The following is a 230,686-nucleotide window of genomic DNA, read 5'->3' on the forward strand; positions in this document are numbered from 1 at the left end:
CTGCAAAGAGGTAGCCCCATCGTAACGTTTTCTTACGTTTATTGTCGTATTCATTTTGCTTTTGCATCTGTACTATCCAGTTTTATTAGCAATTTGTGAGGGTGGTTTTCCAGGGTCATCAATGAATCCCGTGCAACCTCTTTCCCCAGTTCTGATTCCATTTTTACTTTGATCAGCTTACTTTGAGCGTAAGCGTTCCGTGATTTGTATTCTTCTGTTTCTTCCTTTAAGGCGTTTACAATTTTTATTTTTTTATTGACGAGATGGTTAGTATAAATCATGGCCATCATCAGAACGAACAAGAGAAGAAAATACTTGTAATGTATTTTGATCTCATCACGATTCAGAAAATTTCCTTTTATAATGTCTATAAAAGTGAGTCTTTTCTGAGGGCGATTTGTTGTTCTTTTTGCCAATTTATTATGTCAATTTGATTCGCAGTGAATTTACTTCGCGTCAATAGTCAGTTTTATTTTGCTAAATGATTCACGATTCACTCATTCACATTTATACTTTAATTCCCGTTCTCATCTTGGCACTTCTTGCTCTTGAGTTTTCTTCAATCTCCTTTTCATCAGGAATGATCGCTTTACTCTTGATCAGTTCAAATGCCTTTTTATAATTTCCGTAGATATCTCTTTCCGGTTCTCCTTCAAACATTCCGTTTTTCAGGAATCTTTTTACCAAACGGTCTTCCAGAGAGTGGTAAGAAATAACGACTAATCTTCCTTCCGGTTTCAACACATTAAAAGCCTGAACCAACATTTCTTTCAATACTTCAAGCTCCTGGTTGACTTCAATTCTTACTGCCTGGAAGAGCTGGGCATAGAACTTATTCACTTTGTGAGGCGGAATGTAGCTGAACAATTTTTTCAGATCTTCCGTGGTTTCTATACTTTTTGTTTTTCTGTGATGAACAATTTCTCTCGCCAGCTTTCTTGCTTCTCTCAATTCTCCATAGTGGTAAAAAATGTCTGCAAGTTCTTCTTCCTCATATTCATTAATCACTCTTTTGGCATCAAGATTCTGCATCACATTCATTCTCATATCCAAAGGAGCATTGCTTCTTGTTGAGAATCCTCTGTCTGCTTCATCAAACTGATGGGAAGACACACCTAAGTCTGCCAAAACACCATCTACCTGTGAAATGCCATACATCAGCAAGGAGTTTTCCAGGAATCTGAAATTCTGATTCACTAATGTAAACCTTGGGTCATCAATTGTATTTTTAAGTGCATCCAGATCCTGATCAAAACTGAACAATCTTCCTTTGTCGGAAAGTCTGCTCAGGATTTCTCTTGAGTGGCCTCCGCCTCCAAAGGTGCAGTCCACATATATTCCGTCAGGATTCGTCACCAAATCATCAACACTCTGCTTCAACAAAACGGGGTTATGATACATGCTTAATTGTGTTTTTTATTTACTACTAATCAATTAATAACCTACTGCTATTATTCTTCATCGAAAGAGCCCATCACATCTTCGGCAAGGCTTGCAAAATCAGCTTCGTTGGTGGCAATTACCTTTTCATAGGCTTCTTTATCCCAAATCTCAAAGAGTTCTCCTGCGCTGGTGATCACAATATCCTTCTGAAGATTTGCGAAAACCGTAAGGTCTTTCGAGATCTGTAATCGTCCTGCATTATCCAACTCTACTGTTTTTACTCCTGCCGTAAACATTCGTATGAAATCAGCATTCTTTTTTATGAATCTGTTCAGTTTATTAATTTTACCCATCAGTTTGTCCCATGCATTCATAGGATAAACTTCCAGACAAGGTTGGAACACAGATCTTTTGACTACAAACGCCTTATCGTCGAAGTTTTCCATCTGTTTGATTAAAGATGAAGGAACTTTTAAGCGGCCTTTGTCGTCAATTTTACACTCATATGTCCCAATGAAATTTTTCATTTGGGACAAATTTATATAATAATTTCCAAAATTTCCCACTTTTTCCCACTTTTTGACTCAATGTTAATAAGTTTTATTAAAGATTGAATTTCAATAATGTAAAATACTGATATGAAGAGACTTGTTGAAAGTGTTATTTAAGCCATAATAAAGAGGTTCTGAAAAAAAAAGTTAAAAAGGAGAATATTATATTATTTTTATCTTAAATTAGGATAATCAAAATTTTTTTGAGGTTTAATTTGTATTTTTGCAGGGCTTTATTAAGGCGTTTTATGATATTTAGTACAAAAAAAGAAAAGAAATATTCCTATGTAGAAGCGGGAGAAGGACATCCATTAGTGCTGTTGCACGGGTTAATGGGTGGTTTGAGTAATTTCGATAAAATGGTAGATTTTTTTTCGGATAGAGGCTTTAAAGTATATGTTCCTCAGTTGCCGATCTATGATCTGCCGGTACTCAATACGAATCTTACCACGATTGCAAAATATATTATCAAGTTTATAGAAAGTCATATTTCCGGTCCCGTAACTATTGTAGGAAACTCAATGGGAGGACATGTAGGACTTATATTAACTTTGGCGAGACCTGATCTGGTTAAGAATCTTGTTCTTACTGGAAGCTCCGGTCTTTATGAAAGAACTTTCGGAGACAGCTTTCCAAGAAAAAATGACCGTTCATATATCAGAAAGAAAACGGAAGAAGTTTTCTATGATCCAAAGGTGGCCACAGAAGATCTTGTAGATGAAGTTTTTGCAGTCGTTAATGACAGAATGAAGGGAATAAAGACGGTAATGCTGGCAAGAAGTGCCATCAAACACAACATGCTGAATGATCTTCCGAAGATTGTGACACCTACCTGCCTGATCTGGGGTAAACAGGATAATGTTACTCCACCGGAAGTGGCAGAAGATATGCACAAGTTTATTCCGAATTCCGATTTATTCTGGATTGACAAATGCGGCCATGCTGCCATGATGGAAAAACCGGATGAATTCAATGAAATCCTGTACAACTGGATAAAAGATAAAGTTTAAAACATATAATGACCATTAAGAGCTTTTCTTAATGGTTTATTTTTCTAAAATACATTCAAAAATGATTATCAAAACAGCAGAGTTTGTAAAGAGCAGTGGAAAATGGCAGGAATGCCCTGAACCCAATATTCCCGAATATGCTTTTATCGGAAGGTCGAACGTAGGAAAGTCATCACTGATCAATGCCATGATGAATCATAAAGATCTGGCCAAGACATCGCAGACTCCCGGGAAGACCCAGCTGATCAATCATTTTTTAGTGAACGAGAACTGGTATCTTACCGATTTACCTGGATATGGTTATGCAAAGGTTTCAAAAGTCCAGCGAAAGGATTTTGAAAAGCTGATCACCAATTATATTCTGAACAGAAGAAATCTGGTCAACCTTTTTGTATTGGTAGATGTAAGGCATACTCCGCAGAAAATCGATCTGGAATTTATCCAGTGGTGTGGTGAAAGTGGAATACCGTTTTCCATTGTCTTCACAAAGGCAGATAAACTGAAACCGAATGCCGTTATCAAAAATGTTGAAGACTATAAAGCTGAACTTCATAAAACATGGGAAGATCTTCCCGAATTGTATATCACCTCAGCAGAAAAGAAAGAAGGAGGAGATAAAATTCTTGACTTTATCCAAAAGACCAATGAGTTTTTAACTAATAATAATATAAGTTTCGATGAGTAATATGATCTGGAAAATCAAAACATTTGATGAGTTTACTGTTCCGGAACTATATGCAGTACTGAAAGCCCGTATTGATGTTTTCGTTATCGAGCAAAATTGTCCTTATCCTGATCTGGATAATTATGACCAGAAAGCCGTTCATATCTGGGCTGAAGAAGAGGGACAGGTACTGGCCTACTGCCGGATTTTTGATAAAGGAATAAAGTATGATGAAACTTCTATAGGAAGGGTTCTGACCACAGAGCTGGCGAGAGGAAAAAGCCTGGGTAAACAGTTGATACAATATGCCGTAGAAACTATAGAAAACCGTTTTCACACTTCTGAAATCAAAATATCCGCACAGGATTATCTTTTAAGATTTTACAGTGGGTTCGGATTTGTAGATACAGGGAAAAAATATCTGGAAGATGATATTCCGCATACGGAAATGATAAGAAAGTAAAAAGGTATCTCAGACGAGATACCTTTTTCGAACTGTATAAAATTATATTGGGTGTTATTAGTTTTTTTCATCATTTCTTACATCAAAAGTAAGTATATTGTGAAAAAGAACCTTACGGAAAACCGTAATTGACTTAAATTATTCCCAGATCTTTACAAAAAGCAACAAGCTGTTCATTACTTGTTATCTGAAGATCTTCTTTCATACTGTTGAGTTTTTTCTCTACGCTGCTTAAGCTGTTGGGCTTAATATCGTTATTCTGAAGATAAACTGGTATATTTTTCTGTAAAACTCCCTGCGATAAGAGAGACACCAAAGTGATGTCATAGTTGGAAAACTCATAATTGTTGAGCTTCTTTACTTCCTGTTTAAGATCCAGGGAAAGATAATTTTCATTCACATAGGTAGAAGCGATGGCTTTTTTCAGTTCTTTTGAATCATTTCTGGCCTTACGCACAAAACCATTGATTTTGTATTCATTAAAGAGGCTATCTATAATCCCGGATCTGTGCTCGGCTGAAAATACAATAACTTTCAGTGAAGGATGAAGCTCTCTAACGGTTTTTATCAGTTCTTTTCCATCTTTAAGATTCTGTATATTATGGTCTTCTTCAAAAGAAAGGTCTGTAATTAACAAATCATAAAGATCATCTTCACGAATAGATTTTTGAATTTTAGCTAATGCATCATCACAATAATAAACATAATCTGTGTTGGAAATATGAAGGTCTTCTAATGTTTTCTGTACAGAAATACTGCTGCTTTCGTGATCTTCAGCTATTAAAATTTTTTTGAACATTCTTTTTCTTTTTTAAGAAGCAGGAAATGAAATATAAATTTTCAATCCCTTTTCGGTTTCAGTGTCAAAAATAATTTCTCCATGAATAGTTTCAATACGGGAATCCGTATTTGTTAAACCATTTTTGTAGATAATTCCTCCCGGAATACCGATGCCATTGTCTGTATACTGAATTTGTATGATGTTATTTTTTCTTTCAAATTTAAAGGCAACAAGGGTGGCATGACTGTGTTTTTTCATGTTGATAAGAAGTTCCCGCATCACCTGATAGATTTCTTCCCGGGTAAAATCATTCAAGGTCTTCCATATAGTTTCGTCGTTTCCGGCAAGATAAGTTTTTACATTTTCATTATTAAACGATGCAATAAGGGTAGATATTCTTTTACTGAATTCCGGCTTATTTTCAGAAGCGGTCTTCTCATAAGAAATATCCCTGGACTTTTCGTAGACAAATTCCAGCTCATCAAGTACTCTTTCTTTGTCAAAATCTTCCTGATTTTCGATCTTCGTCATCACCTGGTAAATCCCATTGGCCACCACATCATGTACTTTTTTGGAAAGATGAAGTTGATTTTCTTTTATTCTTAATTCATTTTCCCGCTGCAGCCCTTTTTTTCTTCTCTTGTAAACAATCCAGCCGCCAATCAGAGTTAAAGACAGAATTCCTAAAACTACATTCTGCTTCAGAATCCTGTTTTGTTTTTGAACAGTAATAATTTTTAACTTTTGGTTTTCTGCGTTCTTCTTTTCTACATCAAATTCTATTAATGCAAATCTGTTTTTTGCTTTATCTTTAGATAGCTGGATGCTGTCATTCAGATACTGATATTCTGCAAAATAGTCTTGTAAGTTGCTTTTTGTATCACTTTTTACCAGAAATTCGATGGCTTCTATCCTGTCACCTGGGTTTTTGATTACTTTTGCTAAAAGATATTTTTGATGGTTATGATACAAGGCTTTTGATTTATCCGAGTGTAAGTAATACTCAGCAAGATGAGAATGACTGGATATCATACCCGCTTTATCGTTGATTTTTTGTCTGAGAGCAAAAGCTTTTAACAGATTGGGTTCTGCATTGTAGTTTTTGTTTTCAAGCCAGCTTATATAACTGTAATTATCTAAAATCCGGGCATAATCAATCTCATTTTTTTGCAGGTTTTTTTCCTTAAGAAGAGATTGATAGATATGAATTGCCTTCGGATAATTTTTCAGTTTTCCGTAGGTGTCTGCAATGTTATTTTTAATAGTGATTTTCTGAGAATTATCCGAACTCAGCTGTAAAGCTTTATGATACCAGTTGAGAGCCTCAGAATAATGCTTGAGATTTTTTTCAGATATTGCAAGGTTATTATAAATGGAAGGAAGATAGGCAGAGTCTCTGGGCAGTTTTAAAAAGGACAATGCATCGATAGCTCTTTCATTACTGCTAAGGTAATCTCCGATATCATTGAGGATAATAGCCTTGATAATTAAACACGATGCAATATCAGCTGAATCATTTTTTAGCTTATAAATGCTCTCTGCTTTAGATAGAAGGGTAAATGCCTTTTCATTATCATTATTATATAAAGCTGCCGCTTCATTATACATTTTGTCCGCTTCAGTGGAAGGGGCTTTTACCGGAGGATTTCTGTTTTCAGAAAAATTGCAGCTAATGAATAAAAGAAAAATTCCTACAAATTTAAAACCGGGATACATGATAGTAATTGATAACAACTAAAGATATTAAAAAAAGGACAATTTTCATTGCCCTTTTGTTTAATTATTTTTTTGGAGGCAAAATCTGCCCTGTTTCTCCACTGGTGTCTTCTGGAGCCATTCCTGTTTCGGTTGTAAAACTCATTGTAGAGGATTCGTAGTTATTGTTATCAGTTGCTGTTGTATTGGCATTATTATCTGAAAATGCTAAGCCTAATAGCATCATTATAATTTGGATCATTTCCTTTAAAATTTTCGAAATTGAAATCGTATTTCTTCCTCTCACGATGCATTGATCATGAGCTGTACACTGTTAAAATTTCGAAGCGCTTCTTAATTTTTTAGGGAAGTGAACCTTTAAAAACGGAGGCGAAACATCTGCTTCCCGATCCGGAGTTTAATCTCTGTTTTCTCTGGTTTTTTTGAAATCAGTTTTTGGTCATGTTTTGTTGATTTCTAAGGCAAATTTGCGGCAAAAAAGAATAGAGATGTTAGACAAAACATAGACATCAATAGACAGTAGTGAAGTGTGGAGTTATTACGGAAATCCGTAATGAGGTATGACTGAAAATCATCTACTTTGTAATGCCCGAAAACACTGTTTATGTCCAAGAAAAAACTACTGATTAATGAAGTATTTGAGCAGGCAAGAAAAGAGTCGGAGAAAACCACAAAAAGTGGATTGGCTTCTTATCTGCATCTTTGTTTTATTGATAATCTGAAATTCTATGATATTTCAGAGAAAACATTCATCCGATATTATGAAGACTTTGTAGAAGGGAACAGCTGCAGGAATATTGAGGCAGAGAGGCTCAACAAGATGAGCCAGTATATAGGCTATAAAGACTTCACTGATTTTTCAAGGACTTTTATCAGAAATGATGAAAAAAAGAATCTGACCACGGTAAAAATAAGTGTGGATCAGGATGAGGAGGTTATATCAGAGAGGCTGTCTAAAATCAATATTAATATCATTAATGAGCAACACTTTAAAATGCCGGAATTTGCCAGACAAAATAGTTTTGGTCTCTTAGGGATATTAATGCTTGGAGGATTTTTGATCGGAAATTATTACTGCTCATCAGGAAACAGAAATGTATATGAACCATTCGGTTTTTTGACTCTTCCCGCAATTGAAAAGAATTGTATGTACTGGGATCAAAATGAATATAAGCTTGCCGATTGCAATGAAGAAAATCTTGTATTGAATATTGTTCCTAAGGATGATATTCAGATTAAGTACTTTAAACGGGTTACAAGAAAAGATACACTTACAGTAGAAAATGCTTTGGGAAAAATGTGGTATTCAAAAGTCAGAGGAAAAGTTGAGTTTTTTACTATGGATGGAGTTGATCCGGAAAACAAAAAAGAATTAAAACCGGCCACAGAATACATCATCAGAAAATATTCGGGTAAAAATGAAATGATACAGGCAGAATAGAATTCCTTCACCAATATTTAAAATTCAACAGGAATGTTTCCCGGTATACGCATGTTTGCATCAAACAAGAAGCGAAGAGGTTCCTCTTCGCTTCTGTTATTTTTATATTGATTGTAAATGTCCGAATTACATTTTGTTTTATTCTGCGTTCAGCATTCCCAGTTCTCCGAAATGCTTTTTGAACTTCTGGATTTTTGGTCCCACTACAGCGCTGCAATACGGCTGTGTAGGATTTTCATTATAATATCCCTGATGATATTGTTCTGCCGGCCAGAATTTGTCGAATTTCGTTAATTCCGTTACATAGGTACCAGCCCATCTTCCCGATTCCTGAGATACCTTGATGGCTTCTTCAGCTTTTGCTTTTTCTGCATCATCTTTATAGTAAATAACAGAACGGTACTGGGTTCCGATATCATTTCCCTGTCTGTTCAATTGAGTAGGATCATGAAGGAAGAAAAACACATCCATCAGCTGTTCATAAGAAATAATGGCAGGATCATAAGTGATCTGTACCACTTCCGCATGTCCGGTTTCTCCTGTACAGACTTCCTGATAAGTCGGATTGTCTTTATGTCCACCTGAATATCCTGAAATAGCAGATTGTACCCCTTTCAGCATATTGAAACAGCTCTCCACGCACCAGAAACATCCGCCTCCGAAAGTAATCTGTTCTAAATTATTATTGTCCATTGTAGGTAATTATATTGTTTTATGATCTCTTCCTTTATCCGGAAAAGCAGATCAAAAATAGGAAAAACTTTTTCATTTAAATACGATTTTACGTCTGAAACGTAAATTACGATGATAGATGTGACAAATGGTTTCAAAACACAAATAAGACCAATGTTTTCACAAATAGCCACAAGAAAATACAGGATAATCATCTGTAAAAATCCGAGCGATCTGTGGGAAATACTTTCACTACAAGATGTGAATGGCAGATATCCGGAACATTTTAAAGCAGCTGGTATTAGCGATGTCATGCTGAGCTTTGTCGAAGCATATTAATTGCGCTAATTTAATCTTAAACACAAATAAGACCAATGTTTTCACAAATCACCACAAGAAAATACAGAATAGTCATCTGTGAAAATCTGTGCGATCTTTGGGAAAAACAAAAAAAGCACCCTAAAAGGATGCTCTGAATTATTTACAATAGCGTTCAGTTATTTTTCCCAAACCAAAGCACTTGCCCCAAGAATGGCAGCATCTGCTTCGTCAAGCTCACTGAATACCAGTTTTACCTTATTTCTGAAAATAGGAAGAAGGTTTCTTTCCATATGCAGTTTAGCAGGCTTTAAGATAAAATCTCCCGCTTTGATTACTCCTCCAAACAGAAGAATAGCTTCCGGTGAAGAGAACATAACAAAATTAGCCAGGGCTTCACCCAGTTTCTGACCTGTATATCTGAAAACCTCAATCGCAATAGGATCTTCCTTGATAGCACATTCGTATACTGTTTTAGAATTGATCGCATCTTCAGGATATTGGTTCAACATGGATTCCGGGAATTCTGCCCTCATTTTTTTGGCTGTAATGGTAATTCCCGTAGCAGAAGCATAGGCTTCCAGACTTCCTTCTGATCCCGTGCTCCAGTGCTTTCTACCACCAGGTTTTACAATCGTATGACCCAATTCTCCGGCAAACCCGTCATGTCCATAGATTAAACTTCCATTGGCAATGATTCCGCTGCCTACCCCTGTTCCCAGTGTAATCATGATGAAATCCTTCATTCCTCTTGCTGCTCCGAAAAGCATTTCTCCAAGAGCTGCCGCATTGGCATCATTGGTTACTGTACAAGGCAGACTGAATTTTGCCGTCATCAGTTCAGCGAAAGGAATAACGCCTTTCCAGGGAAGGTTAGGAGCCAGTTCTATCGTTCCTTTGTAGTAGTTTGCATTAGGTGCGCCTACTCCAATTCCGTCAAAGTGTGCTTCAGTTCCATACTTTTCCATCATTGGATAAACATGTTCATATAAAGCATCAATGAAATCCTCAACTTTGTCATAAGCATCGGTTCTCAGGTTTCCTTTATCCAGAACTTCACCACGGTGGTTTACGATTCCGAATTTAGTATTGGTTCCGCCGATGTCAACTCCAAGGGCAACTTGTTTTGATAAATCTATTAATGACATTTCTATTATTAAATTCTAGGCGCTAAAATTATAAAAAAGATTGTATTAATGGATTATTAATAGGGTTTTATTTAATATGTTAAACCGTTTTTACTGTTTTTTTCTTTTTTCTGCCCCACCAGATCATAAATCCGGTAACCGGAAGCGAGGCACAAATGATACTTACAATAAATGCAATGATCTTGGTAGGAAGTCCCAGAATAGCACCTACGTGAATATCATAATTGGCGTTCACAACCTTTTCTCCGAAGTTTTTGTCTTTCGGGTCATGAGTGTGCAGCAATTCCCCTGAGTTTTCATCAAAGATTAAGCTGCTGCTTTTATGGTACGAATAAGAAAGATGCTTTACGTATACTTCAAAGTTGGGGTGCTCGTGGTCATCCATATGCGGATGTCCTAAATCAATGGCGAAACCATAAGATTCAGGATATTTTGTCTGTACTGTATTGATGATTTTATCCAGTGTTCCTTCTGTTCTCAATTCGATAGGTGCCTTTGTTTTAATATGTGAGAAGTCGGGATATTTTGTTTCTCCACCGGAAAATATCACATAGATCATCGCCTGCACCACAAAGAATGCATAGAAAAGTCCAGTGATGGAAAAGACCAGAGCAAAGATCGATGCGTAAAATCCCAGTACATTATGAAGGTCGTAGTTTTTTCGCTTCCAGCTTTTAATATTTTTCCATTTGAAGGCAAAACGCTGTTTTCTGGCTGCTTTGTTCTTGGGCCACCATAGAATGATCCCGGAGATCAGCATGATAATAAAAATAATAACAGGAATTCCCACTACATAAGTTCCCCAGTCCTGTTTCAGGAGGTAGCTCCAGTGGATCATTTTTACAATATTGAAGAATCCGTATTTCTCATCATAGACTCTCAGTACTTTTCCGGTGTATGGGTTTACATAAGCCTGTTTATAAATGGGAAATTCATCAAAATAGTTCCAGGCATCCGTATTATGTTCATACCAGAAGAACATATAGGACATTTTTTTATCAATAGGAACATTTACCCAGTGGATAGGGTATTTCTCTTTTATCTGTTCCGCAACAGCCTTTTCCATTACTCTGATGGGAAGGACCTGTTTCTGCTCTATATTTTGCTCGTGATGGTAGATGACATCTTTTCGGGTGATATTTTCCACTTCATCCTTAAAAACGTACAATGCTCCGGTAATAGAGATAATAAAGATCAGAAATCCTATTCCCAATCCGAACCACAGATGCAGTTTGGCAGACCATTTCTTAATGAACCCCGGCTTCTTTTTATGATGATGTTTTTTCTTCATATAACAATAAAAGTAAAGCAAATATATGCTTTACTTTTTATTTAGTTTAATTAAAATCTGTATTCAACCATGAATGTTCCTCTCACTCCAAGAGCATTGGTAAAATCACTGTCTCTTGCTGTCCACCATGAAATGGCAGGCTGGTACAGTTTGTTGAAAATGTTTTCAATACCTAATGATACTCTCCAGTTGTTGTTAACCTCATAACTGGATTTGAAATTGAAAACAGTATACTCAGGTACATATCCTTCACCATAAGCATACAATCCTGTCTTGGCATTAGGTTCAAATCTGTTTTGCTGGAAAGAGTGAAGCATATCAAGACCAACGGATAAAGCTGGAACAGGTCTGGCCTGAACATATGCCAATACTTTAGGGGCAGAAATTCTGCTGTTGTTGATCTTTGTTGAATAATCACCGTCATCTTTTACAGAAGTAATTCCTTCCATCCAGCTGTAGCTTCCGCCAAACTGAATCCATTTTGTAGGGCTAAAGTGTAAAAATCCTTCTACCCCGTATACAACTTCGGGAGATCTCTGAATCATTAATGCTCGGTCGGGACTTTGTACGAATGATGCTCCCAGTTTGGATGTGCTTACATAAGAAGTTAATTCATAATTCAGCCAGCTGGAAAGCTGTCCTGTTGCCCCCAATTCGTAATTATTAACGATGATGGGTTTTGTTTCCAAGTTTTTGATCGTTTCAGAAGTGGAGGTTCTTAAAATTCTTCCTAACTCATTGATAGAGTAGGCCTGAGAGAAGCTACCAAAGAGATTGATATAAGGCTCAATATTATAACGGATACCAATATTTCCTACCAGTGCATTGTAGCTCAGTTTTCCGCCTGCAACAGGAATACTTTTCGTAAAAGTTCCGTCACTTTTAAGGGTAGAAAGGGTATTGAAGTCATCAACATTTACTTTGATGTTCTCGTAGCGAAGTCCTCCTTTGATGGTAAATTTTTTAAACAGATCAATTTTTGCCAGTACGAAAGGCGCAATATTGGTCATGTTCATATTGGGAGTCCAGAAACGTCCGTCTTCCAGTTTTTGTACCGTTTCATCATTCAGAATATCGGCTCCGTAGATAATTTCTCCCTGAGAATTGGCTGAGTTCCAAAGCTGGGTATCAAAATTGAATCTTGCTCCTGCCTTTTTTGAAATGACATTAGACTGTCCGCCATTGAAAAAGGTGTCACTGTAGCCGTAAACGGTTTTAAAATCCTGATAATAAAGGTTGATATTCAAAGACGTTCCTGCAAACAGGTTCTTGTTGTCGTAGCTTAATCTTATGTTGTGGTTTTTAGGAGTTCCCTGGGGAGTTGTTTCCAAACCTTTCCCAATTCCTTCACCAATCGTTGGCTTGATGCCGTATTTTCCTGTTTTTAATCCTACATTCAGATCTGATCTTGATGAATAGCCAATGTAAGAAGCCTCAATTCTCTGATTTTCGTTGATGTCATAACCTATTTTCAACAGTCCGTTGTAGTTGTCCATCTTCGCAATGCTATAGGTAGGACTTATCAAAACACCATCACCGTCTTTTGTATATCCTGTTCTTTCGTAGGCTAATGAAAGGGTATAATCAAACTTGTTGATCTTTCCGGATAAAAGCTGACTGGCTCTTACTCCTAAAGTACCTCCATAAGGCTGCCCTGTAAGCCCGATCTGTGAAATCCCGGAGATTTTTTTATCTGTTTTGCTTCTTTTTGTAATATAATTGATGATCCCTCCGTCTGCTCCGTTACCATAAATGGAAGAAGCTCCTTTGATTACCTCTATTCTTTCGATCGCTGAAGGGTCAATGGTTCTTAAATCTCTTGCTCCGTTACGAAGTGGGGTAGACTGTGGAATTCCATCAATCAAAACCAGAACCTGACGTCCTCTTAAGGTCTGTCCTGTATTGGATGTCTGTCCCGAATTGGTTCCTAAACTGGGAACGGTATACTGCAGGATGCTTGTGATATCTGAGTTAACGGTCAGCTGAGACTGAATCTGTTTCTCTCCTACCACCGTTACGGAGCTTGGAACTTCTTTTATGCTTTCCTTTTTTCTGGAAGCAGTCATGACAACCTCGTCTACATTTTTAGTTTGTAAACTATCTTTTACCTGAGCAAAAACAGTAGCAGTTCCTAAGCAGGCAGCTGATAAAAGCACTTTTTTCATTATATTTTCTTTCCTTTTTTCTTTCTTTTTCCCCACCAGACCAGAAATCCGGTTACAGGGAGCGATGTACATGTGAGGCCGGCTATAAACCAGATGACTTTTCCAATGATTCCGAAGTAGGAACCGGTATGGATGTCATAATTGGCGTTGGAATATTTCTCGGCAGTATTGAGATTGTGATGAGGTTTATTGGCGAGCAGTTTTCCGGAGTATTTGTCGAATGTCAGGATGTTTCTTTCACTGTATCTTCCATCCATCCCATAAACCGTTACCGGAAGATTCTTCAGTTCTTTTCCTTTTTTATTCTTTCCGTTCAAAGTAATTCTGAAGCTGGATGATTTTGCGTACAGCTTTTGAGTTTGTGTCGCAGCGAGATCAAAAACAGCTTCATTCTTTGCTATCAGAGAGTCCGGAGATTTTCTTTCTTTTTCCTTTGGAAGTTCCCATGAACCTGATAATGCAAAAGTAAAAGTGTTTTTTACATAGGGATAAGCAAAATAAAGCCCTGTAATACTTAATAGCAATGCAATAAATGATGCATAGAATCCAAGAACATTATGAAGATCATAATTTTTACGCTTCCAGTTTTTTACATTTTCCCAATTGAACCAAAAACGTCCTTTTCTTGCATTTTTGTTTTTAGGCCACCATAAAATGATCCCTGTAATCAGCATAATGACGAAAATAACAGTTGGGATTCCTACAGTATACGGTCCCAATTCTGAATTAAGCAGAAGTCCCCAGTGGATATATTTCAGAATATTGAACACATCATACTTTTCATCATAAACTGCCAGGATTTGCCCGGTGTACTGATTCACATAGACTAGTTTGTTGATGTGTACCTGCTGAAAATAATTCCATCCCTTTTTGCTTTTGTCATAGTATTCAAACTGATAGGCTTTTGTTTTGTCTAAAGGAATTTCTACAGCACTTACGGGATATTTTTCATTAAGTTCCAGCGTAACTTTTTCACGAAGCAGATGAATAGACAATGGCTTTTTTCCGATATCCTCCTTTTTCAGGTAAATGGCTTCTTTGCGTAAGCTATTCTGTATTTCATCCTTAAAAACATATAAAGTCCCTGAAAGAGAGACTATAAATACAATGATTCCAACAGATAAACCCAGCCACAAATGCAGCTTTGCAGACCATTTTTTTGGGGGAGACACTTTCTTTTTATGATGATGCTTTTTTCTCATAGCAAAAAGTTAACCCCATGAGGGGCTAACCTTTGATTTTTTAAAATTTGTATGTAACAGATCCCAGTACATTGATTAACTTCTGTGGATTCGCTGTTGTATATCCAATCCAGTAATGCTGACTTGTAAAGTTGTCAACTTTTACTCCAACTCTGAATTTTCTGGCGTCGTAAAATGCATTGGCATTCATTACAAAATACTTAGGAAGAGTGAAAGTAGATACTCTGCTGGTTGCAGGATCTAATTGATTAAATATCTTGTTGGCATTAGCAAAATTTCCTCCTACTCCGAAACCAAGCCCTTTTAAATTTCCGTCCAGAAACTGGTAACTTGCGTTAAAATTAGCCAGCCATGGAGAACCTGCTGTAGCAGGTCTTAAGCCTGTAGCCATATCCGTAGTATCATTATAGGAAACACCACCTATTAAAGAGAATCCCTTGATTAAATATGCATTTACTTCCAATTCAACACCCTTACTTTGAATTTCACCTGCCTGAGTTTGTACTGATTTACCTGCCCCGGTATATTGTCCGGTAGCTACCAGCATATTTTTAACTCTGATATCATAATAACTTACGGAAGCATTAATTTTTCCATTGATCAGATTGGCTTTGAAACCTCCTTCAAACTGATTCGCTCTTTCCGGATCCGAAAGGGCTATACTTCCTGCAAGATCGGTGGTAAAATATCCGTTGCTTTTAAAACTGTTCTGATAATTTCCAAAAATTGAAAATTTGTCTTTAATAATCTGGTAAACTACACCAGCCTTAGGAGACCATGCAGATTGATTATAAGGGTCTACCGTGGACATAAAATATTTACCTTCCTTTGCATTATTGTTTTCATATCGGAGCCCCAATACAATGTTTAATCCTGAAAGTGGAGTAAAAACGTTGGAAATATATCCACTGTAAGTATTAAGATCTCCATCACTATCAAAATGCCCAACCTTGTTTGGGTCATTATATAAATCACCTAATGTAGTTCCGTTAAAACCAGAATAATCACCACCATTAGCCGGTACACTATCAAAATTTCCGCTCGCTAAATAAATATATCTTGATCTGTCTTTTGTTTTCAGATAATCAAAACCAGCTACGGTTCTGTTTCTCATTCCATTCCCGAAAGTGAAGTCAAAGTTAAAATTCTGCTGTATCTGGAAATATGATTTTCTACTATCTCTGGTCGCCTGGTCATTTCTGTCCACAAGAAGATTATTGCTGGCATCTACTCTTGCAGCGAAATAAGGTCCGAAACCATCTGAGTAACTGCTCGAAGAGTTGATGTTGGTAGATGATTTAATATGCTCGTTGATCTTATAATTTACCTGACCGAAGATATTATTTACTCTTGCCGTAGTATAGAGGTCATTTCCAAGATAAGATTCTCTGTAATTAAGTCCCTTTTTTTCAAGGTCTTTCATATTATCAATTCCTCCAAGGTTTTCAGGTGTCAGATAAAAGAAGAAAGGTTCACCAACCGCTCTGGTGTTGAACATTTCATATTCAACATTGAACTGAAGTTTATCATTTACATTATAAGTTAAAGATGGAGCAAAGGCAAAATAGGTGTTTTTAGCATCCGTTTTCTGAAATGTTCCTTCGTTTGTATAAGCTGTATTGATTCTGAAAAGCAGTTTATTATCTTTTGTAAGTGGAGCGTTGATGTCGGCTTGTGCTCTGTAAGTATTGTAACTCCCTCCAAAAAGGCTTACCTGTCCTTCGAATCTTTCATATGGTTTTTTAGTAATTCGGTTAATTAAACCACCATAAGAAGCAACATTACTTCCGTATAAAGTTCCGGAAGGTCCTTTTAAAACCTCCAGTCTTTCAATATTAATGGCATCAATTGTAGTTGTAACCGGTGATACCAAACCGTTTCTCATTGAATTGTTGGAAGGGAAACCCCTTAAAACAATAAAAGAACCTCCGTCTCCGGCTCTGCTTGTTGCCGTCCACATTTTCTGAATCCCCGTAACATTTCTGTAGGCATCATCAACTGTAAAAATAGTCTGATTTTCTAAGACTGATCTGTTAATTGAGGAAAAAACCTGCGGATCTTCAATCGCTTTTAAAGGCATTTTGTTAGAATACTCACTATCTTTTTTGACATAGGTATTAATAATTACTTCATCAATATTTTTAGTGTTGGCAGAATCCTTTTTCTGAGCAAAAGTTAGTATAGAACCTAACATTGAAGCACAGATCAGTACATTTTTCATGAAACTCAAATTTTCTGCAAATATATTATTTTTAACTGTTCTAAATAAATAATAATATTGATATTTATCATAAAATTATTATATACTGAATAACAAAAAACCGCTATGGCCAATGCCAGAGCGGTTTTTAGATGATATTATTAAATTTTTCTTACGCTGGAATTTCTCCTTTATATAAGAAAGAAATAATTTCTTTGTTTAATTTATCGATCATTTCACTGAATAAGTGGAAAGATTCCTGCTTATAGATTACCAATGGATCTTTCTGCTCATACACAGCTCCCTGTGATGATCTTCTTAAGTCGTCCATTTCACGAAGGTGAAGCTTCCAGTTTTCATCGATAATCGATAAAGTGATATTCTTTTCAAAATCATTCACTAAACTTTCACACTGAGTATCATACGCTTCTTTAAGATCAGCTACAATAGTCATTGTTTTGTGTCCGTCTGTGAAAGGAACCTGGATCATTTTGAACATTGAACCCTGATTTTGGTACACATTCTCAATGATAGGGAATGATTTTTCTTTCAACAGATTCAGCTTCATTCTATAATCTTCCTGAGCTGCTTTGAATAAAATATTGGTCAGATCCTGAACATTCTTATTATTAAAATCATTTTGTGAAACCGGAGATTCCATCGTAAATGTTTTAATGATTTCATATTCAAAATCTTTATAATTTCCTGAAGCTTTCCCTTTCGCAACGATAGAATTAGCTACATCAAAAATCATATTGGTGATGTCATACTTCAAGTGGTCTCCGAAAAGAGCATTCTTTCTTCTCTTGTAGATTACGTCACGCTGTTTGTTCATAACGTCATCGTACTCAAGAAGTCTTTTTCTTGTTCCGAAGTTATTTTCTTCCACTTTCTTCTGAGCTCTTTCAATAGACTTACTGATCATAGAGTGCTGAATTACTTCTCCCTCTTTGTGACCCATTCTGTCCATCATTTTAGCAATTCTTTCAGAACCGAACAAACGCATTAAGTTATCTTCAAGAGACACATAGAACTGAGAACTTCCCGGATCTCCCTGACGTCCCGCTCTACCTCTCAACTGTCTGTCAACACGTCTTGAATCGTGTCTTTCCGTACCGATGATCGCTAAACCTCCTGCATCTTTTACTTCCTTGGAAAGCTTGATATCCGTACCACGACCTGCCATGTTGGTTGCAATGGTTACAACTCCCGGCTGTCCTGCTCCAGCTACAATTTCCGCTTCTTTTTTGTGAAGCTTCGCGTTCAATACCTGGTGTGGGATCTTTCTTAATTGAAGTGCTTTTGATAGTAACTGAGAAATCTCAACAGAAGTAGTACCTACCAATACAGGTCTTTTCTGTGCTGTTAATTTTTCAATTTCTTCTATTACAGCATTATATTTTTCTCTGTTAGTTTTGAAAACTAAGTCTTGCTTGTCATGTCTTAAAATAGGACGGTTGGTAGGAATTACCACAACGTCTAATTTATAGATTTCCCAAAGCTCTCCAGCTTCAGTTTCAGCAGTACCCGTCATCCCCGCAAGCTTGTTATACATACGGAAGTAGTTCTGAAGCGTGATGGTTGCAAAAGTTTGAGTAGCTGCCTCAATTTTTACATTCTCTTTCGCTTCGATCGCCTGGTGAAGACCGTCTGAATAACGACGTCCCTCCATGATACGACCTGTCTGCTCATCAACGATTTTTACTTCACCATCAATGACTACATACTCATCGTCTTTTTCAAATAATGTGTACGCTTTCAATAGCTGGCTCATCGTGTGAACACGCTCGGATTTTTCAGCAAAATCAGAGAAAAGTCTTTCTTTTGCTTCAAACTCTTCTTCTTTAGAAAGGTTCTTAGCTTCTACTTCAGCAATCTCAGTTCCGATATCAGGAAGTACGAAGAAGTTAGGATCAGAGTTACCCTGAGACATGTATTCAACACCTTTGTCTGTAAGGTCTACCTGATTGTTTTTCTCCTCGATTACGAAGTAAAGATCTTTATCTACGATCGGCATATCACGGTTGTTGTCCTGCATGTATTGCGCCTCAACTTTCTGAAGCAATGCTCTGTTTCCGCTTTCCGATAAGAATTTGATTAATTGTCTGTTTTTTGGAAGACCTCTGTATGCCTGAAGTAATTTGAATCCACCTTCTTTTGTATTTCCTGCAGCGATTAATTTCTTCGCTTCATTGAAAATAGCAGAAACGGTTTTCTTTTGTACTTCAACAATTCTGTCGATAGAAGGCTTAAGAACATCAAACTCCTGTCTGTCTCCTTGAGGAACCGGACCTGAAATGATCAATGGCGTTCTTGCATCATCTACCAATACAGAGTCCACCTCATCCACGATAGCAAAGTTAAGTTCTCTTTGTACCAGTTCTGAAGGTGATGTCACCATGTTATCTCTCAGATAATCGAAACCGAATTCGTTATTCGTTCCATAGGTAATATCCGAGTTGTATGCTTTTCTTCTTCCGTCCGAGTTCGGCTGGTGGTTATCAATACAATCGATAGACATACCGTGGAACTGATAAAGAGGTCCCATCCATGCCGAGTCTCTTTTTGCAAGATAATCGTTCACCGTTACAACGTGTACCCCTCTTTCAGGAAGTGAATTTAAATAAATAGGTAATGTTCCTACCAAAGTTTTACCTTCACCGGTTGCCATTTCGGCAATTTTACCACTGTGAAGAATAATCCCTCCGATAAACTGAACATCATAGTGGACCATATCCCAAACTACAGGAGTTCCGGCAGCGTCCCATGAGTTTTTCCAAACAGCTGTGTCTCCCTCAATGCTGACGAAATCTTTCCCCGCAGCAGCCAGTTCTCTGTCCCAGTCACTAGCCGTTACACGGATTTCTCCATTCTGAGCCCATCTTCTTGCCGTTTCTTTGATCAATGCAAAAGCTTCGGGAAGAATCTGAACCAGAACTTTTTCTTCAATTTCGTAAGATTCTTTCTTTAAAGACTCAATTTTTGAGAAAAGAGCTTCTTTCTCATCAACGTTGGTTGAATTTTTTATCTGCTCTTTTATCTGTTCTATTTGAGCGGTGATCTTGCTGGTTGCAGATTTTATATTCTCTTTAAACTCAGCCGTCTTTTGTCTCAACCCATCATCTGACAATTGTTGGATGTTAGGTTCTACTGCTCTGATTTTTGTTACAACTTTTTTTACTTCTTTTAGGTCCTGCGCTTTTTTGTCTCCCAAAAACCCTTTAAGAACTTTGTTTAAAAAACTCATAAATTTTTTGCTTTATGCTTAATGCAAAATGCTTTAAGCGTTTTAAATAACACTTATCGTGTAAATTATATATAAAAAGGGCAAAAAAGCTCTAAGCACGCAGCCTAAAGCTTATCGCTTTATTAATATTCGTCCTCGTTCCAAAGGAAATCCTCGTCAGTAGGATAGTCACTCCATACTTCTTCGATAGATTCATAAATTTCTCCTTCGTCCTCAATGGCCTGAAGGTTTTCTACTACTTCCATTGGTGCACCAGTTCTGATTGCGTAGTCAATAAGCTCTGCTTTTGTCATTGGCCAAGGTGCGTCACTTAGATATGAAGCTAATTCTAATGTCCAGTACATAATTTTCTAATTTTTTGCAAAAGTATAAAAATAGGTTGTATAATAAACTTTTTTATACTTGATTTTCAATTCTTTTTATAATTTTTTCTTATAAATGACTGTCACAAACTAACTGGCAGCTATGTCAGCCATTTACTTATTGTCGTTTTCTCAAAAACCATTCCACAAATTTTTTTATGCCATTTTGGAAGTCTGTGGCCGGATTATACCCTATTAAATCCTTTGCTTTTGTAATATCGGCATTCGTTTTTGTGACATCTCCCGGCTGCATTGGCAGAATTTTTTTGATGGCAGATTTTCCCAATACCTTTTCAATAGTAGCCACCATTGCAGACAAAGTGATTACCTGGTTTTCACCCAGATTCACAATTTCATAAATTCCTGAATTGTTTTCCAGATAAAGAATAGATTTGGTAATTCCATCAATGATATCATCTACATAAGTATAGTCTCTGGCCGTATTTCCGTCACCATAGAAAGGGATTTCCTGATTTTCCGAAATAAGCTTTGTAAACTTGTGTATGGCTAGGTCAGGTCTCTGTCTTGGTCCATATACTGTAAAAAACCTGAGCTGGATCATATCTATATGGTATAGATTATGGTAAACATGTCCTATAATTTCTCCGCTTTTCTTGGTAGCAGCATAAGGAGAGATAGGATTGTCTACATTATCTGTTTCCGCAAAGGGAATTTTTTCATTATTTCCGTAAACACTTGACGAAGATGCACAGATGAATTTTTTAATATGGAAATCCTTACACAGTTCCCAAAGATTCATAGTACCCCGTACATTCACTTCTTCATACTCCAGAGGACGTTCAATAGAAGGGCGAACACCGGCAAGTGCAGCAAGATGGATCACCATGTCAATATGATGATTCTTAAAGATGTTTTCAAGACCTTTTAGGTCCCTGATATCTTGCCAATAGAGGGAATACTGGTCAGAATGGGTGAGGGAAACCAAACGCGGAATATCCGTCTCTTTATCCGAGAATTCAAAATCCGAATTTTTACCGATTGACTCTAAAGTATTTTTAATTTTTACCTGATAGTCATAGAAATTATCAAAATTGTCAATGTTTATGACAGAATGTCCATTTTTTAATAATTTCTCTATTAGATGGGAACCAATAAAACCGCTTCCTCCGGTTACAAGATAATTCATTTGTTGATTTTAATAGACAAATTTATTAATAAAACTTGAATGACGTTTTTATACTTTTGTCTGAAAATATAAATCAATGATAAATCTTCAAAAGTTATTTGTACTTCCCAAGGAAGAAGATGAAGAATTTACATTTGGCGAGATAGAGGAAGGTATTTATTTCCGCGGTCATAATCTCTGGCTTCTGGTAATTTCCATGGGTATTGCCTGTATTGGGTTAAATGTTAATAGCCCGGCTGCGGTAATTGGTGCAATGCTTATTTCTCCATTGATGGGACCTGTTGTTGGAATTGCATTTGGGCTTTCTATAGGAAACAGGAGACTTATAAAGCTTGGTGTTTATAACTGGCTTTTGATGATTGTAGTGGCCATTTGTTCTTCCACATTATATTTTCTGGTTTCTCCTTTTCATTCAGAAACTTCACAGCTTGAAAGCTTTAAAACGGCAACGATTTTTGACTGTTTTTTAGCCCTGCTTGGAGGACTTGCATGGTTTCTGGGGATCGTAAGGAAAGAAGCAATCAAAGTTATCGCGGGGGTGGCAGTTTCTACAGCATGTATACCTCCTTTGTGCACAGCAGGATTTGGTATTGCTAATGGAAACTGGGAATATTTTTGGGGAGGCTTTTATTTTTATCTTATCAATTGTTTTTTTATAGCGGTGGGAACCTGGGTATTAAGTCTCGTGTTAGGATATCAGAAGTATTACAGAGAAAAAAACAGCAATAATCGTAAAGTTTCTGTATGGATCAGCTTACTTTCCGTTATTATTTTGATTCCGAGTATATTGCTTACCAAAAAGAAATGGGAGAATGAAACATTGAAAGAGAGGTCGGAAAAATATATCAGAATTATTAAGGAAAGTCATCCTGAGCTGGCTATTATTAATCATGAGTCATTTAAAGAAAAAACACAGGATTTTTTAAAGATCACCCTTTTGAATGACAGTGTTACCATCAGTAAAAAAAGACTGGATGAACATAATGAATTAGTGAAGGATATTCATCTGATATGGCAGTATTCGCCTCAGTCAAAAAATATAAATAATCCGGAATTGCAAAAACTTCAAAGCCAGATAAATGCTCTAAAAAAGGAGCTGGATGAGATTAAATTGCAAAAAAAGATCAAATAAAATTTCTATATTTACTTATACTTAAAAACATCATTATGCAGTTTCAAGGGCAAATTTTAAAGATGACAAGCTACGATGCTAAGCCAATCCAATACTATCTCAATCTTTCCGGGGATCTGATCCACATGAATGAGCTGTTTGGAAAGGACTTAAGCATAAAACATACAGGATTCCAGTGTGTAAATTGTGGTGAAAATAAACCAATTTACAGAATGGGATTCTGCAAAAACTGTTTTTTTGAAAGCCCTTATGCAAGCGATACCATTATCCGCCCGGAACTTTCTACAGCACATTTAGATATTGCAGAACGCGATCTTGAGATCGAAAAACAAATTCAGCTGCAGCCACACACTGTTTATCTGGCCTATACAGGAGATGTAAAAGTAGGAGTAACCAGAAATACACAGATTCCCACAAGATGGATTGATCAGGGTGCAACTTTTGCATTGCCTATCGCAAGAACAGAGAACCGCTACGAAGCAGGAATGATAGAAGTAGCTTTAAAAGAACATCTGGCAGATAAAACCAATTGGAGAAAGATGCTGCAGGATGATTTTGAAGGAGAAGTAGACCTTGCCGATTTCCGACAAAAGATAAAAGAATATTTTCCTGACGATTTCCAGAAATTTTACAGTGATGGTGAAGAGCTGTGGATGTTTGATTATCCTTTTGAAAAACCTGAAAAAGTTTCTTCATTTACTTTGGATAAAAAGCCTGAATTTACAGGAAGGCTTACCGGAATTAAAGGACAGTATCTGGGATTTGAAGGTGGGAACTTTATCAATGTAAGAGGACATGAGGGATATGTGATCGAACTCGAAATAAAGAACTAATATTAAATGATAGCCTTAACTTAGATGCAGATATCTTAAGCTAAGGCTATTTAAAAATGAATTTTCTCAGTGGGCATAATAATTTACCCCGCATTCAAGGAATTTTTTGAAATCCTCTTTAGGCATATATCCTGAGACAGGTGTGTTGATTACTTTACCATCAGGAGTAATTAAAACATAGTGAGGTTGAGAGTTATTATTGAAGTTCACCTGCTGGAATAAACTCCATCGGTCCCCAATTGTTTTTACCTTATTGATCTGTCCGTCTCCAAGGTCGATTTTGGTTTTCTGATCCTCAGGAAGCTCTTCCTTGTCGTCTACATAGAGAGAAGCCAGTACTACATCGTTCTGAAGAATCGGTAAGATATCTGGTTCGCTCCAAACAAATTCCTCCATTTTTCTACAGTTTTCACAACCGTATCCTGTAAAGTCGATCAGGATTGGTTTATCTTCTTTTTTGGCCAGTTCTACAGCTTTGAAGAAATCGTGCTCCGGATGCATTCCTAAAATTCCGTCTTTTTCATCATGGAAATAGCTTACATTGAGTGGAGGTAAAATTCCACTTAATAACTGAAGTTTCGGACGGTCAGATGGGATTAACCCTTGAACCAGATAGATCACGAAACCAATTCCCAATACCCCTAATATTTTTCTGGTGATAGAGATTTTAGGCTTTTTATCATCATGAGGGAATCTGATCAATCCTAATAAATAGATTGCTAATCCTAAGGCGATAATAATCCAGATCGCAATGAAAAGCTCTCTTTTTAAGAAGAATGTTTTGGATACAAGATCAGCTTTAGACAAGAATTTCAATGCCAATGCCAGTTCTACGAATCCTAAAACAACTTTTACCGTATTCATCCATCCTCCGGATTTCGGAAGGCTTTGTAATGCCTGCGGGAATAATGCCAGCAGTCCAAAAATAATCGCCCATGCCAGCCCGAATCCAGCCAAAGCAAAGGTCAGCAGCATAGGAACATTGGATGAACCTGTTACTGCACTTCCCAGTAAACTTCCTAAAATAGGTCCTGTACAGGAGAAAGAAACAATCACCAACGTTAATGCCATGAAGAAAATACCGATAATTCCTCCCGCTTCTTCCGCTTTGGAAGATTTGTTGGCGATAGAACTTGGCAGCGTGATATCATAATACCCGAAGAAACTTCCGGCAAAGAAGATGAATATGATGAAGAACGCAATGTTCAGCCATACACTTGTGGAAATTTCATTGAAGATATTTCCGGCAATTCCATCAATAATATGGAAAGGAATACTTAATAAAACAAAGATCAGAAGGATAAAAAAGCCATAAATAAGAGCGTCTCTTTTTCCTTTGGCTTTGTTTTTACTTCCTTTGGTAAAGAAAGAAACCGTTAATGGGATCATCGGGAACACACATGGCGTAAGCAAAGCGATTAATCCTCCGATAAATCCAAGGAATAGATACGTCCAGTAATTTTCATCCACTTTGGCAGACGCAGTACCGCAATCTGTCAATGGCTTTTTGAAATCGATGGTTGCAATTTTCAACTGCTTTGGATCCAGTTTTGAAGCTTCTGTGATCGTAGTTTCAGTTTTTGCAGGATTTTCAGTAACGGTCCCGGTAACTTTCACTGAATCCTTTACAGGCGCTGCGTTTTCCTCGGCTGCAGCCTCTTCCGCTGCCCCTTTTGGAGTAACTTTTTGATTGAATTCTAATGTATTGGGAGCCAGGCAAACTCTGTCATCACAAGTCTGATACGTAATCTCGGAAGTGACATCTGCAGGTTTTGTCGGATCTTTTAATTTAAATTTCTGCTTAAATCCGGCAGCATTGGAATAAAAAACAATAGTACCTCCGAATGCTTCAGAAAATTCTTCATGTTTTTTACCTACTTCGGTAAATTTTCCAATCAACTCAATATTCTTTCCTGTCACTTTATACTCCGTTGGAATTCCGGTATCTTCCGGTAAATCTTTGGAGTAAATATGCCATCCGCTTTCCATGGTAGCATTCAATACCGCTTCGTACTGATTGTTTCCCAGATCGTTGATGGTGAATTTAAACTTTACAGGATTTTTTATCTGCGCATTAATTCCTGTCGCTAAAAATAGTAGAATTAATAAAAACCAGTTTCTAAATTTCATTTTATTAAAATAATTTGAATATATGTGATTAATAACTGGTGCTAATACCCAAAGAAAGACCGGCACTCTCAGGAACAAATCTGCAAACACCGCCTACACAAAGCAATCCTCCTCTTTGTCTGCCATAAGAAGCCTGAATTCTTGTACTGTTTTTTCTAAAAACCAGCCCTCCTGTGTAATAGTGCATTTGCTTTTCTTTATCAGAATTTCCGTAATTATAAAGGTCATTGGCGAAGATCGACCAGTTTTTGTTAAAATTATATTCGAAAAGACCGGCAGCCCAATTTCCATGGTAACCGTTTGCCCATTGGTGCTGCAGTTCCAGTTTCATAGAACTTTTGGAAAATCTGTAAATATTATCCAGAATAAGAGTTTGTGCTTTTACTTCTCCACTTGTTTCTTCGACTCTGTAAGTGTTGTAGTACTGGTTAATAAGTATCAGGGCAACCTTCCATTTATCCTTCAGTCTGGTCCTGATATCAAGGCTTTGGTCTGAGTAATATCTTTCTCCTAAAGCAAGAAAATCCGTTTTATAGTCATGGATATCATTAATGTACGATCTGTAGGTTCCCTTTAATCCATACCAGTTTGAAATATTCAGAGAAAGATCAGTTCCGTATTTTCCACCCAATAGTGTTCCCTTTTTTATCTTATAAAAGATGTCTATCTGGGAGCCTATTTCCCCGGATTTCTTTTGAGGGAGAAATGACAGCCTTGGTTGTGCCTGATAAACATAAATATTGGCCAGGCTATAATCATATTGTTTGGTGAGTGAAGGGATATAATTCAACACGGAATTATGGTAAATATTTCCGATTTGGTCTCGTTGTGAGTAAAAATTAAAGTTTTCCAGTCTTCTCAGTCCAGCAATGATTCCAAACCGGTCTGTAGCATAGGAAAGGTTAAGCAGAAAAGCATTGCCTGAAAATATATTATTTGGATCCAGTGTGTTTACCTGCTTGATATTGTCCTTGGTTTTGTAAAGGTATTCCAATTCCATTGCAAAATTTGAATATTCCATTTTCATTCTGGATGAATAGATGCTGACGTTTTTAGGGAATTTACTGTTTTCCTTATTGTCCTCGTATTTATTGACATAGCTGAATCCGATACTGGTGTGAAGGTCTTTTGCTTTTATCATATTGTCCAGATTCAGTTCGGTATCAAGTCCTGTTATTAATCCGTCTGAAAGATTAAATCCTAACCTCTGTTTACCTATTAATGCTTTCATGATGACGGTTTGGCTGGGATCTGTATATTTTATTTTTCCTCCCAGCAGGGAATTTGCAATCCCAAGCTGTTTATCTTCCCATACACGTAAAGCTAAACCACTGCCGAACTGTTCATAAAAATGACCTAATGTGACATCTACTCCCGCTTTTTCGTTATTATAGTTAACAAAATAAGTTCCCAGGCTGGTTTTACTCAAAACCGGGGAATAATTGAGTAAGGCTTTTGGCTCATAAGCTTCAAGCTGTGCCCCGGCTGTGAAGTTTTTTAATTTATAGTTGATATTCAGGTAGTTATTTGATCTTAGCCTTTGGTCTTTTTCTGCTTCGGAGAGTTTTACTTTGCTGTCATCAATATAATATTGTGAATTGGATTCAAGATTTACAGATAACTGGCTAAAAAGACGAATGCTGGTTAATAGAGCCGCTCCATAAATTATTTTTTTTCGCATAATTATTTGCTGGTATTGTATTCTTTAATCTTTTTGATCAGTTCATCTTCATCCCCGGGAGAGTAGCCCACATGAGAATATACAACTTTACCTTTATGAATGAGTATGGTGTGGGGGATACTGTTGATATTCAATGCTCTCTTAAGAGTCTGGTTAGAGTCTAATAATACTGTGTAGGGCCACCCTTTGCTTTTGACAAGAGTTTTAACTTTTGAAACTGTACGGGCATCATCTGTGGCAGCTGCCAGTAAGGTAAACTTATTTTCCTTCTGCCAATCTCCGTATTTGTCATTAATAGCGGTAAGTTCTTCCATACAAGGTAGGCACCATGTAGCCCAAAAGCTGACAATAACAGGATTAGAGGAGTCTATTTTGGAAAAATTGATCCTTTCGCCTGACAAGGTGTTTAAAGAGACATTAGGCATTTCCTGAGCGTAAAAAAAGCTTAAACAAGAAACGAAGAGTCCTGAGAAAATCATTTTCATTGTTAATGTTGTTTTTAATAATTAAACAAATATTATTTTGCTAATATATAATTAATTATGTAATTTTAATGCGAAATAATTATTAAAACAATCAAAATATTGATTTTATCAAAATTTTAATGTTTAAATTTTAAACTCATTTATTAACAACTCCATATAAAATTTTAGTTTTTATTTAAACCTATTAAAAAATTCAACAAACAATGAAAAAAAAGTTATTATTTCTAAATTGTGTGATTTTATTTTTTTTGTTATTGTCCTCCTGTAGCGGATCGGCAAGCGACGAAGGAGATACTGTTGCGACTTATCTTACCATTTCTTCAGAAGGAGGTAACGAAAAACTATTGGGAAAAAGCTTTACATTCAGAATAAAGGATAATCTCAATAATGACATTACTTCAGAAAGTGAAATTTTTGTCAATAATCAGCTGATAAACGGAAATATCTATACGCCTGTAGAGAAAGGAGCTTATACTATCAGTGCCCGATACAGAAACCTCCCTGCAAATCCTATATCTGTAAATGCTGTCATCAATGACGGAGTCAATTTTAAACATAGAATTTTATACGAAGATTTTACCGGTACATGGTGTGGAAACTGTACCCGTGCAGGGGCCAGAGCCAAAAATCTGAGACTGCAGACCGATGATGGTTTTGTCTTTATCGGGATTCATGGGCCTAGTGGGCAGGATCCGTGGTCGAATGCCGTAAGTGCTGAGGTAGAGCAGTTTAAAAATGTAACCGGGGTGGATCTTGGCTGGCCTACTATGTTTATTAACAGAAATACAATGTGGGATGACAGTGAAAATTATACCGATATGTCGTTACCGTTGTCTCAGTTAAAAGCCTTCAGTAAAATAGGGATAAGAATAGGCTCTGATATATCTGGCAATACTCTGAATGTTGATGCCCGGATTTCTTTTGCCCAAGCCTTTTCAGGACTTAAAATAGCTGCGTTTATAGTAGAAGACGAGCTGGTGGGTAAACAAAAGAATTATGTCCCGGCTTTGGGGCCACCTACTATTTATGATTATGTACACCATAATGTTTTACGGGCTAAACTGACTTCATCTGTTGCAGGAGAAAATATTCCGGATTCCCAGACAGGAATTTCCAATGAATACTCCCGATCATTTCAATACTCTATTCCTTCAGATTACCATCGTGATCATCTTAAAATTATCGTGATGGTAATGGATAGTAATGGAATTGCACTGAACGTGAGAGAAGAAAAGATAGGCATATCCAATACTTATGAATTTTTATAAAACTATTATTTACTAAACTTAAATTTTTAAAACAAATGAAAAAGATTTTATTTTCGGTGCTTATCCTGATATTCGGGATACACTACTCACAGACTTATTACAGTCAGGATTTTAATACTGCAGGACTCAACGGATGGGTGAGTACTGATATTGACGGAGATGGGAAACAATGGACTAATATGAATGTTTCTAGTGTAAATGCAGGCTTTGGAAGCGGATCATTGACTTCCTTTTCTTATGTTAATGGAACCGGAGCACTTACGCCAAACAATCTGATCACTTCCCCGCTTATTAACTTAAGTACTGTTACTGCTTCTAATGCATATCTGGTCTATAATTTGGCAACATATTCTAATGATCCAAACGAAAAGTATTCAGTATATGTTACAACAACCAACGCTTCAGGAGCTATTACTGCTTCCACACCTGTGTATACAGAAACTGTGGCTGCAGGTGGCTTTCAAAACAGAGTGATCAATGTGAGTTCCTTTATTGGGCAGCAAGTTTATATTTCTTTCAGACATTATGATTGTACAGATCAGTATTACCTCATTTTGGATAATATCCAAGTCAAAAGTCTTGCAGATTATGATGTAGCTCTTACAAATTTATCTTTAAGTCGATATGGAGTGACCAATACGGATTATTTTATCAAAGCAACTGTAAAAAATAATGGGGCACAAAGTGTTAATAATGTCACCCTTAACTGGAATGATGGCACAGACCATTCTGCTGTAATACCCTTAGCGGCGCCTTTAGCTATTGGGCAGGAAAAAGAAATTACGCATTCAAATGCCGTAAACTATTCTACAGTCGTAAATAAAAATATTATTGTATCTGTTACCGGAGTCAACGGAGCAGCGGATGCTACTCCTGCAGACAATACATTGTCCACCCAATTTATAAGTGTAAGCCAGAATTCGCCTAAAAAAGTAGTGATTGAAGAAGGTACGGGAACATGGTGTGGTTATTGCCCTAGAGGGGCGGTTGCAATGCATAATGCTGAAAATAGTTTTCCTAATGATTTTATAGGAATTGCAGTACATAATAATGATCCTATGACTTTGGCTGAATATAATACAGGAGCAAACTTTAATAGCTTTCCAGGAATGAATGTGGACAGAAGTCTTCTGAGACAGAGTGTTAGTTCTGATTTCTCTGAGTTTATTAATGCAAGGAAATCATTGATTGTTCCTGTTGCACTAAATGCAACATCTTCCCTGGCAGGAAGAATTTTAACATTCAATGCATCTGCTGTTTTCAGAACCAACTTTACAAATGCTAACTTCAGATTCGTTGCTGTGGTTATAGAAGATGAAGTAAAAGGTACTACTTCGGGCTATAACCAGGCAAATTACTATGCTGGGAGCACTACATCTATGGGTGGATATGAAAGTAAACCCAACCCGGTGCCTGCTGCGGATATGGTTTATGATCATGTGGGCAGAATGCTGTTGGGAGGATATGCCGGGCAGGCAGGATCTATACCTTCCACCCTAACTGACGGTCAGGTTGTAAACTATACATTTACAGCAGATATTCCAACTGCATATAACCTGGATAAAATAAAAGTTGCTTTGCTTTTATTGGATGGTACAACCGGCGAAATTGTTAATGCAGCAGGGCCATTTGCCATAAACACAACATTAGGGGTTCATGCTGCTGAAAAGACAAACAATGAACATATGTTATATCCTAACCCCGCAAAAGACTATTTCAAAATTGACGGAAAAGGAAAGGCAGACATTAAAATTTTTGATGTCAGTGGAAGAACAATTCTTGAAAAAGAAAATGCAGAGCCTAATACTCCGATTTCTGTACACAACTTTGTAAAAGGAACTTATCTGGTTTCTATTAAAGAAAAAGATGCGGAACCGGTTATTAAAAAGTTAATTATTAAGTAATTTCTCACAATCCGGGAAGCTGTAGCGCGGCTTCCTGGTTTTATAAATTTAAAAATTATGAAAAATATTAATTACTACATGATATTTCTGTCTTTTCTTATCTCTTTTTATGGGAAAGCGCAGCTTAGTCTAGCAAGAGAAGATGAGACACCAATAAATGACGGAAGTGTTATTACTTATAACACTGTAGATGAAAATCTGGCAACCTTACACTATAAAATTAAAAATAACTCTGCTGTTCCGATTAATGTTCGTGCAAAAGTTATGAATATTATCAATGCTGACGGAAGTAGTTTTCAATTCTGTTACCAGAATACATGTCTGCCATTTATAATTTTAGGAGCAGTTTATCCCGGAAATTCCAAACCGGCAATCAATATTCCTGCAAATTCTGAAGTTTCAAGTGGGTATACTATGTGGAATGCAGATACAGGTTCCGGAACATTCCCAATTGACTATATAATAAAATATTATCTGGTGGATGATTTTAATAATGAATACGGAATGCCAGTAACATTTACTTACAGATATAATCCTAATGCAACATTAGCAGTACATGATATGGCAAAAGGTAAGTTGTCTTTTGCTGAAATTGATGCAACCCGCGTTAAGAATGTGATTAGTGTAATTTCCAAAGAAGATATATCCTATGTCTTATATACCGCTGACGGGCGAACTGCGTTGGCTGGAAACTTTAAGAATGGAAAAAATGTTATAGATGTTTCTCATCTGCAGCAGGGAAATTATATTGTTTTTTTTAAGAACAGACGAGGAGAAGCTGCGTCAAAAAAAATAGTAAAAGAATAATTAATTACTACAATAAACGAATGTTGTTTTTATTGACAAAAGACTATCTCAATTGAGATGGTCTTTTGCTGTTTTTAGAATGAAATATTTTCCTTTTTAAAGTGATAAATCATATTAATTTTATTATTACAAAGTGTAAACAAGTAAAAATTGCACTTAATAATCTTATATTTAAACTTACATTTAACAAGATCAGGATATGAATAGGTGGATTAAAAATTTACTCATAGGTTTCGGAGTTCTGGCAGGAATTATTCTTGCCGCGAATTTCGGTTTAAATATTTGGCTTAAAACCCAGCTTCCGGAATATATAAAAAAGAATACTGACTATCAGGTTTCCTACAAAACCCTAGATGTGGATTTAGGAACCGGAAATATTTTTGCTACTGGAATTTCAGTTAATAGTAAAGATCCGCAAAATACAGACGTTATTGGTTTGCAGGGAACTATTGATACCTTGAAAATAAGCCGTTTCGGAATTTATGATGCTGTTTTTAATAAAAGAATCAGCTCGTCAGACCTTTTGCTGGCTAAACCTAATTTGAATGTCATTCTTGCTAAACCTGTCGACCGCAAAACCGGAAAGAAAAGAAATCCGGTTTCATTTGAAAATATAAGAATTAACGATGGTAAAATTGCTGTTTTCAGGCATACAAAGCAGAAATTTCTATCTGTACAACAACTGGATCTGTTTGTAGAAAATTTACAGATGACAGAAGAATCTGTAGAAAATAAACTACCCGTCGTTTTTGACAAATACAGCATCAAAGGAGAAAAATTCTTTCTTCGTCCTGATGATACGTATGCGGTTACCATCAGTAGTATCAATACAAGTAACGGGCAGATGGCTGTTGAGAATTTCAGATTGACTCCGCTGCTCTCCTTTGCTCAGTTTAAAAATTTTTATCCTAAAAAGGCTCGATTATTTGAATTTGCAGTTCCCAAAATGGATTTTACGGATGTTATTTTAAACAAAAATAAAGTTTCACTTACGAATGCAGAATTCCGGAATCCTGTTCTGACAGTCTATAATACAGGAGTAAAGACTAAGAAAGCTGAAAAAAAATCAAATTTTGAAGTTGATTTAAAAAATATAAAGCTGGATAATGCCATAGTAAAGATCACAAAACCGGATGGAAATAATCTTCTGTCAGTAGGGAATCTTAGTGTAAATATCAATCAGCTGATGTTTAATAAAGAAACTTCTGAACAGGTTATTCCGATAGGTTACAAAGATTTTACCATTGCCGGAAAGGATATTGAATACTCCAATGCTCAGAATATTACAATGCGAAGTCTTGCGCTGAAGCCTGCAAACGGTGAAATCAGGGATGTCGTACTGACACCAGGGCATCCTGCAGAGAGAAAAGCAACAGTAGTGTTAAAAACAGATCATATTGCTTTTAATATCAATAAACTGGAATTCATTGACAAAAAGCTGAATGTTGATATCAAGGATCTTCTTGTAGAAAATGTAAACGGAACCTTTAAAGCAGGTGAAAAACCAGCCAGTAAATCTCCTGAGCCTGGTATTATTAAATCACTTATTATAAGAAAAACATCTTTAAAAAATTCAAACATTACTTATGATAAAGGAAAACAGCCCTTGACTTTCCACGATCTTAATGCAACGGTAAATAATATTGAATTATCACCTAAACCCAATCAGCCGGGAATGTCCTTCAAAGTGAAAGATTATTATATTACCACCAGAAACCTCGCTTATAAAACTCAGTTTTACAACATGAGCCTTGGGCTTCTTAAGCTGAATAAAAATAAGGTGCAGATTAACAATTTTGCCATGAAACCTCTCGTTTCAAGAGCGCAGTTTATCAAAATGATACCTGTTGAGAGAGATCTCTATGATATAAAAGCCGGACAAATTACCGCAGAAGGAGAATGGGATCTGTTTTCTCATAATAAAATGATACATGCTTCACAGGTAGGCATTGAGTCTGCAAATGCCAATATTTTCAGAAGTAAAATTCCTAAGAACGATCCAAAAATAAAAGCATTATATTCTAAAATGCTGCGTTCCATTAAGATTCCGATGACCATTCATAACCTGGATCTGAAAAACTCTGTCCTAGTCTACGAAGAAGATACTCCCGAAAGTATGGGACCGGGAAAATTGGCCTTTAGCAACTTTAATATGAACGTTAAAAACCTGAATTCAGCTAAAATTAAAGGAAAATCAACAAAAGTAGATATTAACATCAATTGTTCTTTCATGAACCTGTCACCACTTTCTGTCAACTGGAACTTTGATGTTGCAGATCATAATGATAGATTTGCAATTTCCGGAAAAACAACCGATCTTCCGGCAAATGGAATCAATCCTTTCATCAGGCCTTACCTTCATGTGACAGCTACTGCAGGAACTATTCAGGAAATGCTTTTTAATTTCAAAGGAAATCCTGCGGGATTGCACGGAACCTTTAATCTTAAACATAAAGACTTAAAAATTGCCGTATTAAATAAGAATAATCATGAGAAGAAAGGTTTTCTGACTGCTGTTGCCAATGTTTTTCTGAGATCGGATTCAGGGCGCTTTCCGGAAGCCGTTACTGTAGAAAATGTGGAACGTGACCCCACAAAGTCTTTCTTTAATCTCTTCTGGAGAGGAATAGAGCAGGGATTGAAGAAAACCCTGATTGGTAAAAATGTTGAAAAAACAGAAAAGAAAGTCAAAGAAGCAGTTTCTTCTGTAAAGGATATGAAACAATCGGTAAAAGAAATAAAACAGGAAATAAAAAATAAAAAAGAAACTCCCAGTGCGGAAGGAGAGAAAAAAGAAAAGAAAGGCTTCCTGAATAATGTGTTCAGAAAAAAGGGAAAAACTGAAGAATAATTCTTTAAACCATTAAGACAGATCCTTTGGCTGCCAGTCATAACCACTGTACAGTTTTTAATTGAAAACAACCTTAATGGTTTAAAAAATTAATATGTGATTGAGTTGTTAAAAATTGAATTCATCACTTTCCTGAATAGGGATATCTCTTAAAAACTTATCAAATTCTTCACCTGGATAATTGCTGTCTGCACCATAGGAATCTATAATCATCCCACGATTTCCTGCATTGTCCTTCACTACATACAGTACGGCGTTATCATCAGGATTGCTGTCTCCCTCGAAGCGATAAGTTTTTAAAATGACCAGTTCAGAGGGTTGATACACTTTCTCAGAATTTTCAAACTTCATTTCACATTTTTCGTTCATTCTGAACTCTCTGTGTATTCCTCGTTCAGAAAGCGTTTTCATCACTTGGCTCAAGGTTGTCATTCTGTCAATGTTTTCTGGATTTTCCATAATAATATTTTTATTTTTAAGTACAATAATTAAACCATTGCTATCTTAAATATAAGAAAAATAGCAGATTGTAATTTTCCTAAAAATAAAGTTGAATGTTAACAAAATTTATAATTAAAAAAAATAAAATAGGTATGCTTTTTGCAATGGTATCAATAATAAATCAGAGAAAATATGAAAAAAGAAGTTGGAGTTTTACTGGCAGGAGGAGTTGGTCTTTTGGCAGTATTGAGTTTAATAAGCATTAAAAAAATTTTGACTAAAAAAGATAAAAAATATAGTGATTCCTATTCGGACTATCACAGACACTTTGATGAAAAAAATAATGATGATGAAACTCATGGAGTAGAATTATTCGCGCTGAAGTAGTAAAAAAATATATTTAATTATGTTTAAATCCAACGCTTTTGAAAGTGTTGGATTTTTTTGTGGAAAACTTTAATGTTAAAACTCATTATTTTATAAAAATTCCATTCTAATTTTACACCGGAATGCAAAACGAAAATTTCATAAAAGGTCAGGGAGCTCAGCGAAACGTTGTCAATCGTTTCGACAGGTATACCTATGAACCAGAAGATGAAGATTTCGAAACCGTAAAGACTTCTTTTACGGAAGTATTTCCCAAAAGCATTGTCAATCAGGTTAAAAGTGAAGACCTTCCAATGGAATATTCGATGAATCCTTATCAGGGATGCGAACATGGCTGTTCTTACTGCTTTGCAAGGCCAACCCACGAATACTGGGGTTATAGTGCCGGGGTTGATTTTGAAAGAAAAATCATGGTAAAGAAAAATGCCCCTGAGTTGCTGGAGAAATTTTTTCAGAAAAGAGGATACAAAGCTGCCCCGATTCTATTGTCCGGAAACACCGACTGCTATCAGCCGGCGGAAAGACAATTTGAAATTACCAGAAAATTACTGCAGGTATGTCTTGATTACAGACATCCTGTCAATATTCTGACAAAAAATGCGCTTGTGTTAAGAGATCTTGATATTTTAAAACCTATGGCAGAACAAAAACTGGTGTCAGTTTCTCTAAGCATTCCAACCATCAACGAAGAATTGAGACGAAAGATGGAGCCGAGAACGAGTTCTGCAAAAAATAAATTAAAAGCAGTGGAAATCCTTTCCCAAAACAATATTCCCGTACATGTTATGGTAGCGCCCATTATCCCGGGACTCAATAGTGATGAACCTTTAAATATATTGAAAGCCATTTCGGATGCCGGTGCTTTAGGTTTCGGATATACTTTGGTACGCTTAAATGATACCGTAGAACCTGTTTTTGTTAACTGGATTGAAGCTCATTTTCCGGACAGGGCACAAAAAGTTCTAAATCTCATCAGATCCATGCGGGGTGGAAAACTTGGAGATAAAAGATATTTTGAAAGACAAAAAGGAGAGGGAAATATTGCAGAAATGATTCATACCACCTTTAAGATCGGCAGAAAGAAGTTTTTTGAAGGCAAAGAATTTCCAAAGCTTTCAACATCCAACTTCACGGGAACCCGCGACCAGCAGCTTAGATTGTTTGATTAAGCTTATCTTATATATAGTATAATCTTGTTGTCATTTCTTCAAACACTCCAACTCTCCAATTTTCTCAGGAGCTATTTCCTGCTATCCATTCATACTCCTCGCGCCCACGCACTCCAACGCTGTCACCCTGAGCGAAGCCGAAGAGCCCCCACACCTAAAACCCGCCACCCTCCAACCCAAGCTGCGGGGTAACCATTACTATCAGGGCTAGGGTAGGAGTCGTTAATGATAATAAATGATAAATGATAAATGATGAATGATGAGGTTCGGGTTATTGTGTTTCGAGTTTCGGGTTTTTAGGTAGAAAAGGAATATTGGTTTTAATTTTCATATTGCTGATTTCTATGGAAACTGGTTATTGAGTATCAATCTCTATTCCCCTTGTGTTATTCCTCAGGAATCCCAACTTCTTTACGAGAGTCTTAAAAGAAGCAAAATGCCAATATAATGTCTAAGGCCTTTTAGCCGTTAGTATTAGCCATGTCATACTGAGCTGAGTCGAAGCATTTTAATTAATTACGGGTATAGGAGCTAAACCTTATTACTCTATATAATATATAAATATACTCTTTAGCATTTCCATCCTTCCCATTCTATATATAATATATACCTTATTTTTTTGATCTTCCTCACCCCAAACCCCGCATCCCGCACCCCGAATCTCAAATTCCCTCTTCTCACACACAGATCTCCCCTCAAACACTCAAACTCTCCCACACTCTCACCCCGATTCTCCAAACAAATGTTTAAAATTTTTCTCCCTGCCTTCCAGTCCTTTAGGAACAAATATCACCGTAATGTAAAATTTATGTTAAATAAACTTGTTTTGCGTTGCAGGAAGTTACTATCTTTGCCCCACTGAAAACGAGAGTAGAACAGTAGCGCAGGAGCGCCTTTAGATAGGCAGAAACGATATTACTTCAAAAAAGAAACAGACGAAAAAAAAACTTTAAAACTTTTTGTAAAAAAAGTTGTCAGTTTAAAAAGAGTTTGTATCTTTGCAGTCCCAATTAGAGGGAGCGCAGGAGTATAGAGATTGAGGTTTTGAGAAGGGTTAAGGTTACTTAAAAAACTTTAAAATTTTCTTCAAAAACATTTGGTCATTAAAAAATAAAGTTTTACTTTTGCACTCGCAAATACGGAGCGACACTGACAGAGAGATTGCTTCGTTGAAAAGCGGAAGATATAAAGATCATTGACATACAATATAACAACCAAGTAAGGAAAAACTAAAGCGTTAAAAACTTTGAGTGAGTCAGACAAACATACAATGGAGAGTTTGATCCTGGCTCAGGATGAACGCTAGCGGGAGGCCTAACACATGCAAGCCGAGCGGTAGAGATCTTTCGGGATCTTGAGAGCGGCGTACGGGTGCGGAACACGTGTGCAACCTGCCTTTATCTGGGGGATAGCCTTTCGAAAGGAAGATTAATACCCCATAATATACTGAATGGCATCATTCGGTATTGAAAACTCCGGTGGATAGAGATGGGCACGCGCAAGATTAGATAGTTGGTGAGGTAACGGCTCACCAAGTCTGCGATCTTTAGGGGGCCTGAGAGGGTGATCCCCCACACTGGTACTGAGACACGGACCAGACTCCTACGGGAGGCAGCAGTGAGGAATATTGGACAATGGGTGAGAGCCTGATCCAGCCATCCCGCGTGAAGGACGACGGCCCTATGGGTTGTAAACTTCTTTTGTATAGGGATAAACCTACCCTCGTGAGGGTAGCTGAAGGTACTATACGAATAAGCACCGGCTAACTCCGTGCCAGCAGCCGCGGTAATACGGAGGGTGCAAGCGTTATCCGGATTTATTGGGTTTAAAGGGTCCGTAGGCGGATCTGTAAGTCAGTGGTGAAATCTCACAGCTTAACTGTGAAACTGCCATTGATACTGCAGGTCTTGAGTGTTGTTGAAGTAGCTGGAATAAGTAGTGTAGCGGTGAAATGCATAGATATTACTTAGAACACCAATTGCGAAGGCAGGTTACTAAGCAACAACTGACGCTGATGGACGAAAGCGTGGGGAGCGAACAGGATTAGATACCCTGGTAGTCCACGCCGTAAACGATGCTAACTCGTTTTTGGAATGTAAGTTTCAGAGACTAAGCGAAAGTGATAAGTTAGCCACCTGGGGAGTACGAACGCAAGTTTGAAACTCAAAGGAATTGACGGGGGCCCGCACAAGCGGTGGATTATGTGGTTTAATTCGATGATACGCGAGGAACCTTACCAAGGCTTAAATGGGAAATGACAGGTTTAGAAATAGACTTTTCTTCGGACATTTTTCAAGGTGCTGCATGGTTGTCGTCAGCTCGTGCCGTGAGGTGTTAGGTTAAGTCCTGCAACGAGCGCAACCCCTGTCACTAGTTGCCATCATTAAGTTGGGGACTCTAGTGAGACTGCCTACGCAAGTAGAGAGGAAGGTGGGGATGACGTCAAATCATCACGGCCCTTACGCCTTGGGCCACACACGTAATACAATGGCCGGTACAGAGGGCAGCTACACTGCGAAGTGATGCAAATCTCGAAAGCCGGTCTCAGTTCGGATTGGAGTCTGCAACTCGACTCTATGAAGCTGGAATCGCTAGTAATCGCGCATCAGCCATGGCGCGGTGAATACGTTCCCGGGCCTTGTACACACCGCCCGTCAAGCCATGGAAGTCTGGGGTACCTGAAGTCGGTGACCGTAACAGGAGCTGCCTAGGGTAAAACAGGTAACTAGGGCTAAGTCGTAACAAGGTAGCCGTACCGGAAGGTGCGGCTGGAACATCTCATTTTAGAGCGTCTTAGGACGTTAAACAAAATTAGTATCGTAAGATACATCATACTTACTTAAAGCATAGCTTTAGTTTTTTGTTTGGTTGATTTATATTAAAAATACAAAACCCACTAGAAATTAGTAAAGGGATAGAGAGACAAGAGATTAAAAAAATTGAAATTTGATGTTCGAGATTTGAAGTTAAGAATATCAAATATCAAATAATGCATCTCAAATCTAACAGAGTCTCGTAGCTCAGCTGGTTAGAGCGCTACACTGATAATGTAGAGGTCGGCAGTTCGAGCCTGCCCGAGACTACTAATTGAAAGACAGGAAGAGATCAGCTATTAGACATCAGACATTTAGGTCTGAGATCTGGAATCTGATATCTAAAGTCTACTAGAGGGGAATTAGCTCAGCTGGCTAGAGCGCCTGCCTTGCACGCAGGAGGTCAAGGGTTCGACTCCCTTATTCTCCACCATCATAGATGGTTTAGTTTTAAAAAAGCAAATAGAGCCAAAAACAATATTTGCGAATTAAATCAGAAATAGATTTAAGATCATTGACATTAACGGTAAAGACATCACAAAGAGAAAACCGAGCGCATAAAGCGCTTGAGTAACCAATAGGAAAGAAATCGTTAAGGGCGTATGGCGGATGCCTAGGCTTTCAGAGGCGACGAAGGACGTGGTAAGCTGCGAAAAGCTGCGGGGATTGGCACACACGAATTGATCCGCAGATATCCGAATGGGGCAACCCGGCATATTGAAGATATGTCACCTCGCAAGAGGAGCAAACCCGGAGAACTGAAACATCTAAGTACCCGGAGGAAAAGAAATCGAAGAGATTCCGTAAGTAGTGGCGAGCGAAAGCGGATTAGCCCAAAAGTCTTTATATATTTAGAAGAATGTTCTGGAAAGAACAGCCATAGACGGTGATAGCCCGGTATTCGAAAGGTATATAGAGATGATAAATGAGTAGGGCGGGACACGTGAAATCCTGTCTGAATATGGGGGGACCATCCTCCAAGGCTAAATACTCCTGAAAGACCGATAGTGAACAAGTACTGTGAAGGAAAGGTGAAAAGCACTTCGAATAGAAGGGTGAAATAGAACCTGAAACCGTACGCCTACAAGCGGTCGGAGCAGCGTAATGCTGTGACGGCGTGCCTTTTGCATAATGAGCCTACGAGTTAATTTTACTAGCGAGGTTAAGGTATTAAGTACCGGAGCCGGAGCGAAAGCGAGTCTGAATAGGGCGCATAGTTAGTAGGATTAGACGCGAAACCTTGTGATCTACCCATGGGCAGGTTGAAGCTCTGGTAACACAGAGTGGAGGACCGAACCGGTTGACGTTGAAAAGTCTTCGGATGACCTGTGGGTAGGGGTGAAAGGCCAATCAAACTGGGAGATAGCTCGTACTCTCCGAAATGCATTTAGGTGCAGCGTCGTATATAAGTTTATTAGAGGTAGAGCTACTGATTGGATGCGGGGGTTTCATCGCCTACCAATTCCTGACAAACTCCGAATGCTAATAAATGTTCTACGGCAGTGAGGGCATGGGTGCTAAGGTCCATGTCCGAGAGGGAAAGAACCCAGACCAACAGCTAAGGTCCCCAAATATATGTTAAGTTGAAACAACGCGGTTGGACTGCATTGACAGCTAGGATGTTGGCTTGGAAGCAGCCATTCATTTAAAGAGTGCGTAACAGCTCACTAGTCGAGCGGTCCGGCATGGATAATAATCGGGCATAAACATATTACCGAAGCTATGGATTTATATTTTAGATATATCTGGTAGGAGAGCATTCTATTTGCGCCGAAGCAGTACTGTGAGGTATTGTGGAGCGGATAGAAAAGAAAATGTAGGCATAAGTAACGATAAAGCAGGCGAGAAACCTGCTCACCGAAAGACCAAGGCTTCCTCAGCCATGCTAATCAGCTGAGGGTTAGTCGGGACCTAACGCGAACCCGAAAGGGGTAGTGGATGGACAATGGGTTAATATTCCCATACTTGCTCACAATAAAAGGGGACGGTTGGATGTAGCTGCTGGAGACTGACGGAATAGTCAAGGCCTAGCCTTCGGGCGAAGCTGCTGTAGTGTAATCTGATCCAAGAAAAGCCGAAGTGAAGCAACCCGTACCAAAACCGACACAGGTGGTCGAGGAGAGAATCCTAAGGTGCTCGAGTGAGTCGTGGCTAAGGAACTAGGCAAAATAGTCTCGTAACTTCGGAAGAAGAGACGCCATCAGCAATGGTGGCCGCAGTGAAGAGGCCCAGGCGACTGTTTATCAAAAACACAGGACTCTGCTAAATCGAAAGATGCTGTATAGGGTCTGACACCTGCCCGGTGCTGGAAGGTTAAGGAAGGTGCTTAGCGTAAGCGAAGGCATTAACTGAAGCCCCAGTAAACGGCGGCCGTAACTATAACGGTCCTAAGGTAGCGAAATTCCTTGTCGGGTAAGTTCCGACCTGCACGAATGGTGTAACGATCTGGGCACTGTCTCAGCCACGAGCTCGGTGAAATTGTAGTATCGGTGAAGATGCCGATTACCCGCAATGGGACGAAAAGACCCTGTGAACCTTTACTATAACTTCGTATTGACTTTGAGTAAGTAATGTGTAGGATAGGTGGGAGGCTTTGAAGCAGGCACGCTAGTGTTTGTGGAGCCGACGTTGAAATACCACCCTTTACTTACTTGGAGCCTAACTTCTTTCAGAAGGACATTGCGTGGTGGGTAGTTTGACTGGGGTGGTCGCCTCCAAAAGAGTAACGGAGGCTTTCAAAGGTACCCTCAGCACGCTTGGTAACCGTGCGTAGAGTGTAATGGCATAAGGGTGCTTGACTGTGAGACCAACAAGTCGATCAGGTGCGAAAGCAGGACATAGTGATCCGGTGGTTCCGTATGGAAGGGCCATCGCTCATAGGATAAAAGGTACTCCGGGGATAACAGGCTAGTCTCCCCCAAGAGCTCACATCGACGGGGAGGTTCGGCACCTCGATGTCGGCTCGTCACATCCTGGGGCTGGAGAAGGTCCCAAGGGTTGGGCTGTTCGCCCATTAAAGTGGCACGCGAGCTGGGTTCAGAACGTCGTGAGACAGTTCGGTCTCTATCTATTGCGGGCGTTAGATGTTTGAGAGGGCTTGATTCTAGTACGAGAGGACCGAATTGAACAAACCTCTGGTGTATCAGTTGTACCGCCAGGTGCACCGCTGAGTAGCTACGTTTGGAAGAGATAAGCACTGAAAGCATATAAGTGCGAAACTCGCCTCAAGATGAGACATCTTTTAAGGGTCGTTGTAGATGACGACGTTGATAGGCTATAGGTGTAAAGACAGTAATGTCATAGCCAAGTAGTACTAATTACCCGTAGATTTATAGCCTATGGTTGCTATATGAAATTATAATATAATAAATGACAAGTTCTTTATGCGCAGCGAAGGTTTTGTCTTTGTGAAAGTTTTTATCGCTTAAAACGCAATAAGCTTAAGGCTTCAGGCCTAATGCTTAAAGCTATATACCTTCTTTAGGGTGGTTTTAGCGGTGGGGCTCACCTGTTCCCATTCCGAACACAGAAGTTAAGCCCACCAGCGCCGATGGTACTGCTAACGCGGGAGAGTAGGCCGCCGCCAGTTTTTATTTTATTTTTAAAAAATCCTTTATCATTGTGATAAAGGATTTTTTTGTTTTATACCCAAGCTAAGCTTATAAGCAATAAGCAATGAATAATAATTGATAAACGATACATCAATCAACTATCATTGATCAACTATCACTTATCACCTATCATTGATCACTTATGCTGGACAGCATACACTCCAATTGTCACTCCGTAGGAGTCTCAACAAAGTATCATCAAACAATTTTACAGTATCAAACCGTCTGAGTTAAAAAAATCATAAAGACTCTAATAAAGGAGGCTGGATTCCTGCGGAATGACACAGTAGGAAAGAAGCAGACCAAATAAAAAGAAAGACGCCAGTTGAACCATAGCACAATTGGAAAGGGATGTATGACACTATTGAAAGATCATTACCCCGGTTCAGCCTAAAATTATTCATTGTTACGGCTGTTCATTCTTTGCTTTCACTTACTATCGTTTATTCTAACTATTTGTCACTCCGTAGGAGTCTCATCAAAGCATTAGCTCATAACTTAAGTATTACTTCCTTCTTTCCTTTTTAATGTTTTAAACTCTAATAAAAGAGCTTGGATTCCTGCGGAATGACACAGTAGGAAAGAAGCGACACAAATGAAGGAGAAAGACGCCGTTGGAACTCTCTACCTTTTGAAGCTTTAAACTCTATAAAAAGAGTCTGGATTCCTACGAAATGGCACAGTGGAAAGAAGCAGCACAAATGAAATAGAAAGACGCTATTTACAAGAAAAGTTTTATCTGTTTAGTCTGCTATTTGTAGGATAGAAATCATTTTCCTCTTTTTAAGCTCATAAATTGCTTATCGCAAACAAAATCTGGGCTTATCATTATAAATAGGTCTGCGTGGCTGAAATCTGCTTTATTTTAATCCAAAAGAAATAAAAAACCGCTTCTCTGCAGAAACGGTTCTTATTGATGACATTTTGATTTTTTATCTTACATATCACTGTTCGTGTCCGGGCATTTGAAGTCATCGCTGCAGGTTGCACAAACAATGGTTCCGTTGCAGTAATACATACAGAAATCTGTTTCCGGAAGATTAGCTCCACCTGAAATGTTCTTTAATTGGTTCTTTTGTAGTTTTTTTAGGTTTTTCATATAGTTTTAATTAAAAATTTGTTGTTAAAGTAAAAATAATTAAAATATTTTTAATTATACAATGTGTGGTATATTTAAAAATTAAATTTAATATAGCTTTCTATATTCTTTTACGGTTTAAGACTTTTTTAGTTTTTAATTGACTAATTATTAATATAATAAATAGTAATTTTAAGCTAGCGTTACCCGAAAAGCTTATAGAGTAGGAATACCAAAAACCAATAACTATGAAAAATTTTAAAAAACTTTCAAGAGAAGACAGAAAATGTATTGTTGCGGGAGAAAATTTCCCGGCGTATTGTTTTGAAGGAGGCGGACCGGGAGAAGGAGGATGTTCTGCCGGAGAAATCTGTTCAAATGGAAAATGTGTCCCTTATGTTGGGGGTCCCGGAGGAGGACAAAATCCTGGAGGTGGCGGCGATACTTATACCTGTATCTGTCCATGGGGAACTTTTACACAACCCACTCCTTGCCCCGAATTTTATTGTATAACGGGATAAAAATAAGTAAAATGAATATGTAAATAATAACGGCTGCCTCTATAGAGACAGCCGTTTCTTTTATTTTTTAATCAATCCCAGTTCGATCAATCTTTCATGCAGGAATTCTCCGGCGGTAGTATCTTCGTATAATTTAGGATTGTTTTCATCTACACAGTTCTCAAGTGCATTTAAAGACATGGCACTGATTGGATGCATAAAGAAAGGAATTGAATATCTTGAAGTGCTCCACATTTCTCTTGGTGGGTTTACCACTCTGTGGATGGTAGATTTCAATTTGTTGTTGGTATGTCTTGAAAGCATGTCACCAACATTGATCATCAATTCATCCGGTTCTGCAATGGCATCAATCCATTCTCCGTTGTGATTTTGAACCTGAAGACCTTTTCCTTGTGCTCCCATTAAAAGAGTGATAAGGTTGATGTCTCCGTGAGCAGCTGCTCTTACCGCATCATCCGGTTCTTCAGTGATTGGCGGATAGTGAATCGGTCTTAAAATAGAATTTCCTTCTGCGATCTTGTCATCAAAATAAAATTCATCTAAACCAAGGTGTAATGCTAAAGCTCTTAACACATACTGTCCTGTTTTCTCAAGCATCTGGAATGCTTCTTTACCAACTTCGTTGAATCTTGGAAGTTCTTCAACGATTACGTTGTCCGGATACTCAGTTCTGTATTTTGAATCATCAGACAGATACTGTCCAAAGTGCCAAAATTCTTTTAAGTCTCCTTTTTTGAAACCTTTTGCAGTTTCTTTACCGAATCCTACATAACCTCTCTGGCCACCAATTCCTGGAATCTCATACTTTTGTTTCGTTTCCACTGGCTGTTCAAAAAAGTTTTTTACCTCTCCATACAAATCATCCACTAGGTTGTCATCAAGAAAGTGGCCTTTTAAGGCTACAAAACCAATTTCTTCATAAGCTTTTCCGATTTCATTTACAAATTTCTGTTTGCGTTCCGGGTTGCCCGAAAGGAAATCACGCAGGTCTACACTAGGTATTTTATCCATTTTTAGAAATTTACGAACAGCAAAATTACATTTTTTTTAAATTAAATGATTTTAAAATCATTATTTATAAGTTAAATTTGCTGTATGAAAAAATATTCTTCTAAGAGAAGTATCCAAATACTTGCACATCTTCTTCAGCAGTACGGAATTGCAGATATCGTAATTTCTCCGGGGTCGAGAAATGCTCCTTTGGCCATCCATTTTTCAGAGGTAGATAGTTTCAACTGTTACAGCATTGTAGACGAAAGAAGTGCTGCTTTTGTTGCAATGGGAATGGCGAAAAGTGAGAAAAAACCAGTAGCTGTTACGTGTACCAGCGGATCTGCGGTAGTTAATTATTATCCTGCGGTTACGGAAGCATTTTATCAGAATGTGCCCCTTTTGGTACTTACTGCAGACAGGCCGACAGATTTTGTTGATATATTCGATGGGCAAACGATCAGGCAGAAGGATGTTTTTCATCAGCATTCCTATGGTGATTTCCAGCTTTTGGAAGACAGTAAGGAGAATGTAGAAGATATTAATTTCGATATCATTAAAAAAGCTATCGAACTTTGCTTTGAGAAGCAAGGTCCGGTACATATTAATATTCCTCTGGAAGAACCTTTGTATGAGCTGGTTTCAGAGCTTCCTACTTTTCCTACGGTAGAAAAGACAATTAAGCATAAAGAGTATGAAATTCCGTCCAATCTGATTGCAGAATGGCATACTTCACAAAGAATTATGCTGTTGGTGGGAACAAGAGACTACAGTCCGGAACTGGAAAACCAGCTGACTCAGTTGGTGAAAAACCATTCTGTTGTGGTACTGAGTGAAGCCAATTCAAACCTGCATCATGAAAAATTCTTCAAACATATAGACCGTTATATTTTCAATTTTACAGAAGAGGATTACAAAACATATGCTCCTGACCTGTTGATTACAGTTGGGCAGAATGTGGTTTCCAAAAAAGTAAAACAATTCCTCAGAAGTGCCCGTCCTAAACAACATTGGCATCTGGATGAAGTGTGGCAGCCTGATACTTATTTCTCACTCACAGAAAAGATCGAGGTAAAACCTGAGGTTTTCTTCTCAAAACTGCTGAAATTTATCAATCTGGAACCAAGGCCTTATTATAACCTTTGGGACGTCTTAAGGGATAAAAAAGATGCTAAACACGAACAGTTTTTAAATACAATTGATTTCTCAGATTTTTATTTCTTCAATAAAGCGTCACAAACAATTCCTGAGAATTATAATATTCATTTCAGTAACTCCTCGGGGATCAGATATGCGCAGCTGTTTGATTTTGGGAAGAGAAAAATGTACTGTAACAGAGGAACAAGTGGTATTGACGGATCCACTTCTACGGCAATGGGATTTGCCATTAAAAATGAAAACCCAACTTTATTGATTACAGGAGACCTGAGTTTTTTCTATGATATCAATGGTCTTTGGAACCAATATATTCCACCGTTTGTAAGAATTATGATCTTCAATAATGGTGAAGGCAATATCTTTAAAATCATTCCGGGACCTGGAAATGCCAACCCGAATACATTAGACGAATTTATTGCCACAAAACACCGCAAGAATGCCGAGTCTTTGGCGAAACATTTTGGCTTCTCCTACATTCGGGTAGAGGATGAGCTTACCCTGGACAGAGTTCTTGAGAATTTTTTCAAACCTGATGCGCAGCCAAAAATCCTGGAAGTAAATACTCACGGGAAGAACAGCGCAGATGTACTGAAATCGTATTTTGAATTTATGAAATAAATTTAAAGGTCAAGATATTCTTCACTCCCCGGCAGATTGATAATTCTATCGATAGGATAGATAAACATATCATCAAAATCATTCAATGCATTAATGATCTGGAAATGGGTGAATTGCTTTATATTCTGTAAAGTGATCTCCGTTTCTTTGATCTTTTTATGCTTTAAAAGATGTTGTCTCTGCACCCCGTTCAACAGGTAAGTAGAAGGGGTAAACCAGTCTTTTCCTTTTAAAAATAAAATGTTGGAGAAAGAGGTCTCAGTGATATGATTATTTTTAACAATGATAATTTCTTCTGCTTTTGCTTTCATCTTCATTTTATCAAGCTCTTTGCGGTCTTCAAACTTGAATGAATAATCAAAGCTGTTGTTTTCCACCAGCTGAAAGTCCTGTATTTCGGGAATCGCATAAGGAATCATCTGTGTTCTGATCTTTTTATCAAGGTCATAAGCAATTCTCAGCTTGAAAAGACCATCTTCATCATGCTGCAGATTTTTATAGATCTTGGCCAGATCAATAGAGTCTTCTTTCCCGAAATGGGAAAATGTTTGGTTGACACGTTTCTGATGTAGATCCAATAGAAAAACCTCCTGATCTTCTACTTTAATGCTTTCAATGAATTGGGACATAGATTTTATTTTTCATTTCCTGATATTCGTCTTCTAATTTGCTCATGTGCGTTATACCGCCTCCGCTTTTGAAATACAATTGATCTTCTTCTTTTTCAATAAAGCGTATCATTACACAGCTGTCTACATTTTGGCCGTCAAACCAACCACAGATTCCCGTGTAATATCCTCTGTCGTACCCTTCCGCATCCAGAATAATTTCCAGTGTTTTAGGTTTGGGAGCTCCTAAAATAGAGCCTGCGGGAAGCAGTTTCTTCATAATACTTCCTACTTTTCCCTCATATTCAGGTTTTATCATCCCTGAAATTTCGGAACTCATTGCATACAGATCCTTCTGCCGGGTTTTGATAAAATCAATCTGTTGGAACTGATCCACCTTTACATCGTCAGCTACCATGCTTAGATCATTCCGGAGGAGATCTACAACCGTGTAATGTTCTGCCTTCTCCTTTTTATCATTTTTAAGAATTTCTGCTGCATTTTCAATAGATGCATCAATGGTTCCTTTCATGGGATAGGTGAAAATTTTTCCGTCAATGATCTTTACAAAAGTTTCCGGAGAAAAAAATACAAAAAAATCTTTATAAAAAACTTTGTATTTCGCATTTGAATGATAAAAAATTTCTTCCAGGGTTAAATTAGTCTCAATACGTGTTTTTCTAGTGTAGTTTACTAAGTAAGAGTTTCCCAAAAGAATATTTTTCTGAACTTTATCAAAGCCGGCCTGAAAGCTCTCCAATGTTTCAGGAAAGGATTTCCAAACTACTTTTTTATTCAGCGCATGAGTTTCTTTTGAGGTTGAAAATTCTTGAAAATCAACAATTAAACCCTGTTTTTCAATTTCATTTTCCTGATAGATTTCAACATTCTCCGAGAGAAAGTCGATGATGAAAAAATAGGGAACTTTCCGAAGGGAAAGTTCGTCCATTTCCATAAATTTTTGATGATTCACTGAAAACATTCTGCAAAAGTACTTATTGATGTTTACTTTTGCATAAATTTTTTATGATGCAGAACAAATATCCTCAGAAACCGGGAATAGATTTTATATTGAAGCAGGCTTTTTTTTATTGGAATAAAACACTCGTTTTTCAGTTGATGTTTTCCATTTTTTACTTTGGAATTTTCCTCACAGTATTTTTCGCCGCAGATCTCAAATATAATATTTTGAGCCAGTACATGGAAACTAGCAAGTATCTTAAGGATGGTATGCAGGCCTATGCTGCACAATATACTAAAATGGTTTCTACTCCGGAATTTCAGAATTTTTCTCTGATGATTGTGGGAACTATGATTTTTCTTTATCCTCTCAATATTGGGTTTTATCAGATTTACAGAAAAATTGATCTTAAAGAAAAGCTGGAACTGGGAGATTTACTGGTGGGATATAATGGACTTAACTTTTTTAAGTACATAGGATATTATATTTTCTGGTTTTTCATTTATATCAATGCTGCCCAGACTATTATTCTTGGAATTGTTTGGGTGATAGCAACTGTATTTGTTGCTCCGTTGATGTTTTTTACCAATAAAAGAATCTTTGAATCCATTTCCCTAAATTTTAAAGCACTCAGAATGTATTTTCTGGAAATAACGGTATGTGTAATCGTTGCCTTTCTATTTAAGTACTTGGGCTTTGCCTTATTTTTTATTGGAGGATTATTTACTTTTCCTTTTTGGAATGCAATGATTTACTCATTGTATAAAACAGTTTTTTCAGAGAAAAGTTAAAATTCATTCGTGTTTAATGGGATTTTTTACTAAAAAAAAGTAAATTTGGTAAAATCATTAAATATTTAAACTATGTCTGAATTTAACGAATTTGATCAGCAGGGCTCTGTACCCAACAGAGAAACGGGATCAATTATTTCTCATGCTTTTGAAATGTACAAAGGCGTTTTCGGTTACGGAATTGTAGCTATGATCATCTACCTGATCGGAGGCTCTGTTATTCAAATGCTTACCGGGTTTGACTCTGCTTCTATGGTGGAAGAAATGAAATCAGGAGGAGATTTTAATTACTGGAGTGCTCCGGGACTACCTTTATATATGGGAGCATCCAGCCTTTTCGGCCTTTTATTATCTCCCTTGTATGTAGGATTGATCTATATGGTCAATAAATACAATACCAAAAGTCCGATTGAATTTTCTGATCTTTTTATCGGATACCGCCAGAATTTTGTAAACATTTTGATTTATAGTCTTCTTGCGTGGATAATTTCTTCCATTGCTTTGGCATTATGCGTTCTGCCTATCATTTTTGTATATCCTTTCCTTTTAATAGGATATCCGATTCTGTTATTTGAAAATGCTTCGGCTACAGAGGCTTTATCAAAGTCGTTCAATATTGCTAAAGAAAATTATGGAACTTTCTTATTAACTGGATTTTTAGGATTTTTGATTTCTATTGCAGGAATTATTCTTTGTGGAATAGGGATTATCCTGACTGCTCCGTTTATTATGATTGTAATGTACTCTACGTATTGCGCTTTCTTAGGAAAACCAAGACAGATTATGTACAGCAAATAAAATATAAAATACATGATGAATAAGGACAAACAAATAAGCAGTGTTGCGATAAAGCAGATGTCGTTACTGGCCATCATTCTGGTATTGACCGGATTGATCTGCTTTAATCTGGCATTGTTTATTCCCTCGGTTCTGGGAGCGATTACCATTTATGTGGTCTGCAGAAAGTATAATTTTTATCTGCAGGAAGAAAAGAAATGGAAACCGTCACTGGCTGCTTTTGCATTGATGTTTGCAAGTCTTATTGTTCTTATTCTTCCGATCTATTTTATTGCCGATCTGATTATTGATAAACTGGGAAATGCACAGGCTTATATGGCCAAGTTCAATGTTTTCCTGGATAAAATACATGCTTATATTTTCTCAAAAACAGGGTTTGATATTCTGAGCAAAGAAAATATGGCAAAACTGAAAGATAATGTAGGAAAATTTTCTACTTCTGCAGTCAGCGGGACATTCAATACGCTTACAGTTGTGATGTCCATGTATTTTATTCTCTATTTTATGTTGGAAAGACCGAGGCTCTTTGAAAAGATTCTGACTTCTTCCGCTCCGCTGAAGAGAGCAAATATCTCTTTGATCGGCGATAAAATGAGAAAATTAATCATGGCAAATGCTATCGGAATTCCGGTTGTAGCGGTAGGGCAGGGGGTTGTAGCTCTCATCGGTTATCTGATTTTTGGTGCACCGGGAGCAGCATTGCTTTTTGCATTAACGGCTGCCGCTTCTGTAATTCCTGTGGTAGGAACGGCTATTATCTACGTTCCGGTGTGTATTTTTATGATTGCTGAAGGTAATACCGGACAAGGAATTGGTTTAGCGATCTACTGCCTTGTGGTGGTAGGACTTACTGATAATCTTCTACGTTTTACCCTTTTAAAGAAACTGGAAAATATTCACCCATTGAATACCGTATTCGGAATCATCATGGGAATGAATCTGTTTGGGTTTATGGGGTTGATTTTCGGACCTATTCTGATCTCATTGACACTTCTTCTGGTACAGGTATACAGAAACGAATTTTCGGATGAAGATACTCCTCCGGATCTTGAACTGCCTGCTCAGGATGATATTAAAGAACAATTAATTTAATTATATAAAAGTGGAAGGACTTAATCCCGAAATATTAAAAGAAATCTGTGTCATGAAAATGCCTTTCGGTAAATATGAAGGAACGGTTCTGGTGGATCTTCCCATCAGCTATCTGGAATGGTTTAATAAAAACGGAATGCCAAAAGGAAAATTGGGAATGCAGCTTTCAACGGTTTACGAAATCAAGTTAAACGGATTGATGGATCTTTTGACTCCTATCAGGGCAGCAGTAAGGAATGGATTATAAAAAAATTAAAAAATACCCATTTTAGTATATAGTTTCGGCGGCATCGAAGATGCCGCCGAAATTATTTTATCATTAATCCTTTTACGCTTTCAATGCTGAAATTTCATCTCTCAGCTTGGCAGCTTTAATAAAGTCGAGATTTTTTGCTGCCGCTTCCATTTCTTTTTGTTTCTGGGCAATCATTTTCTCGATATCTTCGGTAGCGTAGGTTGCCTTTGTTTCGGCAACTTTCTGAAGGATTTCTTTTTGTGTATATTTTTCATCAGGGAAGTCTTTGCTTCTTCCTACGAGATTTTCGGATATCTTTTTATTTAATGCTTTTGGCTTCAGACCGTGCTCTTCATTGTACTGCATTTGCTTGGCACGGCGGTATTCGGTTTCATCCAGGGTAGCCTGCATAGATTTTGTGATTTTGTCTGCATACATGATTGCTTTTCCGTTCACGTTTCTTGCGGCACGCCCTACGGTCTGGATCATTGATCTTCTGCTTCTCAGCATTCCTTCTTTATCAGCATCCAGAATGGCAACCAGAGAAACTTCAGGTAAATCCAGACCTTCTCTTAATAAGTTAACCCCAATCAATACATCAAAAAGCCCTAAACGAAGATCCTGCATAATCTGAATACGCTCCAGGGTCTCTACATCTGAGTGAATATATCTCGTTCTGATTCCGAATTTGGTGAAGTACTTGGTAAGTTCTTCCGCCATTTTCTTGGTTAAAGTAGTCACCAGTACTCTTTCATCCGCATCGGCTCTTTTCTGGATTTCTTCCATCAGATCATCAATCTGGTTCAGTGAAGGTCTTACTTCGATAATCGGATCTAAAAGCCCTGTAGGACGGATAATCTGTTCTATATAAGTGCCTCCCGTTTTTTCCAGTTCATAATCTGCAGGTGTAGCAGAAACATAAATAACCTGATTCTGAATAGCTTCAAATTCTTCAAACTTTAAAGGTCTGTTGTCCATTGCTGCCGGAAGTCTGAAACCGTATTCCACCAATGCTTCTTTTCTGCTTCGGTCTCCTCCGTACATGGCATGAACCTGTGGAACGGTAACGTGGCTTTCGTCGATAACCATTAAAAAGTCTTTAGGGAAATAATCAATCAGGCAGAAGGGTCTCGTTCCCGGAAGACGGCCGTCAAGATACCTTGAATAGTTCTCAATTCCTGAGCAATAGCCCAGTTCTTTAATCATTTCAAGATCCAGTTCTGTTCTTTCCTGAAGGCGTTTTGCTTCTAAAGGCTTCCCGACAGAGCTAAAGAAATCAACCTGTTTTACCATGTCATCCTGAATCTCTTTAATGGCGCCATTTAAGGTCTCCTTCGATGTTACAAAAAGATTGGCAGGATAAATCTGGATCTGATCAAAATTATCCTCTACATTTCCAGTAACAGGATCGAAACTTTGAATCTTTTCAATTTCATCTCCAAAAAACTGAATTCTGATTGCATTATCAGTATATGCAGGGAAAACATCAATGACGTCCCCTTTTACACGAAATGTTCCTCTCTGGAATTCATTCAGTGTTCTGGCATACAGTGCATTAACTAGCGAATGGAGAAGTGCAGTTCTTGTCACTTTCTCACCAATGGCGATAGAAATCAAAGATTTATGAAATTCCGTAGGGTTTCCGATACCATAAATACATGAAACAGAAGCTACAATCAAAACGTCTCTCCTTCCCGAAAGAAGGCTGGCAGTTGCAGAAAGACGTAGTTTTTCTACCTCTTCATTGATGCTCAGGTCTTTTTCAATATAAGTTCCTGTGGTAGCAATATAGGCCTCGGGCTGGTAGTAATCATAGTAGCTGACAAAGTATTCCACTGCGTTTTCGGGAAAAAATTCTTTAAACTCCATGAAGAGCTGTGCAGCAAGCGTTTTATTGTGTGCCAGTACCAGAGTTGGACGTTGTACTTTTTGTATAACATTCGCAACAGTAAAGGTTTTTCCGGAACCTGTTACCCCCAGAAGCGTTTGATATTTTTCACCGATCTCTATTCCTTCAGTAAGTTTTTCAATTGCCTGAGGCTGGTCTCCGGTAGGTTTATATTCTGAGTGAAGCTTAAAATCCATAGAAAAGAATGTATACAACAAAAATACGAAAGAAATTATTAGGCTGTATAATGTTTTGAAGGTGAATATTTTGATAATAAAATTTTAACTTATCAAACCTTAATTTTTGATTTTTTGAAGTTGTCTGATTAAGAAAAATTGAAAGCGCTAAAAGTAGCGCTTTATTGTTAGGGTCGGTTAAAAGTCATCGTTGCGGAAACTTTCAATACTGAAGCAATGGCTTTTCCATCTTTCACTGCAGGTATCCATACTGTTTCATTACTGATTTCAGTGACTGTTTTTAAAAGTTCCCGGTTCAGAATTTCATTTTCTCCTAAATGGTTATTGGCATTATTTTTCCATTCGTTGTATTACACCTAATCATAATAATATGAAAATCAATTCATTTTACATTCCTGTAGTAAGCCTTTTTCTTTTTTTATCTTCGTGCAAAGAGAATCATGCGAATGCTCAAAAGACAGGAAATGACGGAAGTGTAGAAACAGAAAACCCTAATTCTGATTACAGGCCGGCATTTAAAGGACAGACAAGAATTAAGGCTGTAAAGTCGACAACAGCCTATAATATTGAAATACTAAATAAAGATTTGGGAAGGCCCTGGGGCATTATCAATTTACCTGACGGAAAATTCTTAGTCACCGATAAGAATGGGTACATGAATATTGTTTCACCAGATGGAAAGCAGGTCTCCAAAATAGAAGGCTTTCCAAAAGTAGATTCAAAAGGGCAGGGCGGAATGCTGGATGTCGCTCTTGATCCTGATTTTAAAACCAATAGTATTATTTTTTTCAGCTTCTCGGAACCATTTGGAAAAGGAAACTTAACATCTGTTGCGAAAGGCAAGCTTTCGGCAGATCTTAAAAGTATTTCAGAGGTAAAAGTTATTTTCCGTGCAGAACCTTCTTATGATGGAGATAAACATTATGGAAGCCGTCTTGCTTTTGATAAAGATGGAAATTTATTTGTCAGCACAGGAGAAAGATCAGATAAAGTTACCCGTGTATATGCCCAGAAAACAGATAATTATCTTGGGAAAATTTTAAAAATTACAAAGGATGGGCAACCGGCTCCGGGAAATCCTTTTATCGGAAAATCAGGATATAAACCGGAAATCTATGCTTATGGAGTCCGAAACCCGCAAGGAATGGCTATCGATCCCAATGGCAATCTCTGGGATGTTGAAATGGGGCCAAGAGGTGGTGATGAAATCAATCTGATCCAACCCGGAAAAAATTACGGTTGGGGAGATGTAACCTATGGAATTGAATATTCCGGAGATAAAGTAGGACAGGGTATCACTCAAAAAGAAGGAACAGAACAGCCGGTCTATTATTGGGATCCTGTGATCTCACCAAGTGGAATAACTTTTTATACAGGAAATATAGACGAATGGAAAGGAAATCTGTTTATCGGATGTTTAAGCGGTGAGCATATTGACAGAATTGTCATGAAAGACAATAAAGTAGTAGGAGAAGAACGTCTTCTTGCAGATCAGAAAGAGCGTTTCCGGGATGTATTAAATGGAATGGATGGAAATCTGTATGCCGTAACAGATAGCGGTAAACTTTATAAAATTTCAAAAAAATAGGAAAAAAACTGTATCAAAGGTTAATAATTTCACCTTTGTCATTCTGACGAAGGAAGAATCTCATTTATAAATCAATAACATAAGATTCTTCACTACATTGTTGAACTACGTTCGTAGACCTTCAGTCTGTGTTCAGAATGACATTTTGATACAGTTTCTTTTTATTCTCTTAAAACTTAAAATTTAGTCTGGCAAAAACCTGTCTTCCGGAAAATCCCATCTGAACAGGATCAAAAATACCTCCACCTTCTGTGTTTCCATCACTTACCTGAGTGGTTTGCAGGGTAGGATATCTGTTGAACAGATTTTTACTGCCCAGGGTTACATTGAGATTCTTACTAAATTCATAACCAAAAGAAAGGTCTGTTGTTACTTTTGGATTATAAACCTGTTCTGTACCGTCATAACCAATGAGCGTGACCTTATCAAATCTTACCAGCTGAAGGTTTGCATTGAATTTACTGATCTTATAATTGAGGTTTAAATTCACTTTTGTTTTCGGAGCAGAAGCAAGAATAAAAGCCTTTTCTCTTTCGCTCAGGTAAATGTCTTCTTTTCCTGCAAGCTTTTCCGAAGTGTTTACTTTGGTGATTTCCATATCATTATAGTTCCCTGCTAAAGTAGCCGTCAACTTTCCGGATCCTATATTTTCATTATAGCTTAAGATAAGATCAACTCCTTTCGTGCGCGTATCAATTGCGTTAGAAAAGAACTGTACCTGATCAATAAACGGATTTTCTGCCTGAACTTCTGCCGGCAGGTCTGCCTGTGTAAAATATCCGGTAAGAACAATTCTGTTTTTTACCTCAATATAATATCCATCCACTGTCGTCGTGAATTTTCCTGTGTTAAAAGTGAATCCTGCACTCCCGTTCACCGATGTTTCCTGTTTCAATTGAGGAATTCCGAGACTGCTTGCCAGTTTGCTGTCATTAGACGCCAGCTGAATAGTCACCAATTCACCTTCCTGGAAGTTGGTAAACTGCTGGCTGTAGTATTTTTGAGCCAAAGAAGGAGCCCTGAACCCCGTAGAAACAGATCCGCGGAAAGCAAACTGAGGAGTAAATGCATATCGTGTAGCAAACTTACCATTCAGTGTACTTCCGAAATCATTATAATTTTCAAACCTTCCGGCAACGCTTATCATCCAGTTTTTAGTCACATCCAGTTCAGTATCTATGTAGGCAGCAAAGTTATTTCTGCTTTTACCAATATCTGTAGAATACCCCGGGAATCCCTGCGAACCGCCTGGCCTTACGCTATTGTCATTTAAAGGGTTGGTAACCAGTAAACTCTCAGGGGTGTCTGGTGTAACAGGATTTCCGTTTTTATCATACATGGTATAGGAGGCCTCTTCTCCTTTAATGATATCAAATTTTTCATATCTGAATTCTGATCCGAAAGCAATATTCAGTCCTTCCAGTACCTTAAATTGTTTCACGGCATTAAATCCTGTTGTATTCTGCAGCAGAGAATGTCCTCCTGCATTAAAGCTTGTTGGAGATTTGACTCCTAAAGTGGCATTAATTGTATTATCGATCTGATAAGTGAATCTGTTGTTGCCAAAAGCATTATAAAAATCTACATCCCAGTCAGCAACTTTGAACCTTATTCCATTGTCAAATGTGAAATCCGTAATGCTGGTGTTTTCAATCGGATTAAATCCTGTAGGGTAAACTTCAGGGATATTACCGTCTGCATCAGGGGTTCTGGTCCATGCATAAGCCTTAGTATTTCTATGTGAAAAACCCTGGCGGGAATAGAATTTCAGACCATCAGACAAAGGAAGTTCAATATTTCCGAAAAAGTAAATATTTTGAGCCTTGGCATCTCCGAAACGCTGTCTTGGAGCTGTGTAAATATCCGGATTTGCGTTTCGTATGGCGTAATCTTTATTAACAAACTCTACTGTAAAGTTTCCAAAACCGCCTTTTGAGCCTATTTTGGTCCCTAAATTTCCACTGAAATCAAAGGTCGTTCCGTCTACTTTGTGATCAGAAACAACATCATTGTTTCCGGGGCTTTTAAAAAGGTTCATGCCATAAAAAGCATTTCCTTCAAAACCTTTGTCTCTGTCATTCAAAATAACGTTGATAACTCCTGCAATAGCATCAGAACCGTATTGGGCGGAAGCTCCGTCACGAAGAACTTCCACTCTTTTTATAGCACCGATCGGAATGGTGTTCATGTCATATCCGGTGTTTCCTCTTCCTTTGGTTCCAAAAAGGTTGATCAGTGATGACTGGTGATATCTTTTTCCATTCAATAAAAGTAAGGTCTGATCGGGACCAAGACCTCTTAAAGTCGCTGGATCTACAGCATCAGCACCATCAGATCCTGATTGCTTGTTGGAGTTGAAAGAGGGCGCAGAAAATTGCAAAAGCTGATTGACTTCTATCTGCCCTGTAGACTGGCTTACCTGCTTAATGTCGATGATGTCAATAGGAACAGGCGTATTAATCACCGTTCTCTTTTTGTTACGGCTTCCTGTAATGGCTACTTCGTCGATCTTGGATTCTTTCAACGTGTCTTTTATCTGCTGGGCATAAGAGAGGGTAGACACTCCAAGTAAAATGATGCTGATGTATTTTATCTTCATATTGATAATTTGAGTGATGATTTAATCAAAATTATCAATATTTATTTTTATATCCATATTAAATTTAAATATTTAGTATGAATATCTTAATTTAGCATTGATTTGTGATAAATTCGGAAAAATAATAATTAATTACCCAAATTTAATTAAAAATTTTAACGTTAAAAGCTGGTAATGATTCTGTTAATTCCTTCTTCCAAAATTTCCGTGGATGTAGAAAAGCAAATTCTTATATATCCTTCGGCTCCTTTGCCGAACCACCTTTCTGATCCCGGAACAATGGCTACTTTTCCCTGCTGCAGAACATGCTGGGCGAACTCATCACTTGACATTCCGTTTTCAATCTTTGGAAACAATACAAACGTAGCCTCGGGCAGATTAGGGGTTACAATTTCTGAACGGCTTAATAGTCTGAACGCAAGATCTCTGTTGCTTTGCAAGTGCGTCAGAAACTCTTTATACCAGGGTTTCGCTTTCTCCAGAGCTACGCTTGCTGCAATCTGCGATAAAGTAGAAACACCTTCTATTGTGGAATTGAAATTGGATTTTTCTGTGAAGTCTTCAAGAATATCTTGGTCATTACATAAGATAGCACCTATTCTTAATCCTGCTATTCCGAATGATTTTGAAAATCCGTAAACGGTAAAGCTCTTTCTCTTTGCCTTCTCTGAAACGGAAGAATAGGTATGGAAGTCTTTATCATCATAAATAATATCACTCCAGATTTCATCACTCATTACCCAAAGATCATGAGCCGATGCAATTTCCGCCACTTGTATTAAAACTTCTTTAGAATACACTTTTCCAAGCGGATTGTGCGGGTTGCATAGGCTGATAAGTTTGGTTTTGGAGTTAATTAAAGAAACCAGGCTTTCAAAATCAATGTCTCCTGTTGTTGTATCTACTGGGCAAAGCATTACTTTTCCGCCTACTGTTTCCACTGATTTTTTGAAAAGGAAATCAACAGGATCCAGAATAATGGCTTCGTCTCCGGGGTTAAGAACATAGGATGCGATGAGAAACATTCCCTGAGCAGCACTATTCACTGCCAAAACATTTTCTGGGGAGAAATTACCATGCTTTTCTGTATTAAAATGATCTGCAACGCTTTTCTTAAACTCAGGAAGTCCGGAAAATGGCCCATAGCTTAGATATCCGTCTTTCAGGTATTCAATAATTCCCTGTTCTATTTCAGGAGCTGTTCTGAAATCGGGATCGGCTGCCGTAAGAGGAATGATTCCGTCTGCCAGGGTGGCCCATCTTCCGTTGTAGGCTTTTCTTTTCAGGGCTTCAAAGTTGATGTCGTTATTGGTAAACATATTTATTTATAGGATATAGGTAAAATATTTTCAGTCTGTTGATGGAGCGGGAGTAAAAACTGCTTAAGCAATGTTCTTCCATTATGAATGTGAATCTCTATTTCGGGCTTTCTGCCTGCCTCATATTTATGGAAGACTTTCTGCATGTTTTCTTCTTCAACTAAGTATTTCGTTAATACAAAGGCATCTTTCAGAGCTGAGGTAACTCCCTGGCTGGTAAATGGAATAAGTGGGTGCGCTGCATCCCCGATGAATACGAAATTATCTTTGTAAAAAGGGTTTAACTCTTCCAGTTCATATACATTCCATAAATGTACATTTTTATAATGTGATTTCTGTATAATTTCCGGGACTAAAGGATGCCAGTTTTCGAAAATGTCAAGCATATATTTCTTTAAGTTTTCTGCGGAACATTCACTGATCATATATTTTTGATTATCAAACTGTGAATACCAAAGGATGGTATCTTCAGAAAGCTTGAGAATACCGAAAGTCAGTCCACCTTCCTCGTGGTGAAACTTCATAAAGTCATTATCAATAACATCCGCAATTTCTTTATTCTGAATGATATTGACGACTTCACTTTCTCTTACTATTCTCATGATTTCATCTTGAAAAAGATTTCTTCTGATCCGGCTTCTGGAGCCATCAGAGATCACTGCAATATCAGCGTCAATCTCAGTTCCGTCAGAAAGTTTCAGTTTTCCATTCTGCAGCTCATCAGGAATAATAGTTTCTTCATAAGTTATCTTGCCTGGAGTAAGGTTTTGTGTCAGTAAACTGATTAATGCATGCCTTGAAATGGCGAAAACATTGTTCAGTTCTTTTTCTGCGAGAATTTTTCCGGTGTGTGAATATTGGATGTATTTTTTCAGAAAATTTCCATGTTGGAGAAGAAGATCAGGATCAATGATCTGATAAAGATAATCCATTCCTTCTTTCGGAATGAGAAAGCCGTGACCTGCCAGATCTTTCTTTTTTCTCCTTTCGTAAATATGATAATCAATATTGTATTTTTCTAAGTAATTCGCCATGCTTAAGCCGGAAATACCGGCGCCCACGACAGCAATTTTCTTCATTTTTCGGAATAAAGTATTTTTCAGGTTGGTTTTTTAAGTATTTTTTTAATCCTTTAGATCAATACAAAATTAAATTAAAAACATTCACTATTTCAAAAAACGGCTTAATTTAATTTTGATTTCCTGAAAAATAAGATAAAAAGAGTAAGATAAGCCGGATAATAAAAGTATATGTTTGGTTTATATTTATTTATAAAAAAGATTTTTTTTTCAATATTTAAATAGCCTTAATTTATTTAAGTGGTAATGTGAAATTAAGATTGTTTTTTGCTTAAAAACGCTTAGTTTTGGTGCATAAAAAAACCGGAAGAAATTCCGGTTTTATGATTAAGCTTTTTCAAGCTGAACAGTAAAGTGTCTTAAGATTTCCGGTTCCCACGTAATCTTGTATCCTTTTGCTATTTCATCACGTCTTTCATATACGTTTCTGATAGCAGCAGCAATATAATCCATGTGGTTGTTGGTGTAGGTTCTTCTTGGAATAGCCAGTCGTACCAGCTCTAACTTCGGATAACGGTTTTCTCTAGTAGCAGGATCTCTGTCTGCCAATAATGTTCCGATTTCTACAGTTCTGATCCCTGCCTCCTTATAAATTTCCAGCCCTAATGTCTGAGCCGGATATTCTTCACGGGATACATTTGGAAGAAAGTTTAAAGAATCGATGAATACAGCATGTCCTCCGATAGGCTTTTGAACAGGAATTCCGTATTCAATTAATTTATTACCCAGATATTCAACCTGAGAGATTCTGCTTTCAAGATAAGCAAACTCAGTAGCTTCATCCAGACCTACAGCTAATGCTGCCATATCTCTTCCCGCCATTCCTCCATAAGTAATAAAACCTTCGTAAATGATGGTGAAATTGGATGCTTTTCTGAAAACTTCTTCGTTACTCAAAGCTATAAATCCTCCGATGTTTACTAAACCATCTTTTTTAGAACTCATAGTCATTCCGTCTCCGTAAGAGAAAATTTCCTTACAGATATCTTTAATGCTTCTGTTTTCCTGTCCTGCTTCTCTTTGTTTGATGAAGTAAGCATTTTCAGCAAATCTCGCTGAATCAAAAAATACAGGAATTCCATATTGGTCGGAAAGGGCTTTTACTGCCTTCATGTTTTCCAAAGAAACAGGCTGTCCTCCTGAAGAATTACAGGTAATGGTAATTAAACAGAAAGGGATGTTTTCTTTAGGATGGCTTTTATAAACTTCTTCCAGTTTTTCAAGGTTAATATTTCCTTTGAAAGGATGAAGATCATTAATATCAAAAGCTTCGTCTATCGTACAGTCAATTGCATGTGCCTTTCTGAATTCGATATGACCTTTTGTCGTATCAAAATGCGAGTTCCCAGGAACTACATCACCTTCTTTTACCAATACTGAGAAAAGGACGTTTTCAGCAGCTCTTCCCTGGTGGGTTGGTAATAAATATTTGAATCCTGTTATTCTTTCAACAGTTTTTTGTAATTGTTCAAAAGAACGTGATCCGGCATAGCTTTCATCTCCGGTCATTAAAGCAGCCCATTGTTTATCAGACATAGCCCCCGTTCCTGAATCGGTAAGCAGGTCAATATAAACATGTGAAGATCTTAGGTTGAAAAGGTTATAATTAGCTTCTTTAAGCCATTGCTCTCTTTCTTCTCTGGTGGATTGATAGATTTCTTCCACCATTTTAATGCGGAAAGGTTCCGCGTACGGTAAATTCATGAGTTAAATTATGTTTTAAATTGTTTGTAAAGAAAATGTGCTTGAAAATAATTTTTCAAAATTCATCAATGTATAGATAAGTCGGAAAAGGGATTATTCCGGAGCCTTAAATATATTTTCATCAGAATGGAATCCGGCTACACCGCCGCTCACAGCAAATTTCATGGCAGAAGCTGCTGTCATTCCTACTACAGGTTTGATGTTTTTTTCTTCAGTAACAATTACCCAGCCCGAGATGGCATACGAGTGGGGAAGATATACCGCAACGTAATTATGCTTATCAACGTCCGACATTTCTTTTTGAGTTAAAAAGCCAATTCTCCAGATTTCCGGATTTTCATTGGTTTTTACCCATACGGGATCGTTGAATTTTTTCTTGTCGCCTACAAATGAAGACATGACGTCTTTCGTAGGAGTATAGATGTGTTTTACTCCCGGAGTTTTCTCCAGCAAGCTGTCCATCGTGTCGAAAAAGAATCTTCCGACTACGAATTTATTTCCTAAATACCCCAGAATAGCCGTAAACAGGATGATAGATACAAATACAAGCCCCGGAATCTGCTTGGCAAGAGAAGGCACAAGGTTGTCAATCGCACTTACAATATACCAGATCACAAAAATAGTAAGCCCGATAGGCCCAATGATAACCAACCCCTGAAAAAAATTCTTCAGGAACAGATTGGCAATATTTTCAAAGCTTGGCTTCTTCAAGGTGTATTCTTTACTATTTTATTTTAACCGTGAATCGTTTCTTTATTTCCGTAGGATTTAATAATGCTGGCCTCATATTCCAGCCATTCTTCCCAACGTTTGTTTACTTTTTCAGGATTTCCCAGTTGTCTTGCAAAGCCGATAAAAGTAGTGTAATGATTGGCTTCGGAAATCATCAGTTCTTTGTAAAAAACTTTAAGCTCTTCGTCTTTGATATTTTCGGTAAGAACTTTGAATCTCTCGCAGCTTCTGGCTTCAATCATTGCGGCAAACAGCATTTTGTCTACGATGAGGTCTTCTCTGCTTCCCTGAATGATAAATTTTGCCAGCTCATTCACGTAATCATCTTTTCTTGCTCTTCCAAAAGTAAAGCCTCTTTTTTTGATGATTTCATGTACCTGATTGAAATGATCCAGTTCTTCTTGTGCAATGGCAAGAAGTTCTGTTACAATCTCAGGATATTCCGGAAGCATCGTGATCAGGCCTATTGCATTGGTTGCTGCTTTTTGCTCACACCAGGCATGATCCGTTAAAATTTCTCCAATGTTTCCTTCTGCAATATTTGCCCACCTTGGGTCGGTAGGTAGTTTCAACTTAAACATGTTGTAAATTTTTTGTAAATTTAAACAAATTGGACATATTTAATGCTTCTGATGTGACAGATTTTATTTTCTATTGAATTTTGTACAATCAGAACTGTCTTTTTTGTAGCATTGCAAATATGAATTAATGATATCCTGTTATTTTACGGTAATAAAAAAACTAATGACTCAATCACAATGATTAGACAATACTATTTGCCCATGCTATTTTCATTACTTTTTACGGTGAAAGGACTACCTGTCTATGGTCAAAATGTAAAAGATTCAGTTGAAATATCTCTAAGACCCTATGCGAGTCTTCGCGGTCATATGGCAGTGTATGACCATAAAATGGAACTTCAGGAAAATGCATCAAGAATCGGAATGGAGCTGAATATCAAAAAAGGAACATTGGGTTTTATTGCAGGCGGAGAAGTGCAGTTAAATATGTTTCGTGGAAGTACCTCATTTAATGTGGATGGAAGCCTTTCCAGTGGATTTGTTTCGATAGAATCCTCACAATCTAGACAGGTTTTCGGTAATAGGCTTGGTTATTTGGGAATTGATCTGGGGAAATATGGAATCCTTACCATTGGGAAGCAATGGGGTGTTTATCGGGACATCACTTCTTACACTGACCGGTTTAATGTTTTTGGGGCAAGAGCATCTGCTACATTTGTCGGAGGTACTGATGGTGGAGAAACCGGAACAGGACGTGCGGATCAGGCCCTTATTTACCGTAACCGCTTTGGAAATCTGTATATCGGAGGGCAGATCCAGGCCAGAGGGGGAAATAATGATCATTTTATTGATGGATTTGGTGGCTCTGTTCAATATAAAATTACAGATGGTTTTTTTGCCGGAGCAGCTTATAACAGGGCTTTTCTGAGTGACCGTCTAATACAGAATGGCGGGGCAATAGGTATTACCGGCCAACCCACTTATTTTTCTTTAGGAGCAAAGTACACCGGGAAAATTTTGGATTGGAGTGTTCTTTTTGTTCTGCATAAAAACGGAGATTTTTCACAGAGTTTTTATCAGAACCCTGGAATGGAGGTAGCTCAATCAATTATGGTATTCAATGCTAAAGGACTGGAGTTTTTTGGAAAATATAAACTTGATAAGTTTTCTATTCTTGCGGGATATAATTTATATGTCCCGGACATAAAAAATACAGAAATAATTTCCGGGCAGTATCATCTGGATCCGGGTTTTAAAAGGAATGATTGTATTGTTGGTGTTTCTTATCACCCCTTTAATTTTGTCCAGATTTATTCAGAACAAAGAATTTCTATGGGTAAAACATCATTGGGAGAAAGAGAAAAAAGTGTTTTTACTCTTGGACTAAAAATTGATCTCTCCAAAACTTTCATTAAAAATTTTGACCTTTAAAAGATATAATTATTATGATTTATTAATGGCTGTGTTTTTCCTGAAGTATTCTAAAAGTCTCCAGCCTGTTTCATCTACTTTTTTCAATCCTGCTGAAATAATGAAGGCTAAAATAATATTAATCCCATAAATAATGAGCATTAAAAGCCTCCATGGCATATTTTCTTTTAGTGGAACTACCAGGAAATAAACGAGCGAAGAGCTTATTCCCTGTGCAAAATAGAAGAAAATAGCATTCTTCCCGATATAGGTAATAAAGTTTTCTTTTGTGATCTTCAGCCGGTTGTAAAGAACAAATAAGGTTACCAGAGAGAATAATGCCCAGATGATATAAGGGATTTTCGGCGGGAATTTATTTCTATTGATTTTGTAGAAAATATCTCCTCCATAGTACCAGAACATCCATATAAGAGCCATTCCTGTAAGTGCATATAGTACAGGAATTGCTTTGGTGGAGATCTTTTTTCCACGCATTTTGTGTCCTGTTAAAAAAACAGCAAGGTAGAAAGCAACATATCCCACTTGTCCTGTTGGGTAATATTCCGGGAAGATATTGAATAGCAAGGTTAGAGCAATACAAAGTCCGATGAACCAATTGATATGTTTCGGGAAGAACCTTAAAATAAGTACACCGAAAACGGTAAGTACATAATAGACTTTTAAATACCAGAAGCTTCCCATTACTACCGGAAACGTGTCGGCATTGGTGTACTGATGAAGATACCAGTTTCCGAGATTTTCCCATTGAGGGTATGCTGAAACACTGGTTGCGGAGTATTTGGATCCAAATGTTGAATAAAAGTTCTGCAGCCATTCCATGGAAAAGAAACTCAGGCCAAACACTTTAAAGAAGTAATCTAAAAAGAACAGGAAAGTCACAAAAATCATATAGGTGATCTGGAGTTTCAGAAGACGATATAATGTTTTTTCAATATTCGCTCCCGAAGTGATTCCGCTCAAAGCATAAAAAAGAGCTACGTCAAAAACAAGCGAGAAAACTCTTACTTCAGCGGGAATATAAAATTGTCCAGACCAGAAAGCGGTATGGATAAATATGATGGAAAGTGTTGCCAGTCCTTTGGCGAAATCAATATAGAGATCTCTGTTCATTATAGGTGGGTTGGAAGTTCTTTGTAATTTTTTCAAAAATACAAACAAATTGATTGTTTAAGACATAAAAGATTTTTTAAACAAAAAAGGGGCGGAACATACTGCCCGCCTCCTTTCTTAAATATGCTAAAAATGAATGTTCTCGTTTATTGAAGATGTTTAAATTCTTCAGCAGAAATTTCTCCTGTCTGAATTTTTCTCAGCTCATCTATATATTGACTCATGTAGGCATCAATTTCAGGATTTACTGTGTTTTTAGCCATCTTATAAGTACCATTTAAAACTCCCTGATAATAATAAAAGAAGTTGTAATCGAAATTGGAGGCATTAAGATCGTACTGGCCCAGAAGGAATCCTAAACGAACTGCTGATCTTCTCTGCGCTGGTGTTCCATGGTGGTTTACATTTGTTGTCTGATAGTCACCGATACTTTGAGCAAACTCATAGGCTGCCGCAATTTCCGGGAAGCTGGTTTTATTGTACCCGTTAGGTCTTCTCAGATAATATCCTGCAAAACCATCTGCCTCAAGCTCGTTTGGTCTGTACGTTGACTCCGATACAGAAGGAAGATTGAAAATATACTGCAGCTGATGTCCGTATTCATGAGCAAGAATCATTGCGTTTACAATATCGCCGCCTTTTGATTTTGCATCATAATAAATAGCGTACCCATAATAGATCTTTCCTGTTGAGTAGGAAATAGCATTGTAGGTTGAATTGAAATTGGACGGATCATTTACAAAACGCAGAGTAGGGGTGCTTCTTCCCCACATGCTTGCAATTCTGGTCATCTGGCCGTTCATAAAATTGGTGTCTGTGGAGTTTTGAAGCCCGGTCAGTAAGACTGAATTGGTGCTCCAGTTGTTGTCTACATAGGAGCATCCTTTTTCAGTAGTTCCCGGCTGATCAACTTTTGCACTCAGTGCTTCTTGTTGAGGTTGAACATTGTTGTCCATTTGGTCATCACTACATGCTGTCAATGAAGTTACAGCAATGGCACCTGCTAGTAAGCAGAGATTAAAGTTTCTTTTCATATATAATATCAATTTGGTAAAACGAATTTATGAAATTATCTCTTAATTGTGAGTACATTAATAAAAAAAATTAATCAAAATAAAGTGAATAAGGTTTTATTTAAAAAAACATTGCTTTGATTGTAAGCTATTTAGAAATTTATATGTATATTTGCACCTCGAAATAACTAAAAATTTATAAACAATGTTTGCAATTGTAGAAATAGCAGGGCTTCAATACAAAGTTGAGCAAGACCAGAAGTTGTTTGTAAACCGTTTAAAAGGAGATAAAGGAGGAAAAGTTTCTTTCGATAAAGTTCTTCTTACTGTAAACGGTGCAATCACTGTAGGCGCCCCAGCTGTAAACGGAATCACTGTAGAAGCAGAGATCCTTGACCACGTTAAAGCTGATAAAGTAATCGTTTTCAAAAAGAAAAGAAGAAAAGGTTACAAAGTGAAAAACGGTCACAGACAATCTTTAACTCAAATCGTAATCACTGGTATTACAGGTTTTGAAGGTGGTGCTAAAAAAGCTGCTGCTAAAAAAGAAACTGTGAAAGGTGAAGTTCTTTCTGACAACGCAACTGTTAACTTTGGTGAAGATCACGAGTTGAACTATCACTTAAAGAAAAACAACTTGTCTCAGTCTAAAGAGAACAGAGAAACTTTAATTACTTTAGGTAAAGCAGTTAAAGTTGAATTAGAAAAGAATGTTCTTACTCATGAAGAAGTTGATGCTGCTATCATTAAGAACATCGATCAATTTAAAGCACTTAATAAATAATCCAGTAATAAAATGGCACACAAGAAAGGAGTCGGTAGTTCCAAGAACGGTAGAGAGTCTCACTCTAAAAGATTAGGTGTGAAGATTTTCGGAGGACAAGAAGCTATTGCCGGAAATATTATTGTTAGACAAAGAGGTACTCAGCACCACCCAGGTGATAACGTGGGAATCGGTAAAGATCACACTTTGTTTGCATTAGTAGATGGTAAAGTAGTTTTCAGAAAGAAAGCAAACAACAGATCTTTCGTATCTGTAGAACCAAACGCATAATTTAAGCGTTTTATAAAAATTAAAACCTCAGTTTTTACTGAGGTTTTTTTATGTACTGTCTCGTCCTGAAAAAGGTTGACTAAAAAACCATAAAATTAGTCACCCTTATGAATCTAAAAAAAACATCGTCCCCTGTCCAAGAATACAGTGAGGCATTCAAACGACAAGTTGTCTCTGAATATGAACGGGGATTATATACAAAATCCCAATTGCAAACTCGATACAATATTCGGGGTAATTCATGCATTTCTAGTTGGTTAATAAAATATGGTAACTTTACTTATGAAAAACAATTAAGTAAAGGCAGACCTATGAAAGATCCACAGAAACAAAAGATTAAAGAGCTTGAAGCTGCTTTATCCAAAAAGGAAGAAGAGCTCAAAGTGTTTAAGAGATTTATAGAAATCGCAGAGCGTGAGTTGAAGATTGAAATTGTAAAAAAGTCTGGTTCCAATCAATCCAGGAAATAAGGCCGTATACAAATCTTTCACTGGAAGATATCTGCCGATTGTTTGGATACAGTAAACAAGCTTATTATAAAAGGAAGAAACAGCCTGATTCTATCAATAATCAAAAAAGGATTATAGAACTGGTATTATCACTTCGTAAAAAGATGCCTAAAATAGGGACTCGAAAACTTTATGTATTACTTAAAAATGATTTTTCAAAAGAGGACCTTCATATAGGAAGAGATCGGCTGTTTCAACTTTTAAGATCGAATTATCTTTTAATTCCCAGAAGACACAGTTATTTTAAAACAACCAATTCCAGACATTGGATGAAGAAATACCCGAATATTATTAAAGAAAAGGAGTTGAAATGTTCAGAAAAAGTTTGGGTTGCAGATATTACCTATCTGAAGACTAAAGAGAAAAATTATTATCTTCATTTGATTACCGATGCCTATTCAAAGAAAATTGTAGGATATGAACTAAGTGATAATTTACAGACTGCCTCCACATTGAAAGCATTAAAACAAGCCATAAAGAACAGGGTGTATAAACATTCTTTAATTCATCATTCAGACAGAGGATTGCAGTATTGTAGTAAAGAATATACTGAGACGTTAAGGAAAAGTGATATTCTTATCAGTATGACCGAGAACTCGGATCCTTATGAGAATGCTGTAGCAGAGAGGGTAAACGGCATTCTGAAATATGAGTTTGGATTGATTGATACTTTTGAAAACTTTAAGAATCTCTCACAGCAGCTTGACCAATCAATTTATTATTATAATAATTTAAGACCTCATTTTTCCCTAAATTATAACATCCCTAGCCAAGTGCATATGAAAAATAACGTGAAATTAAAAACATACAAAAAACAAAATCAGAATAGGAAAATTCCTACTCTGATTTAAGTATATTTGAAATATTAAACTAGTCAACCTTTTTCAGGACTAGTCATACTGTTTTTATAAAATTCTTTTTTTGGTGAAATATGTTTATATTTGATAACTGACATGCTTTAAAATAGTTGCGGAAGCCGAAAAGCAAATAGAGTAGGCAGTAAATAAAACTAAACAATCATGAAAAATTTAAGAAAACTAACCAAAGCCAGTCTGAGAAATATTAACGGCGGAGAAGTGTGGTGTCCGGCAAAACCAATTACATCATGTAGTGTATGGTGCGGATTGACAAAGGAGCAGCAAATGCGTTGCCTGCTTGATGTAGAAGGTTGCGAGTGCTTTTAATCATCAAGGCAGTCCTTATTATATAAGCTTTAAAAAAAATTCGGCGGCTTCATTGAAGCCGCCGAATCTGTTATATGGTATATTTACTTTAGAATCCTACCTGGAATCCTGCTTTAACGCCAAACTTTGAGATATCTGGTTTGTCAAGATAATTTCCTCTCCAGTTAAAATCTACTCTGAAGATTCTCAGGTTTCCGATTCCTATATTTTCTATTCCGAATCCGTATTCATAATAGATATGTTCGCTTGGTGCAGAATATTTAAAACCTTCTACATTGATTGCTTTGGAAGCATCGCTTAATGTTCCGTAGGCTCCTCTGATAAATGCAACTTCTCTCAATTTCAGCTTTTTAATCAATGGAATATAAGAAAGTATTTTACCGTTAAAATGATGCTCAAGCTGAAGTGTAGTATAGGCATCCGTCACAAACTCATAATAATTAAGCTGGGAGAAAGTATTTGGTACCAGACCATATGAAAGGTTGGCAGGAATAATATTCTGTAATGCCAATGGAACTGTACTGAAGTTCTTTCCAGCTTCGAAATTAACCACTAGTTTTCCCATACTTCCAATCAAAAACGGCTTGTATAGCATGAATTGAAGCTTGTCATAATTGAAGTCAGCATTAAACAAACCTTCAATACCTCGCGTGTATCTTAAAACGATGGTTGGTGCCAGGTTTCTCGCCTGATAACGGTCAATACCGGTTTGTGAGAATTTTGCACCAGGTTTGGCAATTAAACTGATAGTAACATGGGAATCATTAACAGTTTTCCTTAGCTGGCCGTCTTTATAATACATCAGATTGAATTTCTCAGGGATAGCAGATTTAATACTCTGCATCACTCCATCTATTCTTATCTGAAAGTTTTTCCATGGCTCAATAGCTGCAAAAATACTTGTCTTATTTACAGAACTTAAGGAAATGTTTTCTCCTCTTGCAAAAAAGGTACTGGTAGATGAAGATTGCGGCGTAACTCCATCACCAGATGTAAGCTGTCCCCCAAGCTGAACAATGTCTCTGCTGGTTCCTGCACCAATCATAAAACGGTTAAGCTTATTGAACATATATCTTGCCTCTACTCCATATTTAAACTGCTGATCCTTGAAGCCATAAGCTGTATAAAATTGTGCTCTCCAGGTATCATTCAATCCGAAATAAGTTCTTGCTCCTAATCTTATTCTGTCCCCTTCTACTTCATTTCTTCCATAAATTGAGAAAATAGGACCAATATCTATTCCTTTAAAGGCATTATAATAACGTGAGCCAAGAGTTTCAAACAGTTTTACCATCCGGTTGAATTTCGGGGTCTGCTGAAGCTGGTCAAGCATGTTGTAAACGCCCTGTTCTGCTTTGGATAAGGTGTCAGGTCTGACTTTTGTCCAGTAAGCATCATCTTTATTGGTAAATTTATCTTCGTACTCTTCTTCGGTACGTTTGAATACCTTAGGATCAAGAGGTTTGTTGAACTGATAATCGGAGTAATCTACCGATCTTTTGGCGATGATACTTTTGGCGCCTTTCTTCTTTGAGAAAGGGCTCATTTCAAATTCTGTCACCAGTTTTTTGGGAAGAAACGTAGCATCATCAGGATTGTCATATTCTACCTGAGTATACACACTGTTGACAAAGTTGACGTTAATCTTCTGTGTTGACTTTAATGTTGCTCCTAAAACGGCATAAGTATCGGTATCAATATAAAGGTTTCCCTGAAATGCAAGGACATCTTTTCTCTTTGGCTGGTATCTTATCTGGAAGGCTTTTTCCCCACGAATCGTAATGGTGTCCATAAGACTATAATCATAGGTGCTGAAACCGTCACTTCCAACAGGACTCTGGAATCCGATATCGAAATAATTCAGGGTATTGTCGTAGATATTGATATCACGGTATAAGTTTTTAGCAGAAACCGTTATGACCTGATTGTCTTGGAAACCTGAGGTCTTTTGAGCAACCAGTGTTCTTTTACTGTCTTTGTCCGGCCTGTTTTTGCCATAATTTTCATAAACGGCTTCATTCAAGAAGATAGGAAGACCAAGTCTTCCACTCGCAGTAGAATCTGCATAACTGAAAATGAAATCAAGTTTATTGAAAATCTTTTTCTTCATGAACGCACTGTCAAGATTATTCAGGTCAAACTGTGTTTTTTCGTATTCTTTATATGAATAAGTATCGAATTTTTCCAGTCCGTTATTTCTTTTTTGCGCCCACACTTTCTGCATAATTGCATAAGCAGGATTTTCTTTCTTGTTTTTATATTTTGTTTTTCCGCTTTGAAGAACAATCTCCTGAATATCGCTTACTTTAGCCTGTGATAGCTGTACGAAAATATTGTCAGCATTTTCAGGGGTAATATCAAGGGTTTCTGTGGTATAATTTTTTCTGGAAAATCTTAACTGATGGATGATGCTGTCTGACTTAACAATGAAATTGCCCGAAGTTGTCGTTAAGGCAGGTGTTTTATCATTGTTGATAAAAATATCAACGTTATTCAGTTCTTTATTGTTCTTTTCGTCAACCACCTTACCGCTGACCTTGTTTTGAGCACATACGGAACCGGCGAGAATCAGGAAAAAAAATAAAAAATAGTGTTTTTGGGAGTTATTGTTTAACATCATTTGTTTCTTCAGGCATTTAGCATAAACAAAAAGCATGCAGTTTAATTAAAAAACAGGTAAAAAAATAAAAAATTTTTATTCTATCCTATAAAACGACAAAAGTAGCGAAAATAATATATGTATTGATTAAAAATTAACCGGGAATTTTTTATGCTTAAAATATAATAATCAGAGCGTTAAAACAACGTGAAAGTGAAAATTTTTAAGATCATTTCGGTGTTTTTTTGTGGAACTTATAAAATGAAAAAAGACTTACAGAAATGTAAGTCTTTTTTGCTCCTCCTGCTGGGCTCGAACCAGCGACCCTCTGATTAACAGTCAGATGCTCTAACCAACTGAGCTAAGGAGGAATTTCCTTTGTTTTAAGTGGTGCAAATATAGTATGAATATCCATACCAAGCAAGTTTTTATTCTTGAATATTCATCGAAAGAAGCTATTGATTTATTTTTCAATAAATTAAATTTTAAATATTTTTTGCGATGGGCAGACGTTATTCGGAATGGTATAAATTCTAAGCTGTAAGCAATGGAATTTTTAGACCTGTTTTTTTTAAAAGAAATAAAAAAGACCTACAGCAATGTAAGTCTTTTTTATTTTTTATTGTTCTGAAATTTTTACTTCTTTAAATCTTTTAGTATTTCCTGAACAGCTCTTTCCAGCTGAGGATCATTGTTCTGAAGACGATCCATAAAGGTGTTTTTAACATAAATGTCTGGTTTTACACCTGTTTTCTCAAGATTTTGTCCGTCCAATGTGTAGGTTCCCCATGCAGGAAGTCTGTAAGAAGATCCGTCTACCAATCCTTTGGCTGAAGTGAAAATAATCCATCTGTAAGTATCCTGACCGATGATTTTCCCCAGTTTCAGTGCTTTGAACCCGGCTGCAGTCATTTCGGCATCACTCAATGAAGCTTCATTAATCAAAAGGACGATAGGTTTTCCGGAAGGAGCAAAGTTGGGTTGGGTTGTTATTTTTCCTTCACGGTATTTCCATTGTAAATAAGGTCTTTGAGAAAGGAAATTCAATACTTTATCATGCACATTTCCACCGGTATTGTAACGTAAGTCAAGAATGACAGCATCTTTTCTGTTTTCCTGTTCTACCATGTCCAGAAGAAAATGATCCAGCTCATCAGTAGACATGTTTTTCATGCAGGAGTAGGCAATACGGTTGTTGCTAAGCTTATCTACACGCTGATGATTATTGTAGATCCAATCGTCGTAAAGCAAGCCTTTTAATTCTCCATTAGAAATCGGATGTACTTTGGTAGTTACCGTTTTACCATCACGATTAAAGGTAAGAACCAGCTCATCCTGTTTTTTAGGGCTTGTGAAATACGTTTCTATATTTTCGTTAAGATCAATCTTTTTCCCGTTTACAGAAGTCAGTTGGTCTCCAGGTTTGATATCAACGCCGGAACGGTAAGCAGGGGATTTTCTCAGAATGCTTTCTACCGTGTAGGGCTGGTCTTTTTTGAAGATAATTCCTGTTTCGTTCGTAAAATAGTTCAGGAACATGGTTTCTTCCTTTCCGGTAGAAGAAAATCCGGTGTGTGAAGAATTAAGCTCTCCTAAAAGATCATTCAATAATATTCTGAGGTCATTCCTGTTATGAACATACGGAAGATACTTGGCATATTGCTCCTTTTTAGCTTTCCAGTCGATACCATGGAACTTTTCATCGTAGAAATTTTCTTCCACACCTGTCCATGCTTCAGCGTACATCTGGGTAAATTCTGATGCCAGATCTTTATCAAAACTGTATTGGATGTTGATCTTTTCAGGCTTTAATGCCGCTACAGTTGTTTTGTAAATATTACCTTCTATCAGGGCAAACAGGTTTTTATCATTTTTGGTTAGATAATAAGCCGCTTTATCGAAAACTTTTTCAGATTTGGCAGGCTCAAAATCTGTGAATACCTTTTTAAACAGCTGTCTTTTTCCATTGTCCTGATTAGAATTGAAAAGAAGAATTTCTTTTTTATCATCAGCGAAAACAGCTGGATCATCCTGGTATCCATATCGGTCGGTAACCAGTTCAATTCTGTCAAGAGTGTCATCAGGATTAACCTTCAATTCCTTGATTACCGGCTCTTTTTCTTCCTTTTTATCCTTGTCTTCCTCTTTCTTATCCTTCTTGTCTTTTTCTTTATCTGAAGATTTTTCCTCCTTCTTTTCTTCAGTGAAGAGATTGTCGAATTTTTCAGACTTAAATGGCTCGTCAAACCAATCCAAAGCCATACGGTAAATGTTGGATTTCTGCATGCCTAAAGGATAAGACGGATTGGTCCTGTCGCTGGCGAAATAAATATATTTTCCGTTTGGAGACCACACAGGATCTTCTTCAGAAACGCCGGTATTGGTAAGGTTTAAAGTCTGTCCTTTTTTGATGTGATAGATGAAAATATCGAGCTCGAAGTTTCTTTTTGCCGAGAATAATACATATTCGTTATTAGGGGAGAAAGAAGGCCTTGAGTTTTGGAATGCCCAAATCTCGTCTTTTACAATAGTTGTAGATGTAAAACTTTTTAAATCCAATAATCGTACTTCATCTCTTCCGCTTAAATAAACAGCTTTTGAAAGATCACTATTGAGTGTGATGCTGCGGTTATTTCTTGAATCTTCCGTTAATTGCTTCGGCTTGCCTTTTCCATCGGCCGGAATAGTAAACCAGTTCTGATAGCCGTTATAAGTCTGGTTGTAAAGAAGAGTACGGTTATCTTTCAGCCATTTCACTTCCATGGCGCGTTCTTTTCCATCAGAGACCTGCTGGGCAAATTTTCCTTCAATATCAGAAACGAATATGATTCCACGGCTTATGAATGCCATTTTTTTTCCGTCCGGAGATACGTCATAATAGGAAATATTATTTTCCACATTAAAATTCTGAGCTTTTTCCAGGGTTTTGTTGGTATTCAGGCTGATGTTGAGAGGAGTTGTGTTTTTTGAGGCGACATCATAAGTATAAAGCTGGTAATCCTTTTCAAAAATAACTTTGGAACCATCTGCTGAAACAAATGGTTTTTTAATGGAAGTTTCAAATTTCGTTAAGGCAGTCTTTTTACCATTTTCGATTTTATAAAGATTATATTCTCCATTATTTTCATCAGAAATAAAATAGATAATACCATTTTTATCTACACTTGGGTTGAAGTCTTTTCCTTCATAGTTGGTGTACTGTTTGAAAGAATTGTTTTTTGGGTTGTATCCAAGAATATCAGGATTATTTTCTCCTTTATAACGCTTACGCTGTACCTGATGGGCACTTTCTGAAGAACTTGTGAAAAGATATTCTCCTGAAGGAGTTTCTACAAGACCATTGGTATTATTAAAATAATTGTTGAAAAGCTTTTGTGGGGTTTTCCCCTCAATTGTAGTTTTAAAGCTGCCGAAATTATTATTTCTGTTGGAAGTAAAATAAATCGTTTTGCTGTCCCACGCCCAGCTTTCCATTTCATCCCTTCCGGTATGGAAGGTTAATTGCTTGATAGTTCCTCCTCCTGCAGGCATTACATACACATCATAATTTCCATATTGATTAGAACTGAATGCAAGCCATTTTCCATCCGGGGAAAGACGGGGATTAATTTCTTCTCCGTCCAGAGCGGTAATTCTTGAAGCGTTTCCTCCATTAGAGTCTGCTTTCCAGATATCGCCGTCATATGCAAAATAAGCTGTTTTTCCATCCGGACTTAATGAGGGACCTGATAAAAAATAAGACTTTTCCTGTGCCGAAATCCCTGCAATAGAAAATGCTGTTAATAACGAAATAATAGTTTTCTTCATGGTAGAATGGGGTATTTATGCAATACGATATATTGATTTTATTATTCTTTGTTGTTGCAGAGAAATACTCATCTGAAGAAAATTTTCTCAGTTTGAATAACTCTTCCAATAATAGTCGAATTATTACGGAAATAGTTACATGAAACATCTGGAAAACCGAATAATATTCGTTGAAACAGAAAGTAAGTTGCACATGGTTATTGTATAGTGCAGTTGTACAATTCGTCAGATTAAGCCACAAAAAAAGACTCACATTTCTGTAAGTCTTTCTGCTCCTCCTGCTGGGCTCGAACCAGCGACCCTCTGATTAACAGTCAGATGCTCTAACCAACTGAGCTAAGGAGGAATGTCCTTTGTTTTAAGTGGTGCAAATATAGGACGAATATTTATACCCTACAAATATTTTTAAGAAAAATTTTAAAAAAATTATAATTTACCCATAAATACTTTGAAGATGTCACTTCCAAAGATCAGTAACATCAATCCTAACAGGAAGATAACTCCAATCATCTGTGCGTTTTCCAAAACTTTCTGAGGAACAGGTTTTCCTACAATAATTTCATATAAAGTAAATAAAACGTGTCCACCATCAAGTCCCGGAATCGGAATAAGGTTCAGGAATGCCAGCCATACGGAGAACATTGCTGTAAAGCTCCAGAAAGCCACCCAGTTGATTTTAACGCTTCCATCCGCATCCTTATCTACAGGCATATTCTTTACAATAGCAATAGGCCCTCCAACGTTTTTATACCCCTGAACTTTAGAATTGAACATGATTTTGAACTGCTTAACCTGAGTCGTTAATGCTTCAATAGTTCTTGTGAATCCTCTTGGAATAGCTTCTCCGAAAGAATACTTTTTATTCGTTACAATATCTTTTGCTATGCTTTTGGTATCAATGGCGATCCCCAGTTTTCCGTTTTTGTCCACAGAAACTGCCGGTAATGTCTGTACAGCTCCGTTTCTTTCAACATCCACAGAAACTGTTTTTCCTTTATTTTCACTTAAAAGAGTGCTTACTTCATCAAAGAATGCCGCTTTCTTTCCGTTGATTCCTACAATTTTATCACCTTTTGCCAGTCCGGATGACTGGGAAGAAGGAGTTGCCAATGAGTCAATAACCATAGAAACTCTTGGTGTGATGTATAGTTTTGCTTCTCTCTGCTTAAGAACGTCTGCTACACCGTCTGCATTGACAGGGAAAGTAACTTCCTGTCCGTTTCTGTTTACGGTAACATGATCTCCCAAAAGGATATTGATGGAAGTATTTTCAAGTCTTTCTGCCGGTTTTCCGTCTACACTAATGATTTTGTCACCATTCTGGAAACCCATTTTCTTTCCTGCAGAAGTGGCTTCAATACCATTTTTAAATTTTGTAATATCTGTATAAGTTTCTCCGTTGAAGAATGATAAACAGCTGTAGATTAACCACGCAAGAAAAAAGTTAACGGTAACTCCCCCCAGCATAATGATAAGTCTCTGCCAGGCTGGTTTTGATCTGAACTCCCAAGGTTCTGCCGGTCTTTTCATCTGGGCAGTATCCATACTTTCGTCCACCATTCCTGCAATCTTCACGTATCCTCCAAAAGGAAGCCAGCCGATTCCGTATTTTGTTTGCTCAGGGTGTTTTCTCCAGTCGTTGTCCGGAAGTTTTGATATATCGATAGGAACTTCTTCCTTCTTTCCGTTCACTTCTATTACTTCAGAATCCGGTAAGTTTTTTGATAAAAATTTATACTGCCATTTTCCGTTGATTTTCTTCATGGAGAATATGGAGAAGTAAGGATCAAAAAACAGGAAAAACTTCTCTGCTCTGGTCTTGAACCATATTGCCGGTAAAAAATGCCCAAGCTCATGAAGAAGCACAAGTATAGAGATGCTCAGAATGAACTGAAAAAGTTTGATTGCTATTTCCATTAATAAATTTTAGATTTTAATTTGCAAAGGTAACAATTATCAAAACTATGCCAAATAAAAAAGCTCCCCGAAACGAGAAGCTTTGTCATATTTAAAGACGATTTGATTATAAATTGAAAGAAACGCCAAGACTGCCATTGTTGCCTACTTCTGCAAAAACCCCAATTTTCTCTGTGAAGAAATAACGGGCTCCGATGTGAGCGCCTACTCCAAAGTCTCTTCCAAGCACTCCAAGGTCTACACCAGGATAAATGTCCCATTTTGAAGGAAGATTCAGGGCTTCCTGCAAATGAAAGTTCAGTCTTCCGAAAACAAAAACACGATTATCCTTATCGTTGTCTTTGTAATTGTCAAAATACCCATTGATCCCGGCACCCACTGAAATAAGTTTGTTGAGTCCATAGTCGTAAGTTCCCGTAATTCCGGTTCCATATCCCCAGGCGCTCAGCCCCAGTTGTATTTTCTGATCTCCCTTTCCTGTCCAGGCCTGAGCATTAGCCATAGCACCAAAAAAGAAGATCGCCACCATAAAAAACAATTTCTTCATAAATTTTTAATTTTAAGGATAATAATAAAAAATATTTCTATCAAAAATGAAACCGAAAGAACGGCAATAGTATAAAAATGGTTGACTTTAATACATTATTAAGAAATAGTGCCCGATTTTTGTGTGGAAAACTACTTTTTCAACCATTTAATTCTCCTTTTGTAAAGATAAAAGCTGTATTTTTATACTTCATATTTGAAATAATTTAAAAGAATAAAAGATGAAAGTTGCAGGGCTAAATTTAGATATCATCTGGAAAAATAAAACTGAGAATTTTGCACGGATAGAAAGTGAACTGCTGAATGTGGAGGCAGATCTGTTTCTTCTTCCTGAAATGTTTTCAACAGGTTTCTGTATGGATGCTTCCGAAGTATCAGACAGGAATAATGAATCGCTGGAATTTTTGAAAAAGATCTCAAAAGAGAAAAATGCAGCATTCTGCGGAAGTGCTCCGGTAGAACAAAATGGAAACTTCTACAACAGGATGTATTTTGTGAAGCCGGATGGCGAAATCTCTTTTTATGATAAGAGGCATTTGTTCTCTTTTTCCGGAGAAGATAAGGTCTACACACCGGGAAAAGAAAGAGTAATTGTTGAATACAAAGGAATACGTTTCCTGCTTCAGGTATGTTATGATCTTCGTTTTCCTGTTTTTGCCCGAAATAATGATGATTATGATGCCATTTTATATGTTGCCAACTGGCCCGAGAAGAGAGTAGGAGCCTGGGAGCATCTGTTGAAAGCCAGAGCTATTGAAAATTTATCTTTTGTATTTGGTCTCAACAGAATAGGAACTGATGGAAATGATCTGTTGTATCAGGAAAGTTCTCACTGCTTCTTTGGTGATGGAAAAGAAATTTCTCAAAAACAGGGAAATCTCGTATCTGCAGAATTATATATGGAAGAATTGAACGATTTTAGAAAGCATTTTCAGTTTTTGAATGACAGAGATTCTTTTTCTATTGAATTTTAGGATTTTCCAACAGATTTCGCAGATCTTCACAGGTTTTTAATTTTTATATAAAGAAAAACAAGTATAATTATCTGTGGAAATCCGTGCGATCGGGAATTATAAAAAGCAAAAAACTGTGAAAAATCACAGTTTTAAGCGTATTGTTGTAAAAGTTGGGTGAGGGTATTCACATCATGAACACCACTTTCTTTCCATAGCATTTCTCCTTTTTTGAAAATGGCCAGTGTAGGAACCCCGCGCACTCCGTATTGAGCGGCCAATGCGGGATATTGATCTACATCTACCTTTATAATTCTGGCCCCTTCGCCAATGTTTTCCTTTACCGTATTTAATACCGAAGACTGTACTTTACAAGGCTGGCACCATGTTGCGAAAAAATCTATCAGAACAGGTCTTTCGGAATCTATAATTTCCTGAAATTTTTGTGACATAGTTTTGGTTTTATTAGTTTGCTTTTTTGTTTGTTTCGTCCTGAATTGCTTTTACATTTTTCCAGGTTGTACCATCATAAGCCTCCACTCCATTTTTCTTCAGAATTTCCATCGCCTGATCTGCCTGAATTCCTTTATTGCAAAATACAACAACTTTTTTTCCTTTTAAAGTTTCTATGTTGTTTTGAATCTCTGCCAAAGGAATATTGATTGCATTTTTTGCTGTTCCTGCAGCATACTGCTCCGGAATCCTGACATCTACCAGTGTTACCTCAGGACTGTTGACTACTTCTTTAATGCTGGCAGTAGGAATTGCTGTTGTAGGTGATGTCTTACAGCTACTTAGCATAAAAGCTAACACTAAAATTAATCCGGAAAACTGAATTTTCATGATCTTACAGGGTCTTAGATTGGCATACGAAATCTGTAGTTGGCAGTTTTTCTGTTTTTTTGATCCCGTTAAAACCTCCTTCTATTTCGGTAAAATTCCTGATTCCATGTGAGTTAAGTATGCTTGCTGCAATCATACTTCTGTATCCGCCGGCACAGTGAAGGAAGAAATGTTCAGAATCATCAATAGTACGTGCCCAGTCACTGATAGTGTCTAGTGGCTTATTATAAGCATTGTCAATGTGTTCTGCAGAATACTCGGTGAGTTTTCTTACATCAATTACGGTAGCATCTGCTGTAAACTGCTCTGCAAATTCAGCCGGAGTAATTCTTTTGATCTCATCCGTTTCCTTGCCTGCATTTTTCCATGCTTCAAAACTTCCTTTCAGGTAGCCAATCACATTATCAAAACCTACTCTGCTCAGTCTGGTGATCACTTCCTCTTCAGTTCCTTCATCAGTAATTAATAATAAAGGGTGTTTTACATCTACAATAAGCGTTCCTACCCATGGGGCGAAATCTCCTTTCAGTCCTATATTGATAGAGTTGGGGACAAATCCTTTATGGAAGTCCGCAGCTCCTCTTGTATCTAAAATTAATGCTCCTGTTTCTTCCGCTAAAGCTTCAAAGTCCTCCGCTTCAACAGGATGTAGTCCTTTGTTCATTACAACATCAAGGCTTTCATAGCCACCTTTGTTTAAAGCGACATTCATCCCGAAGTATTTTGGTGGAGCTGTTAAACCATCCAGAACTTCTCTGATGAAAGATTCTTTGTCCGGTTGGTTAAGAGCATAATTGGTTTTTTTCTGGTTCCCCAGAATATCAACGGTTTCCTTCTGCATATTCTTTCCACAGGCAGAACCAGCGCCGTGAGCCGGATAAACAGTGATGCTGTCATCCAATGGCATGATTTTGCTCTGAAGACTGTCATATAGAATTCCCGCAAGATCCTCCTGGGTAAGATTAGTCGCCTTTTGGGCAAGATCCGGTCTTCCTACATCTCCCAGAAACAATGTATCACCTGTGAAAATTGCCGTTTCAACACCATTTTCGTCTATTAAAAGGTAAGTACTACTTTCCATGGTGTGTCCCGGTGTGTGCAGTACCTTTATTTTCACTTTTCCTATCTCAAAAATCTGATTATCTTCAGCAATAATAGCGTCAAATTCCGGAACAGCAGTAGGTCCGTATACAATCGGAGCACCTGTTTTCTTGCTTAAATCCAAATGTCCGGATACGAAATCAGCATGGAAATGAGTTTCAAAAATATATTTTAAAGTGACATTATCTTTTTCCAGGCGATCCAGATAGGGTTTTACTTCTCTTAAAGGATCAATAATGACAGCTTCATTCTCTGATACAATATAATAGGCACCCTGAGCCAGACAGCCCGTATATATTTGTTCAATTTTCATTGGGTCTTTTTTTTAATGAGTTAAAGATACGAAGTATTAGATCAATTCTAAATGAAATGTTAAATTCCATTGATAGTTTCTTTCAATACTTTGTTAAACATATGTTTAGTATGTGTCGTTTTTTTAGCAAAAAGGATGCCTTACATAATGTCAATTGGCAAATGCTGTTTTATATCATGTCCTGCTTCTGGAACAATGTCTTTAAAGCATTCATTTTACTCTATCTGATAATATATTTTGTACAGAATTTCATTGGTGTTTTCTGTAATGTTCTTCTCTGTTTTGAATTGGAGATATTCCTCTTTATTAGCTTCTCCTTCATCATAACGGATCAGTCTTTTGTACTTGTCATAGAGGTAATCTTTAATTTTTCCGTTGTCTGCTAATCTAATTATTTCACCAAAATATTTTTTAGTGTCTTCGTGCATCGGCCACTTTGTTTCATGAGTTTTATAGAATTCTATCATTTTGTCTATGGCATATACTTCAGACTCGATATTCATATCATTGAAGCCTGTCAGAAGTTCTTTTTTGTCTGCATTTTCTCCCAGCCATTTTGTTTTTGCATACACCGAAGCAAGCACAGCATTAGTCATCATGGAATCTCTTTTGATAACAGGAGATAAGATGATATCCGGAGTATGGCTAATAGGAAGAGTTTTTTTAGCAGCGATATCCAATACACCAAAATAGGTCTCAGCTTTGTTTTTGAGTTCAGACAGTTGATCATGGGTCATTTCATCGCTTGTTCCTCTGATTTTAAAGCCCCACCCTCCGCATTCATAAATAGAAAGGAGTGACTTCTTATCAGTATATTTTACACCTTTGAAAAAATCACGTTCACCCATTGAATGATCAAAAATTGAATAGATATAGTTTACTTTTACCTTATCATTGGATATATCTCCAAACATAGGTTTTAAGTCTACATTTTTATTGGAATTCTGATTCAGAACTGTTTCATATATGGAAAATTCATCTCTCAAAAGCTGGTTGTCAACTAATTTTTTAGGATAAATATATAAGGTCAGGATCGTTTTACTTTTTTTATGGTGTTGTTGTACATAGCTTACCACAATGTGCTTATTCTGTAGATCATAAGATACTATTTCTTCTCTTTGAAAGCCAGACCATAAAACAGGGAAAACGGCTGATGTCGGCAAGTGGGTGTAATCGCCTTTAATCTGTAAATTAACAGGTTCATTTCTTTTCTGAGCAAGAAACAAGGTGGAGGAAAAAGCAAAAATAACGAGTAGAATTTTTTTTAATGACATCATGTGTGGTATATATGTTGTTCTCAAGGCTAAATTAGAAAATAAATTTAGGGAACTTAGAATATAATTTAATCATTAATATTATTTTATTTACTCAAATTTTTCTAAAAAATTTTATATTTATAAGTTTAAAAAAGCAATCAAATGGCAGACAAAACACAATTTATTGAAGAACTTAACGCTAGATATACTCCTAAAGGAGAACATATAATATTAGGAAAAGGGATGTTGGATGGAGAAGTTGTTACGGAAGTAAACGTAACCATTCCCCTGAAAACGATTAACCGCCACGGTCTTATTGCAGGAGCTACCGGAACCGGTAAGACAAAAACATTACAGGTATTCGCAGAACAGCTTTCTCACGCAGGAATTCCGTCTCTCGTTCTGGATATTAAAGGAGACTTTTCCGGAATTGCAGAAGCAGGACAAATGAATCCTATCATTGAGGAAAGATATGCGAAGACACAGCTTCCTTATAATCCCCAAGGCTTTCCTGCAGAATTGATGAGTATTTCCGGAGGAAAAGGAGTGAAACTGAGGGCTACCGTTACAGAATTCGGGCCTGTTTTATTAAGCAAAATCCTTGAATTGAATGATACCCAGCAAAGTATCATGTCTATTGTCTTCAAATATTGTGATGATAAAGGTCTTCCTTTGATTGATCTTAATGACTTGAAGAAAGTATTGCAGTATGTGACCGATAATGCACAGGGAAAAGCTGAGCTTGCAGCCAATTATGGATCCATTGCATCAGCATCTTTGGGAGCTATTTTAAGATCTATTGTAGCTTTGGAGCAGCAGGGCGCAGCAGGATTTTTCGGTGAATTAAGCTTTGACGTTCATGATTTACTGGAAACAAGGGATGGAAAAGGAGTGGTTAATATTTTAAGAGTCGCAGATATTCAGAATAAACCACAGCTTTTCTCAACGTTTATGCTTTCGCTTTTTGCTGAAATTTATATGACGTTTCCGGAAGAAGGAGACAGTGGGAAACCAAAGCTGGTACTATTCATTGATGAAGCCCATCTGATTTTTGATGAAGCTTCCAAAGCGCTTCTTTCACAGATCGAAACAATGGTGAAATTAATCCGTTCCAAAGGAGTAGGAATTTATTTTATTACCCAGATTCCCGGGGATGTTCCAGAAAATGTTCTTTCCCAATTAGGATTAAAAATACAGCATGCCTTAAGAGGATTTACCGCAAAAGATAAAAAAGAAATTACCAAAGCAGTAGAAAATTATCCTACCACAGAATATTACGAAGCTTCCAGCCTGATCCAGAATCTGGGAATTGGAGAAGCATTTGTGACAGCACTGGATGAAAAAGGGATACCAACACCATTAGTGCATACTTACCTGATTTCTCCCGAATCGAGAATGGATGTTCTGAGTGAGGCGGAAGTCTCTGATCTTACTTCCAGATCAGCAATGGTAGCAAAATATGAGCAGGCATTAGACAGAGAGTCTGCCTACGAAATGCTGACCACCAGAATGGAACAGGCAGCACAAAACCCCACACCTGCACAGAAGGCAAAACCCGTAAAAGAAGAACCCGGAATGTTCGAACAGGTTTTACAGAGTAAGGCTGGCCGTACCTTTACCTCTACTTTAATGAGGGAAGGAGCAAAAGCTATTCTCGGAATGTTCGGGCTGGGAGGCCGAAGAAGATAATTTTGAAAGCTAACCTGCTGTGTTTTGATATATTTTTTGTTATTTTAGCAGGTTATCTTTACATAACAGTAAAAAACAGAGCCTTATTTTATTGGGGAATAAAAGCAGGTCTAAATAGTAAACCAGAAAAACAGCAGTTAACACACATTCATGTATTCAATTATAGATATAGAAAGTAATGGTGCAGGTTATAGAAATGAATGCATTATAGATATCGCCATCTACAGATATGACGGTCAGAAAATTACAGATCAGTTTATATCCCTTGTAAACCCCGAAGGTGATATTACTCCTTTTGTACAGAAGCTGACCAGTATTACCCCAAAAATGGTCAAGACTGCTCCGAAATTTCATGAAATTGCCAAAAGAGTGATAGAAATTACTCAGAATACAACTTTGGTAGGTCATAATATTGATTTTGATTACAGGATGCTTCGCCAGTCATTCAAAAGGCTTGGTTATGATTTTAAAATCAATACTTTAGATACAATTCCGTTAGCAAAAAAACTGATTCCTGATGAAGTAAGTTATTCCTTGGGAAAACTGGTGAAATCATTGGGTATTCCATTGACCAACCATCACAGGGCGGAAGGCGATGCAAGAGCTACATTAGAACTTTTCAAACTTCTGATCTCAAAAGATATTGAAAATGAGATTATTCAGAAGCAGCATGATGAGTCTAATGCCAAAACGTATATCAACAAGATCAAAGAACTTACACAGGATCTTCCTAATGACAAAGGTTTTGTGTATTTTCAGGATGAAGCAGGACGTATTATGTTTTCTGATTACGTTCAGGATATCAACAAATTTTCCAAAAAGGTTTTCAATTCGAAATCAAAAAAATGGGAGCAGATCCAGAAAGATCTTGAACAGATTAATTTTGAGCTTACAGGAACAGATATTATTGCCAAACTGATTCTTAATTCCAAGAATATTAAAAAGAAAGAGGTCTTACCTTTCGGATTATATTTCAGGAATAATAAATATGTAGTTGAGAAAAATAAGCTTAATAAAACTGAGAAGCCGGTCTTGAAATTCAGGTCATTTACCCAGGGAACAAAAGCTGTTCAGTTTATTGGTTCTCAGGAAGAATTTAAAGATTTTTCTGTCTTGAAACAAAAAATTGAATTCAGAAAAAGAAATGAGCTATGGCTCGGGCCGGGAAGAAAATTAGGAGAAAAACTGTTTTTAATTATAGAAAACGGAAAAGTGGTTTCATTTGGCTTCTATGAATTGTTTACACAGATTCAGACGCTGAGTAAGCTGGCTAAACTGAAAATTGATCTTCCGCTGTCTTCTACAGATTTGAATAACGAACTGCAGCTGGCACTTCTTCGAGCGGATTTTGAGACCTTACCACTGCCGAAGTGATAGAGTGTCTTCATGTTATAAGTTTTATTCTGCAGACCATGCCATTCAAATCAATTGTACTGAAATAAAAAATAAATAGTATTTTTGCAAAAAATAAATAGTAGCAATGCAAAATTTTAAACAAAATAAAACTGGAAAAAAGGGAACTGTAAAGTTCTCTAAGGTTTGGAATATTTAAAAGAGTTGTCTTGCATAAAAAAATAATCAATGTGGCAGGCTCTTTTTCGAAGAATCTGCCTTTTTTTATGTTAAAATGAAATTATGAATTCAAAAGAATTATTAAAGATTGCCAATGAGTTTGGCACACCGGTGTATGTTTATGATGCTGAATCCATCAAAATTCAATACGAAAAACTTACTTCTTCATTTTTAAAACATACTAAGTTCTTCTACGCAGCGAAGGCCTTGACCAATATCAATATTCTTAAGTATGTCAAGAATTTGGGTGCATCTTTGGATTGTGTATCTATCAACGAAGTTAAGCTGGGATTAAAGGCAGGATTTTCGAAAGAAAAGATATTATTTACACCCAACTGTGTTGACCTTGCTGAAATAGAGGAAGCAATGACTTTTGGTGTTCATATTAACATTGATAACATTTCTATTCTTGAGCAATTCGGGAATAAATACGGAAATACCTATCCGATTTTAGTAAGAATCAATCCGCATATTTTTGCAGGAGGTAACTATAAGATTTCAACTGGGCACATCGACAGTAAATTCGGGATTTCTATTCACCAGGTTCGTCACATCGAAAGAGTGATGAAGAGTACCAACCTTAATGTTGAAGGTCTTCACATGCACACGGGAAGTGAAATAAAAGATCCGGATGTATTCCTTCAGGCTTTGGAGATTATGCTGGAGCTTTCTGAGCATTTCCCGAACCTGAAATATCTGGATATGGGAAGCGGATTCAAAATCCCTTACCAGGATAGTGAAGAAGAAACTGATGTGAAAACATTAGGTAAAAAAGTAGAGAAAGTAATTTCTGAATTTTCAAAATCTACAGGAAAAAAATTCGAATTATGGTTTGAGCCTGGAAAATTCCTGGTGGGGAAAAGTGGATATTTATTAGTGAAAGCTAATGTGATCAAGCAGACAACAGCTACTGTTTTTGTTGGAGTGAATTCCGGATTTAATCATCTGATCCGCCCAATGTTCTATGATTCTTACCATATGATTGAAAACCTGTCCAATCCAAAAGGTGCAGAAAGAATTTATACGGTAGTAGGAAATATCTGCGAAACAGATACGTTCGCATGGGACAGAAAACTGAATGAGGTAAGAGAAGGAGATATTCTTGCTTTCCATAATGCAGGAGCTTACGGTTTTGAAATGAGTTCAAACTTCAATTCTAGATTAAAGCCAGCAGAAGTATTATTCTTAGACGGAAAAGCTCATTTGATCCGTAAAAGAGACGAGTTTGAAGATTTGTTGAGAAATCAGATTGAAATAGTAATGTAAAATCCGAAACATATGATATAAGCAGCTGCCTTTTTGGTGGCTGTTTTGTTTTACATGGAAATGAAACCTCACGGGTTTTCAAAACCCGTGAGGTTTCAATAGAATCAAAATTAAATTACAATTTTTTAACATCGAGTTAGGGATGGAGTCTCAACTTTATTAGTTAAATTTGATAGAGATAGGAAGATTTTCTTCTTCTCAAATACTATTTTCACCAAAAAATAACCACCAAAACAGACTAATTATGGCAAAAAACATAGCAGAGCAGATTGTTGAAATGCTCGAAAATGCCAATGTGAAAAGAATTTATGCAGTAACCGGCGACAGTCTCAATCATCTGAATATTGCCGTTAAAAAAAGCAGCATCCAATGGATTCATGTAAGACACGAAGAAGTAGGGGCTTATGCCGCAGCAGCAGAGGCTGAGCTTGATGGTTTGGCAGTTTGTGCCGGAAGCTGCGGCCCCGGACACGTTCATTTGATCAATGGAGTGTATGAAGCTCATCGCTCCCATGTTCCTATGCTGGTGATTGCCTCCACCATTCCCAGTGATGAAATGGGCATGGATTACTTTCAGGAAACCAATACGATAAAGCTGTTTGATGACTGCAGCTATTATAATCAAATGATTACCCGGCCGGAGCAGGTGCAGAGAACTGTGCAGACTGCTATTCAGCATGCTATATCCAAAAAAGGAGTTGCGGTCATAGGTCTTCCGGGAGATGTTTCTGAGCTGGATGCCGAAGAAGGCTCTACCTCCACCCAGATTTTTAAAACCAATCCTGTGATAAGACCATCGGATGACGAGTTGAAAAGCCTGTCAACACTGATAAATAACAGTAACAAAGTAACAATCTATTGCGGAATTGGTGCTGCTGAAGCACGTGATGAGGTGATCGCTTTGTCAAAGCTGTTAAAGGCACCTGTAGGATATTCATTCCGCGGGAAAATGGCTATTCAGCCCAATAATCCCAATGAGGTAGGGCTTACAGGTCTGTTAGGATTTCCTTCGGCCTATCATGCCATGCACGAAGCTGATCTTGTTATTCTTTTAGGGACGGATTTCCCTTATCAGAAATTTATGCCTGTAAAAAATAAAATCGTCCAGATTGATGAAAGTCCTGAAAGATTAGGAAGAAGAGCAAAACTCGAACTAGGACTTGCCGGAGATGTCAAAGAAACCATCAAAGCATTATTGCCGTTACTTGACGAAAAAACTGATGTTCATTTCCTGAACGAGCAGCTGGCATTTTATGATAAAGTGAAAGAAAGCCAGTTGGAGTATGTGAAAGATTCTGGAAAAGAGAATGCTATTCAGCCGGAATATGTGGCCCATACTTTAGACAAACTTGCTAAGCATGATGCTATTTTTACGGTAGACACCGGAATGTGCTGTGTATGGGGAGCAAGATTTATTACAGGAACAGGCGAAAGGAAAATGCTGGGTTCATTCAATCATGGATCAATGGCTAACGCAATGCCAATGGCAATCGGAGCAGCTTTAGCTCATCCTGAGAAACAGGTGATTGCCCTATGTGGAGACGGTGGACTATCCATGCTTTTGGGGGATATGGCTACTATTTTTCAGTATAAACTTCCTGTGAAACTAATTGTTTTCAACAACAGAACGTTGGGAATGGTAAAACTGGAAATGGAAGTTGGCGGGATGCCAGATAATGAAACCGATATGATTAACCCGGATTTTGCCATGGTAGCACATGCGATGGGCTATCCGGGAAAAAATGTTCATCTTCCTGAAGAAGTAGAAAGTGCCATCAAAGAATGTCTGGATCACAACGGACCTTATCTTCTGAATATTTTCACCAATCCCAATGCGCTGGCTCTTCCTCCGAAGGTTGAATTTGATCAGATTATGGGAATGACCAAGTCTATGGCTCAGCTCATGCTTGGAGGTAAAATGGATGAGGTTTTTGAAACCGTAAAGACCAATTATAAACATATCAAAGGCCTGCTATAATAAGAAAAGAAATAATAAGACAGTTGTCTGATATTCAGAAACTATATATAAAACTTCATGCTTGGCGTGAAGTTTTTCTTTTTTATACATAAGCTAAATATTTACCTTTGTTTATTATTAGGAAACAAGCATGAGAACTATATTTTTATTTTTGGCTTTATGTGCAATGAATTTTTCACTGGCGCAGGATCAGGAAGAAAGGGATGATTCTTTTATCAGAGAGAGTAATAAAAATCTTTTAAAAATAGATATTAAAGAACCCTTTATGCAGGTTGCTGTAAAATGTAATGATTTTAAACCCGCTGCTTTTGAAGGAGGTGTTGCAGCCTACAAAGATATCCTGAACCGATATATGTATGCGTACCTGAATTCTGATTTCTATGCTTTGACGGGAGATTTTACCTTTACCTTAGTGCTTGATGAAAAGGGAAAAGTAACAGATGTGAAAGGAATGCCTAAGGTGACCAACAGCGAAGTTTTCTTTGACGATATGCAGTACGTCGTAAGAAGGATAAAGAGAAACTGGATTCCGGCGTCTTGTAACGGGAAGCCAGTAGCCTCACAGATTAAAGTTAAAATGAACTTTTCTTCAATGTCTGCAGATATCGATTAGGATTATTAGTTTTCTTTTTTAAAATTAAAGTAATGGGAGGCTCAATGAGAGAATTCCAATACTTTTTCAATTTATGATTTTGTTAAAATAATAGCGCTGACATTCTGTCACAATATTTTGTATCTTTGCAAACTTATTCGTTCGTAATTTTAAATTACGAATCTTAAATCGATTATCGTGCAGGAAAAATATATAGACGAAACAAAACAGGGCGAAGCTTTTGCTATTGCAGAAAGACCGGAGAACTCTAAAAAACTGTTTTTAGAAAGCTATGGCTGTCAGATGAATTTCTCTGACTCTGAAATTGTTGCATCCATTCTTAATGAACAGGGGTATAATACAACGATGAAAGTTGAAGAAGCCGACCTGATTCTTTTAAATACATGCTCCATCCGCGAAAAAGCGGAACAGACCGTAAGAATGCGTCTTTCTCAGTTCAAAAATCTTAAAAAAGAAAGACCGAATATGACGGTTGGTGTTCTGGGATGTATGGCAGAAAGATTGAAAACCAAGTTTTTAGAAGAAGAACAATTGGTAGATCTTGTTGTAGGTCCTGATGCCTACAGAGACTTACCGAACCTTTTGAAAGAAACTGACGATGGAAGAGATGCCATCAACGTTATTCTTTCCAAAGAAGAGACGTATGCCGATATCAATCCTGTCCGTTTAGGAGGAAACGGTGTTACCGCTTTTGTTACCATTACAAGAGGTTGTGATAATATGTGTACATTCTGTGTGGTTCCATTTACCAGAGGAAGAGAAAGAAGCCGTGATCCACACTCTATTATTGAAGAATGTAAAGATCTTGCCAATAACGGATATAAAGAAATTACCCTTTTAGGACAAAACGTAGACTCTTACCTTTGGTATGGAGGAGGTCCTAAAAAAGATTTTGCCAAAGCATCTGAAATGCAGAAAGCAACAGCCGTAAATTTTGCGCAATTGCTTGATCTGGTAGCTAAAGCTGTTCCTGAGCTGAGAATCAGATTCTCTACTTCCAACCCTCAGGATATGAGTCTGGACGTATTCAGAATGATGGCAAAACATGACAACATCTGTAAATATGTACATCTTCCTGTACAAAGCGGAAGCAATAATATGCTGGAAGCGATGAACAGACAACATACCCGTGAAGAATATCTTGATCTGATCAGAAAAGCAAAAGAAATTGTTCCGGAAGTAGCATTTTCACAGGATATGATCGTAGGATTCTGTAATGAAACAGAAGAAGACCACCAGGATACCTTGAGTCTGATGAGAGAAGTGGAATATGACTACGGTTATATGTTTGCGTACTCAGAAAGGCCGGGAACTCCTGCTCACAAGAAAATGGAAGACAATATTCCGGCTGATGTGAAGCAGAGACGTCTTGCTGAGGTTATTGCCCTTCAGGGAGAGCTTTCAAAACAAAGAATGAAATCCTATGTTGGAAGAGAGCATCAGATTCTGATTGAAGGAATTTCCAAGAAAAATAAAAACCAGTGGAAAGGAAGAAACTCTCAGAATGCCGTATGTGTCTTCGATAAACTGGAAGGACAGAAAATAGGTGACATTGTGAACGTTTTTGTGTATGACAATACGCAAGGCACACTTTTAGGGAGAACAGTTGAATAAAATTAAGTTTCAGGGTCCAAAGGAATTTGGACAGACAAGCGAAAAGATGCTATCACTGAAAAATTTAAAAAGAAAATATATATTCTAAAAAAAATCAACGGGTATATTACCGTAAGATTTTTAGTAAATTGTTACGCAGTTTACAAAATCACTCGAAGGCTGGATGCCGGAAGAGATAAAAGGTTTAAAAGTAGATTATTATCAGGATTTAACCTATAAAATTGAAAATGGAAAAGTTTCAGAGGTATTACCTTAGCTTTTTGTTACTTATCGTTTACACCAATACTATTGCACAGGTCAACTGTAATGCAGTAGAGGGTGAGAACTGCAAAAAAGCTTGTGAGTTATACAACTGGGCTTCAGATTTACAAAGTTTCGCAGAATCTCAGGAAGGCTTTGACAAAACCACTGAATTGTCTTCTGATTTCTCTCATGTATATATGGAAAAAGCCGTTCCATATCTTAAAAACGGAGATTTTGTAACCTGGAAGATTCTAATAGATAAAGCAGTTACCTTAGATCCCGGGATGCACCCTGGTTACAGAGGCTGGACAAAGTTTCAGTTTCTGAGAGGCTATAGAAGTGCAATTCAGGATTTAGAAGGTTTAAATATATATGAGCCTGGAGACTTAGGAAGGTCTCAAAACGGAGACTATAGTACGGACTTAGTAAGAGCGATGTCCTACAGTGCTTCAGGACAGAAAGAAAAAGCAGCTGGGATTATAGAAAGGCTTCTGGCTGCCAGAGGTTATGCGAAGGGAATGTTTGATCATTATCAGCTGGGAATTACCTATCTTGAGCTGGGAAGATATGACAAAGCCCTGGAAAATTTTGAAAAACAAAGCAAAGGGTACGGCTTTGCTGAGAATACATACTTTAAAAGTAAAGTTTCTAAGATCAGAAACAAAGATTATTTGGATTTAAACATGTTAGCCCTGCAAACGTATGATGAAGGAAAGACCTTGAAAGCTGTCTGCACTCATCAATTTAACAAGGTCTACACACAACAGGTTGAAGTGCTGTAGAAGATTAACATTCAATCAATAATCAAAAATTTACTTATGAGCAACGAGCTACAAAACATAAAAAACCGTTTCGGAATTATCGGAAACTTTCCTGCACTCAATCGTGCCCTGGAAAAATCTATCCAGGTTGCACCCACAGATATCTCTGTACTTGTGATTGGAGAAAGTGGGGTGGGAAAAGAATTTATTCCGAAAATCATTCATTCAGAATCCAGAAGAAAACATCAGCCTTATATCGTGGTAAACTGTGGAGCCATTCCGGAAGGAACCATAGACTCTGAGCTATTCGGGCACGAAAAGGGAGCTTTTACAGGAGCTACAGCTACAAGAAAAGGATATTTTGAAGTGGCAGACGGCGGAACCATCTTTTTGGATGAGGTAGGAGAACTTCCCCTGCAGACTCAGGTACGTCTTTTAAGAGTGCTGGAAAGTGGTGAATTTATGAAAGTAGGTTCTTCACAGGTGCAGAAAACCAATGTGAGGATTGTGGCAGCTACCAACGTTAATATGATGAAAGCCATCCATGACGGAAGGTTCCGTGAGGATTTGTATTACCGTTTGAATACTGTTCAGATTGATATGCCTCCTTTGAGAGAAAGAAAAGGAGATATCCATTTGTTATTCAGAAAATTTGCAATAGATTTTGCTGAAAAATACAGAATGCCGGAACTGGAGCTGGAGCAGAGTGCTGTTCACTATATAGAAAGTTATTCTTTCCCGGGGAACGTCCGCCAGCTAAGAAATTTAGTAGAGCAGATGACCGTTGTGGAAAGAAACAGAAATATTACTGCTGAAAAACTTGCCGAGTATATTCCGATGGAAACCCATCTCCCAATGGTCGTAAATACTCAAAGTACTCCCAAGCAGAGCGATTTCGGAAGCGAAAGGGAAATCATGTATAAAATCCTGTTCGATATGAGGAATGATATTAATGATTTAAAATCCTTAACTTCGGAACTGATCAAGAACAGAGGTACAGCAGATCTGAGCAATCATGAGAAAAATCTGATCAACAGAATTTACACTTCTGATAGTCAGTCACAAGTGAATTCCGGGTCGATGTTATATTTTGAAAATAATAATGATACACCGGCCGTTCAGACTCCTACGATTATTTCAAATCCTGATGACAGCTATGAAGATATTGAAGATATCGAAATTGAAGAAAACAGACCGGAATCACTTTCTCTTCAGAATAATGAAAAAGATTTGATTATCAAGGCTTTGGAAAAGCACAAAGGACGTAGAAACAGAGCTGCAGATGAACTGGGAATCTCACAAAGAACTTTATACAGAAAAATAAAACAATATAACCTGGAAGATTAGCACAACATAAATAATGAAAGTCAATTTAACACCTAAGCCGATCAATTTTAAACTCGGAGAATATATTAATAAAGGTTTCGAACTTTTAAAGAAAGATTTCGGAAATATTTTTGTAGCATTTTTCATGTGCTTTATCATGTCGATCATTCCGTTCTGCGGAATATTAGCAATGGGTAATTTATACAAATACCTTCAAAGGCTGAACAGAAACCAGCCGGCAAGTCCCGGAGATATCTTTGATTTTAAAGATTTTATGCCTTATTTTATGCTGCAGTTAATTGTTTTCGGAGGTGTTTTACTGCTTTACATTCCTTTATTTGCTGTGCTGGGTATATCAGGTGCTTTATCTGAGGGTAATGAACCCAATCCAATGGTAGCATTTTTTGTGTTTCCCTATATGTTTTTATTGATTGGAGCGATATATTACTTTGTATTAAAGGGTTTTTATATCATACCATTAATCAGTCTTAAAGGCATCAGGGAAGTAAAAGAAGCCTGGGTTATTTCAAAAATAATGACCAAAGGAAATCTATTGTCAATCTTCCTTTTCTCTGTAGTAGTAAGTATTTTGGCTCAGATTGGGATTATTGCCTGCGGGATAGGAATTTTTCTTACCTTACCATTCTTATATACAGCAAATTATTTTGCTTATGAAGATGCTATTCAACAAATTGAGTATGATGAAATTACGGAAATCGGATTTAAAGATGGATTTTAAAATTAAAAATATAAGCCTGAAACAATCATTATTTACGGGAATGCTCTTTGCGTTGCTGGGAGTTTTAAATTCATGCTACAGTTTTACGGGATCGTCTCTTACAGATGAGAAAACAGTTCAGATCAATGAATTTCCCAATAATGCACCGCTGGTAAATCCTGCATTATCACAACAGTTTTCTACAGCAATACAAAACAGATTCCTTCAAAGAACAACTTTGAAGGGAACGAAAGAAAATCCGGATATCCTGATTGAAGGAGAAATTACAGACTATTCCATTACGCCTACCACCATCAGCTCCAATACCCAGACCAACCCTTCTGGTGGAGTGATTCAACAGGCACAGAATAAACTTACGATTACGGTAAAGGTACATTATGAAAATAAAATCCATCCGGATGCAAGTTTTGACAGAACGTATTCTGATGAAGCCGCTTTCAACAGTGATGTATCCTTAAGTCAGATCGAAGACCAGCAGGTAAAACTGGTAACAGATAGAATTATTAACAAGATATTTAACGACATTGTAGCGAACTGGTAAGATGAATCCGAGAGTTTTAGAATTAATAAAAAATCCGAAAAATATTCAGTCTGAAGACCTTGGTCTTTTGAAAGAAGAGATTCACACTTTTCCTTATATTCAGAATATCAGGGCACTTCACCTGTATGGCGTGCATCTGTACGAAAAAGAAAACTATCAGAAAGAGCTTTCTACAACAGCTGCGTATACTACTGATAAGAAAATTCTGTATCAGTTGATTAACGGGAAGATCAAACAAGAGCCCAAACCGGAAATTGTTGAAGAGAAGAAACCTTTTGCAACAATCGAAAAGCCTGCTCAATTAGCTCCAAAGGCAAAATCTTTCCCTATTAAAAGAGAAGAAGATATTTCTTTGGAAAAGCCATCGGAAGAAAAAGAAAATACTTGTGTATTACCAATCTCACAGGAAGCTAAGCCTATTTATGTAAAAGGTGAACGAAACAGAATTTTATTTGAAGGAGAAGAAAACTTCCTGGATGAAGTAAATTCTGAGACCATCGATATTGAATCTACCCTTGAATCAGGAACTCTGGTAACACAAAAGACAGATACTGTAGTTGAAGAACAGGTTAAGGAGGAAGCAGCATCCATACAGACTCAGGGTGATGAAAATGGAGGAGAGAACTTTACACGGGAAACCATCATTCACGAAGAGCAGATTTCTTCAGAAAAAGAGGAAGAAAAGATTGAGGAAGAAGAGAATGTCAGCTTCCATGAAGTAGTCCCTTTAGCACCGGAACTACATATTGAAGAGGCGGTAGCAGAAGAACCTGTAAAAGCTGAATCAACAGCACATAAAACGGAAACTGTTTCTGAGGAAGAACCTGTTCAGCAAGAAGAAATACAAGTTGCAGCAGAAGAGAACGCCGGAGAAAACTTTACACCGGAAACCATCATTGACGAAGATCAGATTTCTCTTGAAAAAGAAGAAGAAAATGGTAATGAAGAAGCGCCTTCAGCGAAATTATCTGATGCGGAAGTAAGCTTCCATGGAACAGAATCGTTTATGCCGGAAGTTAAAATCCAGGCCAACAACGAGGAGATTTCTGAAACAGCTGAAGTATCTCAATCCAATGTAAATAAACATGAGGAAGAGATGAGACGCCTTATTGAAGAAGTTGAAAAGAAAATGAAGGAGGCTAAGCCTGTTGTTCAGGAAGAAAAAGTCGAGCCGGAAGCTTCTGAAGATCATGAAATTAGCTTCGCTGATACCCAAAGTTTCCATTTCTGGTCAACCAGTGAAGAAAAACCTGAAGAAATAAAAGAAGAGCCTGTAAAGGAAGAAGTTGTTGAAAATCAACCATCTGTAATCGAGGATGTTACATCAGAAATTGCAGAAGAAAAAATACAGGAAACAGCTGAAGTGCAGACTGCATGGAAGCCAATGAGTGTGGAATCCCATTTACCAGATTCATTGATCAGTAAAGCAGAAAAAGCATCAACCCCTGAAATTAAAACTCAGGAAACAGAAGCTGTAACTGTTGCAGAGCCGGAAGTGACTACCGTGGAGTCCAAATCAGGTGAGACAAATGAAATTATTGAAGAAACTGCTCAGGAAGAAGTTTTACCAATAGCAGAAAATTCTGAAGTTGAAAAGGATCATTCTGCTCCGGTTGAATCAGCTCAGGAAGAAAAAACGGAAACAGAAACAGTAAATGAAGATGTTCCTGTAATGAATGTTTCTTTCTTTGGAACCGATATTTCTACCCTTAAGGTTGAAGAAAAGAAACAGGAAGCTGTAGAAAAAGTACAGGAGGTTACTATGAAAAATACCACTCAATCATCAATAGACAGTAATGTTCCGGGTTTTATCAATACATGGCAGAGCTGGCTTAAGATTGACAGAACAGAAGAAACAGTAAAGGACAAAGCCGAAATCAAAGAAAAGGCTATTGAAACCTTTATTGAGAACAATCCCAGAATCAGTCAGCTAAAGGAAGAAAGTACCTATGTTGTAAAAGAAAAGAATGATGATATCTCGCATTTGATGACGGAGACATTAGCTAATCTTTATTTTGAACAGAAACTCTATACAAAGGCAATAAAGGCGTTTGAAATATTAATCAAAAAGAGTCCTGAGAAAAAAGAATATTTTGAATCCAAAATTCAGGATATCAAGGACTTCAGAAGTAAAAACTAAAAAATAAAAAGGTACTGATAAAAACAGTACCTTTTTATTTTATAATTTCTGAGAACTACTTTTACTACTTCTTATTTTTTTCCAGGCCTTTCGTCCAAATACGATAACAACAATTAATGTAATGATGGCAAATATTGCGGCGATAACCGGTGCTGCCATCGCAAGAACAGACATTATACCGGCACCTGCCGTCTCCGTTGTTCCTACCATGGAATTTCCCAAACCTCCTGTAGTAGCAGTAGAGGCAGCCCTTATTCCTGCAAATCCGGAGCTGATCGTAGCAGCGGTACCTCCTCCGGCAATCAATGCCAGTGCCCATTGTGGAAAAGTTCCAAGTTCAGCAAACTGACTGGCAAATAATATGGAACCAGCAACAGTTGCCATAGGTATGGAAACAGTATCCAGTAAATGATCAACAAAAGGGATGTAGTAAGCGAGGATCTCAATAACAGTAGCTATTCCTGTTGTAATAAGCGTAGGGAGACCAGCAAGCCATTCAAAATGCTCATTCATCGGAATCCAGTTAAAATAAGAGGCAAGGCTTACAACAAACATAGGGAGAAACACCCGGAAACCTGTAGCTGCCGCCAGTCCAATACCGATAAAAGCACTGATTATATAAGAAAAATAGGGAACATTGTCTAACATATTAATTTTCAGATTTATTGTTTTCCCTAAAAATACAAAAACTATATGATATTTGGAGCGTTGTTGATTTTAGAGTTCCAGATACGGGATGCGGGGTACGAGGTTTTGAGCTTTACTATTTGTGATTTGCCAGAAAGTAAAAAGAAGATTTTATCTGTGACAATCTGTGCGATCTGTGGGAAATAAAAAGAACTGTAAGAAAATGCCTCACAGTTCTATATTATTTCATCAGAATAGATGATTACTTTTTTTGAGCTTCACAAAGCTTGATGAACTGTGCCTCCACGTCCTGGAATTTCGGTGGCATCTCAGAAGAAACCCAAAACAGCATTGCCATAGATTTTTCTCCAAAGGCCTGCCTGAAAAGATCTTTATTCAGGCGGTAACATTCTCTCAGCAGCCTCTTGATGCGATTCCTGTGCACAGCTCTTTTAAAATATCTTTTAGAAACAGAAACTCCGAATCTTGCAGCTTCTACCGGAAGGTTAGGTTTATCTTTCAGAACAATGATCCTTAGATTTCCACTCGTTCTCCATTTGCCTTTCTCAAAAAGCAAACTGATTTCCGTGTTTTTTTTGAGCTTTTCCGCTCTTGGATATTTGAAGTTCTGCATTAATCTTTCATCTTTTTCACTAAATGATTAATCACTTCAGCGGCTGCATACAATCCGAAAATTGCAGGAATAAAGCTAATGGTACCATAGAATGATTTTTTGAAATTGCTTCCGTCAGTCATTTTTAAGCTTTCCTCCTTTTGAATTTCATTGGAGAACACACATCTGATTCCTTTATTGATTTTTTCTTTCTTAAGCCTTTTTCTTACCTGTTTTGCAAGGAAACAGTTGTGGGTTTTACTGATATCCCTTACCATCACCATACTCGGATCTGTTTTTCCTCCGGCTCCCATAGAACTTACAATCTTGATCTTTCTTCTTCTGGCAGCTTTTATTAAACAGATTTTTGGCGTTACACTGTCAATACAGTCAAGTACATAATCAAACTTTCCGGAATCAAGGATTTCATCCATTCTCTCAGGATTCAGAAACTCATTGATCCTGATTAAATTAAGTTGTGGATTGATATCAAGAAGCCTTTCAGCTACAACCTCTACTTTATGTTTGCCAACAGTAGAATGTAAGGCAGGAAGCTGTCTGTTGATATTTGTAATATCTATGGTGTCTCCATCCACTATGGTCATATTTCCTACGCCGGCCCTGGCAAGAAATTCTGCAGCAAAAGAACCTACTCCTCCTAAGCCTACTACAAGCACATTGGCCTTGATGAGCTTATCCAATCCATCTTCCTTTATCAAAAGTTCAGTCCTTTCCAGCCAGTATTTATCCATTTTTTATTGTATGTAAATTTTCTAAAATTTGTTCATTAAGTTGCCCCAGAGAAATTTCTTTTATTTCCGAAACTTTAAGGTACAATTCTCCGATATTAAAGTCTTCATTGTCAGTTTCTAAAAAGAATTTGTTTAATGGAGTGTTTTTCACAATATCCTGCAAAGATAAATTATACAAAACAGCTTTTCCAAAACTCAGGTAAAAATTATTGGCAAGAAGATCTTCTGCAATTTGACGTTTTTTATTAAAACCATGAATGATCATGGGCTGTCCGGCCTTCTTCCCCAAAGAAATGACCTCATAAAATTTTCTGACACAATGAATGATCATAGGTTTTTCGACTTCATTGGCCATCTTTATCTGTCTTAAAAAAACTTCTTCCTGGATTTTCTGATCAATAGAAACCAAAGAATCCAAACCACATTCACCGATAGCAAAACAGTTTTGAAACATTGTGTCTTCCATCCATGAAAACTGTTGTTCGAGATGGGCAACATCAATATCCTGGGGATGAATTCCGATAGAATAAGGAGAGTCAGGAGGAATTTGCTCTATGTTCAGATTATAAATTCCATTTCTGATATATTTCTTATGATGATGAAAATCAAAAAATTCCATATCCAAAAGTAAGCAATTTCAGATTTAATCTAAAATTATTAAACGATCGTTTATAAATGTGTTAAAAATTTCTTAACTTTACTCAAAGTACACTTCATGAAAAAAAAATTTACAGAAAAACAGATTCACATACTGGATATTGCAGAAGAGCTTATCGCGAAGAAAGGATATGAGGGAACTTCTGTAAGAGATATTTGTTCTAAAGCGAATATCAACGTCGCCATGATTTCTTATTACTTCGGTTCTAAAGAGAAAATGATGTCTTATCTCTATCAGTACAGAGTATTGAAAACAAGAGAGAATTTTTCAGAATTTGCGGATACCATCAAAGAAGGTAAACCTGAAATGCAGCTGCGGGAAATGATCAAGTACATCGTTTCTCAGCTTTTCAAGTATAATTATTTCCATGGTTTTGTAACCCAGGAGCTTCGTCATACGGAGAATCTTAAAGATGAACTGCTGGATTTCTATCAGCTATTCGTGAAAAAACTGGATGAAGTCATTAAGAAAGGTGTTGCATCAGGTGTTTTTACTTTTACACCCAAACCTGAAGATATTCTTACCATGATCATCGGATCCACTTTATTTGTCATCAGGAATAAAAATTTCTATGAACTCTATGTTCCGAGCAAAAATGAGGAAACCTATGCCAAAGAAGCTGAGAAAAAGGTGAGAATGAATCTTTTATTAAGTGTTTTTGCTATTTTGGGATACGCTGCAGACTAAAATTACGTTAAATATTCATAAAAAAAAATCTATTGGCAAAAAAGTTATATTTTTGCAAATTAGTAAATCGGCTGTATAATCCGAAAACTGTTGAATTTTATATATGAAAAAATATATTTTAGGTCTTTTTGCTGTAGCGGTGATTACATCTTGTGTAAGTCAGCAGGAGAGAGCAATGAGAAGTGCTGATAAAGAATTTATCTTAAAGGCAGCTAATGAAAATTTTGCCAAGAAAAAATGGAAAAATGCATTGGCTCTTTACGACAGACTTGCCAATCTTGTGGCGGGAACAGATGATTTTCCTAACGTAGGTTTCAATACAGCTTATGCCAACTATTATGACAAAAGTTATAAGCTGGCAGGACACCAGTTTAAGAATTTTGCAGTAAGTTTTCCAAAAGACCCGAGAGCAGAAGAAGCAGCATATATGTCTGCTTTATGCTACTATGAAGGTTCTATGGATTACAACCTGGATCAGTCGAGTACAGAATTGGCCATTAATGAGCTTCAGGAATTCCTGAACAATTATCCCAACTCTGAAAGATCTAAGAATATCAGCCAATTAATTGATGAATTGTCTTATAAGCTGGAATTTAAAGCTTATGAAAATGCAAGACAATACTACAAAATGGGTGAGTATAAAGCAGCAAACGTAGCATTTGATAATGTGCTGGAAGATTTTCCAAGTACAAAGCTTCGTTCAAAAATTTATGATTATATCATGAAAGCACGTTATGAACTGGCGATGAAATCTGTTTATAATCTTAAAGATGAACGTATTGAGAGCGCGCTTACGTATACAAAGCTTGTAGAGAAAGAGCTTCCTAATACAGAATATTCTAAAACTGCAACAGATCTTAGAGAAAAACTGGAAAAAGAAAAACAAAACTTCGCAGTTGTTAAAAAACAAACTGAAGCCAGAATGGCGGCTTTAACGGCAAGACAGAAAAAAGAAGCTGAAAAACTGGCTGATAAGGATAAAGCTGACCAGCAGATCAAAGATCAGATCAGCAATGAAAAGAAAGCAATGCAGTTACAGAGGGACAGTGCAGCACTTAAAACACCTCCGCCGGCAGCGACTTTCAAAATTCAAAGATAATTCGTAAATTTGCCATCTTAAAATAAAAATAATTTTCTCAAAATGAGTGTAAAAGATACAAAAGCAGAAGTAAATACAATTACTTACGATAAAGATAAGATTGAAGATAAAGTAGGTTCAATCTATGAAGCTATTGTTATCATGGGAAAGAGAGCAGAGCAGATCAATGCGGAGATCCGTACGGAGCTTCACAACAAACTGGATGAATTTGCCGTTCACAATTCTACATTAGAAGAGGTTTTCGAAAACAGAGAACAAATTGAGATCTCTAAACATTACGAAAAGCTTCCAAAGCCAACTTCAATTGCTATTGAAGAATGGTTAAACGGAGATGTTTATTTCAGAAAAACAGAAGAAAGAAAGTAATCTTCTGTGTTTTAATAAATCAAGGTCATAAAGGAATTCACTTCTTTTATGACCTTTGTTGTTTTAAAACCTCATTGTGTGGGAAAAAATAAGTACTTTAGTGTTTCCAAAAATTAGAACTTAATGAGTGTTTCCGGTAAAAAAATACTTATCGCTGTCTCCGGAGGAATTGCGGCATATAAAATCCACTTTCTGATCAGGGATTTTGTGAAAAAAGGTGCCGAAGTACAGGTTATTATGACTCCTGATACAGAAAACTTTGTGACGAAACTAAGTCTGTCTACATTATCCAAAAAACCGGTGTATTCGGATTTTTACAGTGATAACGGAACATGGAACAGCCATGTGGATATGGCTCTGTGGGCAGATGTTATGATTGTTGCCCCATGTACGGCCAATACGCTGTCTAAAATGGTTCACGGGATGTGTGATAATCTCGTTATTGCAACCTATATGTCTGCAAAATGTCCGGTATTCATTGCGCCTGCAATGGACCTTGATATGTATGCACACCATTCTACCCAAAAAAATCTGGAGCAGGCGGAAAGCTTCGGACATATTATTATTCCGGCGGAAAACGGAGAGCTTGCCAGTGGACTGATCGGGCAGGGAAGAATGGCAGAGCCGGCAACAATTTTTAATGCTGTTGAACATTATTTTAATTCGGATATCCAATTCCGAAGCCTTGAAGGAAAAACGGTTTTAATTACTGCAGGACCTACCTATGAAGCGATAGATCCTGTAAGATTCATCGGAAACCATTCATCCGGTAAAATGGGATTTTCTCTGGCAGAAGAAGCTTCAAAAAGAGGAGCAAAAGTTATTCTGATTTCCGGTCCAAGTTCTCAGACTATAAACAATCCGAATGTTGAAGTTCATAAAGTGACTTCAGCCAAGGAAATGCTGGCCAAAGTATTTGAATTTTACGACACCATAGACATCGGAATTGCCAGTGCGGCAGTAGCGGATTATGCTCCCAAAGAAGTGGCTAAGGAGAAAATCAAGAAAAACGATGAAAACCTGACGATAGAGCTGGTTAAGAATCCCGATATTCTTAAAACAATGGGTGAAAAGAAAACCCATCAGTTTTTGGTAGGATTTGCCTTGGAAACGCAAAATGAAGAAGAAAATGCCAAAGGAAAATTGGAAAAGAAAAACCTGGATATGATTGTTCTGAACTCTCTGCGTGATGAAGGAGCCGGTTTTAAAAATGATACCAATAAAATCAAAATATTTACCAGAACAGAGAAGAAAGAATTCAATCTGAAATCCAAGGATGATGTAGCGAAAGATATTCTCAATTTTGTTGAGACTCAACTTTTAAAATAATTTTAATAAATTTCCGTTCTCAATTTTTAATAGACAATGAAAAAAATTATAAGTTTATTTTTTCTGTTATTTCTATACACCCAAAGTTTTTCTCAGGAGCTGCTGGCAACGGTGCAGGTAAACGCCAATCAGCTGGGAGGAAGTAACCAGCAGGCCTATAAAGCGTTGGAGAAAAGTCTCAGGGATTTTATCAATAACACCAGCTGGACCGGTAAAAGACTTCAGAATTTTGAAAAAATAAAATGTGCTTTTTCTATTGTTATTTCGGAAAGAGATGTTAACAAATTCAAAGGAACGATTGTGATTCAGGCAGTAAGACCTGTGTACAATACAACCTACGAATCTCCTTTAATTAATCTTCAGGATCAGAGATTTGGCTTTGAATATATTGAGAATGAAAGTCTTATTTTTAATGAAAGACAGTTCTCCGGCAAGAATCTTACGGATGTGGTCAGTTTCTATATTTATGTTGTTTTGGGTCTGGATGCAGATAGCTTCCAGTCTATGGGAGGATCACAATGGTATGCGAAAGCGCAGCAGATTGCACAGAATTCCCAAAACAGGAACTATGAAGGCTGGAACACTATCAATGAGCCGAGAAGCCGTTCTATTTTGATCAACGAAATTATGAACCCTAATTGGAATCAGTTACGTTCCACCATTTATACCTATCACAGAGCAGGTCTGGATAACCTTTTCAACCAGGATCAGACTGCCGGGAAAAAAGTCATTTTCGATGCACTGATGCAATTAAAAATGTATGAGAATAATTTCCAGCAGGCATTCTTCTTTAATCTTTTCATGGATACCAAAAGCGATGAAATTTTCAATATTTTCAATTCCGGGAATAATGGAGGGCTGATTCTAAATGATCTTAAGCAAACAATGATCATCCTCTCACCGAAGAATATAGATAATAAGTGGAATAAATGGAAGGTCTAAAAATTGGTGGATACATTGAAGATGGGCGGTTGATTATTCAAGAGTCAAAAAAACATTTTGTTCCTTCACTAACAACCACTGCCTGCTAATTATGCTTTAATTTAATCGGAGAAGAATGGAAAAAAAACTTATTTTTACAGTTCAAACTCAAATTGGATTATAACCCGGATTATCAATGCTTTCGAGAATTTACATTAAAAACTTTGCCCTGATTGATACCCTTGAAGTATCATTGAAGAATGGTTTACAGGTCATTACCGGAGAAACCGGGGCGGGTAAATCGATCATCTTAGGTGCTCTCAGGCTTATTTTAGGTGAAAGAGCAGATGTAAAATCAATCGCCAAAGCTGAAGAAAAAAGTGTGGTGGAAACCGAGTTTTCCCTCAATAACCAGTTTAAAAAATTCTTTATAGAGAACGACCTGGACTATGAGCTGCAGACTATTATCCGAAGAGAAATACTTCCTTCAGGGAAATCGCGGGCATTTATCAATGATGTGCCGGTAACGCTGGATATTCTTAGAGAGCTTTCCTCACAACTGATCGATATCCATTCCCAATTTGAAACATCCAATCTTTTTACTTCAGAATACCAGTTTAAAATTATCGACGGACTTTCTGAAAATAAAAAAATCATTGAAGAGTATCAACAGGAATTTTCTGAGTTTCAAACGCTGAAATTGTTGTTGAAAAAATTAAAGACCCAACTTTCAGAATCTAATAAAGAAAGCGATTATAAAGAATTTTTGCTCAACGAACTGGAAGAGCTTAAGCTTGATGATGTTGATTTTGAAGATGTTCAGAACCAGCTTTCCATTCAGGAAAATGCGGGAATGATCTCTGAAAATGTAGGCCAGATCTTATCCAGATTTCATCAGGAGGAAATAGGAATTCTGTCATTCTTTAACGAAGCGACCAACAAACTGTCAAAAATTTCCGAAGTTTCTACGAGTTTCGCAGAACTAGATGAAAGGCTGGAAACCACCTTTGTAGAGCTTAAAGACATCATTTCCGAACTGGAACATGAAGCGGAAAGAGTGGAAATTAATCCTGAAAACCTGATCTACCTTACCGATCTTAATAATAAAATCAATGCCTTATTCCTTAAACATAATGTTTCAGATCTTAATGAACTGATTGAGATCAGAAATCAGCTGGCCGGAGACCAGAGAGGAGCTTCGGATCTGGAATTACAGATTGAAGAAACAGAAGAAAATATCTCTCAAAAAGAAAAAACACTTCAAAGCCTTGCTGCAAAACTTTCAAAGAACAGACACAAGAATGTTCCTGTTTTCATCAAAAAAGCAGAAGGACTTCTTAAAAAGCTAGGTCTCGAAAAGGCAAAAGTGGATATAGAATTATACGATGCAGATGAATTCAACCCGTTTGGGAAAGAAAATATCCAGCTGTTGTTTCAGGCCAACTCCGGTTTCCCTTTAAAACCGATCCAAACGGCCATTTCCGGAGGAGAAAGATCAAGAGTAATGCTTGCCGTAAAGAAGATTATTGCAGAAAGTGATGAACTGCCAACCTTGATTCTTGACGAAATAGACACCGGAGTTTCAGGAAAAGTAGCTGAAGAGATCGGAAATCTGATGCGCGAAATGTCTGAAGACATGCAATTGATTGTTATTTCCCATCTTGCACAGGTCGCAGCCAAAGGAAATGATAATTACAAAGTGGTGAAACAGGATATTTCCGGCAGAACACAATCTACTATTATTCCTTTGAGCAGTGAAGAAAAACTGAACGAGATTGCCCAGTTGCTTTCCGGAAGCAAAATTACGGAAGCAGCGCTGGCACAGGCGAAAGAATTAATAGGCTAATTCAGCCAGTTATAAACCCGATTTCTCATCAAACTATTAGTATTAGCGATGTCATCCTGAGGCTGTCGAAGGATTTACTATTTCCCTGACTCTTCAATTCTTTTTCAAAGCTTCTATTGCTGCATCTTTTTGCTGGATTTCATTTTTTCAGCATCTCAATGTAACGCATAATTAGCAGGTCGCTACTTCGGTGTTATAATTTTAAAACAAATACGTCCTGTTAACTGTTAGCTTCCAGTGGAGATTAATCTGGTCCCATCGGGATCTGCTGTTAATAGAAAAATGAAATCCCCGTAGCCCATAAAGCTCCGTAGGAGCGACCTGTTAATTCATGCCGGAAATATTGAAATTTTCAATGTATTGATACTTTTATCACTCAGTCATGTTTCAATACTATATTTTTTTTGCAGTAGTGAAAATGTATTTTTAATACGACATGTTCTGTCGCTTTGAGAGAATATTTTTGTATTAAGTTAAAGCAATATTCACATAATTATGTTAAAAAATGTTAAATTTGTCGGGTTTTTATAAACGGGTCCATTATGGCTAAAAAACAATAACTATGAAATTTTTATTCGATTACATCCATTCGGTGTATATTCTTCAATTATTTCTAAATATTTAAAAATCACATTCGTATGTACAAATTCAGATAGATTTTTATGCATGTGAAATACACTAATCTTTGCATCCAAAGAATATTATATTTGAAATATTCTTTATCCTGTAAAGGGATCTGATTCTCAGGAACGGATAAGGATTAAAAAGAACCGGATCTAACCATGATCTATCATAATAACAATGTCAACTTAAATAAACACAGGAATGAAAAAAATCTCTCTCAGTGCATTCATTCTATGCACAGCATTGGGCGCATCTGCGCAGGAAGTGGTATGGCAGAAAGACATACAATCCTCTACCCAGGATTTTCTGAGCCAGGTCACGACAACCATTGATCAGCAGTATCTGATCACAGGAAGCTCTATTCAAAGCAATAAGCAACAGGCTTCAGGCAGTAAGCAAAATAACGGTTACGATTTTCATTTAGTAAAACTGAACCAGCAGGGACAAGAAGTTTGGGAGAAATATTTCTCAGGACAAAACCATGATTATCTGTCTGCTACTGTTACCACGCAGGATGGCGGATTTCTTTTGGCAGGAACTTCTTATTCTGGAAAAGGATTGGACAAAAAAGAGGATTCCAAAGGAGGTTCAGATTTTTGGCTGATCAGAATCAATGAATTTGGTGATGAACTATGGCAGAAAACGTTGGGAAGTTCTTCTGATGAAGAAGCCAGAGCTGTTATCCAAATTACAGACTTAGGATTTTTTGTTGCAGGGAATGTCCAAAACTCATCCAAAGGCTATGGTTCCAAAGATGTTTTAATTACCCGATTAGACAAAGACGGAAAAGAATTATCACAATTGATTTTAGGAGGAAAAGGGTTAGACGAAGTAGAGAAGATGATTCCAACGAAAGACGGCGGAGCGCTATTGGGAATTTATTCGAGGAGTTCATCTGTTAAAACGAATAATCAGCAATCAAAGATCAACACTAATACTTCGACTGATGAACCTGCAACCTATAACCTGTTATCTGCAACCTCAAAGCAGAGCGACAATTTCGGTGAAGGCGATTACTGGATTGTAAAGCTCGACAAAAACGGAAAAATAGAATGGGAAAAGAACTTTGGAGGTAAGGGAGATGATCATATCAGAACGCTGGCTTTAACTTCAAATGGTTTTATTATCGGCGGAGAATCCAGATCAGAAAGATCAGGGAATAAAACTGTTGGATTGGAAGAAGGAACAGACCTTTGGCTGATTTCTTTAAATGAAAGAGGCGATGAACAGTGGCAGAAATCCTACAATTTCAAGAACCGTGATATCCTGATGGGAATGAGCGTTCTTCATTCAGCAGATGATAAATCTTCCAAAGGAATCTTATTGGGAGGTTACACTCAGGCAGAAGGAAGAGTAGAAACCGATGATGAGACCTTCTGGATGCTCTATCTTGACCAAGACGGAAATGAGCAGTGGAGAAAACACGTCAAAGGAGAATCCAGAAAAAAGGAAGAAAGACTTTCTGATTTAAAGCTTAACAGAGACGGTTCTATTATTCTGGCTGGAACCAGTGCAGAGGAGCTAGGTAAAGAAAACTGGAAGATTGTGAAACTGGGAGATAAACAGGTTGATCAGTTAATCGAGAAATACGACATCAAGATCTATCCAAACCCTGTTTCAGATTATGCTTATGTGGAAATCGGTTTTGATCCTTCGACAGGCTCAGGACAGGGTTTTAAGGATGCAGAAATTCTCTTATATGATATGAGTGGAAGACAGCTTCAGAGTATTAAAACAAGGAATAAAGTGACTAAGATCAACACCCAGGCTTTGGTTCAGGGGGCTTATCTGGTGACGATAAAAACGGATAACAATAAAACGGCAAATGCCAAATTAATTAAGAAATAAACACAAGATCATGAAAAAAACTATGATTTCACTTGCAATTCTTGTTGCCGGTATAGGGCAGCTGTATGCCCAGCAGGAAATTAATTTCGGAGATTTTTCCAGACCTGTGCCCTCCGTTTCCTCTCTTGCTACCTATGCTAATACTCCGATTTCCAACGCAACCGGTCTTCCTGATATTTCATTTCCTTTGTTAGGATTACCAACTTATAACAGCGGGATGAGCTTAAACGCAGGCTTATCTTACAACCCTATGAATGTTTCCGAAAGCGAACCAGCCAGCCAGGTAGGTGCCGGATGGTCTTTATTTGCCGGAGCTGTGATTTCAAGAAGTATAGAGTATGACATTGACGAAATGTATGATGATGCAAGCCGTCCTTATTATTACAAGAATGGTTTTGATGATATTTATTATTATAACCTTCCGGGAATTTCCGGCAAATTCAAGTTTAAAAGAAACCTTGATACCAATACTTTTGAACTCGTTAATCTTTCTTCCAATAAAATTAAAATTGAGTATACCCGTTCAAGTAATACTGCAACGCTTATTCTTGAATCATTTACAATAACCGATGTCAAAGGAATCAAATATTATTTTAATGATTACAGCAGAAGTAACCGCCAGCAGCAACTGGAATCCACGGGAGGTAAACTTTACAAATCAGCATTCTTCTTGACACAGATTAAAGATGCCAATAATATAGAGCTTGCTCAATTTTCTTATCAGAAAGATACAAAGTATAAAAATAACAATACTACGGTACTCTACGAAACCTGTAAGCTAAAAACAATTTCTTCTCCCGGGTTTGGAAAAATAGAATTTGCATACGTATACGATTCATCTAAAGAAAATACGATGAATGATCCGTATCAGATCCAGAAAGTTACTTTAAAGGATAATTACAACCACCTTATTTCGGGATATTCTTTTGAGTATACAGGTTCAAAGAGAACTCTCATAAAGCTTAAAAAACTGGATAAAAATGAGGCCGTTTCTGAAACAACTGAATTTGAATATGGTGATTATTCTGCTGCTACTCCTTCTTATGGGATGACACCGGCTGCTTTATGTGATCAATGGTGGTATACCGCACCACCACCACCGGTTCGGAGTATCTTAAAAAAAGTAATCACTCCAGCCAAAGGAGTCATAGAATATACCTTTGAATCCAATCAATTTTACAAGAATCGCAATGAGCCGAATTATGTTAATTCTATTTTGAGCGGCGATCGCTTTATAGATCCGGTGGTACAGTATATTAATACCTTCCGGGAATTACAGTACAATACCAAACAGGCTGCTAATTATACGTTTACCATTTCAGGAACACAGCCTAAAAAGTATACCTTGTCTTTGGAGTGGATGAATTGTTTCCTGCCCCGCCATATTGGGATCCCAACACTCCTACTACTGTCGGGTATGTGATTAAGAACAATGATGGATTTATTTACGGAAATGTCTGTGGATCTTCCCAGTATCAGGTAGCGGAATATGATCTGTCTCCCGGAAATTATACCTTTATGGTAACAGGATCCGGAGGAAGAGGTATGGCACAATTCTTCGGAATAGAACATATTGCACAGCCTTTTCCCAATACCGTTACAGGAGGTGGTATAAGGGTAGCCAGTATTAAATATTACAATAGTATTACTGATATAACGCCTGTAAAAACCACAAAATACGAATACAATACTTTTGGAGATGCCCAAACCTCATCGGGCGTTTTATTCTCTCCGGAATCGGATATTAATGCAGACAGTTATCCAGTATATAAAAACGTTAAAATAACCGAAGCTGATAACAATAACGGGCATGTGAAATACTATTATAAAAATCCTGATGATTATCCTAAAAATGGAAGTTACTGGCCTTATTATTCTTTAACAAGCGGTGGATTATTAGATAAAAAAGAAGTGTATAATGCACAGAATAAACTTCTGGTTTCTGAGCAGAATAGCTATACTTTTGAAGAAATTCCCGGAGCCCAGGATTATCTGCTTTGGAGCAATAACACGTTAACTTCCAAACCGGCATGGCTCAAAAAATCTTCTGTTACTTCCACCAGTTATTTTGATAACAATCAAAGTATTGAAGAACAGTCTGAAACCAATTTTAACGTGTTCAATTTTGATGTGGCTTCTACTAAAAAAGTAGTGGATGGAAATACCATAGAACAATTCTATACCTATCCTGAGACTGGATATGCCAATCTTGCCGCGGCCCATATCCTTAATATTCCTGTTGTTATAGAGGAAAAGACCGATGGTAAGCTTGTTTCCCGTACAGAAACCAGGTTTACGAACCCGGCTTCCACGCGCCCTACCGCCGTTATGACTTCCAATATCGGGAATACTGCACAAAAAACAGCCACCATAGATTTGTATGATGAAAAGGGAAATGCCATTCAGTTTACTTCTCCTGCGGGAATATCAACAACCGTGATCTATGGTTATGACAAAACACAGCCTATTGCTAAAATAGAAGGCGCAACATATGCCCAGGTTTCCTCTTATGTTCAGGCTATTATAGATGCTTCCAATGCGGATGCTCAAAACCCGGCCAATGAACCGGCACTCCTTACAGCATTGGATAATTTCAGGAAAACAACTGCATTGAAAGACTTTCAGATGACCACCAAAACTTATGATCCACTCATTGGAATAACAACAACAACCCCGCCCAATGGGATCAGGGCAATTTATAAGTATGATGACCAGAACAGGCTACAAAAAATTGTAGATATGAATGGAGTAACCCTGAAAGAATATCAATACCACTATAAAAACTAAACACAATGAAAAAAATACTCCTACTCCTCAATTTGCTGGTGGTTGGTTTTTCCTATGCACAGACCAACTTTACTCAGACAGAAAACTATATCTACGAGAAAAACTGTTTAACGGAAGACTGTTCCAAAAAAACAGAATCCGTACAATACTTTGACGGGCTTGGAAGGGCCAGGCAGAATATAGCGGTAAAAGCAACACCCTCCGGAAAAGACATTGCAGTTCCCGTAGAATATGATGCCTATGGAAGACAGGTGAAAAGCTACCTTCCCGTACCGCAGTCAGGGACACAAAATGGGGCTTTATATGCCAACCCGCTTTCCAATGCTGCTTCCCTTTACGGAAGTGAAAAAATCTATGCTGAAAAAGTATTGGAACCTTCTCCGCTGGGAAGACTACAGCAGCAAAAAAACATCGGTAATGAGTGGAATACCAAACCGGTACAATTTGGATATGATACCAACAAGGTCAGTGAGGTCTATCTACATCTGATCTCCACGACCTGGGAGGATGGAGTAACTAAAAATGTTCTGAGTTTATCACCAACAGAAACTTACGCTCCCGGCCAGCTCTATAAAAGTACTGTAAAAAATGAAGATGAGATTGAAACAGTAGAGTTTAAAAATAAAAAAGGCCAAACAATATTGGTCAGGAAAATGCTAAGTGCTTCTGAGCAGGTAGATACCTACTATGTCTATAATATATTTGGACAATTGGTTTTTGTACTTCCACCTAGCACCCTCCACAAACCTATTACAGACGACCTTCTGAATGATCTTTGTTATCAGTACCGCTATGACACCTGGGGACGCCTGGTGGAAAAAAAGATTCCGGGAAAAGGCTGGGAGTACATGGTATATGACAACCAGAACAGACTGGTAGCTTCGCAGGATGCCAATCTTAAAGAAAAAGGACAGTGGATGTACACCAAATATGATCAGTTTGGTAGAGCTGCTTTTACCGGAATAGCTACCGGTGGAGACAGAAAAACAGAACAGGGACTTGTTGACGGAATTACCAATAACAATGTGAAAATGACCAGTACGGTTGTCTTCAACAGGCAGGGAATGGATGTCTTTTATGATCCTGCCACTTCATATCCCCATGCTTCCAAATGGGTCACTTTGTTATCCGTGAATTATTATGACACCTATCCTTCGTACAGTTTCAATCCGGCTTTTCCTTCTTCCATTATGGGAAAGGTGCCGCTATCTGATAATTCAGCAGCCAATGCAGTAAGTACGAAAGGACTTCCGGTGATGAGTCTTGTAAAGAATATTGAAGATGATAACTGGACCAAAAACTATATTTATTATGACCAGAAAGGAAGAACGGTAGGTTCATACAGCATCAATCATCTTGGAGGCTATACAAAAACAGAATCATTGCTTGATTTTGCAGGCGTTACCAAACAGAGCAAAGCGTATCACAAAAGGCTGGCAGCAGATCCCGAAAAAGTAATTACACAGACTTTCACCTATGACCACCAAAACAGGCTATTGGTACATAAACACCAGGTGGATACGAATCCTGAAGAAATTCTTGTACAGAATGAGTACAATGAACTTTCACAGGTAAAAAACAGGAAACTGGGAGGAACCAATCCGGCACAGCCATTACAGAATATTGAGTATACGTACAATATCAGGGGCTGGCTTACCAAAATCAATGACCCTTCTAATCTGAACGGGAAGCTGTTCGGGTATGCGATGAAATATACCAATCCGGTAAATCCCAATGTGGCTCCGGGGAAATTCTCAGGAATGATTACAGAAGTAGACTGGAAAAACGCTTCCGAGGACGTGCTGAAAAGATATAATTATGCGTATGACGCATTGGGCAGGCTAAAGGATGCGGTTTATTCTGAACCCAATGCCACTGTCCCTTTTAATAATAATTATAATGAATATGTGACCTATGACCTGAACGGAAATATTAAAACCCTGAAGAGAAATGCTTTCCCTGCAAGCGGAGGCACCACATCTGCTCAGGTGGATGACCTGATCTACAATTATACCGGAAACCGTTTAACGAAAGTGACAGAAAATGCTCTGAACGATACCGGATATGAAGGCGGAAACAATATCATTTCCTATGACCTGAACGGAAATATGAAAGATATGCTGGATAAAGGAATTCAGTCTGTTCAGTACAATTTCCTGAACCTTTCCAATGCGTATAGTGTTCAGCAGTCAAACGGATTTGAGCAGATAATGAATAGCACGATGAGCTATCTTTATCGTGCGGACGGAACAAAGCTGCGTAAAACCTATTCCAGTGCTCCGCCAAGAGGAACTGTTACCACCCGTATCACAGATTATCTGGATGGCTTCCAGTACAGCTACACCGAAGGAGGCGGTATCTGTCTTGAATGCAGAACGGAAAGCGCCTATGAACAGCAGGCTTATAAAAATGCATCGTTTATATTGCCGGGAACGCTCACTCCCCAATGGAAGCTGGATTTTGTCTCCACAGCTGCGGGGTATTACAGTTTCACAGAAAACCGCTATATTTACCAGTACAGAGACCACCTTGGAAATGCCAGGGTAACCTTTGCTAAAAACAGCGCAGGTGTTCCTGAAATTATCGATACCAACAATTATTATCCTTTTGGGCTGAACCATATTTCAGCATCGTTCAGTACTTCAGGTTTCGGAAGCTTTTACAGTTATAAATACAACGGCAAAGAGCTTCAGGAAACAGGATTATTTGATTATGGCTGGAGACAATATATGCCGGATTTGGGAAGATGGAACGGAATAGACCAGCTTGCCGAAAGCTATCTCTCTACCAGTCCCTATGCATATGTAGCCAATAATCCAATTTCTAATACAGACCCTGATGGAAGATGGATTAATGAAGATGGTACTATTGATACTTCAGGAAGAACGCCCGGGTTTACCAGCGGAAGGCAGATGTACAGCCAGTTTCTGGGGCAATATCCCGGACAAGGAGGCGGTGGAGGTGATGGATATAATTTTACTGGAAAGGATGCAGTCACCATGTTCAGCTATTTCAGAGATGGAGGAACAATGTCAGGGCTTAGCTTTGACAATAATGGAGCTATAGGTTGGATAGGAAAACCTACTTTAACGGCTTATAGTGGAACAGATATATATGGAGAAATTGATCTTGGCAAAGGATATAGCGCTAAATTTAAGGACATTCCATTAGATGCCTATAAAAACTGGGCAGATTGGGGAGCAAGTACTGCTGGAGGAGGATTTAAATATCTTGCTGATCGAAGAACAGCCCTTTATAATAGCGGATATTGGATTGATAATCTTGGACAAATGAGAAGTACAGCATATGCTGGAAGAGCCAGAGGATCTTTAATAGGACTAAGAGGCGATTATGTAAGACATACTGAAATGCTTGGAAAATATGCCAAAAGAGCAGGTTATGTAGGGTATGGAATCAGTGCCGCACAAATAGGATATGGGATGTATAAAGATGATTGGAAGTTTGGAGTTAGGGCTCAGATAGCAACAGCGAATGTGGCTGGAGGAATGGCTGGAGCAGCCGCAGGAGCTTGGGCGTTAGGTAAAGTTGGTGGATTCATAGGAACCCTTGTTGGGCCTGAGGGAACAATTATTGGTGCTGCAGTTGGTGGTATTGTAGGTGGCATTGTAGGAGGAGTTTGGGGTGGTGATATTGCAGAAGGTTGGGCAAGTAATGTGTTGAATAAAGCTGATTATTAAATATAATAAATAATGAATACAATTGAAATAAAAAGCAGTAAAACAAAATTAATATTATTAGTATCAGGCTCACTGATATTTATGATATTAGGAATCTTTTTAGCCGTTAGTCCTCACAAATTTGCTTCTTTTATATTTAGAAGTGTAACATTCATACGTATGGTAGGAATTGTAGCAATATTGTTCTTTGGATTATGCTTGATAATTTTAATAAAAAGCTTGCTCACAAAGAAATTTAATCTAATAATAAACGAAAAAGGAATTATTGATAATTCTAGCTATGTGAGTGTAGGTGCAATTTTTTGGAGTGATATTAACTCAATAAAAAAAATTGATGTTATGTCAACAAAATTTTTACTTATTAATGTAAAAGACCCCAATAAATACTTAAATAAAGAAAGTGGTATAAAGAGAAAAATATTAGAGAGAACATATAAAACATATGGTACGCCTATTTCGATTTCTTCCAATACACTATCTTATAATTTTGATGAGCTCGAAAAAGCAATTTCCAAATATTATAATGAATATAAGAGTGCTCCGAAGTAAAAATAAAATAGTAGAAATACATGGAAAAAACTTGGAACTATATTCACTACTTTATTTATTTATTCGAAGTTAAAGCTTCCCAAATAATAACTTATCCTATTACACTAATTTTTGATTTGATTTATAAAATTCCTTTTATAGCAAATACGCTCAAAAGGAAAAATAGTTCACCAGAAGAAATAAGACTAGCTAGTGAAAATGCAATAAACAACCGTGTATATGGACAAAATATAACTATTTCAGGTATTCAAATGGGAGGTTTAATAATTCTTATAGAATATGGATTATTTAATATTTTTCAGGCAATATTAGGGAAATCGTTAATACAAATCTTTTGGGAGCCAGGAAGCCCCTATAAATGGATATTTGTAATAGGGCTGTTAGTTATGCCTTGGATTATTAACGAGAGATTACTGTTTAAGAATAATAAATATTTAAAATACTTTGATGAATTTGATAGAGAGCCTAAAAAAGTAAGATATAAACATGCTTGGATTAGTTTAGGAATTATTGTAGGAATTATCACGTTCTTTGTCTTAAGTTTTATTCCATTGTCAAAAGTATATTAATTAGATAATATTCCAAACAGGTTGGTAATAAATTAGAGTATTGGTTTCCAATACTCTAATTTTAAAAAATGAATAGAAACCTCAATCTACCATGATATTGTGGATAAAGCATAGAAGAAAATAGGCTATTTAAAATATTGAAGATCATATCAGGTGTTTCAGATGTGTTGGTGTTTAATCCGAAAGTTTCTACAGCTACAAATACAACGGGAAGGAACTTCAGGAGACAGGATTGTTTGATTATGGCTGGAGACAGTATATGCCGGATTTGGGAAGATGGAACGGGATAGACCAGCTGGCAGAAAGCTATCTTTCTACCAGTCCCTATGCGTATGTAGCCAATAACCCTATCTCAAACTTTGATGTAGACGGAAGATGGTTTAACGAAGATGGTACTATTGATACTTCGGGAAGAACTCCAGGATTTACCAGCGGTAGACAGATGTACCAGCAGTTTCTGGGACGAAATCCTTGGGATGGTGGTGGAAATGGAAATTATACGCCATTTGGACAGACACAAGCGTATGCAGATCTGATGGATGCATTTTATAATGGAGGAACCGGAGAATTGGTTAATCAGAATGGTACTTTGAAATGGTGGACAGATTATGAGGATTCTGACCCAAATGTCACTGAAGTGGGACAATTTAACATGCTGAAATTAAGGCGTGAAAATTTTCCTTCAAATAAAGAAATAACTCCTTGGCAATTAGGTGTAGAGTGGCTTTCAGGAACAGGTCCAAGACATCGAGATTTTACTAATGGAGACTTAATGACAGAAATGTTAAGACAACATAGTCATGTGCAAGCCACTAGGGATATTATCCTATCTAAAGTGGCTTTAAGTCAAAGTAGTTTAGAGGGGTCAAATTCTTATAAGCTAGGTGGTATAAAAGGAGTTGGGCTTTATCTTAAAGATTATTCAACGTTATTAACAGGCGGGTTAACAGGGAATTTAGCAGTAACATATTTAGGATCTTATAACTTAGAATACACGGCAGCAGCATATAATAAGAGTGTAGTTGTTTCATTTCATGTTGAAAATTCTTCTACAATGCAATCTGCGTCCCGCCCTCCTGTGCTTGGCTATCTTCCAATTTGGCAACAGACAGCGGGGAAACTTATTAATGAAAAATTTAAAACAGGTTGGGGGTCTAAAACTACTCAATCATTTCACTGGACAGAAGTATTATATCTAAAATGAAAACAAAATTGAAATATTTATTAATTACACTATTAACAATTATGCTATATAGTTGTGGTGAAACTAAGCCAAAACAATCAGATTTTATAGGTACTTGGAAGTCATCTGATAATGCATATATCAAACTAAATAAAAATGGAACTTGTATTTTGAAAGGGGTCGATCATTATAAAATCAGTAGTTTTCCAAAAAATAAAAATAGAGAATTAAATACTGAAGGAACTTGGCAGTTTACAGAAAATGTAGAAAGTGGTATTATTGATAATATAGACAATGGAATTACTATAAAATATAATCTACCCGAGGGAACAAAAGGGGAAATTTTATTTTATATCTCAGGGCAAGGTATCAATGGAAATAATCCACCTTGGAATATTTTTATATGGGAAGGTGATCCTGATGAAATGCTAAAATACGAGTTTGTAAAAAATGATTAAATACATAAGCAACAAACTGCAAGCTAGTGTTAGCGTTCATATCAGGTGTTTCAGATTTGTTGGTAAAAAGACCATCTTGGAAATACCAGGGTAAGTTTTGCCAAAAATAGCGCAGGCGTTCCTGAAATTATCGATACCAACAATTATTACCCTTTTGGGCTGAACCATATCTCGGGCTCGTTCAGCACTTCAGGTTTCGGAAGTTTCTACAGCTATAAATATAATGGCAAAGAACTTCAGGAAAACGGAATGTATGATTATGGTGCCAGGATGTATATGTCGGATTTAGGAAGATGGGGAACCACAGATCCATTAGCAGAAGGCTTCAGACGATTTAGCCCATATCATTATGGGGCAGATAATCCTGTTATGTTTGTTGATCCTGATGGGATGAGAAGTGTTCCTTATGATGGAGGAATTATCAGTAATGTTCCTGAAGGGTCCTTTTGGTTTGCCGGGATGAATGGAAGTTTTATTTCTACTCCTGAATTTAAACAAGGAAGTCGTACCGGTGGAGGAAATAACAAAGGAACTGTACAAGGACCTAAGCCTGGTTTCTGGGGAAGAGTAAGCAATTGGTGGGATCGTTTGTTTGGCAGAAATAAAGGGGCTGATATTTTAACGCTTACAAGAGGAGCTGAGGTGTCCAGGGCAGTTGAAGTTGGAGAACCAATACGAATTGCCGAATTTTTCTCAGCTATAGAGGTAACGTCAGTAGCCGTAGGAGCAGCAACTTTAGGAGCCGTGTTAACACCTGTCATGATGAAAGATCCAGAATATAACTGGGCAAGAGATCTACCATTTAATGTTCCTGCTACGACGACAACTGACGATTCAGAGCCAGGTGAAATGATTACCTTATATCGAGGAGTTTCGTCGAAAGCTAAAGGCTCTATGTATTTTGAAGCATCACAAGGTATTGCTATACCAAATGGTTACAGACAAGTTGCTGCAACTTGGGGACCTCACAGTGACATGGAAGCACACGCCGGAGGAGATAATTTAAGTATCTGGACAAGTTGGAGTACAAGTAAAGAATCTGCTAGAGATTTTGCTACAGGCGTAGCAATGTATGAAAATGGAATTCCAGGAATTATCATTTCTAAAAAATTTAAAGTTGGTACAGTACTCCCTAATCCGTATAATCCACAAGAAGCGGAATGGTTAGTTCCAGGCGTAGTATATGGAGCGAAAGTTGAGTACGTTTTACCCAGATAAAAATAAAACATCAAAAATTTGTTAACTGAAGAAAAAATTTTTAACTTAATTAAAGAGAAAAGGGAATTTTTAGAAACTTTTGAAAACTATAAAGTTAAGATTAGTAATAGTAATAATTTTGAAAGAGAAAATCTGATTGGAGTATATAAAATTAGACAGTATACTGCTACTCGAACAGGAAATAATAAGTTGTCTGATGAAATGGGTACTCTGATCTTAAACCTGGAAAATTATACTGGAAATAAATTAAGATTAGTGAGCTTATTAGGAAAAACATACTATGGAATATATTATTTGAGTGAAAATTTTGATAAAGTTATTGGATATTTAGATAGAGAAATTGATGATAACGAATTTAATTTAATGAAATAATAATGGTTAATCCAAGCTAATTTTTGTACAATTTATATCCAATGAATTAATTAAAACCACTGTCTTCCAGTGGTTTTATAATCTGAAAATTATAAAGTAGCGGCAAATATGAACAAAAAATGTTGATTCCTGGAATAGTAATAGGAGAATACCAATAGTCGTAAAATAAATGGAAACAAGCAATTTTCAAAAAATATTAAATTTATTTAAAAAGCAAAGTGATAATTATTTATGTGCAACCATATATAATTATTTAAAGTCCATAGATAAACTTGAATATATTCTTATTGATAAAAATAAGGCAAATTCTATATATACAGTAAGAAATGAAATCAATAATACTGTAAATGAAAGTCTAAAAATTCAAGGCTATGATGAGTTATTAAATAATCTTAATCAATCTAATAGTAAAAAAATAATTATTAGCAACTTTGATTATAACAAAAAGGATTTCACCATATTTATCAATGACAAAGAGACCAAAATATTAGGAATATTATGGCGGGATATCAATCAATAAAAATAATATCCTTTGTTAATGAAGAGCATATTATTTGTGTCTTTAAGTATAATAGGTAATGTTTCAGATATGTTGGCACGCAATATCCTCGCTCCCGCACGATTGTATCGTGTGGCTTTATATTAAATAATTCAGTAAACTATTCTTTGGAGAGGATAGTATTATTTTAGAATGGGTATAAAGAGTTTTTTAACCACACGAAAGGATTCGTGCGGGAGCGGTTGATGGAAAAGGATGGACTGAAAGCAACTCCGAAATTCAAAAAAGAGTAATTAGCCCAACCTCAAAGAACATTTTTAAACAAGCTATAACACCACCATCTATACTAACAAGTCCTAGATTTTAAATCGAACAACTTAAAATTAATAAATATGAAGAAAAGTATAAGTTTAATTTTATTACCTTTTTTATTTTCGTGCCAAAATATTAGTAATGAAGATATATATGGAAAATATTCACCCATATCATACAAAAATACATATGACACTTTAACGATTAACAAGGAAGGGGTTTATAACAGAGTAATTTACAATATAAAAGGGAAGAAAGTGTTGAATTACAATTCGAAATACAAATTAGAAGGTAACACAATAAAGTTTAATGATTTTTATTTAAATTTTGATAAAGATTTAATTGCCTTTCCAGAAGATGTGAATGATACTGATATGACCTATACTACTTTTTTTGAGAAAAAAGATAAGAATATTGTACTTTGCTTTGGCTACCATGATGGGGAGAATTGTTATAAAAAGATTATAGAATAAAAAAACACTGAGCAAAGTCCCCACTAGAGTGAGCGTCTCGTTCATTTTCGGTAATGTTTCAGACATGTTGGCACGCAATATCCATGAACGTTACAAAAGGAAATCTCAATTAAAATATTCAGAGAAAGAGTAACTATAACGGTTGCTCTTTCTATTTTTATAAAATAAACAGCTCTTTATGAATGTAAAAATTTATTGTAAAAAGTTTTATTCTCCTACTTTGATACTACAAAAAACATAATATATCTTTATCTTTTATGGAAATTCATTTTACTTTTGATTAAATCTGTAACATATTTTGCATTATATTGACTAATGTAAAAAACTAACATATGTTTCTAAAGTTCCTTAAGCTTGAAATTAAAAGCTTTTTCCGTGGTACATCTTTAGGGATCAATCTGACCATGAAAATTCTCCGTTTCATAGGAATTCTTTACTTTATAGGATGCCTTGTTGGGGGAGCTTTTATTGCTTTTTTCTACGTGCAGGAGGAAATGCATCAGAATCCTGTAAAGGTGGTTTCAAAATTCATGATTGTTGCCTGGATTATTGATCTTGTCCTTAAATACCTTTGGCAGGAAGTTCCCACACAGAACATGAAGCCATTCCTTACGATGAATATCCGGAAGAATACATTGGTCAATTATATGCTGGCCAAAACTTTTCTTTCAGCATTCAGCTGGCTGAGTTCTCTGTTCTTTATTACCTTTTCACTGATTGCCATATTCAATGGATATAGTATTTTGGGAATCATGGTGTGGCTGATTGGAGTGATTTCACTATTGTACCTGAATAATTTTATCAACATTTTTTTCAACGGTAAAGAGACCCTGGCGGTGATTATCGGAATATGCTTTCTGGGCATAGGAGCGTTGGGATATTACAATATTGTTCCGGTTTTATCATATTCTGAATCGGTTTTCTTTAGTTTCTATGAAAAGCCATACGTTGTACTGATCCCTGTTGTTTTGTTCGTAATGCTGTGGTGGATATGTTTCCGTTACCTGCGTCAGGAGTTTTATCTGGATCAGGGGCTTGAAGCGAAGAAGACGGTCGGGAAAACAGAAAATATTGCCTTCCTGAATAAATACGGCGTTATCGGGACATTTATCAATAATGATATTAAAATGTTGAGACGTAATAAAGTACCCAAAGGAATTTTGCTGGGCAGCTTTATGTTTCTGTTCTACGGATTGCTGATGTTTACTTCTTCAATGTATAAAACACCCGCTATGATGATGTTTATGGGACTTTTTGTAACAGGAGGTTTCCAGTTTCTTTTTGGACAGAGAGTTCCCGCTTTTGACAGTTCATACTATCCGTTGATGATGACCCTGAACGTTCCTTACAAAGAATATCTGAAAGCAAAATGGTGGCTGATGAATATTGTAACTGGAGTTTCTGTGATTATAGCGGTTTGTTATGCCTATTTTGGCTGGGAAGTTTACGTTACATTTTTTGCCGCAGGTTTATATAATATCGGTGTGAATTCTCAATTTACCTTGTGGTCCGGAGCTTTCAATAAAACTCAGATCGACCTGAATTCAAAAGAGAAACGATTGGGACAGAAAGGAAGCTTCAATATGATCGCCATGCTTCTGCTGATTCCTAAAATGTTACTTCCGATGGGTGTATTTGCCTTAACAAAATATTTGTGGGGCATTACCGGAGGAGTAATCAGTATTGCAATTATCGGAATTATAGGATTTTTCCTGAGGGAGAAGATCTTTGATATTATTGTAAAACTTTACAAAAAAGAAAAATACAGCACACTGGATGCATTTAAAAATATAAGTTAAACCATGATCAACATACACAATTTATCCAAAACATACGGAACAGCAACCGTTCTCAATATTGAACATCTTGAAATTCCCAACGGAGAAACATTTGGTCTCGTGGGAAACAACGGAGCAGGAAAAACAACGCTTTTCAGCCTTATGCTGGATTTGATTCAGGCTACGACAGGATTTGTAAGCATTGACGGAATTAAGGTTAATGAATCTGAAGCCTGGAAAAATAAAGTTTCAGCCTTTGTAGATGATACTTTTCTTATCGGCTATCTTACGCCTGAAGAATATTTTTACTTTATCGGAGAGCTGAGAGGCCAGAACAAAGCTTCTGTAGACGAATTCCTTAAGCCTTTCCACGATTTTTTCAATGGAGAAATCCTGAAATCAGGAAAATATATCCGTGACCTGTCAAAAGGAAATCAGAAAAAAGTAGGAATTGTAGGAGCTATTATTGGAAATCCTGAGATTATTATTCTTGATGAACCTTTTGCCAACCTCGATCCGTCTACCCAGATCAAGCTTAAAAACCTGATCAAGGAGTTATCAAAACAGGATGGTGTTACTTTCCTTATTTCCAGCCATGATCTTTCCCATACTACAGAAGTCTGCAACAGAATCGTGGTTGTGAACAAAGGGGTGTTGGTAAAAGATATTCAGACCAATCCGGAAACCTTGAAAGATCTGGAACAATATTTTGCAGATCAGGTTTCAGTTTCGGATATTTAATACCACAAAAAAACAGGTATGAATACGATAGAATCACAGAATGTAACAGATTATCCCAATAGCAATACGATTTTCATGGTCTGGAAACTTAATGACAGCCCTGAGCTGAAAGAAGTTTTTCAGGAACTGTGTGCTTTGGTTTTAAATCTTAATAATTCGGTGTTTAACCGCTTTCCGGACAGCAGAGCAAGCTGTGTCATGGGAATTGGTGCAGAAGCATGGAAAAAACTGGAACTTCCAACACCTCCGCCGAAAGAATTAATCGATTTTAAAGAAATAAAAGGGGCAAAACATACGGCTGTTTCTACTCCCGGAGATCTTCATTTTCATCTGAGAGCAGATAATAAAAGCCTGATTTTTGATATGGCTGTCGAGATCTCCCGGTTATTAAGCTCAGTGGCCGAAAGTATTCTGGAGGTTCATGGATTCAAATACTGGGATGCACGTTCCATTCTTGGTTTTGTAGACGGAACGGAAAATCCGCATGGTGATGACCGTGATTATTTTGGAAAAGTAGGAGATGAAGACCTTCAGTATAAAGGAGGAAGCTATCTTTTTGTTCAGAAATACCTTCACAATATGGATGCCTGGAAAGGCTTATCCACGGAAGAACAGGAAAAAGTAATCGGAAGATCAAAAGAGAATGATATTGAAATGTCTGATGCTGTAAAACCTTCAAATTCACATATTGCTTTAGCCAATATCGAGGGCGAAAACGGTGAAGAATTGAAAATAGTCAGAGATAATATGCCTTTCGGAAATCCCTCTACCAATGAGTTCGGAACTTATTTTATTGCCTATTCAAGTACATTTACAACAACAAAAAAGATGTTGACCAATATGTTTATCGGTGATCCTCCGGGAAATTATGACAGAATTTTAGATTTCAGCACAGCAGTTACAGGAACGCTTTTCTTTGTTCCTACCAGAAATATGCTTGATGAATTTTCAGGATAAAATTTAAGGCTGTCTCTTTCAAGACAGTTTTTTTAATGGAGAAGCTGCTGCAATCAATAATACAGAATAGTTAAAACGCACAGAAGATACATCTTAATTCTGGGTATTTTTGGGGCAAAGAAAATTCCGTCAAAGACGGATGATTAAGCGTACGCTTCAGGGCAGATTTCATCTGCTAAACCTTATCTGCCTTAAAATTATACATCTGGTAAATGAATTCTTTGCGTTTTTTATTATTGAATTTATAAGAGTCTGAAAAGTTTAAAACAGATTGTAAATAAAATTTTTTTTCAAAAATTGTAACCTTTTTTTGTTTTGATTGTCTTTAGTATAGAAACAGCATAAACATGAAACTCTTGTTCGGAAATAAAAAAAATGATTTGTTGAGCCTCCTGAAGAAACAGGATCCGGCTGCGCAGAAGATTTTCTATGAGCAGAATGTCAGGAAATTCCTGAGTGTCAGCAAAAGCTATGTGAGCGATTTGTATCAGGCGGAAGATTGTCTTATCAAAGCATTCTGTAAAATTTTTAAACATATAGAAAGCTTCCGAGGAGAATCGAATCTGGATAGCTGGGCAAGAAGAATTGTGGTGAATGAATGCCTGAACTTTATCAAAAGTCATAAAACCGTTTTCTATCTGGACGAGATTAACCCATCTTTTCATGAAGACATCCACGAGCCGGAGATTGATTGTGATTTTAATGCGCAGGATCTGTTAGATCAGCTGCCTGATGCTTACCGAATGGTTTTTAACCTGTATGTACTGGAAGGATATTCTCATCAGGAAATTGCAGATACTTTACAGATTTCAGTGGCAGTGAGCAAAACACAGTTGTTCAGAGCAAAAGAAAAGTTAAGAAATATTTACTTTCAACAACAAAAAAAAGTGAAAAATGAAAACGTCTAAAGATACTATTGAATACCAGATCAAAAAACAGATGGAGGAAAGAGAGATTGCTCCTTCCCGTGATCTCTGGTCTGAAATTGAGTTTCATAATAACAATAATCGCGGTTCCAAATCAAAAATGAACTGGTTTTTAGTGGCAGCATGTTTAATGTTGACCTTCGGTTTAGGTACTGTTCTGTTTTTTCTCAATCAGCCTTCAGAGATTGAACCTGTCATGGTGAAGACTGCAGAAAAAACTTCTTCTGATAAAATAGTAACTGATTCTATTCACGATAATATTTCTCTGGCAGCTCAGAACAATGAAAAGAAAGAAGAGAATCAAACATCACCCTCCGATAAAGCAGAAGGGATTTCTGCGGTGGCAATTGCACAGACTCCACTGATTCCCAAAGAAAACCTTCCTTTGAAAAAACAGGAAATTCCACAGCTTACTCATCCTCAGCTCATGGCAAAAGCCGATTCTTTAAAAACTCCGGTTAAAAAGAAGAAATATGTAGACCCATCCACACTTCTTTTTTCAGTAGAACATAAAGATGTCATCGAAAAAACAAAAGATGGAAGTAACGTGGCGACTACTATCGATCTGAATGCCAGATAACGTATCCGTAAAAATTTAAAAATTAATAATATGATCAAGAAATTAATCGTAATGGGATTGATGTGCTCTTTTTCCGCATCATTCTATGCACAGAAGACCTTCAATATTAACCTTTCTTCTAAAAAAGATACAGAGGTGAGCCCAATTGTAAAAGAGAAAGTAGAAGAATATGCAGCAAAAATCAATACCATTATCCAGGAAGAGAAAAAGCTGATGGAAGAAGAACTGTTGGTTCTGCAGGCAAAAAATCTTGATAAGGCAGATTTTGACAGAGAAAAAGCTAAGATTGCAGACCGCTATTCTGAAAAAATGGATAAAAGGATTGAAGAACTGGGATTTGATCTGGATGATGTGATTCAGAAGCAGGTAAGATATTCTCTTCTGAATACTGATGTGACTTCCAAAGAAGAGCTTAAAGAAAAATTGCTGAAAAAATTCCGCCCTACAAGAAGCTTTACCGGATATTTCTCATACGGAATCATGACTTTGACAAACAGTTCTCCGGATAATGAACTGGATAAGAATATCGGATATGCCAATAACCTGGAATTCGGTCTGAAACTGAACTATCAGCTTAGCAGAACAAGTCCGTGGGCTATTACTTCAGGACTGGGATTTTCATGGAGAACGGTGAGGACAGATAATAATATGTTCTTTACCAAAAGTGCAGATCAGGGAGTAGTTCTGTCTCAATATGGCGGCAGCCTTGATAAAAGTAAACTGAGAACAGGATATATTATTGTTCCTCTTGGGATGCAGTATAATTTTTCCAAACTTAAGAATGGTGGAATGGATGTTCAGTACAGAAGTTATTACACAGGATTTAAAATTGGAGCCAATGTATATGGTGGCGTAAAAATGTCTACCAACAATATTGTAAAAGGAAACGATGGCGAAATGAGAGACCGTGGAAATTATCAGGTGAATCCTTTCGTCTACGGAGCACAGCTTACTGTTTCTTATAACAGTTTCAGCTTATTTGTTAAAAAAGATTTCAGCAACTTCTTTAAAGACGGTTATTTCAAAAATGATAAAGCACTGATATTCGGCTTAACCATTGGATTAGATTAAATATTACTTTGATAGCAAATGAAAAACTCCGGGAATGGCTCCCGGAGTTTTTACATAGTATCAGTTATAAAATCATTATTTTAAGCTTCCAACCATATCTTCAGGTTTTACCCATTCGTCAAACTGTTCAGCAGTCAACAAGCCAAGATTAATGGCTTCTTCTTTTAATGTTGTCCCGTTTTTATGGGCTGTTTTAGCAATTTTAGCGGCATTTTCATATCCGATATGAGTATTTAAAGCCGTTACAAGCATTAAAGATTTGTCTACAAGCTCTTTAATTCTCTCATGATTCGGCTCAATACCTACCGCACAGTGATCATTGAAAGAAATACATGCATCGGCAATCAATTGGGCAGATTGCAGGAAATTGTACGCCATTACCGGTTTGAAAACATTCAGTTCATAATTCCCCTGAGTTCCGGCAAATGAAATGGTGGTATCATTTCCTAAAACCTGAGCACAAACCATCGTCATCGCTTCATTCTGAGTAGGATTTACTTTCCCCGGCATAATAGAAGATCCCGGTTCATTTTCAGGAATATGAATTTCCCCAATTCCCGAGCGTGGCCCTGATGCCATCAGTCTAACATCCTGAGCAATTTTGTATAAAGAAACAGCCAGCTGCTTTAAAGCTCCGTGAGATTCTACAATCGCATCATGTGCAGCAAGGGCTTCAAATTTATTTTCAGCAGTAACAAAAGGATGTTTTGTAAATTGAGCAATATATTCCGCTACTTTTACATCATAGCCTTTAGGCGTATTCAATCCTGTTCCTACAGCAGTTCCTCCTAAGGCAAGCTCAGAAAGATGAGGTAGGGTATTTTTTAAAGCTCTCAATCCGAATTCCAGCTGGGCTGCATAACCTGAAAATTCCTGCCCAAGAGTAAGCGGAGTGGCATCCATGAGATGGGTTCTCCCGATCTTGACAACATCTTTAAAGGCTTTTGATTTTTCAGACAACGTATTTTTTAGTTTCTCAACAGCGGGAATGGTTACTTCCACCACTTTGGTATACGCAGCAATGTGCATGGCAGTGGGATAGGTATCGTTGGATGACTGAGATTTATTCACATCATCATTCGGGTGGATTTCAGATTTTTCTCCCAATGTGCCGCCGTTATTGACATGGGCTCTGTTGGAAATCACTTCATTCACATTCATGTTCGACTGTGTTCCGGAACCCGTCTGCCAGATCACAAGAGGAAACTGGTCATTCAATTTTCCCTCCAGAATTTCATCACATACTTTCGCGATCATATCTCTTTTTTCCACAGGAAGTACTCCCAGATCAGTATTGGCATAAGCGGCAGCCTTCTTCAGATAAGCAAAAGCTTCAATGATTTCATGCGGCATTGAACCCTCAGGTCCTATTTTGAAATTATTTCTGGAACGTTCCGTCTGTGCACCCCAAAGTTTATCTGCAGGTACCTGCACTTCTCCCATGGTGTCTTTTTCTATTCTGTAATTCATAGTGTTGAAATTTGTATGATCTTTTATTTTTTACGCCAAAAAAATTGTTGGTAGTATCATGTTTAATGAAATAAATAATATTTTGGCTTTGTTTATTTAGCTTCTATAAAGGTACTTATAAACTCAGAAACCTCCAATTTATAATCATTATAAATATCAATATAAATGACTGATTTTACTCATATTTTTTTAAAGGAGGCGTATTTTTGTACAAACAAAAATTGAATGGATTTTAGATATCAGGATCCGTATCCTATTCAGAAAGATGATACGGTGTACAAAAAACTTACATCAGATTATGTAAAGGTTGAAAAGCTGGGTGACAGAGAAATTTTAACAGTAGATCCGAAGGGACTGGAGTTATTGGCAGAAGAAGCCATGGCAGATGTTTCTTTCATGCTTCGCTCTTCGCACCTGGAAAGCCTTAGAAGAATTATTGATGATCCTGAAGCTACAGATAATGACAGATTCGTTGCTTACAACCTTTTACAGAATGCTGCAGTAGCTGCAGAAGGAGCTCTTCCTTCATGTCAGGATACAGGTACAGCGATTGTAATGGGAAAGAAAGGAGAAAATGTATATACAGGAGTAGATGATGGCGAATACCTGAGCAAAGGAATTTACAATACCTATCAGAAAAGAAACTTAAGATATTCTCAGGTCGTTCCTTTAACGATGTTTGATGAGAAGAATTCCGGATCCAACCTTCCTGCACAGATTGATATCTATGCTAAAAAAGGAGATTATTACGAATTTTTATTCTTAACGAAAGGAGGAGGTTCCGCCAATAAAACATTCTTATATCAGAAAACGAAATCTTTACTGAACGAAAAATCTCTTGAAGAATTCATCAAAGAAAAAATTTCAGACCTTGGTACCGCTGCATGTCCGCCATACCACTTAGCATTGGTAATCGGAGGAACTTCAGCTGAAGCCAATCTTGCAGCCGTTAAAAAAGCCTCAGCAAAATATTATGATCATCTTCCGACAGAAGGAAATGAAGCCGGACAGGCATTCAGAGACCTTGAATGGGAAGCTAAAGTTCAGAAAATCTGCCAGGAAAGTGCCATCGGAGCTCAGTTTGGAGGAAAATACCTTACTCACGATGTAAGAGTGATCAGACTTCCGAGACACGCGGCATCTTGTCCGGTAGGAATGGGAGTTTCCTGTTCTGCAGACAGAAATATCAAAGGGAAAATTACCAAAGAAGGAATTTTCCTGGAGCAGCTGGAACAGGATCCGAAAAGATTCTTACCTGATACTCCTCCACATCTGGAAGAAGCTGTTGAGATTAATCTGAACAAACCAATGCCGGAAATTCTTGCAGAGCTTTCCAAATATCCGATCAAAACAAGATTAAAACTGAACGGAACATTAATCGTTGCAAGAGATATTGCTCACGCAAAAATCAAAGAAATTATCGACAGCGGTAAACCAATGCCGGACTATTTCAAAAATCACCCGATCTATTACGCTGGACCTGCAAAAACTCCGGAAGGAATGGCTTCAGGAAGTTTCGGGCCTACTACTGCCGGAAGAATGGACGTTTATGTAGACGAATTCCAAAGCCATGGTGGAAGTATGATCATGCTGGCAAAAGGAAACAGAAGTAAGGATGTTACCAATGCATGTCATAAATACGGAGGTTTCTATCTTGGATCTATCGGAGGGCCGGCTGCCATTCTTGCGAAAGACAATATTGTATCTGTAGATGTGGTAGACTTCCCGGAATTAGGAATGGAAGCAGTAAGAAAAATTGAAGTAAAAGACTTCCCTGCCTTCATCATTTCCGATGATAAGGGCAATGATTTCTTTGCAAATCTTGCTCACTAATTAGTTTAAAATTAAAATAAATAACAAAATAGAACGCTGATCTTTTGTGTAAAAAGGAAAAAAGTTCTATTTTTGCCTAAAATCTTTAAGAGAATGATAACGATATTATCAGCATTTTGGCCGTTCTACCAGTTCCTTTGGACTATATTCTTCATTACTATGTTCCTAGTAGGATTCTGGTGTATTTTTATGTTCTTCGGATTAGTAATCCCAATGTGGCTAACTGAAGGTTTGAAAGAGTATTTCGGAAAAGTAAAGCCTTTCGATCCTGAAGATATCAGAAGAAAGCTTATTTCTGAGCAGGAAGGTGTAGAAGTTATCTATAGCGAGCCTAAAGGAAACGGACCTTTCCTTCACGATCACGGACATCATCATTAATTGATTGTCATTGCTTTTTCACCTGAATTCTGAAAAAGTAATATCAAAGCAAAACAACATATATAAAACCGCTTAAGCAATTAAGCGGTTTTTCTATTTATTATTCCTCAGACTTTCCGGAGATACCCCAAATTTCTTTTTAAAAGCCCGCGTAAAGTTCTGGAGATATTCATAACCGCACTCAATAGCAATTTCTTTGATCATAATTTCTTTATTGGTAATCATTTTCTTTGCTTTCAGCATCCTGAGTTCTGATATATAATGAGCAATCGTTGTATGATACTGCGTTTTGAATTCCTTTCTGACAGTATTCTGGTTCAGTCCAAAATATTTTCCAATTTCCTCTGCTTTTATATTTCTATGGTAATTTTCATCAATGAATTTCCTGATCATTTCAGACGTTTTTGGAGTGTCTTCGAAAATGTTTTTCTCATTAAATTGCTCAAAGATCAGGATAAGAAGTTTGATAATCTTTGCTTCTATAAATAACTTCTGCATGATTCCTTTCTTATTATAATCCAGAATCTCTTTTACAATCATATGCATCTCAACCGTCATGTCCGGCGGCGTTTCTTTATGAAGGAAAATGAAATTATTATGAATCATGTTTTCCAGAATTTCAGCATTTTCACGATTAAGCTTTGGATTGATGAGGTTAAAAATATATTGATAATTGATCTGAATCTGGAGGTACCTCAGAATTTCCTGGTTTTCTGTCCAGAGTTCAGCAACACTTTCTTTAGGAGAATAATGGAGGATGTATTGATTTTTTTTGAATAAAAACTGGGTTCCGCAATCATGACCTTCTAAATTAATACCATCACTCAACATGAAAATCAAATTAAAACTTGACTTTCCCTCCAGCATATGAGACTTGAAGGATTGATCAGGACGCAGGTCTTCCTGCATGATGATTTTGATGTCCTCGGATATGAACAAATGTCCACTTTTTAATTGACTCCTCATACAACACATTTTTACAGCCATGGTACAACTTCTTACGATAAAAGTCCTCCGCAGGATAACCAAAAGTTCGAAAATGATAACTCGGGGTTGATGATGTGAAGTACTTTTGCGCAAAATTAAATTAAATTTAGAATAATTAAAAATAATATTTCATATGTTTAAAGATTTACATTTTGCAATACGGAAAATCAGAACAGGATTAGCATTGCTAACCGTTGCTGGAAGCTATATGTATGCCCAGCAATGGGAAAATGTAGGAGGCATTCAGAATGTATCTGCAGGAGGAAGCAGTTTTAATAATCTTGTTATTGATAACTCAGGAAACTATTATCTGTCCTATTATGATGTTTCAGTAGCTAAAGGCTCTGTTCAGAAATTTAACGGAAACTCATGGTCTTACTTAGGAGGAACGCCCGGAGTTACTACAGGAACAGCCACTTACAACTCATTGTCTATAAGTCCGAACGGAAACAGTATTTATTATACCAATCAGCTTGGTTATCCAGGCTCCGGGATGGAAGTACGCTTATTTACAGGGTCTTTATGGTCTCAGCTTCCGAATGTTACAGACAGTTCCGTTAATTATCAGGCTTCTGCCGTTTCCTCTGATAATATCATTTTCACGTATGGTTCTTATGGTTCAGGAACGGTTAAAAGATATTCCGGAGGAGCATGGGAGCAGATAGGAAATGCAGGTTTTTCGGGCGGTGCTGACTTCGCTGAAATGGTCATCGGAACCAATAATATGATCTATACCTGTAATATTTCCGGAGGGATAAAAGTATATCAGAACAGTACAGATGCAAGTTCAGCACAAAACTGGAGTCTGGTAGGCGGAACAGCTGCAGATGCTTCTTCATCAGGAGAGCAGTATAATGCTGATATTGCTTTAGATGGAGCAAACACAATCTATGTTGCTTATGTTTCCAACTCCGGAGGAGGAAGGAAGTTGAATGTCAGAAAGTTTGACGGAAACTCCTGGGTGCAGGTTGGAAATGCCAATTTTTCTGAGGGAAGAGTACAGCATGTTGCCTTAGCCGTAACAGAATCAGGAAAGCCATATGTGGTAGCCAGCCGTTTTGAAAATGATAATTTCCTGAGAAATACCGTTTATCAATTAGACGATTCACAAAACTGGGTTCCTTTTGGAGGAGATTTTGTTTCAGCTGGAGAGGCAAAATACAATGATTTAGCAATAGATAAGGCACAAAATTATCTTGTTTTGGCTTATTCCGACAATACAGCAAAGGTGAAAAGAATTTCTCTGAACCTGAATCCACAAACATGCAGCAACACAGACCCTGGAGCTAATGCAGGAGACATAGGCTGTGTAAGTTTTATGTATCGTGGACAACAGGTTGCTTATACTACGGTAAGAGGAGCAGATGGAAAAATATGGCTTCAGCAGAATCTGGGGAGCTCACAGGTGGCTTCATCATCAGCTGATGCGAATTCTTATGGGGACCTTTTCCAATGGGGAAGATGGGATGATGGTCACCAGCTTAGAAATTCTCAGATCGTACCGGCTCCATCACCTAATACTCCGGAAGGAACAAATACCACTGCGGGAAGTTATATTGCAGGATCTCCAGGATGGTGGGCAGGTTTTGCAGGTTCAGATACGTGGGTAGGAGTATCTGTTGCGGATGTGAATGCATCCGCCGGAATAGATCCATGTAAAGCAATAGGAGCAGGATGGAAATTGCCTTCTCAGGCAGAGTGGACTACTTTAATTGGAGCTGAAAGTATTTCTAACCCAACAACGGCTTATAACAGTCATCTTAAATTACCGGCAGGAGGCTACAGAAGCTCCAGTGACGGGAACTTTACTTTTGTAGGGCAAAGAGGATATTTCTGGAGTTCTGATACATCAAGTCTGGGAGGGAAATATCTGTATATCGGATCAACGATTGCCAATCCATCTGCCGGAGCTATGAGAGGGCAGGGATCATCAGTAAGATGTATCAAGCCTGCATCTTCTTTAGGTACTTCAGAAATCAAACTGAATCAATCTGTTATTGAAATGTATCCTAACCCAACCAAAGGAATTCTTATGGTTAAAGCTGATTCAGGAATTGAAAAAGTAAACGTTACCAATGCTGTAGGGCAAAGAATGAATGTACAGTTCTCGGATCATCAGATCAATTTGACTGAACTTCTTTCAGGATTATACATCGTAGAGTTAAAGTTGAAGAACGGACAATCTGTTTCTAAAAAGATTATAAAGGAGTAAGCGGATCTCAATACCAAAGATTTCGCCAAAAGAATTTAGTTTATTACAATTACTTTTATTGGAAGGCTCATGAAATTTTCATGAGTCTTTTTTTATTATTATTTCTCCGAAAAAATAGAAATATTTGATGAATACCGAAGAGGAATAGTGGTCATGAAGAAAAATTTATACTATATTCGATAAAAAATAATAAATGAAAAAGTTTTATTCTGTTGTTTTTCTGTTGATTACCATGGCTGTATTCGGACAGATCAATTATACAATTTCTCCTGATCCGTTCAACGAAACAGATGCGATCACGCTTACTGTTCCCGGGGATCAGATTGATGAGTCTGCGTGGGGCGTTTCCAACAATGCCATTTATATCTGGACCTGGTCGTTTGATACCAATTATCAGAACAGTCAGGATTGCCCTACCAATGGTAGCTGGAATAATTCCAATGATCTGAATAAACTGAATTATAATGCCACAACAGACAGCTATTCAATAACATTTACCCCAGCTTCATTTTTCGGAAGAACAGGAATCGGAAGATTTGGGTTTTTATTAAAGGATAGGACGGGATCGCATCAGACTTCACCAGATATTTTTGTAAACGTAGGTACTTTAAACTTGACGCTTACAAATCCATTAGCGAACAGCCTCACTTCAGTTCCTACGGGAAATTCCATTACTATTACGGCGACGGCAAGTACCAATGTTACATTTCAATTAAAAGCTAACGGAACTGTTGTCAATTCAACAACAACGCCTTCACAATCTTATTCTTACAGTTATACGGTTACTCAGGATGCAAATATGGAACTTGTGGCGACACAGGGAACCAATTCCAAAACGGCAGCATTCATTGTACAGGTTCCGAGAAATGTTGTTTCCCAGGCAATACCCAACTGGATCAGACAGGGAATCAATTATCATCCGACAGATCCAACCAAGGTGGGATTGGCTTTATATGCTCCGGGGAAAAATTTTGTACACGTCATAGGAAGCTTCAATAACTGGACGGTGAATGATACCTATTTAATGAAAAAAGACACCACAAATCCCGATCTGTACTGGATTGAACTCAATGGAATCACTCCTCAGCAGCTTTATACCTTCCAATACAGAACAAACGATTTGAGAAAAGTAGCAGATCCTTATTCTCCACAAATTCTTTCCTCTTATGATGATCCGTGGATTTCCGCTTCTACCTATCCAAACTTACCAGCATTTCCTGCCGGGCAGGGTTTTGAAGTGTCAACATTTAAAACAGGCCAGACCGCTTATAATTGGCAGGTTACCAATTTTCAAAGACCTGCGAAACAGGATCTTATAGTGTATGAATTATTATTGAGAGATTTCACACAGGAAAAGAACTGGCAGTCACTGATCAATAAAATTTCCTATTTAAAGAATTTGAAAATCAATGCTATAGAACTGCTTCCCATCATGGAATTTGACGGAAATCTTTCCTGGGGATATAATACTTCTTTTCATTATGCATTGGACAAAGCCTACGGTACTCCCGAAAAATTCAAAGAATTTGTAGATGTATGCCACCAGAACGGAATTGCAGTCATTCTGGATGTCGCATTTAATCACGCAACAGGACGTTCACCTCTGGTAAGACTCTGGAATATTGATCCGGATGGTGATGGCTATGGAAATGTTGCAGCCAACAACCCTTACTTTAATCAGGTTCCGAAACATTCATACAATGTATTTAACGATTTTAACCATACCAGCCTTTCAACGCAATATTATGTTGAAAGATGTCTTGAGCAATGGCTGACTGAATATCACATAGACGGATTCCGTTGGGATTTAACCAAAGGATTTACGCAAAGCTGTTCTGAAAATGATGAGGCCTGTACCAATGCCTACCAGCAGGACAGAGTGGATATCATGAAAAATTATGCTGATAAACAATGGGCCATTGATCCCAATTCTTATATGATCTTCGAACACCTTGGAACTGATGCAGAAGAACAGCAATGGGCGAATTACAGAATAGCAGAAGGAAAAGGCGTTATGCTTTGGAATAAACAGACAGATCCTTACAATCAGAATACGATGGGATATAAGGAAAACAGCAATTACGACCGAATGAACCACAGTCTTCACGGATTTACCAATATGAGTGCCGTAGGCTATGGAGAAAGCCACGATGAAGAAAGACTGATGTTTAAAAACCTTGCATACGGTGCAGCGAACGGAAGCTATGATGTAAAAAACCTGAATACCGCTCTTGAAAGAATGAAAACATTCGGGGCCACGTTCTTTACTATCCCTGGTCCGAAAATGATCTGGCAGTTTGGAGAATTAGGATATGAATTCAGCATCAACAGATGTGCAAACGGTACGATAGACAGCGGATGCAGAACCGATGAGAAACCTGTTGCATTTACGCTCGGATATGATACTGATCTGAATAGAAAGGCGGTCTACGATACATGGGCTAAAATCATCAACATCAGAAACAGTCATCAGGTCTTTAAATCGAAAACCTATAGTATAGAATCCAACAATCTTACGAACGACCCCAATGGTCTGATCACAAGAATTTATGTATATGATGCCTCTATTACAACAGGAATAAAGAATGTTGTCGTATTGGCCAATTACACGACTTCCGCACAGAATGTAGTGCCTTATTTCCCTTACACAGGTCAATGGCAGAATCTGATGGACAACAGTATTTCAAATGTAGCTTCCACAACAGCTCCAATCACTTTACAACCGGGAGAATTTAGAATCTTTGGTAATTACGCGGGTGCTTTGTCAACAGCAGATGTCAATGCCGCCAACAAATTATCTCTTCAGATTGCAGATAATCCTGTCCGAAATGGAATCGCTAAACTGGTTTTCAATAAAGCAAAAAATGGGGAAATTTCAATTTTTGATATGACCGGTAAAAAACTGGATACTTTCAAACTCGATAAAGAGAGCGGAACTTATAATTTGAAGGTTGATTATCCGGCAGGCACGTATCTTGTGCAGTTGAAATCAGATACAGGAATAGCCATTCAAAAGATGATTATTAAATAAAACAAAAGATTTAGTTGTCTAGACTTATAAAAAATATTTAATATCTTAAAAACCATTAAGAAGGTTTAAGAAATAAAGTATAGTTAAGGTTAATCATTCTGATTTTTAAGTTTCTCTTAATCCTCTTAAACTCTTATTAAATCTTAATGGTTCAAAAATAAAAAGTTTAAACAGGTTCCATACAAAATAAAAGGCAAATTTGCAGATCAGCAGATTTGCTTTTTTTGTAAGTTCAGAAAAATAGTCTACTTTTGCCGTAGATTTATCAAGAAAGGTGGAGGGATTTGGCCCGGTGAAACCTTAGCAACCTGCACAATTCCAGCGTGTAAAGGTGCTAATTCCAACCCTTTGGGAGAGATAATTGAAGTCAATACTCTATATGAATTCCATTTCTTGAAGTCTTGTGTATCTGCGGAAAGATCCGTCAGATTGGTAGTATTAATTGGCAAGAACAAAAATGAAAAAATTAAGCACAGCTGTACTATTGCTTGGGGCAATTCTGGTAGCTGCTCAGGAAAGTGAGGAAAAAGGAAAACAGATCGAAGATATCATCATCGTCGGAAACCGTAATGTTAAAAGAACAAAACTGGAGACGCCGGTTCCTGTAGATGTTATCAATATCGATAAAATCCAGAGAAGCACTCCGCAAATGACCGCTCAGGATCTCCTGAATTATGTGATTCCGTCGTTTAATGCAGTGAGGCAGTCTGCTTCTGATGGCACAGAGCATATTGATCCGGTAACATTAAGAGGAATGGGCCCCGATCAGGTTCTCGTATTGCTTAACGGAAAAAGAAGACATACTACTTCATTGGTCAATTATCAGAATACCGTAGGAAATGGTTCTGTAGGAACAGATTTGAGTACCATTCCCGTAATTGCTATTGATAGAATAGAAGTGTTAAGAGACGGAGCTGCTGCACAATATGGATCTGATGCTATTGCCGGAGTGATCAACATTATTCTTAAGAAAAATGCCGGAGCTTCAGCAAGCCTTACTTACGGATTAAGCGGAAGAAATGATGGAGATACTTACCAGGCAGGAGTCAACTATGGTACCTCATTAGGAAAAAAAGATGGTTATATCAATCTATCCCTGCAATTAAGCCACAGAGGAAAAACAACAAGAACTCAAAATCACGATCTGGATATTTTCGGAGATAATTTTGCGTATGAATTTGCAGGTGACGCTGAAGCGGTAAAAGCAGCCAGAGCTGCGGATGATGCCGAAATTGAAAAAAGAGGGTTGACCCGTGATGATTTCAATTTTCAGATCGGAGATGCCCAGATCAGACAGGGACAGTTGTTTTTCAATTCAGAATACCCTTTTAATGATCATTTTAAACTCTATTCTTTCGGAGGTTTCAGTATTAAAGAAGGAGAAGGGTTTGGTTTCAGAAGACTGCCAAGCGAAAAGTCTAATGTGGTTTCATCCATTTATCCGAATGGTTTTCAGGCGGTTCTTGGGTCTCAGGTATATGATGTTTCCTATGCTGTAGGTGCAAAATATAATGTTAACAACTGGCTATTTGACCTAAGTAATACGTTCGGGAGCAATACCTTCAATTATAAGGTAAGCAATACCAATAATGCTTCTCTGGGTGCAAAATCACCCACAAGTTTTTATGCAGGCGCCCATAGTTTTCTGCAGAATACCATGAATCTTGATGTTTCCAAAAATATAAACCGTTTCAATATTGCTTTCGGTGGTGAGTTCAGGTTTGAACAATACCAGATTAAAGCTGGTGATGAAGCTTCTTATACCCAATATGATATCAATGGAAATGTGGCCACTGAAGGATCTACAGTACTTGGAGCAGGCGGATCTCAATCCTTTATCGGATTTTCTCCTAACAATGCCTTGAAGAAAGGCAGACATTCCACCGCAGTATATGCAGATGTTTCCTATGATTTGGATAAAAAACTGAATATTGATGCTGCTGCCAGGTTTGAAAATTATTCAGATTTCGGAAATACCTTGAATGGAAAACTCGCTGTACGATATGAGTTTGTAAAAAACTATGCGGTAAGAGCCGCTGTTGGGACAGGATTCAGAGCACCATCATTGCAACAGCAATATTTTAATAATTCCTATGCGGATATTTCTACTTCCGGTTCAAAGATTGTTACCAAAGGAATATTCAGCAACGATAGCGAAGCCGCTAAAATTCTTGGGTTTGATAAACTCAAGCAGGAAACTTCTGTCAATGCAAGTGCCGGATTTACCCTGAAGCCATTTAATAAGTTGACTATTTCCATAGATGGATACTGGATCAAAGTAAAGGACAGAATTGTGATCACCAGCAATATTACAGACCCAAGATTAGATCAGTTTAAGGTAGAAAGCGGAAGATTCTTCGCCAATGCTATTGATACAGAAACGAAAGGTGTGGATGTAGTGGTTTCCTATGACTGGATTCTTGGGAACGGAAAATTAAATATGAATCTTGCCGGAAACTATACGGAAACAAAAATCACAGATTTTCATTTTCCTGAAAACTTAGGAACGCCTCAGGATCAGTTTTTTGGTCCCGATCAGATCAATATCATTGAAACACTGTCTCCAAAAACAAAAGCTTCATTAGGATTAAATTATGGAATAGGAAAATTCAGTTTTCTCGTAAGAAATACCTATTTTGGTAAGGTAATAAGAGATGGTTATCCGTTTGGAGACGTGCAGGAATTCTCACCAAAAGTAGTGACAGACATCAGCGTTGGGTATGATATCACCAAAAGTATCAATTTTACAGTAGGAGCCAACAATATATTTGATGTCTTTCCGGACCGCCAGATTTATAAAAATTCATATTATGGAGTATTCAAATATGCGCCTGTACAGATGGGAACGCTGGGGAATTATTTCTTCGGAAGGCTTAATTTTAATTTTTAATCATTAAATGAGTACTGCCTCACATCAGATTGGCTGGAAAACAGCCGCAGCCATTGTCGTTTCCAATATGATCGGAACAGGGATTTTTACCACCCTGGGATTTCAGCTTTCCGATATTACCAACACCTACAGTATTTTCCTGCTATGGAGCATCGGAGGGGTTCTCGCTTTGTTCGGGGCATTTTGCTACGCAGAATTGGGCTCCCATTTTAAAGGAAACGGAGGCGATTTTATTTATCTTAAAGAAACCTATCATCCGATTTTCGGATATCTCATAAGCTGGATTTCGCTCATCATAGGATTTTCCTCTCCCGTAGCGCTGGCAGCATTGGCTATGTCAAAATACCTTTCTGTATTTGATTATAGCTTTGGAAACGGATTTGCCATAGCCGCGATATTCCTGGTGGCAATTGCATTATCATTCAGCCTGAAAACATCCAGCAGGTTTCACAACTTTTTTACCTTCATTAAGATCGCTTTTATTATTGTACTGGTTATTCTTGGAGTAAGAATTTCAAATTCACCCCAGATCGGCAACAGCCTTAATTTCAGTGACAGCTGGCAGAATGAGATCATGCTTCCTGCCTTTGCAACCTCTCTGGTATTTGTGACCTATTCATACACAGGCTGGAATTCAGCTTCCTATATTGCGGGAGAAATAAAGGATGTGCAGAAAAACCTTCCTAAATCATTGATTATAGGAACTGTTTTTGTGACGGTGAGCTATATTCTGGTGAATTATATTATGCTGAAACATGCTCCTGTAAATCAGCTGGCAGGAAAAGAAGATGTGATGGGCGAAGCAGCAGTCAATATGTTGGGTCCGGCTTTTGGAAAAATTGTTAATATTTTTATAGCTCTGCAGCTGATTGCAACCATAAGTGGATACTTGTGGGTTGGCTCAAGACTGACACAGGCTTTTGCAAAACATACCCACATCTGGAAACCTTTATCATCTGGAAATACAAAAGGAATTCCGGTAAGAGCTATTTTTGCCCATGCTGTGATTGCTGCTATTATTATTTTAACGGGAAGCTTTAAAGAAATTTTTGTTTATACAGCTTTTATACTACAGCTTTTTGCCAGTCTTGCGATTTCGACGGTTTTCTTTCTGAAGAAAAAAGACAGAAAGATTTTTAAGTCGAATGCTTTCCATATTTTTCCGGCTGTTTTTCTGCTGTTCAGTATCTATATTCTCTATTTTACATTCATTCATAACCCTAAGGAAAGCTTGGTAGGATTGGGAATTATCGCTGTAGGAATTATTTTATATCTGATAGACAGAAGACTTTCTAAAGGATCTTAGAGCCTGATTTCAATATCATAAACATTTTTACAATTCAGCTTTTTTACCTTTTTGACTCTTTATCCCTAATGCTCAAAAATTTATGATGATTTGGAATTTTAATTTTGAATTAATAATCCTTATCTTTGCACCCACAAAATTTCTACAATGTCTAAATCATTAATTCCAAAATTAGAAGCTATAAAACAAAGATATAATGAGGTTGCAGACCTTATTATACAGCCTGATGTCATTTCAGACCAAAAAAGATATTCTTCTTTGAACAAAGAATATAGTGATTTGGGAAAAATTGTAAGAGTTTATGATCAGTACAAAGGCGCTTTGGACAGTATCGCAGAATCTGAAGAAATTATCGCAGATGGTTCAGACAGAGATCTGGTAGATCTGGCTAAAGAAGAAAAACTGGAAGCTCAGGCTAAACTTCCGGGATTGGAAGAAGAGCTGAAAGTATTGCTGATTCCTAAAGATCCTGCAGATGATAAAAACGTTATCGTGGAACTACGTGCCGGAACCGGAGGTGATGAAGCCGCTATTTTTGTGGAAGATATCTACAGAATGTATACCATGTATTTCAAAACAAAAGGATGGAGACATGAAGTGACAGATTCTAATGAAGCAGCGAAAGGATACAAGGAATTGATCATGAAGGTGGAAGGAGAAGGTGTTTACGGAATCATGAAGTTTGAATCCGGAGTTCACCGTGTACAGCGTGTACCTGAGACAGAATCTCAGGGAAGAGTACACACTTCTGCCATTACAGTGGCAGTTCTTCCGGAAGCTGAAGAAGTAGATTTTGAACTGAATCCTGCAGATATTGAAATGCAGACTTCCCGTTCAGGTGGTGCCGGAGGTCAGAACGTAAACAAGGTTGAAACGAAAGTTCAGCTTACCCACAAGCCTTCAGGACTTGTTGTGGTTTGTCAGCAGGCTCGTTCTCAGCTTGCTAACCGTGAGCTGGCGATGGAAATGCTGAGAACAAAACTATACGATATCGAATTACAGAAAGTACAGGGAGATATCGCTGCACAACGTAAATCCATGGTTTCTACCGGTGACCGTTCTGCAAAAATTAAAACGTACAATTATCCACAGGGTAGAGTTACAGATCACAGAATCAACAAGTCTATGTACAATCTTGATGCTTACATGAATGGCGATATTTCTGAAATGATTGATGCCGTAATCATGGCAGAAAATGCAGAAAAGATGAAAGGGGAAGAAGAAAATTACTAAAAAATCGAAATAATTAAAATACAGCCTCTGATTTTTCAGAGGCTTTTTTACATACTAAATACAATTTAAACTATGAAAAATTACAAAATTATTTTCCTGCTATTGCTTTCCGTGATGGGACAACAGCTGATGGCTCAGACAGAAGTGAAGAAACCCAAAGAAGCCTTTGAACTCTTTTTCGGAACTTTTGTGAATAATGATGAAACTGCTTTGAACAAACTTAACGATTATCTAAGACCTACTGTAGAAGGCCAGAATGCGTATCAGGTAGATTTTAAGGAAACTTCAAAAGAAATGATAAATGGCAGCGTTGAGAATTTTCTGGCTGCTTTCCCTAAAGCCACGGCTGCAGCATGCAAAAAAGAGGCGGAAGAGTATTTTATTGCGATGTTTGGGAATTTTAAAACAGGAAAACTGACTGTTAAAAATGTAAAAGTGGTACCGAATGAATATGTTAAGGACGAAAAAATTGCAGAAATAAGTTATTCCGTAAGCTTTCTGGTTCCCTCGAAATTAACTTCCGGACCAAAAGGCGATCTGAGTAAAATAAAAGCAGAAGAACTGAAAAAATATCTGGTTCAGGCAGCGCAGGATTTCAAAAATGCTGATAAAATGGTAACAGCTGATCAGAGTTTTAATCTTTACGAAATGAAAGTAGGAGACAAAATATATTACTGGAACGGAAGCCCGGATGAGATTGTTTCCAACCTTACCGATTTTTATTTTGAAAGCTTCGGAGCCAATGAATAACCGATTATAAAGTATAGAAAGTCCCAATACAACGGGGCTTTTTTTATTTCACATACTTTACGTATTTTTGAGACAAACCGATCAGTATGAATTTTAAGCCTATATTGTTAACAGCTGGAGTATTATTTTCAGCATCTTTTTATTCTCAGAAAATGAATTACCCTAAAGCGTTAAAAGGAAACCAGACAGATACCTATTTTGGAACTGCCGTTTCTGATCCCTTCAGAGATCTGGAAAATGATTCTGAACCTACAAAAAAATGGGTGGATGAAGAAGTTGCTTACAGCCAGAATTACCTTTCTAAGATTCCGTTCAGGGATAAAATTAAAAATCAGTTGAAGGAAATCTGGAACTATGAAAAAATTTCTGCACCTTTCAAAGAAGGAGATTATACCTATTATTATAAAAATGACGGTCTGCAGGCTCAGTCTGTTTTGTATAGAACAAACAACAAGACCAATGCTACAGAAGTCTTTTTAGATCCTAATAAATTTTCAGAAAAGGGAACAACTTCTCTTTCCAACCTGTCGTTCAATAAAAAAGGTAACCTTGCTGCCTACTCTATTTCTGAAGGAGGAAGCGATTGGAACAAGATCATCATCATTGATGCAGTAACCAAAAAACAAATTGATGAAACTTTACTGGATGTAAAATTCAGTGGAATTTCATGGCAGGGAGACGAAGGCTTCTATTATTCAAGCTACGACAAACCGAAAGAAGGAACAGTTCTTTCAGGGATGACTGATAAACATAAAGTATACTTTCACAAGCTGGGAACAAAGCAGTCTGAAGATAAACTGATTTTCGGAGGAGAGAAAACGCCAAGAAGATATTTAAGTGCAGGAGTTTCTGAAGACCAGAGATATCTTATCATTTCTGCAGCTAATGCTACAAATGGTAATGAATTGTACATAAAAGACCTTCAAAAAGGCGGAGATTTTGTGCAGATTATGAACGGATTTGATATCAATGCCAGCATTGTAGACACACAGGGTGATGATCTTTTCATTTTCACAGATAAAGATGCACCGAATATGCGTCTTGTAAAAACAACCATCAGTAACCCGGCTCCGGCAACATGGAAAGATGTCATTCCACAAACAGAAAATGTTTTGGGAATTTCTTCAGGTGGTGGATATTTCTTCGCAACCTATATGATTGATGCTATTGATCAGGTAAAACAGTTTGATAAAACCGGAAAACTGATCAGAGAAATTGCACTTCCCGGCAAAGGAAATATCTCAGGGTTCGGAGGAAAAGAAAAAGAGAAAGATGTTTACTTCTCTTTCAGCAATTATATTACACCGGGAACTACTTATAAATTCAATGTAGACTCAGGAAAATCTGAAATCTATCAAAAACCTAAAGTGAAGTTTAATCCGGATGACTATGTTTCAGAACAGGTATTCTATACTTCAAAAGACGGTACAAAAGTACCTATGATGATCAATTACAAGAAAGGAACTAAACTTAACGGTAAAAACCCTACTATTCTGTATTCTTACGGAGGTTTCAACATCAGCCTGCAGCCATCATTCTCTGTAGTTAATGCCATCTGGATGGAGAATGGCGGTATTTACGCTGTTCCAAATATCCGTGGAGGAGGTGAGTACGGTAAAAAGTGGCACGATGCCGGGACTAAACAGCAGAAGAAAAATGTTTTTGAAGACTTTATCGCTGCCGGAGAATATCTTCAAAGTAAAGGGTATACTTCAAAAGAATACATGGCGCTGTCAGGAAGATCAAACGGAGGATTACTGGTAGGAGCGACAATGACAATGAGACCTGATCTTGCCCGAGTAGCCTTCCCCGGAGTTGGAGTTCTGGATATGCTGAGGTATAATAAATTTACAGCCGGAGCAGGATGGTCTTATGATTACGGTACTGCAGAAGACAGTAAAGAAATGTTTGAATACCTTAAATCTTATTCTCCGGTACACAATGTAAAAGCAGGAACTTGTTATCCTTCCACAATGATTATCACCAGTGATCACGATGACAGGGTTGTTCCGGCACACTCTTTCAAATTTGGTGCAGAGCTTCAGGAAAAACAGGCATGTAAAAAACCTATTCTCTTAAGAATTGAAAAGAATGCAGGACACGGCGCCGGAAGATCTACAGATCAGGTGATCAGTGAAAATGCAGATCTTATATCATTTGCATTGTTTGAGATGGGAATAAAGAAATAATTTTAAAAAAGTAAAATATTTAAACAAACGGTCGATTTTATTTAAAATTGACTGTTTTTTTTATGTTGTTATGTTTATAATTCTTATTTTTAAGGCGGATATTTAAAGTTTATTAATTCTAAACTAATTAGGTAATTATGAAAAAAAGAATTTTACTGGTTTGTGCATTGACTGCTGGGCTATCCAGCCTTAATGCGCAGAGGTGGGAACCTGCCTCACAAAGAACATCAGAGATCAGAAAAGAAGTCGAAGTTCAGTATGCTTACAGATTTGATTTACAGTCTCTTAGAAATATTCTAAAAGACGCTGTAGAAACAGGGAAAGGAGCTCAGGCTGTGATCGTATCTCTGCCTACAGCAGAAGGAAAAATTGAAAAATTTGCTGTTTATAGTGATCCTGTGATGGAAAAATCCATGGCAGACAGATATCAGCTGGGATCTTATGTAGGAGTAGGGGTTGATGATCCTGGCAAATATGTAAGATTCAGTACTGCACCTACCGAAATGCAGTCGATGATTATCAAAGACGGGAAATTTCAGTTTATAGAGCCTATTACTGCTGATAAGCAGGTGTATGGTGTTTTCTATAAAACAAAAAGAACAGAGGCAGATCATGGTTTTGAATGTACTACCGAAGAGAAAAATTTCAAAGATATTAAATCATTAGAAGCCTTCGGAAAAAAAAATCTTTCTAATGTAGGAATTACAAGCAGACCGGCAAGTACGAAATTCAGAACTTACAGATTGGCTCTATCTACTACAGGAGAATATACAAAGAAATTTGATCCGACTGGAGGAGTAACGAATACCGTTACTCAGATGAATGCTACTATAACCCGTGTAAATGGCGTTTTTCAAAAAGATTTTGCAATTAAACTGATTATTCAGGATCTTCCTAACATTATATATACAGACCCTGCAACAGACCCTTATACTGGAAACTTAAACTTACAGCTTCAGCAAACCTTAACAGCTCAAGTAGGGAATGCGAATTATGATATGGGGCATGTATTCAATGCTGCCGGTGGTAACGGAAATGCCGGATCTATCGGATCTACATGTGTAGATCCTGCTACAGCTACTTCATTAGCAAAAGGATCTGCGTTTACACAGAATACCAATCCAACAGGAGATCTTTTTGATATTGATTATGTTGCGCATGAAATGGGACACCAGCTTGGAGGAAACCATACCTTTTCACATGCTACGGAAGGCTCTGGTGTAAATGTTGAGCCGGGTGGAGGAACAACAATTATGGGATATGCCGGAATTACTCAGGACAATGTACAGGCTAATTCGGATGCTTATTTCCATTATTCTTCAATTAATCAGATTCTAAATAGCTTAGACGCCAAGACTACTTGTGGAACATCTGAAAATATTACAAATAATACAGCACCTACTATTGCAGCCCTTACAGCATACACTATTCCAAAGGGTACTCCTTATTACCTGGATGCATCTGCTACCGATGCTGAAGGTGATGCAATAAAATATACCTGGGAGCAATATGACAGTGTCAATAATCTTGCTTCTATTTCCGGAGACAGTGGTTGGGGATACAATGCACAAGGCTCGATTGCAAGATCTTTCTTCGGAACAGCAAGCGGAAGAAGATATTTCCCGAGTTTACCACTTGTAATGGCTGGAAAACTTACTAATAAAGCTACCTGGGAAACAGTTTCCTACATACCGAGAATACTTCACTATGCGGTAACTGCTAGAGATGAAAATGCTTTGAGACCAATGCTTGTATCTTCAGAAACAACCCTTACTGTAGGAAATGACGGACCATTTAAATTTAATGGAATTACTTCTTCGACAACCCTATACAATAATGCATCAAATACAATTACCTGGGATGTTGCCAATACCAATGCCGCACCATATAATGCAAGTAATGTAAAGATTGAGTATACTACAGACCTTGTTAATGGATCTGCATGGACAGAATTAGTGGCTTCCACTCCAAATACAGGAACCTATACAGTACAGATGCCTGCAAATCTGACAGGAGCAATCAAATTAAAAATTTCAGCTATAGGAAACGTATTCTATGCAGTATCTCCACAAGTAACTGTAGGCACAGCCCCTACATCTACTACAGCAGCTCCTACAGGAGTATCTGCTTTAGCATCTGAAATCTTAAAAACTACAGCAAGATTGTCTTGGAATAACGTGCCTGGAGCTACTTATTCTATTAACTATAGAAAAGTAGGAGAAACAAACTGGCAGAATACAACAAGCTCTGTAAACTCTGTTTTATTAAGTAGTTTAGAGGATGAAACTAATTATGAAGCTCAGGTTGCGGCTGTTGTGAATAGTGTTCCGGGAACATTCTCAGCAAACTATGCATTTAAAACAAAAGGTTTAACTACAGGAGCAGATTATTGTCTGATGAGTACAGGGGGAAATAACCTGAATGCCCCATATTATAGCGGTCTTATTCAGCTTAACCTATCTAATCTTGCCTATTTCTCAGGTAATTTAGCCACTGCAGCAAAAACTTATCTTGATTTCAGTGATGATCCAACGAAAATAATTAATTTAACAAAAGGAACCCAGTATACAGCTTCATTTAGAAATTTAGGGCATGATTTGGGTACATACAGTGACTTCCTTGAAATCTGGATCGATTATAATAGAAATGGAATTTTTGAATCTACAGAAAAAGTAGGATCTCATTCAGCTGTCCCTGTATACAATGCAGCAAACCAGCTTAGCTTCCATGATGGAACAATTACATTTACTGTACCCGCAACTGCATATGCAGGCGATAAATCATTGAGAATGAGAGTTGCAAGTACATTCTTTAATGCAGCCACAGGACCATGTGGTGTTTCATCAGTTCCGGTACAGGGAGGAGGAGTTATTTCTACTGGAGGCTTCAGAGACTTTACTGTAAAAATTGCAGAAACCCTTGCTGTAAATGAAACAAAAGATGTAAAATCAACTGAGATTTCAATCTATCCGAACCCTGCAGATACTTTCGTAGAAGTGAAAAATCTGAAAGGAAAAGCAGATTATAAAATCTATACTGCTGACGGAAGATTAGCTCAGGAAGGTCAGATTGACGGACAAAGAATTAATGTTGCTTCATTAATCAAAGGGATGTATGTGATCACGATAAAAGATGACAAAAATACTTACAATACGAAGCTTATCAAAAAATAAGCACACTATTTATAAATAAGAATGGCCGGACAAATGTCTGGCCTTTTTCTTTTGCTAAAATCAAGAAAAACAGAATGTTAACAGAAGTTTCATGTTTCGTTCAAAAAAATTAACTTTACGGGGACAAAAATAATTGGAATGCGAAAGACAATTTCTGTGAAAAACCCGGATTTTAGTGTATCACCTCAGGAAAGAGAGATTTACAATTTTGAAAAAGACGGCCTTGAACTCAAATCATCCTATGAAAAAAAAGATGTAAAAGATGAATCATTAACGCAGACTTCACCAGGAATTGCTCCCTATCTGAGAGGGCCGTATTCCACCATGTATGTTCAGAAGCCATGGACGATTCGCCAGTATGCCGGGTTTTCCACAGCTGAAGAATCCAATGCTTTTTACAGAAGAAACCTTGCAGCCGGTCAGAAAGGGCTTTCCGTAGCATTTGACCTGGCCACACACAGGGGATATGATTCTGATCATTCAAGGGTGGTGGGAGACGTAGGAAAAGCAGGTGTTGCCATCGACTCTGTGGAAGATATGAAGATTCTTTTCAATGAGATTCCACTGGATCAGATTTCAGTATCCATGACCATGAACGGAGCGGTACTTCCAATTTTGTCTTTCTACATTGTAGCGGCAGAGGAACAGGGAGTAAAACAGGAACTGCTTTCAGGAACCATTCAGAATGATATTTTGAAAGAATTCATGGTGAGAAATACGTACATCTATCCGCCGGCACCTTCTATGAAGATCATCGCAGATATTTTTGAATATACCTCGCAAAACATTCCGAAATTCAACTCAATTTCCATCTCCGGATACCATATGCAGGAAGCTGGTGCTACACCCGTACTTGAAATGGCGTACACACTGGCAGACGGTCTTGAATACGTAAGAACAGGAATCAAAGCAGGAATGAATGTAGACGATTTTGCCCCAAGATTATCTTTCTTCTGGGCAATCGGAATGAATCATTTCATGGAAATTGCTAAAATGCGTGCCGCAAGGTATATCTGGGCAACCCTCTTAAAACAGTTTAATCCTCAGAACCCGAAATCTCTGGCATTAAGAACCCACTCTCAGACTTCCGGCTGGTCTCTGACAGAGCAGGAACCGTTTAATAATATTACAAGAACAGCTATCGAAGCGTTGTCTTCTGCTTTAGGAGGAACACAGTCCCTTCACACCAATGCACTGGATGAAGCCATTGCACTTCCCACCGACTATTCAGCAAAAATTGCAAGAAATACACAGATCATTCTTCAGCAGGAAAGTGGAATATGTGATGTGGTAGATCCGATGGGAGGTAGTAACCTGGTGGAAAGCCTTACTCAGCAGATGATTGAAGAAGCGATGAGGTACATTGATGAGGTAGAACAGGAAGGAGGAATGACCAAAGCTATTGAAGCCGGAATTCCAAAAATGAGAATTGAAGAAGCTGCTGCTAAAAAACAGGCTAAGATTGATAGCGGAGAAGAATTCATTATCGGAGTGAATTCATTCAAATCCTCATTGAAACAGGAGCAGATAGAAATCTTAGATATTGATAATACAGAAGTTCGCAGAAAGCAGATCGAAAGACTGAATACCATCAAAGCAGAACGAAATACAGAAGCAGTGGAACAAATCCTTAATGACATCCGTGAAAGCGCAAAAACAGGAAAAGGAAACCTTCTGGCATTATGTATTGAAGCCGCAAGAAGAAGAGTTACCCTTGGCGAAATGAGTGATGCCATGGAAGAATCTTTCGGAAGATATAAAGCAAATATTAAAACAATCTCTGGTGTATACGCAATGAATGCCGGTAAAAATGAATACTTTGAAAAAGCCCTTACCCTGACTCAGAAATTTGAAGAAGAAGAAGGACGACGTCCAAGACTAATGGTAGCCAAAATGGGACAGGATGGCCACGACAGAGGTGCAAAAGTAGTGGCAACCGCATTTGCCGATATGGGATTTGATGTGGATGTGGCTCCCTTATTCCAGACCCCGGAAGAAGTTGCTAAACAGGCTGTGGAGAATGATATTCACATTTTAGGAGTTTCCTCATTGGCAGCAGGACACAAAACACTGGTTCCGCAGGTGGTGGAAGAGTTATCCAAGCTGGGAGCAGATGATATTACCATCGTTGTAGGTGGAGTAATTCCACAACAGGATTATGAATTCTTGTATGCCAACGGTGCCGATTTTATTTTCGGGCCCGGAACCAACCTGCCGAAATGTGCCGTAGAAATTCTGGAAAAATTCCTAAATTAATTATTTGTAGAGAATAACTTGCATGGCTTTTGTATAGTTTAATGAAAAAATTTCATTATGGCTTATACAGTAGTTTCAGTATTTCCGGTGACTGTAGATACAGAGGGAATTAAAAAAGGATTAAAAGAAAAAGGCTTTGACGAAGCAAACATCATTATTTCAAAGTCCAGAGTAGAAAGTGGTATGTCTGTTGATCAGTATCAGGAAGATAAACAGACACAGGATTTTTTTGACTATGTTTTTGCTCACGATGCAGAAATGTTGGACGCTTACCGTAAACACAGTGTAGGCAGAAGCAATGTTATTGTTTATACCGATAATCTTGAACAGGCAAAAGCAGCCAAAGAAGTATTAAATGAATATGGAGCTCTTGAAGTCTACCGAAAACCTTCAGAAAAAAGAGACAGCATTCCGGAGGGTATGACTGAGGATGAATATAATGGTATCATTGCCAAAGCAAGACATAATCTTTACTTTCTCGGATCAGAAAGAGTCTATCATTCCAATCAGGTGAAAGGAATGGATGACGAAATGGATAGTCTGGGTTCAAAAGATTAATTTCACAATAAATAAAAGACTGGTTAAAGAAATAACCAGTCTTTTTATTAAAAAATATTTTGATTCTCAGAAAAATGTCTATATTTGCACCTGAAAATCAAGTTTAACCAATAAAAAACGACGAAGCAATGTTCAGAACTAAACAGAATTCTACAGTTGGATTGCCACTTATGGTGGTAAGGCTTCGCGGTTTGGTACATTCTTAGAATAACAGTACAATGAAATATCAAAACCCGAAGTCGTAGAGATTTCGGGTTTTTTTATTGCGCAATATTTCAAACTTCAAGTTTCCCCGAAATCTTTTTTAGTGTCATTAAAGGCAAAATAAGATGAGAAATATTCCTCAGAACTATTTCGTCTATTATTAATCCATTCAACTAGTATTTTAGTTGATTAAAAGCTGTGTGAGATAAAAATTAAGATCTCACACAAGGCTTCTGTTAACAATGGAAAATGATAATCTTCTGTTCTCCCGCCTGAGAAGTGTGAGAAGCAGAAAAAGAGCAATTAGAAAAGATGTAGAAAAGCAGATAAGAAAAAAATATCGACGTAGTGAAGAACTTTGGGAAATCAGACGAAATACCCCATGGATTCTTTTGGATAAACCTTATCAAAGAGGATTTGTAAGATTCTTTGTGGTAAGAGAAGATGTCATGAGATCCAAAGACGGAGAATTCTTTGAAGGAATACTGAAGAAAATTAATACCTACATGTATTCGGAAAGCCGCCGGTTTTTAAAAAAGAAAAGAAAATTCGGGCGGAGAATATATGTAGAGAGAGTACAGAAACTCCAGCATATTTCTTCATATTCCTGGAATGACCCGAAGCTGGGACTTACAGCAAGAGAAAGACAGTATTTTTTGAAACAGGAAGAATACTGCCCGGCCCGGAAGTCTTATGTTCCTTACTACGAATTTATTGAACCATGGAGGTTTACACTGCGTACAAGACCTAATATGATCACCCATTATAAACCTGTAAACTTTGAATTGGAAAAAGAGTGTGCAGAACTGGACGATTATTTAGGGCAGCATAAAATTGTAGGAATTATCAACAAAACAATGTATGGTAAGTCATCTTCATGGAAAAGCAAAAGAGAAGATATTCCACTTATTAAAAGCAGGAAATATGCTACCTGCAAAATGTCTGCAACAGAGATTGCGGAAAGCTTACAGGACTTATAAGTCCTACTGTTATTTAAAACAAAAACAATGGGAAATTTAAAACTAAAAGGAAAAGATATATTAAAACTGGGCTATCCAAATAATCAAAGCGTAAACGTAGCATTGGAAGTCATGAAAAGAAATTTTGCAACGAAGAATATTCACCACGTAAAATCTCTTTTAAAGGAAATCCTGCTGAATCCGGAAGAATTTGAAAAAGATCTCACCTTCGGACAGATTGCAGAAACCCTGCTTTCATCCAAAAAAACTGAAAAGCGGATGCTGAATTCCCAGCGGGCTTCATTTCAGATTTTTGGTACTAACATTTCAGAGGAGGCAAAAAATCAGCTATACACTGCCTTGAAGCTGCCAATTTCAACTCAGGGAGCATTAATGCCAGATGCCCACAGTGGTTACGGCCTTCCTATCGGTGGAGTTCTGGCGGTGGAAAATGCAGTAATCCCTTATGGAGTAGGAATGGATATTGGCTGCAGAATGAGCCTCAGTATTCTGGATACGCCCGTTTCATATCTTGAAGGAGCGAGAGATAAGTATGAAAAAGCGCTTGCTGAACATACAAAATTCGGAATGTATGAGACCCATAAATCTCACATAGATCACGAGATTTTCGACAGAGATACATTCGATATGATCCCGATCTTAAGAAGATTAAAGGGAAAAGCCATCAAACAGATGGAAACCTCAGGCGGAGGAAATCACTTCGTAGAATTCGGGGAAGTGGAAATCACCGAAGAAGATGAACAGATTGGCCTGCCTAAAGGAAAATATCTGGGAATACTTTCTCACAGCGGCTCAAGAGGTCTTGGAGCTGAAATAGCCCAGTATTACTCAAGAGTGGCAACAGAACAGTGTCCATTACCAAAAGAAGCACAAAACTTCGCATGGCTGGACCTCAGTACCCACCTGGGATTGGAATACTGGACGGCAATGAACCTTGCCGGAGATTATGCTTCAGCCTGCCACGATGATATTCACAGAAGGCTGGTGAAAGCGGTCGGTGGAAGAGTAAAAGCCAGAATTGAAAACCATCACAACTTCGCGTGGAAAGAAATCCATAACGGAAAAGAAGTGATTGTTCACCGGAAAGGAGCCACTCCTGCCAATGAGAATGAATTGGGAATGATTCCCGGATCCATGACGGCGAAAGGATTTATCGTTCGTGGAAAAGGAAACCCGGAATCGCTGAACTCTGCCTCTCATGGAGCCGGAAGAGCGCACTCAAGAGGGGAATGCAGAAGCCTTTTCACCCAGCATGATATCAAAAAAGAACTGAAGCTGAAAAATGTCACACTGATGGGTGGAAATGCTGAAGAAGCACCAATGGCCTACAAAGACATCAATGAAGTGATGAATGCACAGAGTGAGCTGGTAGACATCCTGGGAACATTCCAGCCACGAATTGTGAGAATGGACAGGTAATTAATCTAATACTTTACAACCTTACAGGTTTCAAAAACCGGTAAGGTTTAGTAAAATGTAACAAAAAAATGGAAAAATTAATACAGATCACTTCAGGAAGAGGTCCTTTGGAATGCCAGTGGGTGGTAGCCAAGGTCCTGAAGACCTTTCTTGAAGAGGCAAAACAAAATACAATAGAGTATGAGATCATTCATCGTGAAAGCGGTGATGAAAATCTGACCTTAAAATCAGTAACTGTACTTTTAAAAGGAAAAGACGTAAACCTGTTTCTGAAAAGCTGGCTGGGAAGCATTTGCTGGATTGGAAAAAGTACTTTCAGGAAACTGCATAAAAGAAGCAACTGGTTTATCGGAATTTTTGAATTGGAAAATGTTAAAATGATTAATTTCAATGAAAAAGATATAAGATTTCAGACCGCGAGGAGCCAGGGAAGCGGAGGGCAAAATGTAAATAAAGTGAATACTGCTGTGCGTGCCACCCATATTCCCACTAAAGAAACTGCTTTTGTGCAGGATTCCCGCTCACAACTTGAAAATAAAAAGTTATCGGTTATCAGATTAAAAGAAAAGGTAATGGCGGTTTATATTCAACAGTTGGAAAGAAAGCTGAAAGAAACCTGGGTTCTTCAAATGCAGGTAGAACGTGGAAATCCGGTTCGTACATTTTCAGGAACAGATTTTAAAAAGAATTATGAAGACAGGACATTCAAAAAACAAAGGAATACCTTGAAAAATGCACTTAAAAACTACAACAATGACCTTAACTAAAAGCAAATATTATTTTGAAGCGTTAGACTATTTTCCATTCAATCTTTCTGAATGCATGGATGCACTGAACTACGCGTTATCTTATGAACCTGAAGATGCAGACAGCCTTTGTCTGATGGGAAGAGTATATTCTGAAGAATTAAAGGATTATGAAACAGCAAAGAAGTACTTTAATGAAGCCATGCAAAGTAATATCGGGAATATCAATACTCCCAAATATTATATTGAATGTCTTTTGAATAATGAAGATTATGAAGAAGCAGAAAAACTGATTGACTTTGCTCTGAAATTAAAAGGTATTGACAAATCGGAAATTCTGAACTGTCAGTCTTTTCTTCATGAAAGAAACTTTGAGTACAAACAGGCTTTAGGTGTCCTGAAAGAAGCTAAAAAATTTGCTTACAGCAGAGCAGCACTTGAAATACTTGAAGATAGAGAAAAGATGATTGAAGGTAAAATGCCCCGCTACAAGGATCAAAAAGAAGGAGGAGACTAAATAAATCTCCTTTATTTGATAAAAATAGCTGATTATGCATGCATTAATTCAAAAATCACCGCCTTCAAAAGTTAAAATTGTAAAACAAAAACTTAAAAAAAATAAATAATATGATTAAAAAAAATCAGAAATATCGAAATATCGGTGTTTTTTGTGATTTTATTTTTTTTATAAGTTGTTAGCAGGTAGTGTTTTATATATTTATCTACCTAAAAAACAAATATGAATAAAAATTTTTTTCTAGTACCGTTTTCGGTGGCAGCATTTTTTGCTTCCGAAAATGTTTGTGGCCAAAATTCTTCGGAACTTATTCAGGAGTATTATCACAATAACGGGCAGATAGCACAAAAGAGTAAAAGTGATGCATCAGGAATTATTATTCTGAACGAAGATCTTTCCAAAAGTCTTGGAGCCAGAATTGTAGATGTGCAGCAAACCTATAATGGGCTTAGAGTCTATAACGCTATGGGAAAAGTAGTTATCAGGGAAAATAAAATTATTTCTGAGAAAAATGAATTTAAGAGGAATATTGTTGTTGATAGCTATAAAAATATCACTGCAAAATTTTCAGATGATCTTATCAAAAGTAAGCTGGGGCTGAAAGATATTTCTGAAATAAATTACTCTGATGATGTCTACTTCGAGAATAATAAGGTATACAAACTTGCAAAAGAATTATTTGTTTCTGACAAGAATTCTTCCGATGTATGGCATGTAATAGCTGACGCAAATACAGGTGAAATACTCACTAAAGATAATATGACAGTGAGTTGTCGTTTTGAGGGTGCTGAGTATGAAGATAATAGTTCTGAAGAACCGGCAATGTCTCACCTGGCATATATGGCACCCGCTGAAAGAAAGGAATATATAAAAATACCCGGAAAGCAGGTTCCGGATAATGCATCTTATAACGTGTTTCCGTTACCGGTAGAGGCTCCTACATTTGGAGCCCGCTCTATAATCAGTAACCCATGGGATCTTACAGCATCTCCCGAAGGCTGGCATTCTGACGGAACCAACAGCTATACCATAACACGGGGAAATAATGTTTACGCATATTCTGATCAGAATGATACCAATACAGCGGGATACTCTCCGGACGGCGGAAGCTCACGTATTTTTGATTTTCCTTTTGCTGACGGAAGATATGATAATCCCTTCACCTATAAAGATGCTGCTATCACCAATTTATTTTATATGAATAATAAAATGCATGATCTGTTTTATAAATTCGGATTTACAGAATCTGCCAGAAACTTCCAGACCAATAATTTTGGAAATGGCGGTATGGGAGGAGATGCTGTTAATGCAGAAGCTTTTGACGGAAGCGGTCTTAACAATGCCAATTTTAGCCCTGGCTATGAAAAAATTGTCAACGGACAGCCACAGGTGAAGGCAGGTAGAATGCAGATGTATCTATATGACAGGCTGCAAACAGCAGATGACCCCGTAGTAAGGTATCAGTACAATTCTCCTGCTTCTGTTGCGAGCAGACCTAAAGTAATGACAGCCGGAGCATCGTTTGGCCCTTTGTATCAAGCTCCCGTAACAGGAGATCTTGCTATTCCGGTACCTGCTGATGCCTGTACTGCACCGGCCGTCGGAAGCCTGACCAATAAAATTGCAGTCATCACAGCTGCTAATTGTGAATATAGTCTTAAAGCCCTCAACGCACAGAACGCAGGAGCTCTGGGTGTCATTATGTATAAACCTTCTTCCGATATACCAAATTCATTGGCGGCAGGTACTTATGGAGGACAGGTCACCATTCCTACTATCAGTATAGGAAAAACAGAAGGTTTATACTTGACCGGGCAGTTGAACAACGGAAATATAATTAATGTAACTCTTAATTTTGATTATAGTGGTTTCAAGAATGCATGTTTTGATAATGGCACTATGGCCCATGAGTATGGACATGGAATATCCAACCGAATGACCGCGCAGGGATACAGTTGTCTCTCATCTACCAACAGCACAGAGCAGATGGGTGAAGGCTGGTCTGATTTCTTTGGGCTTATGGTGACTGCCAGACCCGGAGACACTTCAGCTGTTCCCAGAGGACATTCAACTTACACGAAAAACGAGCCTATAACAGGAAATGGCAACAGATTAGCGAAATATTCTCCTGATTTTAGTATTAATAATTATACCTACGGAAAAACAAATACAAATACAGAAGTCCATCAGATAGGGTTTATATGGGCAACAATGCTTTGGGACCTGGCCTGGAAGTATATCGAAAAATATGGATACAATAATGATCTACTGGCCAGCAATACTTCCGGAAATGCAAAGGTTCTTCAGATTGTCATTGATGGGCTTAAACTGCAGCCGTGCAGCCCCACTTTTATTGATGGAAGGGATGCTATTCTGCAGGCTGATGTAATAGGAAATGGAGGGAATGATAAATGCCTGATCTGGAATGTATTTGCAAGAAGAGGACTTGGGGTGAATGCATCCGCAGGCTCCAAAACGGTTGCTAATGATCAGGTAGAAGACTTTACGATACCCGCTGAATGCAGCACAGCTTTGGGGACTCAGGAAATTAAAAAAACAGGATCCAGGTTTATTGTATTCCCAAATCCTGCTTATGATGAATTTTTCGTAGGAAATATAGAGCAATCCCTTAAAGAAGTTAAAATTACGATGTTTGATATGTCTGGTAAATTAGTATTGACGGACTCCAGAGAATCAGGGTCGAAGAAAGCTGTCTCTGTAAAAGGGCTACAAAAAGGAGTTTATATGGTTCATATCAGCCAGGGGAATCAGTCTCAGGTTGAAAAACTTATCGTAAGATAGCAGCAGGTACCAATTGGGTGAATAAAAAATAAGCTTTCCTTAGAAAGCTTATTTTTTATTCACAGAAATCAGATAATCATACACCATTTGATGCTGGTCATCAGTAAGCTTAGCCTTTGGAGCCATTCTGCTTAAAGTGTTGATCCACCCTTTGTCGTCATGTTTTGTTGGTTCCGGCAATTTATGGCATTTTGCACAGGAATTTTCAAAAATGGTCTTTCCCTGCGCCAGCTGCTCAGATGAGGTATACTTTGGCCCGGTTACAGCCACACTTTTTGGTCCGCACGATACCAGAAATGCTGATGCCGCGATACCTGTTAAAATGAATTTTTTCATATCTATTTTTGTTTGATGAATTACTTCTTTACAGAAACAATATAATCATAAACCCATTGGTGCTGCTCATCCGTCAGTTTTGCCTTTGGAGCCATAGAATTCATGATTCCTACCCATTGTACAGGTGTATGTGAAGCAGGATCCGGCAATTTATGACATCTTCCACAGGAATTTTCAAAAATAGTTTTCCCTTGAGCAATCTGTTCTGCAGTAGACGTTGAAGTTCCTGCAGCAGCAGTAGAGGTAGCAGCTTTCGGCGTACAGGAAACCAGTAGAATACCGGTAAACGAAGCCGCAGCGATGAGTTTTTTCATGTTTCTTTTTTTGAGATATAACAAATGTAATAAATTCCTTAAGCCTTTGATACAGGGTGTTCTAGTTTTAATTTAGAAGAAATAAAAATTGAATTCATACGAGATAGGGAATTACAAATGAAGATAATTGATGTCTTTTAACTCATCATTATGAATAGGCTATTGACCATTCCCATTTTAATTATTAATTTTGAATCAATGAAATTTTCTACAGAAGAATTAATAGAGGGAATACAATCAGGAAACAAGCGCCTGATTGCAAAAGCTATTACATTGGTTGAAAGTAAAAAAGCAGAGCACAGGGTACAGGCAGAAGAACTTTTGAAGAAAATTATGCCTCATACCGGAAACTCTGTGAGAGTAGGAGTAACGGGAGTTCCAGGAGCCGGCAAATCTACTTTTATAGAAAACTTTGGACGCCTGGCTATTGCCCAAGGTAAAAAAGTGGCAGTTTTGGCCATAGATCCCAGCTCGGCAATCAACAAAGGAAGTATTTTAGGGGATAAAACCAGAATGGAAGAACTGGCCAAAGAAGAAAATGCATTCATACGCCCTTCCCCAAGTTCCGGGTTTTTGGGAGGAGTAGCCAATACTACCTTTGAAACCATGATGATCTGCGAGGCTGCAGGATACGATTATATTTTAATAGAAACCGTTGGAGTAGGACAGTCAGAAGTACTGGTTGCTGATATTACCGATGTTTTCTTATTCCTTAAAATCATTGGAGGCGGAGATGAACTTCAGGGCATAAAAAGAGGAATCATGGAAATGGTGGATGTTATTTTTATCAATAAAGTGGATCAGGATAACCTTCAGAAAGCAAAAAATACAAGGCTTGAACTGAAAAGAGCTCTGGACTTTATTCCTCCTAAAGAAAAAGGCTGGAAGATCCCTGTGCTATTAGGCTCTGCTCTTCATAACGAAGGGCTGCAGGATGTCTACGATAAAATATTTGAATTTATTGATCTGAAAAAGAAAAGCGGCCGTTTTGAAGAAATCCGTGTTCAGCAGGCTGAAAAGCGATTTGAATATTGGGTCCAGGAATATATTTTATCCCTTATGAAAAAAAGCAATTCGGTAGAGGAAGCTTATCATATGCATAAAAAAAATGCTTCAGCCATGGTTTCCAATCCAAGTACTGAAGCAAAATTATTTGTTGAAAAATTTTTATCTGATCAAAAAAGGAATTAAAGCTTCTCTTTTTCCTGTTTTACTTCAGTTTTTGAAATATATCCGTCATAAGTAATGGGCTGCCTGTCGCTGCTTCTCATCGATACGAAAGCTTTTCCGTTTTTAAAAATTTCTATATTCACTTCATCTACATTTCTTGCATCTTTAGGCTTGAATTTTAAAGTCCAGGTTCCCTTTTTATTCTGAGTTTTAGTTACCGTAAAATCTTTTGAGGTAAATCTGTAGCTGTTATCACTTGTACTTCCGTAAGTTGGATTGAAAAGCCTTCCAAAATAAGGCAGTACCACATCCAGTGTATTTTTACTTACATCAATGGTATAATCTCCATTCAGATTAAGCATTCTCGTTGCAGTAGCATTGGGCATAGAGTTCATGACATTGATAACATCATAATTGGTAGGATTGGCTCGTTGTGCATAGAAGGTAAACTCCTGGGAATTTACTAAAGTATCCACTGTTTTCGAATCTAATGAACCTTGTGATGCACAGCTCTGAAATAAGAACAGGAATCCAAAAATCATCAGTAAAGAAATATACTTTTTCATAATGAGATAATTATTAATTTTAAACAGCAAAATGTATGCAAATATTTTCTTTAAGAAATATTTTGGAATAAAAATTGTTAAGGTTGAATTATTAACACTCAAACTATGAAAGTTACACATCTATTAGGAATGGGAGCTATTGCTCTGTCGGCTGTTGCCTGTACTACAAATCCGATTACAGGAAGATCTTCTTTACAACTGGCCAACAATTCGGAAATTTTAACAATGTCTTCACAGGAATATAGAACGACATTGTCTAAAGGTAAAGTGATTACCGGTACGGCAGATGCAAAGAGAGTGGTAAATGTAGGAAACAGAATCAAAAATGCAGCAGAAAGATATTATCAGAGTATTGGAAGATCAGCGGATCTTGCCAACTATAGCTGGGAGTTTAATCTATTGCAGAGCAACGAGCTGAACGCATGGTGTATGCCTGGCGGTAAAGTAGCAGTTTATACCGGAATATTGCCGGTAACAAAAGACGATAACGGACTTGCCGTTGTAATGGGACATGAAGTTTCCCACGCATTGGCAGGCCACGGAAACGAAAGGATTTCTCAGGCAATGGTAGCCCAGTACGGAGGTGCAATCCTGGGAGGAACCATCTCCAATGCGCAATGGGCCAGTGTTTTCCAGAAGGTATATCCTATCGGATCGCAAGTGGCTTTACTGAAATACGGAAGAGGGCAGGAATCTGAGGCAGATGAAATGGGACTTTATCTGATGTCTATGGCCGGATATGACCCAAGAGCAGCCATTCCTTTCTGGAACAGAATGGAAGCAGCTTCTTCGGGAGCAAGGCAGCCTGAATTCTTATCTACCCACCCAAGCCCGGAAACAAGAATTTCAGATATCAATAAAGATCTTCCGAAAGCTTTAGAATATTATAAGGCTGCGGGAGGAAAATTATAATGAGAATTTTAATCTTGAGTAAAGCCTTATTAAATTTTTAGTAAATTTGGTAAGGCTTTTTTTATAAACACCTAAACACAATATTATGAAGAGTTTATCAATTACCGGACTTATACTTTTAGCAGTTTCTGCATTACTTTTCTATCTGACAACCGATTTTGCCGTAGAACAAATAAAAATTTCCCACATTATGGGAATAATGGCAGGAATAGGTATAGGACTTATCATTGGAGGAATGGTAGGATATGTAAGTAAAGGAAGCGCTATCAAAGCGGAACAGAAAAGAAAAGAATTCAAACAGCTGCAGAAAGACAAAGAAGAGCTTGAAAAACAGGCGGCAGAAATTGCAAAACGCCAGGCTGAACTTGAAGCACAAAATAAAAACCCTCAAATTTAAATTTGAGGGTTTAAAGTTGTTATTTTCGATATTAAATTAGAATTTATATCCTAAACCTACCATAAACAGATTAGGCCTGTTATCATATCTGATTTCCGTACCGGAAACTCTGTTGATGAAATTTCTTTCGTCTTTACTGAAAGCACCTTCATATCTTGCATTTACAATAAGTTTTTTGATTTCAAGCTGTGCACCAAACTGGTATCCTACAGTAAAATCATTTTTAGCATTTTCTTTGAAATCGTTGTAAGTATTGTCTTTATTTAAGTTAAAACTTCCTACAGGTCCTACAAAAACGCCCAGCATATTCCCTAAAAGGTTATATCCTAAAAGAACCGGAACATCGATACGGTTGCTTTTTACATCAAAAGTAGTGTTCTCTGTTGTAAACTCATTTTTGAAGTGAGTGTAATAGATTTCAGGCATCACAAACAATGAAGTAGGAAGACCTACTTTTAATGAAAGCCCAACGTTGAAACCTACATTATTTTTACCTGTTCCTTCAATTGCATCATTCACTGTTCCTTTGATATTGGACCATGAAGGAGAGCCTGTCGGAAAAATTAAGTTGGCTTTACCTGCCAGTGAAATCTGTGCAGATGCCCACATTGAAAACCCTAATAACGCTATACTAAGTACCTTTTTCATTATCGTCTATTTTTGTATTTGTCGTTTCAATCGTTTTATTATTCTCAAGTAAATATTCTCTCAGCTCTTTAAACAGTTCTGAAGAATAAACGAAGTCAATCAGGTTTTTATTGCCTGCAGTAATCAGAATGTCTTTGTTGCCTTCCCATTCTTTGATTCCCAGTCTTAGGTATACAATTTTCTCGCCAATCGTCATTACAGAGTTCATATCGTGGGTATTGACAATGGTTGTGGTATTGTATTCCTTTGTGATCTCGTAAAGAAGATCATCTATTACTTTTGATGTATAGGGATCAAGTCCCGAATTGGGTTCATCACAGAACAAATATTTGGGATTGTTTACAATTGCTCTCGCAATAGCAACCCTTTTCTGCATTCCCCCTGAAATTTCAGAAGGATATTTCTTTTCAGCTTTATCAAGGTGTACTCTTCCTATTACTTCAAAAACCCTTTTCTTTTTTTCTCTGTAGGTAAGATTGGTAAACATGTCAAGAGGAAACATAATGTTTTCTTCAACAGTTAAAGAGTCAAATAATGCGCTTCCCTGAAAGACGGTCCCGATTTCTGAACGGAGATGCTGTTTTTCATCTCTGGTCATCGTATTGATATCTTTTCCATCAAACAGAATTTCTCCTGATGAAGGCATATATACATTCAGTAAACTTTTTAAAAACACAGTTTTTCCTGAACCACTCTGTCCAATAATCAGGTTTACCTTTCCTTTATCAAATGAAGTTGAAATTCCCTTCAATACTTCAACATCTCCAAAACTTTTCTTAAGATCTTTTACCTCAATCATCAGCTTAATATTAATTGGGTTAAAATTAATTCGGAAATGATAATGAATACCATTGTCCATACTACCGCCTGTGTACTGGCTCTACCTACTTCCAATGATCCTCCTTTTACGTTATATCCGAAATAAGAAGGTACTGTGGCAATGATGAAGGCAAAAACAGTTGTTTTGATAAATGCATAATAGATAAACAGATTGGGCATATACATTTGGATTCCCACTATATAATCGTTCTCGGTCCAGTTTCCGGTCAGAATTCCGGCAATATATCCTCCGCCGATACCAAATACTATACTGATAGCAATAAGAAGAGGGTTAAAGAGAACACAGGCAACAATTTTAGGGAAAATCAGAAAATTCGGAGAGTTTACTCCCATGATATCCAGAGCATCAATCTGTTCGGAAACCCTCATTGTTCCAATACTGGATGCAATATAAGACCCTACTTTACCCGCAAGAATCAGACTGATAATGGTTGGCGAAAATTCCAGAACCAATACAGCCTTTGTAGCGTATCCTACAAATGAAGTAGGAATAGGAAAAGAAGAAGCATCAAAGTTGTTGAACATCTGAATAGCAACTACAGCCCCCACGAAAATAGAAGTGAAGACTACGAGCCCGAAAGAATTTACCCCCAAATCATTAATTTCTCTCATGAACAGCTTCCAGAAAACCCTCATTTTCTGAGGTTTCTGCAGGGATTTTCCCAAGAGGATAATATATTCCCCTATTGCTGTGAAAAACTTTTTTAACATACTGCTAAATTAGACTTTTTTATTTAATTGGGCTACAGTCAAGAATAAGACCAAAGCTTGGTTTTGTGTTAAAATTATTTCAATATTATCTTATCCTGTTCTTTATTTTGCATTTTTATCTCCTCCAATAACCAATAGAACGGTTTTTAAAATAATAACCAGATCAAGTACGAAACTCCAGTTTCTTACATAGAATGCATCAGCAAGAACTCTTTTTTTCATCTCTACTTCCACATTTCCGAAGTCACCTCGCAGTCCGTTCACCTGTGCTAAACCGGTAATACCAGGACTTACCATACTTCTCAGGCTGTATCTGCCGATTTTAGGTTTGTAATAATTGTCGACAGCCAGCATGTGAGGACGCGGGCCTACCACAGACATTTCTCCTCTCAGCACATTGATGAATTGAGGAAGTTCATCAAGGCTTGTTTTTCTTAAAAATTTACCTATTTTGGTAATCCTGGAATCATTTACTGAGGTGGTTTTGGTGGTAGATTCATCATTCACAACCATTGTTCTGAATTTAATACAATTGAAAACCTCTTCATGAAAGCCGTATCTTTTCTGAAAGAAAAAAACAGGTCCTTTGGAAGTTGTTTTAATTAAAATCGCAATGATTGGAAATACCCATGAGCAGATGAAGACCAATATAATAACAGAAAAGAAAATATCAAATGTCCTTTTCATCAGGAAATTAGAATAATAATCTAATGGATATCTGGCTTGATTAAGTACCGGCTGGGTCTGTATATATCCAAGGTCATAAAGGAAAAAATCGCTTTGGGTGATACTTGGAATCAGTGAAATGTGAATCTTATGATCTTCGGCCAGTCTGAAAATTTCATTTTCCATTGCTTCGTCATAGGAGTTTTCCATCGATAAAAATAAGGTGTGGATTCCGTTCTTTTTCCAGAAATCTACCAGTTCACTGATCTTCACCCCGGTATGTTCGTATTCAAATATTCTGTATCCATAATCTTTACGGTCTGTAAAGATATTCTTCAAAATTTCTGTGGAATGGTTGTCTCCTAAAAACATGACATTCCTGTAATTGGCACCAAGAGACCGTAAATATTTGATTGCAAAATATACTAATGATTTTGCAAGAAAGATGGCAATAAAAAGGTAAAGGGAAAGCCAGTAAATATCCGAATTGAAAAATACATTCTTACTTACCTTTCCTATAAGCAGCACTCCCAGTATAAAAAACAGGAAATGAATTAAAAGCCGTTCAAGAAACAGGGTATAAGTGAGGTTTCTCGGGATATTGTATATTTTTGTCCTACCGCTCAGGAGCACCCAGAACAAAAACAACAGAATGAGAGAAAAACTATTCTGGTACCAGGTTTCTTTATTGTATTTTAAACTTTCGTTTCTGCTTATAAAAAAGAATATGAAGACAGATGCAATAACCATGAGGTCAAGCAACATAATGATTGATTTCAGGTATCTAGAGTATCGAATTCTCTGCATCTATCGGTATTATAGCGGATAAGCACGGCTAATTTACACTTTTTTACGGGATATTCAGATATTTGTGCGTCTGAACAGAAGCCTGCCACTCAGGGTTTTCCAGAATGAAATCTGTGATCTTGGGATACATGTCGTTTCTTTTGCTCCATTCACTCTGAAGATAAAGTTTACAGTTTTCGGAAACTTTTGCAGCCTGTTCCTGAGCAAAAGTAAAATCATGCTGATTGAAAATAATGACTTTAAGCTCATTGGCCTTTTGATAGATCTCTTCCTTAGGAAGTCCTGTTTTCTTAGGGGAGAGAGTAATCCAGTCCAGTTGCCCGCTCATAGGATACGCTCCTGACGTTTCGATGTGCACTGTACATCCCAATTCTTTCAGTTTGGAGGTCAGTATATCTAAATTCCACATTAAAGGTTCACCACCGGTCAATACAATTGTTTTACAGTGTCTGGCAGCTGTTTCTGCAATTTCTTCTGCATTCATCAGGGGATGAAGTTCCGGATCCCAGCTTTCTTTTACATCACACCAGTGACATCCAACATCACAACCTCCCAGCCTGATAAAATAGGCGGCTTTTCCGGTATGTGCTCCTTCTCCCTGTAAAGTGTAAAAATGCTCCATCACAGGGAGCATTTTACCTTCTTTTAATAAAATATCTTCTTCTTTATTCATTTTAAAATTAGTCGTTATAGACCGAAGTTTTGTAAGCAATGATGGTGTTTTTCATCAGCATCGCTCTTGTCATTGGGCCTACTCCTCCAGGTACCGGAGTGATCCAGCTTGCTTTGGCAGCACAGCTGTCAAAATCCACATCACCTGCAAGGTAATATCCTTTTGGAGAATCATTGTCTACTCTTGTAATACCCACGTCCACGATTACAGCTCCTTCCTTGATCATATCTCCTTTTAAGAAATGCGGATCTCCCAAAGCGGTAATGACGATGTCTGCTTTTCTTGTATATTCTTCGATGTCTTTCGTGTATGAGTGCGTAAGGGTAACAGTAGAGTTTCCAGGGAAATCTTTTCTTCCCATCAAAATACTCATTGGTCTTCCTACAATTTTACTTCTTCCGATAATGACACAGTCTTTTCCTTTCGTTTCAATATTATATCTTTCCAATAAAGTTAAGATCCCGAAAGGAGTTGCCGGCAAGAAAGTATCCATTTCAAGAGCCATTTTTCCAAAGTTTTCCGGGTGGAAACCATCCACATCTTTTCTAGGGTCAATAGCATTGATGATTTTTTCCTGATCAATCTGATCCGGTAAAGGCAGCTGAACGATAAATCCGTCTACTGCTTTAGACTTATTAAGCTCGTCAATTTTTTCCAATAGTTCAGATTCAGAAACAGTGCTTGGAAATTTAATTAAGCTGGATTGAAATCCTACTTCCTCACAGTCTTTTACTTTAGAGTTTACATAGGCCTTGCTAGCTCCATTATTTCCTACAAGAATAGCCACCAAATGCGGAGCTCTTCTTTTGCTTGCGAGAATCTTTTCTACTTCAACCTTGATCTCCGCTTTAATTTCCTTGGATACTTTAAGTCCGTCAAGAATTTCTGCCATTTTTACTTTTTTACTTTATAGATTTACTTTTACTTTCTTTTTACTTACTATTTATTTTCTTTATAGTAATTGATCAATCCGTTGGTAGAGCTGTCATGAGAGCTTATTGCTTCATTGTTTTCAAGCTCAGGAAGGATTTTATTGGCTAATACTTTTCCTAATTCCACTCCAAACTGGTCAAAACTGAAAATATTCCAGATTACTCCCTGAACGAAAATTTTGTGTTCGTAAAGGGCGATCAACTGACCTAATGAAAAAGGAGTTAATTCCTTGAATAATATGGAGTTAGTTGGAGTGTTTCCATGGAAGACTTTGAAATTGATCAGCCGGTCTATTTCTTCATCAGATTTTCCGGAATTTCTAAGCTCTTCTTCCACTTCTTCTTCCAGTTTTCCGAAGGCAAGTGCTTCAGTCTGAGCGAAAAAGTTAGCTAATAATTTATCCTGGTGATCAGAAACATGGTTCGGGCTTTTTGCATAGGCAATAAAATCTGCAGGAATCAATTCTGTTCCCTGGTGGATTAACTGATAAAATGCGTGTTGGCCGTTTGTTCCCGGTTCTCCCCAAATAATAGGCCCCGTTTCATATTCTACGAATTCACCGTTTCTGTCTACACACTTTCCGTTACTTTCCATATCTCCCTGCTGAAGATACGCAGCGAATCTGTCCAGATATTGAGAATAAGGTAAGATGGCATAAGTAGTTGCTGCATAGAAATTACGGTACCAGATTCCCAGAAGTCCCATTAAAACAGGAACATTTTCAGAGAATTCGGCAGTCTGGAAGTGCTGGTCCGTATCAAAAGCACCTCTTAAAAGCTGCTCGAAGTTTTCATATCCTACAGAAAGTACAATACTTAATCCGATTGCGCTCCAAAGAGAATATCTTCCGCCTACCCAGTCCCAGAACTCAAAAATATTTTCCTCTGCGATTCCGAACTTTTTAACTTCCTCAATATTAGTAGATAAAGCCACAAAATGCTTCGCGACATCTTCCTGTTTTCCTGCTTTCAGGAACCAATCTTTAGCTGAATTGGCATTCGTCATTGTTTCCTGAGTTGTAAAAGTCTTGGAAGCAATGATGAATAAAGTAGTTTCAGGATTTAAATCTTTTACTACTTCTGCAATATGATTTCCGTCCACGTTGGAAACAAAGTGAGCGTTTAATCTTGTTTTAAAATGCTTTAAAGCCGAACAAACCATTACAGGACCCAAATCCGATCCTCCAATCCCGATGTTGACTACATCTGTGATCTCTTTTCCACTAAAACCTTTATGTTCTCCTGAAATAATTTTCTCAGAAAAAGATTTCATATGCTCAAGAACTCTTTTAATCTGTGGCTTGATATTTTCTCCATCCACCAGAATTTCACGGTCTGAAAAATCTCTTAATGCGGTGTGAAGAACAGCTCTTCCTTCTGTTTCATTGATTTTATCTCCGGAGAACATTCTGGAAATAGCATCTTTTAACTGGCTTTCTTCTGCCAATTGTAACAGAAGATCTTTTGTTCTGGAATCAATCAGGTTTTTAGAATAATCAAAAAGATAGTTGTCCTTTTGCAGGGAAAACTCGTTAAAACGGTTCGGGTTATATTGGAAGAGAGTTCTAAGATCAAAGTCATTTCCACCGAAGTGTTCGTCAAGTGCTTTCCAGCTGTTGGTTTGTGTTGGATTTATTTTTGATAGCATATTACAGAATTTTTATCATTCAGAAGATCATGTATCGGATGAAAATGGTTAATCATCCATAATGATTTATTTCTGATCTGCAAATTTACGGAAAAATAAAACCTCAGATAAATTTGAAGAAGATAAATAACGATTTTTTAAAAAACAAAACCTCAGAACAGGCCTGAGGTTTTATAAAATGTGTCTTGTGATAAGAGTTTTCAATGCTATTCATCCATTTCGTTCAGAATATTTTCAAGTTCTTTGGCACTTCTTCCGTAGATATATTTTGTCCACACAACGATACTTGTTATGATGGCTAAAGTTCCGATGAGCACTGCAATAATTAATCCCTGCTGATGGGAAGTTGTAAGTTCTGCCAGAGATTTTCCTTGTTTTTCCATCGCATTGTAAATCACCAATCCCGCTGTTACCAGAAAATGAGGAAGTAATAAAAATCCGAAAGACTGATATCGTTCCATATTTAGCCGAAGTTCATGATATATTTTCCAAAGACTGTTTTTGGTGTTTCCTGTATAAAGTTCCGTCTGTTTGTAGAATTTATAAAATCCTAACAGATAGTAGGATGATATGACAACCATCACGGTATAAGACACATAATAAATAATATACTGTGAAGAAGGAAACTGAAACTGAAGGGGAAAAAGAGCTATGAGAATGATCGCAAGAATCTGCATAGGGAATTCTCTTTTCATGTTTTTCTGGATTTTTTCTATAGGGTGTTTGCTTTCCTTTAATTGCTTTATGGTATCAGGAATATGGACATCGCTGTCTTCTTTATTCCACTGTTCTTTTAATTGATCAAAATTCATAACCTGATTTTTTTATGATTTGCTGTATTTTTTCTTTTGTTCTGTTGAGTTTTACGCGGGCATTACCTTCACTGAGACCTAAATTGTTTCCGATTTCTTTATGTGACATCCCTTCCATAAAATAAAATATGACGGCCTTTTCCAGAGGATTCAGTTCCTGAACGGCACTGTAGAAAATTTCCAGCTGCCTGTCTTTGGTGGGATTATAATCTTCCTGCTGAACTTCAAAATGATGTGGAGCATCCGTATGGTTATTGAATCTCTGTTTTTCTTTTTTTAAATAGGTAATTGCAGTATTGATGGCAACCCGGTACATCCAGGTAGAAAACTCACTGTTCCCTTTGAAGTTCTGATAGGACTTCCAAAGCTGGATAAGAATTTCCTGCTGAAGGTCTTCCCGGTCCTCTACAGAATCTGCATAGATCCGTGAGGCTTTGTATAAGATACCTTTGTGCTGGTTGACGAGCTTTAAAAAAGCAGTTTCAGTTGGATTGCTCACAATGGTTTCATGGTTTGGTTATAATTATAAACTTGATACAGGTTTTACCGTGTAGCCTTTTGCCTGTAGAAGAGGAATAATTCCGTTTTCACCCATAAGATGAGATCCACCGACAGCAAAGAAAGAACTTTCTTTTTTCATCATGTCCGGCATTACTTTTACCCAGTTCTGATTTCTGTTGGTCAGCATGGCCTTTTCCTGCTGAGTATTCATAAATCTTTCATCCTTAAAAAGACTGTATAAAGATTGTACATTTTCATTTTTAAAAGCCTCAATCATCTGTCTGAATAATATTTTATATTCCTTGTCCATTTTCAGTTGAGCAATAATGCTCTTCAGGTCGTAAGCTTCATTGATTGATTTCATCTGATCTTCCACTTTTTCCAGCCCTTTAATGCTTTTTTTATCTTTCATTGCTTTCTGAAGAAGTTCCATCTCGTAAAGTTTTACTTCAGTCTGAGGACATGGAATGGCCTTGGTGGAAAGCAATGCATAAAGTGCCTGCGGGCTTGAAGAATCAATACTTTTCAGATCAGTTCCATAATTGGCAAGAACAGTATTCAGCTCTTTAGCTTCTTCAGGTGAAAGCTGATCCGATATTTTTTTATCTGCTTTAAACATTTTCTGTAATGACATCATTTCAGCGGGATCTGTATAATTGATTTCCATAACAAGGTTTTCAGAACTCTCAAGAGCTTTCAGCACTTTAGGTTTGATCTCAAAATCTTTACTGCATAAGATATGAAAAGTCCCGGTAATATAAGAAGGCTTTGAAAGACCGTTTCCGGAAATCTCCCAAAGCAGGCTGTTTTCTTTGTTGCTGCTTTTATCTTGTGCATTGGATGTTATGAAATTCAATGACAATAATGCTGCAAATCCAAGTTTGATTAAATTTTTCATAGTATATTTTTTTTGATTTTCTGTTCTTTTAAATAGTAGGTAAAGCAGGCATTACAATCGTTACAGTTTTTTTTCAAAAAAAATAAAAACCTCCTGAAAACAGGAGGCTGTAAAATCTAAAATTATGATGATAACCAATTGGTTAGGATAGTTTTTTTATTCCTGATTTTTTGAATACTCAGGTTTTGAAATTTTTCTTTTTCTTAAAAAATAGAGGATTGCAGCAGCAATTAATACAAGAGGCCATACATTGATAAGCCCCACAATAATTCTCTGAATCAGATAGAATCCGTATACAAAGCCATCTTTAGCATCATAGATGAAATTGTATTTATACTTATTATCAATACTTGTGGTGTTGGTAACAGCAATTTCTGCAATACGCAACTGAGGCTCTTTGATATAAATGTCAATCGTGCTGTATTTCAGATCATCCGTCATGTTCATGCTGGAAAGCTTTTGAAGATTTCCTTCAGACATATTCTCATCATCCAGCGTTACCTTATCTTTATTTGTTTTCAGCTTGCTGATATTTTCTGAGCTTTTTTGATTCCTTTTCCCTTCCAGTTCAGAATATTTGATGTTGGCTGTTACATCTTCTGCATTGATAGATCTTGAATTAAGAAATAATTTATTGGTATTGATTGCCGTTAAAAGCTCTCCCAGTTTTTCCGTAGGAATACGAACCTGCATTCTGTTTTCTGTCTGGTATTTTTTAACCAGCATCGCCTCTTCACTGGATGTGTTGTAGGTGTTTTCAGAAACAACGTTACTTTGAAGATTACTATTGGTAACAAATCCTCCAAGCTCCTGAACCGATTTTTCGATGGCGATAGTCGCATTATACACATCTTTTACTTCCATGTTCACATCAGCTGTTTTGATGAACTGTTTGTCTTTTACTTTCATTTCTGCAACAGATGAAATACTGTCGGAAACAATAGCAGAAGCAGAATCTGTTGTAGCATATGCTTCAAGGTCTGTTGAAGCTACTTCTCCTTTTTTACATGAATAAATTCCTAATAAAAGTATAGCTGACAGAGATAATTTAATGTAAGTGGTTTTCATAGCGCTGATTTTTGTTGTTTTGCTTGAGTCAAAGTTCAGTCAGGATCTTTTGTAACACTTGAAAATCAAAAGTAAAAACCTTGTAAATAAAATTTTCGGTTTTAATGAATTGAAATATAGTATTTTGTAAAATAAACTTGAGCTTCAGCCATTGCTTTCGGAGCAGTTTTTGCTTATCTTTTACAAACCAAAACTACAATCTATCACTATGTCAAATACTTTTTCCAAAATCAGAAACGCAATAGGATTATTCACATCTATAGATTTTGATCAGCTGAGCGCCATTTCTCAAAAAGTGGATTTGCCAAAACTGATGCATAATTTCTCAAAACTGGATGATAAACAGCTTTCCGGGCTTATGAAAATGCTCGATCCCGAAAAGAAAAAGAAAGAACTTCCGCCCATTGACGGAGATTTTTATGATATCTACCATACTCTTACTCCGGAACAGCGTGAAATTCAGCTGAAAGTAAGAGCATTCATGGAAAAAGAAGTAAAACCTCTGGTCAATCATTACTGGCTCAGAGATGAATTTCCTTTTGAGTTGATTCCAAAATTTCAAGAACTGGATATTTGTGGTGTTACTTATGAAGGCTATGGCTGTCCGGGAATGCCTTTCCTGATGGAAGGTGTTATTGCGATGGAAATGGCAAGAGTAGATGCTTCTATTGCCACTTTTTTCGGTGTACAATCCGGACTGGCGATGGGTTCTATTTATATCTGCGGATCGGAAGAGCAGAAGCAAAAATGGCTTCCTCAGATGCAGAAATTTGAAAAAATAGGGGCTTTCGGGCTTACTGAGCCTGAAGTTGGATCCGGAGCAGCAGGCGGACTTACGGTAACCTGTAAAAAAACACCGGAAGGCTGGATTCTGAATGGGCAGAAAAAATGGATCGGGAATGCTACTTTCGCTGACCTGATCATTATCTGGGCAAGAGATCTGGATAGCGGAGAAGTGAAAGGTTTTATTGTTGAAAAAGATAACCCCGGATTTTCTGTAGAAAAAATCAAGGGGAAAATGGCTTTAAGAATTGTCCAGAACGGGTTGATTACCTTAAAAGACTGTCTCATAACTGAAGAAAACCGTTTGCAGAATGCCAACTCCTTTAAAGATACCGGCAAAGTACTGAGAATGACAAGGGCAGGAGTAGCATGGATGGCTACAGGTTGTGCACGCGGAGCTTACGAAAGTGCTTTGGATTATACCCGAAAGAGAGAACAGTTTGGAAGACCTATCGCTTCATTCCAGATGATTCAGGGACATCTGGTGGAAATGTTGTCTAATCTTACCGCCATGCAGACCATGGTTTTCAGACTGTCTGAAATGCAGGATGAAGGAATTTTGAAAGACGAACATGCTTCTTTAGCCAAAGTTTTCTGTACTCTCAGAACAAGAGACATTGTTTCCAGAGCAAGAGAAGTAATGGGAGGAAACGGAATTCTGCTTGAGTACGATGTGGCCCGGTTTGTTGCCGATGCAGAAGCCATTTATTCTTACGAAGGAACAAAAGAAATCAACTCGCTCATCGTAGGACGATCGATAACAGGTTTCAGTGCTTTCGTATAGGTGACAGGTAGCAGGTAATAGGTTGTAGGTGCTGCAACCTGCAACCTATCATCTGCCGCCTTATGAAACTAAATGTTTATATTTTTCCTTGTTGTCAATAATCATCCAAAGATTGATCAGAAACATTACTCCGGCAATACCCATTCCCATAGGAGATTTATCCATTGTGAAAACATGCGTGACAATTCCTACCATGACAGGTAAAATAACAATGGCACCTAATGCTCTTGTTTTTGGGAAAATAAATAATAACCCGCCAATAACTTCTACAATGCCCACTAATGGCATCAGCCAGCTGATTTCTCCAAAAGCAGCGAAAAGTTTCATTTGTTCTGGAGTAGGTTTCTCCATGGGCATATAATTAAAAAACTTGTTTAATCCGGCATTAATAAACATAAGCCCGAAAAGCAGACATAAGATGAATTTTATCACTTTCATGATTGATGATTTTATATCAAATGTAAAATAAAAATATAATATTTTGTATTTAATTTAATATAAAATGTAAAATCAATAGTTAATTGAAGGAAATGATGAAGGGTTGACTTATGAAGATTGCCCGGATAACCCATTATATTTTCTGTACGGAAACCTGCCCTAATCGAACGAGTCCGTTATGTCCTCTTCCATAATAAAAAAAGACTGTCTCGAAAGAGGCAGTCTTTTTATTTAAAGTTACGAGTATACCAATGAGTCCCCATTGCTTATTACTCATTACTCATATTCTAGTCCATTTCCTTCAAAGTAATATTTTTGGAAATTTTATAGCTTTTTTTCTTCTTATGGGGCTTAGGTTCTTCTCCGAGAAGCCTTCCCCAGGGTTTTAGATCGTCTACTCTTTCACAGATAATTTTTATGATAGCAATTGCCGGAATACACAGGAACATTCCTGCAATCCCCCAAAGATGTTCTCCCAGAAGGATACCAATAAAAGAAAATAAGGCATTGATCTTTACTTTAGAGCCTACTACAAATGGAAGGACAATATTTCCGTCCACAGCATGAATGGCAATATAGCCCAAAGCAACATAAATACATGTTGATGGAGTAGAAGTGGCGAATGCTATAAAGCAGGAAATTAACAGAGAAATAAAGATTCCCAGATAGGGAATGACGTTTAATAGCCCGGTCAAAACTCCTAAAAGAATAGCATATTTTACTCCCAGAATCGTAAGAAGGACCGAAGTAAGAACAGATACAATAATCACCTGAAGAAAAAGCCCGAAGATATACTTCTTGGTCATGATTCTGATTTCGTTTACAGCTTCCTGTACACTTGTTTTATGTCTTTCGTTGAAAACAGTAACGATAAAATTGTTTAAAAGTCTTCTGTAATTTAAAATAAAGATAAAAAACAGGGTGAAAAATATAATGAAGCCGAAGCCTGTTGAAAAAATTCCGAATGTAAATCCTAAAATGACTCCCGAAGAAGACAGCAGTTTAGTTAATCCCTGGTTAATATAATCCACCTGTTCATTCACTTTCACATTAAATGTTTTGGAAACCCAATGCTGAAGGCTGTTAAAAACAGTCGTAAACTGTTCCTTGAGGTGTGGAAGATCCTTACTGAAATCAGACAGCTGATTGGTAAAGAAATAAATGATACCACCTAAAATCATCAGCATAATAAATACTGAAGTCATCGTAGACACAGATCTCGGAAATCTTAACTTTTTTTCCATAAAAGTGGCTGCCGGTAAAAACAGCATGGCCATAAGGAATGCGAGGAAAAAAGGCGCTAAAATACTTTGCCCTAATGCCAGTAGATAACCAAGACCAATGATGGAAACCACCACGAGTGTAAGCTTGACAAGGAAAGGAAGTCTAAGAAAATTCATAATCTAAAAATCTGCAGTGTGGAATAAAAATAAGAAAACCCATCTGAATTGAAAAATTTTTATTCAATTCTGCGGGATTTTCTTCTGTTGTTGCAAATTTTATTCCACCCGATAAAATTCTACGCTTTTTCATAAAAAGAGAAACACGCTCCGGATATCAGAACGTGTTTCTTTATTGAGAAGTTAATATGTTATAAGTTGTTTTATTCTTCAATGGCGATGTCAATGACTTCCTCCATTCTGTTGACGTAGTGTACTCTCAGATTTTTAAGATAATCTTTTTTGATTTCTTCCACATCTTTTCTGTTGGCCTCACAAAGAATAACATCTTTGATTCCTGCTCTTGTTGCAGCAAGTAACTTTTCTTTGATTCCTCCTACAGGAAGTACTTTTCCTCTTAAAGTAATTTCACCCGTCATTGCAAGGTGAGGTTTTACTTTCTTGTTTTTAAATGAGGAAACCATTGATGTCAGCATTGCAATACCCGCAGAAGGTCCGTCTTTAGGTGTTGCTCCTTCAGGAACGTGTACGTGAATGTTTTTCTTATCCAGATCTTCCTGTGGAATCCCCAGTTCATCATGCTTCGCTTTAATATATTCCAGGGCAATAGTAGCAGATTCCTTCATTACCGTTCCCAGGTTTCCGGTCATCGTTAATGCTCCTTTACCATTGCTTAAAATACTTTCAATATAAAGGATATCTCCTCCTACACTTGTCCAGGCAAGACCTGTTACAACACCAGGAACTCCGGTGATCTCAGATAAACTTTTCGGTCTTGGAACCCCAAGAATTTCATCTACTTTTTCTATTGAGATTTTTGGATCATACTCCTTTAACAAAGCAGTCTGTAGTGCTACCCATCTTCCAATGGCTGCAATTCTTTTTTCCAGAGTTCTCACTCCGCTTTCTGAAGTATGAGCTTCTATAATATGTTTGAGTTCTGCATTTCCAAGTTTGAATGATTTTGCATCCAGACCATTTTCCTCCTGTTGTTTCCTGATCAAATGTCTTTTGGCAATCTCAATCTTTTCCTCCAAAGTATAACCTGCAATCTGAATAATCTCCGTTCTGTCTAAAAGAGGAGTCTGTATCGTTGAAAGCGAGTTGGCAGTTGCAATGAACATCACTTTTGAAAGATCATAGCCCATTTCCAGGAAATTGTCATAGAAAGATTTATTTTGCTCTGGATCAAGAACTTCTAAGAGTGCAGAGCTTGGGTCTCCATGAAGCCCCTGCCCGATTTTATCAATCTCATCAAGAACAATTACAGGATTTGAGGTACCGGATTTTTTGATAGACTGTAAAATTCTTCCCGCCATAGCACCGATATATGTTTTTCTGTGCCCACGGATTTCACTCTCGTCATGAAGTCCTCCCAATGATAATCTTACATATTTTCTTCCTAAAGCATCTGCAATAGATTTTCCTAAAGAAGTTTTACCCACACCAGGAGGCCCTACCAATAGCAGGATAGGAGATTTCATGTTGTTTTTTAATTTTAAAACAGCCATGTGCTCCAGGATTCTTTTCTTGATATCTTCCAGTCCGAAGTGTGCTTTGTCAAGTACTTTTTCAGCTTTTGCAATATCAAAGATATCTTTTGTATAGGTTTCCCAAGGCAGATCTGTAAAGAAATCCAGGTAGTTTCTCTGTACATTATAGTCCGGGGAATTGGGATTCTGACGTTGAAGTCTGCTGATTTCCTTTTGGAAGTGGTCTTCTACTTCCTGGCTCCATTTTTTTGTTTTAGCCTTGGCAATAAGATCTTCAACATCACTTTCAGGTCCGCCGCCCAGTTCCTCCTGGATGGTTCTGATCTGTTGATTCAGAAAATATTCTCTCTGTTGCTTATCTAAATCTTTTGAAGTTTTCTGATGAATCTGGTTTCTCAGTTCCAGTTTTCTGAAATCCTCATGCATCAGCTCGTAGCACTGGTTGGCTCTTGTCATAAGACTTTTCTCTTCAAGAAGCTTTTGTTTTGCAATTGAAGAGAAATTAGCATTGGTGCAGATGAAATTCAGAAGATCATCATTATTGTTAATGTTTTTGATCGCAAAGTTGGCGGCATTAGGAATATTAGGATCCAGTTCAATGATCTTTAAGGCAAGATCCTTGATGTTTTCCAGCAATGCTTCATATTCTTCACGGTCTTTAGGCTGGGTGTCTTTTAATTTTGATATTTCAGCTTTAAAATAAGGCCGTGTATCAATGATTTTTTTAATCTTAAATCTGTGAAATCCTTTGGTAATAGCTGTAATATTGCCTTCGGGAAGCTTAATAATCTTAATAATCTTTGCCAGAGTTCCGGTAGTATATATATCTTTTTCGGATGGTTGTTCCAGATCCGAATTTTTCTGGCTTACAATTCCAATAAAATCTCCGTTTTTCTGTGCCTCCTCAAGAAGCTGTATAGAGGTCTTTCTCCCTGCTGTAATAGGAATTACCACGTTGGGGAACATTACCATATTTCTTACAGGAAGTATAGGGAATATTTTCTGTTCGGAATTTTTATCAGTCTCTGCGAAGTCGGAAAGATTGATTTCTTCAGTTACGATATCAAATCCGTCACTGATCATTTCTTCTAAACTTATATCTTCAAATTCTGTCATAGTCAATCGAATGACAAATTGTCATTTTCGTTTTTTATCGTTAAAGGAATTTTTTATAATATACTCTGAAAACGTGTGGTATATTATAATATTCTAAAAATGCACAATACTTATGCCATTTGTTTTTTACTTAAAAATACGGTCAAAATTTCCTTTTTTAGATAATCTTTGCATTAAAAATCAAAATAAAGCAGTTCTGTTTCTGTAATTTCTTAAAAATGTGTATTTTCGCAAACTGATAAAAAACTATAATTTATAAAATGGCAATTTTAGGACAGATTAGGAGTAAGCCTTGGCTTTTAATGGGAGTAATAGCCTTAGCGCTTTTGGCGTTCCTGGTGAACCCCGATAGTATCGACAAGGTTTTTGGTAAGAATCCTGATGTTTTAGGAAAAGTAAACGGTGAGAAAATCACCCGCGAAGAGTTCAATGATCAGCTTTTCGTGCTGCAGCAGCAGGCTGAACAGCAAGGTCGTCCGAAAAACGGTCTTGAAGAGCAGGCTTGGCAGTTACTTGTACAATCTAAACTTATCAAACAGCAGTTTGAGAAACTGGGCTTTGAAATGACTGATGATTATTTCTGGAATCAAATCCAGTACGATCAGATGTTTGCTCAGAATCAGCAGTTCTTTGATGAGAAAGGTAACTTTAAAACTCAAGAGCTTAAAAAAGAAATTGAAACATTACAAAACACTAATCCTCAGGGATATACTCAATGGTTGAAAACAAGAAAGACAATCGAGTACAGACTAATGGCGAGACAGGTGTTTACCAATATTTCAGCAGGGATTACTACAGGTAAGAAAGAAGCTGAAGAATTGATGAAGCAGAGAGATCAGCTTGCAGATATCGACTTTGTAAAGGTAGATTACGCAGCTTATCTTCAAAAAACAAAGATCAATGTAACCACACAGGATCTTGCTGATTACATCAAGAAGCACCCTGTAATGTTCAAAGCTGAGCCAAGCAGAAATATCGGTATTGTATTTTTCCCATCTAAACCTAGTGCGGCAGATGATGCAGCAGCTCTGAAAGAAATTACAAAATTATATTCAGGAGGTACGGATGCTAGTGGAGGAACTGAAAACTTCCAGAATACTAAAAACGATTCTATGTTTGTAGCAGCAAATTCTGATGCACCATTCAATCCTCAGTATCTGAATCCTGCACAATTGCCTCCAACAATCAAAGATCAGATCACAACAGCAGCTGTAGGTCAGACTTTTGGTCCTTATAAAGAACAAGATGTATATGTAGTCTCTAAATTGGTAGGTAAAAGACCTTCAGATTCTACTTTATCAAGACATATCCTTATTGCATTCAAAGGAAGCCCTGCAGGTGAAGGGGTAACAAGAACCAAAGAGCAGGCTAAGAAATTGGCAGACTCTATTGGAGCTATTGTAAAAGCTACTCCAGCTAAATTTACAGAATTCCTTAAACTTTCAAGTGATCCGAATTCTGCAGCTCAGGGAGGTAGCCTTGGATGGACAACGCCAGAGACGCCTTTCGTTCCTGAATTCCTTGCTTATCTTGCAAACAATCCTAAAGGAGCTACAGGGGTAGTAGAAACACAATTCGGTTACCATATCATCAATATTGAAGATAAGAAATCAGGATCAATGGGGTATAAAGTTGCTAACCTTGTGAAAGCAATCAAACCTTCAGATGCTACTGAAGCTGAAACAGATAAAAACTCAAGAAAATTCATTCAGCAGGTTCAAGGAAAATCTTTCAACGATTTTGTGAACATTGCTAAAAAAGGAAACTACCAATTCTCCAATCCAAAAGCAGCAAAAAGATTTGAAGGTCAGCTTCAGGGCTTAGGTACTGAAAAAGATGCTGATATCCTTACCTGGGCTTTTGATAAGAAAAGAGAAAAAGGAGATACTGAATTATTTACAGTAGACGGAACAGGTGATAAAATTGTAGTATATCTAAACGGAAAACAGGAAGCAGGTCTTGCAGATCCTGAATCTGTAAGAGATCAGATTGAAGTTATCGTTAAAAATAAACTGGCAGCAAAACAAATCTCTGATAAAATTGCAGCAGCAAAAGCTTCAAGCTTAGATCAGATTGCCAAATTATTTGCAGCTCCAAAACAATCAGCTCAGGTGAATCTGTTGAATCCTTCTGTAGCAGGGGCTATGGAGCCTAAAGTTGCCGGTGCAGCGTTCGGTGTTGCAAAAGGTAAACTTTCTAACCCGGTTGAAGGGGGAACAGGAGTTTATGTTCTGATCAAAAAATCAGAAACTGTAAACAAGCAGCCTGGAGATCTTAAGCAGTTTACAGAATCTCTTACTCAGAGAAGTGCTGGAATGTTCGGACAGGCTTGGATGAAGAGTCTTCAGGATAATGCAGATATCGAAGATTACAGAATCGAGATCTGGAACAAGCTGGGGAATCAGCAACAATAAGAAATTCATTTCAATGATATAAAAAGCGGCAAAATTTTTTGTCGCTTTTTTTGTATTTATGGCAGAATAATAAAGGAAAAGATTTATTTAAAATGTATTATATTTGCTTATTAGAAAAAAATTAGCAAGTGAAGTTCAGTAAAGAATTAAAAGCTGGTGTGATTGCACTTCTAGCTATCGTAGGCTTTGTGGTGTTGTTTCAGTTTATGAAAGGGAAAAGCCTTTTTACTACCGACAATATATTTTACGCAAAATATGACAATGTAGAAGGTCTGGCGCAGTCTGCGGCAGTTTCTATTAATGGTCTGAAAGTAGGGCAGGTAGATAAAATTATTCCTATCACCTCAAAAGATGGAAAAATTAATTTTGTCGTAAAAGTTACCGTCGACAATAAATTCGAATTTTCAAAAAACTCATCATTGGAGATCTTTGAGCCGGGATTAATGTCTGGTAAAGAAATGAGAGTAAACCTTATGTATGGTGGGCCGACTGCAAAAGACGGTGACACTTTAAAAGGTGCTTTCAAGCTGGGAACGCTGGGAAGTCTTTCTTCGCAGGTAGGTCCGGTAAAAGATCAGCTACAGGTGGTTTTACATAGAGTAGACTCTTTAATGGCGAATGCCAATCAGGTTTTTGATGCTCAGAACAGAGCCGAAATAAAAGCTTTACTAGCCAACCTTAATAAAACAGTAGGAGCATTACAATCCACAGCAGGAAGTGTAAATACGCTTGTAGGACACAATGATCCAAAACTGCAAAAAGTGTTGGATGATGCAAGTCTTACTATGCAAAGCGGAAAAGTAACACTAGATAAATACGGACATCTTGCAGAAAGTATCGACACTAAACAGTTGAATGCTACCATTGCAAGTTTAGATGCTACAGTAGGAAAATTGAATCAGGTGATTGGAGGTATTGATAAAGGAGAAGGAAGTTTAGGTAAACTGATGAAGGACGATCAACTGTACAACAACCTGAATTCAGCTTCTTCCAATCTGAATACATTAATCGAAGATATGAAAGCGAATCCGAAGAGATATATCAACTTCTCGGTTTTCGGTAAAAATAACAAAGACTAATACGCCTTATGCAGTACATCGATAACATTATTTTCCTGATTTTATTAGTAGCCGGGTTCGGGCTGTTTGCCAAAAGCCTGCAGAAGATCTACAGAAATATCAGGCTAGGTCGTGAAATCAATAGAAGTGACAGAAAATCTGAACGCTGGAGTATCATGGCTAATGTGGCCATGGGACAGAGTAAGATGGTAAAACGTCCTATCGCAGGAATTTTACACATTTTTGTCTATGTTGGTTTTATCATCATTAATATTGAACTCATTGAAATAATTGTTGATGGACTGTTTGGTACCCACCGTTTTCTGGCCTCGGTTTTGGGACACGGATTCTACAGCTTCTTTACAGCTACATTAGAAGTGCTTGCACTTCTGGTTGTAATAGGTGTAGTTATATTTTTCATCAGAAGAAACTTTTACGGGGTTAAAAGATTAACAATGAAGGAGCTTTTCGGATGGCCGAAAGAAGATGCCAACTGGATTCTTATCATCGAATTTGCCCTGATGATGGCTTTCTTTAAAATGAATGCCTCAGATTTTATTTTGCAGTCAAGAGGAGTTTTACCAGTACATGGAAGTTTCCCGATCAGTGAAATGACATTGGTTCCGTTTTTGGAAGTCTTCAATTTTGATAACGGATTTTTGATGTTCACAGAGAAAGCTGCCTGGTGGTTCCACTTTGTAGGGATTCTTTTCTTCATGAATTATCTTTATTATTCAAAGCATTTACATATTATTCTTGCATTTCCAAGTACATGGTATGCAAATCTTGAGAAAAAAGGAAAATTCAACAATCTTGAATCTGTAACAAAGGAGATCAAATTAATGATGGACCCTAATGCAGATCCTTACGCTACACCAGCTGAAGGAGCTGAAGCCGACGTTCCTTCCAAATTTGGGGCAGAAGATATTTTTGATCTGAACCAGGTACAATTGCTGAATGCTTATTCCTGTACAGAATGCGGACGTTGTACTTCTGTTTGTCCGGCTAATATTACCGGTAAAAAACTTTCTCCGAGATTGATCCTGATGAAGACCAGAGACCGATTGGAAGAAGTAGGAAGAAACATCGATAAAAACGGAAAATTCGTAGATGACGGTAAAAAACTGTTGAACGATTATATCACAAAAGAAGAACTTTGGGCCTGTACCACTTGTAATGCATGTACAGAAGCCTGTCCGGTATTGCTTGACCCGCTTTCCATTATTTTTGAAATGAGAAGATTCCTGGTGATGGAACAGTCTGCTGCTCCACAGGAACTGAACCTGATGATGACGAACGTGGAAAACAACGCTGCTCCATGGCAGTACAATCAGGCAGACCGTCTGAACTGGGCAAACGAAAATTAATGTAACAATGTAAATAATGTAACGATGTAACAATCATTGGTAAACTGTTACATTGGTATATTGATAAATTTGATTTAGAATGGATTTCAATATAAAAACAATGGCAGAATATGCTGCCGAAGGAAAAGCCCCTGAAGTTTTATTTTGGGTTGGATGTGCGGGAAGTTTTGATGACCGTGCCAAAAAAATTACAAAAGCATTCTGTAAGATATTAAACAAAATAGGCGTTGAATTTGCCGTTCTGGGACAGGAAGAAAGCTGTACCGGAGATCCTGCAAAAAGAGCCGGAAACGAATTCGTTTTCCAGATGATGGCGCTTACCAATATCGAAGTGTTGAATGCTTACGAAGTAAAGAAAATCGTAACGGCTTGCCCACACTGTTTCAATACCCTGAAGAATGAATATCCTAGCCTGGGAGGGCACTTTGAAGTAGTTCACCATACTCAGTTCCTTAAAACTTTAATGGAGGAAGGAAGACTGAAAATTGAAGGAGGTGCATTCAGAGGGAAAAAAATTACTTTCCATGATCCATGTTATTTAGGACGTGCCAATGACGAATATGAAGCGCCAAGAATGCTTCTTGAAAAGCTGGATGCTGAACTTGTAGAAATGAAGCGTTGCAAAACCAATGGTCTTTGTTGTGGAGCAGGAGGCGCACAGATGTTTAAAGAACCTGAAAAAGGAAATAAAGACATCAATATTGAAAGAACAGAAGAAGCATTATCTTTTGAGCCTAAGGTAATTGCTACAGGATGCCCTTTCTGTAACACCATGATGACGGATGGAGTAAAACATTTTAATAAAAATACTGAGGTAGCCGTAAAAGATATCGTAGAACTTCTTGCTGAAGCAGAAGACTTATAATTGTAATCTTATACAGGCGTATGAAGCGGGAATGGAAACTCTCCTTTTTGTTTATCATTTCGGTACTTGCTCTTCTTACATTCTGGAATTATCAGAACAGAGTATATGACTGGGATATGCCGGGCTATATGGGATGTATGTATACTTCCGAGTTCCCGGATTCTCCTGATAAAGTCCGAATCCTGACCTATGAGGAAATCAAGAAAGAGGCTCCAGCAGAACATTATACAGACATTATCGGAATAAATCAATGGGACATTCCCAGGCAGTATTTCGTAAAAAATACCCAATCTTTTACAGAACAATTACCCTATTTTCAGATCAAAGTAGGGTATATTCTTGTGATAACTCTTTTTTATAAGCTTGGATTATCATCGCCAATGGCCGTATTATTTACCAGTCTTATTTCTTATTTTTTTTCAGGAATATTATTATTTTATATTCTGAAACTCCTGTTTCCAAAGAAATACTGGCTTGCGGTACTATTAACGATTGCCGCCATGCTTTTGCCACCAATGACTTACATGTCGAGGGTTTCTACACCGGATATGTTTATTTTTCAGTTTATGCTGATCTTTATGATCGGGTTACTCAAAAAATGGAACCAATGGGCAATGTTTGTACTTTTATTCGGTATTACTTTTATTCGGCCAGATTATATTACATTTACCCTGACTTATATTATCACTGTTTTCTTTTTCCATTATTTCCGGGAAAAGAAAATTGATATTTCTTTTATTGCACAGGGAATCGTACTTCTTGCCATGTATCTCGCCATCATTAAGTTTTATCATTATCCCGGATGGAAAGATCTTTTTTATGATACCTTTATCGATAGAAGGCCTATTATTTCTACACACCCGATAGACGTGAGCTTAATGGACTATCTGAGTATTATTTACATCAAAATCATTTATTTTAAAAAAGTCACTTTATCACTGGCTATTATGATCGGAGTGATCTTCTGGCGCTCTAAAGATGCATGGGTGAGAATAATTTCGGTTCTTTTCCTGGTGAATGTTTATATAAAATTCTTTTTCTTTCCGCAGTCGGCAGCTTTAAGATTCTTCTTTCCTTTTATCTTTCCGGTTTTCATTATGATGCTCTATGTACTGAGTAAAAAATACAATGATCTTAAACTCGGGAAAATTGCGTAATTTTGTCTTTACAATGATAGGAGCATTCAATGGAAAGTAAAATAAAGATTGATTGTTTAATATCTTGAAAAATAAATATTTACATTATGAAAATCGAAGAATCTAATATTGTAGAAACCAACGACTACAGAGTCATTATATATCCGGCTTCAAGACCTTTCGAAACAAAAGAAGCAAAAGCCATTACCGAGAAACTATTTGATTTCCTTGCAACATGGGCCGCTCATGGAAAACCTCTTTCTTCTTCTTTTAAAATTGAAAAGAACCAGTTTATCATCGTATGTGTGGACGAAGAAAAGGAAATGGCTTCAGGATGCAGCATTGATGCATTAGGGAAGGTAATGAGAGAAATTGACGAAGAATATCAGCTAGGCCTTTTCGACAGGATGAAAGCAAGTTTTGTAGAGAATGGTGAAGTGAAAACTTTAAAATTAATGGATTTCAAAACAAAGCTTAGAAACGGAGAGCTTTCAGGTGATATCCAGGTTTTTGATTTCTCTAAAAATACGTATCTGGACTTTTTGAGCCATTTCCTTCTTCCTTTGGAGAAGAGCTGGGCGGCTTCTATAAAATAGTCCCTGTTAAGCTGATACAAAAGAATAATCATAAAGTGGAAAATATATTTCCACTTTTTTGTTTTAATGTATATTTGTATAGATTCGAGCAGTGACTAATGCCTAAAGTACTTTTTTTAACGACTTCCCACAGCTATAATGATGACCGCATTTTTTATCATCAGGCAAAAGCTCTTAGAGATAATGGGTATGAAATAAAAATATGCAGCTTATATGCAGAGTATAAAGGTTTTATCGATGGGATACAAATAGAATCTTTTGCTGTTCTTGAAGAAAGTATAAAAACGAAAATGGAAACTTTCAGTAAAGTTTGTGATACTTTTCATCCGGATAGTATCATTTGCTCTGAACCATTGGCTGTTGTGGCAGTAAAGAAGTTTGTAAAAGAACACAGGATAAGCTGTATCTATGATGTTACAGAATGGTATCCTTCCATGTCAATGCTTCAAAATTATCGCTTTCCTGCTAAAATTTTTCAGGCGGTGAAATTTACTCTTATTCAGCTGTATGCAGGGTTTTTAAGTACGCATTTTATTTTTGGTGAAACCACCAAGAAATTCCCTTTGGCCTATTTTTTTGGATTTAAAAAACAAATGATTCTGCCTTATTATCCGGCTTCTGTTTATATTAATGAAAGTATAAAAAAACTCACTCCGGGAAGCATCACATTATGTTACACGGGTCAGATCTCCAAAGATAAAGGAATTGAAAATTTCTTTAAAGCCGTAGACCTTCTCCGTCAAAAAGTTCCTGATCTTCATATTAAAATCCTGATCATAGGAGCAGCAATACACGAAAGTGATGATGTGTATTTTAGAACATTAGTAAAGAACTATTCTTTTGAAAATATAGATATTATAAAACCGACTGGTTTTGAACAGTTTACAGAAGCGTTTGCAGAAGCTGACCTTTGTTTTGATCTTCGGGAAATTAATTTTGAAAACAATCATTCGCTGCCGATAAAACTGTTTTATTTTATGGGAGCAGGAAAGCCTGTGATTTATTCAGATTTGAAAGGGATCAGGGAGCATATGGGAGAGCTTTCGTTTGGAAGTCTTGTTGATCCTCATGATGCAGAAGCAATCTCGGATATTATCATCAATTATATCAGGAATCCGGAGCTGTATCGATCCCATACTCTCAATGCACGAAAAGAATTTAAAGAAAAATATAACTGGGAACTTATAAAAGATAACTTCGTTGATTTTGTAAAAAAATCTATTGATCCATAATCATCATGCAGCTTACTATCATTAAAACCTTTGTCTCACGTTTTTTTATTCTGATCCTGAGTTTCGGACTGGTGATCTATTCTACGAATATGTGGGGAAGTGAGGGGAAAGGAACCATTTCTATTGTGGTGGCCAATGCAGCAGCAGTAAGTTTTTTCAGCAATATCTTTTCCGGAAGCAGTGCTTCTTATTTCGCATCAAGGTTTAAAATAGAAAAGGTTTTATTGTATGCCTATCTGTGGTCTCTCCTGACGGGTCTTTTAATCCCATTTTTATTCAGTATTGCTTCTATTCAGGGTGAATATCTCCTGTACCTTATCGGAATTTCCGTTTTTTCTTCACTTTTGTCTACTAATATCAGCTTGTTTATTGGAACACAGGATATTAAAAGGTTCAATATGTATACTGTTTTGCAGCAGCTTGTACATATTGTATTTATTGGAATATTGGTTTATCTGTTCGGAAAGAAAGATGTTTCCGTATACTTTCTCGCCCAGATTATATGTCTTGCACTTCTTTTTCTTACCAGTTTTTTCGAGATCATTAAAAAATGCAATATATCTCAGATATCATTCTGTAAAGATGTAGGCAGGAATATGTTTGAATATGGGTGGAAGACCCAGCTGAGTGCTTTTGTTCAGTTCTTGAATTACAGGCTTTCATTTTATTTTTTAGAACATTTTGAAGGTTTAGCGAGTGTAGGGATATTTTCCATCGGGGTTACTTTCTCAGAAGCGATATGGACCATTACCCGCAGTATTGCTGTGATTTTATACTCAGATGTAGTCAATAGTAAAAGCAGTGAAGAATCTATAGGGAAAACCAAAGAATCCTTAAAACTGACCTTTTTTCTGATGATAGGTTTTGTGCTGGGAATCATAATCATACCCTCTCAGGTTTACGAGTTGATTTTCGGGAAAGAATTTAAAGATACCAAGGAAATAATGCTTCTTTTATCACCGGGAATTTTTGCTATTGCTGTAAGTGATATGGTTGGGCATTACTTTTCGGGAATAAGAGAACTGAAAATTCTTAATGTCAAATCAATTGTAGGCCTTGTGGTTACCGTTGTATTTTCTTTCATTGCGATACCAAAATGGGGAATTATAGGCGCTTGTGTTGCCACTACGTCGTCCTATTTTGTTTCTGCTTTTCTGTTGTTCAGAAAGTTTTATAATTCTACTCCGTTTACTTTGAAAGATTATATGATTACAAAAGAAGAAATACAGCTTTTAAAGCAAAAATTTGTAAAGAAATAATTACTTGATAGCTCCCCTTAAAATAATGTCATTTTTCCTATTTTTACATATCTATTAATCTTTTACTATGTGCGGAATCACCGGTTATTATTCATTTCATAAAAGTATTTCCTCTACAAATATTCTGGAAATGAATCAGGCCATCAGACACCGCGGACCGGATGATGAAGGGTTCTGGATGTATAGTATCGGAGAGGGAGCTTCTTTTTCGGGGAACGATTCCACACAAAAAATTAAAGAACAGTTTCCGGTTCTAAAAGAGAAAAATTCTGATATTGCGTTAGGTTTCCGTAGATTATCCATTATTGATCTGTCCGAAAAAGGCCATCAGCCTATGCTTTCACAGAATGAGCAGATTATTATTACATTTAACGGAGAGATTTATAATTTTAAAAAATTAAGAAAAGAACTTGAGTCTTTGGGATATTCTTTCCATAGCAGTTCTGATACTGAAGTTATTCTCAAAGCCTATCAGGAGTGGGGAAATTCTACGTTTGCAAAATTAGATGGAATGTTTGCCATCTGTATTGTTGATCTTTCCGGTCGGAAACTTATATTAGCAAGAGATAGAGTTGGGATGAAGCCTCTTTTTTACCATCAAAGCGAACAGGGATTGGTTTGGGCATCAGAAATAAAATCATTGCTGAAGAATGAGCTGGTAAAGCCTGAAATCAACTGGGACGGAGTCTATACGAATTTTCTTTTTCAGACAACATTGGCTCCACAAACCTGTTTTCAGCATATTTTATCCCTTGAACCAGCTTCCATCATGACTGTTGATTTAAACAATCAGAACATCACTAAAGAAAAATTCTGGAAGCTGCCTTCAACGTCTCAAAAAAATATTTCAGAGGAAGAAGCTGTAAGAACAATAGATGAACTGCTTTCTGAGAATATTTCTGAACAGTTATATGCAGATGTTCCTGTCGCAGTAATGATGAGCGGAGGTATTGATTCTACTTTAATTGCTTCAAAATCAAAATCTTTTAATACCAATATTAATACATACACCATATCTTATCCGTTTTCTGAAGAAGAGGTGAAGAATGCATCTATAGCTGCTAAACATTTTGGTGTTTCGCATGCGGTGAAAGAAGTGAGTGACGAAGAAGCGCTGGAAGACCTTAAAGAAAATATCCAGCATTTTGAAGAACCTTACAGCAGTTTTGAAGTCTTAATCAATGCTGCAAAATATGCACATGATCAGAATTTTAAAGTCGTATTAAGCGGAAATGGCGCTGATGAACTTTTTGCCGGTTATTCTCATACACTGAAGCTGAACAGATGGCTTCTGATAAGGAATTTTAATTTTATAAGACCTTTCATCGTTACGAAAGACAAGTTTTCACAGCGCGTAAAAAACTATTTTTCCCAGGATTATATGTTTGATTTTTTCAGGCAGAGCCAGATCAGTATGAGACCGTTGGAAGTTAAAAGCCTTATAAACCCGGATATTTATAGTAAAATAGATTTACATCTTTCAAAATACCACCTTTCAGAAGTAAAAAACTATGTGGGGTATTTTGAATATGACATGAAATATTCACTATCCTCCCACCATGTTTTCCGGGATGATCTGAGTGCGATGAAATACAGCGTAGAATTTCGTTATCCCTATTTAAGCAACAGTTTAATAGACTATGTAGCATCACTTCCTGGAAACATAAGATTTAATGGAATTCAGAATAAACCTCTATTGCGTAAAACAGCAGAGAATTATCTTCCTCAGGAAGTTTTGAATATGCCCAAAAAAGGATTTTCATTTCCTGTCAATTATTTCATTAAAAACGAAAAAAGAGTAAGAGAATTTATTACTGAAAATCTTGAAAGTTTAAAAAAGAGAAACTTCTTTAATGCTGCGGTGATTGATGAGTGGTGGAATCATCAGGAACATGAGTATGACTGGGTAAAAATCTGGCAGCTGGTTACTTTTGAGTTGTGGTATCAGAAATATTTTGAAAAATAAAGAAGGAGCCTAAAGATTAATATTTTACCTTTGTATTTATGATGAAATATTTTTGGTGTATACTTGTAGCGGTTTTTGCACTGATCAGTTGTAAAAGTGATGATGATTCTTTGCAGAGGATTGATCAGTTAATGAATATCTATATCAGGAACAGTGCTGGTCAGGATTTGCTGAACAGTAAGAAAACAGGATCTTTTACAGGGTATTCTGTGAATGATATTTTTGGAACTAAAGATATTGCTCCGATAAATATTTCATTGAAAATGACTACAGATTCATTGTTTTATATGGAATATCTGGCAGGAGCCAAAAGAAGGAGACTGGATTCCATCAGCCCGGATAATCCCGGAACAGGAACCTCCTATTATTCCCGAATGAAGATTACGTATACAAAAAGCACAAATGCAAGCGATAATGTGATTGATACTTTGGAAATTCAGTATCGCAATACCCCAACGGTATTCCAGGTTTCAAAAGTTCTGTATAACAGAGTTCCGGTATTTTCAAAAGAGGCCAATGCACCAACTTCGATAAATACTGTCACGGTCACAAAATAATTTTTAAATTTGTACAACAGTTAGCTGATTATAAGCTAATATCTAATATTTAACATCTAAATAAAATGTTACAAGTCAATTTTTTGCGCGACAACAAAGAACGCGTTTTAGAAGGTCTTAAGAAAAGACAATTCAAAAATCTTGAGTTGGTAGACGAGGCTATCGCTGCCGATGACGAAAGAAAAAGAATCCAGTTTGAACTAGATTCCCAGCTTTCCGAAATCAACAAAATTTCGAAAGAAATCGGTCTTTTGATGAAAGAAGGGAAAAAAGAAGAAGCGGAATCTGCAAAGTCTAAAACAGCACAATACAAAGAGTCGAGCTCAGAATTGAAATCCCAGTTAGAAGGTAAAGAAAACGATTTACTGAATATTCTGTATCAGCTTCCCAATATTCCAAACGAATTGGTAAAGAGTGGTGCTTCTGCTGATGATAACGAAATTATTTTTCAGTCTCATCCGGTAGAGGGTCTTGGTGAAGGAGCTATTCCTCATTGGGAACTGGCAAAAAAATACAACCTTATCGACTTTGAATTAGGAGTAAAAATTGCCGGAGCCGGTTTTCCTGTTTATTTAGGTAAAGGAGCAAGATTACAGAGAGCTTTGGTTCAGTATTTCTTAGATAAAAATGTGGAAAAAGGATACACAGAAGTGAATCCTCCTCACGTTGTGAATGAGGCTTCAGGTTTTGGAACCGGACAGCTGCCGGATAAAGAAGGACAGATGTACTATATTAATGAAGATAAATTATATTTGATCCCTACAGCAGAAGTTCCTGTAACAAACCTTTACCGCGATGTATTACTTGATGAGAAAGATCTTCCGATTAAGAATACAGCATTCTCTCAGTGCTACAGAAGAGAAGCGGGAAGCTACGGAGCTCATGTAAGAGGTCTGAACCGTCTTCACCAGTTTGAAAAAGTAGAGATCGTAAGAATTGAGAAACCAGAAAATTCTTATGCTGTGCTGGAAGAAATGGTAGAACACATCAAAGAAATTCTTACAGATCTTGAACTTCCGTTCAGAGTATTAAGACTTTGTGGAGGTGATACAGGTTTTGCATCTGCCATGACTTATGACTTTGAAGTTTGGAGTGCCGCTCAGGAAATGTGGCTGGAAGTAAGTTCAGTGTCTAACTTTGAAACATTCCAGGCCAACAGATTGAAATGCCGTTACAAAGGAGATGGTAAATCTCAGCTGGTTCATACTCTGAACGGATCTGCAATGGCATTACCAAGAATTATGGCTGCATTGCTGGAGAATAACCAGACACCGGAAGGAATCAAGCTTCCTAAGAAGGTTGCGGAATATGCAAGATTTGATTTGATCAACTAAATTAATCTATTTTTAGTAACAATAAAAAGACCACCATAATCCGGTGGTCTTTGTTTTATTCAGTAACGATGATAATCTTTTTATCAGCGTTTTTGAGTTTTGTATCATTATCGTAAATAGCTTTCAGATCATATTCTATTCTTATGGAATGATCATCAATCTGTGTTACCCAGTCATGCTTTCCTGAAATTGACTTTATTTTATTTTCAAACTTTAATGTAGTTCCTATATTTTTGAAAAACATCATCATCATTCCAGCTACTTTCTCAGCTTCTTCTTTTGAGCTTTTGGTTTTGATAGCCTCTTCAATACTTTTAAGATTAAAATTATCTGTATTAATCGTTAAAGTCTTTCCGTCCCAATTATTGTAAATATTCTGATCCAGAGGCATTTTTTCAGTTTTCGTGAAGTTTTTCAGAGCCTGATAATCTTCCGCAGTAAAATGCTCCATTTTGAAAGAAAATCCAGCCAGCTTCTGATCTTCCTTTGTTGATTTCATGAAGACCTTTTTCATAATCCGAATCGAATCCGGATTTTCAGTTTTCAATTTTCCTTCCTGTTTGGCAAGATCATACATACTTGTCCAGGTAGTCGGAAGCTTATCCATTTCCCCGAATTCTTTCTGCTTTAAGGAATCCGGTGTCATTGCCATCATTTCCGACATAAATTCTTTTGTATCGATATCGGTGACAGAAGTGGAAGCGGCATCTTTGTGATAAACAATTTCAGAATTCACACTGCAGGACTGCAATGTGAAAAGGCCTATCAGAAATAAGACAATAATTTTCTTCATGGTTTATTTAAAATACGGATTAATGACAGTTAACAGCTCCATTTGGATCTTTCATAATCGTCATAGCTTCTGCTTTCGGAGAAACATACGGTATTCCCAGCTCAAGACCTCTTAGAATGAATAATCCTCCCAAAATAATCATAATCACAGGAACTGCTTTTAAAACTTTTACTCTGAAGGCCTGATTCATGAGATTTCCGGCCAGAACTATAGCGAACATGAACGGAAGGGTTCCCAATCCAAATAAAGCCATATATAAAGCTCCCTGCCATATTCCTCCGCCTGCAAGGCTGGCGGTAAGTGCCATATAAACCATTCCACATGGTAAAAAACCATTAAGAAGCCCTGTAGAGAATCTTGAACGGTAATCTGCTTTCTGAAGTAATTTTCCTAAATTCATTTTTACACTGTACAGAAACTTGGATAGGAAAGGAATTTTTGAAGCAAAATCTTTTCCACCAAATGAAAATACAGCCATAATGATCAGAAGAACCCCGGCAGTAATGGTAAGATATTTCTGAAATCCTGCCATTTCAAATCCCTGCCCGATAATCCCCAGAAGAGCACCTAATAATGAGTAGGTGAAAATTCTTCCGAATTGGTAGGTAAGGTTCTGAAGATAGAAATTGGCAGCTTGTTTTTTGGTTAATCCCATCGATAAAGCAATAGGGCCACACATTCCGATACAGTGAAAACCGGAAGCAAAGCCTAAAGCAATAGCCGATACAATAAGTCCTATTTCCATATCACATCATAATCCATTCGGTAATCTGTTTTATCTTTTGTCCAGCTTAATCTTAACGTATAGTTTCCTACTTTCAATACCTGTGCAGGAATGGTGAAAGACTGGCTGGCATCAAGCTGTACAGATTTTTTAATATCTAAATTCTGGTCGTCGGTTCTGTTTAAAACAAATTTTACCGTAGTATTAGAATTATTATATTCTTTTGGAAAAGTGATGGTAATGCCTTTGGTATCCTGGCTGTATACAGGTTTTTCCTGCAGGTCATCTGCTTTTTTCTTAGCGTCAATCACATCCTGATACTTCAATTCTTCTTCGTAATAATTATCGGTTACCATTTCAGAATTCTTCTGTCCGTTCGGGAAAAGAAACATCATGGATAATATAAAAACTATAAATGCTAATAGTGCAATTACAACACCATGTCCCCAACTAAAGTTCTTCATCTTTTTCTAATTAAAATTGCAGTTTAAAAGGTCCTTCAAAATAAGTCTGGTATGAATCAATCAGCTTACCTTTCATATCGTAAACACCGATAGTAATATTTTGTTTAGAGAGTTTCATATCATTTTCCGGGAAGCTGATATTGATGGTTCCCTTGGAAATTTTATCTCTGTCTACCTGAATCTTGCTTGATGCACTGTAAGTAATTTCACCATGTGCCGGATCAATCACTTTAATGGTAACAATCTTTTTATCGTTCGTTTTATTAAGGAAGGTATAATTATAAGTATTGGTAATTTTACCGTCTCTTACGAAGAATGTACTACCTGCCGGTTTTATGAATTTAGCTTCCATTTCACCACGGCTGTACAGGAGATAGCCTAAGAACCCTACAAGAAGTAACAGGAATATGGAGAACCCTTTCATTCTTCCTGTAAACTTAAACTGAGTTTCTTTTTCAATTTCATTTTCAGAAGCATACCGGATCAATCCTTTCGGAAGGCCTACTTTTTCCATTACTTCATCGCAGGCATCAATACATGCTGTACAGTTGATACATTCCAGCTGTTGTCCGTCTCTGATGTCAATTCCGGTAGGACATACCACAACACACTGGTGGCAGTCGATACAATCTCCTTTTCCTGCAGCTTTACGATCTTCACCCTTTCTCCATTTTGCTCTGTTTTCTCCTCTTTTGAAGTCATAGAAAACATTGATAGTATCTTTATCGATCAATACACCCTGAAGTCTTCCGTAAGGACAAACCAATGTACAAACCTGCTCTCTGAACCACGCAAATACAAAGTAAAATGCTGCGGTAAGAAGAATCATTACAATAAAATTGGTAGGATGTGCAAATGGCCCTTCCCCAACAATTTTAAATACTTCTTCATATCCTACGATATACATAAACATAAAGTGGGTAATAATGAGTGAAATGATGACATAAATAGTCCATTTCAAACTTCTTTTCCAGATCTTCTCACTGTTCCACTCCTGCCTGTCCAGCTTCATCTGCTTATTTCTGTCACCTTCAATCATGTATTCGATTTTACGGAATATCGATTCCATAAAAATTGTCTGAGGGCAGATCCACCCGCAGAAAATTCTTCCGAACGCAATCGTAAAAACAATAATAAAGATCAAAGAGGCAATAGCACCTAAAGTAAGGATAAAAAAGTCCTGTGGATAGAAAGGCTGTCCAAAAATGAAAAACTCCCTGTCTATTACATTAAACATCAGCAATGGATTACCATTGATTTTGATGAACGGTAATGTAAAATAAATAATTAATAGTAAATAACTTACAATATTTCTATAGTTGGTGTACTTTCCTTTAGGTTTTCTTGGAAAGACCCATTTTCTTTTTCCGGATTGCTCCATTGTCCCTATAGAATCTCTGTAAGTCTCAGGGTCCAGAACCTGTCCCTGTCCGCCGCGTACTTCTATATCTTCTATGTCTGACATATATAATAGGTTTTAAAAAAGAAAAAACATAATTCGTTACTATTTTAATCTAATAACAAATTATGTTTTTTTCATATGTTTTCTAATTTTTTAAATTATTCTTTTTCCCAATGTGCTTCAGTTCCCTGAGGAGCTGCTCCTCCCTGAGCCGGAGTCACTGGTGGTTGTTCCTGGTTGATGTGATATACATACGCTGCAATCTTCTCAATCTCTGCACCTGAAACTTCTCCGTTTTTACCGAATGCTCTCATGGCAGGGTTAGTAGGAGAACCATTCCAGTCCATATGGAATACGTTTTTGAATAACGTTTTCTCAGGCTGGTTGATCCAGTAGTTATCAGTAAGGTTTGGCCCGATACCTCCACTACCGTCTTCTTTGTGACAAGATGCACAGTTTGTTTTGAATAATTCTTTACCTTCTGCAATGTTATCAGCTGAATACTTAGCTGTTTCAATCGTTACAGGAGGCTGAGATTTCTGATATTCTTCAATACTTGCCAACTGCTCTTTATATTCTTTTTCATATTCGCTTAACGGGTGAGCGAAGTCTGTGAAAGAGTAAGCTGCAATATATACAATACAAAAAGCGGTCCCAAAATAGAATAAACCTACCCACCATTTTGGTAATTGGTTATCCAGCTCCATGATTCCGTCGAAACCGTGGTCGATAAGGATATCCTTTTCTTCAGAAGCAGATTGCTTTTTGAATGCACTTTGGTACAATCTTTTGAAATAAGGAACTTTCTTTTCAGCTAAATAAGCTGCCTTTTCCTCAGGAGATAATTTCTTGAATTTGTTGTTCTCAATAAGGTCTCCGATAGCTCCATGAATGTAAGCCAGGATACCAGCGATCACAACAGTTCCCCAGAAGTAAGGTGAAGAAAGGAACGCGTAGCTCTGTACAAATAAATAATAAAAAACTATTAAAAGTCCGATTATTATTAAGATGTTTATAACAACAGGTGTTCTTTGTTTCATAAAAAATAGTTTAATTTTTTAAATTAAAATCGTCATCTTCATCATCCCCAAGAGGTGCCTCTTCTTCTTCTTTGTAATATTTTTTAGGTCTGCTAAAAACATAGATTACTAAAGCTATGAAGAACAGCATAAAGAAAATCAGAGCCAGTGTCTGGTAGAAGCCAGCATTTTCAGTATTGGATAATATATCTTTAAAGTTCTGAGGAATCATAGTATGAACTTTTTAATGTTTTTTAGTTATTACTTGCTGTTTTGATTTCAGTTGTTTTGATATCTGTACCTAATCTTTGAAGATAAGAAATAAGAGCTACAATTTCTTTTTTCTCTAGTTCTCCCTGAGGTCTCTTAGCATAAGCCTGCTTAAGGTCATTAGCTTCAGAGAAGATATCTTTCACAATTTTTGCCGATTGGTTGTTAGCCCATTTGTCTGCAGAATCGATTTCAGCCTTAGTATAAGGTACATCAAACACATTCTTCATCAGCTTCATCTTGTCTACCATCTTAGTTCTGTCTAAGTCAGTAGCAATTAACCAAGGGTAACGAGGCATGATAGAACCAGCAGAAGTAGATCTTGGGTTATACATGTGTTTGTAGTGCCAAGAACTTGGGTTTTTACCTCCTTCTCTATGTAAATCCGGTCCTGTTCTCTTAGAACCCCATAGGAATGGTCTGTCGTATACGAATTCTCCAGCTTTGGAGTATTGTCCGTTTTTACCGTTGAATCTTGTGATCTCATCTCTGAACGGTCTGATCATCTGAGAGTGACAAGCGTTACATCCTTCACGGATATAAATATCTCTACCTTCAAGTTCCAGCGGTGAATAAGGTTTTACCGCAGAAATCGTAGGTACACTTTTCTTAAGAGATAGTGTTGGAATAATTTCAATTGAACTACCGATTGATATCGTGATGAAAGATAAGATACCTAATAATACCGGAGTTCTTTCCAGCCAAAGGTGAGTACCTTCTCCTTCTTTTCTGTTTTTGCTGATGTTTGCCAACGCTGGAGCTTCAGCAGGAACTTCTTTCTGGAATGATCCTTTTCTTACTGTAGCAATTACGTTTACAATCATCAGGATAGATCCTGAGATATAGAATAAACCTCCTACGAATCTCATTTTGAAGTAAGGAATAATTGCCGTTACCGTATCCAACCAGTTTTTCCATAATAAGGTTCCATCCGGGTTGAACTGCTTCCACATTAATCCTTGTGTAAATCCTGAAATATACATTGGAACTGCATAGAAAATGATTCCTAAAGTACCTAACCAGAAATGCCAGTTAGCTAATTTTACAGACCAAAGTTTTGTTCTCCACATGATTGGTACCAGGTAATAGATAACCCCGAATGCCATGAAACCATTCCATCCAAGAGCTCCTAAGTGTACGTGACCGATAACCCAGTCTGTAAAGTGACCAATTTTGTTGATGTTTTTAGTTGCCAAAAGCGGTCCTTCAAACGTTGCCATACCATAACAGGTAACAGCTACTACGAAGAACTTAAGGATAGGATTTTCTCTTACTTTATCCCAAGCTCCTCTCAGCGTAAGAAGACCATTTAACATACCTCCCCATGATGGTGCAATAAGCATGATAGAGAAACCTGTTCCTACCGCCTGAGCCCAAGCCGGAAGAGCTGTATACTGAAGGTGGTGAGGACCAGCCCAGATATATACGAAAATTAATGACCAGAAGTGAATAATAGACAGTTTATAAGAGAATACCGGTCTGTCTGCAGCCTTCGGAAGGAAGTAATACATTAAACCAAGAACCGGAGTCGTCAATACGAATGCAACCGCATTGTGTCCATACCACCACTGTACAATAGCATCTTTTACCCCTGCATATGCTGAATAAGATTTCCAGCCCGTGAAAGATAAAGGTACTTCAAGGTTGTTGAAGATGTGAAGCATTGCTACTGCAATCCAGGTACCGATGTAGAACCAGATGGCTACATAAAGGTGTCTCACTCTTCTCTTAGAAATAGTCAGGAACATATTGATACCAAAAATGATCCATGAGAATGCGATCAATATGTCGATCGGCCACTCGTGTTCAGCATATTCTTTAGAGGTATTAATCCCCATAAAGAATGTAACGAACGTAGCAACGATCATAAACTGCCAGGTCCAGAAATGTAGCCAAGACAAGGTGTCACTGTACATTCTTGTTTTTAATAATCTTTGTAATGAGTAATAAATACCCGTGTAAACGATGTTACAAACGAATGCAAAGATTACGGTATTGGTGTGCAGCATCCTGATTCTACCAAAACCAAATGCACCATGAGTGTTTATTAACCCTTCAATATTACCAGATGCCAAACTTTTAATGGTTGTGTCATCCGTCCCGAAAAAGAATTCAGGTAATTCAGGGTAGAAAAGCATTAATGCCGCCGTAAGCCCGAACGTAAATCCGATGAGACCGAAAACTAAGGTCGCATAAAGGAACGCACGGACAATACTATTGTCATAACTAAACTTCTGTGTTTCCATATCAACTATTCACTATTTTTCTCAATTTTTATTATTTTCTCCTATTTCTTTTTCGTCTTTATTTTTGTTGCCGGTTTCATCTTTTTCTTCAACTTTTTCGTCATCAAAAAGGATTCTGACAGCCGGAGATTCATCATCTTCAAACTGTCCTTTTCGGGCATACACTATAAATACGACCAAGAAAATCGCAGCCAAAGAAACACTGCAGAGGATCATTAAATATAGAATATCCATTGGACAACAAAATTAACCTATTTTCGGGGTTCAAATTTAGTGAAAAATAATGACATTCATCACGAAATGCCGATTTCAGCTAATTTAAAATCAGTCTAAATAAGGGCTTTTACGCCTGTTTTTTGAAATATTTACGACCTAAAATCCAGGTTGAAACTGTAGTAAAGGTAACCACTGTGATCGAACTGATTGGCATAATGATTGCTGCGAAGAGCGGATGCATATGCCCTGTAACAGCGTAACTTAAACCGACAATATTGTATAGAAAACTGATTATAAATGTCATTTTCACAATCGTGATGGAACCCTTGCAAACATTCAGATAGTTGTCAAGAGTAACTACTTTATCTCCGTTCATAATGACATCAGAAGATGGAGTAAAACTGTTTGTATCATCAGCAATGGCGATTCCTACATTACTTTGTTTTAAGGCTCCTGCATCATTAAGTCCGTCTCCAAGCATTGCCACTTTTAAATGCTGATCCTGAAGGGATTTGATATAGTTCAGTTTGTCTTCCGGGCTTTGATTAAAGGCCATTCCTTTGTAATTAGGAATAAGCTCTTTAAGCTGGTTTTCTTCTGAGGAGTTGTCTCCGCTCAGGATAAATATTTTGTAGTGGGTAAGTTTAGTGAAAAGTTCTTTCAGTCTTGGACGATACTCGTTTTTAAAGATGAATTTACCCAGGTATTCTCCATTTTTACTGATATAAACGGCTGTTTCAAGATTTTTAGGTTCCTGGTTGTTATAACGGGCGGAACCAATTTTATAAAGGTTTCCTCTCACGCTGGCTTCATATCCTTTTCCCGAAATTTCAACAAACTTCTCTACAGGGAAATATTCATCGTTCACCTCTATAAATTCGTACAATGATTTTGAAAGCGGGTGGTTGGAATTTTTTAATAAAGTTTTGATATTCAAAGAGTCAAATTCGATGATCTCAGATCCTTCGTATTTGATGTTTGATTTCTTTCTGTGTGTAATGGTTCCTGTTTTGTCAAAAACAATCGTATCAAGTTTCGCGATTTTTTCAATCGTTAAAGTATCTTTTACATAAAACTTATTTCGGCCTAAAATCCTCATAATGTGACCGAAAGTGAACGGCGCAGACAGTGCAAGTGCGCAAGGGCATGCAATGATCAGAATGGCAGAAATAACCTGAAACATTTTCTCCAAATCAATAAATGCCCAATAGATTCCAGCAGCCAGAGCAATACCTAAAATGATGAATGTGAAATATTTACTGATGCTGTTTGTCAATGTATCCAGCCCGGTTTCATGTTTTTTGAAAGCTTCTTTATTCCAAAGCTGAGTAAGGTAACTCTGGTCTACATCTTTAATAACTTCCAGCTCCAGAGATGACCCGATCTGCTTACCTCCGGCAAAGATTTTATCGCCCGGCTGTTTACTGATGCTTTCACTTTCTCCGGTAATAAAGCTGTTGTCGATATTTCCTTCTCCGTTAATAAGAATCGCATCTACCGGAATGATTTCCTGATTTCTAACTAAAATTCTGTCTCCTACTTTTACTGCGGAAAGAAGGATATTTTCCTGTTTTCCCTCAAAGTCTACCTTCGTTACGGCAATTGGGTAGAACGATTTATAGTCCCGGTCATAAGAAAGAGCACTGTACGTTCTTTTCTGAAAAATTTTCCCCATCAGCATGAAGAAAAGAAGACCGCAAAGGGTATCAAAATATCCCGGACCGTAATCCGTCACCACTTCATAGATACTTCTCCCGAAAAGAACAAAAATTCCCAGTACAATAGGAACATCTATGTTGACGATTTTATTTTTTAATCCGTACCATGCGGATTTGTAATAATCTGAAGCCGAATAAAATACTACAGGACATGCCAGTAAGAACATCAGTGTTCTGAAAAGCCCCTTGTAATGTTCCATCCAGTAATCTTCGCCTCCTACATATTCAGGAAAGGCGAGAAACATACCGTTTCCGAAGGCAAAACCGGCAATAGCAAATTTTACCAGCAAGGATTTATCAAGGTGGTCTACGTTTTTTTCTGCAGTTTCAAGACTGATAACAGGTTTGTATCCCAGATTGGTTAAGAAATTAGCAAGTTCGCTCAATTTCAGATCATTATGGTTGAATGAAATCTGCAAAGTCTTCCTTGTGAAGTTAACCTGAGAATATTTGATATGCTTATTTAACGTATGCAGACTTTCCAGTAGCCAGATGCATGAAGAACAGTGTATTACAGGGATTTTAAAGGTAACAAGGCTGGTGCTTCCTTCAGAAAAATCAGTCACTTTTTCGAAGATTTCCGGCGTGTCCAGGTAATCAAATTGAGTAGAATTTTCATCATTCGGACGAATTCCTGCTCCTTTATTAAGCTCATAGAAATTGCTTAAATTATTTAAATTCAGAATTTCGTAAACGGATTTACATCCATTACAACAGAAAGTCTTTTCATCAAATAAAATTCTCTCTTTTTCTATACCTTGACCACAATGAAAACAGTTCTCGCTCACCCCATAAAATATTGAACTACAAAATTATAACAAATTTTTTTGTTTATCGCGTTAAAAAGTTCTATTTTTGTGATAAATATCATATAAAATGCCGCAGGAACAACAGATAGCAATTGAAGAGAGGTTCGCCAGAGTTTTTAATGATAAATCATTTAAAGAAAGACTTTCTAGCGCAGATTTTGAAAAATATATTAATGGCAAAAAGAAACTGAGTTTTCAGAAACATGAAACTATTTTCGAGGATGGGGAAACTCCAAAAGGAGTGTTTGTCCTGGAAAAAGGTGCTGCCAAACTTTCAAAGTCAGGAGCTTTCGGGAAAGATCAGATTTTAAGATTTATCAAAGAAGGGGATATCATCGGCTATCGTTCTTTGCTTTGCGGGGAAAACTTCCAGGCCAAAGCAGAAGCAATGACAGATATTGAATGTGTTTTCTTACCTGCAGATATCTTTATGTATCTTCTGGAAGTAGATCCACAACTGTCCTTCGTAATGCTTCAGAAAATTTCTTATGAATTAGGAGAATCTTCCAACACCATTACTTTCCTTGCACAAAAAACAGTAAGAGAAAGACTGGCAGAAATTCTGCTGCTTCTTGAACAGAAGTTGGGTGTAGATCCTGAAGGTTTTATTAAAATCTCCTTAACGAGAGAAGAAATTGCCAACATTATCGGTACTGCTACGGAAAGTGCCATCCGTCTGATCTCGGAATTCAAACAGGATAGTCTGATTGAAGTGGACGGAAGAAATATCAAGATCTTAAATCACGACAAACTCATGAAACTCGGTCACGTAGTTTTATAAATCATACAAAAACTTAAGTCGGCTCAAGGCCGACTTTTTAACTTTTAAAAATAGATAAATTATGTCTGTTCACTCTGAAATTAAAAAAGTTACGACTGAAACCTTGCGTAAAATGAAATTCGACAAGGAGAAAATAACAATGCTTACAGCCTATGATTTTACCACTGCCAAGATGGTAGATGCTGGTGGAGTAGATGCTATTTTAATTGGAGACTCTGCAGCGAATGTAATGGCTGGTTTTGAAACCACATTGCCTATTACGCTGGATCAAATGATCTATCATGCGCAAAGTGTGGTAAGAGGAACCGACAGAGCTTTGGTGGTAGCGGATTTACCTTTCGGAACTTATCAGAGTAATCCTGAAAAAGCATTGGAATCTGCGGTAAGAATGATGAAAGAAGGTGGAGCGCATGCTGTGAAAATTGAAGGTGGGAAAGAAATCTCCAAATCAATCAAAAAAATTATCAATGCCGGAATTCCGGTAATGGGACATTTGGGATTAACGCCACAGTCCATTTATAAATTTGGAACGTATAAAGTAAGAGCTAAAGAAGAAGCAGAGGCTGAAAAACTAATTGCTGATGCACAGCTTCTGGAAGAACTTGGCTGTTTTTCTATTGTGTTGGAAAAAATTCCTGCTGATTTAGCTAAGAAAGTAACTGAAAGCATCTCTATTCCAACCATCGGAATCGGTGCCGGTGCAGATTGCGACGGACAGGTTTTGGTGTATCATGATATGGTGGGAATGAACAAAGGTTTCAGCCCGAAATTCTTAAGAAGATATCTTGACCTTTACACAGAAATTACAGGAGCCGTTTCTCAATACGTGAAAGATGTGAAAAATGTAGAGTTTCCAAACGAAAACGAAAGCTATTAGTCCATGCAGAACCAACAATCTATTCAGGGAATATTATCTATTGCAGCTTTGATTTGTCTGGCTGTGGGATGGTTTAATTTATTTTCCCCGGAAATCAATCATTTGCTTTCAAGAAAAGTATTTTATGTTCTGATTGGAGCAAGCTTTTTTATTCAGGCTCCATTGCTTACCAATAAGAATTTTGTTTATGCCATGTATGCTGCAGCGGCTATCTGTGTATTCGGAGCGTTTATTCCGGAAGGCTCAAAACTTTCAGCTGTTAAAACGGTAGGCCTTCTGGCAGGGATTATCCTGTCATTATCCAACAGAAGAAGATAGACTGAAGAGGTATGAAGGAGCAGATTATATATGAAGACAATCATCTTCTGGTGATTAATAAAAAGGTGGGTCAGCTTGTACAGGGCGATAAGACCGGCGATGAATCACTATTAGAATCCATCAAGAACTTTATAAAAATAAGAGATGCTAAGCCGGGAAATGTTTTTCTCGGCTTGGTTCATCGTATAGACCGCCCAACTTCCGGGCTGGTGATCTATGCAAAAACATCCAAAGCGCTTTCCCGTTTGACGCAGATGGTGAAAAACCGTGAAGTGAAAAAAACGTATTGGGCAGTTGTAGGAAAAGAAATGATCCCGCAAAGCCAGAGACTGGTGCATTATTTAAAGAAAAATGAAAAAAATAATAAGGCTATTGTCTTTCCGAAAGCTACTGAAGGGGCGAAAGAAGCAATCCTGACTTATCATGTGATCAAAACATTAGACAATTATTTGTTGTTGGAAATTGACCTTGAAACCGGAAGGCATCATCAGATCAGAGCACAGCTATCCAAGACCGGAGTTCCGATTAAAGGTGATCTGAAATATGGAGCATCGCGTTCCAATCCTGACGGAGGAATCAATCTTCACGCCAGAAAGCTGGAGTTTATTCATCCTGTTACCAAAGAAAATATTGAAATCATAGCTCCTGTTCCGCAGAATGATGCGATATGGAGAGCTTGTGAAGAATAAACATATCATAACTATAACATGAAACTCAAATCACTTTTATTAGCCACATTGCTGGTTATGACATCTTGTTCAGACAATGATGACTTGCCGCTTGATAATTCACAACAGACAATTACTGAAAATACAAGTAAAATATCATGGAATTATCCTGTTTTGTCACCTGTCTTTAATGGGTTGGAACAAAATTATATGTTCGAATATGATGCTCAGGGAAGGATTATAAAAAAGATAGGAGGCAAGCTGGAACATTCCGGAGGTACGGGATTTCCTTATTCTTATTCAAAATCTGTATATACAATGGTAACATATACAGGAAATACTGCAATTATGAGAAATTATAGCTCTGATCCTGGTTTCACTGTTCAGTTGAAGGAAAGACGGTTTGAATTTGATAATCAAGGTAGAGTTATTAAAGCAGTTATTCCAGAGGTCTATAATTCATATATGGATAAGTATTTGACCTATACTTATGATGCTTCAGGAAAGTTAACTGAGATTTTAACTGAATATCCAAATATTCCGTATGATCCAACTGATCCGCAAGATTATATTTTGACTTACGTAGAAAAGTTTATTTATAACACCTCAGGAAATCTAGAAAAGGCAATTAAAACCGAAAAGCATAATAATATTGATGCTTATATTACGAATGAAATTACATTGGATAATTTTGATTCTGCACAAAATCCATTTAAGAATTTGGGTATTTTTGAAGAGTATTTCTACTTTTCATTATCAAAAAATAATCCTCAGAGAAAAATTTCAAAAGAATTTAAACCTTATAGCTCCGAATTTTTTCTAAGCCAATCAAATTGGACTAATCAATATAATTCTGATGGAAGGCTGAAGCTTTTTTACTAAAGAACTATTTAAAATAAAATTGAAGACCGTCTCAAAATTGAGATGGTCTTTTTTCTTTAAAGTCATTTAAGATTTTGCTTATTCTGAAAAAATGTCTAACTTCGTTCCAAACTTTAGGGGTGTCTGTTGCCAACAGACTGAGACTTTACCCTTTGAACCTGATCTGGATCATACCAGCGTAGGGAAAAGTAGATGACTTTTGCTGTACATTCTATTGTACAATAATGGCCATTCCTAAAGTATATTTAATTTATTAGGAATGGAACTTATAATCAACCACACCCGAAAAACATTTGATGTACTTCCTGCCAACCTGGAAGCATTACTGGCTATTGAGTTACCCGGAAAGAAAAAAGGTATTGCTGTAGCGCTCAACAACCGAATTATTCCGCTGTCAGTCTGGGCGGAAACCATCCTCAATAACAACGATTCAGTGTTAATCATCACTGCCACTCAGGGCGGTTAATTCTCATATTTAATACCAATACTTATGGCTCACTCCATTACATGTTCGCCATTTCCGAACTCAAAGAAAATCTATGTTGAAGGAAAATTACACCCTATCAATGTAGCCATGCGTGAAATACAGCTTAGCCCAACCAAACCGACCAATGGCGGCTTTGAACATAATGCTCCGGTAACCATTTATGACACTTCGGGGCCTTATACCGATGAAAATGCAGTCATTGACATTCAGAAAGGACTTCCAAGAATCAGAGAACAATGGATTCTGGATAGAAATGATGTGAATATTCTGGAAGGGATTACCTCAGAATACGGAAAAGCGCGTTTGGCAGATCCTCGTCTTGATGAATTGAGGTTTTCCTATGATCATAAGCCTAAAGTAGCACAGGAAGGAAAAGAAATTACACAGCTTTACTATGCCAAGCAGGGAATCATTACTCCGGAAATGGAGTATGTGGCGATCAGGGAAAACCAGAGAATAGAACAGCTTGAATCCGTATCAAAAGAAATGGCATTTCAGCATCCGGGCCACAGTTTTGGAGCGAATACTCCTAAAAGTAAGATCACCCCGGAATTTGTAAGAGACGAAATTGCTGCCGGAAGAGCTATTATTCCCAATAACATTAACCACCCGGAAAGCGAGCCGATGATTATCGGGAGAAATTTCCTGGTAAAGATCAATGCGAATATCGGAAACAGTGCCGTTTCATCCAGTATTGAAGAAGAAGTGGAAAAAGCAGTATGGGCCTGCCGATGGGGAGCAGATACTATTATGGACCTTTCAACCGGTAAAAATATTCACGAAACAAGAGAATGGATCATCAGAAACAGTCCGGTTCCGATTGGTACCGTTCCAATCTATCAGGCATTGGAAAAAGTAAAAGGTGTTCCTGAAGATCTTACATGGGAAATCTTCAGAGATACTTTGATTGAACAGGCTGAACAGGGAGTTTCTTATTTTACCATCCACGCAGGAGTTTTACTAAGATATATTCATCTGACAGCCAACAGAGTAACCGGAATTGTATCCAGAGGAGGATCGATTATGGCAAAATGGTGCTTATTTCATCATAAAGAAAGTTTCCTGTATACCCATTTTGAGGAGATTTGTGAAATCATGAAGAAATACGACGTAGCTTTCTCTCTGGGAGACGGTCTTCGTCCGGGATCTATTGCAGATGCCAATGATGCAGCGCAGTTTGCAGAACTTGAAACTTTAGGTGAACTCACTAAAATTGCCTGGAAACATAATGTACAGGTAATGATTGAAGGACCTGGGCATGTACCAATGCATATGATCAAAGAAAATATGGATAAACAGCTGAAAGAATGCCATGAAGCGCCATTTTATACTTTAGGTCCTTTAACAACGGATATTGCACCGGGTTATGATCATATTACTTCAGGGATCGGAGCAGCAATGATCGGATGGTTTGGATGTGCGATGCTTTGCTATGTAACTCCAAAAGAACATTTGGGACTTCCGAATAAGGATGATGTCAAAGTTGGGGTGATCACTTATAAACTGGCAGCCCACGCGGCAGATTTAGCAAAAGGACATCCGGGCGCACAATACAGAGACAATGCATTAAGTAAAGCAAGGTTCGAATTCAGATGGGAAGATCAGTTCAATCTTTCATTAGACCCGGAAACAGCAAGAGCATATCATGATGAAACCCTTCCGGCAGAAGGAGCAAAAATTGCTCATTTCTGTTCCATGTGCGGACCAAAATTCTGTTCGATGAAAATCACTCAGGAAATCCGTGAATCTGCAGAAAAAGGGATGCTGGATAAATCACAGGAATTCATCGAAAAAGGAAAAGAAATTTATATATGATCCTCGTTATCACTCCTGAATTGATTGTTCCGAACGAAACTGATCTTATTAATCAGATGTTTCAGGAAGGTCTTGACCTGCTTCACATCCGTAAACCATGGATCAGTCGTAATGAAATGATTGAATTCCTCACTCAGATTGATGAAACCTTTCATTCACAGCTGGTTTTGCATATGTATTATGATCTTGGGAAGGAATTTACGATTTCAAGGTTTCATTTCAGGGAGATTGATCGGCAGGAAGAAATGTATAAGTCTTTTGTGAAAGAAAATACCCTTTCAACTTCGGTACATGATATCACAACCTATAATACTTTGGATAAAGAATGGGAGTATGCTTTCATAAGCCCGTTCTTTCCAAGTATCTCTAAAAATGGATATGGACTGGATTCTACTATAAAGGAAGAAATAAAACACCGGAATAATCCGGATGTCAAATTGATTGCTCTCGGAGGAATTGATCAGGATAATATTCATGAAGTTTTCGAATCAGAAATCGATGGAGTCGCTTTATTGGGTGCCATTTGGGAGAGTGAAGAACCATTAAATGTATTCAGAAAATGCAGGAACGTCCTTATGTCATAAGCATCACAGGCTTCGATCCCAGTGGCGGAGCAGGCTTATTATCAGATAGTAAAACTTTTGAACATTCAAAAGTAATGGGATTGGGAGTGTGTACGGCATTAACATTACAGACCGCTTCCAAGTGCTTAAGCCTGGAATGGCGTCCCATAGATGAAATAACTGAAGCCATTCAGGTGCTGATGGAAAACTATTCCGTTTCCGCCGTGAAAATTGGAATAATGAAGGATGCCGAATTTCTGGGTAAGATTGTGGAAACAGTTCAAAAAGGAAATCCCGAAGTGCAAATTGTTTGGGATCCCGTTCTGAAAAGCACTTCGGACTTTAATTTTTTTGATCTGGAAACTCTTCTTCAATTAAAAAAAGTTGTTCATAAACTCAGTTTGATAACGCCTAATTATAACGAATACAGTATTTTAAAGGAAAATAATCTTCTGCCGGATACTCATCAATGCGCATTGCTGATCAAAGGAGGACATAGAGAAGATCATTTGGGAACAGATATTTTAGTTGAAAACGGAAAAGAGATTCTTTTAGCTCCAGCCGAAAGGAATACAACCTATTTTCCAAAGCATGGTTCAGGTTGTGTTTTATCCTCAGCCATTACAGCAGAACTTGCGAAGGGGAAAAATATGGAAACGGCCTGCTGGAATGGAAAATTATACATCGAAAAATTTTTAAAAAGCAATTCCTCTTTACTGGGAACGCATTCATAAAAACATGGAAAAATTACAATACATATCACAGGGAAATACAATACAGGAACAGGAAAAGCATATCCGTAACGCTTTGGATAATGGAATCAAATGGGTACAGGTTCGATGGAAAAATGCGCCTGAAAATGAATTAATCAGTCTTTGTGAAATTTCAAAACAGCTTTGCTCAGCATATCAGTCGGTTTGTATCATCAATGACCATGTACAGATCGCTAAAGAAATAGATGCTGACGGAGTACATTTAGGATTGGATGACTGTTCTGTCGATGAAGCAAGACTGATTCTTGGAAAAAACAAAATTATTGGCGGGACAGCTAATACCCTTTCAGATGTGATCAGGAGAATCAAAGAATCGTGTGATTATATTGGTTTGGGACCATTGAGATTTACCACCACGAAAGAAAAGTTAAGTCCTGTCCTTGGATTTGAAGGATACCGGCATATCATTGACGGGTTAAAAGATAAATCAATAGAGATCCCTAAAATATTTGCCATCGGGAGCGTTAATCCTGAAGATATTTTACCGCTACAGGAAATCGGGATTTATGGCGTTGCTGTTTCAGGAATTATTACCAGGCAGCCCGCTATTATTAACGAATTAAAAAAAGTAATGATATGAACAATCAGAAATTAGAAATAGCAGGAAGAATTTTTGAATCCAGACTGTTTTTAGGGACAGGAAAATTCGGAAGTATGAGAGATATGGTGCAGTCTGTTATCGCATCAGAAAGCAATATGGTAACGATGGCGCTGAAAAGGATTGATGCCCAATCCAATGAAGATGACCTGCTTGACTCATTAAAAGAAACCCATGTTCATCTTCTTCCTAATACTTCCGGAGCCAGAACTGCCAAAGAAGCCGTATTGGCAGCTCAATTAGCCAGAGAAGCACTGGAAACCAACTGGGTAAAACTAGAAATTCATCCCGATCCGAAATATTTACTGCCGGACCCCATTGAAACCTTATATGCCACTGAAGAACTGGCGAAATTAGGATTTGTTGTAATGCCTTACATTCATGCCGATCCGGTTCTGTGCAAAAGACTTGAAGATGCAGGAACCGCAGTGGTAATGCCATTGGGAGCGCCTATTGGAACGAATAAAGGACTAAAAACACAGGATTTTCTTGAAATAATCATCAGCCAGAGCAACGTTCCTGTAGTGGTAGATGCCGGAATCGGGGCACCTTCAGATGCCGCAAAAGCCATGGAAATGGGGGCTGACGCCGTTTTGGTGAATACTGCCATTGCTGTAGCCAGAAATCCGTTGAATATGGCTGTCGCTTTTAAAGAAGGAGTGATTGCCGGAAGAAGAGCTTTTGAGTCAGGGTTGGGAGCCATTTCAAGTCATGCTGAAGCTTCAAGTCCGCTGACTTCGTTTTTATTTGAATAATCAGGATTATGAAAAGCTTTAAAGATGTTTTTGAAAACTACCAGTGGGATGAGGTAAAGAATAAGCTTGAAAATGTAAGTCTGGCCGATGTAAGATACAGTCTTCAGAAGAAAAACAAAACGATTGATGATTTCCTTAATCTTCTGTCGCCAGCCGCTTCTCAGGAACTCGAAATGATGGCAGTGATGACGAGGGCACTTACCCAGAAACGTTTCGGAAAAACCATTCAGTTGTATGCACCACTGTATCTCAGCAATGAATGCCAGAATATCTGTACCTACTGCGGATTCAGTCTTGATAACAATCTGAAAAGGAAAACCCTTTCTGATATGGAGTTGATGATTGAAGCATCAGTCCTGAAATCAATTGGAGTAAACCATGTATTGCTGGTAAGTGGTGAAGCCAATAAAATAGTGGGAGTTCCTTACTTTCAGAATGCTGTACGTAAGTTAAAGCCACATTTTTCCAACATTTCCATCGAAGTTCAGCCTTTAATGGAAGATGAATACAAACTGCTTCATGAAGAAGGGGTACATTCCGTATTGGTCTATCAGGAAACCTATCATCAGGATGTCTACAGAGAATACCATCCGAAAGGTAAAAAATCAAATTTCCATTTTCGTCTGGAAACTCCCGACAGGATAGGTAGAGCAGGAATTCATAAGATCGGGCTGGGAGTCCTGCTTGGGCTTGAAGATTGGAGAGTAGATAGCTTCTTCAATGCCTTACACATCGATTATCTTCAGAAACAGTACTGGAAAAGTAAGTTTTCTGTTTCCTTTCCAAGGCTCAGACCTGCTGAAGGAATTATTGAACCTAATTTCATAATGGAGGACAAAGATCTTCTTCAATTGATCTGTGCGTATAGAATCTGGAATGAAGACCTTGAAATCTCCATTTCTACCAGGGAAAATGAAGTGTTTAGGAATAATATTGTTTCTCTGGGAGCAACCGCTATGAGTGCAGGTTCAAAAACAAACCCTGGAGGATATGCGGTGGATAAAGAATCTCTGGAACAGTTTGAAACCAGTGACGAGCGAAGTATGGATGAAATTAAAATCATGATCAAAAAGGCAGGTTATGATCCTGTGATGAAAGACTGGGATTCTGTCTACAGTGGATTTTAAAATTTTTAAACCAGTAAGGACTTTGAAGAAGTGAAGCTGAATTAAGAAAAATCAAAGATTTTTAAGACAGCTTTTTCAAGCGAAGCTCAACTTAACTATTCTTAAAAGCTTGAAGAATCTTAATGGTTCAATGATAATTATGAAAGAAGATTATTTTTCACGGTACAGCCGGCAGATATTTATTGATGAAATAGGACTGGAAGGACAAAAGAAAATAAGGTCATCCAAAGTTCTTGTCATAGGAGCAGGAGGTTTGGGAAGTCCAGTTATACAATATCTGGCCGCAGCAGGAGTAGGAACTTTAGGTGCTGCAGATTTTGATGAGGTTGAACTTCATAATCTGAACCGGCAGATCGTCCATACCGAAAACAGAGTGGGATTATCCAAAGTGAAAAGTGCTGAAACCTTTGTAAAAGAACTCAATCATCAGGTTACATTCATAGGAATTGAAGAAAAAATCAGTAATGATAATGCTGAAGAAATCCTTGCTCAATATGATATTATTATTGATGGTTCAGACAATTTTTCAACAAGATACCTGGTGAATGACACCTGTGTGCAATTACAAAAAACTTTGGTTTACGGAAGTATCTTAGGGTTCTCAGGACAAGTTGCTGTGTTTAATCATAACGGAAGTAAAAACTTAAGAGATATTTTTCCGGAACCGCCCTTTGATGAAGATCTTCCGGATTGTGACAGCCTTGGTGTATTGGGTGCCCTCCCCGGAATGATAGGAAGTATGATGGCACTTCAGACCTTAAAAATCATAACAGATCTTCCGGTGAATGTTAATCAGCTGACATTGGTAGACACGCTGAACTGGAGATTTCAGACGGTAGATTTCTGATGTAAATATAAACACTAATGTCACAAATGTTTTCACAAATAACACCATTTTATTAGCAATACATATCAATAGGAACGGGCTTTAGCTCGTTTTACTTTTATAAAACCATCCATTGGCTTTAGATTCTGTGTTAACTTCCAAATATTTTTTATACATTTATATTTATAAAAGCGACCTTGAGTTAGCTTGCGTAGGGTGAACGTCTTTGATTTTTACCCTACTTTCTTCAAAATCTATCTGGTAAAAAGTTTTATTTTTAAATAAAATATACATCAGTTCCAAGAGTTTTCTTTGTACAGCAACCAATCCCTTCATTTTAATTCCTGTTTTTTCTGTAATTCTTTGAAACAAATCCTGATGGTTTTTATTCATTTTGACGGCTGTCATGGCAGGAAAATGTAATGTTTTTCGAATATTTTTATTTCCTTTCTTACTAATTCTTGGCTTACCTTTTATTGATGTTCCGGACTGTTTCTCGCGGATATCTAATCCTGCATAACTTACCAGTTGTTTTTTATTTCTGATTAGCTCAAAACCATTGGTTTCAGCTAAAACAGCAATTGCCGTTGATTTTCCAATACCCGGAATACTGCTCAACAGATTAACTCCCCTGGTAGCCTCAGGACTTTTCTTTACCTGTGCAAGCATATCCTCATTAATTTCTTTCTCCTGTTTTTTCAATAGCGAAATACGCTCGGTCAGCCGTTTTATGGTTCTTGAATTCGGAAGAGCTTGAGTCTTTTCAGCATGCAGCTGATTCATACACCTTACCCTTTCCTGAATAACCTGGTTTTTCTCGCGGCTTAGCTGCTGAAGTTCTTTATACACAAGGTTTGCGGGTTGCCATAATTCTAGTTTTCTGCTTAAACCAAACTGTGTAATAGCTATGGAACAGCTTTTATCGGTAATGGTTTTGATATCCAGAGTCCTGATGAAATTACTGATCTTATTAGGCAGCACAATGACTGTTTTTTCTTCCTTTGCATAAAGAAAATGAGCAAATCTTTCATGATACACCCCTGTAGCCTCCATGACAAAAATAACCTCTATATTAAGTGTCTTTTTGCTGTACACCCATTTAAGAAGTGATTCAAAGCCTTTTTCGCTGTTGCTAAAAACTTTATAATCTTTGATTTCTGTACTTAGATCTTCCATTAATTTGCCAAAACTTGCCACCAGTTCATCTTTGGCTACATCTATTCCTACAACCTGTTTTAATGCACTCATATTTTTATCTTTAAATAAAAGCAAGTCTTCCTTCGTTTTGTCTCCTGATTATTATCCAAGATATCTTTTTCGATTCTTTAAATTCTGTTCAAACTCTAAAAGGAATAAAGAAGTGAGGACATTTCTAAAGCACAATATACTTCCTGAGTTATTTAGCCAAAACTGTTCTCTCACCCCTTTTGCTTTGTATGTAAATTTATTCTTTTGCAAACATAGGAGCCAAAACTTACCTGCAAAAAAATAGGCGGTAATTATTTACCGCCTATTTTTATTTTATTACAAAGAAGGATTATTGTGCCTGCTGCATTACACCCCCGGTATCTTCTTTTTTGGTCTGATTTAAAATATTCGGATCTTCTTTCGCCAATTTATTTCTCGTCGGAATTTTATAGTTGATGGAAAGTCCGAAATTTCTTGTGTCGTATTTGCTGTAGATCATCACCGGATTTCCTGATGGCGGATTAGAACGTACCTGCATCACCTGTCCGTTGAAAATATCGTTTGCAAAAACCGAAAGTGTCAGACGGTTGTTCATAAACTTCTTCGTCAATGTAATATCAAAAGAGTTGTTGAACGGTTTCTCTGCAGTAAAGTAGAAATATCCTGCCTTTGGAGTCAGATAGCTGTAATTGGCTGTCAGTTTGATGTCTTTAGGCAAAATAATCTGAGTCATGATATTGAAAATCCAGAACCCTTTATTGTTCAGATTATCAATTTCATGCTTCTGATATCCTGCATATAAATACATGAAGTTAATTTTATCCGGATTGAAATTAAATTTCATGATTTCACTCAAAGGCTTACTGAAAATCATAAAAGGAACCGGTAACCCCACATTGAAATTGTGAATTTTCATATTGGAAATATTCACCTGCTCATTGAAGAGTTTCCTTCCGTCTTTTCGGATGATCTGTGCTACCTGATTGCTTGCCGAGCTTACGCTATATCCGATAAACGCATAGTCAAAAGCTGATATTTTCAATTCATAATTATCAAAAATAGTAGGCTGTAGATTCGGGTTACCATTTACTTCTGTACTAGGTCCGGAGAATGTTACGTTATTCGGGTTCAGGGCAGAAATACTTGGCAGACTGATTTTTCTGTTGTAATTCGCGGCAATATAAACCTGATTCATCATGTTATACTGTACACTTGCGTTCGGGAACAGCTTAAACTTATTAAAAGGAATCAAATCAGCTTCCTCCAGTTTTGTATCTTTATCAAAATACCTTGTTATCCCTGAAATATCATAATTTTCAGCACGGGATCCCAACGTGAAATCAAACTTTTTCAGTTTAGCCTGGAACTCCAAATACGTAGAAGCAGTCTGTCTCTGATATTCCAGATTGGTCAGTCCAAAACTTTCTGTATCATAATCCTGCCTTTCATATAATCCTCCAAAACTTACTTTCCCACCATCAAGAAGCTTGATCGGCTGTGCGTAATCTACTTTGAAGTTGGCAATATTCATCACAGATTTATTATTCAGAATATCTTTTAATCCATTGGTAGGGCTATCAAGAGGCTCATTGGGATAAGCTACAAACGTCCCATCCTGAAAGTAATTATCCTGAGAAAATTTGCTGTCTGATCTTGTATACCCAAACTGGAAATCCAGTTTTTGAGATTTGTCAGCAAAACGTTTCTGATAGGTTACAACCGCTTCCTGTCTCAAATTATTGGTATGGGCAACGTCAGAAGAAGTATAAAAAGCTTCTTGTAAATCTTTCGGGTTTCTTCTGAAGGGCAAATCTCCATGTCCGTCACTTAAAGTGTAGTTGTCATTATTGTTGTGATAAATATCGTAGTTTAATAATAATCTGTCCTGCCCTAAATCAAAAGTCAATCCGGATTTTGCAAAATATCCACGTGCATATCTATCGGTATGACTGCTCAAAAGCTCATCCTGCTGGCCATTCAGCATACTTTCACGGTAATTCTGCCCAACATTCAGCTGCCATCCGAAATATTTATTTCTTGCATTTAAATTAACAGAATTAGTCGTTCTGCTTCTGTATTGGTCATAATTTGTAAAAGAATAATTCCCTGAATACGTAGCGGTTAAATATTTATTTGCATTTTTGTTGGTGATGATATTCATGATGGCACCTCCGGAAGTTGCCGGAAACTCAGCACCTGGCTGGGTGATCACTTCAATTCTCTCTACGGAATTGGCGGGCATCCCTTCCAGGAAGGAGTTCAATTCATTGGAAGTGATGTTCAGAGGTCTTCCGTTAAGATATACTTCCAGCATTTTTCCCTGATACATCATCCCGGCAATATCGGTAGATACAAGTCCCGGAAGTTTTTTAATTCCTTCCAGAACGTTTCCGTTATTCAGCTGAGGCTGCTCAGAAAAGTCAAAAATAGTACGGTCTGCTTTTTGTTCAACGGCTTTTTTAGTTTTGGTAATGACTACGCCTTCAATTTGCTTTTCCTGAGGTTTCTTATTTTTTTCCTGAGAAAAAATAAGAACAGAACTTAATAAGGATAAAGCGAAAATTGTTTTTTTCATAATGTTTTTACTGTTATCCGGTTAGACGCTGAAAAAGATAATTTGTTACGCTAAAATGTTGAAAATCGAAAATTTAGGCTAAATTTTTTTTATTTCGGAAATAATTATATCTTTGCCAGGTAATTATCAAGAATCTCTAGATGGGATAGCAACCTGCAAAAACAAGCAAGGTGCTGCAATCGATAAGCCGGATCTTCCGGAAAAAATGTTTATCATTCTATCATTACTCCCATCTTGAATTTTTGTTTTAAAAGTTAAAATCAAATGTTTAAAGACAAGGGAAATCACATTCCATCAGTAATTTTTTATTCTTCAGATCATGAAGTGAGCCTTCATTACTCTGATATGTTCTCATGCCATTTCTACATGCGCATGTGTTGTTGTTTCTAGCCTTTTCTATTTCTAAAAAATAATACAAACATTTCGAATTCTATGGTAACCTTACAATTTAGGGCTACAGGATCTGTATTGCTTAAAAAACAAATTTCATCAACAAAAAAGTACACAACAAACATGCATAATTTCAAAAAAAGAATTTTTATTCCTTCTATCGTGCTTATTTCTTCATTTTATTACGCACAGACGGACACTTTACAATCGAAGAAAATAGAAGATGTGGTTATCCTTGGATCAAGGGGTTCCGGAAGATCTTTGACGGATACTCCTGTTCCGGTGGATATCATTAATATATCTAAAATTTTAAAACAGAGCCCGACGAATAATATCAGCCAGGCTTTAAACTATATCGTACCCTCATTTTCATCCACATCACATACTGTAAATGACGGAACTGATTTTGTGGATCCGGCACTGTTGAGAGGGTTAGGACCGGATCAGGTTTTGGTATTACTCAACGGAAAAAGAAGATATCAGTCTTCACTGATTAATGTTACCCTTACGCCGGGAAGAGGTTCTGTAGGAACTGACCTTAATGCTATTCCTGCTTTTGCATTGGAAAAAATAGAGGTTTTAAGGGATGGAGCTTCTGCCCAGTATGGATCTGATGCGATTGCGGGAGTGATAAACCTCGGACTGAAAAAAAGGCTGGGCCTTTCCGGACAGGTATTTTTAGGTGGATATGCTTCACCTGTTGCCAATAATTTCTCCGGAGGGGTAGACGGACAGACTGTTTCTGTAGACCTTAATTATGGCGCTAAAATAGGTAAAACCGGATTTTTTAATGTTACCGGTTCCGCCCAATACCGTGATCCTTATTCCAGAGCAGGAGTGAGGGAAGGAGATATTTTCAACGCCTATAATGCCATTAATTACCGGGCATTACAGGATGGAGTGAATATTGACGGCTTGTATAAAAACATTACCAATACTTCCAATACTCAGCAAATCATCAATACCATTAAACAGTATGCAACTAAGGTTGGATATTTTGCACCTGATTTTCAATCTCAGATTTCCGGGGCAAACAGCATTTCTGAGCTTCAAAAAATATTGGGTAAAGATTTTACCTCTGAGGAGCTTAATTACAGAGGATTGGAGAGAAAAGATTTCAGTTTGAGAGCAGGGCAGTCTAAACTGCAGTCCGGACAGCTCTTCTTCAATTCTGAAATTCCTGTAAATGAGGATTGGAAGGTTTATTCATTTGGTGGCTACAGTTACCGTCTTGGTAATGCAGGAGGATTTTACAGGCTTCCAAATAATGAAAGGAATATCAATGCAGTTACTCCCAACGGATATCTGCCTCAGATTGAAGCCACTGTAAATGATTATTCCCTTGCAGCCGGAATTAAAGGAAAATGGGATGGCTGGAATGTGGATTTCAGTAACACATTCGGGAAAAATGTTTTCGGTTTTGGTGTTGTCAATACTTTTAATGCATCACTTACAGATAGTTCTCCAAGAACCTTTGATGCCGGAGGATCTGAATTCTCACAAAATACCGTCAACCTTGATTTCTCTAAGAAATATAATGTTCTGAAAGGGTTGAACATTGCGTTTGGTGGTGAATACCGATACGAAAATTATAAAGTAAATGCCGGAAAGGAAAACTCTTATGCTTCTTACGATATCTATGGCAGGGTAGTAACAGCCAAAACCCCTGAAAATGAAAAAGTAACCGATTTTTTTGGAAATGTAAGACCCGCAGGAGCTCAGGTTTTCCCCGGCTTCAGTCCTGAAAATGCAGTTTCCGGAAACAGAAACAGTATTGCAGCTTATGCTGATGCAGAACTGGAAATTACGGACAGATGGTTATTGGAAGGAGCTGTACGGTATGAGAATTATTCAGATTTCGGATCTACATTCAATTATAAGGTGGCAACCAATGTAAAACTGGCTTCCAATCTCAACTGGAGAGGAGCTGTTTCTACTGGGTTCAGAGCACCTTCATTAGCACAAATCTATTACAGTTCTACTTCTACGCTGATTCAGCAGGGAAAAACAACGCAGGTAGGTACTTTCAGAAATAATTCTGAGGCTGCACAGGCATTGGGTATTCCAAAATTAAAGCAGGAAACCTCGCAATCCTACAGCACAGGAATTACCTGGAAGATTCCGGCATTAAGCCTTACTTTCACAGCAGATGCTTATTTAATAAAGATTAAAGACAGAGTCGTACTGACCGATCTCTTCTATCGCCCTGATGGTAATTTTACTCCTGGCTCGGATCAGGCCGTTCTACAGGATGCTTTTGATCTTGCAAGAGCCAGCGCTGCCAACTTTTTTGCCAATGCTGTAGATTCTCAGACAAAAGGCCTTGATATCACCATTTCCCAGAACTCAAAAATCTCATCAGGAATTTCCCTGGAGAATAATCTGGGAATCAATTTTAATCAGACTAAAAGAGTCGGGGATATCCACGCGTCTCCTAAACTGGTAAGTCAGATCAATAATTATTTCTCAGAACCGAACAGAGTCTATTTTGAAGAAGCTGTACCCCGTGTAAAAGCTACATTGGGCAATACGGTAAGAGTTTCCGGATTTACTTTCGTACTGCGTAATTCTTTCTTTGGTAAAGTGACCGATGCAGATGTTGTGGATGCTAACTTTGATGGTGTAACAGGAAATACAGAGCATTTCGTCCTTAACCGCCGCGTGATAACAGATCTGTCAGTAGGTTATAATTTTAATAAAAATATTTCAGCAACCGTAGGAAGTAATAATATCTTTAATATTTTGCCTTCTAAAAGCCCCGCAATAAGTTCATTAACAGCAGATAACCAGTTTGTCTATTCCAGACAGGTTTCCCAGTATGGTATAGGCGGAAGGTTCTTGTTTGCAAGAATTGAATTCAGCTTCTAATATAAAGACTGAAGTTTTGATTAAAAAAAGACAGAGACTGAATCTCTGTCTTTTTATTTATTTCAGTGAAGAAAATTCAATGAATTCATATTCTGCGGAAGAGGTAAAAAGTTGTCTAAGTACTGCTGCATGTCCATTTCCTGCAATGACAAGAATTCTGTCTTCTCCGTTGTGAGGAATGTTTTGAATATTGCGGAACATTCTCAGGTTTCTGCTGTACCAGTAAAGAGCGAGCATATCGGCGCCGTCATATTCTCTTAGTGTAAAGTCACCGCTAAGATAAGCCCCGTATCCGTACTGATGGCTTTCTTTGGAATTCATATAAGTAAAAGTGTCCAGAAGAGATTTAAAATTTTTAGGCTCAGAACTCTTGTAGAAGGCAATAAACTGTTGGGAGATCGGGTCATCACTTCTGAAATCATAATCCTTGCTGAGGTTTTTAAAAAATGCAGAATCAGTTTTCCCAAAATGTTTTTCAAGGTCATCCAGAACAGATTCTGCGTCAATGCTGAACAATTCGTTTATTGTAAGCTCACTGGCTAGTCTCATAGCTAGCTGATAACGCTCATCTCTTTTGTCACGGTGTTTGCCTTCGCTGTATTCCTTTAGCTTTTGATTGGCGTTCCAGCCTGGCCAGGCTTCAATTGCAATCTTTGTCGGCTTAAATCTTTTGATATATTCTACCAGTTCTGTGACTTCTTTTGCTGTTTTGGGAGAAAGTACATCTACCTGATCTTCTTTATTGGTTTTATGGGCATCCAGATTTGGATAATCAAAATGAAAGGAGCCTACCACCAAAACCTTCGTCTTTGGATTTTTAAAATAATCTGAAGGCTTTTTTTGAGCAGATATCAATGTAGAAAGGCATACAAGAAAAATATAAATAAAGGTTTTCATGAGTTTATTTTTTTAAATTACTGTTACATTATTATTGTGCACGGTTTTTCTCTTCGAAATTCACCGCTCTGTTATTGGATTTGATTTTCTGGTTTCCCAAATTATAGGTAACGCTGAGTGTCATTCTTCGGGCATCCCAATAGTTGTTGAATGACTGTGTATTATCTGTAAAATACATATCACCCTTATATCCGGACTGTTTAAAAATATCACTCACCGAAAGATTAACCTGGAGTGCTTTTTCCACAAAGCTCATCTTTATTCCGGCGTCAAGACTTGCTCTGTTCCTTACAGCGGTGTATCCGTCACGGGAAGGAAGATTATGCCAGTAGTTGACAAATAGCATGAACGTTTTAGCTTTATTCAGCTGGAACGTATTATTGAGGGAATAATAAAATGACTGTCCGTTTTTAGGAACCAGATTGAACCTTGTAATCTGAGTCTCATTATAACTGAACGAAGTCGAAATATTGCTTTCCCAGATTTTAAAGAAAGTATCTGTGTAATTCAGATTGATACCATAATTATCCTGATTATAGTAATTCTCAAACGTGCTGATGAGGTTAATTCCGGTCAGGAATGTGATCTGGTCAAAGTTATTTGTTGTTCTCTGGTAGTAAAGATTGGCAGAAAACTTACTTTTAAACATATAGTTAAGTTCTATATTATGATTAAAAGAGGGCTGCAGGCTTGGGTTCCCTGAATAATACGTGTTCGGATTGGAATACCATCGGAACGGATCCAAAGCCCGGAAATAAGGGCGGTTGATTCTTCGGGAATAATTAATGCTGAACTGATTATCCTGATTGGCTTTATAAGAAAGATAGGCCGTAGGGAAGAATTTACCGTAATTATTCTCAGATTTTGCCTGTGTAGAAGGAGAGAAACCGCTGGATTGTGAATATTCATAACGGATTCCTGCTTTCACAGACCATTTTTCGCCAAGATCTTTACTGACGCTGATATAAGCGGCATAATTCTTTTCATTATAATCAAAAAGATTGCTTTTTGCAGGGTCTATGGTGTAATTTCCATTGATAAAATTAAAATATCCGATGTCCGAATTATTGGAAAACTGGCTGTATTTTGCTCCGGTTTCCAACTGTATTTTTTTGAAATTTAAAGTTAAATCTGCCTGCCCAGAATAGATCTTATAATCTACTGAAGAAAGATTTTTTACGATCTGTGTTGAGTTGTTAGCGACATTTCTTGTGGTAAAATTTACCTCTGTATCGGGCAGATTTCCATAATAATTAGCACCTATGCTGAGCTTATGTTCCCCAAATTTCTGATCAAAATATAAATTAAGCATCTGTGAAGTAAATGAAGAACGGTGCTTTGAATCTGTGTCTGTTTGCAAAGTAGGAGTGGTCCCGGTAAAGTAATGTTGTTTTGAATTGATATCCATATTGGAATGTCCTTTCGAAATATCATATACCAGTCCGATATTGGAATTTTTAGAAAGAGAATAATCAATATTAACATTCAGTCCCAATCCGTCATTCATATCCCGTCTTTCATCCCTGCTTACAGAAGAGCTTTGCCCGGTAATTTTATAATTTTCCACCGATCTTTTATCTCCGTCATATCCCTGAAACTTGATAGATGCTTTCACTTTTTCATTATGATAGTTTACTCCTGCTACTGTGCTGAATGCTGCATAAGTCTTTTGGGTATAATTCGTGGTCAGGTAGCCGCTCCATCCGGGATTCTGATTTTTTTTAAGAACAATATTGATTATCCCGCTGTTTCCCTGAGCTTCGTATTTGGCAGGAGGAGTGGTGATTACTTCAACTTTCAATATATTTTCGGATCGCAGGTTCCTCAGATAATTGATTAGCTCAGATCCGGAAAGATTCAGCATCCGGTCATTAACCATCACAGCAACGCCATTTTTTCCGGCAATGGAAAGCAGCCCTTTATTTTCATCTACCTGCAGTAAAGGTGTACCAGCCAAAACTTCAGTGCCTGAACTTCCCTGTGAAAGCATAGAGTTCTGAACATTGTAAACAAGACGGTCCACTTTACGTTCCACCATAACTTTTTTACCGTTCACCGTAACTGCTTCTATTTTGTTGACATTGGCGGTGTCTTTGGTTTGTGCTGCTGAAAAAGAACAAATCAGGGTGGCTATAAATACAATGTGTTTTTCCATATTATAAAAGACAGATTGAATGATATTTATATTACATTTCTCTGACAAAAGTACCGGAAGAGGTTCTATGAGAAAACAGCATTTAGATGAAGAAGACAATTATTCATGTCAAAAAAGTTTCGTCGGAAAAAAACAGGTTTTTATCGAAAACAATTGATGAATTATGCCTTTAGAGATTTATATTTGAATATGAATAAAAAGCAAATTATCTGGCTTCAAATTATTTACTGGGGGTTCAATTTCATAGGAACTGTCATTACGCCTAATTTTTTTGTTCCGGATACAAATCGTCGGGAAGTACACATTCTGAGGGTTACATTTTTCATTGTGAAAATTGTCACATTTTATATATCCTATTTCTTTATTTTCCCAAAAGTTTTTAAACTTGAGAAACTGTATTCTGCCGTTTTCGTTTTTATGCTGACCCTATTATGTTTTGCCAGTATGAGATACGCTTTGGAAGAAATGATTCTGCCTTCTACTCTTGGCTTCCGGAATTATGATGAAGAAACCGGACTTCTCTACTATTTTTTCGATAATATTTACAACAGCTCTCTGACTACTTTCATTGCCGGTATTCTTTGGATTCTGGAGAAATATGGAGTGGCTGAAAATGATAAAAAGCAGCTTCTGATCGAAAAAAAACAGGCTGAACTTCAGGCTCTGAAAACCCAGATCAATCCTCATTTTATTTTTAATTCTTTAAATAATATCTACTCGCTTGTCTATCAGAAATCGGATAAGGCGCTTCCGGCTATTGAAGAACTGGGGCAGCTGCTGAGGTACAGCACGAAAGACCTTGAAAAAGATTCCATTTCGCTTGATAAAGAAATCGGATATATTGATAGTCTTATTGCGCTGGAGAAACTCAGGATCAGAAATCCGGAACTGCTGATCATAGAGAAAAATATTCAGCATCCTCACCTTAAAATTTCTCCGATGCTACTGGTTCCTTTCGTGGAAAATGCCTTCAAACATGGGGATTTTCGTGATAAAGGTTTTGAAATGAAAATCTCAGATCATCATAAAGTTCTGCATTTTTATCTTTTAAATTTTAAAACACAGAAAATGAAAGATACTGTTTCAGGAATAGGAATTCAGAATGTGAAAAAAAGACTGGAAATTCTGTATCCCAAACACCAGCTTGAGATCAAAGATTCGGAAACGGAATTTATTGTAGATTTAAAAATTGATTTAAGGGATGAATAAGTTAAAATGTATTATCGTGGATGATGAGCCGCTGGCCATCTCACTTCTTGAACATTATGTGGAAAAAATTCCTTTTCTTGAACTGGTTTTTTCTACAGAAAATCCGATTCACGCCCTTGAATACCTTAAGAAAAATGATTCAGATCTTATCTTTCTGGATATTCAGATGCCAGAGCTTACGGGAATCAATTTTATGAAAATTGTAGGAACCCATCAGAAATATATTTTAACAACAGCCTATTCGGAATATGCATTGGAAGGCTATGAGCATAATGTCGTGGATTACCTTCTGAAACCTGTTTCTTTTGAAAGATTTCAAAAAAGTGTTTTAAAGGCTCAGGAGCGTTTTTCTTTTCCACAGGAAGAAAATACTCATTTCTTTGTAAAGTCTTCAGGGCAGAGGCATCGCGTAAGTTTCAATGAAATCCTGTATATTGAAAGCATCAAAGATTATGTTAATATCCGTACAGAAAATGATGAATATATCGTTCTGGATACGCTTAAATCTATGGAAAGCCAGCTTCCTGAAAAATTTGTAAGAATTCATAAATCTTTCATTGTCAATCTGGATAAAGTGAAAAGTATCGGGGCTAAAAAAGTGATTCTTCCTGATGATGAGATTCCTATCGGAGAAAGCTATAGAGCAGGTCTTCTTGATAGAATTTCATAATAATCATATGAGAGCTACAGGTTTCTAAAACCTGTAAGGTTTGGAATAATGTACCACAAAGTTCAGCAAAAGAAATTTTAAGACATTTAAAATAAAAAAGACGGCTTCAACTGAAGTCGTCTTATATTAATTAATCTAACAATTAATCTTATTTTTCCTGTTGTTTGATCAGGTTCAGCGCAGAACCAGCTTTAAACCAATCAATTTGCTGATCGTTGTAAGTATGGTTCGCCATGATGATATCTTTAGTTCCGTCAGTATGAATGAACTCTAAAGTAAGTTGTTTTCCCGGAGCGAACTGATCAAGATCTAAGAAATTAACAACATCATCTTCCAAGATCTTATCATAGTCTGCTTCATTAGCGAAAGTGATTCCAAGCATTCCTTGTTTTTTAAGGTTGGTTTCATGAATTCTCGCGAATGATTTTACCAATACAGCTTTCACTCCTAAATGTCTTGGCTCCATGGCAGCATGCTCTCTTGAAGAACCTTCACCATAATTCTGGTCTCCTACAACGATTGTTGGAATACCAGCCGCTTTATAAGCTCTTTGTACAGCCGGAACTTCACCGTATTCACCGGTTAATTCACTTTTAACTTTATTGGTCTCCATGTTGTAAGCATTCACTGCTCCAATCAACATGTTGTTTGAAATATTATCCAGGTGACCTCTGTATTTCAGCCATGGTCCAGCCATAGAAATGTGGTCGGTAGTACATTTTCCGAAAGCTTTGATCAATACTCTTGCTCCTGTAATGTTTTTACCGTCCCATGCCGGAAATTCTTCCAATAACTGAAGTCTGTCTGAAGTTGGGCTTACATTCACAACAACTTTAGAACCGTCCTCTGATGGAGCCTGGTATCCGTTGTCGTCTACAGCAAATCCTTTTGAAGGAAGTTCGAAACCTTTAGGCTCGTTAAGTTTTACCTGTTCACCTGCTTCGTTAGTTAATGTATCCGTAATCGGGTTGAAATCCAATCTTCCTGAGATCGCTACAGCAGCTACCATTTCAGGAGAAGCTACAAATGCATGGGTATTTGGGTTACCGTCAGCTCTTTTCGCAAAGTTTCTGTTGAAAGAGTGGATAATAGAGTTTTTCTCTCCTTTTTCCGCACCTTCTCTGTCCCATTGTCCGATACATGGTCCACAGGCATTGGTAAAAATTCTTGCGTTTTCAAATTTTCTGAAAGAATCCAGGAATCCGTCTCTTTCTGCTGTGAATTTTACCTGTTCAGAACCTGGATTGATTCCCAGGATAGCTTTAGGTTTAACGCCTTTTGATACTGCATCTTCTACAATGGAAGCCGCTCTTGATAAATCTTCATAAGAAGAGTTGGTACAAGAACCGATAAGCGCCCATTCCACTTCTAATGGCCATCCGTTAGCTTCAGCTTTAGCTCTGAATTCAGCAACAGGAGTTGCTAAGTCCGGAGTGAAAGGTCCGTTTAAGTGAGGTGTCAATTCAGAAAGGTTGATTTCTATTAATTGATCGAAATATTGTTCAGGGTTAGCATATACTTCAGCATCCCCCGTTAAGTGTTCAGCAATTTTATCAGCGGCATCTACTACGTCCTGTCTTCCTGTAGCGGAAAGATATCTTCTCATAGAATCATCATATCCGAAAGTAGAAGTGGTAGCCCCGATTTCAGCACCCATGTTACAGATCGTACCTTTACCGGTTGCGGAAAGAGATTCTGCACCTTCACCGAAATATTCCACGATACATCCTGTACCTCCTTTTACGGTAAGAATTCCGGCAACTTTTAAGATCACATCTTTTGCAGAAGTCCATCCGTTCATTTTACCGGTTAATTTTACTCCGATAAGTTTAGGCATTTTAAGTTCCCAGGCCATTCCTGCCATTACGTCTACCGCATCAGCACCTCCTACACCAATAGCAACCATTCCCAGTCCGCCGGCGTTTACCGTATGCGAGTCGGTACCAATCATCATTCCTCCGGGAAATGCATAGTTTTCCAGGACAACCTGGTGAATAATACCTGCTCCCGGTTTCCAGAATCCGATTCCGTATTTATCACATACAGAGCTTAAGAAGTTGAATACCTCGGAGTTTTTGTTGATTCCTTCCTGTAAGTCTTTATCAGCACCTACTTTAGCCTGGATAAGGTGATCCGCGTGAGCAGTAGAAGGAACAGCCACTTTAGCTTTTCCTGCCTGCATAAACTGTAAAAGTGCCATCTGTGCGGTAGCATCCTGCATCGCTACTCTGTCCGGTGCAAAGTCCACATAAGAGTTCCCTCGTTCATACGCTTGTGTAGCATTTCCTTCCCAAAGGTGGGTGTAAAGGATTTTTTCTGAAAGGGTAAGAGGTTTTCCCACAATTTGTCTTGCTGCTGCAATTCTTTCAGGGTAACGTTCGTACACCTTTTTGATCATATCAATATCAAAAGTCATATCGTATTTTAGTTTTGTTCTTGTTCTGTTAATGCTTCTTTTCCCTGTGTTGAAAAAGAAAATCACTTATCTATGCATCAAAAAACGTTCCTATAATCCATAAACAGGGTGTTTTTGATTCTGAAATCAATAGATTTTATAACTTTCAATTTAAGAAAAATTAGAATTTATTTTCCAGCTTTTATCGAAAAAAAAACGTAATTATCTTAAAATAGAAACGTTCTAAACAAAAAATTGGAAGATTTTAAATCCTTAAGGGATAAAATCTTCCAATAATATAGTTATTCAATAGTCTTGCGACTTATTATCAATCTCTTAGTGAGCGCTTGTACTTGTTAATTCTTTAATAGAAGGAACGAAAGTAGTAAGGTCAATTCCCTCAACAGCAGTTTTATACTCATCAATGCTTGGGATTCTTCCGATAATTGCAGAAAGAACAACAACCGGAGTTGAAGCAAGCAGGGATTCTCCTTTTTTACGTTCAGAATCTTCAACCACTCTTCCCTGGAAAAGACGGGTAGAAGTTGCTAAAACAGTATCTCCTTTAGCTGCTTTTTCCTGATTACCCATACAAAGGTTACATCCCGGGCGTTCAAGGTACATTACGTTTTTGTACTCTGTACGTGCTTCTCCTTTTGGAGCGTTGTCATCAAATTCAAAACCGGAATATTTTTCCAGTAATTCCCAGTCACCTTCAGCTTTTAATTCATCAATGATGTTATAAGTAGGAGCAGCCACTACAAGAGGAGCATTGAATTCTACTTTTCCTTGTTGTTTTTCAAGGTTTCTAAGCATTTGAGAAACAATCTTAAGATCCCCTTTGTGAACCATACAGGATCCTACGAAACCAAGATCTACTTTTTTCTCACCTCCATAGTAAGAAAGATCTCTGATGGTATCGTGAGTATATCTTTTAGATACATCGTCATTGTTTACATCCGGGTCAGCAATCATTGGTTCAACAATTACATCAAGATCTACAACAACTTCAGCATAATATTTAGCGTTTGCATCAGGAGTCAAAGCAGGTTTTTCACCTGATCTGATTTCTGCAATTCTCTTATCTGCTTTGTCAATTAATCCCTGAAGGACTTTGTTGTGATTATCCATACCCTTGTCGATCATGATCTGGATTCTGCCTTTTGCAATTTCCAGTGATTCGATCAAAGTCTTATCTTCAGAAATGTTGATAGAAGCTTTTGCCTTCATTTCGGCAGTCCAGTCTGTAAAGGTAAATGCCTGGTCAGCAGGAAGTGTTCCGATATGAACCTCAATGATTCTACCCTGGAATACGTTTTCTCCTCCAAACTGCTTTAACATCTGAGCCTGCGTTGCATGAACCACATCACGGAAATCCATGTGAGGCTTCATTTCACCTTTGAAAGTTACTTTTACAGATTCAGGGATCGGCATAGATGCTTCACCGGTAGCCAATGCAAGAGCTACAGTTCCTGAGTCAGCTCCAAAAGCAACTCCTTTAGACATTCTGGTGTGAGAGTCACCACCAATAATGATAGCCCACTCGTCTACAGTGATATCGTTAAGAACTTTGTGGATAACGTCAGTCATGGCGTGGTATTCACCTTTCGGGTCACGGGCTGTAATCAGTCCGAACTCGTTCATGAATTTCATCAGCTTAGGAATGTTAGCCTGAGCTTTTTTATCCCAAACGGAAGCCGTGTGGCATCCGGACTGATAAGCACCATCTACGATTGGAGAAATCACAGTTGCTGCCATTGATTCTAATTCCTGAGCGGTCATCAAACCTGTTGTATCCTGAGATCCAACAATATTAACCTGTACACGAACGTCAGAACCGGCATGTAATACTTTTCCCGGAGTAGTTCCAACAGCATTTCTGTTGAAAATCTTCTCTACAGCCGTAAGTCCTTGTCCTTCATGAGAGATTTCTTTTGACGGAGCAAAAACTGTTGGCGCTTCAATACCTAAAACCTGAGCAGCAAATGTCTGTAGTTTTTTACCAAATACGACCGCGTAAGATCCTCCTGCTCTGATGAATTCCATCTTTTGCGGAGTGAAAGATTTGGTAAGGTCGATCAGTTCCTGGTCGCCGTTGTATAATTTCTTTTCTTTTGTATTGATTGTTAAAACAGTTCCTGTTGCTACTGAATATGCTTCTTCAAGAACAATGTCACCGTTTTCATTACGAACCGGGTTCCCGTTTTCGTCAACTTTCTTTACCCAGTTTTTAAGGTCAATACCGATACCTCCGGTAACGTCTACTGTGGTAAGGAAGATCGGAGAAATACCGTTTGTTCCTCCTACAATGGGAGCAATGTTGACGAATGGTACGTATGGGCTTGCCTGTTTTCCTGTCCAAAGAGCAACATTGTTTACTCCTGACATTCTGGATGATCCTACACCCATTGTTCCTTTTTCAGCGATCAGCATAACGCTTGCATCAGGATGCTTTGCCTGTAAAGCTTTGATTTCTTCCTGAGCTTCAGGAGTGATCATACATTTACCGTGAAGTTCACGGTCTGATCTTGAGTGAGCCTGATTACCAGGAGAAAGTAAATCTGTAGAAATATCTCCTTCACCAGCAATATAAGTAACTACTTTAATTTCTTCAGCAACTTCAGGAAGTTTAGTGAAGAATTCGGCTTTTGCGTAGCTTTCAAGGATTTTTTTTGCAATTTCGTTACCGCTGTTGAATGCTTCTTTCAAACGGTTCGTATCTGCTTCATAAAGGAAAACCTGAGTTTTAAGAACGTTCGCAGCTTCTTTAGCAATAGCTGCATCATTACCTAAAGCAAGGTCCAGCAGCACCTCAATAGAAGGTCCGCCTTTCATATGAGATAATAATTCAAAGGCAAATGCCGGGGAAATTTCTTCTACTACGGATTCACCCAGAATAATTTCTTTTAAAAATTTTGCTTTTACTCCCGCTGCACTCGTAGTTCCGGGTAGTGTGTTATAAATGAAAAATTTAAGAGAGTCCGGTCGGTCAGCATTATCTGAATCTTTAATTTGTGCAATGATTTCGCTTAGTAATTCAGCACCATCAATTGGCTTTGGATGAAGCCCCTGGGTTTTTCTTTCTTCAATCTCTTTGATGTAATCTTTATAAATACTCATAATAGAAGGTCTTTCAAAATTAAAGGTAGGTCTGCTTTTTCTTTACCGGGGTGTATAAATACAATTAATGACATTTTGAGTTCTCGCATTTTGATGCAACATTAACCGAATAAAGTCAGCATAATCCACACTTTTTCAAAAGTTTTTTAAAATTATCAAACATTTCAAAATGTTCCCAAAATTACGAAATTTTACAATTTTATAAGAATGAAATTATTTAGATTCTTTATAAATATGAATTTTATAATATCTATTTTTGGTCGTATTTTTGTAATCAAATGGAGAATATGAAAAATATCCTGAATGTTTTATGTGTTTTTATTTCGATTTTCGTTTTCTCGCAGACCAAATCTGTGAAGAAAATTCCTGTGAAAAAAGGAACAAAAACTACGGTTAAAAAAGCAGCTTCAGCCAGCAAACCTAATGCTGATCTGGTAGTGATCAATAAAGATCTTCCTGTTTTGATTCCTAAAAAAAAAGGAGATCAGTTCGGGTATGTCAATCAGAACGGGAAATTTATTATCCAGCCGGAATATCATATTGCCGTATTTTTTTATGAAGACTGTAATCTTCTGAATTCACCCAATGAAAAAGTGAGAAAATTTGGAACAAAAGACTATGCTACGGTGGAGAAAAATATGATTTCTTACCGCATAGATCAGTCTGGTAAGAGAGTCTATCAGTTTAAAGATACCGATTTTGGAAAATGTAAATTTGAAGAATATAAACAACAGTTATTCCAAGCTTATATCCTGAATGGTTTTTACGGAATCATTGAAAAATCAAAATTTGTAAATGCCGCAGATTACAGACAATATCAGATCTATCCACAATATCAGTATCTTTTTATTCTTGAGGGTGATGATGTTGCGAATCCAATGATTGTTGCTTCCAATAATGATAAATTTGGAATCATTGATGTTAACAATAAAGTGATTATTCCGTTTGAATATTCCAATATTAAAAGAAACTTCAGCTGGAAACTCGGTAAGATGTTTGAAGTGACAAAAGACGGTTCCAATTACTATTACATAGACGCCAACAACAA

Annotated in this window: 188 protein-coding genes, 4 tRNA genes, 3 rRNA genes, 1 pseudogene and 3 riboswitches (2 of these 199 only partly in view); of the genes and pseudogenes, 115 read left to right on the forward strand and 81 right to left on the reverse strand. The window is 37.4% G+C overall.

The window, feature by feature from the left end; translation table 11 throughout:
* From AB1278_RS01510 to mraZ, 4 genes are all read right to left on the reverse strand, one after another.
* On the reverse strand, positions 1-67 hold the 5' portion of the coding sequence (locus tag AB1278_RS01510; RefSeq protein ID WP_110011284.1) for a penicillin-binding transpeptidase domain-containing protein. The gene continues 1,925 nt to the left of window position 1, outside the view; the window shows 67 of its 1,992 coding nt (coding positions 1-67); the start codon lies at positions 65-67; the stop codon falls past the left edge of the window.
* Positions 51-416 (reverse strand): FtsL-like putative cell division protein, encoded by a 366-nt coding sequence (locus tag AB1278_RS01515; protein WP_002981890.1) that lies wholly within the window; start codon positions 414-416, stop codon positions 51-53. Before AB1278_RS01515 ends, AB1278_RS01510 begins: the two co-directional genes overlap by 17 nt.
* Before the next feature lie 91 nt (positions 417-507).
* The gene (gene rsmH, locus AB1278_RS01520) at positions 508-1,401 is read right to left on the reverse strand and encodes a 16S rRNA (cytosine(1402)-N(4))-methyltransferase RsmH (protein ID WP_202842308.1); all 894 of its coding nucleotides are present in this window, start codon (positions 1,399-1,401) and stop codon (positions 508-510) included.
* A gap of 50 nt (positions 1,402-1,451) precedes the next feature.
* A complete protein-coding gene (mraZ, locus tag AB1278_RS01525; RefSeq protein WP_110011282.1) occupies positions 1,452-1,910 on the reverse strand; it encodes a division/cell wall cluster transcriptional repressor MraZ in 459 nt (152 codons plus the stop codon).
* A gap of 272 nt (positions 1,911-2,182) precedes the next feature.
* Here mraZ and AB1278_RS01530 point away from each other — a divergent pair, with 272 nt between their 5' ends.
* The 3 genes from AB1278_RS01530 to AB1278_RS01540 all read left to right on the forward strand — a co-directional run bounded on the left by AB1278_RS01530 (position 2,183) and on the right by AB1278_RS01540 (position 4,071).
* Positions 2,183-2,944 (forward strand): alpha/beta fold hydrolase, encoded by a 762-nt coding sequence (locus AB1278_RS01530; protein ID WP_047426276.1) that lies wholly within the window; start codon positions 2,183-2,185, stop codon positions 2,942-2,944.
* A 61-nt stretch (positions 2,945-3,005) separates the two neighbouring features.
* Complete coding sequence (yihA, locus tag AB1278_RS01535) at positions 3,006-3,629, forward strand: ribosome biogenesis GTP-binding protein YihA/YsxC (protein WP_202842310.1); 624 nt, start codon at positions 3,006-3,008, stop codon at positions 3,627-3,629.
* Positions 3,622-4,071 carry a GNAT family N-acetyltransferase gene (locus tag AB1278_RS01540; RefSeq protein ID WP_110011281.1) on the forward strand — a complete coding sequence of 150 codons (450 nt, stop codon included), beginning with the start codon at positions 3,622-3,624 and terminating at the stop codon, positions 4,069-4,071. Before yihA ends, AB1278_RS01540 begins: the two co-directional genes overlap by 8 nt.
* A gap of 133 nt (positions 4,072-4,204) precedes the next feature.
* Here the strand turns inward: AB1278_RS01540 and AB1278_RS01545 are convergent, their stop codons facing one another.
* Genes AB1278_RS01545 through AB1278_RS01555 form a run of 3 tightly spaced genes read right to left on the reverse strand, consistent with a single transcriptional unit; the run spans position 4,205 to position 6,809 of the window.
* Positions 4,205-4,870 (reverse strand): response regulator, encoded by a 666-nt coding sequence (locus tag AB1278_RS01545; protein ID WP_110011280.1) that lies wholly within the window; start codon positions 4,868-4,870, stop codon positions 4,205-4,207.
* 12 nt (positions 4,871-4,882) lie between these two features.
* Positions 4,883-6,586, reverse strand: coding sequence for a tetratricopeptide repeat-containing sensor histidine kinase (locus tag AB1278_RS01550; protein WP_429811968.1), 1,704 nt, complete (start codon positions 6,584-6,586; stop codon positions 4,883-4,885).
* Positions 6,587-6,632: 46 nt separating this feature from the next.
* On the reverse strand, positions 6,633-6,809 hold the full coding sequence (locus AB1278_RS01555; protein WP_202842316.1) for a hypothetical protein: 177 nt from the start codon (positions 6,807-6,809) through the stop codon (positions 6,633-6,635).
* Positions 6,810-7,172: 363 nt separating this feature from the next.
* On the opposite strand from AB1278_RS01555, the gene AB1278_RS01560 reads away from it, so the two are divergent.
* A complete protein-coding gene (locus tag AB1278_RS01560; RefSeq protein ID WP_202842318.1) occupies positions 7,173-8,009 on the forward strand; it encodes a hypothetical protein in 837 nt (278 codons plus the stop codon).
* A 138-nt stretch (positions 8,010-8,147) separates the two neighbouring features.
* Here AB1278_RS01560 and msrA read toward each other — a convergent pair whose 3' ends face one another.
* The 9 genes from msrA to AB1278_RS01605 all read right to left on the reverse strand — a co-directional run bounded on the left by msrA (position 8,148) and on the right by AB1278_RS01605 (position 21,761).
* Complete coding sequence (msrA, locus tag AB1278_RS01565; RefSeq protein WP_216443657.1) at positions 8,148-8,702, reverse strand: peptide-methionine (S)-S-oxide reductase MsrA; 555 nt, start codon at positions 8,700-8,702, stop codon at positions 8,148-8,150.
* A gap of 476 nt (positions 8,703-9,178) precedes the next feature.
* Positions 9,179-10,147 carry an ROK family protein gene (locus tag AB1278_RS01570; RefSeq protein ID WP_110011275.1) on the reverse strand — a complete coding sequence of 323 codons (969 nt, stop codon included), beginning with the start codon at positions 10,145-10,147 and terminating at the stop codon, positions 9,179-9,181.
* 79 nt (positions 10,148-10,226) lie between these two features.
* The gene (locus AB1278_RS01575) at positions 10,227-11,438 is read right to left on the reverse strand and encodes a PepSY-associated TM helix domain-containing protein (protein ID WP_202842328.1); all 1,212 of its coding nucleotides are present in this window, start codon (positions 11,436-11,438) and stop codon (positions 10,227-10,229) included.
* Positions 11,439-11,488: 50 nt separating this feature from the next.
* Entirely contained in the window at positions 11,489-13,603 is a 2,115-nt protein-coding gene (locus AB1278_RS01580) for a TonB-dependent receptor (RefSeq protein ID WP_429811972.1), read from the reverse strand.
* Entirely contained in the window at positions 13,603-14,805 is a 1,203-nt protein-coding gene (locus AB1278_RS01585) for a PepSY-associated TM helix domain-containing protein (RefSeq protein ID WP_429811975.1), read from the reverse strand. Before AB1278_RS01585 ends, AB1278_RS01580 begins: the two co-directional genes overlap by 1 nt.
* A gap of 40 nt (positions 14,806-14,845) precedes the next feature.
* Entirely contained in the window at positions 14,846-17,026 is a 2,181-nt protein-coding gene (locus tag AB1278_RS01590; protein WP_202842335.1) for a TonB-dependent siderophore receptor, read from the reverse strand.
* 151 nt (positions 17,027-17,177) lie between these two features.
* On the reverse strand, positions 17,178-20,252 hold the full coding sequence (secA, locus tag AB1278_RS01595; protein ID WP_429811978.1) for a preprotein translocase subunit SecA: 3,075 nt from the start codon (positions 20,250-20,252) through the stop codon (positions 17,178-17,180).
* A gap of 122 nt (positions 20,253-20,374) precedes the next feature.
* The gene (locus tag AB1278_RS01600; protein WP_002662059.1) at positions 20,375-20,596 is read right to left on the reverse strand and encodes a DUF2795 domain-containing protein; all 222 of its coding nucleotides are present in this window, start codon (positions 20,594-20,596) and stop codon (positions 20,375-20,377) included.
* A gap of 136 nt (positions 20,597-20,732) precedes the next feature.
* Complete coding sequence (locus AB1278_RS01605) at positions 20,733-21,761, reverse strand: GDP-mannose 4,6-dehydratase (RefSeq protein WP_429811990.1); 1,029 nt, start codon at positions 21,759-21,761, stop codon at positions 20,733-20,735.
* 76 nt (positions 21,762-21,837) lie between these two features.
* Between AB1278_RS01605 and AB1278_RS01610 the strand changes: the two genes are divergently transcribed.
* Both AB1278_RS01610 and AB1278_RS01615 read left to right on the forward strand, forming a co-directional pair.
* Entirely contained in the window at positions 21,838-22,893 is a 1,056-nt protein-coding gene (locus tag AB1278_RS01610) for a DUF389 domain-containing protein (protein ID WP_429811993.1), read from the forward strand.
* Positions 22,894-22,928: 35 nt separating this feature from the next.
* Complete coding sequence (locus tag AB1278_RS01615) at positions 22,929-23,726, forward strand: DUF2797 domain-containing protein (protein WP_429811996.1); 798 nt, start codon at positions 22,929-22,931, stop codon at positions 23,724-23,726.
* 66 nt (positions 23,727-23,792) lie between these two features.
* On the opposite strand, the gene AB1278_RS01620 is transcribed toward AB1278_RS01615, so the two are convergent.
* From AB1278_RS01620 to AB1278_RS01630, 3 genes are read right to left on the reverse strand one after another with little or no spacing between them, the layout of a single operon-like run.
* Entirely contained in the window at positions 23,793-25,856 is a 2,064-nt protein-coding gene (locus tag AB1278_RS01620) for a cytochrome c biogenesis protein CcdA (RefSeq protein WP_429811999.1), read from the reverse strand.
* Positions 25,857-25,884: 28 nt separating this feature from the next.
* Complete coding sequence (locus AB1278_RS01625) at positions 25,885-27,537, reverse strand: DUF6029 family protein (RefSeq protein ID WP_429812002.1); 1,653 nt, start codon at positions 27,535-27,537, stop codon at positions 25,885-25,887.
* A gap of 2 nt (positions 27,538-27,539) precedes the next feature.
* Positions 27,540-28,022: a TlpA family protein disulfide reductase gene (locus tag AB1278_RS01630; RefSeq protein WP_343644065.1), complete on the reverse strand. Its 483-nt coding sequence runs from the start codon at positions 28,020-28,022 to the stop codon at positions 27,540-27,542.
* Between the two features lie 203 nt (positions 28,023-28,225).
* Here AB1278_RS01630 and AB1278_RS01635 point away from each other — a divergent pair, with 203 nt between their 5' ends.
* The 4 genes from AB1278_RS01635 (at position 28,226) to AB1278_RS01650 (ending at position 34,852) form a co-directional block, all read left to right on the forward strand.
* Positions 28,226-29,290, forward strand: a complete 1,065-nt coding sequence (locus tag AB1278_RS01635) for an Omp28-related outer membrane protein (RefSeq protein ID WP_429812005.1) — start codon at positions 28,226-28,228, stop codon at positions 29,288-29,290.
* A gap of 35 nt (positions 29,291-29,325) precedes the next feature.
* Positions 29,326-31,194, forward strand: a complete 1,869-nt coding sequence (locus AB1278_RS01640; RefSeq protein ID WP_202842350.1) for a T9SS-dependent choice-of-anchor J family protein — start codon at positions 29,326-29,328, stop codon at positions 31,192-31,194.
* Between the two features lie 57 nt (positions 31,195-31,251).
* Entirely contained in the window at positions 31,252-32,001 is a 750-nt protein-coding gene (locus tag AB1278_RS01645) for a T9SS type A sorting domain-containing protein (RefSeq protein WP_429812008.1), read from the forward strand.
* 199 nt (positions 32,002-32,200) lie between these two features.
* Complete coding sequence (locus tag AB1278_RS01650; RefSeq protein ID WP_429812011.1) at positions 32,201-34,852, forward strand: hypothetical protein; 2,652 nt, start codon at positions 32,201-32,203, stop codon at positions 34,850-34,852.
* 108 nt (positions 34,853-34,960) lie between these two features.
* Here the strand turns inward: AB1278_RS01650 and AB1278_RS01655 are convergent, their stop codons facing one another.
* Complete coding sequence (locus AB1278_RS01655; protein ID WP_110011835.1) at positions 34,961-35,311, reverse strand: hypothetical protein; 351 nt, start codon at positions 35,309-35,311, stop codon at positions 34,961-34,963.
* A 174-nt stretch (positions 35,312-35,485) separates the two neighbouring features.
* On the opposite strand from AB1278_RS01655, the gene AB1278_RS01660 reads away from it, so the two are divergent.
* The 7 genes from AB1278_RS01660 to rrf all read left to right on the forward strand — a co-directional run bounded on the left by AB1278_RS01660 (position 35,486) and on the right by rrf (position 43,251).
* Positions 35,486-35,680: a hypothetical protein gene (locus tag AB1278_RS01660; protein ID WP_047426218.1), complete on the forward strand. Its 195-nt coding sequence runs from the start codon at positions 35,486-35,488 to the stop codon at positions 35,678-35,680.
* A gap of 122 nt (positions 35,681-35,802) precedes the next feature.
* Entirely contained in the window at positions 35,803-36,849 is a 1,047-nt protein-coding gene (locus AB1278_RS01665) for a PA0069 family radical SAM protein (RefSeq protein ID WP_343644076.1), read from the forward strand.
* A 1,267-nt stretch (positions 36,850-38,116) separates the two neighbouring features.
* Positions 38,117-39,633 (forward strand): 16S ribosomal RNA (locus tag AB1278_RS01670).
* A gap of 225 nt (positions 39,634-39,858) precedes the next feature.
* Positions 39,859-39,932 (forward strand) — tRNA-Ile (locus AB1278_RS01675).
* Between the two features lie 86 nt (positions 39,933-40,018).
* Positions 40,019-40,095, forward strand: a tRNA-Ala gene (locus tag AB1278_RS01680).
* Positions 40,096-40,244: 149 nt separating this feature from the next.
* Positions 40,245-42,999, forward strand: a 23S ribosomal RNA gene (locus AB1278_RS01685).
* A 144-nt stretch (positions 43,000-43,143) separates the two neighbouring features.
* A 5S ribosomal RNA gene (gene rrf / locus AB1278_RS01690) occupies positions 43,144-43,251 on the forward strand.
* Together the 16S, 23S and 5S rRNA genes with 2 tRNA genes alongside form the textbook arrangement of a ribosomal RNA operon.
* Positions 43,252-44,210: 959 nt before the next feature.
* Here rrf and AB1278_RS01695 read toward each other — a convergent pair.
* Positions 44,211-44,372, reverse strand: a complete 162-nt coding sequence (locus tag AB1278_RS01695) for a bacteriocin-like protein (protein WP_202840965.1) — start codon at positions 44,370-44,372, stop codon at positions 44,211-44,213.
* A 227-nt stretch (positions 44,373-44,599) separates the two neighbouring features.
* Between AB1278_RS01695 and AB1278_RS01700 the strand changes: the two genes are divergently transcribed.
* Positions 44,600-44,872: a hypothetical protein gene (locus AB1278_RS01700; protein ID WP_202840963.1), complete on the forward strand. Its 273-nt coding sequence runs from the start codon at positions 44,600-44,602 to the stop codon at positions 44,870-44,872.
* Positions 44,873-44,932: 60 nt separating this feature from the next.
* On the opposite strand, the gene AB1278_RS01705 is transcribed toward AB1278_RS01700, so the two are convergent.
* A complete protein-coding gene (locus AB1278_RS01705) occupies positions 44,933-45,883 on the reverse strand; it encodes an isopenicillin N synthase family dioxygenase (RefSeq protein WP_202840961.1) in 951 nt (316 codons plus the stop codon).
* Between the two features lie 84 nt (positions 45,884-45,967).
* On the opposite strand from AB1278_RS01705, the gene menD reads away from it, so the two are divergent.
* Positions 45,968-47,638: a 2-succinyl-5-enolpyruvyl-6-hydroxy-3-cyclohexene-1-carboxylic-acid synthase gene (gene menD, locus AB1278_RS01710; RefSeq protein ID WP_429812015.1), complete on the forward strand. Its 1,671-nt coding sequence runs from the start codon at positions 45,968-45,970 to the stop codon at positions 47,636-47,638.
* 2 nt (positions 47,639-47,640) lie between these two features.
* Here menD and AB1278_RS01715 read toward each other — a convergent pair whose 3' ends face one another.
* Both AB1278_RS01715 and AB1278_RS01720 read right to left on the reverse strand, forming a co-directional pair.
* On the reverse strand, positions 47,641-48,267 hold the full coding sequence (locus AB1278_RS01715; RefSeq protein ID WP_343643320.1) for an aminotransferase class IV: 627 nt from the start codon (positions 48,265-48,267) through the stop codon (positions 47,641-47,643).
* Positions 48,251-49,228: an aminodeoxychorismate synthase component I gene (locus AB1278_RS01720; RefSeq protein WP_202840956.1), complete on the reverse strand. Its 978-nt coding sequence runs from the start codon at positions 49,226-49,228 to the stop codon at positions 48,251-48,253. The genes AB1278_RS01715 and AB1278_RS01720 overlap by 17 nt, the downstream gene beginning before the upstream one ends.
* A 218-nt stretch (positions 49,229-49,446) precedes the next feature.
* Here AB1278_RS01720 and AB1278_RS01725 point away from each other — a divergent pair, with 218 nt between their 5' ends.
* The 4 genes from AB1278_RS01725 (at position 49,447) to AB1278_RS01740 (ending at position 52,135) form a co-directional block, all read left to right on the forward strand.
* Positions 49,447-49,998 carry a hypothetical protein gene (locus AB1278_RS01725; protein ID WP_238349638.1) on the forward strand — a complete coding sequence of 184 codons (552 nt, stop codon included), beginning with the start codon at positions 49,447-49,449 and terminating at the stop codon, positions 49,996-49,998.
* A 72-nt stretch (positions 49,999-50,070) separates the two neighbouring features.
* The gene (locus tag AB1278_RS01730; protein WP_110011750.1) at positions 50,071-50,796 is read left to right on the forward strand and encodes a beta-carotene 15,15'-monooxygenase; all 726 of its coding nucleotides are present in this window, start codon (positions 50,071-50,073) and stop codon (positions 50,794-50,796) included.
* 12 nt (positions 50,797-50,808) lie between these two features.
* Entirely contained in the window at positions 50,809-51,888 is a 1,080-nt protein-coding gene (locus AB1278_RS01735) for an AI-2E family transporter (RefSeq protein ID WP_202840953.1), read from the forward strand.
* Positions 51,889-51,898: 10 nt separating this feature from the next.
* Positions 51,899-52,135: a DUF3820 family protein gene (locus tag AB1278_RS01740; protein WP_110011748.1), complete on the forward strand. Its 237-nt coding sequence runs from the start codon at positions 51,899-51,901 to the stop codon at positions 52,133-52,135.
* Between the two features lie 81 nt (positions 52,136-52,216).
* Here the strand turns inward: AB1278_RS01740 and uvrB are convergent, their stop codons facing one another.
* Complete coding sequence (uvrB, locus tag AB1278_RS01745) at positions 52,217-54,208, reverse strand: excinuclease ABC subunit UvrB (protein WP_202840951.1); 1,992 nt, start codon at positions 54,206-54,208, stop codon at positions 52,217-52,219.
* A gap of 370 nt (positions 54,209-54,578) precedes the next feature.
* Between uvrB and AB1278_RS01750 the strand changes: the two genes are divergently transcribed.
* Positions 54,579-55,796: a PQQ-dependent sugar dehydrogenase gene (locus tag AB1278_RS01750; protein ID WP_429812019.1), complete on the forward strand. Its 1,218-nt coding sequence runs from the start codon at positions 54,579-54,581 to the stop codon at positions 55,794-55,796.
* Positions 55,797-55,965: 169 nt separating this feature from the next.
* On the opposite strand, the gene AB1278_RS01755 is transcribed toward AB1278_RS01750, so the two are convergent.
* The 6 genes from AB1278_RS01755 to AB1278_RS01780 all read right to left on the reverse strand — a co-directional run bounded on the left by AB1278_RS01755 (position 55,966) and on the right by AB1278_RS01780 (position 63,810).
* The gene (locus tag AB1278_RS01755) at positions 55,966-58,395 is read right to left on the reverse strand and encodes a TonB-dependent receptor plug domain-containing protein (protein ID WP_429812022.1); all 2,430 of its coding nucleotides are present in this window, start codon (positions 58,393-58,395) and stop codon (positions 55,966-55,968) included.
* A gap of 161 nt (positions 58,396-58,556) precedes the next feature.
* Positions 58,557-59,714, reverse strand: coding sequence for a pyridoxal phosphate-dependent aminotransferase (locus AB1278_RS01760; RefSeq protein ID WP_343643334.1), 1,158 nt, complete (start codon positions 59,712-59,714; stop codon positions 58,557-58,559).
* 2 nt (positions 59,715-59,716) lie between these two features.
* Positions 59,717-60,793: an FAD-dependent monooxygenase gene (locus AB1278_RS01765; RefSeq protein WP_202840943.1), complete on the reverse strand. Its 1,077-nt coding sequence runs from the start codon at positions 60,791-60,793 to the stop codon at positions 59,717-59,719.
* Between the two features lie 327 nt (positions 60,794-61,120).
* A complete protein-coding gene (locus tag AB1278_RS01770) occupies positions 61,121-62,497 on the reverse strand; it encodes a tryptophanase (protein WP_202840941.1) in 1,377 nt (458 codons plus the stop codon).
* Between the two features lie 93 nt (positions 62,498-62,590).
* Positions 62,591-63,208, reverse strand: coding sequence for a DUF502 domain-containing protein (locus tag AB1278_RS01775; RefSeq protein WP_047377240.1), 618 nt, complete (start codon positions 63,206-63,208; stop codon positions 62,591-62,593).
* A 23-nt stretch (positions 63,209-63,231) separates the two neighbouring features.
* The gene (locus AB1278_RS01780; RefSeq protein ID WP_110011741.1) at positions 63,232-63,810 is read right to left on the reverse strand and encodes a tRNA-(ms[2]io[6]A)-hydroxylase; all 579 of its coding nucleotides are present in this window, start codon (positions 63,808-63,810) and stop codon (positions 63,232-63,234) included.
* A 201-nt stretch (positions 63,811-64,011) separates the two neighbouring features.
* Here AB1278_RS01780 and AB1278_RS01785 point away from each other — a divergent pair, with 201 nt between their 5' ends.
* Positions 64,012-65,181: a porin gene (locus AB1278_RS01785; protein WP_202840940.1), complete on the forward strand. Its 1,170-nt coding sequence runs from the start codon at positions 64,012-64,014 to the stop codon at positions 65,179-65,181.
* A 12-nt stretch (positions 65,182-65,193) separates the two neighbouring features.
* On the opposite strand, the gene AB1278_RS01790 is transcribed toward AB1278_RS01785, so the two are convergent.
* Both AB1278_RS01790 and AB1278_RS01795 read right to left on the reverse strand, forming a co-directional pair.
* Positions 65,194-66,291 (reverse strand): acyltransferase family protein, encoded by a 1,098-nt coding sequence (locus AB1278_RS01790; RefSeq protein ID WP_202840939.1) that lies wholly within the window; start codon positions 66,289-66,291, stop codon positions 65,194-65,196.
* Positions 66,292-66,437: 146 nt separating this feature from the next.
* The gene (locus AB1278_RS01795) at positions 66,438-67,325 is read right to left on the reverse strand and encodes a metalloprotease (protein ID WP_137905702.1); all 888 of its coding nucleotides are present in this window, start codon (positions 67,323-67,325) and stop codon (positions 66,438-66,440) included.
* A 184-nt stretch (positions 67,326-67,509) separates the two neighbouring features.
* Here AB1278_RS01795 and rplU point away from each other — a divergent pair, with 184 nt between their 5' ends.
* The 4 genes from rplU to AB1278_RS01815 all read left to right on the forward strand — a co-directional run bounded on the left by rplU (position 67,510) and on the right by AB1278_RS01815 (position 70,051).
* The gene (rplU, locus tag AB1278_RS01800; protein WP_110011737.1) at positions 67,510-68,088 is read left to right on the forward strand and encodes a 50S ribosomal protein L21; all 579 of its coding nucleotides are present in this window, start codon (positions 67,510-67,512) and stop codon (positions 68,086-68,088) included.
* Between the two features lie 12 nt (positions 68,089-68,100).
* Complete coding sequence (rpmA, locus tag AB1278_RS01805) at positions 68,101-68,358, forward strand: 50S ribosomal protein L27 (RefSeq protein WP_002984034.1); 258 nt, start codon at positions 68,101-68,103, stop codon at positions 68,356-68,358.
* Positions 68,359-68,465: 107 nt separating this feature from the next.
* Positions 68,466-69,718, forward strand: a protein-coding gene (locus AB1278_RS01810; protein WP_202840967.1) for an IS3 family transposase whose coding sequence is annotated in 2 segments (ribosomal slippage) — positions 68,466-68,793 and positions 68,793-69,718 — 1,254 coding nt in all. Because the reading frame shifts where the segments join, the coding sequence is not laid out codon by codon here.
* A 168-nt stretch (positions 69,719-69,886) separates the two neighbouring features.
* Complete coding sequence (locus tag AB1278_RS01815; RefSeq protein ID WP_171006347.1) at positions 69,887-70,051, forward strand: bacteriocin-like protein; 165 nt, start codon at positions 69,887-69,889, stop codon at positions 70,049-70,051.
* A gap of 88 nt (positions 70,052-70,139) precedes the next feature.
* Here AB1278_RS01815 and AB1278_RS01820 read toward each other — a convergent pair whose 3' ends face one another.
* From AB1278_RS01820 to AB1278_RS01845, 6 genes are all read right to left on the reverse strand, one after another.
* Positions 70,140-72,668: a DUF5686 family protein gene (locus AB1278_RS01820; protein WP_410668106.1), complete on the reverse strand. Its 2,529-nt coding sequence runs from the start codon at positions 72,666-72,668 to the stop codon at positions 70,140-70,142.
* A 279-nt stretch (positions 72,669-72,947) separates the two neighbouring features.
* Positions 72,948-73,021: transfer RNA gene (locus AB1278_RS01825), tRNA-Asn, on the reverse strand.
* A gap of 265 nt (positions 73,022-73,286) precedes the next feature.
* On the reverse strand, positions 73,287-76,457 hold the full coding sequence (locus AB1278_RS01830) for a S41 family peptidase (protein WP_429812028.1): 3,171 nt from the start codon (positions 76,455-76,457) through the stop codon (positions 73,287-73,289).
* A gap of 272 nt (positions 76,458-76,729) precedes the next feature.
* A tRNA-Asn gene (locus AB1278_RS01835) sits at positions 76,730-76,803 on the reverse strand.
* Between the two features lie 80 nt (positions 76,804-76,883).
* Positions 76,884-78,374, reverse strand: a complete 1,491-nt coding sequence (gene rseP / locus AB1278_RS01840) for an RIP metalloprotease RseP (RefSeq protein WP_411414541.1) — start codon at positions 78,372-78,374, stop codon at positions 76,884-76,886.
* 106 nt (positions 78,375-78,480) lie between these two features.
* Positions 78,481-78,921, reverse strand: a complete 441-nt coding sequence (locus AB1278_RS01845; protein WP_202840121.1) for a DUF6646 family protein — start codon at positions 78,919-78,921, stop codon at positions 78,481-78,483.
* A gap of 220 nt (positions 78,922-79,141) precedes the next feature.
* Between AB1278_RS01845 and AB1278_RS01850 the strand changes: the two genes are divergently transcribed.
* On the forward strand, positions 79,142-79,894 hold the full coding sequence (locus tag AB1278_RS01850) for a nitrilase family protein (protein ID WP_429812031.1): 753 nt from the start codon (positions 79,142-79,144) through the stop codon (positions 79,892-79,894).
* 131 nt (positions 79,895-80,025) lie between these two features.
* Here AB1278_RS01850 and AB1278_RS01855 read toward each other — a convergent pair whose 3' ends face one another.
* The 4 genes from AB1278_RS01855 to AB1278_RS01870 all read right to left on the reverse strand — a co-directional run bounded on the left by AB1278_RS01855 (position 80,026) and on the right by AB1278_RS01870 (position 83,407).
* On the reverse strand, positions 80,026-80,325 hold the full coding sequence (locus tag AB1278_RS01855) for a thioredoxin family protein (protein ID WP_076595323.1): 300 nt from the start codon (positions 80,323-80,325) through the stop codon (positions 80,026-80,028).
* A gap of 13 nt (positions 80,326-80,338) precedes the next feature.
* Positions 80,339-80,716 carry a rhodanese-like domain-containing protein gene (locus AB1278_RS01860; RefSeq protein ID WP_202840114.1) on the reverse strand — a complete coding sequence of 126 codons (378 nt, stop codon included), beginning with the start codon at positions 80,714-80,716 and terminating at the stop codon, positions 80,339-80,341.
* 4 nt (positions 80,717-80,720) lie between these two features.
* Positions 80,721-82,130 (reverse strand): MBL fold metallo-hydrolase, encoded by a 1,410-nt coding sequence (locus tag AB1278_RS01865; protein ID WP_429812035.1) that lies wholly within the window; start codon positions 82,128-82,130, stop codon positions 80,721-80,723.
* Between the two features lie 215 nt (positions 82,131-82,345).
* Positions 82,346-83,407, reverse strand: coding sequence for a hypothetical protein (locus AB1278_RS01870; RefSeq protein WP_429812038.1), 1,062 nt, complete (start codon positions 83,405-83,407; stop codon positions 82,346-82,348).
* Between the two features lie 141 nt (positions 83,408-83,548).
* Between AB1278_RS01870 and AB1278_RS01875 the strand changes: the two genes are divergently transcribed.
* The 11 genes from AB1278_RS01875 (at position 83,549) to AB1278_RS01925 (ending at position 97,868) form a co-directional block, all read left to right on the forward strand.
* The gene (locus tag AB1278_RS01875; protein WP_429812041.1) at positions 83,549-85,075 is read left to right on the forward strand and encodes a helicase HerA-like domain-containing protein; all 1,527 of its coding nucleotides are present in this window, start codon (positions 83,549-83,551) and stop codon (positions 85,073-85,075) included.
* 150 nt (positions 85,076-85,225) lie between these two features.
* Positions 85,226-86,449, forward strand: a complete 1,224-nt coding sequence (locus tag AB1278_RS01880) for a 3'-5' exonuclease (protein ID WP_429812043.1) — start codon at positions 85,226-85,228, stop codon at positions 86,447-86,449.
* Between the two features lie 261 nt (positions 86,450-86,710).
* On the forward strand, positions 86,711-87,913 hold the full coding sequence (gene lysA / locus AB1278_RS01885; protein ID WP_170872057.1) for a diaminopimelate decarboxylase: 1,203 nt from the start codon (positions 86,711-86,713) through the stop codon (positions 87,911-87,913).
* Positions 87,914-88,157: 244 nt separating this feature from the next.
* Positions 88,158-89,891, forward strand: coding sequence for a thiamine pyrophosphate-dependent enzyme (locus AB1278_RS01890; protein ID WP_429812047.1), 1,734 nt, complete (start codon positions 88,158-88,160; stop codon positions 89,889-89,891).
* Between the two features lie 130 nt (positions 89,892-90,021).
* Positions 90,022-90,504 (forward strand): energy transducer TonB, encoded by a 483-nt coding sequence (locus AB1278_RS01895; protein ID WP_238349615.1) that lies wholly within the window; start codon positions 90,022-90,024, stop codon positions 90,502-90,504.
* A 177-nt stretch (positions 90,505-90,681) separates the two neighbouring features.
* A complete protein-coding gene (miaB, locus tag AB1278_RS01900) occupies positions 90,682-92,118 on the forward strand; it encodes a tRNA (N6-isopentenyl adenosine(37)-C2)-methylthiotransferase MiaB (protein WP_202840103.1) in 1,437 nt (478 codons plus the stop codon).
* Positions 92,119-92,345: 227 nt separating this feature from the next.
* Positions 92,346-93,143: a hypothetical protein gene (locus AB1278_RS01905; RefSeq protein WP_202840101.1), complete on the forward strand. Its 798-nt coding sequence runs from the start codon at positions 92,346-92,348 to the stop codon at positions 93,141-93,143.
* A gap of 36 nt (positions 93,144-93,179) precedes the next feature.
* A complete protein-coding gene (locus tag AB1278_RS01910) occupies positions 93,180-94,469 on the forward strand; it encodes a sigma-54 interaction domain-containing protein (protein ID WP_202840099.1) in 1,290 nt (429 codons plus the stop codon).
* A gap of 13 nt (positions 94,470-94,482) precedes the next feature.
* Positions 94,483-95,187: a hypothetical protein gene (locus AB1278_RS01915; protein ID WP_429812050.1), complete on the forward strand. Its 705-nt coding sequence runs from the start codon at positions 94,483-94,485 to the stop codon at positions 95,185-95,187.
* Entirely contained in the window at positions 95,177-95,728 is a 552-nt protein-coding gene (locus tag AB1278_RS01920; RefSeq protein ID WP_110011536.1) for an LptE family protein, read from the forward strand. The genes AB1278_RS01915 and AB1278_RS01920 overlap by 11 nt, the downstream gene beginning before the upstream one ends.
* A 1-nt stretch (position 95,729) precedes the next feature.
* The gene (locus AB1278_RS01925; RefSeq protein WP_429812053.1) at positions 95,730-97,868 is read left to right on the forward strand and encodes a hypothetical protein; all 2,139 of its coding nucleotides are present in this window, start codon (positions 95,730-95,732) and stop codon (positions 97,866-97,868) included.
* A 39-nt stretch (positions 97,869-97,907) separates the two neighbouring features.
* On the opposite strand, the gene AB1278_RS01930 is transcribed toward AB1278_RS01925, so the two are convergent.
* The 4 genes from AB1278_RS01930 to AB1278_RS01945 form a co-directional block, all read right to left on the reverse strand.
* Positions 97,908-98,516, reverse strand: a complete 609-nt coding sequence (locus AB1278_RS01930; RefSeq protein WP_330744446.1) for a DUF4126 domain-containing protein — start codon at positions 98,514-98,516, stop codon at positions 97,908-97,910.
* Between the two features lie 241 nt (positions 98,517-98,757).
* Positions 98,758-99,129, reverse strand: coding sequence for a ribonuclease P protein component (gene rnpA, locus AB1278_RS01935; RefSeq protein ID WP_202840091.1), 372 nt, complete (start codon positions 99,127-99,129; stop codon positions 98,758-98,760).
* A complete protein-coding gene (locus AB1278_RS01940) occupies positions 99,129-99,860 on the reverse strand; it encodes a tRNA threonylcarbamoyladenosine dehydratase (protein ID WP_411414552.1) in 732 nt (243 codons plus the stop codon). The genes rnpA and AB1278_RS01940 overlap by 1 nt, the downstream gene beginning before the upstream one ends.
* Positions 99,853-100,479: a TatD family hydrolase gene (locus AB1278_RS01945; RefSeq protein ID WP_429812056.1), complete on the reverse strand. Its 627-nt coding sequence runs from the start codon at positions 100,477-100,479 to the stop codon at positions 99,853-99,855. The genes AB1278_RS01940 and AB1278_RS01945 overlap by 8 nt, the downstream gene beginning before the upstream one ends.
* A gap of 96 nt (positions 100,480-100,575) precedes the next feature.
* On the opposite strand from AB1278_RS01945, the gene AB1278_RS01950 reads away from it, so the two are divergent.
* From AB1278_RS01950 to AB1278_RS02065, 24 genes and pseudogenes are all read left to right on the forward strand, one after another.
* Entirely contained in the window at positions 100,576-101,205 is a 630-nt protein-coding gene (locus AB1278_RS01950; RefSeq protein WP_034692722.1) for a TetR/AcrR family transcriptional regulator, read from the forward strand.
* A 103-nt stretch (positions 101,206-101,308) separates the two neighbouring features.
* Positions 101,309-102,304: an outer membrane protein assembly factor BamD gene (locus tag AB1278_RS01955; protein ID WP_110011530.1), complete on the forward strand. Its 996-nt coding sequence runs from the start codon at positions 101,309-101,311 to the stop codon at positions 102,302-102,304.
* A 42-nt stretch (positions 102,305-102,346) separates the two neighbouring features.
* Positions 102,347-102,670 carry a DNA-directed RNA polymerase subunit omega gene (locus tag AB1278_RS01960; protein WP_029298198.1) on the forward strand — a complete coding sequence of 108 codons (324 nt, stop codon included), beginning with the start codon at positions 102,347-102,349 and terminating at the stop codon, positions 102,668-102,670.
* Positions 102,671-102,793: 123 nt separating this feature from the next.
* Positions 102,794-103,999, forward strand: coding sequence for a bifunctional phosphopantothenoylcysteine decarboxylase/phosphopantothenate--cysteine ligase CoaBC (coaBC, locus tag AB1278_RS01965; RefSeq protein WP_429812060.1), 1,206 nt, complete (start codon positions 102,794-102,796; stop codon positions 103,997-103,999).
* A gap of 36 nt (positions 104,000-104,035) precedes the next feature.
* On the forward strand, positions 104,036-104,941 hold the full coding sequence (locus tag AB1278_RS01970; RefSeq protein ID WP_202840088.1) for a DUF4835 family protein: 906 nt from the start codon (positions 104,036-104,038) through the stop codon (positions 104,939-104,941).
* Between the two features lie 175 nt (positions 104,942-105,116).
* Positions 105,117-106,766, forward strand: a complete 1,650-nt coding sequence (locus AB1278_RS01975) for a DNA repair protein RecN (RefSeq protein WP_429812063.1) — start codon at positions 105,117-105,119, stop codon at positions 106,764-106,766.
* A gap of 825 nt (positions 106,767-107,591) precedes the next feature.
* Complete coding sequence (locus tag AB1278_RS01980; RefSeq protein ID WP_429812066.1) at positions 107,592-109,238, forward strand: T9SS type A sorting domain-containing protein; 1,647 nt, start codon at positions 107,592-107,594, stop codon at positions 109,236-109,238.
* Between the two features lie 10 nt (positions 109,239-109,248).
* A complete protein-coding gene (locus AB1278_RS01985; RefSeq protein WP_429812069.1) occupies positions 109,249-110,661 on the forward strand; it encodes a hypothetical protein in 1,413 nt (470 codons plus the stop codon).
* On the forward strand, positions 110,595-112,025 hold the full coding sequence (locus AB1278_RS01990; protein WP_429812072.1) for a hypothetical protein: 1,431 nt from the start codon (positions 110,595-110,597) through the stop codon (positions 112,023-112,025). The genes AB1278_RS01985 and AB1278_RS01990 overlap by 67 nt, the downstream gene beginning before the upstream one ends.
* 5 nt (positions 112,026-112,030) lie before the next feature.
* Entirely contained in the window at positions 112,031-115,723 is a 3,693-nt protein-coding gene (locus tag AB1278_RS01995; protein ID WP_429812075.1) for a DUF6443 domain-containing protein, read from the forward strand.
* 12 nt (positions 115,724-115,735) lie between these two features.
* The gene (locus AB1278_RS02000; protein ID WP_411414561.1) at positions 115,736-116,272 is read left to right on the forward strand and encodes an STM3941 family protein; all 537 of its coding nucleotides are present in this window, start codon (positions 115,736-115,738) and stop codon (positions 116,270-116,272) included.
* A gap of 20 nt (positions 116,273-116,292) precedes the next feature.
* The gene (locus tag AB1278_RS02005) at positions 116,293-116,841 is read left to right on the forward strand and encodes a hypothetical protein (protein ID WP_429812078.1); all 549 of its coding nucleotides are present in this window, start codon (positions 116,293-116,295) and stop codon (positions 116,839-116,841) included.
* Between the two features lie 205 nt (positions 116,842-117,046).
* Positions 117,047-118,045 (forward strand): annotated as a pseudogene (locus tag AB1278_RS02010) (RHS repeat-associated core domain-containing protein); the annotation flags it as partial.
* Positions 118,042-118,482, forward strand: a complete 441-nt coding sequence (locus tag AB1278_RS02015) for a hypothetical protein (RefSeq protein ID WP_429812081.1) — start codon at positions 118,042-118,044, stop codon at positions 118,480-118,482. The pseudogene AB1278_RS02010 and the gene AB1278_RS02015, both read left to right, overlap by 4 nt.
* A 129-nt stretch (positions 118,483-118,611) precedes the next feature.
* Positions 118,612-119,700 (forward strand): RHS repeat-associated core domain-containing protein, encoded by a 1,089-nt coding sequence (locus tag AB1278_RS02020; protein WP_429817321.1) that lies wholly within the window; start codon positions 118,612-118,614, stop codon positions 119,698-119,700.
* An 18-nt stretch (positions 119,701-119,718) separates the two neighbouring features.
* Complete coding sequence (locus tag AB1278_RS02025; protein WP_429812084.1) at positions 119,719-120,072, forward strand: enoyl-CoA hydratase; 354 nt, start codon at positions 119,719-119,721, stop codon at positions 120,070-120,072.
* A gap of 169 nt (positions 120,073-120,241) precedes the next feature.
* The gene (locus AB1278_RS02030; RefSeq protein WP_429812087.1) at positions 120,242-120,592 is read left to right on the forward strand and encodes a hypothetical protein; all 351 of its coding nucleotides are present in this window, start codon (positions 120,242-120,244) and stop codon (positions 120,590-120,592) included.
* Positions 120,593-120,963: 371 nt separating this feature from the next.
* Complete coding sequence (locus AB1278_RS02035; RefSeq protein ID WP_429812090.1) at positions 120,964-121,356, forward strand: hypothetical protein; 393 nt, start codon at positions 120,964-120,966, stop codon at positions 121,354-121,356.
* A gap of 332 nt (positions 121,357-121,688) precedes the next feature.
* Entirely contained in the window at positions 121,689-123,155 is a 1,467-nt protein-coding gene (locus tag AB1278_RS02040; RefSeq protein ID WP_429812092.1) for a DUF5687 family protein, read from the forward strand.
* 3 nt (positions 123,156-123,158) lie between these two features.
* Positions 123,159-123,875, forward strand: a complete 717-nt coding sequence (locus tag AB1278_RS02045; RefSeq protein ID WP_202840078.1) for an ABC transporter ATP-binding protein — start codon at positions 123,159-123,161, stop codon at positions 123,873-123,875.
* 18 nt (positions 123,876-123,893) lie between these two features.
* On the forward strand, positions 123,894-124,832 hold the full coding sequence (locus tag AB1278_RS02050; RefSeq protein WP_343639257.1) for a Dyp-type peroxidase: 939 nt from the start codon (positions 123,894-123,896) through the stop codon (positions 124,830-124,832).
* 347 nt (positions 124,833-125,179) lie between these two features.
* Positions 125,180-125,740 (forward strand): RNA polymerase sigma factor, encoded by a 561-nt coding sequence (locus tag AB1278_RS02055; protein ID WP_137904819.1) that lies wholly within the window; start codon positions 125,180-125,182, stop codon positions 125,738-125,740.
* On the forward strand, positions 125,727-126,338 hold the full coding sequence (locus AB1278_RS02060; protein WP_202840076.1) for a hypothetical protein: 612 nt from the start codon (positions 125,727-125,729) through the stop codon (positions 126,336-126,338). The genes AB1278_RS02055 and AB1278_RS02060 overlap by 14 nt, the downstream gene beginning before the upstream one ends.
* A 30-nt stretch (positions 126,339-126,368) precedes the next feature.
* A complete protein-coding gene (locus tag AB1278_RS02065) occupies positions 126,369-127,409 on the forward strand; it encodes an outer membrane beta-barrel protein (protein WP_411414568.1) in 1,041 nt (346 codons plus the stop codon).
* Positions 127,410-127,484: 75 nt separating this feature from the next.
* On the opposite strand, the gene fumC is transcribed toward AB1278_RS02065, so the two are convergent.
* Positions 127,485-128,879 (reverse strand): class II fumarate hydratase, encoded by a 1,395-nt coding sequence (fumC, locus tag AB1278_RS02070; protein WP_202840074.1) that lies wholly within the window; start codon positions 128,877-128,879, stop codon positions 127,485-127,487.
* Between the two features lie 225 nt (positions 128,880-129,104).
* Between fumC and AB1278_RS02075 the strand changes: the two genes are divergently transcribed.
* Together AB1278_RS02075 and AB1278_RS02080 are read left to right on the forward strand one after the other, a co-directional pair.
* Positions 129,105-130,712 (forward strand): fumarate hydratase, encoded by a 1,608-nt coding sequence (locus AB1278_RS02075; RefSeq protein ID WP_202840072.1) that lies wholly within the window; start codon positions 129,105-129,107, stop codon positions 130,710-130,712.
* Positions 130,713-130,805: 93 nt separating this feature from the next.
* Complete coding sequence (locus AB1278_RS02080) at positions 130,806-131,090, forward strand: hypothetical protein (RefSeq protein WP_170872059.1); 285 nt, start codon at positions 130,806-130,808, stop codon at positions 131,088-131,090.
* Positions 131,091-131,183: 93 nt separating this feature from the next.
* Here AB1278_RS02080 and AB1278_RS02085 read toward each other — a convergent pair whose 3' ends face one another.
* Complete coding sequence (locus tag AB1278_RS02085) at positions 131,184-132,056, reverse strand: helix-turn-helix transcriptional regulator (protein WP_411414569.1); 873 nt, start codon at positions 132,054-132,056, stop codon at positions 131,184-131,186.
* A 154-nt stretch (positions 132,057-132,210) separates the two neighbouring features.
* Here AB1278_RS02085 and AB1278_RS02090 point away from each other — a divergent pair, with 154 nt between their 5' ends.
* The 15 genes from AB1278_RS02090 to AB1278_RS02160 all read left to right on the forward strand — a co-directional run bounded on the left by AB1278_RS02090 (position 132,211) and on the right by AB1278_RS02160 (position 158,343).
* Complete coding sequence (locus AB1278_RS02090; RefSeq protein WP_429812099.1) at positions 132,211-134,289, forward strand: T9SS type A sorting domain-containing protein; 2,079 nt, start codon at positions 132,211-132,213, stop codon at positions 134,287-134,289.
* Between the two features lie 193 nt (positions 134,290-134,482).
* On the forward strand, positions 134,483-137,320 hold the full coding sequence (locus AB1278_RS02095; protein WP_429812102.1) for an alpha-amylase family glycosyl hydrolase: 2,838 nt from the start codon (positions 134,483-134,485) through the stop codon (positions 137,318-137,320).
* 259 nt (positions 137,321-137,579) lie between these two features.
* Positions 137,580-137,684: riboswitch (SAM riboswitch) on the forward strand.
* A 93-nt stretch (positions 137,685-137,777) separates the two neighbouring features.
* Positions 137,778-140,210 carry a TonB-dependent receptor plug domain-containing protein gene (locus tag AB1278_RS02100; RefSeq protein ID WP_429812105.1) on the forward strand — a complete coding sequence of 811 codons (2,433 nt, stop codon included), beginning with the start codon at positions 137,778-137,780 and terminating at the stop codon, positions 140,208-140,210.
* Between the two features lie 7 nt (positions 140,211-140,217).
* Entirely contained in the window at positions 140,218-141,516 is a 1,299-nt protein-coding gene (locus AB1278_RS02105) for an APC family permease (RefSeq protein ID WP_429812108.1), read from the forward strand.
* 147 nt (positions 141,517-141,663) lie between these two features.
* On the forward strand, positions 141,664-142,749 hold the full coding sequence (prfA, locus tag AB1278_RS02110; protein ID WP_062676053.1) for a peptide chain release factor 1: 1,086 nt from the start codon (positions 141,664-141,666) through the stop codon (positions 142,747-142,749).
* A gap of 72 nt (positions 142,750-142,821) precedes the next feature.
* On the forward strand, positions 142,822-143,499 hold the full coding sequence (locus AB1278_RS02115; protein WP_429812112.1) for a hypothetical protein: 678 nt from the start codon (positions 142,822-142,824) through the stop codon (positions 143,497-143,499).
* 86 nt (positions 143,500-143,585) lie between these two features.
* The gene (locus AB1278_RS02120; RefSeq protein WP_429812115.1) at positions 143,586-145,688 is read left to right on the forward strand and encodes a prolyl oligopeptidase family serine peptidase; all 2,103 of its coding nucleotides are present in this window, start codon (positions 143,586-143,588) and stop codon (positions 145,686-145,688) included.
* Between the two features lie 137 nt (positions 145,689-145,825).
* A complete protein-coding gene (locus AB1278_RS02125) occupies positions 145,826-148,861 on the forward strand; it encodes a reprolysin-like metallopeptidase (RefSeq protein ID WP_429812118.1) in 3,036 nt (1,011 codons plus the stop codon).
* A 138-nt stretch (positions 148,862-148,999) separates the two neighbouring features.
* A complete protein-coding gene (gene scpA, locus AB1278_RS02130) occupies positions 149,000-151,117 on the forward strand; it encodes a methylmalonyl-CoA mutase (RefSeq protein WP_202840055.1) in 2,118 nt (705 codons plus the stop codon).
* Positions 151,118-151,174: 57 nt separating this feature from the next.
* The gene (locus AB1278_RS02135; RefSeq protein ID WP_395971950.1) at positions 151,175-151,675 is read left to right on the forward strand and encodes a hypothetical protein; all 501 of its coding nucleotides are present in this window, start codon (positions 151,175-151,177) and stop codon (positions 151,673-151,675) included.
* Positions 151,676-152,121: 446 nt separating this feature from the next.
* Positions 152,122-152,859 (forward strand): hypothetical protein, encoded by a 738-nt coding sequence (locus AB1278_RS02140; RefSeq protein ID WP_395971948.1) that lies wholly within the window; start codon positions 152,122-152,124, stop codon positions 152,857-152,859.
* 27 nt (positions 152,860-152,886) lie between these two features.
* Entirely contained in the window at positions 152,887-154,278 is a 1,392-nt protein-coding gene (locus AB1278_RS02145) for an RtcB family protein (protein ID WP_429812121.1), read from the forward strand.
* A 68-nt stretch (positions 154,279-154,346) separates the two neighbouring features.
* A complete protein-coding gene (gene prfH / locus AB1278_RS02150; protein WP_429812124.1) occupies positions 154,347-155,045 on the forward strand; it encodes a peptide chain release factor H in 699 nt (232 codons plus the stop codon).
* Positions 155,032-155,541 carry a tetratricopeptide repeat protein gene (locus tag AB1278_RS02155; RefSeq protein ID WP_429812127.1) on the forward strand — a complete coding sequence of 170 codons (510 nt, stop codon included), beginning with the start codon at positions 155,032-155,034 and terminating at the stop codon, positions 155,539-155,541. The genes prfH and AB1278_RS02155 overlap by 14 nt, the downstream gene beginning before the upstream one ends.
* Before the next feature lie 222 nt (positions 155,542-155,763).
* Positions 155,764-158,343 (forward strand): T9SS-dependent M36 family metallopeptidase, encoded by a 2,580-nt coding sequence (locus tag AB1278_RS02160; RefSeq protein WP_429812130.1) that lies wholly within the window; start codon positions 155,764-155,766, stop codon positions 158,341-158,343.
* A gap of 48 nt (positions 158,344-158,391) precedes the next feature.
* On the opposite strand, the gene AB1278_RS02165 is transcribed toward AB1278_RS02160, so the two are convergent.
* Together AB1278_RS02165 and AB1278_RS02170 are read right to left on the reverse strand one after the other, a co-directional pair.
* Complete coding sequence (locus tag AB1278_RS02165; RefSeq protein WP_227942672.1) at positions 158,392-158,679, reverse strand: c-type cytochrome; 288 nt, start codon at positions 158,677-158,679, stop codon at positions 158,392-158,394.
* 20 nt (positions 158,680-158,699) lie between these two features.
* A complete protein-coding gene (locus AB1278_RS02170) occupies positions 158,700-158,993 on the reverse strand; it encodes a c-type cytochrome (RefSeq protein ID WP_137904801.1) in 294 nt (97 codons plus the stop codon).
* Positions 158,994-159,191: 198 nt separating this feature from the next.
* Here AB1278_RS02170 and meaB point away from each other — a divergent pair, with 198 nt between their 5' ends.
* On the forward strand, positions 159,192-160,184 hold the full coding sequence (meaB, locus tag AB1278_RS02175) for a methylmalonyl Co-A mutase-associated GTPase MeaB (RefSeq protein ID WP_429812135.1): 993 nt from the start codon (positions 159,192-159,194) through the stop codon (positions 160,182-160,184).
* On the opposite strand, the gene AB1278_RS02180 is transcribed toward meaB, so the two are convergent.
* Positions 160,181-160,729 carry a DUF4251 domain-containing protein gene (locus AB1278_RS02180; RefSeq protein WP_110009934.1) on the reverse strand — a complete coding sequence of 183 codons (549 nt, stop codon included), beginning with the start codon at positions 160,727-160,729 and terminating at the stop codon, positions 160,181-160,183. The genes meaB and AB1278_RS02180 overlap by 4 nt on opposite strands.
* 105 nt (positions 160,730-160,834) lie before the next feature.
* Here AB1278_RS02180 and AB1278_RS02185 point away from each other — a divergent pair, with 105 nt between their 5' ends.
* Positions 160,835-161,641 (forward strand): M48 family metallopeptidase, encoded by an 807-nt coding sequence (locus AB1278_RS02185; protein WP_110009933.1) that lies wholly within the window; start codon positions 160,835-160,837, stop codon positions 161,639-161,641.
* An 85-nt stretch (positions 161,642-161,726) separates the two neighbouring features.
* The gene (locus AB1278_RS02190; protein WP_110009932.1) at positions 161,727-162,038 is read left to right on the forward strand and encodes a hypothetical protein; all 312 of its coding nucleotides are present in this window, start codon (positions 161,727-161,729) and stop codon (positions 162,036-162,038) included.
* 36 nt (positions 162,039-162,074) lie between these two features.
* Here AB1278_RS02190 and AB1278_RS02195 read toward each other — a convergent pair whose 3' ends face one another.
* The 11 genes from AB1278_RS02195 to AB1278_RS02245 form a co-directional block, all read right to left on the reverse strand.
* On the reverse strand, positions 162,075-162,686 hold the full coding sequence (locus AB1278_RS02195; RefSeq protein ID WP_202840036.1) for an outer membrane beta-barrel protein: 612 nt from the start codon (positions 162,684-162,686) through the stop codon (positions 162,075-162,077).
* Positions 162,670-163,485: an ABC transporter ATP-binding protein gene (locus AB1278_RS02200; RefSeq protein ID WP_002983922.1), complete on the reverse strand. Its 816-nt coding sequence runs from the start codon at positions 163,483-163,485 to the stop codon at positions 162,670-162,672. The genes AB1278_RS02195 and AB1278_RS02200 overlap by 17 nt, the downstream gene beginning before the upstream one ends.
* Entirely contained in the window at positions 163,485-164,237 is a 753-nt protein-coding gene (locus AB1278_RS02205; protein ID WP_110009930.1) for an MlaE family ABC transporter permease, read from the reverse strand. Before AB1278_RS02205 ends, AB1278_RS02200 begins: the two co-directional genes overlap by 1 nt.
* 102 nt (positions 164,238-164,339) lie before the next feature.
* Entirely contained in the window at positions 164,340-165,710 is a 1,371-nt protein-coding gene (locus AB1278_RS02210; protein ID WP_429812142.1) for an exopolysaccharide biosynthesis polyprenyl glycosylphosphotransferase, read from the reverse strand.
* 43 nt (positions 165,711-165,753) lie between these two features.
* Complete coding sequence (locus AB1278_RS02215) at positions 165,754-166,383, reverse strand: 7-carboxy-7-deazaguanine synthase QueE (protein ID WP_110009928.1); 630 nt, start codon at positions 166,381-166,383, stop codon at positions 165,754-165,756.
* A 7-nt stretch (positions 166,384-166,390) separates the two neighbouring features.
* A complete protein-coding gene (locus AB1278_RS02220; protein WP_034692667.1) occupies positions 166,391-167,275 on the reverse strand; it encodes a bifunctional 5,10-methylenetetrahydrofolate dehydrogenase/5,10-methenyltetrahydrofolate cyclohydrolase in 885 nt (294 codons plus the stop codon).
* Between the two features lie 47 nt (positions 167,276-167,322).
* A complete protein-coding gene (pgi, locus tag AB1278_RS02225) occupies positions 167,323-168,963 on the reverse strand; it encodes a glucose-6-phosphate isomerase (RefSeq protein WP_202840027.1) in 1,641 nt (546 codons plus the stop codon).
* A 206-nt stretch (positions 168,964-169,169) separates the two neighbouring features.
* Positions 169,170-169,775, reverse strand: coding sequence for a hypothetical protein (locus tag AB1278_RS02230; protein WP_202840025.1), 606 nt, complete (start codon positions 169,773-169,775; stop codon positions 169,170-169,172).
* A complete protein-coding gene (locus AB1278_RS02235) occupies positions 169,765-170,274 on the reverse strand; it encodes an RNA polymerase sigma factor (protein ID WP_343639324.1) in 510 nt (169 codons plus the stop codon). Before AB1278_RS02235 ends, AB1278_RS02230 begins: the two co-directional genes overlap by 11 nt.
* Before the next feature lie 24 nt (positions 170,275-170,298).
* A complete protein-coding gene (locus tag AB1278_RS02240; RefSeq protein ID WP_343639326.1) occupies positions 170,299-171,174 on the reverse strand; it encodes a TraB/GumN family protein in 876 nt (291 codons plus the stop codon).
* Positions 171,175-171,330: 156 nt separating this feature from the next.
* Positions 171,331-172,242 (reverse strand): DUF4349 domain-containing protein, encoded by a 912-nt coding sequence (locus AB1278_RS02245; RefSeq protein ID WP_429812148.1) that lies wholly within the window; start codon positions 172,240-172,242, stop codon positions 171,331-171,333.
* 208 nt (positions 172,243-172,450) lie between these two features.
* Between AB1278_RS02245 and AB1278_RS02250 the strand changes: the two genes are divergently transcribed.
* Positions 172,451-173,809, forward strand: a complete 1,359-nt coding sequence (locus AB1278_RS02250; RefSeq protein ID WP_429812151.1) for an acyl-CoA dehydrogenase family protein — start codon at positions 172,451-172,453, stop codon at positions 173,807-173,809.
* A 60-nt stretch (positions 173,810-173,869) separates the two neighbouring features.
* Here AB1278_RS02250 and AB1278_RS02255 read toward each other — a convergent pair whose 3' ends face one another.
* From AB1278_RS02255 to lon, 3 genes are all read right to left on the reverse strand, one after another.
* Positions 173,870-174,247 carry a DoxX family protein gene (locus AB1278_RS02255; protein ID WP_202840016.1) on the reverse strand — a complete coding sequence of 126 codons (378 nt, stop codon included), beginning with the start codon at positions 174,245-174,247 and terminating at the stop codon, positions 173,870-173,872.
* A 287-nt stretch (positions 174,248-174,534) separates the two neighbouring features.
* Positions 174,535-175,647, reverse strand: a complete 1,113-nt coding sequence (locus AB1278_RS02260) for an AI-2E family transporter (RefSeq protein ID WP_429812155.1) — start codon at positions 175,645-175,647, stop codon at positions 174,535-174,537.
* Positions 175,648-175,850: 203 nt separating this feature from the next.
* A complete protein-coding gene (lon, locus tag AB1278_RS02265; protein WP_429812158.1) occupies positions 175,851-178,256 on the reverse strand; it encodes an endopeptidase La in 2,406 nt (801 codons plus the stop codon).
* A 260-nt stretch (positions 178,257-178,516) separates the two neighbouring features.
* Between lon and AB1278_RS02270 the strand changes: the two genes are divergently transcribed.
* The 11 genes from AB1278_RS02270 to serS all read left to right on the forward strand — a co-directional run bounded on the left by AB1278_RS02270 (position 178,517) and on the right by serS (position 192,040).
* Positions 178,517-180,670 carry a SurA N-terminal domain-containing protein gene (locus AB1278_RS02270; protein WP_429812161.1) on the forward strand — a complete coding sequence of 718 codons (2,154 nt, stop codon included), beginning with the start codon at positions 178,517-178,519 and terminating at the stop codon, positions 180,668-180,670.
* A 128-nt stretch (positions 180,671-180,798) separates the two neighbouring features.
* Positions 180,799-181,749: an MlaD family protein gene (locus AB1278_RS02275; RefSeq protein ID WP_062676024.1), complete on the forward strand. Its 951-nt coding sequence runs from the start codon at positions 180,799-180,801 to the stop codon at positions 181,747-181,749.
* A gap of 8 nt (positions 181,750-181,757) precedes the next feature.
* Positions 181,758-183,095, forward strand: a complete 1,338-nt coding sequence (locus AB1278_RS02280; protein WP_429812165.1) for a 4Fe-4S dicluster domain-containing protein — start codon at positions 181,758-181,760, stop codon at positions 183,093-183,095.
* Positions 183,096-183,174: 79 nt separating this feature from the next.
* Positions 183,175-183,960 carry a (Fe-S)-binding protein gene (locus AB1278_RS02285; RefSeq protein WP_047428861.1) on the forward strand — a complete coding sequence of 262 codons (786 nt, stop codon included), beginning with the start codon at positions 183,175-183,177 and terminating at the stop codon, positions 183,958-183,960.
* A 47-nt stretch (positions 183,961-184,007) separates the two neighbouring features.
* Entirely contained in the window at positions 184,008-185,117 is a 1,110-nt protein-coding gene (locus tag AB1278_RS02290; RefSeq protein WP_395971931.1) for a hypothetical protein, read from the forward strand.
* Positions 185,118-185,203: 86 nt separating this feature from the next.
* Positions 185,204-185,692 (forward strand): hypothetical protein, encoded by a 489-nt coding sequence (locus tag AB1278_RS02295; protein WP_202840002.1) that lies wholly within the window; start codon positions 185,204-185,206, stop codon positions 185,690-185,692.
* A 98-nt stretch (positions 185,693-185,790) separates the two neighbouring features.
* Complete coding sequence (locus tag AB1278_RS02300) at positions 185,791-186,924, forward strand: glycosyltransferase (RefSeq protein ID WP_202840000.1); 1,134 nt, start codon at positions 185,791-185,793, stop codon at positions 186,922-186,924.
* A 5-nt stretch (positions 186,925-186,929) separates the two neighbouring features.
* The gene (locus AB1278_RS02305) at positions 186,930-188,183 is read left to right on the forward strand and encodes a polysaccharide biosynthesis C-terminal domain-containing protein (protein WP_202839998.1); all 1,254 of its coding nucleotides are present in this window, start codon (positions 186,930-186,932) and stop codon (positions 188,181-188,183) included.
* Positions 188,184-188,250: 67 nt separating this feature from the next.
* Entirely contained in the window at positions 188,251-190,149 is a 1,899-nt protein-coding gene (gene asnB, locus AB1278_RS02310; protein ID WP_202839996.1) for an asparagine synthase (glutamine-hydrolyzing), read from the forward strand.
* A gap of 38 nt (positions 190,150-190,187) precedes the next feature.
* Positions 190,188-190,706 carry a hypothetical protein gene (locus tag AB1278_RS02315; protein WP_202839994.1) on the forward strand — a complete coding sequence of 173 codons (519 nt, stop codon included), beginning with the start codon at positions 190,188-190,190 and terminating at the stop codon, positions 190,704-190,706.
* A 65-nt stretch (positions 190,707-190,771) separates the two neighbouring features.
* Positions 190,772-192,040: a serine--tRNA ligase gene (gene serS, locus AB1278_RS02320; RefSeq protein WP_110009911.1), complete on the forward strand. Its 1,269-nt coding sequence runs from the start codon at positions 190,772-190,774 to the stop codon at positions 192,038-192,040.
* Positions 192,041-192,095: 55 nt separating this feature from the next.
* Here the strand turns inward: serS and AB1278_RS02325 are convergent, their stop codons facing one another.
* The 9 genes from AB1278_RS02325 to AB1278_RS02365 all read right to left on the reverse strand — a co-directional run bounded on the left by AB1278_RS02325 (position 192,096) and on the right by AB1278_RS02365 (position 201,680).
* Positions 192,096-192,833, reverse strand: a complete 738-nt coding sequence (locus AB1278_RS02325) for a hypothetical protein (protein ID WP_429812172.1) — start codon at positions 192,831-192,833, stop codon at positions 192,096-192,098.
* 19 nt (positions 192,834-192,852) lie between these two features.
* Complete coding sequence (locus AB1278_RS02330; RefSeq protein ID WP_227942649.1) at positions 192,853-193,578, reverse strand: sulfite exporter TauE/SafE family protein; 726 nt, start codon at positions 193,576-193,578, stop codon at positions 192,853-192,855.
* Complete coding sequence (locus AB1278_RS02335) at positions 193,569-194,021, reverse strand: FixH family protein (RefSeq protein WP_227942648.1); 453 nt, start codon at positions 194,019-194,021, stop codon at positions 193,569-193,571. Before AB1278_RS02335 ends, AB1278_RS02330 begins: the two co-directional genes overlap by 10 nt.
* Before the next feature lie 10 nt (positions 194,022-194,031).
* Positions 194,032-195,486 carry a cytochrome c oxidase accessory protein CcoG gene (gene ccoG, locus AB1278_RS02340; RefSeq protein ID WP_227942647.1) on the reverse strand — a complete coding sequence of 485 codons (1,455 nt, stop codon included), beginning with the start codon at positions 195,484-195,486 and terminating at the stop codon, positions 194,032-194,034.
* Between the two features lie 95 nt (positions 195,487-195,581).
* Positions 195,582-196,463: a cbb3-type cytochrome c oxidase N-terminal domain-containing protein gene (locus AB1278_RS02345; protein WP_062676011.1), complete on the reverse strand. Its 882-nt coding sequence runs from the start codon at positions 196,461-196,463 to the stop codon at positions 195,582-195,584.
* Between the two features lie 10 nt (positions 196,464-196,473).
* Positions 196,474-196,674 carry a cbb3-type cytochrome oxidase subunit 3 gene (locus AB1278_RS02350; RefSeq protein WP_002983870.1) on the reverse strand — a complete coding sequence of 67 codons (201 nt, stop codon included), beginning with the start codon at positions 196,672-196,674 and terminating at the stop codon, positions 196,474-196,476.
* A 22-nt stretch (positions 196,675-196,696) separates the two neighbouring features.
* The gene (gene ccoN, locus AB1278_RS02355) at positions 196,697-198,958 is read right to left on the reverse strand and encodes a cytochrome-c oxidase, cbb3-type subunit I (protein WP_076595424.1); all 2,262 of its coding nucleotides are present in this window, start codon (positions 198,956-198,958) and stop codon (positions 196,697-196,699) included.
* Positions 198,959-198,979: 21 nt separating this feature from the next.
* Positions 198,980-199,192: a cbb3-type cytochrome oxidase assembly protein CcoS gene (gene ccoS / locus AB1278_RS02360; protein ID WP_110009904.1), complete on the reverse strand. Its 213-nt coding sequence runs from the start codon at positions 199,190-199,192 to the stop codon at positions 198,980-198,982.
* 109 nt (positions 199,193-199,301) lie between these two features.
* Positions 199,302-201,680, reverse strand: a complete 2,379-nt coding sequence (locus AB1278_RS02365) for a heavy metal translocating P-type ATPase (protein WP_429812180.1) — start codon at positions 201,678-201,680, stop codon at positions 199,302-199,304.
* A gap of 88 nt (positions 201,681-201,768) precedes the next feature.
* Here AB1278_RS02365 and AB1278_RS02370 point away from each other — a divergent pair, with 88 nt between their 5' ends.
* From AB1278_RS02370 to AB1278_RS02430, 13 genes are all read left to right on the forward strand, one after another.
* Positions 201,769-202,482 carry a Crp/Fnr family transcriptional regulator gene (locus tag AB1278_RS02370; RefSeq protein ID WP_047424695.1) on the forward strand — a complete coding sequence of 238 codons (714 nt, stop codon included), beginning with the start codon at positions 201,769-201,771 and terminating at the stop codon, positions 202,480-202,482.
* Positions 202,483-202,543: 61 nt separating this feature from the next.
* Positions 202,544-203,359 (forward strand): 3-methyl-2-oxobutanoate hydroxymethyltransferase, encoded by an 816-nt coding sequence (gene panB, locus AB1278_RS02375; RefSeq protein WP_110009902.1) that lies wholly within the window; start codon positions 202,544-202,546, stop codon positions 203,357-203,359.
* Positions 203,360-203,362: 3 nt separating this feature from the next.
* On the forward strand, positions 203,363-203,677 hold the full coding sequence (locus AB1278_RS02380; RefSeq protein ID WP_047377337.1) for a hypothetical protein: 315 nt from the start codon (positions 203,363-203,365) through the stop codon (positions 203,675-203,677).
* Positions 203,678-203,688: 11 nt separating this feature from the next.
* On the forward strand, positions 203,689-204,366 hold the full coding sequence (locus tag AB1278_RS02385) for an RluA family pseudouridine synthase (RefSeq protein ID WP_202839972.1): 678 nt from the start codon (positions 203,689-203,691) through the stop codon (positions 204,364-204,366).
* An 18-nt stretch (positions 204,367-204,384) separates the two neighbouring features.
* Positions 204,385-205,227: a hypothetical protein gene (locus AB1278_RS02390; RefSeq protein ID WP_202839970.1), complete on the forward strand. Its 843-nt coding sequence runs from the start codon at positions 204,385-204,387 to the stop codon at positions 205,225-205,227.
* Between the two features lie 105 nt (positions 205,228-205,332).
* Positions 205,333-205,429, forward strand: a riboswitch (TPP riboswitch).
* 57 nt (positions 205,430-205,486) lie between these two features.
* Positions 205,487-205,693 carry a sulfur carrier protein ThiS gene (gene thiS, locus AB1278_RS02395; RefSeq protein WP_047377339.1) on the forward strand — a complete coding sequence of 69 codons (207 nt, stop codon included), beginning with the start codon at positions 205,487-205,489 and terminating at the stop codon, positions 205,691-205,693.
* A gap of 24 nt (positions 205,694-205,717) precedes the next feature.
* Positions 205,718-207,529, forward strand: coding sequence for a phosphomethylpyrimidine synthase ThiC (gene thiC, locus AB1278_RS02400; RefSeq protein ID WP_429812187.1), 1,812 nt, complete (start codon positions 205,718-205,720; stop codon positions 207,527-207,529).
* The gene (locus AB1278_RS02405; protein ID WP_429812190.1) at positions 207,526-208,113 is read left to right on the forward strand and encodes a thiamine phosphate synthase; all 588 of its coding nucleotides are present in this window, start codon (positions 207,526-207,528) and stop codon (positions 208,111-208,113) included. The genes thiC and AB1278_RS02405 overlap by 4 nt, the downstream gene beginning before the upstream one ends.
* Complete coding sequence (locus tag AB1278_RS02410; protein WP_429812193.1) at positions 208,089-208,826, forward strand: hydroxymethylpyrimidine/phosphomethylpyrimidine kinase; 738 nt, start codon at positions 208,089-208,091, stop codon at positions 208,824-208,826. Before AB1278_RS02405 ends, AB1278_RS02410 begins: the two co-directional genes overlap by 25 nt.
* Before the next feature lie 4 nt (positions 208,827-208,830).
* Positions 208,831-209,445: a thiamine phosphate synthase gene (locus tag AB1278_RS02415; protein ID WP_202839963.1), complete on the forward strand. Its 615-nt coding sequence runs from the start codon at positions 208,831-208,833 to the stop codon at positions 209,443-209,445.
* The gene (locus tag AB1278_RS02420) at positions 209,442-210,218 is read left to right on the forward strand and encodes a thiazole synthase (protein WP_202839961.1); all 777 of its coding nucleotides are present in this window, start codon (positions 209,442-209,444) and stop codon (positions 210,216-210,218) included. Before AB1278_RS02415 ends, AB1278_RS02420 begins: the two co-directional genes overlap by 4 nt.
* An 8-nt stretch (positions 210,219-210,226) precedes the next feature.
* The gene (gene thiH, locus AB1278_RS02425) at positions 210,227-211,345 is read left to right on the forward strand and encodes a 2-iminoacetate synthase ThiH (RefSeq protein ID WP_429812197.1); all 1,119 of its coding nucleotides are present in this window, start codon (positions 210,227-210,229) and stop codon (positions 211,343-211,345) included.
* A 130-nt stretch (positions 211,346-211,475) separates the two neighbouring features.
* Positions 211,476-212,192: a HesA/MoeB/ThiF family protein gene (locus AB1278_RS02430; RefSeq protein WP_429812200.1), complete on the forward strand. Its 717-nt coding sequence runs from the start codon at positions 211,476-211,478 to the stop codon at positions 212,190-212,192.
* Positions 212,193-212,354: 162 nt separating this feature from the next.
* On the opposite strand, the gene AB1278_RS02435 is transcribed toward AB1278_RS02430, so the two are convergent.
* Together AB1278_RS02435 and AB1278_RS02440 are read right to left on the reverse strand one after the other, a co-directional pair.
* Positions 212,355-213,419 (reverse strand): IS110 family transposase, encoded by a 1,065-nt coding sequence (locus AB1278_RS02435; protein ID WP_227944447.1) that lies wholly within the window; start codon positions 213,417-213,419, stop codon positions 212,355-212,357.
* A gap of 289 nt (positions 213,420-213,708) precedes the next feature.
* Entirely contained in the window at positions 213,709-215,934 is a 2,226-nt protein-coding gene (locus AB1278_RS02440) for an outer membrane beta-barrel protein (protein ID WP_429812204.1), read from the reverse strand.
* Positions 215,935-216,052: 118 nt separating this feature from the next.
* Positions 216,053-216,150: riboswitch (SAM-I-IV-variant riboswitch) on the forward strand.
* 297 nt (positions 216,151-216,447) lie between these two features.
* Between AB1278_RS02440 and AB1278_RS02445 the strand changes: the two genes are divergently transcribed.
* Complete coding sequence (locus AB1278_RS02445) at positions 216,448-219,192, forward strand: TonB-dependent receptor plug domain-containing protein (RefSeq protein ID WP_429812207.1); 2,745 nt, start codon at positions 216,448-216,450, stop codon at positions 219,190-219,192.
* A 57-nt stretch (positions 219,193-219,249) separates the two neighbouring features.
* Here the strand turns inward: AB1278_RS02445 and AB1278_RS02450 are convergent, their stop codons facing one another.
* Positions 219,250-220,089, reverse strand: coding sequence for a DUF5694 domain-containing protein (locus tag AB1278_RS02450; RefSeq protein ID WP_429812210.1), 840 nt, complete (start codon positions 220,087-220,089; stop codon positions 219,250-219,252).
* 31 nt (positions 220,090-220,120) lie between these two features.
* On the reverse strand, positions 220,121-222,244 hold the full coding sequence (locus tag AB1278_RS02455) for a TonB-dependent receptor domain-containing protein (protein WP_343639397.1): 2,124 nt from the start codon (positions 222,242-222,244) through the stop codon (positions 220,121-220,123).
* Positions 222,245-222,263: 19 nt separating this feature from the next.
* On the opposite strand from AB1278_RS02455, the gene AB1278_RS02460 reads away from it, so the two are divergent.
* From AB1278_RS02460 to AB1278_RS02470, 3 genes are all read left to right on the forward strand, one after another.
* Positions 222,264-222,401, forward strand: a complete 138-nt coding sequence (locus AB1278_RS02460) for a hypothetical protein (RefSeq protein ID WP_411414497.1) — start codon at positions 222,264-222,266, stop codon at positions 222,399-222,401.
* Positions 222,402-222,571: 170 nt separating this feature from the next.
* Positions 222,572-223,453, forward strand: a complete 882-nt coding sequence (locus tag AB1278_RS02465; RefSeq protein ID WP_411414498.1) for a sensor histidine kinase — start codon at positions 222,572-222,574, stop codon at positions 223,451-223,453.
* Positions 223,446-224,123 (forward strand): LytR/AlgR family response regulator transcription factor, encoded by a 678-nt coding sequence (locus tag AB1278_RS02470; protein ID WP_202839947.1) that lies wholly within the window; start codon positions 223,446-223,448, stop codon positions 224,121-224,123. Before AB1278_RS02465 ends, AB1278_RS02470 begins: the two co-directional genes overlap by 8 nt.
* 148 nt (positions 224,124-224,271) lie before the next feature.
* On the opposite strand, the gene AB1278_RS02475 is transcribed toward AB1278_RS02470, so the two are convergent.
* Positions 224,272-226,539: an aconitate hydratase gene (locus tag AB1278_RS02475; RefSeq protein WP_110009967.1), complete on the reverse strand. Its 2,268-nt coding sequence runs from the start codon at positions 226,537-226,539 to the stop codon at positions 224,272-224,274.
* Between the two features lie 315 nt (positions 226,540-226,854).
* Positions 226,855-229,638 (reverse strand): bifunctional aconitate hydratase 2/2-methylisocitrate dehydratase, encoded by a 2,784-nt coding sequence (locus tag AB1278_RS02480; RefSeq protein WP_429812216.1) that lies wholly within the window; start codon positions 229,636-229,638, stop codon positions 226,855-226,857.
* A gap of 287 nt (positions 229,639-229,925) precedes the next feature.
* Here AB1278_RS02480 and AB1278_RS02485 point away from each other — a divergent pair, with 287 nt between their 5' ends.
* On the forward strand, positions 229,926-230,686 hold the 5' portion of the coding sequence (locus AB1278_RS02485) for a WG repeat-containing protein (protein WP_228406499.1). Its footprint extends 10 nt past the window's final position; 761 of the gene's 771 nt are visible here — the first part of the coding sequence; its start codon is at positions 229,926-229,928; its stop codon lies off the right edge, out of view.

The organism is Chryseobacterium sp. NRRL B-14798 (assembly GCF_050470705.1).
GTDB classification, from domain to species: domain Bacteria; phylum Bacteroidota; class Bacteroidia; order Flavobacteriales; family Weeksellaceae; genus Chryseobacterium; species Chryseobacterium cupriresistens.

Bases quoted from the DNA above. Each gene is read 5' to 3' on its own strand.
- AB1278_RS02170 (WP_137904801.1), bottom strand. From the start codon at position 158,993: ATGAAAAAACTCATCGCTGCGGCTTCGTTTACCGGTATTCTACTGGTT.
- AB1278_RS01730 (WP_110011750.1), top strand. From the start codon at position 50,071: ATGTCTGAATTTAACGAATTTGATCAGCAGGGCTCTGTACCCAACAGA.
- AB1278_RS02480 (WP_429812216.1), bottom strand. From the start codon at position 229,638: ATGAGTATTTATAAAGATTACATCAAAGAGATTGAAGAAAGAAAAACC.
- AB1278_RS01930 (WP_330744446.1), bottom strand. From the start codon at position 98,516: ATGTTAGACAATGTTCCCTATTTTTCTTATATAATCAGTGCTTTTATC.
- AB1278_RS02165 (WP_227942672.1), bottom strand. From the start codon at position 158,679: ATGAAAAAATTCATTTTAACAGGTATCGCGGCATCAGCATTTCTGGTA.
- AB1278_RS01575 (WP_202842328.1), bottom strand. From the start codon at position 11,438: ATGAAGAAAAAACATCATCATAAAAAGAAGCCGGGGTTCATTAAGAAA.
- serS (WP_110009911.1), top strand. From the start codon at position 190,772: ATGTTACAAGTCAATTTTTTGCGCGACAACAAAGAACGCGTTTTAGAA.
- panB (WP_110009902.1), top strand. From the start codon at position 202,544: ATGTCTGTTCACTCTGAAATTAAAAAAGTTACGACTGAAACCTTGCGT.
- rplU (WP_110011737.1), top strand. From the start codon at position 67,510: ATGTTTGCAATTGTAGAAATAGCAGGGCTTCAATACAAAGTTGAGCAA.
- AB1278_RS01975 (WP_429812063.1), top strand. From the start codon at position 105,117: ATGCTTTCGAGAATTTACATTAAAAACTTTGCCCTGATTGATACCCTT.
- thiH (WP_429812197.1), top strand. From the start codon at position 210,227: ATGAAAAGCTTTAAAGATGTTTTTGAAAACTACCAGTGGGATGAGGTA.
- AB1278_RS02285 (WP_047428861.1), top strand. From the start codon at position 183,175: ATGGATTTCAATATAAAAACAATGGCAGAATATGCTGCCGAAGGAAAA.
- AB1278_RS02210 (WP_429812142.1), bottom strand. From the start codon at position 165,710: ATGCAGAGAATTCGATACTCTAGATACCTGAAATCAATCATTATGTTG.
- AB1278_RS02370 (WP_047424695.1), top strand. From the start codon at position 201,769: ATGCCGCAGGAACAACAGATAGCAATTGAAGAGAGGTTCGCCAGAGTT.
- AB1278_RS02045 (WP_202840078.1), top strand. From the start codon at position 123,159: ATGATCAACATACACAATTTATCCAAAACATACGGAACAGCAACCGTT.
- AB1278_RS02090 (WP_429812099.1), top strand. From the start codon at position 132,211: ATGTTTAAAGATTTACATTTTGCAATACGGAAAATCAGAACAGGATTA.
- AB1278_RS02075 (WP_202840072.1), top strand. From the start codon at position 129,105: ATGGATTTTAGATATCAGGATCCGTATCCTATTCAGAAAGATGATACG.
- AB1278_RS01845 (WP_202840121.1), bottom strand. From the start codon at position 78,921: ATGAAGAAATTGTTTTTTATGGTGGCGATCTTCTTTTTTGGTGCTATG.
- AB1278_RS01720 (WP_202840956.1), bottom strand. From the start codon at position 49,228: ATGTTTTCAGTGAATCATCAAAAATTTATGGAAATGGACGAACTTTCC.
- menD (WP_429812015.1), top strand. From the start codon at position 45,968: ATGAAAAAATATTCTTCTAAGAGAAGTATCCAAATACTTGCACATCTT.
- AB1278_RS02440 (WP_429812204.1), bottom strand. From the start codon at position 215,934: ATGAAAAAAACAATTTTCGCTTTATCCTTATTAAGTTCTGTTCTTATT.
- AB1278_RS01660 (WP_047426218.1), top strand. From the start codon at position 35,486: ATGAAAAAAGAAGTTGGAGTTTTACTGGCAGGAGGAGTTGGTCTTTTG.
- AB1278_RS02455 (WP_343639397.1), bottom strand. From the start codon at position 222,244: ATGGAAAAACACATTGTATTTATAGCCACCCTGATTTGTTCTTTTTCA.
- AB1278_RS01970 (WP_202840088.1), top strand. From the start codon at position 104,036: ATGAAAAAAATTATAAGTTTATTTTTTCTGTTATTTCTATACACCCAA.
- AB1278_RS02040 (WP_429812092.1), top strand. From the start codon at position 121,689: ATGTTTCTAAAGTTCCTTAAGCTTGAAATTAAAAGCTTTTTCCGTGGT.
- AB1278_RS01950 (WP_034692722.1), top strand. From the start codon at position 100,576: ATGAAAAAAAAATTTACAGAAAAACAGATTCACATACTGGATATTGCA.
- AB1278_RS02100 (WP_429812105.1), top strand. From the start codon at position 137,778: ATGAAAAAATTAAGCACAGCTGTACTATTGCTTGGGGCAATTCTGGTA.
- AB1278_RS02435 (WP_227944447.1), bottom strand. From the start codon at position 213,419: ATGAGTGCATTAAAACAGGTTGTAGGAATAGATGTAGCCAAAGATGAA.
- AB1278_RS01960 (WP_029298198.1), top strand. From the start codon at position 102,347: ATGAGTGTAAAAGATACAAAAGCAGAAGTAAATACAATTACTTACGAT.
- secA (WP_429811978.1), bottom strand. From the start codon at position 20,252: ATGAGTTTTTTAAACAAAGTTCTTAAAGGGTTTTTGGGAGACAAAAAA.
- AB1278_RS02250 (WP_429812151.1), top strand. From the start codon at position 172,451: ATGTCAAATACTTTTTCCAAAATCAGAAACGCAATAGGATTATTCACA.
- AB1278_RS01570 (WP_110011275.1), bottom strand. From the start codon at position 10,147: ATGTCATTAATAGATTTATCAAAACAAGTTGCCCTTGGAGTTGACATC.
- AB1278_RS01915 (WP_429812050.1), top strand. From the start codon at position 94,483: ATGAAAGTCAATTTAACACCTAAGCCGATCAATTTTAAACTCGGAGAA.
- AB1278_RS01770 (WP_202840941.1), bottom strand. From the start codon at position 62,497: ATGAATTTACCGTACGCGGAACCTTTCCGCATTAAAATGGTGGAAGAA.
- AB1278_RS01705 (WP_202840961.1), bottom strand. From the start codon at position 45,883: ATGGATAAAATACCTAGTGTAGACCTGCGTGATTTCCTTTCGGGCAAC.
- meaB (WP_429812135.1), top strand. From the start codon at position 159,192: ATGAAATTTTCTACAGAAGAATTAATAGAGGGAATACAATCAGGAAAC.
- AB1278_RS01640 (WP_202842350.1), top strand. From the start codon at position 29,326: ATGAAAAAGATTTTATTTTCGGTGCTTATCCTGATATTCGGGATACAC.
- AB1278_RS01610 (WP_429811993.1), top strand. From the start codon at position 21,838: ATGATAAATCTTCAAAAGTTATTTGTACTTCCCAAGGAAGAAGATGAA.
- AB1278_RS01870 (WP_429812038.1), bottom strand. From the start codon at position 83,407: ATGATGTCATTAAAAAAAATTCTACTCGTTATTTTTGCTTTTTCCTCC.
- AB1278_RS01725 (WP_238349638.1), top strand. From the start codon at position 49,447: ATGGAAACTAGCAAGTATCTTAAGGATGGTATGCAGGCCTATGCTGCA.
- AB1278_RS02260 (WP_429812155.1), bottom strand. From the start codon at position 175,647: ATGAATTTTCTTAGACTTCCTTTCCTTGTCAAGCTTACACTCGTGGTG.
- AB1278_RS02220 (WP_034692667.1), bottom strand. From the start codon at position 167,275: ATGGCAGAAATTCTTGACGGACTTAAAGTATCCAAGGAAATTAAAGCG.
- AB1278_RS01545 (WP_110011280.1), bottom strand. From the start codon at position 4,870: ATGTTCAAAAAAATTTTAATAGCTGAAGATCACGAAAGCAGCAGTATT.
- AB1278_RS01830 (WP_429812028.1), bottom strand. From the start codon at position 76,457: ATGAAGAAAACTATTATTTCGTTATTAACAGCATTTTCTATTGCAGGG.
- AB1278_RS01620 (WP_429811999.1), bottom strand. From the start codon at position 25,856: ATGAAATTTAGAAACTGGTTTTTATTAATTCTACTATTTTTAGCGACA.
- AB1278_RS02200 (WP_002983922.1), bottom strand. From the start codon at position 163,485: ATGATTGAGGTAAAAGATCTTAAGAAAAGTTTTGGAGATGTTGAAGTA.
- AB1278_RS01850 (WP_429812031.1), top strand. From the start codon at position 79,142: ATGAAAGTTGCAGGGCTAAATTTAGATATCATCTGGAAAAATAAAACT.
- AB1278_RS01590 (WP_202842335.1), bottom strand. From the start codon at position 17,026: ATGAAAAATGTACTGATCTGTGCTTCAATGTTAGGTTCTATACTAACT.
- AB1278_RS01540 (WP_110011281.1), top strand. From the start codon at position 3,622: ATGAGTAATATGATCTGGAAAATCAAAACATTTGATGAGTTTACTGTT.
- AB1278_RS02005 (WP_429812078.1), top strand. From the start codon at position 116,293: ATGGAAAAAACTTGGAACTATATTCACTACTTTATTTATTTATTCGAA.
- AB1278_RS01790 (WP_202840939.1), bottom strand. From the start codon at position 66,291: ATGAACAGAGATCTCTATATTGATTTCGCCAAAGGACTGGCAACACTT.
- AB1278_RS02185 (WP_110009933.1), top strand. From the start codon at position 160,835: ATGAAAGTTACACATCTATTAGGAATGGGAGCTATTGCTCTGTCGGCT.
- AB1278_RS02245 (WP_429812148.1), bottom strand. From the start codon at position 172,242: ATGAAAACCACTTACATTAAATTATCTCTGTCAGCTATACTTTTATTA.
- AB1278_RS01530 (WP_047426276.1), top strand. From the start codon at position 2,183: ATGATATTTAGTACAAAAAAAGAAAAGAAATATTCCTATGTAGAAGCG.
- AB1278_RS02300 (WP_202840000.1), top strand. From the start codon at position 185,791: ATGCCTAAAGTACTTTTTTTAACGACTTCCCACAGCTATAATGATGAC.
- AB1278_RS02295 (WP_202840002.1), top strand. From the start codon at position 185,204: ATGAAAATCGAAGAATCTAATATTGTAGAAACCAACGACTACAGAGTC.
- AB1278_RS02195 (WP_202840036.1), bottom strand. From the start codon at position 162,686: ATGAAAAAGGTACTTAGTATAGCGTTATTAGGGTTTTCAATGTGGGCA.
- AB1278_RS02345 (WP_062676011.1), bottom strand. From the start codon at position 196,463: ATGAAACAAAGAACACCTGTTGTTATAAACATCTTAATAATAATCGGA.
- AB1278_RS01665 (WP_343644076.1), top strand. From the start codon at position 35,803: ATGCAAAACGAAAATTTCATAAAAGGTCAGGGAGCTCAGCGAAACGTT.
- AB1278_RS02215 (WP_110009928.1), bottom strand. From the start codon at position 166,383: ATGAATAAAGAAGAAGATATTTTATTAAAAGAAGGTAAAATGCTCCCT.
- pgi (WP_202840027.1), bottom strand. From the start codon at position 168,963: ATGCTATCAAAAATAAATCCAACACAAACCAACAGCTGGAAAGCACTT.
- AB1278_RS02135 (WP_395971950.1), top strand. From the start codon at position 151,175: ATGGCTTATACAGTAGTTTCAGTATTTCCGGTGACTGTAGATACAGAG.
- fumC (WP_202840074.1), bottom strand. From the start codon at position 128,879: ATGAATTACAGAATAGAAAAAGACACCATGGGAGAAGTGCAGGTACCT.
- AB1278_RS02350 (WP_002983870.1), bottom strand. From the start codon at position 196,674: ATGATTCCTCAGAACTTTAAAGATATATTATCCAATACTGAAAATGCT.
- AB1278_RS02190 (WP_110009932.1), top strand. From the start codon at position 161,727: ATGAAGAGTTTATCAATTACCGGACTTATACTTTTAGCAGTTTCTGCA.
- AB1278_RS02315 (WP_202839994.1), top strand. From the start codon at position 190,188: ATGATGAAATATTTTTGGTGTATACTTGTAGCGGTTTTTGCACTGATC.
- ccoG (WP_227942647.1), bottom strand. From the start codon at position 195,486: ATGTCAGACATAGAAGATATAGAAGTACGCGGCGGACAGGGACAGGTT.
- AB1278_RS01605 (WP_429811990.1), bottom strand. From the start codon at position 21,761: ATGAATTATCTTGTAACCGGAGGAAGCGGTTTTATTGGTTCCCATCTA.
- AB1278_RS01645 (WP_429812008.1), top strand. From the start codon at position 31,252: ATGAAAAATATTAATTACTACATGATATTTCTGTCTTTTCTTATCTCT.
- AB1278_RS01860 (WP_202840114.1), bottom strand. From the start codon at position 80,716: ATGAAAATTCAGTTTTCCGGATTAATTTTAGTGTTAGCTTTTATGCTA.
- AB1278_RS01925 (WP_429812053.1), top strand. From the start codon at position 95,730: ATGAATCCGAGAGTTTTAGAATTAATAAAAAATCCGAAAAATATTCAG.
- AB1278_RS02475 (WP_110009967.1), bottom strand. From the start codon at position 226,539: ATGACTTTTGATATTGATATGATCAAAAAGGTGTACGAACGTTACCCT.
- AB1278_RS02270 (WP_429812161.1), top strand. From the start codon at position 178,517: ATGGCAATTTTAGGACAGATTAGGAGTAAGCCTTGGCTTTTAATGGGA.
- AB1278_RS01780 (WP_110011741.1), bottom strand. From the start codon at position 63,810: ATGTTTAAGTTGAAACTACCTACCGACCCAAGGTGGGCAAATATTGCA.
- AB1278_RS02255 (WP_202840016.1), bottom strand. From the start codon at position 174,247: ATGAAAGTGATAAAATTCATCTTATGTCTGCTTTTCGGGCTTATGTTT.
- AB1278_RS02450 (WP_429812210.1), bottom strand. From the start codon at position 220,089: ATGAAAACCTTTATTTATATTTTTCTTGTATGCCTTTCTACATTGATA.
- AB1278_RS02095 (WP_429812102.1), top strand. From the start codon at position 134,483: ATGAAAAAGTTTTATTCTGTTGTTTTTCTGTTGATTACCATGGCTGTA.
- rseP (WP_411414541.1), bottom strand. From the start codon at position 78,374: ATGGAAATAGCAATCAAACTTTTTCAGTTCATTCTGAGCATCTCTATA.
- lon (WP_429812158.1), bottom strand. From the start codon at position 178,256: ATGACAGAATTTGAAGATATAAGTTTAGAAGAAATGATCAGTGACGGA.
- rsmH (WP_202842308.1), bottom strand. From the start codon at position 1,401: ATGTATCATAACCCCGTTTTGTTGAAGCAGAGTGTTGATGATTTGGTG.
- AB1278_RS01700 (WP_202840963.1), top strand. From the start codon at position 44,600: ATGAAAAATTTTAAAAAACTTTCAAGAGAAGACAGAAAATGTATTGTT.
- AB1278_RS01600 (WP_002662059.1), bottom strand. From the start codon at position 20,596: ATGTACTGGACATTAGAATTAGCTTCATATCTAAGTGACGCACCTTGG.
- AB1278_RS02060 (WP_202840076.1), top strand. From the start codon at position 125,727: ATGAAAACGTCTAAAGATACTATTGAATACCAGATCAAAAAACAGATG.
- AB1278_RS01655 (WP_110011835.1), bottom strand. From the start codon at position 35,311: ATGGAAAATCCAGAAAACATTGACAGAATGACAACCTTGAGCCAAGTG.
- AB1278_RS01855 (WP_076595323.1), bottom strand. From the start codon at position 80,325: ATGTCACAAAAATTTCAGGAAATTATAGATTCCGAAAGACCTGTTCTG.
- AB1278_RS02410 (WP_429812193.1), top strand. From the start codon at position 208,089: ATGCAGGAACGTCCTTATGTCATAAGCATCACAGGCTTCGATCCCAGT.
- AB1278_RS01630 (WP_343644065.1), bottom strand. From the start codon at position 28,022: ATGAAAATGATTTTCTCAGGACTCTTCGTTTCTTGTTTAAGCTTTTTT.
- msrA (WP_216443657.1), bottom strand. From the start codon at position 8,702: ATGGACAATAATAATTTAGAACAGATTACTTTCGGAGGCGGATGTTTC.
- AB1278_RS02030 (WP_429812087.1), top strand. From the start codon at position 120,242: ATGGAAACAAGCAATTTTCAAAAAATATTAAATTTATTTAAAAAGCAA.
- coaBC (WP_429812060.1), top strand. From the start codon at position 102,794: ATGAGTGTTTCCGGTAAAAAAATACTTATCGCTGTCTCCGGAGGAATT.
- AB1278_RS02385 (WP_202839972.1), top strand. From the start codon at position 203,689: ATGAAGGAGCAGATTATATATGAAGACAATCATCTTCTGGTGATTAAT.
- AB1278_RS01865 (WP_429812035.1), bottom strand. From the start codon at position 82,130: ATGAAAATTGAACAAATATATACGGGCTGTCTGGCTCAGGGTGCCTAT.
- asnB (WP_202839996.1), top strand. From the start codon at position 188,251: ATGTGCGGAATCACCGGTTATTATTCATTTCATAAAAGTATTTCCTCT.
- AB1278_RS02140 (WP_395971948.1), top strand. From the start codon at position 152,122: ATGGAAAATGATAATCTTCTGTTCTCCCGCCTGAGAAGTGTGAGAAGC.
- prfA (WP_062676053.1), top strand. From the start codon at position 141,664: ATGTCTAAATCATTAATTCCAAAATTAGAAGCTATAAAACAAAGATAT.
- lysA (WP_170872057.1), top strand. From the start codon at position 86,711: ATGAATTCAAAAGAATTATTAAAGATTGCCAATGAGTTTGGCACACCG.
- AB1278_RS01580 (WP_429811972.1), bottom strand. From the start codon at position 13,603: ATGAAAAAAGTGCTTTTATCAGCTGCCTGCTTAGGAACTGCTACTGTT.
- rnpA (WP_202840091.1), bottom strand. From the start codon at position 99,129: ATGCAGAACTTCAAATATCCAAGAGCGGAAAAGCTCAAAAAAAACACG.
- AB1278_RS02445 (WP_429812207.1), top strand. From the start codon at position 216,448: ATGCATAATTTCAAAAAAAGAATTTTTATTCCTTCTATCGTGCTTATT.
- ccoS (WP_110009904.1), bottom strand. From the start codon at position 199,192: ATGGATATTCTATATTTAATGATCCTCTGCAGTGTTTCTTTGGCTGCG.
- AB1278_RS02240 (WP_343639326.1), bottom strand. From the start codon at position 171,174: ATGAAAAATTTAATCAAACTTGGATTTGCAGCATTATTGTCATTGAAT.
- AB1278_RS01650 (WP_429812011.1), top strand. From the start codon at position 32,201: ATGAATAGGTGGATTAAAAATTTACTCATAGGTTTCGGAGTTCTGGCA.
- AB1278_RS01940 (WP_411414552.1), bottom strand. From the start codon at position 99,860: ATGGATAAATACTGGCTGGAAAGGACTGAACTTTTGATAAAGGAAGAT.
- AB1278_RS02145 (WP_429812121.1), top strand. From the start codon at position 152,887: ATGGGAAATTTAAAACTAAAAGGAAAAGATATATTAAAACTGGGCTAT.
- AB1278_RS02335 (WP_227942648.1), bottom strand. From the start codon at position 194,021: ATGAAGAACTTTAGTTGGGGACATGGTGTTGTAATTGCACTATTAGCA.
- AB1278_RS01795 (WP_137905702.1), bottom strand. From the start codon at position 67,325: ATGAAAAGAAACTTTAATCTCTGCTTACTAGCAGGTGCCATTGCTGTA.
- AB1278_RS01945 (WP_429812056.1), bottom strand. From the start codon at position 100,479: ATGGAATTTTTTGATTTTCATCATCATAAGAAATATATCAGAAATGGA.
- uvrB (WP_202840951.1), bottom strand. From the start codon at position 54,208: ATGGATTTTAAGCTTCACTCAGAATATAAACCTACCGGAGACCAGCCT.
- AB1278_RS01765 (WP_202840943.1), bottom strand. From the start codon at position 60,793: ATGAAGAAAATTGCTGTCGTGGGCGCCGGTATTTCCGGCTTAAGCATG.
- yihA (WP_202842310.1), top strand. From the start codon at position 3,006: ATGATTATCAAAACAGCAGAGTTTGTAAAGAGCAGTGGAAAATGGCAG.
- AB1278_RS01735 (WP_202840953.1), top strand. From the start codon at position 50,809: ATGATGAATAAGGACAAACAAATAAGCAGTGTTGCGATAAAGCAGATG.
- AB1278_RS01995 (WP_429812075.1), top strand. From the start codon at position 112,031: ATGAAAAAAATACTCCTACTCCTCAATTTGCTGGTGGTTGGTTTTTCC.
- AB1278_RS02035 (WP_429812090.1), top strand. From the start codon at position 120,964: ATGAAGAAAAGTATAAGTTTAATTTTATTACCTTTTTTATTTTCGTGC.
- AB1278_RS01895 (WP_238349615.1), top strand. From the start codon at position 90,022: ATGAGAACTATATTTTTATTTTTGGCTTTATGTGCAATGAATTTTTCA.
- AB1278_RS02000 (WP_411414561.1), top strand. From the start codon at position 115,736: ATGAATACAATTGAAATAAAAAGCAGTAAAACAAAATTAATATTATTA.
- AB1278_RS02305 (WP_202839998.1), top strand. From the start codon at position 186,930: ATGCAGCTTACTATCATTAAAACCTTTGTCTCACGTTTTTTTATTCTG.
- thiS (WP_047377339.1), top strand. From the start codon at position 205,487: ATGGAACTTATAATCAACCACACCCGAAAAACATTTGATGTACTTCCT.
- AB1278_RS02080 (WP_170872059.1), top strand. From the start codon at position 130,806: ATGATAACGATATTATCAGCATTTTGGCCGTTCTACCAGTTCCTTTGG.
- AB1278_RS01760 (WP_343643334.1), bottom strand. From the start codon at position 59,714: ATGTTTACCAATAACGACATCAACTTTGAAGCCCTGAAAAGAAAAGCC.
- AB1278_RS01555 (WP_202842316.1), bottom strand. From the start codon at position 6,809: ATGATCCAAATTATAATGATGCTATTAGGCTTAGCATTTTCAGATAAT.
- AB1278_RS01910 (WP_202840099.1), top strand. From the start codon at position 93,180: ATGAGCAACGAGCTACAAAACATAAAAAACCGTTTCGGAATTATCGGA.
- AB1278_RS02380 (WP_047377337.1), top strand. From the start codon at position 203,363: ATGCAGAACCAACAATCTATTCAGGGAATATTATCTATTGCAGCTTTG.
- rpmA (WP_002984034.1), top strand. From the start codon at position 68,101: ATGGCACACAAGAAAGGAGTCGGTAGTTCCAAGAACGGTAGAGAGTCT.
- AB1278_RS02015 (WP_429812081.1), top strand. From the start codon at position 118,042: ATGAAAACAAAATTGAAATATTTATTAATTACACTATTAACAATTATG.
- AB1278_RS02325 (WP_429812172.1), bottom strand. From the start codon at position 192,833: ATGAAGAAAATTATTGTCTTATTTCTGATAGGCCTTTTCACATTGCAG.
- AB1278_RS02115 (WP_429812112.1), top strand. From the start codon at position 142,822: ATGAAAAATTACAAAATTATTTTCCTGCTATTGCTTTCCGTGATGGGA.
- AB1278_RS01785 (WP_202840940.1), top strand. From the start codon at position 64,012: ATGCTATTTTCATTACTTTTTACGGTGAAAGGACTACCTGTCTATGGT.
- AB1278_RS02085 (WP_411414569.1), bottom strand. From the start codon at position 132,056: ATGAGGAGTCAATTAAAAAGTGGACATTTGTTCATATCCGAGGACATC.
- AB1278_RS02125 (WP_429812118.1), top strand. From the start codon at position 145,826: ATGAAAAAAAGAATTTTACTGGTTTGTGCATTGACTGCTGGGCTATCC.
- AB1278_RS01980 (WP_429812066.1), top strand. From the start codon at position 107,592: ATGAAAAAAATCTCTCTCAGTGCATTCATTCTATGCACAGCATTGGGC.
- AB1278_RS02155 (WP_429812127.1), top strand. From the start codon at position 155,032: ATGACCTTAACTAAAAGCAAATATTATTTTGAAGCGTTAGACTATTTT.
- AB1278_RS02065 (WP_411414568.1), top strand. From the start codon at position 126,369: ATGATCAAGAAATTAATCGTAATGGGATTGATGTGCTCTTTTTCCGCA.
- AB1278_RS02205 (WP_110009930.1), bottom strand. From the start codon at position 164,237: ATGTTAAAAAAGTTTTTCACAGCAATAGGGGAATATATTATCCTCTTG.
- AB1278_RS01985 (WP_429812069.1), top strand. From the start codon at position 109,249: ATGAAAAAAACTATGATTTCACTTGCAATTCTTGTTGCCGGTATAGGG.
- mraZ (WP_110011282.1), bottom strand. From the start codon at position 1,910: ATGAAAAATTTCATTGGGACATATGAGTGTAAAATTGACGACAAAGGC.
- AB1278_RS02180 (WP_110009934.1), bottom strand. From the start codon at position 160,729: ATGAAAAAGTATATTTCTTTACTGATGATTTTTGGATTCCTGTTCTTA.
- AB1278_RS02230 (WP_202840025.1), bottom strand. From the start codon at position 169,775: ATGAATTTTGATCAATTAAAAGAACAGTGGAATAAAGAAGACAGCGAT.
- AB1278_RS02055 (WP_137904819.1), top strand. From the start codon at position 125,180: ATGAAACTCTTGTTCGGAAATAAAAAAAATGATTTGTTGAGCCTCCTG.
- AB1278_RS02050 (WP_343639257.1), top strand. From the start codon at position 123,894: ATGAATACGATAGAATCACAGAATGTAACAGATTATCCCAATAGCAAT.
- AB1278_RS02330 (WP_227942649.1), bottom strand. From the start codon at position 193,578: ATGGAAATAGGACTTATTGTATCGGCTATTGCTTTAGGCTTTGCTTCC.
- thiC (WP_429812187.1), top strand. From the start codon at position 205,718: ATGGCTCACTCCATTACATGTTCGCCATTTCCGAACTCAAAGAAAATC.
- AB1278_RS01815 (WP_171006347.1), top strand. From the start codon at position 69,887: ATGAAAAATTTAAGAAAACTAACCAAAGCCAGTCTGAGAAATATTAAC.
- AB1278_RS01905 (WP_202840101.1), top strand. From the start codon at position 92,346: ATGGAAAAGTTTCAGAGGTATTACCTTAGCTTTTTGTTACTTATCGTT.
- AB1278_RS02105 (WP_429812108.1), top strand. From the start codon at position 140,218: ATGAGTACTGCCTCACATCAGATTGGCTGGAAAACAGCCGCAGCCATT.
- AB1278_RS01615 (WP_429811996.1), top strand. From the start codon at position 22,929: ATGCAGTTTCAAGGGCAAATTTTAAAGATGACAAGCTACGATGCTAAG.
- AB1278_RS02430 (WP_429812200.1), top strand. From the start codon at position 211,476: ATGATAATTATGAAAGAAGATTATTTTTCACGGTACAGCCGGCAGATA.
- AB1278_RS01890 (WP_429812047.1), top strand. From the start codon at position 88,158: ATGGCAAAAAACATAGCAGAGCAGATTGTTGAAATGCTCGAAAATGCC.
- AB1278_RS01715 (WP_343643320.1), bottom strand. From the start codon at position 48,267: ATGTCCCAATTCATTGAAAGCATTAAAGTAGAAGATCAGGAGGTTTTT.
- AB1278_RS02460 (WP_411414497.1), top strand. From the start codon at position 222,264: ATGATATTTATATTACATTTCTCTGACAAAAGTACCGGAAGAGGTTCT.
- AB1278_RS01750 (WP_429812019.1), top strand. From the start codon at position 54,579: ATGAAAATCAATTCATTTTACATTCCTGTAGTAAGCCTTTTTCTTTTT.
- AB1278_RS02390 (WP_202839970.1), top strand. From the start codon at position 204,385: ATGAAACTCAAATCACTTTTATTAGCCACATTGCTGGTTATGACATCT.
- AB1278_RS01955 (WP_110011530.1), top strand. From the start codon at position 101,309: ATGAAAAAATATATTTTAGGTCTTTTTGCTGTAGCGGTGATTACATCT.
- AB1278_RS02470 (WP_202839947.1), top strand. From the start codon at position 223,446: ATGAATAAGTTAAAATGTATTATCGTGGATGATGAGCCGCTGGCCATC.
- AB1278_RS02405 (WP_429812190.1), top strand. From the start codon at position 207,526: ATGATCCTCGTTATCACTCCTGAATTGATTGTTCCGAACGAAACTGAT.
- AB1278_RS01820 (WP_410668106.1), bottom strand. From the start codon at position 72,668: ATGTTAAACAATAACTCCCAAAAACACTATTTTTTATTTTTTTTCCTG.
- AB1278_RS01585 (WP_429811975.1), bottom strand. From the start codon at position 14,805: ATGAGAAAAAAGCATCATCATAAAAAGAAAGTGTCTCCCCCAAAAAAA.
- AB1278_RS01920 (WP_110011536.1), top strand. From the start codon at position 95,177: ATGGATTTTAAAATTAAAAATATAAGCCTGAAACAATCATTATTTACG.
- AB1278_RS02160 (WP_429812130.1), top strand. From the start codon at position 155,764: ATGAATAAAAATTTTTTTCTAGTACCGTTTTCGGTGGCAGCATTTTTT.
- scpA (WP_202840055.1), top strand. From the start codon at position 149,000: ATGCGAAAGACAATTTCTGTGAAAAACCCGGATTTTAGTGTATCACCT.
- prfH (WP_429812124.1), top strand. From the start codon at position 154,347: ATGGAAAAATTAATACAGATCACTTCAGGAAGAGGTCCTTTGGAATGC.
- AB1278_RS01635 (WP_429812005.1), top strand. From the start codon at position 28,226: ATGAAAAAAAAGTTATTATTTCTAAATTGTGTGATTTTATTTTTTTTG.
- AB1278_RS01875 (WP_429812041.1), top strand. From the start codon at position 83,549: ATGGCAGACAAAACACAATTTATTGAAGAACTTAACGCTAGATATACT.
- AB1278_RS02120 (WP_429812115.1), top strand. From the start codon at position 143,586: ATGAATTTTAAGCCTATATTGTTAACAGCTGGAGTATTATTTTCAGCA.
- ccoN (WP_076595424.1), bottom strand. From the start codon at position 198,958: ATGGAAACACAGAAGTTTAGTTATGACAATAGTATTGTCCGTGCGTTC.
- AB1278_RS02280 (WP_429812165.1), top strand. From the start codon at position 181,758: ATGCAGTACATCGATAACATTATTTTCCTGATTTTATTAGTAGCCGGG.
- AB1278_RS01755 (WP_429812022.1), bottom strand. From the start codon at position 58,395: ATGAAGATAAAATACATCAGCATCATTTTACTTGGAGTGTCTACCCTC.
- AB1278_RS02415 (WP_202839963.1), top strand. From the start codon at position 208,831: ATGGAAAAATTACAATACATATCACAGGGAAATACAATACAGGAACAG.
- AB1278_RS01880 (WP_429812043.1), top strand. From the start codon at position 85,226: ATGTATTCAATTATAGATATAGAAAGTAATGGTGCAGGTTATAGAAAT.
- AB1278_RS01560 (WP_202842318.1), top strand. From the start codon at position 7,173: ATGTCCAAGAAAAAACTACTGATTAATGAAGTATTTGAGCAGGCAAGA.
- AB1278_RS02420 (WP_202839961.1), top strand. From the start codon at position 209,442: ATGAACAATCAGAAATTAGAAATAGCAGGAAGAATTTTTGAATCCAGA.
- AB1278_RS01625 (WP_429812002.1), bottom strand. From the start codon at position 27,537: ATGCGAAAAAAAATAATTTATGGAGCGGCTCTATTAACCAGCATTCGT.
- AB1278_RS01695 (WP_202840965.1), bottom strand. From the start codon at position 44,372: ATGAAAAACCTAAAAAAACTACAAAAGAACCAATTAAAGAACATTTCA.